This is a genomic window from Pseudothauera nasutitermitis (assembly GCF_004801295.1).
Classification (GTDB): domain Bacteria; phylum Pseudomonadota; class Gammaproteobacteria; order Burkholderiales; family Rhodocyclaceae; genus Pseudothauera; species Pseudothauera nasutitermitis.
The window spans coordinates 283,329-509,231 of record NZ_SSOC01000005.1; the positions used below are offsets into that span (position 1 = coordinate 283,329).

At 68.3% G+C, this 225,903-nt stretch carries 215 protein-coding genes and 5 tRNA genes (2 of these 220 running past the window's edge); 84 read left to right on the forward strand and 136 right to left on the reverse strand.

Features of this window, described 5'->3' with window-relative positions; genetic code table 11:
- The 3 genes in view from rsmD to E6C76_RS14500 are tightly spaced (at most 15 nt apart) and all read left to right on the forward strand, a layout consistent with a single transcriptional unit that may run on beyond the window.
- Positions 1-343: the 3' portion of a 16S rRNA (guanine(966)-N(2))-methyltransferase RsmD gene (rsmD, locus tag E6C76_RS14490; protein WP_136348951.1), read on the forward strand. It extends 197 nt beyond the left edge of the window; only the last 343 of its 540 coding nucleotides appear in the window; its start codon lies off the left edge, out of view; its stop codon occupies positions 341-343.
- Positions 340-831, forward strand: coding sequence for a pantetheine-phosphate adenylyltransferase (gene coaD / locus E6C76_RS14495; protein WP_136348952.1), 492 nt, complete (start codon positions 340-342; stop codon positions 829-831). Before rsmD ends, coaD begins: the two co-directional genes overlap by 4 nt.
- A 15-nt stretch (positions 832-846) precedes the next feature.
- Positions 847-1,095 (forward strand): YfhL family 4Fe-4S dicluster ferredoxin, encoded by a 249-nt coding sequence (locus E6C76_RS14500; RefSeq protein WP_136348953.1) that lies wholly within the window; start codon positions 847-849, stop codon positions 1,093-1,095.
- Between the two features lie 98 nt (positions 1,096-1,193).
- On the opposite strand, the gene E6C76_RS14505 is transcribed toward E6C76_RS14500, so the two are convergent.
- Both E6C76_RS14505 and mutM read right to left on the reverse strand, forming a co-directional pair.
- Positions 1,194-3,164 (reverse strand): dynamin family protein, encoded by a 1,971-nt coding sequence (locus E6C76_RS14505; protein ID WP_136348954.1) that lies wholly within the window; start codon positions 3,162-3,164, stop codon positions 1,194-1,196.
- Positions 3,165-3,263: 99 nt separating this feature from the next.
- On the reverse strand, positions 3,264-4,085 hold the full coding sequence (gene mutM, locus E6C76_RS14510) for a bifunctional DNA-formamidopyrimidine glycosylase/DNA-(apurinic or apyrimidinic site) lyase (protein WP_136348955.1): 822 nt from the start codon (positions 4,083-4,085) through the stop codon (positions 3,264-3,266).
- 202 nt (positions 4,086-4,287) lie between these two features.
- Between mutM and E6C76_RS14515 the strand changes: the two genes are divergently transcribed.
- The 8 genes from E6C76_RS14515 (at position 4,288) to ychF (ending at position 11,038) form a co-directional block, all read left to right on the forward strand.
- Entirely contained in the window at positions 4,288-6,009 is a 1,722-nt protein-coding gene (locus tag E6C76_RS14515; RefSeq protein WP_136348956.1) for a tetratricopeptide repeat protein, read from the forward strand.
- A gap of 7 nt (positions 6,010-6,016) precedes the next feature.
- Positions 6,017-6,616 carry a lipoprotein insertase outer membrane protein LolB gene (lolB, locus tag E6C76_RS14520; RefSeq protein WP_136348957.1) on the forward strand — a complete coding sequence of 200 codons (600 nt, stop codon included), beginning with the start codon at positions 6,017-6,019 and terminating at the stop codon, positions 6,614-6,616.
- Positions 6,613-7,455: a 4-(cytidine 5'-diphospho)-2-C-methyl-D-erythritol kinase gene (gene ispE, locus E6C76_RS14525; protein ID WP_211090232.1), complete on the forward strand. Its 843-nt coding sequence runs from the start codon at positions 6,613-6,615 to the stop codon at positions 7,453-7,455. Before lolB ends, ispE begins: the two co-directional genes overlap by 4 nt.
- An 18-nt stretch (positions 7,456-7,473) precedes the next feature.
- Positions 7,474-7,550 (forward strand) — tRNA-Gln (locus tag E6C76_RS14530).
- 76 nt (positions 7,551-7,626) lie between these two features.
- The gene (locus E6C76_RS14535) at positions 7,627-8,577 is read left to right on the forward strand and encodes a ribose-phosphate pyrophosphokinase (RefSeq protein WP_136348958.1); all 951 of its coding nucleotides are present in this window, start codon (positions 7,627-7,629) and stop codon (positions 8,575-8,577) included.
- A gap of 84 nt (positions 8,578-8,661) precedes the next feature.
- Positions 8,662-9,261, forward strand: a complete 600-nt coding sequence (locus E6C76_RS14540) for a 50S ribosomal protein L25/general stress protein Ctc (protein WP_136348959.1) — start codon at positions 8,662-8,664, stop codon at positions 9,259-9,261.
- Between the two features lie 38 nt (positions 9,262-9,299).
- Complete coding sequence (pth, locus tag E6C76_RS14545; RefSeq protein ID WP_136348960.1) at positions 9,300-9,950, forward strand: aminoacyl-tRNA hydrolase; 651 nt, start codon at positions 9,300-9,302, stop codon at positions 9,948-9,950.
- A complete protein-coding gene (gene ychF, locus E6C76_RS14550) occupies positions 9,947-11,038 on the forward strand; it encodes a redox-regulated ATPase YchF (protein ID WP_136348961.1) in 1,092 nt (363 codons plus the stop codon). The genes pth and ychF overlap by 4 nt, the downstream gene beginning before the upstream one ends.
- An 18-nt stretch (positions 11,039-11,056) precedes the next feature.
- On the opposite strand, the gene E6C76_RS14555 is transcribed toward ychF, so the two are convergent.
- From E6C76_RS14555 to E6C76_RS14565, 3 genes are read right to left on the reverse strand one after another with little or no spacing between them, the layout of a single operon-like run.
- Positions 11,057-11,581, reverse strand: a complete 525-nt coding sequence (locus E6C76_RS14555) for a TPM domain-containing protein (RefSeq protein WP_136348962.1) — start codon at positions 11,579-11,581, stop codon at positions 11,057-11,059.
- A gap of 13 nt (positions 11,582-11,594) precedes the next feature.
- Positions 11,595-12,488 (reverse strand): TPM domain-containing protein, encoded by an 894-nt coding sequence (locus E6C76_RS14560; protein WP_136348963.1) that lies wholly within the window; start codon positions 12,486-12,488, stop codon positions 11,595-11,597.
- Positions 12,489-12,511: 23 nt separating this feature from the next.
- Positions 12,512-13,099, reverse strand: a complete 588-nt coding sequence (locus E6C76_RS14565) for a LemA family protein (protein WP_211090249.1) — start codon at positions 13,097-13,099, stop codon at positions 12,512-12,514.
- A gap of 266 nt (positions 13,100-13,365) precedes the next feature.
- Here E6C76_RS14565 and gluQRS point away from each other — a divergent pair, with 266 nt between their 5' ends.
- The 3 genes from gluQRS to E6C76_RS14580 are packed head-to-tail and all read left to right on the forward strand — an operon-like array spanning position 13,366 to position 15,418.
- Positions 13,366-14,289: a tRNA glutamyl-Q(34) synthetase GluQRS gene (gluQRS, locus tag E6C76_RS14570; protein WP_136348964.1), complete on the forward strand. Its 924-nt coding sequence runs from the start codon at positions 13,366-13,368 to the stop codon at positions 14,287-14,289.
- 6 nt (positions 14,290-14,295) lie between these two features.
- Positions 14,296-14,769, forward strand: a complete 474-nt coding sequence (locus E6C76_RS14575; protein WP_136349241.1) for a CoA-binding protein — start codon at positions 14,296-14,298, stop codon at positions 14,767-14,769.
- Between the two features lie 22 nt (positions 14,770-14,791).
- The gene (locus E6C76_RS14580) at positions 14,792-15,418 is read left to right on the forward strand and encodes a LysE family translocator (RefSeq protein ID WP_136348965.1); all 627 of its coding nucleotides are present in this window, start codon (positions 14,792-14,794) and stop codon (positions 15,416-15,418) included.
- Positions 15,419-15,487: 69 nt separating this feature from the next.
- Here the strand turns inward: E6C76_RS14580 and E6C76_RS22585 are convergent, their stop codons facing one another.
- The 4 genes from E6C76_RS22585 to E6C76_RS14600 form a co-directional block, all read right to left on the reverse strand.
- A complete protein-coding gene (locus tag E6C76_RS22585) occupies positions 15,488-15,859 on the reverse strand; it encodes a YbdD/YjiX family protein (RefSeq protein ID WP_136348966.1) in 372 nt (123 codons plus the stop codon).
- A complete protein-coding gene (locus E6C76_RS14590; RefSeq protein ID WP_211090233.1) occupies positions 15,852-17,909 on the reverse strand; it encodes a carbon starvation CstA family protein in 2,058 nt (685 codons plus the stop codon). Before E6C76_RS14590 ends, E6C76_RS22585 begins: the two co-directional genes overlap by 8 nt.
- A gap of 297 nt (positions 17,910-18,206) precedes the next feature.
- The gene (gene clsB, locus E6C76_RS14595) at positions 18,207-19,364 is read right to left on the reverse strand and encodes a cardiolipin synthase ClsB (protein ID WP_136348968.1); all 1,158 of its coding nucleotides are present in this window, start codon (positions 19,362-19,364) and stop codon (positions 18,207-18,209) included.
- Positions 19,361-20,110, reverse strand: a complete 750-nt coding sequence (locus E6C76_RS14600) for an endonuclease/exonuclease/phosphatase family protein (protein WP_136348969.1) — start codon at positions 20,108-20,110, stop codon at positions 19,361-19,363. Before E6C76_RS14600 ends, clsB begins: the two co-directional genes overlap by 4 nt.
- 75 nt (positions 20,111-20,185) lie before the next feature.
- On the opposite strand from E6C76_RS14600, the gene E6C76_RS14605 reads away from it, so the two are divergent.
- The 5 genes from E6C76_RS14605 (at position 20,186) to E6C76_RS14625 (ending at position 24,991) form a co-directional block, all read left to right on the forward strand.
- Positions 20,186-21,283 carry a RuBisCO large subunit C-terminal-like domain-containing protein gene (locus E6C76_RS14605; RefSeq protein ID WP_136348970.1) on the forward strand — a complete coding sequence of 366 codons (1,098 nt, stop codon included), beginning with the start codon at positions 20,186-20,188 and terminating at the stop codon, positions 21,281-21,283.
- Positions 21,280-21,729, forward strand: coding sequence for a cupin domain-containing protein (locus E6C76_RS14610; RefSeq protein ID WP_136348971.1), 450 nt, complete (start codon positions 21,280-21,282; stop codon positions 21,727-21,729). Before E6C76_RS14605 ends, E6C76_RS14610 begins: the two co-directional genes overlap by 4 nt.
- A 287-nt stretch (positions 21,730-22,016) precedes the next feature.
- The gene (locus tag E6C76_RS14615; RefSeq protein ID WP_168734352.1) at positions 22,017-24,155 is read left to right on the forward strand and encodes a type IV pili methyl-accepting chemotaxis transducer N-terminal domain-containing protein; all 2,139 of its coding nucleotides are present in this window, start codon (positions 22,017-22,019) and stop codon (positions 24,153-24,155) included.
- Complete coding sequence (locus tag E6C76_RS14620) at positions 24,152-24,523, forward strand: response regulator (protein ID WP_136348973.1); 372 nt, start codon at positions 24,152-24,154, stop codon at positions 24,521-24,523. The genes E6C76_RS14615 and E6C76_RS14620 overlap by 4 nt, the downstream gene beginning before the upstream one ends.
- Before the next feature lie 12 nt (positions 24,524-24,535).
- Complete coding sequence (locus tag E6C76_RS14625) at positions 24,536-24,991, forward strand: chemotaxis protein CheX (protein WP_136348974.1); 456 nt, start codon at positions 24,536-24,538, stop codon at positions 24,989-24,991.
- 21 nt (positions 24,992-25,012) lie between these two features.
- Here E6C76_RS14625 and E6C76_RS14630 read toward each other — a convergent pair whose 3' ends face one another.
- Complete coding sequence (locus tag E6C76_RS14630) at positions 25,013-25,930, reverse strand: LysR family transcriptional regulator (protein ID WP_136348975.1); 918 nt, start codon at positions 25,928-25,930, stop codon at positions 25,013-25,015.
- 196 nt (positions 25,931-26,126) lie between these two features.
- Here E6C76_RS14630 and E6C76_RS14635 point away from each other — a divergent pair, with 196 nt between their 5' ends.
- On the forward strand, positions 26,127-27,344 hold the full coding sequence (locus E6C76_RS14635; RefSeq protein WP_136348976.1) for an MFS transporter: 1,218 nt from the start codon (positions 26,127-26,129) through the stop codon (positions 27,342-27,344).
- A gap of 32 nt (positions 27,345-27,376) precedes the next feature.
- A complete protein-coding gene (locus E6C76_RS14640) occupies positions 27,377-27,808 on the forward strand; it encodes a PaaI family thioesterase (protein ID WP_136348977.1) in 432 nt (143 codons plus the stop codon).
- 71 nt (positions 27,809-27,879) lie between these two features.
- On the opposite strand, the gene nadA is transcribed toward E6C76_RS14640, so the two are convergent.
- Positions 27,880-28,980, reverse strand: a complete 1,101-nt coding sequence (gene nadA, locus E6C76_RS14645; protein WP_136348978.1) for a quinolinate synthase NadA — start codon at positions 28,978-28,980, stop codon at positions 27,880-27,882.
- A 44-nt stretch (positions 28,981-29,024) separates the two neighbouring features.
- A complete protein-coding gene (locus tag E6C76_RS14650) occupies positions 29,025-29,477 on the reverse strand; it encodes a rhodanese-like domain-containing protein (RefSeq protein ID WP_136348979.1) in 453 nt (150 codons plus the stop codon).
- Between the two features lie 66 nt (positions 29,478-29,543).
- Here E6C76_RS14650 and E6C76_RS14655 point away from each other — a divergent pair, with 66 nt between their 5' ends.
- From E6C76_RS14655 to E6C76_RS14725, 15 genes are all read left to right on the forward strand, one after another.
- Entirely contained in the window at positions 29,544-30,707 is a 1,164-nt protein-coding gene (locus E6C76_RS14655) for a cation diffusion facilitator family transporter (protein WP_136348980.1), read from the forward strand.
- Positions 30,708-30,884: 177 nt separating this feature from the next.
- Positions 30,885-32,294 (forward strand): type I glutamate--ammonia ligase, encoded by a 1,410-nt coding sequence (gene glnA / locus E6C76_RS14660; protein ID WP_136348981.1) that lies wholly within the window; start codon positions 30,885-30,887, stop codon positions 32,292-32,294.
- A gap of 146 nt (positions 32,295-32,440) precedes the next feature.
- Positions 32,441-32,896: a DUF4124 domain-containing protein gene (locus E6C76_RS14665; protein ID WP_136348982.1), complete on the forward strand. Its 456-nt coding sequence runs from the start codon at positions 32,441-32,443 to the stop codon at positions 32,894-32,896.
- A gap of 53 nt (positions 32,897-32,949) precedes the next feature.
- Positions 32,950-34,020, forward strand: a complete 1,071-nt coding sequence (gene glnL / locus E6C76_RS14670) for a nitrogen regulation protein NR(II) (protein ID WP_136348983.1) — start codon at positions 32,950-32,952, stop codon at positions 34,018-34,020.
- Positions 34,021-34,062: 42 nt separating this feature from the next.
- On the forward strand, positions 34,063-35,481 hold the full coding sequence (gene ntrC / locus E6C76_RS14675) for a nitrogen regulation protein NR(I) (RefSeq protein ID WP_136348984.1): 1,419 nt from the start codon (positions 34,063-34,065) through the stop codon (positions 35,479-35,481).
- Between the two features lie 394 nt (positions 35,482-35,875).
- On the forward strand, positions 35,876-36,805 hold the full coding sequence (locus tag E6C76_RS14680) for a TraB/GumN family protein (protein WP_168734353.1): 930 nt from the start codon (positions 35,876-35,878) through the stop codon (positions 36,803-36,805).
- Between the two features lie 74 nt (positions 36,806-36,879).
- Positions 36,880-37,692, forward strand: a complete 813-nt coding sequence (locus E6C76_RS14685; protein ID WP_136348986.1) for a biotin--[acetyl-CoA-carboxylase] ligase — start codon at positions 36,880-36,882, stop codon at positions 37,690-37,692.
- On the forward strand, positions 37,689-38,441 hold the full coding sequence (locus tag E6C76_RS14690) for a type III pantothenate kinase (RefSeq protein ID WP_136348987.1): 753 nt from the start codon (positions 37,689-37,691) through the stop codon (positions 38,439-38,441). Before E6C76_RS14685 ends, E6C76_RS14690 begins: the two co-directional genes overlap by 4 nt.
- A 66-nt stretch (positions 38,442-38,507) precedes the next feature.
- The gene (locus tag E6C76_RS14695; protein ID WP_136348988.1) at positions 38,508-39,875 is read left to right on the forward strand and encodes a TrpB-like pyridoxal phosphate-dependent enzyme; all 1,368 of its coding nucleotides are present in this window, start codon (positions 38,508-38,510) and stop codon (positions 39,873-39,875) included.
- A gap of 27 nt (positions 39,876-39,902) precedes the next feature.
- The gene (locus tag E6C76_RS14700) at positions 39,903-40,655 is read left to right on the forward strand and encodes an SPOR domain-containing protein (protein ID WP_136348989.1); all 753 of its coding nucleotides are present in this window, start codon (positions 39,903-39,905) and stop codon (positions 40,653-40,655) included.
- A complete protein-coding gene (gene coaE, locus E6C76_RS14705; protein ID WP_136348990.1) occupies positions 40,652-41,260 on the forward strand; it encodes a dephospho-CoA kinase in 609 nt (202 codons plus the stop codon). Before E6C76_RS14700 ends, coaE begins: the two co-directional genes overlap by 4 nt.
- Positions 41,261-41,339: 79 nt before the next feature.
- A complete protein-coding gene (zapD, locus tag E6C76_RS14710) occupies positions 41,340-42,095 on the forward strand; it encodes a cell division protein ZapD (RefSeq protein WP_136348991.1) in 756 nt (251 codons plus the stop codon).
- Between the two features lie 107 nt (positions 42,096-42,202).
- Positions 42,203-43,549, forward strand: a complete 1,347-nt coding sequence (locus tag E6C76_RS14715; RefSeq protein WP_136348992.1) for a sensor histidine kinase — start codon at positions 42,203-42,205, stop codon at positions 43,547-43,549.
- Positions 43,542-44,480, forward strand: a complete 939-nt coding sequence (locus tag E6C76_RS14720; protein WP_136348993.1) for a response regulator — start codon at positions 43,542-43,544, stop codon at positions 44,478-44,480. The genes E6C76_RS14715 and E6C76_RS14720 overlap by 8 nt, the downstream gene beginning before the upstream one ends.
- A 129-nt stretch (positions 44,481-44,609) precedes the next feature.
- Positions 44,610-44,801 (forward strand): DNA gyrase inhibitor YacG, encoded by a 192-nt coding sequence (locus E6C76_RS14725; protein ID WP_136348994.1) that lies wholly within the window; start codon positions 44,610-44,612, stop codon positions 44,799-44,801.
- Between the two features lie 31 nt (positions 44,802-44,832).
- Here the strand turns inward: E6C76_RS14725 and E6C76_RS14730 are convergent, their stop codons facing one another.
- Complete coding sequence (locus E6C76_RS14730; protein WP_136348995.1) at positions 44,833-45,777, reverse strand: Nudix family hydrolase; 945 nt, start codon at positions 45,775-45,777, stop codon at positions 44,833-44,835.
- A 4-nt stretch (positions 45,778-45,781) separates the two neighbouring features.
- Positions 45,782-46,645 (reverse strand): ATP-binding protein, encoded by an 864-nt coding sequence (locus tag E6C76_RS14735; protein ID WP_136349242.1) that lies wholly within the window; start codon positions 46,643-46,645, stop codon positions 45,782-45,784.
- 252 nt (positions 46,646-46,897) lie between these two features.
- On the opposite strand from E6C76_RS14735, the gene mltA reads away from it, so the two are divergent.
- Complete coding sequence (mltA, locus tag E6C76_RS14740; RefSeq protein WP_211090234.1) at positions 46,898-48,166, forward strand: murein transglycosylase A; 1,269 nt, start codon at positions 46,898-46,900, stop codon at positions 48,164-48,166.
- Between the two features lie 57 nt (positions 48,167-48,223).
- On the opposite strand, the gene E6C76_RS14745 is transcribed toward mltA, so the two are convergent.
- The 5 genes from E6C76_RS14745 to thiD are packed head-to-tail and all read right to left on the reverse strand — an operon-like array spanning position 48,224 to position 52,942.
- On the reverse strand, positions 48,224-48,943 hold the full coding sequence (locus tag E6C76_RS14745) for a DsbC family protein (protein ID WP_136348996.1): 720 nt from the start codon (positions 48,941-48,943) through the stop codon (positions 48,224-48,226).
- 23 nt (positions 48,944-48,966) lie between these two features.
- The gene (locus E6C76_RS14750; RefSeq protein WP_136348997.1) at positions 48,967-50,139 is read right to left on the reverse strand and encodes a UbiH/UbiF family hydroxylase; all 1,173 of its coding nucleotides are present in this window, start codon (positions 50,137-50,139) and stop codon (positions 48,967-48,969) included.
- The gene (gene hemL, locus E6C76_RS14755) at positions 50,136-51,422 is read right to left on the reverse strand and encodes a glutamate-1-semialdehyde 2,1-aminomutase (protein ID WP_136348998.1); all 1,287 of its coding nucleotides are present in this window, start codon (positions 51,420-51,422) and stop codon (positions 50,136-50,138) included. Before hemL ends, E6C76_RS14750 begins: the two co-directional genes overlap by 4 nt.
- A 34-nt stretch (positions 51,423-51,456) precedes the next feature.
- Entirely contained in the window at positions 51,457-52,104 is a 648-nt protein-coding gene (gene thiE / locus E6C76_RS14760) for a thiamine phosphate synthase (RefSeq protein ID WP_136348999.1), read from the reverse strand.
- On the reverse strand, positions 52,094-52,942 hold the full coding sequence (gene thiD / locus E6C76_RS14765) for a bifunctional hydroxymethylpyrimidine kinase/phosphomethylpyrimidine kinase (protein WP_211090235.1): 849 nt from the start codon (positions 52,940-52,942) through the stop codon (positions 52,094-52,096). The genes thiE and thiD overlap by 11 nt, the downstream gene beginning before the upstream one ends.
- Positions 52,943-53,076: 134 nt before the next feature.
- Here thiD and E6C76_RS14770 point away from each other — a divergent pair, with 134 nt between their 5' ends.
- From E6C76_RS14770 to E6C76_RS14800, 7 genes are all read left to right on the forward strand, one after another.
- Entirely contained in the window at positions 53,077-53,229 is a 153-nt protein-coding gene (locus tag E6C76_RS14770; RefSeq protein WP_331000020.1) for a rubredoxin, read from the forward strand.
- A gap of 86 nt (positions 53,230-53,315) precedes the next feature.
- Positions 53,316-53,702 (forward strand): twitching motility response regulator PilG, encoded by a 387-nt coding sequence (gene pilG, locus E6C76_RS14775; protein ID WP_136349001.1) that lies wholly within the window; start codon positions 53,316-53,318, stop codon positions 53,700-53,702.
- A gap of 39 nt (positions 53,703-53,741) precedes the next feature.
- Positions 53,742-54,107, forward strand: a complete 366-nt coding sequence (locus E6C76_RS14780; RefSeq protein ID WP_136349002.1) for a response regulator — start codon at positions 53,742-53,744, stop codon at positions 54,105-54,107.
- Between the two features lie 4 nt (positions 54,108-54,111).
- A complete protein-coding gene (locus tag E6C76_RS14785) occupies positions 54,112-54,624 on the forward strand; it encodes a chemotaxis protein CheW (RefSeq protein WP_136349003.1) in 513 nt (170 codons plus the stop codon).
- A gap of 60 nt (positions 54,625-54,684) precedes the next feature.
- Positions 54,685-56,817, forward strand: coding sequence for a methyl-accepting chemotaxis protein (locus E6C76_RS14790; protein ID WP_136349004.1), 2,133 nt, complete (start codon positions 54,685-54,687; stop codon positions 56,815-56,817).
- A gap of 27 nt (positions 56,818-56,844) precedes the next feature.
- Positions 56,845-62,487 (forward strand): hybrid sensor histidine kinase/response regulator, encoded by a 5,643-nt coding sequence (locus E6C76_RS14795; protein WP_136349005.1) that lies wholly within the window; start codon positions 56,845-56,847, stop codon positions 62,485-62,487.
- A gap of 157 nt (positions 62,488-62,644) precedes the next feature.
- On the forward strand, positions 62,645-63,193 hold the full coding sequence (locus tag E6C76_RS14800) for an RNA-binding protein (RefSeq protein ID WP_136349006.1): 549 nt from the start codon (positions 62,645-62,647) through the stop codon (positions 63,191-63,193).
- Between the two features lie 65 nt (positions 63,194-63,258).
- Here E6C76_RS14800 and E6C76_RS14805 read toward each other — a convergent pair whose 3' ends face one another.
- A complete protein-coding gene (locus E6C76_RS14805) occupies positions 63,259-64,698 on the reverse strand; it encodes a cryptochrome/photolyase family protein (RefSeq protein WP_136349007.1) in 1,440 nt (479 codons plus the stop codon).
- An 89-nt stretch (positions 64,699-64,787) separates the two neighbouring features.
- On the opposite strand from E6C76_RS14805, the gene E6C76_RS14810 reads away from it, so the two are divergent.
- Genes E6C76_RS14810 through E6C76_RS14830 form a run of 5 tightly spaced genes read left to right on the forward strand, consistent with a single transcriptional unit; the run spans position 64,788 to position 68,535 of the window.
- Positions 64,788-65,354, forward strand: a complete 567-nt coding sequence (locus tag E6C76_RS14810; protein WP_136349008.1) for a YqgE/AlgH family protein — start codon at positions 64,788-64,790, stop codon at positions 65,352-65,354.
- Positions 65,347-65,799 (forward strand): Holliday junction resolvase RuvX, encoded by a 453-nt coding sequence (gene ruvX / locus E6C76_RS14815; protein WP_136349009.1) that lies wholly within the window; start codon positions 65,347-65,349, stop codon positions 65,797-65,799. Before E6C76_RS14810 ends, ruvX begins: the two co-directional genes overlap by 8 nt.
- The gene (gene pyrR, locus E6C76_RS14820; RefSeq protein ID WP_136349010.1) at positions 65,792-66,292 is read left to right on the forward strand and encodes a bifunctional pyr operon transcriptional regulator/uracil phosphoribosyltransferase PyrR; all 501 of its coding nucleotides are present in this window, start codon (positions 65,792-65,794) and stop codon (positions 66,290-66,292) included. The genes ruvX and pyrR overlap by 8 nt, the downstream gene beginning before the upstream one ends.
- Entirely contained in the window at positions 66,285-67,244 is a 960-nt protein-coding gene (locus E6C76_RS14825) for an aspartate carbamoyltransferase catalytic subunit (RefSeq protein ID WP_136349011.1), read from the forward strand. Before pyrR ends, E6C76_RS14825 begins: the two co-directional genes overlap by 8 nt.
- 13 nt (positions 67,245-67,257) lie before the next feature.
- Positions 67,258-68,535, forward strand: coding sequence for a dihydroorotase (locus tag E6C76_RS14830; RefSeq protein ID WP_136349012.1), 1,278 nt, complete (start codon positions 67,258-67,260; stop codon positions 68,533-68,535).
- Positions 68,536-68,582: 47 nt separating this feature from the next.
- On the opposite strand, the gene E6C76_RS14835 is transcribed toward E6C76_RS14830, so the two are convergent.
- Genes E6C76_RS14835 through E6C76_RS14850 form a run of 4 tightly spaced genes read right to left on the reverse strand, consistent with a single transcriptional unit; the run spans position 68,583 to position 71,037 of the window.
- Positions 68,583-68,882 carry a DUF167 domain-containing protein gene (locus tag E6C76_RS14835; protein WP_136349013.1) on the reverse strand — a complete coding sequence of 100 codons (300 nt, stop codon included), beginning with the start codon at positions 68,880-68,882 and terminating at the stop codon, positions 68,583-68,585.
- Positions 68,879-69,460 (reverse strand): YggT family protein, encoded by a 582-nt coding sequence (locus E6C76_RS14840; protein ID WP_136349014.1) that lies wholly within the window; start codon positions 69,458-69,460, stop codon positions 68,879-68,881. The genes E6C76_RS14835 and E6C76_RS14840 overlap by 4 nt, the downstream gene beginning before the upstream one ends.
- Positions 69,461-69,475: 15 nt before the next feature.
- Positions 69,476-70,288, reverse strand: a complete 813-nt coding sequence (gene proC, locus E6C76_RS14845; protein WP_136349015.1) for a pyrroline-5-carboxylate reductase — start codon at positions 70,286-70,288, stop codon at positions 69,476-69,478.
- 59 nt (positions 70,289-70,347) lie between these two features.
- A complete protein-coding gene (locus tag E6C76_RS14850; RefSeq protein WP_136349016.1) occupies positions 70,348-71,037 on the reverse strand; it encodes a YggS family pyridoxal phosphate-dependent enzyme in 690 nt (229 codons plus the stop codon).
- A 102-nt stretch (positions 71,038-71,139) separates the two neighbouring features.
- Between E6C76_RS14850 and E6C76_RS14855 the strand changes: the two genes are divergently transcribed.
- Positions 71,140-72,180: a type IV pilus twitching motility protein PilT gene (locus E6C76_RS14855; protein ID WP_136349017.1), complete on the forward strand. Its 1,041-nt coding sequence runs from the start codon at positions 71,140-71,142 to the stop codon at positions 72,178-72,180.
- A 126-nt stretch (positions 72,181-72,306) separates the two neighbouring features.
- Positions 72,307-73,440: a PilT/PilU family type 4a pilus ATPase gene (locus E6C76_RS14860; protein ID WP_136349018.1), complete on the forward strand. Its 1,134-nt coding sequence runs from the start codon at positions 72,307-72,309 to the stop codon at positions 73,438-73,440.
- Positions 73,441-73,482: 42 nt separating this feature from the next.
- On the opposite strand, the gene E6C76_RS14865 is transcribed toward E6C76_RS14860, so the two are convergent.
- The 3 genes from E6C76_RS14865 to E6C76_RS14875 form a co-directional block, all read right to left on the reverse strand.
- Complete coding sequence (locus E6C76_RS14865; protein ID WP_136349019.1) at positions 73,483-74,646, reverse strand: THUMP domain-containing class I SAM-dependent RNA methyltransferase; 1,164 nt, start codon at positions 74,644-74,646, stop codon at positions 73,483-73,485.
- Between the two features lie 94 nt (positions 74,647-74,740).
- Positions 74,741-75,151 (reverse strand): CopD family protein, encoded by a 411-nt coding sequence (locus E6C76_RS14870; RefSeq protein WP_136349020.1) that lies wholly within the window; start codon positions 75,149-75,151, stop codon positions 74,741-74,743.
- 25 nt (positions 75,152-75,176) lie between these two features.
- The gene (locus tag E6C76_RS14875; protein ID WP_136349021.1) at positions 75,177-76,067 is read right to left on the reverse strand and encodes an NAD-dependent epimerase/dehydratase family protein; all 891 of its coding nucleotides are present in this window, start codon (positions 76,065-76,067) and stop codon (positions 75,177-75,179) included.
- A gap of 24 nt (positions 76,068-76,091) precedes the next feature.
- Here E6C76_RS14875 and E6C76_RS14880 point away from each other — a divergent pair, with 24 nt between their 5' ends.
- Positions 76,092-77,108 carry a CDP-6-deoxy-delta-3,4-glucoseen reductase gene (locus tag E6C76_RS14880; protein ID WP_136349022.1) on the forward strand — a complete coding sequence of 339 codons (1,017 nt, stop codon included), beginning with the start codon at positions 76,092-76,094 and terminating at the stop codon, positions 77,106-77,108.
- A gap of 5 nt (positions 77,109-77,113) precedes the next feature.
- A complete protein-coding gene (locus E6C76_RS14885; RefSeq protein WP_136349023.1) occupies positions 77,114-78,250 on the forward strand; it encodes an EAL and HDOD domain-containing protein in 1,137 nt (378 codons plus the stop codon).
- 80 nt (positions 78,251-78,330) lie between these two features.
- Here the strand turns inward: E6C76_RS14885 and E6C76_RS14890 are convergent, their stop codons facing one another.
- The 3 genes from E6C76_RS14890 to E6C76_RS22080 all read right to left on the reverse strand — a co-directional run bounded on the left by E6C76_RS14890 (position 78,331) and on the right by E6C76_RS22080 (position 80,430).
- Positions 78,331-78,639 (reverse strand): c-type cytochrome, encoded by a 309-nt coding sequence (locus E6C76_RS14890; protein ID WP_136349024.1) that lies wholly within the window; start codon positions 78,637-78,639, stop codon positions 78,331-78,333.
- A 406-nt stretch (positions 78,640-79,045) separates the two neighbouring features.
- Positions 79,046-79,903, reverse strand: coding sequence for an NADPH-dependent 7-cyano-7-deazaguanine reductase QueF (gene queF, locus E6C76_RS14895; RefSeq protein ID WP_136349025.1), 858 nt, complete (start codon positions 79,901-79,903; stop codon positions 79,046-79,048).
- Complete coding sequence (locus E6C76_RS22080) at positions 79,900-80,430, reverse strand: ATP-binding protein (protein ID WP_168734354.1); 531 nt, start codon at positions 80,428-80,430, stop codon at positions 79,900-79,902. The genes queF and E6C76_RS22080 overlap by 4 nt, the downstream gene beginning before the upstream one ends.
- 256 nt (positions 80,431-80,686) lie before the next feature.
- On the opposite strand from E6C76_RS22080, the gene E6C76_RS22085 reads away from it, so the two are divergent.
- Positions 80,687-81,220: a hypothetical protein gene (locus tag E6C76_RS22085; protein WP_168734355.1), complete on the forward strand. Its 534-nt coding sequence runs from the start codon at positions 80,687-80,689 to the stop codon at positions 81,218-81,220.
- Between the two features lie 5 nt (positions 81,221-81,225).
- On the opposite strand, the gene E6C76_RS14910 is transcribed toward E6C76_RS22085, so the two are convergent.
- Genes E6C76_RS14910 through E6C76_RS14920 form a run of 3 tightly spaced genes read right to left on the reverse strand, consistent with a single transcriptional unit; the run spans position 81,226 to position 83,418 of the window.
- Positions 81,226-81,606, reverse strand: a complete 381-nt coding sequence (locus tag E6C76_RS14910; protein WP_136349028.1) for a sirohydrochlorin chelatase — start codon at positions 81,604-81,606, stop codon at positions 81,226-81,228.
- Positions 81,607-81,608: 2 nt separating this feature from the next.
- On the reverse strand, positions 81,609-82,403 hold the full coding sequence (locus E6C76_RS14915; protein WP_136349029.1) for a tRNA threonylcarbamoyladenosine dehydratase: 795 nt from the start codon (positions 82,401-82,403) through the stop codon (positions 81,609-81,611).
- Between the two features lie 55 nt (positions 82,404-82,458).
- Complete coding sequence (locus tag E6C76_RS14920) at positions 82,459-83,418, reverse strand: MBL fold metallo-hydrolase (protein WP_136349030.1); 960 nt, start codon at positions 83,416-83,418, stop codon at positions 82,459-82,461.
- A gap of 111 nt (positions 83,419-83,529) precedes the next feature.
- Here E6C76_RS14920 and E6C76_RS14925 point away from each other — a divergent pair, with 111 nt between their 5' ends.
- Positions 83,530-84,681: a MalY/PatB family protein gene (locus E6C76_RS14925; protein ID WP_136349031.1), complete on the forward strand. Its 1,152-nt coding sequence runs from the start codon at positions 83,530-83,532 to the stop codon at positions 84,679-84,681.
- A gap of 63 nt (positions 84,682-84,744) precedes the next feature.
- Here the strand turns inward: E6C76_RS14925 and E6C76_RS14930 are convergent, their stop codons facing one another.
- The 7 genes from E6C76_RS14930 to E6C76_RS14960 form a co-directional block, all read right to left on the reverse strand.
- On the reverse strand, positions 84,745-85,575 hold the full coding sequence (locus E6C76_RS14930) for a helix-turn-helix domain-containing protein (RefSeq protein WP_136349032.1): 831 nt from the start codon (positions 85,573-85,575) through the stop codon (positions 84,745-84,747).
- A 17-nt stretch (positions 85,576-85,592) separates the two neighbouring features.
- Entirely contained in the window at positions 85,593-87,716 is a 2,124-nt protein-coding gene (locus E6C76_RS14935; RefSeq protein WP_211090236.1) for a cation:proton antiporter domain-containing protein, read from the reverse strand.
- Positions 87,717-87,943: 227 nt separating this feature from the next.
- Positions 87,944-90,439, reverse strand: coding sequence for a two-component system response regulator (locus E6C76_RS14940; protein WP_136349033.1), 2,496 nt, complete (start codon positions 90,437-90,439; stop codon positions 87,944-87,946).
- Between the two features lie 10 nt (positions 90,440-90,449).
- Positions 90,450-90,887: a response regulator gene (locus tag E6C76_RS14945; RefSeq protein WP_136349034.1), complete on the reverse strand. Its 438-nt coding sequence runs from the start codon at positions 90,885-90,887 to the stop codon at positions 90,450-90,452.
- Positions 90,884-93,472, reverse strand: a complete 2,589-nt coding sequence (locus tag E6C76_RS14950; protein WP_136349035.1) for a PAS domain S-box protein — start codon at positions 93,470-93,472, stop codon at positions 90,884-90,886. The genes E6C76_RS14945 and E6C76_RS14950 overlap by 4 nt, the downstream gene beginning before the upstream one ends.
- 320 nt (positions 93,473-93,792) lie before the next feature.
- Positions 93,793-94,278, reverse strand: a complete 486-nt coding sequence (ssb, locus tag E6C76_RS14955) for a single-stranded DNA-binding protein (RefSeq protein ID WP_136349036.1) — start codon at positions 94,276-94,278, stop codon at positions 93,793-93,795.
- Between the two features lie 25 nt (positions 94,279-94,303).
- Positions 94,304-95,485: an MFS transporter gene (locus E6C76_RS14960; RefSeq protein ID WP_136349246.1), complete on the reverse strand. Its 1,182-nt coding sequence runs from the start codon at positions 95,483-95,485 to the stop codon at positions 94,304-94,306.
- Positions 95,486-95,622: 137 nt separating this feature from the next.
- On the opposite strand from E6C76_RS14960, the gene uvrA reads away from it, so the two are divergent.
- The gene (gene uvrA, locus E6C76_RS14965) at positions 95,623-98,442 is read left to right on the forward strand and encodes an excinuclease ABC subunit UvrA (RefSeq protein WP_136349037.1); all 2,820 of its coding nucleotides are present in this window, start codon (positions 95,623-95,625) and stop codon (positions 98,440-98,442) included.
- Between the two features lie 94 nt (positions 98,443-98,536).
- Positions 98,537-98,836 carry a hypothetical protein gene (locus tag E6C76_RS14970; RefSeq protein ID WP_136349038.1) on the forward strand — a complete coding sequence of 100 codons (300 nt, stop codon included), beginning with the start codon at positions 98,537-98,539 and terminating at the stop codon, positions 98,834-98,836.
- An 11-nt stretch (positions 98,837-98,847) separates the two neighbouring features.
- On the opposite strand, the gene E6C76_RS14975 is transcribed toward E6C76_RS14970, so the two are convergent.
- From E6C76_RS14975 to E6C76_RS15210, 48 genes are all read right to left on the reverse strand, one after another.
- Positions 98,848-99,231 (reverse strand): DUF2237 family protein, encoded by a 384-nt coding sequence (locus tag E6C76_RS14975; RefSeq protein WP_230976284.1) that lies wholly within the window; start codon positions 99,229-99,231, stop codon positions 98,848-98,850.
- A 53-nt stretch (positions 99,232-99,284) separates the two neighbouring features.
- Positions 99,285-100,316: a UDP-glucose 4-epimerase GalE gene (gene galE, locus E6C76_RS14980; RefSeq protein WP_136349040.1), complete on the reverse strand. Its 1,032-nt coding sequence runs from the start codon at positions 100,314-100,316 to the stop codon at positions 99,285-99,287.
- Positions 100,317-100,397: 81 nt separating this feature from the next.
- Positions 100,398-100,802, reverse strand: coding sequence for a 50S ribosomal protein L17 (rplQ, locus tag E6C76_RS14985; protein WP_136349041.1), 405 nt, complete (start codon positions 100,800-100,802; stop codon positions 100,398-100,400).
- Between the two features lie 27 nt (positions 100,803-100,829).
- Positions 100,830-101,810 (reverse strand): DNA-directed RNA polymerase subunit alpha, encoded by a 981-nt coding sequence (locus E6C76_RS14990; RefSeq protein ID WP_136349042.1) that lies wholly within the window; start codon positions 101,808-101,810, stop codon positions 100,830-100,832.
- A 40-nt stretch (positions 101,811-101,850) separates the two neighbouring features.
- Positions 101,851-102,480 carry a 30S ribosomal protein S4 gene (gene rpsD, locus E6C76_RS14995; protein WP_136349043.1) on the reverse strand — a complete coding sequence of 210 codons (630 nt, stop codon included), beginning with the start codon at positions 102,478-102,480 and terminating at the stop codon, positions 101,851-101,853.
- Between the two features lie 26 nt (positions 102,481-102,506).
- Complete coding sequence (gene rpsK, locus E6C76_RS15000) at positions 102,507-102,896, reverse strand: 30S ribosomal protein S11 (RefSeq protein WP_136349044.1); 390 nt, start codon at positions 102,894-102,896, stop codon at positions 102,507-102,509.
- Between the two features lie 12 nt (positions 102,897-102,908).
- A complete protein-coding gene (gene rpsM, locus E6C76_RS15005) occupies positions 102,909-103,271 on the reverse strand; it encodes a 30S ribosomal protein S13 (RefSeq protein WP_136349045.1) in 363 nt (120 codons plus the stop codon).
- A gap of 53 nt (positions 103,272-103,324) precedes the next feature.
- A complete protein-coding gene (rpmJ, locus tag E6C76_RS15010; protein ID WP_136349046.1) occupies positions 103,325-103,438 on the reverse strand; it encodes a 50S ribosomal protein L36 in 114 nt (37 codons plus the stop codon).
- A 24-nt stretch (positions 103,439-103,462) separates the two neighbouring features.
- On the reverse strand, positions 103,463-103,681 hold the full coding sequence (gene infA, locus E6C76_RS15015) for a translation initiation factor IF-1 (protein WP_002931617.1): 219 nt from the start codon (positions 103,679-103,681) through the stop codon (positions 103,463-103,465).
- A 3-nt stretch (positions 103,682-103,684) separates the two neighbouring features.
- Positions 103,685-105,010, reverse strand: coding sequence for a preprotein translocase subunit SecY (secY, locus tag E6C76_RS15020; protein ID WP_136349047.1), 1,326 nt, complete (start codon positions 105,008-105,010; stop codon positions 103,685-103,687).
- 15 nt (positions 105,011-105,025) lie between these two features.
- Positions 105,026-105,466, reverse strand: a complete 441-nt coding sequence (gene rplO / locus E6C76_RS15025; RefSeq protein ID WP_136349048.1) for a 50S ribosomal protein L15 — start codon at positions 105,464-105,466, stop codon at positions 105,026-105,028.
- The gene (gene rpmD, locus E6C76_RS15030; protein WP_136349049.1) at positions 105,467-105,649 is read right to left on the reverse strand and encodes a 50S ribosomal protein L30; all 183 of its coding nucleotides are present in this window, start codon (positions 105,647-105,649) and stop codon (positions 105,467-105,469) included. It lies immediately after the preceding gene.
- A gap of 3 nt (positions 105,650-105,652) precedes the next feature.
- Positions 105,653-106,177, reverse strand: coding sequence for a 30S ribosomal protein S5 (gene rpsE / locus E6C76_RS15035; protein WP_136349050.1), 525 nt, complete (start codon positions 106,175-106,177; stop codon positions 105,653-105,655).
- Between the two features lie 12 nt (positions 106,178-106,189).
- Complete coding sequence (gene rplR, locus E6C76_RS15040; RefSeq protein WP_136349051.1) at positions 106,190-106,543, reverse strand: 50S ribosomal protein L18; 354 nt, start codon at positions 106,541-106,543, stop codon at positions 106,190-106,192.
- A gap of 11 nt (positions 106,544-106,554) precedes the next feature.
- Positions 106,555-107,088: a 50S ribosomal protein L6 gene (gene rplF / locus E6C76_RS15045; protein WP_136349052.1), complete on the reverse strand. Its 534-nt coding sequence runs from the start codon at positions 107,086-107,088 to the stop codon at positions 106,555-106,557.
- Positions 107,089-107,098: 10 nt separating this feature from the next.
- The gene (rpsH, locus tag E6C76_RS15050; RefSeq protein ID WP_136349053.1) at positions 107,099-107,494 is read right to left on the reverse strand and encodes a 30S ribosomal protein S8; all 396 of its coding nucleotides are present in this window, start codon (positions 107,492-107,494) and stop codon (positions 107,099-107,101) included.
- Positions 107,495-107,506: 12 nt separating this feature from the next.
- Positions 107,507-107,812, reverse strand: a complete 306-nt coding sequence (rpsN, locus tag E6C76_RS15055) for a 30S ribosomal protein S14 (RefSeq protein ID WP_136349054.1) — start codon at positions 107,810-107,812, stop codon at positions 107,507-107,509.
- Between the two features lie 7 nt (positions 107,813-107,819).
- Positions 107,820-108,359, reverse strand: a complete 540-nt coding sequence (gene rplE, locus E6C76_RS15060) for a 50S ribosomal protein L5 (protein WP_136349055.1) — start codon at positions 108,357-108,359, stop codon at positions 107,820-107,822.
- Between the two features lie 9 nt (positions 108,360-108,368).
- The gene (rplX, locus tag E6C76_RS15065) at positions 108,369-108,686 is read right to left on the reverse strand and encodes a 50S ribosomal protein L24 (protein WP_136349056.1); all 318 of its coding nucleotides are present in this window, start codon (positions 108,684-108,686) and stop codon (positions 108,369-108,371) included.
- Positions 108,687-108,698: 12 nt separating this feature from the next.
- A complete protein-coding gene (rplN, locus tag E6C76_RS15070; RefSeq protein ID WP_114649074.1) occupies positions 108,699-109,067 on the reverse strand; it encodes a 50S ribosomal protein L14 in 369 nt (122 codons plus the stop codon).
- 145 nt (positions 109,068-109,212) lie between these two features.
- A complete protein-coding gene (gene rpsQ, locus E6C76_RS15075; RefSeq protein ID WP_136349057.1) occupies positions 109,213-109,482 on the reverse strand; it encodes a 30S ribosomal protein S17 in 270 nt (89 codons plus the stop codon).
- On the reverse strand, positions 109,479-109,673 hold the full coding sequence (gene rpmC, locus E6C76_RS15080; RefSeq protein ID WP_136349058.1) for a 50S ribosomal protein L29: 195 nt from the start codon (positions 109,671-109,673) through the stop codon (positions 109,479-109,481). The genes rpsQ and rpmC overlap by 4 nt, the downstream gene beginning before the upstream one ends.
- Before the next feature lie 3 nt (positions 109,674-109,676).
- Positions 109,677-110,090: a 50S ribosomal protein L16 gene (gene rplP / locus E6C76_RS15085; protein WP_136349247.1), complete on the reverse strand. Its 414-nt coding sequence runs from the start codon at positions 110,088-110,090 to the stop codon at positions 109,677-109,679.
- Positions 110,090-110,860, reverse strand: coding sequence for a 30S ribosomal protein S3 (gene rpsC, locus E6C76_RS15090; protein ID WP_136349059.1), 771 nt, complete (start codon positions 110,858-110,860; stop codon positions 110,090-110,092). The genes rplP and rpsC overlap by 1 nt, the downstream gene beginning before the upstream one ends.
- Positions 110,861-110,869: 9 nt before the next feature.
- Positions 110,870-111,199, reverse strand: a complete 330-nt coding sequence (gene rplV, locus E6C76_RS15095) for a 50S ribosomal protein L22 (RefSeq protein WP_136349060.1) — start codon at positions 111,197-111,199, stop codon at positions 110,870-110,872.
- 6 nt (positions 111,200-111,205) lie between these two features.
- Positions 111,206-111,481 (reverse strand): 30S ribosomal protein S19, encoded by a 276-nt coding sequence (gene rpsS / locus E6C76_RS15100; protein WP_136349061.1) that lies wholly within the window; start codon positions 111,479-111,481, stop codon positions 111,206-111,208.
- Between the two features lie 10 nt (positions 111,482-111,491).
- The gene (gene rplB, locus E6C76_RS15105; RefSeq protein WP_136349062.1) at positions 111,492-112,319 is read right to left on the reverse strand and encodes a 50S ribosomal protein L2; all 828 of its coding nucleotides are present in this window, start codon (positions 112,317-112,319) and stop codon (positions 111,492-111,494) included.
- A 6-nt stretch (positions 112,320-112,325) separates the two neighbouring features.
- Positions 112,326-112,631: a 50S ribosomal protein L23 gene (gene rplW, locus E6C76_RS15110; RefSeq protein ID WP_136349063.1), complete on the reverse strand. Its 306-nt coding sequence runs from the start codon at positions 112,629-112,631 to the stop codon at positions 112,326-112,328.
- Positions 112,628-113,248 carry a 50S ribosomal protein L4 gene (gene rplD / locus E6C76_RS15115; protein WP_136349064.1) on the reverse strand — a complete coding sequence of 207 codons (621 nt, stop codon included), beginning with the start codon at positions 113,246-113,248 and terminating at the stop codon, positions 112,628-112,630. The genes rplW and rplD overlap by 4 nt, the downstream gene beginning before the upstream one ends.
- A gap of 11 nt (positions 113,249-113,259) precedes the next feature.
- Complete coding sequence (rplC, locus tag E6C76_RS15120) at positions 113,260-113,904, reverse strand: 50S ribosomal protein L3 (protein ID WP_136349065.1); 645 nt, start codon at positions 113,902-113,904, stop codon at positions 113,260-113,262.
- Positions 113,905-114,015: 111 nt separating this feature from the next.
- Complete coding sequence (gene rpsJ, locus E6C76_RS15125; protein ID WP_107494444.1) at positions 114,016-114,327, reverse strand: 30S ribosomal protein S10; 312 nt, start codon at positions 114,325-114,327, stop codon at positions 114,016-114,018.
- Positions 114,328-114,380: 53 nt separating this feature from the next.
- On the reverse strand, positions 114,381-115,571 hold the full coding sequence (gene tuf / locus E6C76_RS15130) for an elongation factor Tu (protein ID WP_136349066.1): 1,191 nt from the start codon (positions 115,569-115,571) through the stop codon (positions 114,381-114,383).
- Between the two features lie 27 nt (positions 115,572-115,598).
- On the reverse strand, positions 115,599-117,698 hold the full coding sequence (gene fusA / locus E6C76_RS15135; RefSeq protein ID WP_136349067.1) for an elongation factor G: 2,100 nt from the start codon (positions 117,696-117,698) through the stop codon (positions 115,599-115,601).
- Between the two features lie 107 nt (positions 117,699-117,805).
- Entirely contained in the window at positions 117,806-118,276 is a 471-nt protein-coding gene (rpsG, locus tag E6C76_RS15140; protein ID WP_136349068.1) for a 30S ribosomal protein S7, read from the reverse strand.
- A 33-nt stretch (positions 118,277-118,309) separates the two neighbouring features.
- On the reverse strand, positions 118,310-118,687 hold the full coding sequence (gene rpsL / locus E6C76_RS15145) for a 30S ribosomal protein S12 (RefSeq protein WP_136349069.1): 378 nt from the start codon (positions 118,685-118,687) through the stop codon (positions 118,310-118,312).
- A gap of 133 nt (positions 118,688-118,820) precedes the next feature.
- Positions 118,821-123,038: a DNA-directed RNA polymerase subunit beta' gene (rpoC, locus tag E6C76_RS15150; protein WP_136349070.1), complete on the reverse strand. Its 4,218-nt coding sequence runs from the start codon at positions 123,036-123,038 to the stop codon at positions 118,821-118,823.
- 81 nt (positions 123,039-123,119) lie between these two features.
- Positions 123,120-127,253 carry a DNA-directed RNA polymerase subunit beta gene (rpoB, locus tag E6C76_RS15155; protein ID WP_136349071.1) on the reverse strand — a complete coding sequence of 1,378 codons (4,134 nt, stop codon included), beginning with the start codon at positions 127,251-127,253 and terminating at the stop codon, positions 123,120-123,122.
- A gap of 176 nt (positions 127,254-127,429) precedes the next feature.
- Positions 127,430-127,804 carry a 50S ribosomal protein L7/L12 gene (rplL, locus tag E6C76_RS15160; protein ID WP_136349072.1) on the reverse strand — a complete coding sequence of 125 codons (375 nt, stop codon included), beginning with the start codon at positions 127,802-127,804 and terminating at the stop codon, positions 127,430-127,432.
- A gap of 52 nt (positions 127,805-127,856) precedes the next feature.
- Complete coding sequence (rplJ, locus tag E6C76_RS15165; RefSeq protein ID WP_136349073.1) at positions 127,857-128,360, reverse strand: 50S ribosomal protein L10; 504 nt, start codon at positions 128,358-128,360, stop codon at positions 127,857-127,859.
- A gap of 230 nt (positions 128,361-128,590) precedes the next feature.
- Complete coding sequence (rplA, locus tag E6C76_RS15170; RefSeq protein WP_136349074.1) at positions 128,591-129,289, reverse strand: 50S ribosomal protein L1; 699 nt, start codon at positions 129,287-129,289, stop codon at positions 128,591-128,593.
- A gap of 2 nt (positions 129,290-129,291) precedes the next feature.
- On the reverse strand, positions 129,292-129,723 hold the full coding sequence (gene rplK, locus E6C76_RS15175) for a 50S ribosomal protein L11 (protein ID WP_136349075.1): 432 nt from the start codon (positions 129,721-129,723) through the stop codon (positions 129,292-129,294).
- Between the two features lie 110 nt (positions 129,724-129,833).
- Positions 129,834-130,367 (reverse strand): transcription termination/antitermination protein NusG, encoded by a 534-nt coding sequence (nusG, locus tag E6C76_RS15180; protein ID WP_136349076.1) that lies wholly within the window; start codon positions 130,365-130,367, stop codon positions 129,834-129,836.
- 2 nt (positions 130,368-130,369) lie between these two features.
- Positions 130,370-130,717, reverse strand: coding sequence for a preprotein translocase subunit SecE (gene secE / locus E6C76_RS15185; RefSeq protein ID WP_136349077.1), 348 nt, complete (start codon positions 130,715-130,717; stop codon positions 130,370-130,372).
- A gap of 25 nt (positions 130,718-130,742) precedes the next feature.
- Positions 130,743-130,818 (reverse strand) — tRNA-Trp (locus E6C76_RS15190).
- A gap of 64 nt (positions 130,819-130,882) precedes the next feature.
- Positions 130,883-132,073: an elongation factor Tu gene (gene tuf / locus E6C76_RS15195; RefSeq protein ID WP_136349078.1), complete on the reverse strand. Its 1,191-nt coding sequence runs from the start codon at positions 132,071-132,073 to the stop codon at positions 130,883-130,885.
- 66 nt (positions 132,074-132,139) lie between these two features.
- A tRNA-Thr gene (locus tag E6C76_RS15200) sits at positions 132,140-132,214 on the reverse strand.
- Positions 132,215-132,244: 30 nt separating this feature from the next.
- Positions 132,245-132,318: transfer RNA gene (locus E6C76_RS15205), tRNA-Gly, on the reverse strand.
- A gap of 80 nt (positions 132,319-132,398) precedes the next feature.
- Positions 132,399-132,483: transfer RNA gene (locus E6C76_RS15210), tRNA-Tyr, on the reverse strand.
- 169 nt (positions 132,484-132,652) lie between these two features.
- Here E6C76_RS15210 and E6C76_RS15215 point away from each other — a divergent pair.
- The 5 genes from E6C76_RS15215 (at position 132,653) to E6C76_RS15235 (ending at position 141,545) form a co-directional block, all read left to right on the forward strand.
- Positions 132,653-134,059: an FAD-binding oxidoreductase gene (locus tag E6C76_RS15215; RefSeq protein ID WP_136349079.1), complete on the forward strand. Its 1,407-nt coding sequence runs from the start codon at positions 132,653-132,655 to the stop codon at positions 134,057-134,059.
- A 97-nt stretch (positions 134,060-134,156) separates the two neighbouring features.
- Positions 134,157-136,178, forward strand: a complete 2,022-nt coding sequence (locus E6C76_RS15220; RefSeq protein WP_136349080.1) for an FIST N-terminal domain-containing protein — start codon at positions 134,157-134,159, stop codon at positions 136,176-136,178.
- A 207-nt stretch (positions 136,179-136,385) separates the two neighbouring features.
- Positions 136,386-139,949 (forward strand): indolepyruvate ferredoxin oxidoreductase family protein, encoded by a 3,564-nt coding sequence (locus tag E6C76_RS15225; protein WP_136349081.1) that lies wholly within the window; start codon positions 136,386-136,388, stop codon positions 139,947-139,949.
- A gap of 20 nt (positions 139,950-139,969) precedes the next feature.
- Entirely contained in the window at positions 139,970-140,719 is a 750-nt protein-coding gene (locus E6C76_RS15230) for a class I SAM-dependent methyltransferase (RefSeq protein ID WP_136349082.1), read from the forward strand.
- Positions 140,720-140,840: 121 nt separating this feature from the next.
- Positions 140,841-141,545 (forward strand): ParA family protein, encoded by a 705-nt coding sequence (locus E6C76_RS15235; RefSeq protein ID WP_136349083.1) that lies wholly within the window; start codon positions 140,841-140,843, stop codon positions 141,543-141,545.
- 43 nt (positions 141,546-141,588) lie between these two features.
- On the opposite strand, the gene E6C76_RS15240 is transcribed toward E6C76_RS15235, so the two are convergent.
- Complete coding sequence (locus E6C76_RS15240; RefSeq protein WP_136349084.1) at positions 141,589-142,215, reverse strand: response regulator transcription factor; 627 nt, start codon at positions 142,213-142,215, stop codon at positions 141,589-141,591.
- A 203-nt stretch (positions 142,216-142,418) separates the two neighbouring features.
- Between E6C76_RS15240 and E6C76_RS15245 the strand changes: the two genes are divergently transcribed.
- The 3 genes from E6C76_RS15245 to E6C76_RS15255 all read left to right on the forward strand — a co-directional run bounded on the left by E6C76_RS15245 (position 142,419) and on the right by E6C76_RS15255 (position 145,855).
- On the forward strand, positions 142,419-143,333 hold the full coding sequence (locus E6C76_RS15245; RefSeq protein ID WP_136349085.1) for an ABC transporter substrate-binding protein: 915 nt from the start codon (positions 142,419-142,421) through the stop codon (positions 143,331-143,333).
- On the forward strand, positions 143,330-145,240 hold the full coding sequence (locus E6C76_RS15250) for an ATP-binding response regulator (RefSeq protein WP_136349086.1): 1,911 nt from the start codon (positions 143,330-143,332) through the stop codon (positions 145,238-145,240). The genes E6C76_RS15245 and E6C76_RS15250 overlap by 4 nt, the downstream gene beginning before the upstream one ends.
- A 186-nt stretch (positions 145,241-145,426) precedes the next feature.
- Complete coding sequence (locus tag E6C76_RS15255) at positions 145,427-145,855, forward strand: PhaM family polyhydroxyalkanoate granule multifunctional regulatory protein (RefSeq protein WP_136349087.1); 429 nt, start codon at positions 145,427-145,429, stop codon at positions 145,853-145,855.
- Between the two features lie 17 nt (positions 145,856-145,872).
- Here the strand turns inward: E6C76_RS15255 and E6C76_RS15260 are convergent, their stop codons facing one another.
- From E6C76_RS15260 to phnG, 23 genes are all read right to left on the reverse strand, one after another.
- A complete protein-coding gene (locus E6C76_RS15260) occupies positions 145,873-146,766 on the reverse strand; it encodes an AEC family transporter (protein WP_136349088.1) in 894 nt (297 codons plus the stop codon).
- Positions 146,767-147,103: 337 nt separating this feature from the next.
- Positions 147,104-148,276 carry a CaiB/BaiF CoA transferase family protein gene (locus E6C76_RS15265; RefSeq protein ID WP_136349089.1) on the reverse strand — a complete coding sequence of 391 codons (1,173 nt, stop codon included), beginning with the start codon at positions 148,274-148,276 and terminating at the stop codon, positions 147,104-147,106.
- Complete coding sequence (locus tag E6C76_RS15270; protein WP_136349090.1) at positions 148,273-149,505, reverse strand: phenylacetate--CoA ligase family protein; 1,233 nt, start codon at positions 149,503-149,505, stop codon at positions 148,273-148,275. The genes E6C76_RS15265 and E6C76_RS15270 overlap by 4 nt, the downstream gene beginning before the upstream one ends.
- Positions 149,506-149,629: 124 nt before the next feature.
- Entirely contained in the window at positions 149,630-150,469 is an 840-nt protein-coding gene (locus E6C76_RS15275; RefSeq protein WP_136349091.1) for an ABC transporter ATP-binding protein, read from the reverse strand.
- 97 nt (positions 150,470-150,566) lie between these two features.
- Entirely contained in the window at positions 150,567-151,889 is a 1,323-nt protein-coding gene (locus E6C76_RS15280) for an ABC transporter substrate-binding protein (protein ID WP_136349092.1), read from the reverse strand.
- A 112-nt stretch (positions 151,890-152,001) separates the two neighbouring features.
- Positions 152,002-153,066 carry a branched-chain amino acid ABC transporter permease gene (locus E6C76_RS15285; RefSeq protein WP_136349093.1) on the reverse strand — a complete coding sequence of 355 codons (1,065 nt, stop codon included), beginning with the start codon at positions 153,064-153,066 and terminating at the stop codon, positions 152,002-152,004.
- A gap of 30 nt (positions 153,067-153,096) precedes the next feature.
- On the reverse strand, positions 153,097-154,026 hold the full coding sequence (locus E6C76_RS15290) for a branched-chain amino acid ABC transporter permease (protein WP_136349094.1): 930 nt from the start codon (positions 154,024-154,026) through the stop codon (positions 153,097-153,099).
- 14 nt (positions 154,027-154,040) lie between these two features.
- The gene (locus tag E6C76_RS15295) at positions 154,041-154,823 is read right to left on the reverse strand and encodes an ABC transporter ATP-binding protein (RefSeq protein WP_136349095.1); all 783 of its coding nucleotides are present in this window, start codon (positions 154,821-154,823) and stop codon (positions 154,041-154,043) included.
- 14 nt (positions 154,824-154,837) lie between these two features.
- Entirely contained in the window at positions 154,838-156,802 is a 1,965-nt protein-coding gene (locus E6C76_RS15300; RefSeq protein ID WP_136349096.1) for an AMP-dependent synthetase/ligase, read from the reverse strand.
- A 194-nt stretch (positions 156,803-156,996) separates the two neighbouring features.
- The gene (gene phnN / locus E6C76_RS15305; protein WP_136349097.1) at positions 156,997-157,575 is read right to left on the reverse strand and encodes a phosphonate metabolism protein/1,5-bisphosphokinase (PRPP-forming) PhnN; all 579 of its coding nucleotides are present in this window, start codon (positions 157,573-157,575) and stop codon (positions 156,997-156,999) included.
- Positions 157,572-158,915 carry a phosphonate ABC transporter, permease protein PhnE gene (gene phnE, locus E6C76_RS15310; RefSeq protein ID WP_211090237.1) on the reverse strand — a complete coding sequence of 448 codons (1,344 nt, stop codon included), beginning with the start codon at positions 158,913-158,915 and terminating at the stop codon, positions 157,572-157,574. Before phnE (E6C76_RS15310) ends, phnN begins: the two co-directional genes overlap by 4 nt.
- Before the next feature lie 4 nt (positions 158,916-158,919).
- Positions 158,920-159,783, reverse strand: a complete 864-nt coding sequence (gene phnE / locus E6C76_RS15315) for a phosphonate ABC transporter, permease protein PhnE (RefSeq protein ID WP_136349098.1) — start codon at positions 159,781-159,783, stop codon at positions 158,920-158,922.
- Between the two features lie 186 nt (positions 159,784-159,969).
- A complete protein-coding gene (gene phnD / locus E6C76_RS15320) occupies positions 159,970-160,869 on the reverse strand; it encodes a phosphonate ABC transporter substrate-binding protein (RefSeq protein WP_136349099.1) in 900 nt (299 codons plus the stop codon).
- A 75-nt stretch (positions 160,870-160,944) separates the two neighbouring features.
- Positions 160,945-161,772, reverse strand: coding sequence for a phosphonate ABC transporter ATP-binding protein (gene phnC, locus E6C76_RS15325; RefSeq protein ID WP_136349100.1), 828 nt, complete (start codon positions 161,770-161,772; stop codon positions 160,945-160,947).
- Between the two features lie 53 nt (positions 161,773-161,825).
- The gene (locus E6C76_RS15330; RefSeq protein WP_136349101.1) at positions 161,826-162,518 is read right to left on the reverse strand and encodes an LbetaH domain-containing protein; all 693 of its coding nucleotides are present in this window, start codon (positions 162,516-162,518) and stop codon (positions 161,826-161,828) included.
- 98 nt (positions 162,519-162,616) lie between these two features.
- Positions 162,617-163,426, reverse strand: coding sequence for a DUF1045 domain-containing protein (locus E6C76_RS15335; protein ID WP_168734356.1), 810 nt, complete (start codon positions 163,424-163,426; stop codon positions 162,617-162,619).
- 79 nt (positions 163,427-163,505) lie between these two features.
- Positions 163,506-164,651, reverse strand: coding sequence for an alpha-D-ribose 1-methylphosphonate 5-triphosphate diphosphatase (locus E6C76_RS15340; RefSeq protein WP_136349103.1), 1,146 nt, complete (start codon positions 164,649-164,651; stop codon positions 163,506-163,508).
- Complete coding sequence (phnL, locus tag E6C76_RS15345; RefSeq protein ID WP_136349104.1) at positions 164,648-165,397, reverse strand: phosphonate C-P lyase system protein PhnL; 750 nt, start codon at positions 165,395-165,397, stop codon at positions 164,648-164,650. Before phnL ends, E6C76_RS15340 begins: the two co-directional genes overlap by 4 nt.
- 29 nt (positions 165,398-165,426) lie before the next feature.
- On the reverse strand, positions 165,427-166,206 hold the full coding sequence (phnK, locus tag E6C76_RS15350; protein ID WP_136349105.1) for a phosphonate C-P lyase system protein PhnK: 780 nt from the start codon (positions 166,204-166,206) through the stop codon (positions 165,427-165,429).
- Positions 166,203-167,060, reverse strand: a complete 858-nt coding sequence (locus E6C76_RS15355) for an alpha-D-ribose 1-methylphosphonate 5-phosphate C-P-lyase PhnJ (RefSeq protein ID WP_136349106.1) — start codon at positions 167,058-167,060, stop codon at positions 166,203-166,205. Before E6C76_RS15355 ends, phnK begins: the two co-directional genes overlap by 4 nt.
- Complete coding sequence (locus E6C76_RS15360) at positions 167,053-168,147, reverse strand: carbon-phosphorus lyase complex subunit PhnI (protein ID WP_136349107.1); 1,095 nt, start codon at positions 168,145-168,147, stop codon at positions 167,053-167,055. The genes E6C76_RS15355 and E6C76_RS15360 overlap by 8 nt, the downstream gene beginning before the upstream one ends.
- 1 nt (position 168,148) lies before the next feature.
- Positions 168,149-168,757 carry a phosphonate C-P lyase system protein PhnH gene (gene phnH, locus E6C76_RS15365; protein ID WP_136349108.1) on the reverse strand — a complete coding sequence of 203 codons (609 nt, stop codon included), beginning with the start codon at positions 168,755-168,757 and terminating at the stop codon, positions 168,149-168,151.
- Positions 168,754-169,224: a phosphonate C-P lyase system protein PhnG gene (gene phnG / locus E6C76_RS15370; RefSeq protein WP_211090238.1), complete on the reverse strand. Its 471-nt coding sequence runs from the start codon at positions 169,222-169,224 to the stop codon at positions 168,754-168,756. The genes phnH and phnG overlap by 4 nt, the downstream gene beginning before the upstream one ends.
- Positions 169,225-169,329: 105 nt before the next feature.
- On the opposite strand from phnG, the gene phnF reads away from it, so the two are divergent.
- The gene (gene phnF, locus E6C76_RS15375) at positions 169,330-170,046 is read left to right on the forward strand and encodes a phosphonate metabolism transcriptional regulator PhnF (RefSeq protein WP_136349109.1); all 717 of its coding nucleotides are present in this window, start codon (positions 169,330-169,332) and stop codon (positions 170,044-170,046) included.
- A gap of 275 nt (positions 170,047-170,321) precedes the next feature.
- On the opposite strand, the gene E6C76_RS15380 is transcribed toward phnF, so the two are convergent.
- The gene (locus E6C76_RS15380; RefSeq protein WP_136349110.1) at positions 170,322-172,037 is read right to left on the reverse strand and encodes a putative bifunctional diguanylate cyclase/phosphodiesterase; all 1,716 of its coding nucleotides are present in this window, start codon (positions 172,035-172,037) and stop codon (positions 170,322-170,324) included.
- Positions 172,038-172,445: 408 nt separating this feature from the next.
- Here E6C76_RS15380 and E6C76_RS22090 point away from each other — a divergent pair, with 408 nt between their 5' ends.
- The 8 genes from E6C76_RS22090 to E6C76_RS15420 all read left to right on the forward strand — a co-directional run bounded on the left by E6C76_RS22090 (position 172,446) and on the right by E6C76_RS15420 (position 181,591).
- Positions 172,446-173,030, forward strand: coding sequence for a preprotein translocase subunit YajC (locus tag E6C76_RS22090; protein WP_168734357.1), 585 nt, complete (start codon positions 172,446-172,448; stop codon positions 173,028-173,030).
- A gap of 487 nt (positions 173,031-173,517) precedes the next feature.
- The gene (locus tag E6C76_RS15390) at positions 173,518-174,309 is read left to right on the forward strand and encodes a class I SAM-dependent methyltransferase (protein ID WP_136349111.1); all 792 of its coding nucleotides are present in this window, start codon (positions 173,518-173,520) and stop codon (positions 174,307-174,309) included.
- Positions 174,310-174,371: 62 nt separating this feature from the next.
- On the forward strand, positions 174,372-175,427 hold the full coding sequence (locus tag E6C76_RS15395; protein ID WP_136349112.1) for a FecCD family ABC transporter permease: 1,056 nt from the start codon (positions 174,372-174,374) through the stop codon (positions 175,425-175,427).
- A complete protein-coding gene (locus E6C76_RS15400; RefSeq protein WP_136349113.1) occupies positions 175,424-176,209 on the forward strand; it encodes an ABC transporter ATP-binding protein in 786 nt (261 codons plus the stop codon). The genes E6C76_RS15395 and E6C76_RS15400 overlap by 4 nt, the downstream gene beginning before the upstream one ends.
- Before the next feature lie 119 nt (positions 176,210-176,328).
- Positions 176,329-178,461 (forward strand): TonB-dependent receptor, encoded by a 2,133-nt coding sequence (locus E6C76_RS15405; protein WP_168734358.1) that lies wholly within the window; start codon positions 176,329-176,331, stop codon positions 178,459-178,461.
- Between the two features lie 62 nt (positions 178,462-178,523).
- Entirely contained in the window at positions 178,524-179,600 is a 1,077-nt protein-coding gene (locus E6C76_RS15410) for an ABC transporter substrate-binding protein (RefSeq protein WP_136349115.1), read from the forward strand.
- Positions 179,601-179,672: 72 nt separating this feature from the next.
- Positions 179,673-180,719: a methyltransferase dimerization domain-containing protein gene (locus E6C76_RS15415; protein ID WP_136349116.1), complete on the forward strand. Its 1,047-nt coding sequence runs from the start codon at positions 179,673-179,675 to the stop codon at positions 180,717-180,719.
- Positions 180,716-181,591: a DUF364 domain-containing protein gene (locus E6C76_RS15420; RefSeq protein WP_136349117.1), complete on the forward strand. Its 876-nt coding sequence runs from the start codon at positions 180,716-180,718 to the stop codon at positions 181,589-181,591. Before E6C76_RS15415 ends, E6C76_RS15420 begins: the two co-directional genes overlap by 4 nt.
- A 53-nt stretch (positions 181,592-181,644) precedes the next feature.
- On the opposite strand, the gene icmF is transcribed toward E6C76_RS15420, so the two are convergent.
- On the reverse strand, positions 181,645-184,911 hold the full coding sequence (gene icmF, locus E6C76_RS15425; protein ID WP_136349118.1) for a fused isobutyryl-CoA mutase/GTPase IcmF: 3,267 nt from the start codon (positions 184,909-184,911) through the stop codon (positions 181,645-181,647).
- Between the two features lie 130 nt (positions 184,912-185,041).
- Between icmF and E6C76_RS15430 the strand changes: the two genes are divergently transcribed.
- The 4 genes from E6C76_RS15430 (at position 185,042) to E6C76_RS15445 (ending at position 189,778) form a co-directional block, all read left to right on the forward strand.
- Entirely contained in the window at positions 185,042-186,127 is a 1,086-nt protein-coding gene (locus tag E6C76_RS15430) for an AraC family transcriptional regulator (RefSeq protein WP_408003491.1), read from the forward strand.
- 312 nt (positions 186,128-186,439) lie between these two features.
- Complete coding sequence (locus E6C76_RS15435; RefSeq protein WP_136349119.1) at positions 186,440-188,500, forward strand: PAS-domain containing protein; 2,061 nt, start codon at positions 186,440-186,442, stop codon at positions 188,498-188,500.
- On the forward strand, positions 188,497-189,216 hold the full coding sequence (locus tag E6C76_RS15440; protein ID WP_136349120.1) for a response regulator transcription factor: 720 nt from the start codon (positions 188,497-188,499) through the stop codon (positions 189,214-189,216). The genes E6C76_RS15435 and E6C76_RS15440 overlap by 4 nt, the downstream gene beginning before the upstream one ends.
- Positions 189,217-189,301: 85 nt before the next feature.
- On the forward strand, positions 189,302-189,778 hold the full coding sequence (locus E6C76_RS15445) for a VOC family protein (protein WP_136349121.1): 477 nt from the start codon (positions 189,302-189,304) through the stop codon (positions 189,776-189,778).
- A 36-nt stretch (positions 189,779-189,814) separates the two neighbouring features.
- On the opposite strand, the gene phnE (E6C76_RS15450) is transcribed toward E6C76_RS15445, so the two are convergent.
- From phnE (E6C76_RS15450) to E6C76_RS15470, 5 genes are all read right to left on the reverse strand, one after another.
- Complete coding sequence (phnE, locus tag E6C76_RS15450; RefSeq protein WP_136349122.1) at positions 189,815-190,630, reverse strand: phosphonate ABC transporter, permease protein PhnE; 816 nt, start codon at positions 190,628-190,630, stop codon at positions 189,815-189,817.
- Entirely contained in the window at positions 190,630-191,463 is an 834-nt protein-coding gene (gene phnE, locus E6C76_RS15455) for a phosphonate ABC transporter, permease protein PhnE (RefSeq protein WP_136349123.1), read from the reverse strand. Before phnE (E6C76_RS15455) ends, phnE (E6C76_RS15450) begins: the two co-directional genes overlap by 1 nt.
- Entirely contained in the window at positions 191,460-192,323 is an 864-nt protein-coding gene (gene phnC, locus E6C76_RS15460) for a phosphonate ABC transporter ATP-binding protein (protein WP_136349251.1), read from the reverse strand. Before phnC (E6C76_RS15460) ends, phnE (E6C76_RS15455) begins: the two co-directional genes overlap by 4 nt.
- 2 nt (positions 192,324-192,325) lie before the next feature.
- Positions 192,326-193,282, reverse strand: a complete 957-nt coding sequence (gene phnD / locus E6C76_RS15465) for a phosphate/phosphite/phosphonate ABC transporter substrate-binding protein (protein WP_136349124.1) — start codon at positions 193,280-193,282, stop codon at positions 192,326-192,328.
- Positions 193,283-193,385: 103 nt separating this feature from the next.
- The gene (locus E6C76_RS15470) at positions 193,386-194,297 is read right to left on the reverse strand and encodes a DMT family transporter (protein WP_136349125.1); all 912 of its coding nucleotides are present in this window, start codon (positions 194,295-194,297) and stop codon (positions 193,386-193,388) included.
- 129 nt (positions 194,298-194,426) lie between these two features.
- Between E6C76_RS15470 and E6C76_RS15475 the strand changes: the two genes are divergently transcribed.
- On the forward strand, positions 194,427-195,368 hold the full coding sequence (locus tag E6C76_RS15475; protein WP_136349126.1) for a LysR family transcriptional regulator: 942 nt from the start codon (positions 194,427-194,429) through the stop codon (positions 195,366-195,368).
- Between the two features lie 90 nt (positions 195,369-195,458).
- On the opposite strand, the gene E6C76_RS15480 is transcribed toward E6C76_RS15475, so the two are convergent.
- The 6 genes from E6C76_RS15480 to scpA form a co-directional block, all read right to left on the reverse strand.
- Complete coding sequence (locus E6C76_RS15480) at positions 195,459-196,853, reverse strand: KamA family radical SAM protein (protein WP_136349127.1); 1,395 nt, start codon at positions 196,851-196,853, stop codon at positions 195,459-195,461.
- A 266-nt stretch (positions 196,854-197,119) separates the two neighbouring features.
- A complete protein-coding gene (locus E6C76_RS15485) occupies positions 197,120-198,961 on the reverse strand; it encodes a diguanylate cyclase (protein ID WP_168734359.1) in 1,842 nt (613 codons plus the stop codon).
- Between the two features lie 278 nt (positions 198,962-199,239).
- Positions 199,240-201,225 carry an acetyl-CoA carboxylase biotin carboxylase subunit gene (accC, locus tag E6C76_RS15495; protein WP_136349130.1) on the reverse strand — a complete coding sequence of 662 codons (1,986 nt, stop codon included), beginning with the start codon at positions 201,223-201,225 and terminating at the stop codon, positions 199,240-199,242.
- A 21-nt stretch (positions 201,226-201,246) separates the two neighbouring features.
- Entirely contained in the window at positions 201,247-202,779 is a 1,533-nt protein-coding gene (locus E6C76_RS15500) for an acyl-CoA carboxylase subunit beta (protein ID WP_136349131.1), read from the reverse strand.
- A 58-nt stretch (positions 202,780-202,837) separates the two neighbouring features.
- Positions 202,838-203,839: a methylmalonyl Co-A mutase-associated GTPase MeaB gene (gene meaB, locus E6C76_RS15505; protein ID WP_136349132.1), complete on the reverse strand. Its 1,002-nt coding sequence runs from the start codon at positions 203,837-203,839 to the stop codon at positions 202,838-202,840.
- Between the two features lie 10 nt (positions 203,840-203,849).
- Positions 203,850-206,015: a methylmalonyl-CoA mutase gene (gene scpA / locus E6C76_RS15510; protein ID WP_136349133.1), complete on the reverse strand. Its 2,166-nt coding sequence runs from the start codon at positions 206,013-206,015 to the stop codon at positions 203,850-203,852.
- A 333-nt stretch (positions 206,016-206,348) separates the two neighbouring features.
- On the opposite strand from scpA, the gene E6C76_RS15515 reads away from it, so the two are divergent.
- A complete protein-coding gene (locus E6C76_RS15515) occupies positions 206,349-207,020 on the forward strand; it encodes a GntR family transcriptional regulator (RefSeq protein ID WP_136349134.1) in 672 nt (223 codons plus the stop codon).
- A 41-nt stretch (positions 207,021-207,061) separates the two neighbouring features.
- On the opposite strand, the gene E6C76_RS15520 is transcribed toward E6C76_RS15515, so the two are convergent.
- The 4 genes from E6C76_RS15520 to E6C76_RS15535 form a co-directional block, all read right to left on the reverse strand.
- A complete protein-coding gene (locus tag E6C76_RS15520; RefSeq protein ID WP_211090240.1) occupies positions 207,062-208,378 on the reverse strand; it encodes a hemolysin family protein in 1,317 nt (438 codons plus the stop codon).
- A gap of 191 nt (positions 208,379-208,569) precedes the next feature.
- Positions 208,570-209,970 (reverse strand): class II fumarate hydratase, encoded by a 1,401-nt coding sequence (gene fumC / locus E6C76_RS15525; protein ID WP_136349135.1) that lies wholly within the window; start codon positions 209,968-209,970, stop codon positions 208,570-208,572.
- 135 nt (positions 209,971-210,105) lie between these two features.
- The gene (locus E6C76_RS15530) at positions 210,106-211,788 is read right to left on the reverse strand and encodes a cation acetate symporter (protein ID WP_136349253.1); all 1,683 of its coding nucleotides are present in this window, start codon (positions 211,786-211,788) and stop codon (positions 210,106-210,108) included.
- A complete protein-coding gene (locus E6C76_RS15535) occupies positions 211,788-212,096 on the reverse strand; it encodes a DUF485 domain-containing protein (RefSeq protein WP_136349254.1) in 309 nt (102 codons plus the stop codon). The genes E6C76_RS15530 and E6C76_RS15535 overlap by 1 nt, the downstream gene beginning before the upstream one ends.
- A gap of 209 nt (positions 212,097-212,305) precedes the next feature.
- Between E6C76_RS15535 and E6C76_RS15540 the strand changes: the two genes are divergently transcribed.
- Positions 212,306-213,088, forward strand: a complete 783-nt coding sequence (locus E6C76_RS15540; RefSeq protein ID WP_136349136.1) for an enoyl-CoA hydratase/isomerase family protein — start codon at positions 212,306-212,308, stop codon at positions 213,086-213,088.
- 13 nt (positions 213,089-213,101) lie between these two features.
- On the opposite strand, the gene E6C76_RS15545 is transcribed toward E6C76_RS15540, so the two are convergent.
- The 6 genes from E6C76_RS15545 to E6C76_RS15570 all read right to left on the reverse strand — a co-directional run bounded on the left by E6C76_RS15545 (position 213,102) and on the right by E6C76_RS15570 (position 221,112).
- Positions 213,102-215,129 carry a TRAP transporter permease gene (locus tag E6C76_RS15545; RefSeq protein ID WP_136349137.1) on the reverse strand — a complete coding sequence of 676 codons (2,028 nt, stop codon included), beginning with the start codon at positions 215,127-215,129 and terminating at the stop codon, positions 213,102-213,104.
- A 7-nt stretch (positions 215,130-215,136) separates the two neighbouring features.
- A complete protein-coding gene (locus tag E6C76_RS15550; RefSeq protein ID WP_136349138.1) occupies positions 215,137-215,634 on the reverse strand; it encodes a DUF1850 domain-containing protein in 498 nt (165 codons plus the stop codon).
- A 12-nt stretch (positions 215,635-215,646) separates the two neighbouring features.
- Positions 215,647-216,618: a TAXI family TRAP transporter solute-binding subunit gene (locus E6C76_RS15555; RefSeq protein WP_136349139.1), complete on the reverse strand. Its 972-nt coding sequence runs from the start codon at positions 216,616-216,618 to the stop codon at positions 215,647-215,649.
- Positions 216,619-216,839: 221 nt separating this feature from the next.
- Entirely contained in the window at positions 216,840-218,213 is a 1,374-nt protein-coding gene (locus E6C76_RS15560) for a sigma-54-dependent transcriptional regulator (RefSeq protein WP_136349140.1), read from the reverse strand.
- A complete protein-coding gene (locus E6C76_RS15565) occupies positions 218,206-220,095 on the reverse strand; it encodes a sensor histidine kinase (RefSeq protein ID WP_168734360.1) in 1,890 nt (629 codons plus the stop codon). Before E6C76_RS15565 ends, E6C76_RS15560 begins: the two co-directional genes overlap by 8 nt.
- 207 nt (positions 220,096-220,302) lie before the next feature.
- Positions 220,303-221,112 (reverse strand): sulfite exporter TauE/SafE family protein, encoded by an 810-nt coding sequence (locus E6C76_RS15570; protein WP_136349142.1) that lies wholly within the window; start codon positions 221,110-221,112, stop codon positions 220,303-220,305.
- Positions 221,113-221,331: 219 nt separating this feature from the next.
- Here E6C76_RS15570 and E6C76_RS15575 point away from each other — a divergent pair, with 219 nt between their 5' ends.
- Positions 221,332-223,251, forward strand: coding sequence for a methyl-accepting chemotaxis protein (locus tag E6C76_RS15575; RefSeq protein ID WP_168734361.1), 1,920 nt, complete (start codon positions 221,332-221,334; stop codon positions 223,249-223,251).
- On the opposite strand, the gene E6C76_RS15580 is transcribed toward E6C76_RS15575, so the two are convergent.
- Positions 223,209-224,000 carry an IclR family transcriptional regulator gene (locus E6C76_RS15580; RefSeq protein WP_211090241.1) on the reverse strand — a complete coding sequence of 264 codons (792 nt, stop codon included), beginning with the start codon at positions 223,998-224,000 and terminating at the stop codon, positions 223,209-223,211. The genes E6C76_RS15575 and E6C76_RS15580 overlap by 43 nt on opposite strands.
- Before the next feature lie 169 nt (positions 224,001-224,169).
- Between E6C76_RS15580 and E6C76_RS15585 the strand changes: the two genes are divergently transcribed.
- Both E6C76_RS15585 and E6C76_RS15590 read left to right on the forward strand, forming a co-directional pair.
- Positions 224,170-225,351 (forward strand): acyl-CoA dehydrogenase, encoded by a 1,182-nt coding sequence (locus E6C76_RS15585; protein WP_136349144.1) that lies wholly within the window; start codon positions 224,170-224,172, stop codon positions 225,349-225,351.
- A 2-nt stretch (positions 225,352-225,353) separates the two neighbouring features.
- Positions 225,354-225,903, forward strand: partial view of a CaiB/BaiF CoA transferase family protein gene (locus E6C76_RS15590; RefSeq protein ID WP_136349145.1) — the start only. The gene runs 644 nt beyond the window's last position; the window shows 550 of its 1,194 coding nt (coding positions 1-550); it begins with the start codon at positions 225,354-225,356; the stop codon falls past the right edge of the window.

The window sequence follows — 225,903 nt, forward strand, 5'->3', positions numbered from 1 at the left end:
CGCGCAATCGGTCACCCTGGTGGAGCACGATGCGCGCGCCTTTGCCGCATTGCGGCAGGCCGCCACCGCGCTCCAGGCCGGGCAAGTGGAGTTGGTACGCGGCGATGCGGTAAAATTCGCCGAATCCGCGCCGCGCGGGTTCGATCTGGTCTTTCTCGACCCGCCCTACAAGCGGGGCTGGCTGGAACGCATCGAACCGCTGCTCGGACGGATTCTGCAACCGGACGGCTGGCTGTACGCCGAAGCCGAGGCGCCGCTCGAAGGCCTCGGCAACTGGCGCACGGTGAAGCAGGGCCGCGCCGGACAAGTGCATTTTCATCTCATGCGGGGGCACCCAGGTTGAGACACGGCAAGGTGGTGTATCCAGGTACGTTCGACCCGCTGACGCGCGGCCACGAGGACATCGTGCGGCGCGCGTCGGAGTTGTTCGACCAGGTCGTCGTGGGCATCGCGCAGAGCACGGGCAAGTCGCCCATCTTCACGCTGGAAGAGCGCGTGGAACTGGCCACCGAAGTCCTGGCGCCGTTTTCCAACGTGAAGGTGGTGGGCTTCGATGGGCTGTTGATGAACTTCCTGCGCGCGCAGGACGCCCGCCTGATCCTGCGCGGCCTGCGCGCGGTCTCCGACTTCGAGTACGAGTTCCAGATGGCTGGGATGAATCGCAAGCTCTTCCCGGATGTCGAAACGGTGTTCCTGACGCCCTCGGAGGAATACATGTTCATCTCCGCCACCATGGTGCGTGAAATCGCCAGGTTGGGGGGCGATGTGAGCAAGTTCGTGCAACCGGCGGTCGACGCCCGGCTGCGCCGAAAATTGAACCCTGAGCAATAGAGAGGTAGTGAAAAAATGGCCTTGATGATCACCGACGAGTGCATCAACTGCGACGTGTGCGAACCGGAGTGCCCCAACGGCGCCATTTCGCAGGGCGACGAGATCTATCAGATCGACCCCAACAAATGCACCGAATGCGTCGGCCACTTCGACGAACCGCAGTGCCAGCAGGTCTGCCCTGTGGACTGTATCCCGCTGGACCCGGAGCGCAAGGAAACCCGGGAGCAGTTGATGGAGAAGTTCGTCCGCCTGACCAACGGCTGACGAACGCCCGGCCGCGCCGGAAACACCGAGGGGCGGGTCCGCAGACCCGCCCCTCTCGCGTTTACCGCCTTTTGGCCGCGATGGCGCGGCACGAACGTTCAGGCCACCCGCGCCTCGGCAGCTGGCACGGACGGGATATCCGTCGTCGCCGCCCCCAGCGCCGCGCGGATATCGGCGGCCAGTTCGCGCAGTTCCTCGATCTGGCGCAGCAACTGCACCTCGGCCTGCTTCAGTTCTTCCACGCGGTCTTCCAGCGTGTCGGTGGCCTGGTGGATGCGCTTGACGCTTTCCAGCCGGCGCTTCAACTGCAACTGGTATTCGCGCACCTGGGTTTCCAGCGGCGACATCACCGCGCGCAGCCATTGCTCCACGTCGCGGTTGGCCAGCTCGAAGGTGCGCCGCGCCTGCATGGCCACGGTCTCGAAGAATTTCTGCGTCAGCGCGTGCTTCTCGGTGGTCACCAGCACCAGGGTGTTGTTGATCTGCCGGTTGAAGGCCTTTTCCAGGCGATCCAGTTCGCGCTCGTAGCGCAGCGTGGAGAACGCTTCCGGCGGCGACAGCTTCAGCCCGTGCTCCACGGCGAAGCGCTTGTACATCGCCTCCAGCATGCTGGTGATCTCGCCGATCTCGTCGGTGGACAGCTTGAGGTTGGCGCGCAGGCTGGCGAAGTAGCCTTCCATGGCGTGCTTGAGCCCGCGCGAAAAGGTGGACTCCAGCATCGCCGCGCGGGTACGCCGGGTTTCGTCGCGCAGCGCGTCCATGCCCAAGTGGGCGAGCAGATTGTTGGTCAGGCTGGTGAACACCGAGCGCACCGCGTAGTACTTCTGCAGGCCCCGCTCGAACTCGTCCTTTTCCGTGCGGATCTTGCGCATCATGTATTCGATGACGCTCTGGTTCTTGCCGCGCAGGTCGGTGAGCTCCTGCAGCTGTTCGCGCAGGCCGGCCAGGCGCGCCTCCAGCAGCGCTTCGGCCTGGCCGGCGAGGTCGTCGGTTTCGCCCAGCGTGCCGTCGCGCACGATCTCCTGCTTGGTCGGCAGCAGATCCTCGGTCAGCGCGCGCTCCAGCACCGGCAGACGGCTGCGTTCGAGCAGGCCGCCATCGTCCTGGATGCGCCCGACCAGCCCCTTCTGCGCGGACACCGGGAACACCGCGGCGGGATCGACCTCCAGCGTATCGGCCACCGAACGCACCTGGCGGTCGATTTCCTCGTCGATGCGGGCCTGTTCGCGCAGCCCGTCCCACAGGCCGTCGATCTTGTTGAGCACCACCAGGCGCCCTTTCTGGCGCCCCTGCCCACCCTGCACGTATTCGCGCCACACCGCCAGATCGCTCTGCGTGACGCCGGTATCGGCAGCCAGGATGAACAGCACCGCGTGGGCGTTGGGCAGCAGCGAGAGGGTGAGTTCCGGCTCCGCACCGATGGCGTTGAGGCCCGGGGTATCGAGCACCACCAGGCCCTGCTCCAGCAGCGGATGGGGAAACTGGATCACCGCGTGGCGCCAGCTGGGAATCTCCACCAGCCCGTCGGCCCCCGGACGCAGCCCGGCGGTGCCCGACGGATCGACGCGGAAGCCGAAGCGGCGGGCCTCGTCCTGCGTGGCCCGGCGCGTCTCGCCGACGCGCGACAGCGCGCTCTGCAAGGCGTCGGCGGACGCATCCTCCAGCGGCAGGATTTCCCATTCCTCGGGGTAGCGCTTCAACTCGCTCACGCCGGTGTGCGTGGCGCGCGTGGCGATCGGCAGCAGGCGGATTTCCGCGCGGTCGCCAGCGGACCATTTCAGCTCGGTGGGGCACATGGTGGTGCGCCCGGCGCTCGACGGCAGGATGCGGTCGCCGTAATCGGCAAAGAAGATCGCGTTGATCAGTTCCGACTTGCCGCGCGAGAACTCCGCCACGAAGGCCACGGTGAGCTTGTCGTCGCGCAGGCGGTCGAGCACGTACTGCAGACGCAGTTCGCCCTGCGCGTCGCCCACTTCGTTGCGCGCCAGCCAGGCGCGCAGGCGCCCGACCGCCTCGGCGGCGGTGGTGCGCCATTTGCCATACGCGGAAAACTGATCGACCAGATTCATGGACTGACCTCGAACGGCCCGCAACGACGGGCGGATGGAATCCGAAACTCCGTTAGCATAGCGCCGTTCCCGCTCCGGCGCCACGCCGCGCGGCCGTGCTCAGCCACGCCGCACCTGGCAGCGCGGGCAGAACCAGGAAGAGCGCTGCGCGCTGACGAAGCGCCGCACCGGCGAACCGCACACCCGGCAAGGCTCGCCCTCGCGGCCATAGACGAAGTAGCTCTGCTGGAAATAACCCGGCTTGCCGTCGCCGCCGACGAAATCGCGCAGCGAGCTGCCGCCGGCCTCGATGGCCTCGCCCAGGGTCGCGCGCACCTCATCGGCCAGCCGCTCGCAACGCTTGCGCCCCAGCGCGCCGGCGGGCTCCAGCGGATGGATGCGCGCGCGGAACAGGCTTTCGGCCGCGTAGATGTTGCCCACGCCGACCAGCTTGCGCGCATCCATCAGCAGATGCTTGATCGGCTGCGCCACCCCGCGCGTGACGCGGAACAGCCAGGCGCCGTCGAAGCCTTCCTCCAGCGGTTCGCGCCCCAGGTGGGCGAGCAGCGGATGGCTCTCCGCTTCGCCGGCCTGCCACAGCACCAGGCCGAAGCGGCGCGGATCGCGCAGGCGCAGCGCCTGTTCGCCGAACACCAGATCGATGTGGTCGTGGCGCTCCGCCGGCAATTCCGCCGGCACCACGCGCAGGCTGCCGGACATGCCCAGATGGACGATCACGCTGCCGTGGCCGAAATCCAGCAGCAGATACTTGGCACGCCGGCGCACCGCGCGCAGCGGGCGGCCGACGATCTCCCCGGCCAGTTCGGCCGGCACCGGCTGGCGCAAACGCGGCTGGCGCACGCGCACCTCGTTGGGCACACGGCCTTCCACATGCGGCTGGATGCCACGCCGGGTGGTTTCGACTTCGGGCAGCTCGGGCATGACACTCGCTTCGCTCGCGGCAGATGCAGGACGACCCCGCCCGGCCCTTCCGCGCTCGACTCTCCTCGCTCGACTGGTTAACATGGATGCGGCGAACCGAATTCTAATTCAAGCCTCCAATCCCGCGGCACGGCAAACCGCCGGCCGCGAGCGCCGGCACCGCCGCCGCCCTACCCGCACGGAGTTCCGCCGGAACGCAACCATGAACCGCAGCCCCACCCGCACGTTCTGCCGAGCCGCCTCGCGCCTCGGCCTTGCCCTGGCTCTCGCCCTGCCGCTTGCCGCGCACGCCCAGCACGCAGCCGAAGAACCCAGCCCCGGCGCGCTGCCCGCGCAGGAGCTCACCGCCGAGACGCTGTACCAGTTCCTGCTCGCCGAAATCGCCGGCGCGCGCGGCGAACTGGGCCTGTCGGTACGCGCCTACCTGGAAGTGGCGCGCCGCACCGGCGACCCGCGCATCGCCCGGCGGGCCGCCGAGATCGCCCTGTTCGCCCGCGACCTCGACGCCGCCACCCAGGCCGCGCGCATCTGGACGCAGGCCGACCCGCAGTCCGAGGACGCGCGCCGCCTGCTCGCCGGGGTGCTGGCCAGCGGCGGCGAACGCCTGGACGACGTGCAGATCCAGTTCGCCCGCGTGCTCGCCGAATCGCCCGAACGCCTGCCGCAGAATCTGATGAGCCTCAACCGCGCACTGGCCCGGGTACCGGACAAACTGGTCGCGCTGCGCATCATCGAACGCCTCACCGAGCCCTATCTGAACCTGCCCGAAGCGCACTTCGCGCGCGCCCAGGCCGCCGCCATCGCGCAGGACCCGGTCGAAGGCCTGGCGGCCATCGACGACGCGCTGGCCCTGCAGCCGGACTGGGAACCCGCCGTGCTGCTCAAGGCCCAGCTCTTCCAGCAGGCCGACGCCGTGGGTGAAGCTGCACGCATGCTGGAAGACTTCCTCACCCGCCACCCGGAAAACCGCAATGCCCGGCTGACCTACGCCCGCGCCCTGGTCGCGGAGCAGCAGTTCGAACCGGCGCGCGAACAATTCCAGCGCCTGCTCGCCGAAGCGCCCGGCGACCGCGACCTGGGCTATGCGGTGGGCCTGCTGTCGGCCCAGCTGGGCGACTACGAGCTCGCCGAACGCCTGCTCGCCGAAGCCCTGGCCGCCGGCCACCCGGAAGGCGACGCGATCCGCTTCAACCTCGCGCAGATCGCCGAACAGCGCGACAACGTCGAACGCGCGCTGGCGCTCTACGACGAGATCGCCGACGGCCCGCACGCCCTGCAGGCGCGCGTGCGCTCCGCCCAGTTGCTCGCCCGCGCCGGCCGCCTGGACGAAGCGCGCAGCCGACTGCACGCGCCGGATGCCGACGACGACACGCGCAAGCGCCTGCTGCTCGCCGAAACCCAGTTGCTGCGCGACGTCGAGCGCCCCGAAGAAGCCTTCCAGCTCATCGACGGCGCACTGCAGAAGTACCCCGAAGACACCGACCTGCTGTACGAATCCGCCATGCTGGCCGAACGCCTGGACCGCGTGGAAGTCATGGAGGCCCGGCTGCGCAAGCTGATCGCCCTCGACCCGGAGCACGCCCACGCCTACAACGCGCTGGGCTACTCGCTGGCCGATCGCGGCCTGCGCCTGGAAGAAGCCGAGGAACTCATCGCGCACGCGCTCGAACTCGCCCCGGAAGACCCGTTCATCCTCGACAGCATGGGCTGGGTGCTGTTCCGCCGCGGGCAGGCCGCCGAGGCCGTGGTCCATCTGGAGCGCGCCTACGCCATCCGCGCCGACCCCGAGATCGCCGCCCATCTGGGCGAAGTGCTGTGGTCGCTGGAGCGCCGCGCCGACGCCGAACGCATCTGGGAAGAGGCGCTCGCCCAGCATCCCGAACACGCCGCGCTGCGCGAGACGATCCGCCGCCTGCGCCCCTGACCACCCCATGCCCGCCGCCTTCCTCCGCACGCGCCTGCGCGCGCCGCTCGCCCTACTGGGCTGCGCGCTGCTGGTCGGCTGCGCGGCCCCCGGCCTGCGCCCCGCCAGCGAAACCCCGCACGCCCTGCGCAGCGTCGCGGCGAGCTTCGAGCTGGAAGGCCGCCTGTCCGCCACCGACGGCACACGCGCGGCCAACGGCCGGCTCGCCTGGCACCACGAAGCGCACAATGACCGCTGGACGGTGTATTCCCCCCTCGGCCAGATCGTCGCCCAGCTCGACCGCGATGCCGCCGGCGCACGCCTGACCACCGCCGACGGCCGCCGCTTCGACGCCCCCAGCGCCGACGCACTGCTGCCCGACCTGCTCGGCGTGCAGGCTCCCGTGGACCACCTGCCGGCCTGGGTGCAGGCCGTTCCCAGCGATCGCGCGGAAATCCGCCAGCGCGACGCCCTCGGCCGGCCGGCGCTGGTCATCGACGCCGGCTGGCGCATCGAGTACCCCGAATACGCCTCCGCCGCGCCGGACGCCGCGCCCCGGCGCATCGACCTGTCGCGCGGCGACGCCCGCCTGCGCCTGATCATCGACCAGTGGACGCCCGCGCCTTGAATCCCGCACTGACCGACTGCCCCGCGCCGGCCAAACTCAATCTGTTCCTCCACGTCGTCGGCCGCCGGCCGGACGGCTACCACCTGCTGCAAAGCGCCTTCCGCCTGATCGATCTGGGCGACCGCCTGCACTTCGGCACACGCGCGGACGGGCTGGTGCACCGCCTCGGCAGCCTGCCCGGCGTCGCCGCGGACGACGACCTGGTGGTACGCGCCGCCCGCCTGCTGCAGGCGCGCACCGGCTGCGCGCTGGGCGCGGACATCACCCTCGACAAGCGCCTGCCGATGGGCGGCGGGCTGGGCGGCGGCAGTTCGGACGCCGCCACCACGCTGATCGCCCTCAACCACCTCTGGCAGACCGGCCTGGACCGCACCGCGCTACAGGAAATCGGCCTCGCACTGGGCGCCGACGTGCCCTTCTTCATCTACGGGCGCGACGCCTTCGCCGAGGGCGTGGGCGAACAGTTGCGCCCCCTCGAACTCCCCCCCGCGTGGTACGTCGTCGTGTCGCCCGGTGTGGCCGTATCCACCCCCGAAATTTTCTCCGCGAGGGAGTTGACGAGGAATACCGAACCCATCACAATTGCGGCCTTCGCAGCGAGCACCACCCGAAACGACTTGCAGCCCGTGGCATGCAACCGTTATCCGGAAGTGGCCGCAGCAATCGACTGGCTGGCGCAGTTTGCGCCGTCGAGGATGACCGGCTCCGGAGCCTGTGTGTTCGCACAGGCGGCAGGCGAGGACGAAGCGAAACGCATCGTCTCGGACTGTCCGGCGCGCTGGCGGGCGTGGGCAGCACGCAGCCTTGCGCGACACCCGCTCTTCGAACTGGTCGATTGAGCTGTCGAAAAGGTTTCTTGGGGAGTCGCCAAGCTGGTCAAGGCACCGGATTTTGATTCCGGCATTCGAGGGTTCGAATCCTTCCTCCCCAGCCAGTTAAGACCGGGCAGGCCATGAGCCTGCCCGCGTCGTTTTCGCAGCAGCCATTCTATCGGCATCGGAGATTCGGACATGCCCCACGGCAGCCTGATGGTCTTCACCGGCAACGCTAATCCCAAGCTTGCCTCCGACGTAGCGCGTCGCCTCGGTATTTCCCTCGGTTCCGCCACGGTAGGCCGTTTCTCCGACGGTGAAGTCAACATCGAACTGCTCGAGAACGTACGCGGCAAGGATGTGTTCATCCTGCAGCCGACCTGTGCGCCCACCAACGAAAATCTGATGGAACTGCTGGTGCTGGTGGACGCCCTCAAGCGCGCCTCCGCCGGCCGCATCACCGCCGCCATCCCCTACTTCGGCTACGCCCGCCAGGATCGCCGCCCGCGCTCCGCGCGCGTGCCGATCACCGCCAAGGTGGTCGCCAACATGCTGCAGGCCGTAGGCGTCCAGCGCCTGCTGACCATGGACCTGCACGCCGACCAGATCCAGGGCTTCTTCGACATCCCGGTGGATAACGTCTACGCCGCCCCGGTGCTGCTGGCCGACCTGGACAAGCAGAAGTACGACAACCTGATGGTGGTCTCGCCCGACGTCGGCGGCGTGGTGCGCGCGCGCGCCTTCGCCAAGCGCCTGGAATGCGATCTGGCGATCATCGACAAACGCCGCCCGAAGGCCAACGTCTCCGAGGTGATGAACATCATCGGCGAAGTGGAAGGCCGCACCTGCGTGATCATGGACGACATCGTCGATACCGCCGGCACGCTGTGCAAGGCCGCCAGCGCCCTCAAGGAACACGGCGCCAAGCGCGTGCTGGCCTATTGCACGCATGCCGTGCTGTCCGGCGCCGCGGTGTCGCGCATCAGCGAATCCGAGCTGGACGAATTGCTGGTCACCGACACCATTCCGCTGCGTGACGATGCCAAGGCCAGCAACCGCATCCGCCAGATTTCGGTGGCCTCGCTGCTGGCCGATACCGTGCTGCGCATCAGCAACGAGGAATCGGTTTCCTCGCTGTTCACCGAATAATCCGCCTTCGCCCGCCGGACAATCGGCGGGCACAACCGGCTCCACCTGGTCGCGGGTGGGGCGTTTCAACCCTGGAGTATCACAATGACCATCGAGTTCAAGGCCACCCAGCGCGAAGGACAGGGATCGAGTGCGAGCCGCCGCCTGCGCCGCGCCGGCCAACTGCCCGGCATCATCTACGGCGGCGACGTCGCCGCCACCCCGATCACGCTGGATCACAACGAGCTGTACCACCTGCTCAACAAGGAAGCCTTCCACGCTTCCGTGCTGACCATCGACCTGGAAGGCAAGAAGCACACCGTGGTGCTGCGCGACGCCCAGTGGCACGCCTACAAGCCGCAGGTGCTGCACATCGACTTCCAGCGCGTCGATGCCACCCACAAGATCCACCTGAAGGTGCCCCTGCACTTCGTCAACGGCGAAACCAGCCCGGCCGTCAAGCTCGGCGGCGGCCTGATCTCCCACGTCATCAATGAACTGGACGTGCAGTGCCTGCCGGGCGACCTGCCGGAGTTCATCGAGGTGGACCTGGGCAGCCTGGAAGCCGACCAGTCCATCCACGTCTCGCAGATCAAGCTGCCGAAGGGCGTCGAGTTGGTCACCCACGGCGAAGGCGACCCGGTCGTCGTCACCGTGCTGAAGACCAAGGGCGAAGCGGCCACCGAGGAAGGCGCCGAGGGCTGACCGCCCCCGCCCGCCCGGATCGTGGAGACCGACATCCGATGACCGCAGCCGCTCCGCGCCTCATCGTCGGCCTCGGCAATCCGGGCAGCGAATACACCGAGACCCGGCACAATGCCGGGTTTTGGTTTTGTGAGCGGCTCGCCGACGAACTCGGCGCACGCTTCTCGCACGAATCGCGCTTCCACGGCTTGGTGGCCAACGCCCGCGAGGCCGGCGTCTGGCTGCTGATGCCGCAGACTTACATGAACCGCTCCGGCCAGGCCATCGGCGCGCTGGCGCGCTTCTACCGCATCGCCCCGGCGGAAATCCTCGTCGTGCATGACGAGCTGGACATTCCCCCCGGCCAGTTGCGCCTCAAGTTCGGCGGCGGCCTGGGCGGGCACAACGGCCTCAAGGACACCTCTGCCCACCTGGGCACCAACGACTACTGGCGCCTGCGCATCGGCATCGGCCACCCGGGCGACCGCAACGAGGTGGTCAACTACGTGCTCAAGCCCGCGCGGCGCGAGGAACAGGCGGAGATCGACGCGGCCATCGACCGCGCGCTGCTCGCCTGGCCGAAGATCGCCGCCGGCGACTGGAACACCGCCACCCAGCGCCTCAACGCCCGCCCGGCCGCGCCCAAGCCCCCGAAACCGCCCAAGGCGCCCGCCGCCCCCGGCCCCTCCAAGGACGAATCCAAGCCATGAGCCTGAAATGCGGAATCGTCGGCCTGCCCAACGTCGGCAAGTCGACCCTGTTCAACGCCCTCACCAAGGCCGGCATCGAAGCGGCCAACTACCCGTTCTGCACCATCGAGCCCAACGTGGGCATCGTCGAGGTGCCGGACCCGCGCCTGGCCGCGCTGTCCGAGATCGTCAAGCCGCAGAAGGTACAGCCGGCCATCGTCGAATTCGTCGACATCGCCGGCCTGGTCGCCGGCGCCAGCAAGGGCGAGGGCCTGGGCAACCAGTTCCTGGCCAACATCCGCGAAACCGACGCCATCGTGCACGTGGTGCGCTGCTTCGCCGACGAAAACGTGGTGCACGTCTCCGGCAACGTGGACCCGATCCGCGACATCGAGGTCATCGACACCGAACTGGCGCTCGCCGACCTGGCCACCGTGGAAAAGGCCATCAACCGCTACAAGCGCCCCGCCGCCTCGGGCGACAAGGAGGCCAAGATCCTCGTCGTCGTGCTGGAGAAATGCCTGGCCCAGCTCAACGAAGCCAAACCGGTGCGCGCGCTCGATCTCTCCAAGGAAGAACTGGCCAGCATCAGGCAGTTCTGCCTGATCACCCAGAAGCCGGTGCTGTACGCCGCCAACGTGGCCGAGGACGGCTTCGAGAACAATCCCCACCTGGACGCCGTGCGCGCCCACGCCGCCGCCGAGGGCGCCCAGGTGGTCGCCCTGTGCGCCGCCATCGAGGCCGAGATCGCCGACCTGGACGACGCCGACAAGAAGGACTTCCTGGAATCCATGGGCCTGGAAGAGCCCGGCCTGGACCGCCTGATCCGCGCCGGCTACACGCTGCTCGGCCTGCAGACCTACTTCACCGCCGGGGTGAAGGAAGTGCGCGCATGGACCATCCACGTGGGCGATACCGCCCCGCAGGCGGCCGGCGTGATCCACACCGACTTCGAGCGCGGCTTCATCCGCGCGCAGACCATCGCCTACGAGGATTTCATCCAGTTCAAGGGCGAGGCCGGCGCCAAGGAAGCGGGCAAGATGCGCGCCGAAGGCAAGGACTACGTGGTCAAGGACGGTGACGTGCTGAACTTCCTGTTCAACGTCTGACGCCGGCCACCGCCCGCCTCAACCGAGCCGCGGGCGGTCCGACAGTTCATTGACCCGGGGACCGTCCGCGGGGAATTCGCGGGCCAGGGCCTCGCCGACGGCGTCGATGGCGCGGGCGAGGCCCTCTTCATGGCGGCCGGCGCGGAAGAGTTCGCCCAGCCCGGCCAGCACCCCGCGCCAGTGGGCGTCCGGCACGCGGCGCGCCACGCCCCGGTCGGCAACGATCTCGATCTGGTGTTCCGCCAGTTGCAGGTAGATCAGCACGCCGTTGTTGTGCTCGGTGTCCCACACTCGCAGGCGGGAGAACTGGGCCAGCGCGCGCTCGTGCACGATGTCTTCGATGGGCACGCCGCGCCGCCAGTGGCGCCACAGGTAGCTGGCCGGCAGGCCGGCTTCCACGTGCAGGCACAGCTCCCCGCCGTGGCGCGCCTCGCTCGCGGCGATGCGCCCGGTCAGCCGCGTCAGCGCGGCCTCGTCCAGCACGCGTGCCACGTCGCCGGCATCCAGCCAGGCGTGGCGCAGCAGACGCACGATCGGGTTCATGCCCACCTCTCGTTCACCATCGCCCGGACGCCCCGCCGCCGCCGAAGCTGCCGCCCCCGCCGGAACGGAAGCCGCCGCCCGAGCCACCAAAGCCACCCCGCCGGCCGGTGATCACCGGACCACTCAGCCGCCCGCCCGGCCCGCCACCGCCGCCCCCTCCCCCGCCAAGCGCGGCGAGAAAGAGCGCGGCCAGCACGCCGCCGATGATACCGAGCAGCACGCTGCCGGCCACCAGCCAGATCAGCACGCCGCTGGCGCCGCCGGTGACGAGCAGGGCCGGCTTGCGGCCGATGGCGCTGGCTAGGAAGCCGCCCAGGGTGGGCACGGCGACGAACAGCAGGAGCAGGATGTCTTCCCAGGACATGTCGGCGGAAGACGTGCCGGCGGCGGGCAGCGGCAGATCTTCCCCACGAATCAGCGCGTCCAGCGCACCGACGGCGGCATCCAGCCCGCCGGCGAAGTCGCCCTGGCGGAAGGCCGGGGTGACGAGGCGGTCGATGATGCGGTAGGCGGCCAGGTCCGGCACCGCGCCTTCCAGCGTGCGCGCCACTTCGATGCGCACCGTGCGGTCTTCCTTCGCCACCACCAGCAGCAGGCCGTCGCCCACTTCGGCGCGGCCGATCTTCCAGGTGTCCGCCACGCGGTGCGCGTAGGCGGCGATGTCTTCCGGCGCGGTGGTGGCGACGATCAGGATGACGATCTGCGTGCCCCGCTCGGCCTCGAACGCCGCCAGGCGCGTCTCCAGCGCCTGGCGCGCGGCCGCGTCCAGCGTGGCGGTCTGGTCGATGACCCGCGCGCTCAACGCCGGCACGGGCTGCACGCCCTGCGCGGCAACCGTGCCGGCAAGGACGGCCAGCAGGCACGCGAGCAGCCACGTCAGCAAGCCGCCGACGCGCGGGCCGGACATGGCGGACAACACCGCGGCGCACCTCAGCGCCCGGACTGCCCGCCGAAATCGACGGTGGGCGGGCGGGAGATTTCCGCCTCGTTGGTCACGGTGAACCCGGCCTTGGGCTCATAGCTGAACACCATCGCGGTGAGGTTGGTCGGGAAGCTGCGCGCCAGCACGTTGTAGCGCTGCACCGCCTCGATGTACTTGTTGCGCGCCACGGTGATGCGGTTTTCCGTGCCTTCGAGCTGCACGCGCAAATCCTGGAAGCCCTGGTTGGCGCGCAGCGTCGGGTAGTTCTCCGCGACCATCATCAAACGCGACAGGGCGCTGCCCAACTGGCCCTGAGCCTGCTGGAACTGGGCCATGGCCTGCGGGTCGTTGAGCGCCTCCGGCGTGAGCTGAATCGCCGTGGCGCGCGAGCGGGCCTCGATGACCTGGGTCAGCGTGTCCTGCTCGAAATCCGCCTCGCCCTTGACCGTGTTGACCAGGTTGGGGATCAGGTCGGCGCGCCGCTGGTACTGGTTGAGCACTTCCGCCCAGGCCGCCTTGGCCTGTTCGTCGAGACGCTGGAAATCGTTGTAGCCGCAGCCGCTCAGGGAAACGGCCAACAGGGCCGTCAGGCCCATCGCAAGGAAGCGGGAGCGGATATTCGGGAACAGGCTGAACATGATGGGGATGACCTCGCTGAATCGGCTGAATCGCTGCATCGTTATCGCCCCGGATCGCCGGCCGGCGTCATCGGGATGTACCACTTTAGCAGGCCCGCGCGCAACGCCATGAGGGTGTCCGGCACGGACACACAATTCGCCAAACCCGCCACCCATACGCGTCCCACGCGGCCCCTGGGCACAGGCTTGGCCCACAGGACGCGATGGTAAGATCGGCCCCACCCATGAACACCCCCACCCCGCCCTACGTCGGCCGCTTCGCCCCATCGCCGTCCGGCCCGCTGCACTTCGGCTCGCTGGTCGCCGCCGTGGGCAGTTGGCTGGATGCGCGCGCGGCCGGCGGGCGCTGGCTGCTGCGCATCGAGGACGTGGATGCACCGCGCTGCGTGCCCGGCGCGGCGGACGGCATCCTGCGCACGCTGGAGCGCTTCGGCCTCGCCTGGGATGGCGAGCCGGTGTGGCAAAGCCGCCGGCACGCCGAGTACGCCGCCGCGCTGGCGCGCCTGCGGGCCGACGGCATGGCCTATCCGTGCGCCTGTACGCGGCGCGAACTGGCCGATTCGGCGCTGGCGCGCGACGGTTCGCGGGTCTATCCGGGCACCTGCCGGGATGGCCTGCCCCCGGGCCGGGCCGCGCGGGCCTGGCGGGTGCGCGCCGAGGGCAAGGCGGTCTTCGACGATGCCGTGCAGGGCCGCCAGGAGGAAGATCTGGCGCGCGAGGCCGGGGATTTCGTCGTGCTGCGCGCCGACGGCCTGTACGCCTACCAGCTCGCCGTGGTGGTCGACGACGCCGAGGCCGGCGTGACCCATGTGGTGCGCGGTGCCGACCTGCTCGAATCCACCGGGCGGCAGATCTGCCTGCAGCGCCTGCTCGGCCTGCCCACGCCGCACTACGCGCACCTGCCGGTGGTCACCAACACGCGGGGCGAGAAGCTCTCCAAGCAGACCCTGGCGCGCGCGGTGGATGCGCAGCCGCCGGGCGCCGCGCTGGTGGCGGCGCTGGCCTTTCTGGGCCAGAATCCCCCCGCCGGACTGGAACGCGCCACCCTCGCGGAGATCCGCGCCTGGGCGCTGGCCAATTGGGCGCTGGCGGCGGTGCCCCGACGCCGTGCCCTGTCCGGCCCCGCAATCGCATCGGAAGAGGCTTGAAGGATGATCGACGATATCGACGGACTGCGCCGGGTGCTGCTCGGCACCCGCAGCATCGCGGTGGTGGGCCTGTCGGCCAACTGGTACCGCCCCAGCTATTTCGCCGCCAAGTACATGCTGGAACATGGCTACACGATCATCCCGGTCAACCCGGCCTACGAGGAAGTGCTGGGGCAGAAGTGCTACCCCACGCTGCGCGACATTCCCGTGCCGGTCGACATGGTGGACGTGTTCCGCAAACCGGAAGACGTGCCGCCGCTGGTGGAAGACGCCGTGGCCATCGGCGCGAAGACGTTCTGGATGCAGCTGGGCGTGATCAATGAAGCCGCCGCGCACGCTGCCGAGGCCGCCGGCCTGCAGGTGGTGATGGACCGCTGCGTGAAGATCGAATACGCGCGCCTGTTCGGCGGGCTGAACTGGGCCGGGGTCAATACCGGGGTGATTTCCGCCAAGCGGCCGCTGCTGCCCGGCGCGCGCTGAACCGGGCGGAGGCGCGCACCGCATGATTCCACTCGACGTTCTGCTGCTGTTCACCGCGGCCTCGCTGGCCCTGGCCATCTCCCCGGGGCCGGACAACCTGTTCGTGCTCGCGCAGTCCGCACTGCACGGCCGCCGCGCCGGCCTGCTGGTCACGCTGGGGCTGTGCACCGGACTGTTCGCGCACATCGGTGCGGTCGCGCTCGGGGTCAGCGCGCTGCTGAAGACCTCCGCGCTGGCCTTCACCGTGCTCAAGGCGGTGGGCGCGGCCTATCTGCTCTATCTCGCCTGGCAGGCCTTCCGCGCCGGCGCCTCCGGCTCCACCGGCGCGGATGCGACGCCCCGGCCCGGCTGGGCCTTGTACGGCCGGGGTATCGTCATGAACGTCACCAACCCCAAGGTGGCGATCTTCTTCCTGGCCTTTCTGCCTCAGTTCGCCGATCCCGCGCGCGGCTCGGTGGCCGTGCAGATCGTCCTGCTGGGGCTGGCGTTCCTGCTTTCCGCGCTGCTGGTGTTCAGCCTGATCGCGACGGGCGCCGGCTATCTGGGCGAACGCCTGCAGCGCTCGCCGCGCGCGCAGATCGCCCTGAACCGGCTGGCCGGCACGGTGTTCGTGCTGCTGGCCGGCAAGCTGGCGCTCAGCCGGGCATAGCGCCCGCCCAAAAGACCGCGCGCCCCGGAGGGCGCGCAGCTTGGATCCACTTGCACCCGCTCAGCAGCGTCAGCACGGGCAACGGGTACCCGCGCGCTCCGCGCTGGGAAAGCGCGCTTCCAGACAGTAGCGGTAGAACTCCTCGCGCGTGAACGGCGTGGCCTCCGGATGGCGCGAGCGCATGTGGTCCAGGTAGTACTCGTAATCGTGGATGCCGATCACCAGCCTGCAGGTCTGCACCACCTTCTTCGCCACGTCCTTCAGGCCGGACAGCCAGCCCGAACCCAGGCTGTAGCGCTCGAAGTCCTCCGCCGACATGGCGACGCCACCCGGATTCTGCGCGCGCGCATCGGCCAGGTAGCGGGCATAGGCTTCGTCCAGCCCCGCCTCCGGGGCGGGGGCTGGCTGGTCCTTGCCGGCGAGGTAGGACAGGTCAAGCACGCGCGGGCTCCTCGCGGTAGACGGCCGGCACTTCCTGCGCGGTCGACTGCGGATTGGCGAGCGCCTTGCGGATGTTGATGATCACCGCCACCAGCATGACCACGGCCACGATCATGAAGAAGCCGCACAGCACCGCGTTGACCTGGTTGTTGAAGGCCACCCGGCTCATCTGCTCGATGCTCTTGGCCGGTGCCAGGATGGTGCCCTGGGCCGCCGCCTCGTTGAAGCGGTTGGCCAGCGCGAGGAAGCCGACCTTCGGGTTGTCACTGAAGATCTTCAGCCAGCCGGCGGTCATCGAGGTGATGAACAGCCACACGGTGGGCACGATGGTGACCCACGCGTAGCGCTCCTTCTTCATCTTGAACAGCACCGCGGTGCCCAGCAGCAGCGCCATCGCGGCGAGCATCTGGTTGCCGATGCCGAACAGCGGCCACAGGGTGTTGATGCCGCCGAGCGGATCGACCGTGCCCTGATAGACGAAGTAGCCCCAGCCCGACACCGCCACTGCCGTGCCGATCAGGTTGCCGGCCAGGCTGCGGGTCTGGCTCATGCCGGGGATGAAGGTGCCGGCCAGATCCTGCACCATGAAGCGGCACGCGCGCGTGCCGGCATCGACGGCGGTGAGGATGAACAGCGCTTCGAAGAGGATGGCGAAGTGGTACCAGAAGGCCATCATCGCCTTGCTGTTGAAGATGTCGGTGATGATCACCGCCATGCCCACGGCAAAGGTCGGCGCGCCGCCGGCGCGCGACAGGATGCTGTGCTCGCCCACGTCCTTGGCCATCTGGGTGAGCAGTTCCGGCGAAATCGCGAAGCCCCACCCGTTGATCACCTGCGAGGCGGATTCCACCGTGGTGCCGATGACGGCGGCCGGCGAGTTCATCGCGAAGTAGATGCCCGGATCGAGCACCGCCGCGCAGATCATCGCCATGATGGCGACCAGCGATTCGCCCAGCATGGAGCCGTAGCCGATCACGCGCATGTGGGTTTCGCGCTCGACCAGCTTGGGCGTGGTGCCGGAGGACACCAGCGCGTGGAAGCCGGAGATCGCGCCGCACGCGATGGTGATGAACAGGAAGGGGAACAGGCTGCCGGAGAACACCGGGCCGGTGCCGTCGATGAACTGGGTCACCGCCGGCATCTTCAGCTCCGGCAGGGAGATGATGATGCCGATGGCCAGGCCGATGATCACGCCCAGCTTGAGGAAGGTGGACAGGTAGTCGCGCGGCGCCAGCAGCAGCCACACCGGCAGCACCGAGGCGACGAAGCCGTAGATCACCAGCGCCAGCGTGAGCTGCGGGCCGGTCATGGTGAAGAACGGGCCCCAGTATTCGTGGCGGGCGATGTCCTCGCCGAAGATGATCGCGGCCATCATCAGCACAAAGCCGATCACCGAAATCTCGGCAATGCGCCCCGGGCGGATGAAGCGCATGTAGATGCCCATGAACAGCGCGATGGGAATCGTCGCGGCGATGGTGAAGGTGCCCCACGGGCTTTCCGCCAGCGCCTTGACCACCACCAGGGCGAGCGCGGAGAGGATGATGATCATCACGCCCAGCGCGCCCAGCATGACGATCAGCCCGGCGAAGGAGCCCAGTTCCTGCTTGGCCATCTCGCCCAGCGAACGGCCGTCGCGGCGCGCGGAGATGAACAGCACGAGGAAATCCTGCACCGCGCCGGCCAGCATCACGCCGACCAGGATCCAGATGGTGCCGGGCAGGAAGCCCATCTGCGCCGCCAGAATCGGCCCCACCAGCGGGCCCGCGCCGGCGATCGCGGCGAAGTGGTGGCCGAACAGCACCCACTTGTTGGTCGGCACGTAGTCCAGGCCGTCGTTGCGGCGCTCGGCCGGCGTCAGGCGCCGGTCGTCCAGCTCGAAGACCTTCTCGGCGATGAACTTGCTGTAGAAGCGGTAGGCGATCGAGTAGCACGACAAGGCGGCCAGCACCAGCCAGGCCGCGTTGACGGTCTCGCCCCGGCTCAGCGCAAGCATGCCGAAGCCCGCCGCGCCGACCAGCGCGACGGCCAACCAGATGATCTTTTCTTTCACGTTGATCCTCTCCTGTTACGGTGCCCCACGAACGGAGGCACCATTCTTGTGCTGCGCGACGCCCGTTTACGGTGCGCACGGCCAGCCCGGATTCTATGTCCGGCCAGGAGACGAAAGTATCAGTAAAATCAATATGATGATAAGCCCAGTCTCTTGCTTGCGAGCCACCGGAAAGAGCGTCCGGCATTAACACCAAATGCATATCCATCAAGTATTAGAAAGGATTTTCTCCGGCATTGCGGGCGTGTTCGCGAAGCAAGCCAGGCAAGGCCCGCCAGCCGGTATCCTGGAGTTCGCTCAGTGCTTGCCGCCGTATCCGGCCACGCCGATGGCGAGGCGGACGAACTGATAGGCCAGCCAGCTGGCGGCACGGCGCAGCAGTCCCTGCCGGCGCCAGCCCGCCGGCGCCAGTTCGCGCGCGCCCTGCTCCATCGCACGCGTCACGCTGTCGTGCAGGCGGCCGGCGAACGCCTCGTCGGCCACCACCACGTTGGCCTCGCGCGCCAGCAGCAGGCTGAACGGGTCGATGTTGCTCGACCCCACGGTGGCCCAGCGCCGGTCCACCACGGCCACCTTGGCGTGCAGATAGCTGCGGTGGTACTCGAACAGGCGGATGCCGTGCCCGAGGAAGTACGGATACAGCGCACGGCTGGCGTGCGCCAGCACCGGATGATCCACCAGCCCCTGCAGCAGCAGCGTCACCCGCACGCCGCGCCGCACCGCTTCGATCAGCGCGCGGCGGAAACGCCGCCCGGGAAAGAAGTACGCGCAGGCGATCAGCACCTCCCCGCGTGCGTGGCCGATGGCCGCCAGATAGGCGTTTTCGATGTCGCGCCGGTGGCGCAGGTTGTCGCGGATCAGGAAGGCCGCGCGCAGCCGGCCGGCCCGTTCCGCGCGGGCGGGCACGCGCAGCGGCTCGTTGAGCCGGCGGCTGAAGTTGGCCCACGACACCAGTTGCCACAGGTGATGCACCGCCGCCAGCATGCGGGCGACGATGGGCCCTTCGGCACGCACCGCGTAGTCGTGGCGCGGATGGGGTGGGCCGCCGGCCTCGAAATCGTCGATGATGTTGATGCCGCCGACGAAGGCCACCCGCCCATCCACCACCACCAGCTTGCGGTGCATGCGCCGCAGACGGTGGCGGCGCAGGGACAGCGCGCGCAGTTCGGGCCGGTAGATCAGCACCTGCACGCCATCGCCTTCCAGCAGGGGCATCAGCTCGCGCACGAAGGCGCGTCCGCCGAAGCCATCGACCAGCACATGCACGCGCACGCCGCGCTGCGCCGCACGCCCCAGTTCGGCGGCCACGCGGCGGCCGGTGGCATCGTTCTCGAACAGATAGGTCTCGAGAAAGATTTCCTGCGCGGCCCGCTCGAGCTCCGCCAGCAGCGCGGGGAAATACTCCTGGCCGGTTTCCAGCAGGGTCAGCGCGTTGCCGGCAACCAGGCGGCTCACCCGGTCGGCTCCAGCTCGGCGGTCAGGGCTGCGTGGTCGGACAGCCCGGCCCAGGCCGGGCCGTGGTGCACCCGCGCATCGCGCACCTTGAAGCCGCGCACGTAGATGCGATCCAGGCGGAACATCGGCAGACGGCTGGGGAAGCTGCGTGCCGGCACGCCGCGCACGCCGTGAAAGGCCTCGGTGAGCCCCAGCCGGCGTCCGAGCAGATCGTCCGCACGATTGCGCCAGTCGTTGAAATCCCCGGCGATGATCAGCGGCGCGCCGTCCGGCGCCAGACGTTCCATGCGCTCAGCCAGCGCCTCCATCTGGCGCCGCCGGCTGCCGCCCATCAGGCCCAGATGCACGCATACGCAGTGCACCGGCTGACCGAAGGCCGGCAGTTCCACCTCGCAATGCAGCAGGCCGCGGCGCTCGAAACGGTGGTCGGAAACGTCCTGGTTGTCGGCGCTCAGGATCAGGTGGCGGCTGAGGATGGCGTTGCCGTGGTGGCCGTGGTCATACACCGCGTTGCCGCCGTAGGCGGTCTGCTGCCAGGCGTCCTCGGCGAGGAATTCATGCTGGGCCGAGGCCGGCCAGTTGTGGTGGCGGCCCGCGTGGCCCAGGTGCAGGCCCTGCACTTCCTGCAGGAACACCAGGTCCACGTCCAGGCTGCGCAGGCGGTCGCGCAACTCATGCACCACCATGCGACGGTTGAACTGCGAGAAACCCTTGTGGATGTTGTACGTGCAGATGCGCAGATTCATGAGCGGGCGGGTGCCGGGACGAAAATGGCGACAAGGCATAATAGGCAGTCCGAAGACTTAGCTTAAACCCTTTTCATGGATAGATTGCGGGCGACATACCGGGTTCGCGCCGGGGCCGGCGAGATCGAACGGCGCGCCGAGGCGCTGGCCGTGGAGCAGAGCGTGGAGATGCCGCCGGGCGCGGTGCGCGATGCGCGCGTGGCCGACGAGGTGATCGGCCGGGTAGAGGAGGTGGCGGCCGACGGTGACGGGCATTTCCGCGTCACTCTCGGGCTGGCGCTGGAAACCACCGGCTTCGAGGCCGGCCAGTTGATGAACATGCTGTTCGGCAACTGCTCGCTGCAGCCCGAGGTCGAGTTGGTCGACGTGGACCTGCCCGAACCCGCGCTGGCACGCTTCGGCGGCCCGCGTTTCGGCATCGTCGGCCTGCGCGCGCTGGCGGGCGCAGAGCACCGCCCGCTGACCTGCAGCGCGTTGAAACCACAGGGCAGCTCCCCCGAAGCACTGGCCGCGCTGGCCGGCGCGCTGGCCGCCGGCGGCATCGACCTCATCAAGGACGACCACGGCCTGGCCGACCAGGCCGCCGCCCCCTTCGCCCGCCGCGTGGAAGCCGTGCAGCGCGCCATCGACGCCGCCAACCGCGCCGGCGGCGGGCGCTGCGTGTACGCCCCCAGCCTCACCGGCGGCCCGCGCCGGCTGCACGAACAGCTGCGCATCGCGCGCGAGGCCGGCGTGGGCATGCTGATGCTCGCGCCGATGGTTTCCGGTCTGGGCGCGCTGCAGGAACTCGCCGAGGAGGCCGGCCTGCCCATCCTCGCCCACCCCGCGCTCGGCGGTGCGGCGCGCATCGCCCCGCCCGCGCTGATCGGCAAGCTGTTCCGCCTGGCCGGCGCCGACGCGGTGATCTATCCCAACCACGGCGGGCGCTTCAGCTACGGCCCGCACACCTGCCGGGCCATCGCCGGAGCCGCGCGCGAGCCCTGGGGCCCGCTGCGCGCGGCGCTGCCGGTGCCGGCCGGCGGCATGACGCCGCAGCGCGTCGAGGAGATGGTGGATTTCTACGGCCGCGACGTGATGCTGCTGATCGGCGGCGCCCTGCTGGAAGCCGACGACCCCACCGCCGCCGCGCGTGATTTCGTGCGCCGCGTGCACACCCTGGGAGAAGCGCGATGAACCCGCCCGTGTTCCGCAAGGCCCGCGCCGGACGGCGCTGGGACGACACCGAGGTGCTCGAATACAAACCGGAAGGCAGCGCGCCCTTCCGCGACATCCGCCGCCAGCTGCTGTTCCGTACCGATGCGCTGGGCTGCGAACTGCGCTACTTCGAGATCGGCCCCGGCGGCCATTCCACGCTGGAGCGCCACGAGCACGAGCACGCCGTGCTGATCCTCTCCGGCGGCGGCGCCTGCCTGGCGGGCGGCGAGGTGCGCGCGGTGGGCGTGCATGACCTGGTGCATATTCCGGCATTGAGCTGGCACCAGTTCCGCGCCAGCGAGGGCGGCCATCTCGGCTTCCTGTGCATGGTCAACGTGCAGCGCGATCGCCCGCAGTTGCCCGGCGAGGACGACCTGGCCGCGCTGCGCCGCGACCCGAAGGTGGCGGCCTTCATCCGCCCCTGAAGCGCGCCGGTACTCGCGCGCAGCGCACGCCCCTGGCAAGGCCCCGGCCGGTATTGCCCGCGCCTGGCGAAATTTGATTTAGCACAAAGTAATATTCACCCCGCCCGAACTATAGTGCGGCCGGCGAAGCAGCCTTCTCCGCGTCGGTCTTCCGCAACACTTGGCGATGTGCAGGCAATGCGCCCTTGCACGCCGGATCGCACCCGACGGGCCGTGGCACCATGCCTGTCCGGACTTTCTCCGCCATCTGCGCACCCCCGCGGATCGGTCGTCAAGGAGACAGTACCGTGACCGTTCCAGCCCACCCCTCCCACGTGGCCTCCCCGGCCGCATCCGGCCCGGCGCCGCACAGTTTCTGGCAGCGTTACCGGGTCATCATCGTCGCCGTCACCCTGTTCATCGTCATCGACCTCGGGGTGTTGATGCTGAACTTCTACACCTCGTTCAAGATCGCCGAGGACGCCGTCAGCGTGAACCTCTCGGGGCGCCAGCGCATGCTTTCGCAGCGCATGACCAAGGCGCTGCTGACGCTGGAACTGGAGCGCCGCGACGGCCGCGACACGGGGCCCGCCCGCGAGGAGCTCAGGTCCGTGGTCGACCTGTTCGACCGCACGCTGCACGGGTTCAACACCGGCGCCACCGTGCCCGGCGGCGACGGCAACCCGGTCTACCTGACGGCCGTCGCCGACGACGGCGGGCGCAAGGTGGTGGCCGACGCGCTGGCGCGCTGGGCGCCCTACCGCTTGGCACTGGCCCCGGTGCTGGAAGGCCGGGCATCACCCTCGCAGTTGGGCATCGCCGTGGCCTACGCGCGCAACGAAAACCTCCGGATGCTGGAGTTGATGAACGATCTGACCTCGGTGCTGGAGGTCAACGCCACCCGGCGCGCCGACTTCCTGCGCATGGTGCAGAGCGTCGGCATCCTGCTGGCATTGCTGAACTTCATCTACATCCTCTACAAGTTCCTCAGCAGCCTGCGGCGCGCCGACCAGGCGACCGAGGCGGTCAACGAGGAAAACCGCGAAATCCTCGACAGCGTGCGCGAGGGCCTGTTCCTGCTGCATCCCGACTTCACGCTGGGTACGCAGATCTCGCGCTCGGTCGGCACCCTGCTCGGCCGCGCGCCGCGCCCGGGCGACCGCCTGCCCGACCTGCTCGGCCCGCTGCTGTTCGAGAAGGATCTCAAGGACGCGCGCGATTACATGGAGCTGCTGTTCTCGCCCCATGTGCTGGAAAACCTGGTGCATAGCATCAACCCCCTCTCGTGCGTCGAGGTCAAGACCCTCAACGCGCTGGGCAAGGAGGAGCGCAAGTTCCTGTCGTTCTCCTTCAACCGCGTGCTCGACGACGGCCGGGTGCGCCACCTGCTGGTCACCATGCAGGACATCACCGCCCGCGTCGCGCTCGAACAGCAGATCGATGCGGAGCGCGGCCGCGCCCGTCAGGAGTTCTCCTCCCTCGTGCAGGCGCTGGGCGCCGACACCGGCGCATTGCGCCACTTCGTCGCGCGCGCGGAAACCCAGCTGCTGCAGGTCAACAGCCTGCTGCGCTCGCTGTCGGAGCAGGCCGGCACGGCGGAAGTACGCAAGACGCTGGAAAAGGTGTTCCGCCTGGTGCACACCTTCAAGGGCGAGGCGGCCGCGCTCCACCTGGACCTGCTGGCCGACATGGCACACAACTTCGAAGACGAACTGCAGCAGTTGCACAACAAGGACCGGCTCAACGGCGACTCGCTCATCCAGTTGCCGCTGCAACTCGAGGGCCTGCTGGAAAAAATCGCCGTGTTCAAGCAGATCCCCCTGAATCCGGGCACATCCGACGATCCGGCGCAAACCGCCGACCACGCGCTGGCACGGGCATTGCAACTCGCCAGCCGCGCGGCGGCGGACCTGGGCAAGCAGGTGCATACCCGGCTGGTATTCGAGGACGGCGCGCTGGAGCATCCCTGGGCGCAGGATCCGGAACTGGGCTCGCTGGTCATCCAGCTCGCGCGCAACGCCATCGCCCACGGTATCGAGACGCCCGCCGAGCGCAGCGCCGCCGGCAAGCCGGAAGCCGGCCTGCTGACCCTCACGCTCGCCCGGCGCGCCTCGGGCGAACTGGAAATACACCTGCGCGACGACGGGCGCGGCCTGCAACCCGCCGCGGTCCGTCAACGCCTGCTGGATCTGGGCTGGTATCCGCCCGCGGAGCTCGACCGGCTCTCCGATCTCCAGATCCTCGGCCAGATCACCAAGCCGGGCTTCTCCACCGCCGAACCGGGCGGCATCCACGCCGGGCGCGGGGTCGGCCTCGACGCAGTCCTGCAGGAAGTCGTCCGCCTCGGCGGCAGGCTGTGGGCACGCAGTTCGCCGGGCCGGGGAAGCACCTTCGGCATCGTGCTCCCCGGGGAGTCCCGCCGGGAACCCGCGAGGACACCGGCATGAGGCTGCTGATCGTCGACGACTCCAACCTGATCCGCACGCGCATCGCCCGCGTGGTCGAATCCACCGGCCTGGAAGAGATCTTCATCGTGGGCTTGGCGCGCGACGGGCGCGAGGCCCTGCAGATCGCCCGCGAAACCCGCCCCGACGTGGTCACCATGGATCTGACCATGCCCGAGATGGATGGCGTGGCCACCATCCGCGAACTCATGCGCATGCCCCATCCCCCCAGCATCCTGGTGGTCAGCGCGCTCAACGACAAATCCACCGCCATCACCGCGCTGCGCCTCGGCGCGCGGGGCTTCCTCAACAAGCCGTTCACCGACGATGAGCTGGGACTGGCCCTGCTCGACGTGTGCAAACCCCTCTGAGCGCTTTTCCACATGGCTACTTTGACCGAAGACGATCTGCAGCTGTTCGTAGACGCCGTCAAGCACTACCTCAAGGCCACCAGCAAACAGGAACCCGAGATCACCTCCGCGTTCCTGGGCGATTCCAGCGTGATCGCCCACGAATTCAACGGCATCGTCAGCTTCATGGGTGGCTACAGCGGCCAGATCCTGGTGTCGATGCCGGAGGGCATGCTGCGCGAACTGCTGGTGCTGCAGCACGAACACGACCTGAGCGAAACCAATCTGCTCGACGCGGTGGGAGAGGTCGCCAACACGCTGGCGGGCAACGCCCGCAAGGTGTTCGGCCCCGATCTGGAGATCTCGGTGCCGACCCGCCTGCGCGGGGCGCAGGGCATCACCGCGCGCGTGCGTCCGCGGCCCTACGTGATCACCTTCCGCTGGCACCGCCACCCGGCGCTGGTCTGCGTCGATCTGGAGCGCCGCTGAGCGTTCCGGAGCGCCGCGCGCTCAGCCGGCGCGCTCCCACGGCGGCACCGGCTGGAAGCGGCGCAGCAGCGCGTCGAGGAACACGCGCACCTTGGGCACGCGCACCCGGCTGGGGGTATAGCAGGCGTACAGTTCGCGCCCGTACACGATGTTGGGTTCGTAGTCGTCGAGCACCGTGCGCAGCGTGCCGGCGGCCAGTTCGCGGTGGCACAGGTAGGTGGGCAGGATGGCGATGCCGTGGCCGGCGAGCACGGCATCCAGCATGCAGTCGGCGTTGTTGAAGTGGATGCGGCTGCGCACCGGCACCGGCGTCTCCACGCCGCGCCCGTCGATCAGCCCCCAGGTCTTGTTGTCTCCCAGCACATAGCTCAGGCACTGGTGCTGCAGCAGATCCTGCGGCAGGCGCGGACTGCCGTGGCGCTCCAGGTAGGCCGGCGCGGCGCACACCACGCGGCGCAGGCTGACGATGCGGCGCGCCACCGCATCGTCCGGCGGCATGCGCGTCATGCGCAGGGCGAGGTCGATGCTGTCGCCCACCAGATCGACGATGTGGTCGGTGAGGATCAGTTCGATCTCCAGTTCGGGATACGCGGCGGCGATTTCCGGCAGCAGCGGGGCCACGCAGTGGCGGCCGAAGGTCACCGTGGCGCTCACCCGCAGCGTGCCGCGCGGGGTGTCGCCGAGGTTGCGCACGGCGATCTCGGTGCTGTCCACCGCTTCCAGCGCGCGCAGGGCGTGCTGGTGGAACACCTCGCCGGCCGGGGTGAGCGCCAGCCGGCGGGTGGAACGCTCGAACAGGCGCGTGCCCAGGCGGCGCTCCAGTTCGGCCATCTGCTTGCTGACCTGGGCGCGCGTGCAGCCCAGCGCGCGCGCGGCGGCGGCCATGCTGCCGCCTTCCACCACGCGGACGAAGCCTTCCCAGGCCGGCAGCCAGTTCATTGCATTCTCCCGAACAGATGACTGGCACGGAGGGGATCGATTCCCTCCGCGCTCTTCGATTGTCAATGTTTCGTTGACTTGATGGATCGGATTATGGGCTTCTCCGTGCCCGATCCGGAAACTATTCTCACCCGACGCATATCTGCGCCGCCGCCCGCACGCAACCCGTTCAATCCTCCCGTTCCAGGTCGTCCGCATGTTCCGCTCGCTGCGCCAGCCCGAAGTACTGGCCATCACCCTCGCCGCCGCCGGCATCCTCGCCATCACCATGGGCGCGCGACAATCGCTCGGCCTGTTCGTCAGCCCGCTCAACACCGCCACCGGGCTGGGCATCGCCTCGATCAGTCTGGCGCTGGCGGTGGGCCAGTTCACCTGGGGGGCCATCCAGCCCATCGCCGGCGCGGCGGCCGACCGCTGGGGGCCGCGCGCGGTGCTGGTGGCCGGCATTCTGCTGCTGGCCGTGGGCAGCGCGATCACGCCGTTCATGGATTCCACCTTCGGGCTGATCTTCTCGCTCGGCCTGCTGTCGGCCATCGGCTCGGGCGCGGGCAGCTTCTCGGTGCTGATCGGCGCCGCCGCGCAGCGCCTGCCGGCGGAGGCGCGTGGCACGGCCTCGGGGGTGATCAACGCGGGCGGATCGTTCGGCCAGTTCGTCTTCGCCCCGCTGCTGCAGAAGCTGATCCAGTTGTTCGGCTGGATGGGCGCGCTGTGGTCGCTCGCCGTGATGACCCTGGCCGCGCTGCCGCTGATCGGCAAGGTGGCCAAGGGCGGGAGCACGGCTGCACACCCGCCTGCGGCGGAAAAGGGCGGGCTGAAGCGCGCCGTCCGCGAGGCGATCACCGATCGCAGCTACCTGCTGCTGCACGCCGGCTTCTTCACCTGCGGCTTCCACATCGCCTTCCTGGTCACCCACCTGCCGGGCGAGGTGGACCTGTGCGGCCTGCCGCCCGCGGTGGCGAGCTGGTCGCTGGCCATCATCGGCCTGGCCAACATCTTCGGCAGCCTGTATGCCGGCTCCTGCATCTCGCGCTACCGCAGCCGCAATGTGCTGGCGGTGATGTACGCTTCCCGCGCGGTGCTGGTGGCCCTGTATCTGGTGGCGCCGAAGACGGAATGGACCTTCTACCTGTTCGCCGCCGGCCTGGGCTTCACCTGGCTGGCCACCGTGCCGCCCACCGCCGCGCTGGTCGGCAAGCTGTTCGGCGTGCGCTATCTGGGCACGCTGTTCGGCCTCACCCTGCTGTCGCACCAGATCGGCGGCTTCCTGGGCGCCTGGCTGGGCGGCCTCAGCATCACCGTGACGGGTGACTACACCTGGATGTGGTACGCCGACATCGCCCTGGCGCTGCTGGCCGCCGTGCTCAACCTGCCGATCCGCGAGGCGCCGGTGGCGCGCGCGCCGCAGCCGGCCTGACCAAGACCACCACAACGAGAGGAGACCCCGCCATGAGCGCTCTGCGCCCCGACTTCGACGCTGCTGCATTCAACGAACGCGCCGGCGAATACCTGCCCGGCTACCTGGGCATCGAAATCCTCCGCCTGGCGGAACGCACGCTGGAAAGCCGCATGCCGGTGAAGCGGCTGCACCTGGCGCCCAACGAGTTCCTGCACGCCGCCAGCGTGGTGGCGCTGGCCGACACCTCCTGCGGCTACGCCACCATCGCGCATCTGCCGGACGGCGCGCAGTCCTTCACCACCATCGAACTGAAGAGCAACCATCTGGGCACGGTGCGCGAAGGCGCGATCCGCTGCGTGGCCAGCGCCCAGCACCTGGGACGCACCACCCAGGTATGGGACGCGACAGTGAGCGACGAGGCCACCGGACGCACCATCGCACTGTTCCGCTGCACGCAGATGATCCTGTGGCCGAAGAACTGAGACGGCGCTGAACACGGAAGGGGGCGGTTTCCGCACGGGAAACCGCCCCCTTTCGTTGTGTGCCTCCGGATTCAGGACACCGCGAGCATGCGCTCCAGCGCCACCTTGGCCAGTTCGGCCTCGTGCGGCGGCACGCGGATGGCGTTGACCACGTTGCCGTCGGCCAGGTTTTCCAGCGTCCAGGCCAGGTGCTGCGGGTCGATGCGCTGCATGGTGGAGCACATGCACACGGTGGGCGCCATGAACTGGACGACCTTGCCCTGCGGTTTCAACTCCTCCGCCAGGCGGTTGACCAGATTCAGCTCGGTGCCCACCAGCCAATGCGTGTTGGGCGGCGCGGCGGTGATGGTCTTGAGGATGTACTCGGTGGAGCCGACGTAGTCGGAATGGATGCACACGTCCAGGTTGCTCTCCGGGTGGGAGATCACGAAGCCGTCCGGGTGCTGCATGCGCCAGCGGCGGATGTGGCTTTCCTGGAACATCTGGTGCACCGAGCAGTGGCCCTTCCACAGCAGGATCTTGGCCTTGGCGATCTGCTCCGGGGTGAGGCCGCCGTATTCCAGGTCCGGGTCCCACACCACCATCTCGTCGAGCGGGATGCCCTTCTTGTAGCCGGTCCACCGGCCCAGGTGCTGGTCAGGGAAGAACAGCACCTTGTCGCGCTGGGTGAAGGCCCAGTCGAGAATGGTCGGCGCGTTGGTGGAGGTACAGACGATGCCGCCGTGCTCGCCGCAGAAGGCCTTCAGGTCGGCGGCGGAGTTGATGTAGGTGACCGGGGTGATGATCTCGTCCGGCCTGCCGAGCACCTCGGTGAGTTCGCGCCAGCAGCGCTCCACCTTGGCGAGGTTGGCCATGTCGGCCATCGAACAGCCCGCCGCCAGGTCGGGCAGGATGGCGGTCTGTTCGGGCTTGGACATGATGTCCGCCACTTCGGCCATGAAATGCACGCCGCAGAACACGATGAACTCGGCATCGGTCTGCGAGGCCAGGCGGGCGAGCTTGAGCGAATCGCCGGTGAGGTCGGCGTGCTGGTAGACGTCCGCGCGCTGGTAATGGTGGCACAGCAGCACGGCCTTGTTGCCCAGGCGCGCGCGCGCGGCGCGGATGCGTTCCTGCGCCTCGTCGTCGCGCAGGGTGTTGAAGCGGTCGAAGGCGATGGTCGCGACTTGCATGGTTCTCTGGCTCGGTTGGCTCGGTTTGGAGTGGGCGCGGGTCTTCAGCCCTGCTGCCAGGGCAGGCCCGCGTGCCGCCAGCCGCCGACGCGGTTGCGCTGGCCGTTGGCGTCCTTGTCGCCCTCGAAGCCTTCGAGGACGTTGTAGCAGTTGGCATAGCCGGCCTGCACCGCGGCGCTCGCGGCGGCCTTGGAGCGCACACCGGAGCGGCACAGGAACAGCACCAGCGCTTCCGCATCGACCTGCTGGCGCAGCTGCGCGATGAAATTGGGGTTGGGCTGCATGCCGGGCCAGGTCTGCCACTCGATTTCCACGGCACCCGGCACGCGGCCCACCCAGTCCCATTCGGCGCGCGTGCGCACGTCGACCAGCCGGGCACCGGGTGCGAGCCGCCACACTTCCGCGGCTTCGCGCGGGGTCAGGGCGCCCTGGTAGGGCAGGTTCAGGTCGCGCGCGCGCTGGGCGGCAAGCTGCAGCAGGTCGGATAGGCTGGTCATGGTCGCTGTCCGGCTAGAATCGGGCTTTCAAACCCCGAAGTATACCCGCGGGCCGCGTCTCCATACATGGCAACCCTTTCCCCTCCCCCGCCCTCCGCCACGCCGGCACGCGCCGACGCCATCCAGCGCGTCACCCTGGTGGCCATCGTCACCAACGCCTCGCTGGCCGTCGGCCAGGTGCTGATCGGGCTGGCGGCCAACGCCTTCAGTCTGGTGGCCGATGCCGCGCACACCTTGTCGGATCTGTTCACCGACGTCATGGTGCTGTTCGCCGCGCGGCGCGGCGCCGAACCGGCGGATCAGGCACACCCCTACGGCCACGGACGCATCGAAACCGCCACCTCGCTCGCGCTCGGGCTGGTGCTGGTCTGCGTGGGCCTGGGCTTCCTGTGGAGTTCCGGCATCCGCCTGCAGGACATCGACGCGCTGCCGGAAGTGCACGGCGTGGCGCTCGGCATGGCGCTGTTCACCCTGCTGGCCAAGGAACTGCTGTTCCGCTACACCCTGCGCGCCGCGCGCCGCCTGCGCGCACCCATGCTCGAAGCCAGTGCCTGGCATGCGCGCTCGGACGCCGCTTCCTCTCTGGTGGTGGCGCTCGGCATCGCCGGCAGTCTGGCCGGCTATCCTTTCCTGGAACCGCTGGCCGCCGCGCTGGTGGGCTTCCTGATCGTACACATGGGCGTGCGCCTGGCCTGGCGGGCGCTGCGCGAGCTGGTGGATACCGGGCTGCCGGAAGAGGAACTCACCCGCCTGCGCGCGACCATCCTCGCCACGCCCGGGGTGACCGGCCTGCACGATCTGCGCACCCGGCGCATGGCGGACAAGGTGCTGTGCGACGCGCACGTGATGGTCGATCCGCGCATCACCGTGTCGGAAGGCCATCGCATCTCCGACGAGGTGTATGCGCGGGTGCGCGCCGCGCACCCGGACGTGCAGGAGGTGCTGGTGCACATCGACACCGAGGAGGACGGCACGCTGCAGGGCGTGCCGCCCGGCCGGCTGCCCGCGCGTGCCGAGGTGCTCGCCCAGGTGCGCGACCTGCTGGGCCCCGACGCCCCGGCGCTGCTGCGCGTGCAGATCCATTGTCTGGGCGAGCGCCTGGAGGTCGAAGTGCTGCTTGCCACGCCCCCCGGCCTGGGCGCGGATGCACTCAAAAGGCGCGTGGACGAACTGCTCCAGCGGACGCCCGCCTACCGTTCCCTGACGTTTTTCGTGCATTCCGCACCATAAGCGGGCATACGGTTTCAAGCGCGCACACAAATGGTGCATCAAGCCCGCCCGCCCGCGAAAAATCCCTTATGGCACAATGCCACACGGCCCCGGAAATGCATGGCACGGTTGCTGCTTCGTAGCGCCGCAACGGAGTGACCGTTACCCGAATTTCGCCTCATCTCACCAGGAGTGAATATGAACGCTCAAGAAGTCATGAAGCTGATCAAGGAAAACGAAGTGCGTTTCATCGACCTTCGTTTCACCGACACCCGCGGCAAGGAACAGCACGTCGGCCTGCCGGTCTCGGCGTTCGAAGAAGAGCACTTCGAGCACGGCCATCCGTTCGACGGTTCGTCCATCGCCGGCTGGAAGGGCATCCAGGCCTCCGACATGATCCTCATGCCGGACGCCGCCTCCGCCTACATCGACCCGTTCTACGACGAAACCACCCTGGTGCTGACGTGTGACGTGATCGAGCCGTCCGACGGCAAGGGCTACGACCGCGACCCGCGCTCCATCGCCAAGCGCGCCGAGGCCTACCTGAAGAGCACCGGCATCGGCGACACCGCCTTCTTCGGCCCGGAACCCGAATTCTTCATCTTCGACGCCGTCGAATGGTCCATCGACATGTCCGGCGTGTACAGCAAGGTGATCTCCGAGGAGGCCGCCTGGTCGACCGCCGACAAGTTCGAAGGCGGCAACATGGGCCACCGTCCGAAGGTCAAGGGCGGCTACTTCCCGGTTCCCCCGGTCGACAGCCTCAACGACATCCGCGCCGCCATGTGTCTGGCGCTGGAAGGCGTGGGCATCCCGGTGGAAGTGCACCACCACGAAGTGGCCAACGCCGGCCAGTGCGAGATCGGCACCAAGTTCAGCACGCTGACCAAGCGCGCCGACTGGACCCAGACGCTGAAGTACATCGTGCACAACGTCGCGCACCAGTACGGCAAGACCGCCACCTTCATGCCCAAGCCCATCGTCGGCGACAACGGCTCCGGCATGCACGTGCACCAGTCGATCTGGAAGGACGGCCAGAACCTGTTCGCCGGCAACGGCTACGCCGGCCTGTCCGAGACCGCGCTGTACTACATCGGCGGCATCATCAAGCACGCCAAGGCGCTCAACGCCATCACCAACCCGTCGACCAACTCGTACAAGCGTCTGGTGCCGCACTACGAAGCGCCGATCAAGCTGGCCTACTCCGCGCGCAACCGTTCGGCTTCCATCCGCATCCCCTACGTCGCCAACCCGAAGGGCCGCCGCATCGAGTCGCGCTTCCCGGATCCGGCCGCCAACCCCTACCTGTGCTTCGCCGCGCTGCTGATGGCGGGCCTGGACGGCATCCAGAACAAGATCCACCCGGGCGACCCGGCCGACAAGAACCTGTACGACCTGCCGCCCGAAGAAGACGCGAAGATCCCGACCGTCTGCTTCAGCCTGGATCAGGCCCTGGCCGAACTGGACAAGGACCGCGAGTTCCTGACCCGCGGCGGCGTGTTCTCCAACGACTTCATCGATGCCTTCATCGAACTGAAGACCGAGGAAGTGAACCGCCTGCGCGTGACCACCCACCCGGTGGAGTTCGATCTGTACTACAGCCTGTAATCCGGCATCCCGCCGGTTTCATGACGTTCGAAAGGGACGGGCATTGCCCGTCCCTTTTTTATGGAGTCTAATTCCTGCCAGACCGTGCGGTGAATCGATCGCGCGGATCACCGCCGCAACGTCCAGACTCCATACGGACCCATCCGATGCCTTTCCGACTCTTGCCCCTGCTGTTCGCCGTGCTGGCCGGCAGCGCGCATGCCCAGGTCTATAAGTGCGTGGACGCCACAGGGCGCGTCACCTACACCAACGACCGGGGCGCCTCGAGCGGCTGTACCGTGCTTTCGCAGGACCTGCCGATTTCCTCGGTACCCGCGCCCGCCGCCAGCGAACCCGCGGCGAACGATTTCCCGCGCGTCAGCCCCGGCTCGCAGCGCGAGCGCGACGACCGCCGCCGCGCCATCCTGGAAGAAGAGCTGGCCCAGGAGCAGCGCGCCCTGGAGGAAAGCCAGAGTGCGCTGGCCGAGCAGGAGGCCGTACGCCACGGCAACGAGCGCAACTACCAGCGCGTGCTGGACCGCCTGCAGCCCTACAAGGACAAGGTGGAACTGCACCAGCGCAACGTCGACGCCATCCAGCGCGAGTTGCGCGGCCTCAGATAAATGCTCCTGGCGCGTGTCTTGCTAGGAACTTCCGGCCAACCAAGACAGCGCCCATGAGCCGACATACCGCCCCCCTGGAAATGGCCAGCCCGTTCGCCGGGCTGGACTTGCTCTCTTCCGCCGTCGTACTGGTCGACGGCGAGCTGATCATCCGCTACCTCAACCCCGGCGCGGAGAACCTGTTCGCCATCAGCCAGCGCAAGCTGGTCGGCCAGCCACTCTCCCGCCTGCTCGGCGAACCGCCCGGCCTGTCGGCGGCGCTGTACAACGCCCTGCACAGCAGCTGGAGCTATACCGGGCAGGATCTGCGCATCCAGCGCCCCGGCGGCGAGGCCCTGCACCTGGACTGCACGGTCAGCCCGGTGGAAGCCGATGCAATCCGCCTGCTGCTGGAATTCCGCCCCATCGACGCCCAGCTGCGTGTGGCGCGCGAAGAGCAGCTGCTCCAGCAGCAGCAGGCCAACCGCGAACTGATCCGCAACCTGGCGCACGAGATCAAGAATCCGCTGGGCGGCATCCGCGGCTCGGCGCAGCTGCTCGAACGCGAACTGGCGGACCCGCAGCTGCGCGAATACACCGAGGTGATCATCGCCGAGGCCGACCGCCTGCAGGACCTGATGAACCGCCTGCTCACCTCGCACTCGATGATGCGTCCGGCCCAGCTCAACATCCACGACGTGCTCGAACGCGTGCGCCGGCTGATCCTCGCCGAGTTTCCCGAACTCAGCGTGCGGCGCGACTACGACACCAGCCTGCCGCAGCTCACCGCCGACCGCGAACAACTCATCCAGGCCATCCTCAACATCGTGCGCAACGCCGCCCAGGCGCTCGACGGGCACGGCGAGATCCGCCTGCGCACGCGGGTGGCCCGCCAGGTCACGCTGGCCAAGCGCCGCTTCAAGCTGGCATTGGAATTGCAAGTGATCGACAACGGCCCCGGCATCCCGGAAGAAATCTGCGACAAGATCTTCTATCCGCTGGTTTCGGGGCGGGAAGGTGGAAGCGGCCTGGGCCTTTCGCTGGCGCAGAGCTTCATCGAGCAGCACCAGGGGATGATCGAGGTGGAAAGCCGGCCCGGGCGCACCTGCTTCACCATCCTGTTGCCAATCACCGAGCGATCCTGACGGTCCTGCCGGAAGCGCTCGCACCACAATAGTGCATGCCTTATGAATACAGTCTGGATCGTTGACGACGACCGTTCCATCCGCTGGGTGCTGGAAAAGGCGCTCGGCCGGGAGGACATCCCCCAGCGCAGCTTCACCTCGGCCAGCGAGGCGCTGGCCGCCCTGGACGACGAGCCTCCCCCCAAGGTGCTGGTTTCCGACATCCGCATGCCGGGCGAATCGGGGCTGGACCTGCTGCAGAAGGTCAAGACGCGCTACCCGCAGCTGCCGGTGATCATCATGACCGCCTACTCCGACCTGGAGAGTGCGGTGGCCGCCTTCCAGGGCGGCGCGTTCGAATACCTGCCCAAGCCCTTCGACGTGGATCAGGCCGTCGCACTGGTTCGGCGAGCGATCGACCAGAGCGCGCACCAAGTTGGTGCAAACGTGGAGCCCACCTTCGCGCCGGAAATCCTCGGCCAGGCGCCCTCCATGCAGGAAGTCTTCCGCGCCATCGGCCGGCTCTCCCAGTCCCATGCCACCGTGCTGATCAACGGCGAATCGGGCACCGGCAAGGAACTCGTCGCGCGTGCGCTGCACCGCCACAGCCCGCGCCGCGAGGCCCCGTTCATCGCCATCAACACCGCGGCCATCCCGCGCGACCTGCTGGAATCCGAACTGTTCGGCCACGAGCGCGGCTCCTTCACCGGCGCCGCCACGCAGCGCCGCGGGCGCTTCGAACAGGCCGAGGGCGGCACCCTGTTCCTCGACGAAATCGGCGACATGCCCCCCGAACTGCAGACCCGCCTGCTGCGCGTGCTGTCCGACGGGCACTTCTACCGCGTCGGCGGCCACCAGCCGATCAAGGCCAACGTGCGGGTCATCGCCGCCACCCACCAGAACCTGGAAGACCGGGTGCGCCAGGGCCTGTTCCGCGAGGATCTGTTCCACCGCCTCAACGTCATCCGCCTGCGCCTGCCGGCGCTGCGCGAACGCCGCGAGGACATCCCCATCCTGGTGCGCCACTTCCTGCAGAAAAGCGCACAGGACCTCGGCGTGGAGCCCAAGCGCATCTCCGAAGTGGCCCTCAAGTACCTGCAGGCCCTGCCCTTCCAGGGCAACGTGCGCCAGCTGGAAAACCTGTGCCACTGGCTCACCGTGATGGCGCCCGGGCAGACCGTGGAAGTCGCCGACCTGCCGCCCGAGATGCGCGACCAGCCGCAGCAGGAAATCCCGGTGAACTGGACCGACGGTCTGGGCATCGAGGCCGACCGGCTGATCGCCACCCACCCCGGCGAAGTGTTCGACCGTCTCACCCGCGAATTCGAACGCACGCTGATCCGCCGCGCGCTCACCGCCACCGGCGGACGGCGCATCGACGCTGCACAACTGCTGGGCATCGGGCGCAACACCATCACCCGCAAGATCCAGGAACTGGGCATGGACGACGAGCGCGGCGGCGGGCACGAAAGCATGGACTAAGAGTCTGTTCCCGATCTTTTCATGGGGTCCGTTGCCCCGGCAGGCAGGCTGAGGCAAGGCGCAAACCGCAGGCGGGCTGGTGGCCCGGCGAGGATTTGCAACGCCGCAGCAGCCTGTCTGCCGGGGCAACCGGCAGGGCAGCCGCCCAAAGCGCCCCGCTCTGCGTTGCACGGCTTGCCAAGACACCCGGTATTGGCTGCGCCGCGCGCCTTGAGCGGAACACTTTGGGCGGCTGCGGACCCCATGAAAAGATCGGGAACAGGCTCTCAGGCAACCCGCGCGGGGGCGCATGGCCACCCCCGCAGGACATGCGCATCGCCCTCCTCCGGTCTTCCGCAAGAATCTGCCAGAATGCAGGCCGCCGACCCCGGCTCTTGAAGGAACGACCGACACCATGCCCCGCCACGATCCGATCCGGCGCCTCCTGCGCCGCCTGCTCCCCCTCGCCACGGCGCTGCTCGCCGGCCTTGCCGCGCCCCACGCATTTGCCCAGCCGGTCTGGCATGCCGAGCGCGACGGCATCGAGCTGACCCTGGTCGGCACCTTCCACGTGCTCCACCCCGGCTACGCGGGCCTGCCCGCGCCGCTGCCCGAACGCCTGGGCCGGGCCGATGCCGTGCTGCTCGAACTGGGGCCGGAGGAAGAAGCCCGCCTCGCCGCCGACCCCACGATCTTCCTGGCGCGCGACGGGGAGAGCGCGGCCGACAAGCTGTCCGCCGACACCCTCCGGCGGGTACACGCACTGCTCGTCCCCTTCGGCATGCCCGCCGAGGCGGTATCGGCCATGAGTCCGATGATGCTGGTCGGCATGCTCGGCATCCTGCCCTTCGCCGAAGCCGGCTTCACCATCGGTGACAGTGTGGAAAAGCGCCTGAGCGACGCGGTGGCGCCGCGCGGCGCGACGGTGGCCGGCCTGGAAAGCGTGGAAATCCAGCTCGCCGCCATCGAACGCTTCACCCCGGCCGAATTCGATGCGTTGATCTCCGCCACCCTGGACGACCTCGCCAGCGGCCAGGCCCGCGACGACGTCGCGCAGATGTGGGACGCCTACCAGCGCGCCGACCTCGACCACATCGCCCGCATCACGGAGCGCTCCGTCCAGCGCACCACCGAACTGCAGAGCGCGTTCCGCAAGCTCGCCACCGAGCGCAACACCCCGATCCTCGACCGGCTGGAGGCCTGGCTCGCCGAGCACCGGCCCGCCCATGCGGTGGTCGGCATCGGCGCCCTGCACTGGACCGGCGAGGACAACCTGATCGACGGACTGCGCGCACGCGGCTTCCGGGTCGAACCCCTGCGGCTCCAGACCACGCCGCCCCGGTGAAGCGGATCGCGGCAGCCTGCCCGCGCGCGCCAGCAATCGCAGATAATGCCGGCTTTTCGTCCACACGCCCTGCGATGACCGGCTCCATCCCCTGTCCAGCGCTCGACCTCGAACGCGTGCTCGCCCTGCTTGGCCACCGCGCCGCGCGCTTCGCGCCGCGCACGGTCGAAGAATGCACATCGACCAACACCGAACTGGTCGAACGCCCGCCCATCGAAGACGGCCGCATCCACGTGCTGATCGCCGAACGGCAGACCGCCGGACGTGGCCGGCGCGGACGCAACTGGCATTCCTGGCCGGGCGCCGGGCTCACCTTCTCCACGCTGTGGCGCTTCGCCCCCGGCAGCGCGGTGCCCGCCGGCCTGTCGCTGGCCGCCGGCCTGGCGCTCGCGCGCGCATTGGAAAAGCTCGACGTCGCCGGCATCCAGCTCAAGTGGCCCAACGACGTGCTGGTGCACGGGCAGAAGCTCGCCGGCATCCTCGTCGAACTGCTGCCCATGCGCGGCCGCCCGCCCGCGGCGGTGATCGGCATCGGCATCAACCTGCGCCTGCCGGCGCACGCCACGGTGCCCGACCAGCCCGGCGGCATCACCGATCTCGCCGGCCAGCTCGCCAGCCCGCCCTCGCGCGAGGAACTGCTCGCCCGCGTGCTTGCCGAACTGCACGACCTCTTCGAGGTGTACGCCAGCGCGGGCTTCCCCGCCCTGCGCGCGGCCTGGCAGCAGCGCAACGCGTTCGCCGACCTGCCGGTGCGCATCAGCGGCGAAGGTGTGGAAACGCGCGGCACCTGCATCGGCGTGGATGACGACGGCGCCCTGCTGGTCCGCGGCGAGGACGGCGTGCAGCGCATCCTCTCCGGCGAGGTTTCCCTGAGGGTGGACCCATGATCCTGCTGCTCGACGCCGGCAACACCCGCATCAAGTGGCGGCTGGTGGCCGCCGCCGCGCCCGCCGACACCACGCTCGCCGAGGGCGATCTCGAACACGCCGGGGCCGGCGGCCTCGCCGGCGTGGTGCGCGCCCATCCCGGCATCGTGCGCATCGTCGGCAGCAACGTGGCCGGCGCCGCGCTCGGCGAAGTGCTGCAGAATGCCGTGCGCGGCCTCCTGCCGCCCATCGAATGGCTGCTGCCCGGCGAATCCTGCGCTGGCGTGCGCAACGGCTACCTCGACCCCGCCCAGCTCGGCGCCGATCGCTGGGCCGCGCTGATCGGCGCGCGCCGGCTGCACACCGGCCCCTGCCTGGTGGTATGCGCCGGCACCGCCACCACGCTCAACCTGATGAACGCCGACGGCCTGTTCGAAGGCGGGCTGATCCTGCCCGGCATGGATCTGATGCTGCGCGCGCTGGCCGGCAACACCGCGCAGCTGCCGCTCGCCGAGGCGGCCTTCACCCCGGTGCCGCGCACCACCGCCGAGGCCATCGTCAGCGGCTGCCTGCACGCCCAGGCCGGCGCGGTGGAGCGCATGTTCGAACGCATCGCCGGCCAGCCGGACGCGCTCTGCCTGCTCTCCGGCGGCGGCGCCGGCCAGTTCGCCGATCTGCTGCGCGTCCCCCTGCGCCGGGTGGACAATCTGGTGCTCGACGGCCTCGCCATCTTCGCGCACAACGGCCCGCAGGCCACGTCGATGGGCTAATATCCATCCCGATTCTCCTGCGGCCCCGGACCACGCGCGGCCCGCGCAAGCATCCCGAGACAAACCATGACCGAACCCACGCGCATCCTGCTCGACGAAAACGAGATCCCCACCCACTGGTACAACGTGGTGGCCGACCTGCCCACCCCGCCGGCCCCGCCGCTGGGCCCCGACGGCAACCCGGCCACGCCCGAGCAGATGGGCGCGATCTTCCCCGGCGCCATCCTCGAACAGGAGATGAGCGCCGAACGCTGGATCGCCATCCCCGACGAAGTCCGCCAGATCTACCGCCTGTGGCGCCCCGCGCCGCTGATCCGTGCGGTGCGTCTGGAACGGATGCTGGGCACCCCGGCGAAGATCTTCTACAAGAACGAAGGCGTCTCGCCCGCCGGCTCGCACAAGCCCAACTCCGCCGTGCCGCAGGCCTTCTACAACCGGCAGGCCGGCATCCAGCGCCTGACCACCGAGACCGGCGCCGGCCAGTGGGGCTCGTCGATCGCCTTCGCCGGGCAGATGTTCGGCCTGGAAGTACGCGTGTACATGGTCAGGATCAGTTACCAGCAGAAACCCTACCGCCGGCTGATGATGCAGACCTGGGGCGCCGAGGTGTACGCCAGCCCCTCCGAACTCACCCAGACCGGCCGCGACGCGCTGGCGCGCGACCCGGACAACCAGGGCTCGCTGGGTCTGGCCATCTCCGAAGCGGTGGAAGAAGCCGCCGGGCGCGCCGACACCAACTACACCCTGGGCTCGGTGCTCAACCACGTGCTGCTGCACCAGAGCATCATCGGCCTGGAAGCCAAGAAGCAGTTCGACAAGATCGGCCTGTACCCGGACGTGATCTTCGGCCCCTGCGGCGGCGGCTCCAGCTTCGGCGGCATCGCCTTCCCCTTCCTGGCCGACAAGGCGGCCGGCGACAAGCGCGCGCAGAACCTGCGCTGCGTGGCGGTGGAGCCGACCTCCTGCCCCACGCTCACCAAGGGCCAGTACGCTTACGACTTCGGCGACGCCTCCGGCTTCACCCCGCTGATGAAGATGTACACCCTGGGCCACGACTTCATGCCGCCAGGCATCCACGCCGGCGGCCTGCGCTACCACGGCGATTCTCCGCTGGTCTCGCAGCTCTTCCACGAAGGCCTGATCGAAGCGGTGGCAGTGCCGCAGCTCGCCACCTTCGAGGCCGGCGTGCAGTTCGCCCGCGCCGAGGGCATCATCCCGGCGCCGGAATCCTGCCACGCCATCCGCGCGGCCATCGACGAAGCGCTGCAGTGCAAGGCCAGCGGCGAACCCAGGACCATCCTGTTCAACCTCACCGGCCACGGGCATTTCGACATGAGTTCCTACGACCGCTACTTCAGCGGCCAGCTGGAAAACTACGACTACCCCGCCGAGGCGGTGGCGGCCTCGCTCGCCCACCTGCCCAAGGTCGGCTGAACGGCCCGCCGGACGACGCCCCGCGCCATGTCCATCCTGCGCCTGCTGCTGCTCATCCTCGTCCTGCTCAACCTGCTGGCGCTCGCCGCGTCCACCGGGCTGCTGGGCGAGCGCGAGCGGCGCGGCGAGCCGGAGCGCCTGACCAACCAGCTCCATCCGGAACGCATCCAGCTGCGTTCCGGCGCGGACGCCGGCGACCCGGGCACGCCCCGGCCCTCCGCGCCCCCGGCCCCCAGCGCACCGGACACGCCCCCCGCGCCGGCCCCCGAAACGCCGGCAGCCCCCGCCCCGCAGCCCGTGGCGGCCGAGGCGCCCGCCGTTCCCGCGCCGGTGCCGCAGGCCTGCATGATGTTCTCCGGCCTCGGCGGCGATCTGGCCGACGCCGTGGTCCGCCTGTTCGACGCCCCCAACTTCTCGGTACGCCGCGAGGCCAGCGAAGCGGTGGCCGGCTGGTGGGTGCGCATTCCGCCCGACGGCACGCGCGAGTATGCCGAGCGCAAGGCGCGCGAACTGCGCGGCATGGGCGTCACCGACTTCTTCATCGTGCAGGAGCCCGGCCCCAACCAGTACGCCGTTTCGCTGGGCATCTTCAAGACCGAGGCCGCCGCCAACCAGCACCTGGAACAACTGCGCGCCCAGCGCGTGCGCAGCGCCAGCGTGGGCACGCGCAGCACCACCGTGTATCGCGTCGAAATCCGCGGCCCGCAGCCGCAGCTCGACGCGCTGCGGCGCTCCGGCAATCTGCCGGGCGCGGCCCTGGCCTCGGACTGCGCGCCGTGACCCGGCCGTGGACCGTCGGCCTCACCGGCGGCATCGGCAGCGGCAAGAGCGCGGTGGCCGAACGCTTCGCCGCGCGCGGCGCGGCCGTGGTCGATACCGACCTCATCGCCCATGCGCTCACCGCGCCGGACGGCGCCGCCATGCCGGCCCTGCGCGCGGCCTTCGGCGACGGACCGATCGCCGCTGACGGCAGTCTGGACCGTGCCGCCATGCGCGCGCTGGTGTTCGCCGACCCGGCCGCGCGCGCGCGCCTCGAAGGCATCCTGCATCCGCTGATCCGCAGCGAGAGCGCCCGCCAGTGCGCGGCCGCGCGCACGCCCTACGTGATGCTGGTGGTTCCCCTGCTGGTGGAAAGCGGCGACTGGCGCACGCGCTGCGACCGCCTGTGCGTGGTCGATTGCCCGGAAGCGCTGCAGATCGCCCGCGTGCAGGCGCGCAGCGGCCTCGCCGAGCCGCAGGTGCGCGCCATCATGGCCGCGCAGGCCAGCCGCGCCGAACGCCTGGCCGCCGCCGACGACGTCATCGACAACGCCGGCCCCCTGGAAACCCTCGACGCCCAGGTCGACGCCCTGCACGGCCGCTATCTCGGCCTCGCCCGCCGGTGATCCCGCCCGATGACGCGGCAAACCCTGTGCTATCATCGCGCGGACACCGAAAAACCACCCCATTTGCAGGCATCGCGCGGTGATTAGCTACGAGTATCCGCTGAACGAGCGTGTCCGGACGCTGCTGCGTCTTGAGGATCTCTACCGCAAGATCGCTCACTTCCTGCGCGGCCAGACGCCGCAGGAACATCACGTCGCCCTGCTCACCCTGTTCGAAGTCCTCGAAGTGGCCAGCCGCGCCGACCTCAAGGTCGACCTGGTGCAGGAACTGGAACGCCAGCGCCAGATCCTCATGAGCTACCGCAACAACCCGGCGATCTCCGAGGAGGCGCTGTCCGGTGCGCTCTACGAGATCGAGCAGGCCTCGTCCTCGCTGCTCGCCATGGCCGGCAAGATCGGCCAGTACCTGCGCGAGAACGAGTGGCTGATGGGCATCCGCAGCCGCGCCTCGATCCCCGGCGGGGTCTGCCAGTTCGATCTGCCGTCCTACCATTACTGGCTCAACCGCGACGCCGAGCACCGCCGCCGCGACCTGGAAGGCTGGCTGGGGCCGATGACGCCGATCCGCGACGGCCTGGACATCGTGCTGCGCCTGCTGCGCGCCAGCGGCCGCGCCGAACAGCAGCTCGCGCGCTGCGGCACCTACCAGCTCACCATGGGCTCGCGCAGCGCGCAGATGCTGCGCCTGAGCCTGGCCCCCGGCGAAGCCGTGGTGCCGGAAATCAGCGCCAACAAGTACGCGCTGAACATCCGCTTCGTCATGCCCGAAACCCTCGCACGGCCCCGCCTGGCCGAACGCGACGTGCATTTCGAACTGACCTTCTGCAGCCTCTGAGCCGCCCACCGGGCGGCCGGCGCGTCCCACGCCGCCGCCGCGCAATACCCCAGTAACCTCAACGTGCTGGAATACCGCCTCATCGAACTTCGACGAGGATTTGCGGCATGGCCGACGTCGGCGAACTGGAACGCCTGCTCAAGCCGGTGCAAGCGCTCACGCCCGAGGTCAACGTGGACGAGGTCGCCCGGCGCTTCCTGCTGGACGAACACCGGGCCTTCCTGTCGCTGCCGGTCGCGGACGCGGCGGGGCAGCCGCTTGGGCTGATCAGCCGCTATCGCCTGCAGGACATCTTCATGCGCCGCTTCGGGCGCGAGCTGTGGGGCACTCAGCCGGTCAGCGAGGTGATGAACCCCGCGCCCCTGGTGCTGCGCATCGACACGCCGTTCGAGGAAGCCGCCACGCAGGTCACGACCCGGCTGAGCTACCCGGTCACCGAGGATTTCATCCTGGTCGATGAAGCCGGCCGCTACCGCGGCATCGGCACCGTGCCCCAGTTGCTGAAGGCCATGGAAGACCGCCTGGTGCAGCGCAACCGCGCGCTGCACCGCACGCTAGAAGACCTGAAACGTTCGCAGGCCCAGCTGGTGCAATCGGAAAAGATGGCCTCGCTGGGCCAGATGGTGGCGGGCATCGCCCACGAACTCAACACGCCGCTGGGCTACGTCGGCAACAACGTGGAGCTGATCCGCGCGCTGAGCGAGCCGCTGTTCGCCCTCAACGACGCGCTGGCCCGCCTGGCCGCCTGCCTGACTGATCCGGCCGGCGACGAGGAGGCCGTGGCACGCGCCTTCGAAGCCGCCGAGCAGGCCCGCCGCGAGGCCGACGCCGACACCCTGGCCGACGACCTGCGCCAGTTGCTCGACGACACCGGCTACGGCCTGGAACAGATCTCCGAACTGGTGAAGGGGCTGAAGGACTTCTCGCGCCTCGACCGCGCCCCCAGCGACGACGTCGACCTCAACGACTGCGTGCGCGCCGCGCTGCTGATCGCGCGCAACAACCTGAAGAACCGCGTCGAGGTCCGCCAGCAGCTGCAGGCCCTGCCGCCGCTGCGCTGCGCGCCCTCGCAGATCAACCAGGTGCTGCTCAACCTGCTCAACAACGCCGCCCAGGCCATGGACGGCGACGGCGTCATCCTGATCAAGACCTGGGCGGAGGACGCGCGGGTGCTGCTGTCGGTCGAGGACAACGGCAAGGGCATGCCCCCCGAGGTGCTCGAACGCATCTTCGACCCCTTCTTCACCACCAAGCCGGTCGGTGAAGGCACCGGGCTGGGCCTGTCGATCTGCTACCGCATCATCCGCGACCACGGCGGCAGCATCCGCGTGGCCTCCCGGCCGGGGCGCGGCACCCGCTTCCTGATCGCCCTGCCGCTGCAGCGCGCCGCCCACACCGCCGAGGCGGATAGCCCCGTTGACGCCCCCTCTCCGCGCGAGGCCGAACATGTCTGAACCCCGCCCCCCGATCCGCCTGATGTTCGTCGACGACGAAAGCCGCATCCTGCGCAGTCTGGCCCTGCAATTCCGCCGCGACTACGAGGTGATCACCCAGAACGATCCGCAGCTGGCGCTGGAAACCCTGCGCAACGAGCGCATCGACATCCTGGTGAGCGACCAGCGCATGCCCGGCATGAACGGCGCCGAACTGCTCGCCCGCGCACGCACCCTGCAGCCGGCCAGCGTACGCATCCTGCTCACCGGCTATTCCGACCTGGACGCCGCCGTGCAGGCCCTCAACGACGGTGAGATCTTCCGCTACCTGACCAAGCCCTGGAATCCGCAGGAAATGGCGCAGACCATCGCCCAGGCCGCCGAGCAGAGCCGGCTGCAGCGCGCCGCGCCGCCGGCCAACGACGCCTCCGCCAGCGACGCCCCCACGCGCAACGTCGGCATCCTGCTGCTCGACAGCGACCCGGTGATCGAAGCCCGCGTGCTGGAACTGTGCGCACTGGGCGGCCACCACCTGTACCGCGCCAGCCGGCTGGACGAGGCGGTCGCCCTGCTCAACCGCGAGCACGTCGACATCCTCATCAGCGACCTGCGCCTCGGCGAACGCGCCCTGTCACCGCTGCTCAAATCGCTCGCCCAGGCCCGCCCGCAGGCGCTCACCATCGTCACCACGCCCTACCAGGACACCCAGGCGCTGCTCACCCTCATCAACCAGGCGCGCATCTTCCGCTACGTGCTCAAGCCGGTCAGCGTGAAGCTGTTCGAACGCGCGCTGCACGCCGCCGTCACCCAGAGCCGGCACTGGCAGCTGCAGCCGCACATCGCCGTGCCGCGCACCCCCGAGGCGCCGCGCGACGAACAGGAACGCGCCACGGTCAACGGCCTGGTCGGCATGCTCGGGCGGCTGCGCGAACGCTTCGCCTCGCGGCTCTGAGCCACTGCGCTGCACGCCGGTGGACCGGCGCAGTACGAGCGCGCGGCACGCCTCATGTACCATGTCGGACTCCGGCACGCGGGCGCGCAATGCCCCGGCCGCCTCACCCACCGCCGACCGGATGAAGACATGCCCGAACCCAGGACGCCCCGCACGGTGAAGTGCCCCAACTGCGGCAAGGCCATCGAATGGAAGACGGAAAACCGCTTCCGCCCGTTCTGCTCCGAACGCTGCCGGCAGATCGATCTGGGCGCCTGGGCCTCGGAGAGCTACCGGGTGGCCGCCGAAGCCCCGCCCGACGACGACGAAGGGCGCAGCTGAGCGCCACGCCGCGCCCCGCGCGCCGGATGGCTCAGCGCGCCGCGCCCCACACCCCGCGAATCGCCGCGATGCCATGCGCGCCCGCCGCGCGCGCGGCAGCCATGTCCGCCGCACCCAGCCCGCCCAGGGCGAGCACCGGCAGCGGCAATTCCGCCGCCAGCGCGCTGAAGCCTTCCCAGCCGAGCGCGGGCTGGTCCGGATGCGTGGGCGTCGCGCGCACCGCGCCGAGCACCGCGTAATCCAGCGCCAGCGCCGCCGCACGTTCCAGTTCGGCGCGGGTGTGGCAGGAAGCGCCCACCCAGGGCAGGTCCGGGCGCGCGCCGAGCGCGGCCAGTTGCGCGGCGGGCAGATGCACCCCGTCGGCGGCGCAGCGCAGCGCCAGTTCCACATCGCCATTGACCAGCGCCAGCGCGCCCGCAGCCTGCGCACGCCGCACCGCCTCGGCGGCGAACGCGGCCCGCGCGGCGGCGTCCAGCCCCGGTTCGCGGATCTGCACCAGGCGCAGGCCATCGGCCAGCGCGGCGTCGAGCGCGGCCAGCTGGGCGTCCACACCGATCTCGCCGGCGTGGGTGATGCCCATGGTGCGCGGCAGGCGCAAGGCCTTCAGGATCGGCCCGTTGGCCGGCAACATCGGCGCCACTTCCAGGTGGTCTGCGCGCTGCCAGGCCAGCGCGCTATGCACGTGGTCGTTGATTTCGCCCGACCACACCGGCACCTCGAAGAAATGCAGGCGCACGTGGGCGTGCTCATAGTGGTGCTCGCGCATCAGCCAGGGGTGCAGCACCTGCGCGCGGATGCCGAGCTCCTCGTCCAGTTCGCGCGCCAGCGCGGCGGCCGGGGTTTCGCCGGCTTCCACCTTGCCGCCGGGAAACTCCCAGTAGCCCGGGTAGAAGGTGCCCGGCGCACGCTGGCCGAGCAGGAAGCTGCCATCCGGCCGGGTAATCACCCCGGCCGACACGTCCACGACCTTCTTCACCGCCTCACTCCGTCAACCGGCCCGCATGGTCGCGGGCGAACTGCCAGGCCACCCGGCCCGAACGCGAGCCGCGCATCAGCGCCCATTGCAGGGCCTCCTGGCGGGCCCGCTCGATGGCCTTGGGCTTCAGGCCGAATGCGCGCAGCCAGTGCGCCACGATGGACAGGTACTCGTCCTGGCTGAACGGGTAGAACGATACCCACAGGCCGAAACGCTCGGACAGCGAAATCTTCTCCTCGGTGGCCTCGCCCGGATGGATCTCGCCATTGACGTGGCGCGCCTCCAGGTTCTCGGCGTGGTACTCCGGCATCAGGTGGCGGCGGTTGGAGGTGGCATACACCAGCACGTTGTCCGGCACCGCGGCGACCGAACCGTCCAGCACGCTCTTCAAGGCCTTGTAGGCGGCCTCGCCTTCCTCGAAGGACAGATCGTCGCAGAACAGGATGAAGCGTTCCGGCCGGCCGTTCAGCAATTCGACGATGTCCGGCAGATCGACCAGGTCGGATTTGTCGACCTCGATCAGGCGCAGCCCGCGTCCAGCGTACTCGGCCAGCACGGCCTTCACCAGCGAGGATTTGCCGGTGCCGCGCGCGCCGGTCAGCAGCACGTTGTTGGCACGCCGGCCGGCGAGGAACTGGCGGGTGTTGTCGTCGATGCGGCGCTTCTGGTCACCGATGTCCTGCAGATCGGCGAGCCGGATGGTGTGCGGATGGCTCACCGGCTGCAACTCGGCGCGGCCATGGCGGCGGCGCCAGCGGAAGGCGGTGGAGGCCTTCCAGTCGGGCGCCTCGGCAGGCCCCGGCAGGGTGGCCTCCAGGCGCGCCAGCACGCGTTCGGCACGCTCGATCAGACGCGCGAACTGCGCCATGCCGGCCGCTTCGGCCGGCGCCCCGGGTTGTTGCGATTTACTCATCTTCTGCCTGCTGATCCTGATCGTCGCGGTGTTTTCTCGGCCAGGTCGCCCACAGGACGATGGACACCAGCGCAAGCGCCAGACCCAGCTCCAGAAAAATCACCCACATTACCCTTCTCCGTGAAACGACGCCGTCCGTGGCCGTGCCTGCGCGCACCGGTATACTGGCGTTTCCGCCCCGAGTGTAACCCGACGAAGCCCCGTCCGATGACCTTCCTCCCCTCCCGTCCGTCCGGCCTGCCGCTGGCCGCGCTCGCACTGGCCGCCATACTCGCCGGCTGCGCCACCCAGCCCTCCACGCCGAGCGTTGCGGCGGTAGCCGGTGGCGCCGAGCCGCTGTCCTGCCCCAAGCCCACGCCCTGCCCGGCGTGTCCGGTCTGCCCCAGCGTCGAACCGCAGCCCCCGGCCACGCCCGCCGCACCCAAGCCCTTGCAGCGCGCCGAATGGAGCGCGCTGGCGGACTGGCGCGCCGACGATCACGCCGCCGCGTGGCCGGCGCTGCTGGCCTCGTGCGACGCGCTGGCGCGCCGCGATGGCTGGCAGGCGGTCTGCGAGGCGGCCCGCGCACTCGGCCGCCCCCCGGGCGCGGAGGCCGCGCGGGTGTTCTTCGAACGCCATTTCGTGCCCTGGCAGGCGGTCAACCCGGACGGCAGCGCGGAAGGCCTGGTCACCGGCTATTACGAGCCGCTGATCCAGGGCAGCCGCGAGCACGGCGCGCGCTACCGCTGGCCCATCCACGGCGTGCCCGGCGACATGCTCATCGTCGATCTCGGCGAGCAGTACCCGGAACTCAAGAACATGCGCCTGCGCGGCCGCCTGGAAGGCAACCGGGTGGTGCCCTACTTCTCGCGCGCGGAACTCGAACAGCGCGGCGACGCGCTGCCCGCGCCGGTGCTGCTGTGGGCGGAGGACGCCATCGACCTGTTCTTCCTGCAGGTGCAGGGCTCCGGCCGCGTGCAGCTGCCGGACGGCAGCCGGGTGCGCATCGGCTACGCTGACCAGAACGGCCACCCCTACGCCTCCATCGGCCGCTGGCTGGTGGCGCAGGGCGAACTGACGCTGGACAAGGCGTCGATGCAGGGCATCAAGGACTGGGCGCGGCGCAATCCGCAGCGCCTCTCGGAACTGCTCAACAGCAATCCGAGCTACGTGTTCTTCCGCATCCTGCCGCACGCCGAGGGCGGGCCGCTGGGCGCACTCGGTGTGCCGCTCACCGACGAGCGCAGCATCGCCATCGATCCGCGCTTCGTGCCGCTCGGCGCACCGGTGTTCCTGTCCACCACCTATCCGCTCTCCGAGCGCCCGTTGCACCGCCTGATGATGGCGCAGGACACCGGCGGGGCAATCAAGGGCGCGGTGCGCGCGGACTTCTTCTGGGGCTTCGGCGCGGAGGCCGGCGCGCGCGCGGGACGCATGCGCCAGCAGGGCCGCATGTGGGTGCTGCTGCCGCACGGCGTCACGCCACCGGCCCCGTAAACGCGGCAAGGCCCCCATCCGGGGGCCTTGCCTGTCGGCGGATACCGCCTGAAAAGCTCAGCGCGCGGAGGCCGCGGCCAGCAGACGCTCCAGTTCGGCCGGCGGCAGATAGCCGCCGATGCGCGAACCGTCGGCAAGGAACATCGTCGGCGTGCCGCTGATGCGCAACTGCTGGCCAAAGGCCACGTTGCGGTCGACGACGCTACTGTCGCACTCGGCCTGAGCCGGCGTCTTGCCATCGACGATCCAGTCGTTCCACGCCTGCGCGCGATCCTTGGCGCACCAGATGTTGCGCGACTTCTCGACGGAATCCGGACTCAGGATCGGGTACAGGAAGGTGTAGATGGTCACGTCGTCCATCTTCGCCAGATCCTTGCCAAGGCGCTTGCAGTAGCCGCAGTTGGGATCCTCGAAGCTCACCAGCACGCGCTTGCCGTCGCCCTTCACCTGCTTGATCGCCTGATCGAGCGGCAGGGTGCCGAAGTCGATGGCGGCCAGCTCGTTGAGGCGCTCGCGGGTCACGTCGCGGCGCAGCTTGGCGTCGATGATGTTGCCGTCGATGATGAAGCCGACCTTGGCGTCGGTATATACCAGTTCGCCGGAGGTCAGCACCACTTCATACAGGCCACCGTAGGGCGTGGCGGTGACGGATTCGACGACCGGCGAGCCGAGGAAAGTTTCCACGCCGGCCTTCACGGCATCGTTGGAGGCGTGCGCCAGCGTGCTGGCGAACAGGGCGGCCGCCAGCACGGCGGGACGGAACAAAGCGTGCTGCATCGAATTCTCCGGTAGGTTCTTTTCTAGAAACGCCCATTCACCGCATAGCGGATCAGCGCATTGCGTACGACTGGCAGGGCATTGGTGAGGTTCAAGCCGAAATTGCGCACGCCGGCCAGCAGGGGGTTGCGCTGGTTGAACAGGCGGTTCAGCGCATGGGTGGTGTATTGCATGAGCAGCGGCTCCTCGGCGCGCGCGCGGGCGTAGGCGCGCAGCGCGCCCAGTTCGCCGGGATCGCGCCAGGACGGCAGCGCGCCGAGCACCTCGGCCAGCACGCGGGCATCCTGGAAACCCAGGTTGATGCCGTGCCCGGACAGCGGGTGAATGGCGTGCGCCGCGTCGCCGACCAGCACCACACGTGGCGCCACGGGCTCATTCACGCGCATCAGGCGCAGCGCGAAGCCGGCGGCCGGGGTGATCAGTTCGAAATCGCCCAGCGCGTTGCCGCCGGCCTCGGCGACCCGGGCGCACAGCGCGGGACCGTCGAGCGCGAGCAGTTCGTGCGCATGCCGGTCGGGCGTGGACCACACCATGGACATGCGATTGTCCGGCAAGGGCAGCCAGGCCAGGATGCCGTCCTCGCGGAACCACTGGTAGGCGGTATTGCGGTGCGGGCGGGCGCACTGGAAATTGGCCACCACGCCCATCTCGTCGTAGGGCGTGAAGCGCGCCTCGATGGCGGCGGTCTGGCGGCGTACCCAGGAGTCGGCACCATCCGCGCCCACCACCAGGCGGGCGCGCAGCACGCGCCCGTCGTCCAGGGTCAGCACCGCGCCACCGTCCTCCACGCTGAGCGCGCGCGGGGTGGCCGGGCACAGCAGGGTGACGTTGTGCTGGCGCTTGAGGGTTTCCCACAGCTCCGCCCGCATCAGGCTGGCTTCGAGGATCCACGCCAACTCGCCCAGCCCGCTGTCGTAGGCGGAGAATTCCAGCCGGCCGCCCGCGTCGCCGTACACCGCCATGTCGTGCACCGGGCAGACGCGGCTGGCGTCCAGATGCTGCCAGACCCCCAGTGCGCGCAGAAACTCGGCATTCGCCGGGCTGACCGCATACACCCGCGCGTCCCAGCCTTCCGGGCGGCGCGGCGGGCGCGCCTCGACCACGGCGATGGACAGCCGGCTGGCGCGCAGGGCCACGGCCAGGCTGGCGCCGGCCAGCCCGCCGCCGACGATGACCAGGTCGAAGCGCTCGCTCACGCAGCCAGACCCGCGAACACCTTGCGCGCGGCCTCCACGGTGGCGTCGATCTCGGCCTCGCCGTGCGCCGCCGAGACGAAGCCGGCCTCGAAAGCCGACGGCGCGAAGTAGTGGCCGGCGTCCAGCATGGCGTGGAAGAAGCGGTTGAAGCGTTCGCGGTCGGAAGCCATCACGTCGGCGAACGAGGCCGGCACCGCAGCGCTGAAATACACCCCGAACATGCCGCCCACGGCATCCGCGCTGAAGGTCACGCCGGCCTCGCGCGCTGCGGCGGCGAGGCCCTCGGTCAACCGGCGGGTGTGCGCGGTGATGCCTTCGTAGAAGCCGGGCTCGCGGGTCAGGCGCAGCGAGGCCAGTCCGGCGGCCACCGCCACCGGGCTGCCGGACAGCGTGCCGGCCTGGTACACCGCGCCCAGCGGGGCGACCTTTTCCATGATGTCGCGGCGTCCGCCGAAGGCGCCCACCGGCATGCCGCCGCCGATCACCTTGCCCAGCGTGGTCAGATCCGGGGTGATGCCGTACAGGCCCTGCGCGCCCAGCGGGCCGACGCGAAAACCCGTCATCACTTCGTCGAAGATCAGCACCGCGTCATGCTCGGTGCACAGCCGGCGCAGGCCTTCCAGGAAGCCGGGTGCGGGCTTGATCAGGTTCATGTTGCCGGCCACCGGCTCGACGATGATCGCGGCGATCTCGTGGCCGCGCGCCTGGAACACTTCCTCGACGCCGGCCAGGTCGTTGTAGTCGAGCACGATGGTGTGCTTGGCGAAGTCCGCCGGCACGCCGCCGGAAGACGGGTTGCCGAAGGTCAGCAGGCCGGAGCCGGCCTTCACCAGCAGGCTGTCGGCATGGCCGTGGTAGCAGCCTTCGAACTTGACGATGGCGTCGCGCCCGGTGAACCCGCGCGCCAGGCGGATGGCGCTCATCGTGGCCTCGGTGCCGGAACTGACCAGGCGCACCATGTCGACCGAGGGCAGCAGTTCGCACAGCAGTTCGGCCATGTCCACTTCGGCCTCGGTGGGCGCGCCGAAGGACAGCCCGCGCGTGGCCGCCTCACGCACCGCCTCGACGATGGCCGGGTGGGCGTGGCCGGCGATCGCCGGGCCCCAGGAGCCGACGTAGTCGATGTAGTCCTTGCCGTCCGCGTCCCACACCCGCGCGCCCTCCGCGCGGGCCAGGAAGCGCGGCGCCCCGCCCACCGAGCGGAAGGCCCGCACGGGCGAGTTGACCCCGCCGGGGGTGGTTCGCTGGGCACGCTGGAAGAGGGCTTCGTTTCGGCTGTTCATGGTGTTCCGGTCGCTTGGTTGAAGGGGAAAGGCGTTATTGTCGCCGCCCGGCGGAAGCCGGTCCAGCGGCGAACAGGCGGGTGTAGGCGGCTGCGCGCGCGGCCGGGTCGGGGTCGCCGAACACGTCGCTGATCACCGCCAGCAGGCCGGCGCCAGCCTCCACCAGCACCGGCGCGTTGTCCAGGGTGATGCCGCCGATGGCAGCCACCGCCACGCCCAGTTCGCGGCGCGCGCGCTCCAGCAGTGCCAGCGGCGCGCGCACGGCGGCAGGCTTGGTGGGCGAGGCGAACATCGCGCCGAAGGCCACGTAATCCGCGCCGGCCCGCGCCCCGGCCTCGGCACGCGCCCATTCGTCGTAGCACGACACGCCGATCAAGGCCGCGCGCCCCAGGCGCGCGCGCGCCTCGGCGACGTCGCCGTCATCACGCCCCAGATGCACGCCGTCGGCACCGATCGCCAGCGCCAGTTCGAGGCTGTCGTTGATCACCAGCGGCACGCCCGCCGCACGGGTCAGCGCGAGCAGGCGCGCGGCCTGTTCGCGCCGGCGCGCCGCCGGCAGGGTCTTGTTGCGGTATTGCAGCAGGGCCGGGCGGCCTTGCAGCACGGCCTGCACGCGCGCGGCCAGGCGTTCGTCGTCGTCCTCGTCCGGCGTGACCAGATAGAGGCCGCGTTCAGGTCTCATCGCCGACACGCTCGCGGGCCCAGAACAGACGGTCCGGCATCGCCGGCCCCATGCCCGGACGGAAGGCGGCGGCCAGCGCCTGCCAGGTAAATTCCTGCGCCTCACGCGCCGCCTCGGGCACGCTCATGCCGTGCGCCAGGGCCCCGGCCGCGGCGGCCGACAGCGTGGCGCCCGCGCCGAGGAAGGGCCCCGCAAGACGCTCCCAGGCATCGCTGCGCACCACCCCGCCCGCGCCGAACAGACGGTTGAGCACCTGCGGCCCATGGTCGCCAAGGCCGGTCAGCAGCACGAACTCGGCGCCCAGATCGAGCAGGCTGCCCACCGCCTCCTCGGGCGCCAGCGCAGCCTCCGCGTCATCCTCGTCGTCGGCCAGCGCGCCCGCCAGGCGCAGCACCTCGTGGGTGTCGGCAACCAGCAGGGTGACCTGCGGCAGGATCAGTTCGGCCAGCGCCGCCGCCATGTCCTCGGCCTCGGCCTCGTCGGACGGCCCGCTGGCCAGCGCGGGCTCGAGCACCAGCGGCACGTCCGGATAGTCGGCGAGGATCTCGGCGATCGCGGCGACGTTCTCCACCCCGCCGCACATGCCCAGCTTGAACGCGCGCACCGGAATGTCCTCGAGCACCACGCGTGCCTGCACGACGAAGGCGTCCGGATCAAGCGCGAACAGATCCTCCACGCCGCGCGTGTCGCGCACGCACACGGCGGTCATCACGCCGAGCGGGTGGCAGCCCATGCTGCCCAGGGTGAGGATGTCCGACTGCAGGCCGCCCGCGCCAGTGGCATCGCCGGCGGACAGGCACAGAACGGCGGGAAGGGGTTCGGTCGGTGATACAGACATGACGCGGGGACATGACGCAGGAAATGGCGGACACCGGGACTCGGCGGGCCGAATGCGGTAAGATTCGGCGCATTCTACCGCCAATCCTCAGCCGAGCACGTCCGCCGATGTCCGACACCGGATACAAGACCTACATGTGCCTGATTTGCGGGTTCATCTACGACGAGGCCGCCGGCCTGCCGGCCGACGGCATCCCGCCGGGTACCCGTTGGGAAGACCTGCCGCCGAACTGGACCTGTCCGGAATGCCAGGCGCGCAAGGACGACTTCGAGCTGGTCGAGCTATGACGTCAGGGCGGCAAGGCGGCGCGCAATGATGTATGCTTGCGTCTTTGCCCGGCGGGCGTACGACGATACCGCGAGGACCTGATGCCATGGACCTGACCGGCCTGAAGGTAATGGTGATCGATGACAGCAACACCATCCGGCGCAGCGCCGAGATCTTTCTCGGCCAGGCCGGCTGTCAGGTCCTGCTCGCCGAGGATGGTTTCGACGCCCTGTCGAAGATCGCCGACCATCACCCTGATGTCATCTTCGTCGACATCATGATGCCGCGCCTGGATGGCTACCAGACCTGTGCGCTGATCAAGAAAAACCCCCGCCTGGCCTCCACGCCGGTGATCATGCTGTCCTCCAAGGACGGCCTGTTCGACCGCGCGCGCGGCCGCATGGTGGGCTCCGACGAATACCTCACCAAGCCCTTCACCAAGGACAGCCTGCTCAAGACGGTGGCCGAGCATGCACCGAAACGGGCCGGCTGATCCCGCCTCACACCGAACCGAAGACGGAAGGCCAGAACCATGCCGATCAAGAAAATCCTCGTGGTGGACGACTCCCCCACCGAACGCCTGGCGCTGAGCGAACTGCTGATCAAGCACGGCTACCAGGTGGTCACCGCCGAAAGCGGCGAAGAAGCCGTGATCAAGAGCAAGAGCGAGACGCCCGACCTGATCCTGATGGACGTGGTGATGCCGGGCATGAACGGCTACCAGGCCACCCGCACCATCTCGCGCGACGAAGCCACCCGCGCCATCCCGATCATCATGTGCACCAGCAAGGGGCTGGAGACCGACCGCATCTGGGGCATGCGCCAGGGCGCCTACGACTACCTGGTCAAGCCGGTCGACCACGCCGAACTGCTCGGCCGCATCCAGGCACTGGGCTGATCCCATGGCCAAGCGCATCAGCCTGCGCGAGTTCCAGGAAAGCCTGGTGCGCCGCCTGGCCGAGGCGCGCGCCGGCGACCGCCGCGCGCTGCTCGGCCTGCGCGTCGGCGAAGAGAACTGGCTGGTCGATCTCACCGACAGCGGCGAGATCCTGCCCGTCCCCCCGCTCAGTCCGGTGCCGCTGACCCGCCCCTGGTTCAGCGGCGTGGCCAACGTGCGCGGCACCCTGTACGGCGTGGTGGATTTCTCGGCCTTCCACCAGGGCGCGCCCATCGTGCCGGCCGGCCACGCCCGGCTGCTGCTGATCGGCGCACGCCACAGCATCAACAGCGCGATTCTGGTCTCACGCGCGCTCGGGCTGCGCAGCCCGGAGGATTTCGAGGCCGACCATGGCGAAGCCGACCCGCGTCCCTGGGTCGCCCAACGCCTGCGCGACACCCAGGACCGCCTGTGGTTCAAGCTGGATGCCGCGCGTCTGCTCGCGCACCCGGGCTTCCTCGATGCGGGCACAGAATGAACGGCAAGCGGGCCACGCACGGCCCGCACGGCATGGATACTTTGCGGCGGAGCACGCGACATGGCATTGAAGTTTCCCGAACTTTCCTTCGGTAAGAAGAAGTCCTCCCAGGCCGATGCGGCCTCCGAGACCACCATTCTCGACACCCACGACCCGGTGCCCGCCGCGCCCAACGCCAAGGGCGCGGGCGAGGCCGCCCGTCCGGTTGCCGAACGCCTGCGCAACCTCGGCATCATGCTCGCCGTGCTGGTCGCGCTGACCGCCGGCCTGCTGGTGCTGCAGACGCGCGATGCCGGGCACGCCACCACCTACGTGGCCGCCTCCGGTGAAATGCAGATGCTCTCGCAGCAGATCGCCAAGGCTGCGCAGCTGTCGCTGCAGGGCAACGAACAGGCCTTCGCCGAACTGCGCCAGGCCAGTACCCGCTTCACCAACCTGCTGCGCGCCCTGACTCAGGGCGGCGAAATCGACGGCAACAGCGTGCCGGCCAGCCCGGACTCCACCCTGCCCGCGCTGCAGGCGCTGACCACCGCGTGGCGCAAGACCGAGCAGGACACCACGCAGTTGCTGGCGCAGGACAAGAACCTGATCACCCTGAACCAGTCGGTGGACACCATCAACGCGGGCAACGCCGTGCTGCTCGACCTCTCCGAGCAGGTCGCCTCGCTGAAGCTGCTGTCCGGCGGCCGCTCGCAGGACATCGCCACCGCCAACCGCGCGGTGATGCTGACCCAGCGCATCGCCAAGAACGCCAACTCGCTGCTGGTGGCCGACGCCATCGACCCCGAAGTGGCCTTCCTGCTCGGCAAGGACACCAACACCTTCCGCGAACACCTCGCCCTGCTCCAGCAAACCCCCAGCGACCCCGAAACACGCGCACGCCTGGACGAACTCAACGAGGCCGCGCTCGACACCCTGGACGCGGTCAGCGGCATCCTCGGCAACATCCAGCTGCTGGTGCAGGCCAAGCAGGCCGGCAGCCGCATCTTCCGCGATTCCGGCCCGCTGCTGGCACGCACCAACGAACTCTCCGAAGCCTACAACCTGGCCTTCCGCGGCCTCAACCCGACCACCCTGGCGGTGGTCATCTCGGCGCTGGCCGGCATCGCCGTGCTGGTGTTGATGGCCAAGACCTACAACGACGACCTCGGCGCCCGCCGCGCCGAATCGGAACGCCAGCGCCTGCACGCCGAAGGCGAGCGCAACCAGACCCAGCAGGCCATCCTGCGGCTGATGAACGAAATGGGCGACCTCGCCGACGGCGACCTCACCATCCGCGCCACGGTGTCCGAGGACATCACCGGCGCCATCGCCGACTCGGTGAACTACACCATCGAGGAACTCTCCGTGCTGGTGCGCCGCATCAACGACGCCGCCACCCGCGTGACCGCGGCCACCCAGTCCGCCCAGCAGACCTCCAGCGAACTGCTGGCCGCCACCGAGAAGCAGGCCGAGGAACTGAAGAGCGCCGGCAGCACCGTGGAACAGATGGCCCAGTCGATGACCGAATCCTCCGCCCGCGCGCTGCAGTCCGCGCAGGTCGCCCGCCGCTCGCTGGATTCCGCGCGCAAGGGCGCGGACGCGGTGGAAAACACCATCCGCGGCATGAACGACATCCGCGAGAAGATCCAGGAAACCTCCAAGCGCATCAAGCGCCTGGGCGAATCCTCGCAGGAGATCGGCGAAATCGTCGAACTGATCTCCGACATTACCGAGCAGACCAACGTACTGGCGCTCAACGCTGCCATCCAGGCGGCCTCCGCCGGCGAGGCGGGCCGCGGCTTCACCGTGGTCGCGGAAGAAGTGCAGCGCCTGGCCGAACGCTCCGCCGAGGCCACCAAGCAGATCTCGGCGATCGTGAAGACCATTCAGACCGACACCCAAGACGCCGTGGGCGCCATGGAAAACGCCACCCGCGACGTGGTCGAGGGCGCCCAGCTGTCCGACGCCGCCGGCCAGGCGCTGTCCGAGATCGGCCAGGTGTCGATGGAAACCGCCCGCCTCATCGAGCAGATCTCCACCGACACCCAGCGCCAGGCCGCCACGGCAACCAGCGTTGCCCAGGCGATGAAGGGCATTCTCGGCATCACCGAACAGACCACGCGCGGCACGCAGCAGACCGCCGTGTCCATCGGCCAGCTGGCCGACCTCGCAGTGGAACTCAAGGGATCGGTGTCGGGCTTCAAGGTCTGACCGGCTCACCAGGCGAGAGACCGACACATGACGCACGCACCCGGACCGGATCTCGGCCCGCTCACCTGGGTCAAGGGCGAGATCGACAACGCGCTGGCGCGCGCCGCCGAGGGACTGGAGGAAGCCGCCGGCGCCGCCGAACCAGCGGCCCGCATCCAGTTCGCGCAGACTCACCTGCACCAGGCGCGCGGCGCGTTGTCCATCGTCGGCCTCGACGGCCTGACCCAGTTCGCCGACGCGCTCGACCAGCTGTTCGGCGCCGCCGCGCGCGGCGAAGTGCCCAGCGACGAGGCCTTGTTCAAGGTCGGCCGGCGCGGCCTCGCGGCCATCGCCAACTACCTCGACGAACTCGCCCACGGCGCCATCGACCAGCCGTTGCGCCTGGCCGGCCTGTACGGCGAAATCCAGACCCTGCGCGGCCGCGAATACTCGGCCGTGGACCTGTTCTTCCCCGACCTCGGCCGGCGCCCGCCCCGGCGCGGCGGTCAGGCCACGGTGCCCGAGGCCGCCCGGCGCGGCCACCTGCGCACCCTGCGCGCGCGCTTCGAGCGCGGCCTGCTCGGCTGGCTGCGCGTCCCGGCGTCCCCGGAAGGCCCGCAGGCCATGCGCGAGGCCGTGGTGGAAATCGAGCGCGTGCTCGCCGCCACACCCGCACGCACGCTGTGGTGGGCCGCCATCGCCCTGTTCGACACCGCAGAGGGGCAACCCCTGCCCCAGGACGACACCGCCCGCCGGCTGTGCGCGCGGCTCGATGCCCAGTTGCGCCGCACGCTGGGCGGCAGCACCGCAGTGCCCGATCGCCTGCTGCGCGAAGTGCTCCATCGCATCGCCGTCACCCCGGCGGTCACCGCCCACCAGCACGCCGTGCGCGAAACCTGGGCGCTCGACACCCTGGTTCCCGAAGCCGGCGCCACGGTCAGCGACGCACCGCTCGGCCCGCTGCTGCAAAACCTGCACGGCAAGCTCAACAACGCCAAGGAAACCTGGGACAGCTTCTGCACCGGCAACGCCGCCGCGCTGCAGCGCTTCGAAACCCAGCTCGGCGAACTCGCCCAGCAGGCCGCACAGCTCGGCCGGCCGCCGTTCTCCCGGCTGCTGGTCGGCCTGGACGGTTTCCTGCAGTGGCTGCGCAAGGATCCGCTGCAACTCAACGAAGCCCTCTCGCTGGAGATCGCCACCGCCCTGCTGCTCGGCGAATCCGCGCTGGACCGGGGCGGTCCCGACCCCGCCTTCTCCGCCCAGGTCGCCGACACGCTCAAGCGCATTGCCGCGCTGATGCGCGGCGAAGCGGTGGAAACCGCCGAACTGTCGCCCACCGCCCAGGGTGCCCGGCGCAACCAGGAACGCGACGCGCTGGCCCAGCTTGCCCGCGAAATCCTGGTCAGCCTGGCGCAGGTCGAACAGACCCTCGACGACTTCTTCCGCAACCACGAGAAGCGTGCCCCGCTGGCCGGCCTGGCCGGGCCGCTGCACCAGATCGAGGGCGCGCTCAGCCTGCTGGGCGATGAAGAGGCCCTTGCCCTGGTCCACGGCGCCGCGGAGGAAATCGCCGCCTTCGCCGCGGCCACCGACGAACCCGACGCGGAAGCCACCGCAGCCCTCGCCCATCGTCTTTCCGCGCTGGGTTTCTATATCCAGGCGCTGCAACACGGACCGGCCTCGCTGGACGCCTTCCTGAACCCGGGCGCGGCCGGGGAAGAGAGCGCAGAGCTCGAAGAGGCCGAGTACCCCCCACCCGAAGCGGCGGACGAAACCACGGCGCCGGCCATCGAACCCGCGCCGGCCCCGGCCCGGACGGCAGCACCGGCTGCCGCAGAGCCCCCTCCGGCCGAACCCACCGCGCCACCCGCCGAGGAAGAACCCGCGCCGCCGGAAGCCGCCCCCGACGAGTTCGATGCCGAGGATCTGCCGCCGCCCCCGCTGGAAATCCCCGCGCCGGCAGCCGAAACCCAACGCCTGATCGAGGCCAGCGACGCCGAGGTCGACGCCGAGCTGCTGGAAATCTTCATCGAAGAAGCCCAGGAAGTGCTTGCCTCGATCGGCGAGCATCTCGAACTGTCGCGCACCGAACCGTCCAACACCGAGTACTTCACCGCCATCCGGCGCGGCTTCCACACCCTCAAGGGCAGTGGCCGCATGGTCGGCCTGCGCGACCTGGGCGAAAGCGCCTGGGGCATGGAACAGACGCTCAACCGCTGGCTGCAACTCGAATGGACACCCACGCCGGCGCTGCACCACCTTGTCGATGCCGCCCACCAAGTATTCTCCGACTGGGTGGCGCAACTGCATGCCGGCGGCGCACACCAGCGCGACACCGCCGCGTTGCTCGCCGAGGCCGAACGCCTGCGCGACAGCGAACAGCCGATCCACGATCCGTTGCCGATCGCCGATGCCGTCGTGCACAGCGCCGAAACGCCTGCCGAACCCGAGCGTTTCGAGTTCGACCTGTCGCTCTCGGAAGAAGGCGAAGTCCTGCCGGTGGCGCACACCGACGGCCCCCCGGCGGAGCAGGCGGCGGACGACGCCACCTCCACGGTACTCGGACTGGCCGACTTCAACGCACCGCCCGACGATACGGTCGAGGAAGCACTGGAGAGCATCGACCTCGAAATCCTCGGGGACGAATTCGACTCCGAAGAGGCGGAAGCGCCCCCCGCAGCGCCCGTCGACGAACAGGCCCCGCCCCCGCCTGACGCGGAGCAGACCGAAGCGGGGGCGGCTGAAGAGATCGAGCTCCAGCCTCTCGCCCCGATCGCCGAACAAGCGCCGCCCGCCACCGACACAGCGGAGGCCGAAGCGCCGCTGCTGGAGCACAGCGCCCCGGACGACGCGGACGCGCTCCCCGCCGCCGAAGCCGGCTCGCCCGCCGACACCTGGCCCGACGACGAGAACGCCGACTTCATCCGCATCGGCGACGCCGAGATCTCGCGCCCACTGTACGACCTCTATCTGGCCGAGGCGCGCCACCATCTGAGCACGCTGCATCAGGAAATCGTCCGCCTGCGCGCCAACCCCACGCAGCCGCCGCTCGAGGTGGCGGTGCGTGCCGCGCACACGCTGGCGGGCATTTCCGGCACCGCGCGCCTGACACCCCTGCAGGCCCTCGCCCGCGCGCTCGAATACGCCCAGGCGCGCTGCCGCGACAACCAGTTGCCGCCCAGCGCGGAACAGGTCGCACTGCTGCAGAGCAGCCTGGAAACCCTCGAGGCGATGCTCGTCGAAGTCAGCGCGCGCACCCTGCCGCTGCCCGTGCCGGAACTCATCGAGCAGCTCGAGACGGTCGGCCGGCGCCCCGCCGAGGACGAAACTCCGCCCCCGCCAGCACTCGGCGGCGACACGCCCGACGCGCTGCTCCCGCCCCAGGACGAAGCCCCCGCGCGCGAAGCCCCGCCGCCGGTGCATGACGAAATCGATACCCAGCTGCTGCCCATCTTCCTGGAAGAAAGCGGCGACCTGCTCGGCGAACTGCACGGCGCATTGCGCGCCTGGCGCAACGAGCCGGACAGCGACGAATTCGCCCAGCGCCTCGCCCGCCAGTTGCACACGCTGAAGGGCAGCGCGCGCATGACCGGGGCGATGAACCTGGGCGAGCACGTCCATCAGATGGAAACCACGCTGGAGGCCGCCCGCCGCGCGGGCAGCGATCCAGCCGCGATCATCGACGAGCTCGAAAGCAGCCTGGACCTCGCCGAACAGGCCATCGACGCGCTGGCCAGCGGCGACACCGGCGCCCCGCGGCCCCCGTCCGCCCCCCTCGCGGCAGCGCCCGGCGACGACGCCCCCCGGCCGGCGGCACCTGCCGCCGAACCCGTCGAAGTCGCCGCCGAACACGAAACCGGCTCGGGCAGCGCCACGCTGCGCGTGCGCGCCGACGCGGTCGACCACTTCGTCAACCAGGCCGGCGAAATCGGCATCGCGCGCACCCGCATCGAAGGCGAACTGCGCACCCTGCGCCGCTCGCTGCTCGACCTCACCGAAAACGTCATCCGCCTGCGCAACCAGCTGCGCGAGGTGGAAATCCAGGCCGAAGTGCAGATGCAGTCGCGCATCGCCCAGGCCGAAAGCCATCACGCGGAGTTCGACCCACTGGAGATGGACCGCTACACCCGGCTGCAGGAACTCACCCGGATGATGGCGGAGAGCGTCAACGACGTCACCACGGTGCAGCAGAACCTGCTGAAGAACCTCGACGGCGCCGACGTCGCCCTGCACGGCCAGGCGCGCATGTCGCGCGAACTGCAGCAGGCGCTGATGCAGGTGCGCATGGTGCCCTTCGAGAACCTCGCCGACCGCCTGCACCGCGTGGTGCGGCAAAGCGCCAAGGACCTCGGCAAGCGCGCCACGCTGGACCTGCGCGGCGGCCGCATCGAACTCGACCGCGGCGTGCTGGAGCACATGGTCGCGCCGCTCGAACACCTGCTGCGCAACTCCATCGCCCACGGCATCGAGGCGCCCGCCGCGCGCCGCGAGGCGGGCAAGGCCGAAATCGGCGAGATCACCCTCACCGTGCGCCAGGAAGGCAACGAAATCGCCATCGACCTGGCCGACGACGGCGCGGGGCTCGATTTCGCCCGCATCGCCGAACGCGCGCGCGCCAACGGCCTGCTGGGCGCCGACGAACAGGCGGACGAGAAGCGCCTGACCAACCTGATCTTCGTGCCCGGCTTTTCCACCGCCGGCTCGGTGTCCACGCTGTCCGGCCGTGGCGTCGGCATGGACGTGGTGAAGTCCGAGACCGCCGCGCTCGGCGGCCGCCTCGACGTTTCCAGCCAACCCGGCCAGGGCACGCGCTTCCGCATCTACCTGCCGCTCACCCTCGCGGTCACCCAGGCGCTGCTGGTGCGCGCGGGCAACCGCAGCTGGGCCGTGCCGTCCAGCATGATCGCCCAGGTGCTCGAGCTGAAGGCCGATGCCCTCGAACGCCTGCGCACCGAAGGCGGCACCGAATGGCAGGACGAGCATTACAGCTACCGCTACCTGCCCCGCCTGCTCGGCGACCGTCATACCCAGCCCGAGGTGCAGCGCTTCAACTGGATACTGCTGCTGCGCGCCGGCGCGCAGACCCTGGCGCTGCACGTGGACGGCCTGCGCGGCAACCAGGAAATCGTCGTCAAGAACGCTGGCCCGCAGGTCGCCCGCCTGGTCGGCGTGTCCGGCGCCACGGTGCTGGGCGACGGCGAGATCGTGCTGATCCTCAACCCGGTGGCGCTCGCCAGCCGTGGGCTGGGCGCGGGCCAGGACGCCGCCGGAAGCGACGGCGCGCTGGCCGCCGCCCCGCTGGCCGCACCGGCCCCCGCGCACATCCCCACCGTCATGGTGGTGGACGACTCGCTCACCGTGCGCAAGATCACCGGCCGCCTGCTCGAACGCGAGGGCTACCGCGTGATCACCGCCAAGGACGGCGTGGATGCGCTGGAAAAGCTGCTGGAAAGCGTGCCCGATGTGGTGCTCTCCGACATCGAGATGCCGCGCATGGACGGCTTCGACCTGGTGCGCAACATCCGCGCCGACGAGCGTACGCGTGCCGTGCCGGTGATCATGATCACCTCCCGCCTGGCGGACAAGCACCGCCGCTACGCGGAGGAAGTGGGCGCCAATCACTACCTCGGCAAGCCTTACCAGGAAGAGGAACTGCTGGCCCTGCTGGCGGGTTACACCGGCGCACACTGAAGCAGCTGCGCCCCCGCGCCGATCCGGCATTTCTTGCCGGATCGATGCTGCCCATGTCCGCCACCGGACGACGCCCCATCCGGAATCCCTGCAAAAACCGTAGATGGCATGAGCATTGCTATAAGGGACATGTCAATCCACCCGCATGGAGAACGACATGATCATCCAGTCTGGTTACGGCATACAGGCCTACGCTTCGTCCATCAGAACCGCCGTGCAGCAGCAGAACAGCGCCGCGCTACAGCTTTCCTCCACGGATTCGTCGAAGAATGCCGAAAGGGTGACCCTGTCCAGCCAGGGCAAGGAGCTTGCCGCGAGCGAGAACGGCGCCGCGGCCGCCAGAACGCCCGGCCAGGAATGGATGCTGCAGGCCGCCCGCTCCAGCCCGCAAACCGCCGCAAAGCTTGCCAGCGACATGGCATACATCCCGAGCGGCATCCTGTACGACATCCGCGACTCGGTCGAAAACGGCGGGCCGATCCGGCTGGCCGGCTCGGGGCGGGTCGTCGATGACGCCTTCAAGTCCCAATTCGAGAGCGAAGCCGCAGTGATCGATGCGCAGCGGCGCGCGCTATACGAGGCGGAAACCGCGAAAGGCACGGACCCAGTGCAGATCCTCACCATGATGATCGACTTCACCAACGCGCAATCCCAGAGCTACCTGGAGGGCTCCGGCTGGGGGTATCGGGGCAGTTCTGCACCGTGATCCATCGCCCGTGAATCGCGGCGTACCTGTCCAGACGGATCCGGACATAGGCAGCCCCCGTTTGTTCACCCTTTCACCGCCCCAAAACGCGCCAGCGTGCGCGCCCGCGCGGCGGCATGGTCCACCAGCGGTGCCGGATAGTCGTGGCCGATGCGCACGCCGGCGGCGCGCTGCGCGGCTTCGTCCATCTTCCACGGCGCGTGGATCCAGCGTGCCGGCACGCCGGCCAGTTCCGGCACGTACTTGCGGATGAAGGTGCCGTGCGGGTCGAAACGTTCCGACTGGGCCAGCGGATTGAAGATGCGGAAATAAGGCTGCGCGTCGCAGCCGGTGGACGCCGCCCATTGCCAGCCGCCGTTGTTGGCCGCCAGGTCGTAATCGAGCAGCAGGTCGGCGAAATGGCGCTCGCCGAGGCGCCAGTCCACCCCCAGGTCCTTGCTCAGGAAAGACGCGGTCAGCATGCGCAGGCGGTTGTGCATATAACCGCTACCCGCCAGCTGGCGCATGCCCGCATCGACCAGCGGATAACCGGTGCGCCCGGCCTTCCACGCCGCCAGCAGATCGGGCGCATCGTCCCAGCGCAGGCGGTCGTACTCCGGACGAAAGCAGTGCGTGAGCACCCGCGGGTGATGCCACAGGATCATCTGGTAGAACTCGCGCCAGATCAGTTCATCCACCCAGACACGCGCGCCCTCGCCGCCGGTTTCGCGTGCGCGGCGCACCAGTTCGCGCACCGACACGGTACCGAAGCGCAGGTGGGCGGACAGATAGGACACGCCCTTCACGCCCGGATAGTCGCGCGCCTCGTGATAATGCCCGATGCGCGCGAAGAACCCGTCGGCCAGCGTTCCCCCGGCAGACATGCCGGCCTGCTCCAGTGGCCCGCCCGCCGGCGGCGGCGCGAACCCCAGCTCGGCCAGCGTGGGCAGGTGCTCGCCGGGTGCCAGCGGCGCCAGGCGGCCGGCATGGGGTTCGACCGGCCAGGACGGCAAGCCCTCCGCCTCCAGCCTGCGCAGCCAGGCGTTGCGGTAGGGCGTGAACATGCTGAACGGCGTACCGCCCTGCGTCATCACCTCGTCGCGCTCGAATACCACCTGATCCTTGCAGTCGCCGAAGACGGTGCCCATGCGCGCCAGGGCAGCAGCCACCCGGCCGTCGCGCACGATGGCGTCCGGCTCGTAGTCGCGGTTGGCGAATACCGCCTCGACGCCCAGCGCAGCGGCCAGCCGGGGGATCTCCTCGTCGGCGCGGCCGTGGCGCACGATCAGCCCGGCGCCGGTCACCCCGGCAGCCGCGCCCAGCCGCGCCAGCGCGTCGTTCAGTTCGGCCACGCAGCGCAGGATGAAGGCGACCCGGCGGTCGGCGCGGTCCGCCAGGGTATCGAGGATCCGCGTATCGAACACGAAGACGCAATGCACGCGCTCGTGCGCGCTCAAGGCGCGCGACAGCGCGGCATGATCGAAACTGCGCAGATCCCTGCGGAACCAGACGAGGGCGGAGGACATGAACGAAGTTTTCCGGCGAACACGGCAACGACGGCGGCACGGCTCAGCTTCCTTCCGCCAGCGTGCCGACAAGGGCGTAAAATGATGCCATGAGCGGCCTGACTTCGAACCTCACCCATCACTTCCTGATCGCCATGCCGGGCATGGCGGATCCCAATTTCGCCCGTACGCTGACCTACATCGCCGAGCACACCGACCATGGCGCGCTGGGCGTCATCGTCAATCGCCCCATCGACATGACCCTGGGCGCGCTGTTCGAGCGCATCGAGGTGCCCCTGGAGGCCGAGGGCTTCGCCAACCAGCCGGTGTATTTCGGCGGCCCGGTGCAGACCGACCGTGGCTTCGTGCTGCACCGCCCGGCGGGCGACTGGCATTCCACCCTGAAGGTCGGCGAGGAGGCCGCGCTGACCAGCAGCCGCGACATCCTGCAGGCGCTGGGCAGCCAGGGCCAGCCGGAAGAAGTGCTGGTGGCCCTGGGCTACGCCGGGTGGACCGCCGGCCAGCTCGAACAGGAGCTCGCCGACAACGCCTGGCTGACCGTGCCGGCCGATCTCGCCATCGTCTTCGACCTGCCGCCCGAAGAGCGCTTCGCGGCGGCGCTGCAGCGCCTGGGCGTCGATTTCGCCAACCTCAGCGACGTGGCGGGACATGCCTGAGGCTGCGGCCCCCCTGCCCGCGCGCGGCACCCTGCTGGGATTCGACTTCGGCCTCGCGCGCATCGGCGTGGCCGTCGGCGAACTGGAAACCGGCCAGGCCAGCGCGCTCGCCACCATCGCCGGGGAAGCCAACCAAGCACGCTTTGCCGCCATCGAAAAGCTGCTCGCCGAATGGCGCCCGGTGGCCCTGGTGGTGGGCATTCCCACCCATCTGGATGGCAACGCGCACGAACTCACCGCGCGCTGCCGGCGCTTCGCCAACCAGCTCCACGGGCGCTACGGCCTGCCGGTTGCCGAGGTGGATGAACGCCTCAGTTCGGCCGAGGCCGAGCACGCATTACGCGACGCCGGCGTGCAGCGCTGGCGCGACCGCAAGGCGGCGGTGGATGCCGCCGCCGCCCGCATCCTCCTGCAAAACTTCCTGGACGCACGACGCCATGCCTAGTCTTGACGCAGAAACCCTGTGCGCGCAGCTCATCGAACAGATGCGCCCGCAGATCACCGCCGCCACCGCCCTGGTCGGCATCCACACCGGCGGCGTATGGCTGGCCGAACGCCTGCACGCCGCGCTCGGCCTCAGCCAGCCGCTGGGCGCCATCGACGTGTCCTTCTACCGCGACGACTACGGCTCCAAGGGCCTGCACCCGCAGCCGCAGCGCACCGAGATCCCGTTCAACGTGGAAGGCGCGCACGTGATCATCGTCGATGACGTGCTGTACACCGGCCGCACCACACGCGCCGCGCTCAACGAACTGTTCGACTTCGGCCGCCCCGCCAAGGTCGAACTGGCCGTGCTGGTCGACCGCGGCGGACGCGAACTGCCGATCGCCGCGCGCTACTGCGCCCACACCCTGCCCCAATCCCTGCCCGCCGCGCAGAGCCTGCAGCTCGAACGCGGCGACGGCGGCGCCCTTGCCCTGAGGTTGATCGATGCGTGACCCCCAACTCAACAAGCGCGGCGAACTGCAGCACCTGCTCACCCTGGACGGCCTGCCGCGCGACATCCTCACCGCCATCCTGGACACCGCCGCGCCGTTCACCGAGGTGGCCGAACGCGAGGTGAAGAAGCTGCCGCTACTGCGCGGCAAGAGCATCTTCAACCTGTTCTTCGAAAACTCCACGCGCACCCGCACCACTTTCGAGATCGCCGCCAAGCGCCTGTCTGCCGACGTGGTGAACCTCAACGTGTCCACCAGTTCCACCGCCAAGGGCGAAAGCCTGCTCGACACGGTGGACAACCTGTGCGCCATGCAGGCCGACATGTTCGTCGTGCGCCACGCCGCCAGCGGCGCGCCGGTGCTGATCGCCCAGCACCTGCAGGCCACCGGGCGCGAGCACATCCACGTGGTCAATGCCGGCGACGGGCGCCATGCCCACCCCACCCAGGGGCTGCTGGACATGTACACCATCCGCCACTACAAGCGCGACTTCACCAACCTGTCGGTGGCCATCGTCGGCGACGTGCTGCACTCGCGCGTGGCGCGCAGCCAGATCGTCGCGCTCAACACCCTGGGCGTGCCGGACATCCGCGTGATCGGCCCCAAGACCCTGCTGCCCACCGCGCTGGAGGGCCTAGGCGTGCGCGTGTTCCACGACATGCGCGCCGGCCTGAAGGACGTGGACGTGGTGATGATGCTGCGCCTGCAGAACGAACGCATGAACGGCGCCCTGCTGCCCACCCCGCAGGAGTTCTACAAGGTCTGGGGGCTCACCGCCGAGAAGCTCGCCCTCGCCAAGCCCGACGCCATCGTCATGCACCCCGGGCCGATGAACCGCGGCGTGGAAATCGACTCCGCGGTGGCCGACGGCGCGCAGGCGGTGATCCTGCCGCAGGTCACCTTCGGCATCGCCGTACGCATGGCGGTGATGAGCATGCTGGCCGGACAGTAAGGACAGACCCCCAATGAAGATCCGCATCGCCAACGGCCGGGTGATCGACCCGGCCAACCAGACCGACGCCGTCACCGACCTGTTCATCGCCGGCGGGCGCATCGTCGCCCACGGCACGGCACCGGACGGCTTCCAGGCCGAACGCAGCATCGACGCAAGCGGCCTGGTGGTCTGCCCCGGCCTCATCGACGTGGCCGCGCGTCTGCGCGAGCCCGGCTTCGAATACCGCGCCACGCTGGAATCCGAGATGGAAGCGGCGATGGCCGGCGGCGTCACCAGCCTGGCCATTCCGCCGGACACCGACCCGGCGCTGGACGAACCCGGGCTGGTGGAAATGCTCTGCTACCGCGCCAAGAAGCTCAACCGCGCGCACATCTACCCGGTGGGCGCGCTCACCATCGGCCTCAAGGGCGAACGCCTGTCGGAGATGGCCGAGCTGGTGGAAGCCGGCTGCGTGGCCTTCTCGCAGGCCAACGTGCCCATCGTCGACAACGCCGTGCTGCTGCGCGCGCTGCAGTACGCCGCCACCTTCGATTTCCGCGTGTGGCTGCAGCCGCTGGCCCCCTTCCTGTCGCGCGGCGGCTTCGCCCACGACGGCGAGTACGCCGCCCGCCTAGGCCTGCCCGGCATCCCGGTGGCGGCCGAGACCGTGGCGCTGTACACCTATCTGCAACTGGCGCAGGCCACCGGCGCGCGCCTGCACATCACCCGCCTGTCCTCGGCGGCCGGCCTGCGCCTGATCGAGCAGGCGCGCGCCGACGGCATGGACGTGACCTGCGACGTGTCGATCAACCACCTGCACCTGTGCGACCGCGACATCGGCCACTTCGACGCCAACTGCCACCTGGTGCCGCCGCTGCGCGACGCCCGCGACCGCGACGCACTGCGCACCGCGCTGGCCGACGGGCGCATCAATGCGCTGTGCTCGGACCACACCCCGGTGGACGACGACGGCAAACAGACCCCGTTCAGCGAATCCGAAACCGGCGCCACCGGCCTGGAACTGCTGCTGCCGCTGACCCTGAAATGGGCGCGGGAAACCGGCACCGCGCTGCCGGCGGCGCTGTCGCGCGTCACCGCGGACGCGGCGAAGATCGTCGGCATCACCAAGGCCGGCCATCTGGCGCCGGGCGCACGCGCGGATATCTGCGTGTTCGATCCGGCCGCCAGTACCCCGGTGAGCCGCCAGACGCTGAAGAGCCAGGGCAAGAACACGCCCTTCCTCGGCCAGGAACTGCCCGGCCGGGTCGTTCATACCCTGGTGGAAGGTCAGGTGATGTACGGCGGCTGAAGCCGCCACGCAACGCGCCGTCCGCCCCGGTGGGCGGCGCGCAGTATTCAGCCGAGACGGCGCAGGCGCAGCAGCGCCTCCTCGTCCAGGCCGTCGATGCGCACGCGCTTGGCGCGGGCACTCTCGCCGCTGACCAGACTGACGGCGACGCGCGGCACCTCGCAGAATTCCGCCAGATAGGCACACAGCGCAGCATTGGCCTTGCCGTCGACCGGCGGCGCGGCCAGGCGCAGCTTCATCGCCTCGCCATGGGGCCCGGCGAATTCGGTGCGCCGGGCGTTGGGCTGCACGTGCAGGGCCAGCACCACCGCATCGTCGCCCACCTGCTTCAGCCAGGAATGGCTCATCCGCCGAACAGCAGCGGCGCGAAGGCGCCGCGCAGCCCACCGATCAGCATCAACAGGATCTGCAGCACCAGCAGCAGCGCCAGCGGCGACAGGTCCACGTTGGCGACCAGCGGAATCAGCCGGCGGAATGGTCGCAGGAAGGGCTCCGCCAAGCGATGGAACAGCGGCGCGGCCGGCGCGTGCGGGCTCACCCAGGACAACACGGCGGAGATGAGCACGATGCCGAACACCAGATAGATGAGCATGCGCACCACGCCCACCAGCCCCCACACCCACAGGCCGAGCAGCACGCTGGCGGTATCGCCGCCCAGCGGCATGCCGCGCACGCTCAGTTCGATGAACACCAGCAGGGTCTGCAGCACCCAGGCCGGCAGCAGGCTGGCCAGGTCCATGCCGAACAGCCCCGGGATGAAGCGGCGCAGCGGACGCACCAGCCAGTCGGTGGCGGCCAGCACGAACTGGCCGATCTGGTTGTGGAAGGGCACGCGCGCCCATTGCAGCAGGAAGCGCGCGAGCAGCAGCAGGGTCAGCAGGCCGACCGCGACGTCGAGGATCAACAGCAGGATGTTGCCCAGCATGGCTCCGTCTCTCCCTCAGTCCTTGCCCAGTTCGGCGCCCAGCTCGCGCCCGCGCGCGGCGGCCGCGCGCGCCGCGGCCACCAGCGCATCGTGCCAGCCGGCGCTCGCCAGGGTACGCAGCGCAGCCTCGGTGGTGCCGCCCTTGGAGGTCACGCGCTCGCGCAGCACGCTCGCCGGCTCGTCGGCGGCGGCAGCCAGCCTGGCCGCGCCCAGCGCGGTTTCCACCGCCAGGCGGCGCGCCGTGGCTTCATCGAAGCCGAACTCGCGCCCGGCGGTCTGCAGCGCCTCGATGAAATGGAAGACATAGGCCGGCCCGCTGCCGGAGATCGCCGTCACCGCATCGATCTGCGCCTCGCTGTCCACCCACACCGTGCCGCCGACCGCCGACAGCACCTGTTCGGCGGCCGCGCGTCCGGCGGCATCGACCGTGGGATCGGCATACAACCCGGTGATGCCGGCGCCGATCAGTGCCGGGGTGTTGGGCATGGCGCGCACCAGCCGGCGATGCCCGCCCAGCCAGCGCGACAGGGCATCCAGCCCCAGCCCGGCGGCAATGCTGACCACCAGCTGCGTGCCCAGGCGCCCGACCATCGGCGCCAGCGCGGCCTTCATCTGCTGCGGCTTGACCGCCAGCACCAGCACGTCGGCGGCCAGCCATTGTTCATCCGCGCCTTCCACCGCGCGCACGCCGAAACGCTCGGTCAGGCGCGCGCGGTTGTCGGCCTGCAGGTCGACGACCTGTAGATCGGCGCCGGCAAAACCCTTGTCGGCCAGACCGCCGATCAACGCGGCGGCCATGTTGCCGCCGCCGAGAAAACTGATTTTCATGCCCATCGTCGTTGCTCCACTAAGGAGTGAGGGTTGAGTGGCGCTGCCGGGAAGGATGCTCAGGCCGGGCGCCTCGCGCCGAAGATCGCCGTGCCCACGCGCACGATGGTGGCCCCGGCGGCGATCGCCACCTCCAGATCGTGCGACATGCCCATCGACAGGGTATCGAGTTCCAGCCCTTCGCCGGCCAGGCGCGCGCGCAGCACGCCGAGCACGCCGAAGCGCGCGGCCAGCAGCGCAGCATCATCGGTCGGTTCGGGAATGCACATCAGTCCGCGCAGCCGCAGGCGCGGCAGCGCGGCCACCGTGTGGGCGAGCGCGACGGCCTCTTCCGGCGCCACACCGCTCTTGCTGTCCTCGCCGCTCACGTTGACCTGGATGCACACGTTGAGCGGCGGCCGATGCACGTCGCGCTGGGCGGACAGGCGCTCGGCGATCTTCAGCCGGTCGATGCTGTGTACCCAGTCGAAGCACTGCGCCACCGGGCGCGTCTTGTTACTCTGCAGCGGGCCGATGAAGTGCCATTCCAGCCCCAGTCCGGCCAGCTCCTCGGCCTTGGCGCAGCCTTCCTGCACGTAGTTCTCGCCGAACGCGCGCTGGCCGGCGGCGGCCGCTTCGCGCACGGCCGCCGCCGGCCAGGTCTTGCTCACCGCCAGCAGGGCAACCTCTTCCGCTCCCCGCCCGCAGGCCCGCGCGGCCGCATGGATGCGTGCGTTCACGGCTTGCAAGTTGGTGGAGATTGATGTCATATAGCGCCTGCCTTGGCCGCCGGAATGAGGCCGCCAGAGTATAGCACCGGGCCGCGCACGGCCCGGGCCGCCCGCCCCCGCCGCCAGAGCCCCGAGCCGCGCATGGACATCACCGAACTGCTGGCCTTCTCGGTCAAGAACTCCGCCTCCGACCTCCATCTTTCCGCCGGCCTGCCGCCGATGATCCGCGTGCATGGCGACGTGCGCCGCATCAACCTGCCGCCGATGGAGCACAAGGACGTACACGCGATGGTGTACGACATCATGAACGACGCCCAGCGCAAGCAGTTCGAGGAAACGCTGGAGTGCGACTTCTCCTTCGCGGTGCCCAACCTGGCACGCTTCCGGGTCAACGCGTTCAACCAGAACCGCGGCGCGGGCGCGGTGTTCCGTACCATTCCGTCCAAGGTGCTGACCCTCGAACAGCTCAACTGTCCGAAGATCTTCAAGGAGATCGCCGACCAGCCGCGCGGCATCGTGCTGGTCACCGGGCCGACCGGCTCGGGCAAATCCACCACGCTGGCGGCGATGGTCGATTACGTCAATGAAAACGAATACGGTCACATCCTCACCGTCGAGGACCCGATCGAATTCGTGCATGAATCCAAGCGCTGCCTGATCAACCAGCGCGAGGTACACCGCGACACCATGTCCTTCTCCAACGCGCTGCGCGCCGCGCTGCGCGAGGATCCGGACGTGATCCTGGTGGGCGAGATGCGCGACCTGGAAACCATCCGCCTGGCGCTCACCGCCGCCGAGACCGGCCACCTGGTGTTCGGCACCCTGCACACCTCGTCGGCGGCCAAGACCATCGACCGCATCGTGGACGTCTTCCCGGCGGCCGAGAAGGACATGGTGCGCGCGATGCTCTCCGAATCGCTGCGCGCGGTGATCTCGCAGACCCTGCTGAAGACCAAGGACGGCTCCGGCCGCGTGGCGGCACACGAGATCATGATCGGCACCCCGGCCATCCGCAACCTGATCCGCGAGAACAAGATCGCCCAGATGTACTCGGCCATCCAGACCGGCCAGAACGTCGGCATGCAGACGCTGGACCAGTGTCTGGCCGATCTGGTACGGCGCAACATCGTCTCCGCGGCGGAAGCCAAGGTGCGCGCGCAGAACAAGGACAGCTTCATGTAAGAGCCTCCTGTCTACGATTTTTCATGGACCCATGAAAAGATCGCACACAGGCTCTAAGTCGGCCGGCCGGGAAGCCGGCACGACCCCCGACCAATCCGCCGGAAACCCCGGCCGGAGGAAGGCACGATGGAACGCGACCAGGCACTCAAATTCATGCACGACCTGCTGCGGCTGATGCTGCAGAAGAAGGGCTCCGACCTGTTCATCACTTCGGGGTTTCCGCCGGCGATCAAGATCGACGGCAAGATCGTCCCCCAGTCCAACCAAGCGCTCTCGCCGCAGCACACCGCCGAACTGGCGCGCGCGATCATGAGCGACCGGCAGGCCGCCGAGTTCGAATCCACCAAGGAATGCAACTTCGCCATCTCGCCGGCGGGCATCGGCCGCTTCCGCGCCAATGCCTACATCCAGCAGGGGCGCGTCGGCCTGGTGCTGCGCACCATCGCCCAGCAGATTCCCACCTTCGACGATCTCGGCCTGCCCGCGGTGCTGCGCGACATCGCCATGGCCAAGCGCGGGCTGGTGATCTTCGTCGGCGGCACCGGCACCGGCAAGACCACCTCGCTGGCCGCCATGGTGGATTACCGCAACGAGCACTCCTACGGCCACATCATCACGGTCGAGGATCCCATCGAATACGTGCACACGCACAAGAACTGCATCGTTTCGCAGCGCGAGATCGGCATCGACACCGACTCCTGGGAACTGGCGCTGAAGAACACCCTGCGCCAGGCGCCCGACGTGATCCTGATGGGCGAGATCCGCGACCGCGAAACCATGGACTACGCCATCGCCTTCGCCGAGACCGGCCACCTGTGCCTGGCCACGCTGCACGCCAACAGCGCCAACCAGGCACTCGACCGCATCATCAACTTCTTCCCGGAAGACCGCCGCCAGCAACTGCTGATGGACCTGTCGCTGAACCTGCGCGCGCTGATCTCGCAGCGCCTGCTGCCGATGAAGGAGCGCAAGGGCCGGGTGCCGGCGGTGGAAGTGCTGCTCAACTCGCCGCTGATCGCCGACCTGATCTTCAAGGGCGAGGTGCCGGGCATCAAGGACGTGATGAAGCGCTCGCGCGAACTGGGCATGCAGACCTTCGACCAGAGCCTGTTCGACCTCTACGAGGCCGACCTGATCACCTACGAGGACGCACTGCGCAACGCCGACTCGATCAACGACCTGCGCCTGCACATCAAGCTCAACAGCCAGCACGGCGAGCGCGACCTGCAGTCCGGCATCCAGCACCTGGACATCGTCTGAGCGCCTGCCCGCGATCTTTGCGCAGGCAGGCTCCGGGCCGCCTCAACCGGCGTCGGGTGCCTCCCCCCGCCGGTTGGAGCCGGCCACCATGCGGTATTCGAACACCCGGCATTCCAGCGCGCCGTTGAACAGCGGCGTGCGCTTGCTGGCCTTCAGGCCGATCAGCTTGGGCAGCGCCGGGTCGGCCGACAGCAGATAGGCCCGCCAGCCGCTCCAGTTGCGCTTGAGCGCGTCCCCCAGCCTGGGATACAGCGCGGCCAGTTCCTCCTGCTCGCCGATGCGCACGCCGTACGGCGGATTGGCCACCAGCACGCCTTCCGGCGCGGGCGCCTGGCGTTCCAGCACGTCGGCGCGGTCGAGGTACACCGCATCCACCAGGCCGGCGGCCTCCAGGTTCACCCGGCTGCGGCGCACCTGCTCGCCGACGATGTCGGAGCCGTACAGCGCCAGACGGCGCACCGGCTGGCGGCGTGCCTCCGCGTCGCGGCGCAGCGTTGCCCAGACCGCGCGGTCGAACTGGCGCAGGCGCTCGAAGGCGAACCCGCGCCCCAGGCCCGGCGCGATGTCCAGGGCGATCTGCGCGGCTTCCAGCAGGAAGGTGCCGCTGCCGCACATCGGATCGACCAGCGCCTCGTCCGGCCGCCAGCCGCTCAGGCGCAGGATGCCGGCGGCCAGGTTCTCCTTCAGCGGCGCCTCCACGGCGGCGCGCTTGAAGCCGCGCCGGTACAGCGGCTCGCCCGAGGTATCGAGGTACAGCGTGGCGGTGTCGCGGGTCAGGAAGGCATGGATGCGCACCGCCGGATCGGCGGTATCCACGCTGGGCCGCCGCCCGGCCACGGTGCGGAAGTGGTCGCACACCGCGTCCTTGATGCGCAAGGTGACGAATTCCAGGCTCTTCAGCGGCGACTGCTTGGCGGTCACATAGACCCGCAGTGTGTCGTCCGGCGTGAACCAGCGCGCCCAGGTCGGCCCATAGGCGAGCCGGTACAGATCCTCTTCGCCACGGTAACGCCCGCCGGCCACGCGCCACAGCACGCGAGTGGCCAGCCGGCTTTCCAGATTGACCCGGTAGCAGGTCGGCCAGTCGCCGGCAAAGGCCACGCCGCCGGGCACGGCCGCAACGTCGGTGGCGCCCAGCGTGCTCAGCTCATCGGCCAGCAACGCTTCCAGGCCACGCGGACAAGGGGAGAAAAACTGCTCGGACATGGGATTTCCAGTAGGCGCGCCCGCGCGCAGGCGGAGCGGAACAAGGCGGAAGGAGCCGCTGCGGCCCGCCATTGTAGCGGGCCGGCGGCGCGGGTCAGAACGGCTTCAGCACGGCCAGGAAGACCACCACGAAGAGCACCAGCACCGGCACTTCGTTGAACACGCGGAACCACACATGGCTCTTCGTGTTGCGCCCGGCGGCGAAATCGCGCAGCAACCTGCCACAGTACAGGTGATAGCCCACCAGCCCGAGCACCAGCGTGGTCTTGACGTGCAGCCAGCCGCCCTGGAAACCGTAGCCCAGCCACAGCCACAGGCCCAGGCCGACCGCCAGGATGCCCAACGGGGTCATGAAGCGGTACAGCTTGTGCTCCATCAGCGTCAGGCGCTCGATGGTGGCCGCGTCCGTGACCATCGCGTGGTTCACGAACAGGCGCGGCAGATAGAACAGCCCGGCGAACCAGGCGACCACGAAGATGATGTGCAGGGACTTGACGACCAGCATGGGGATGGACTCTCCAGGAAACGATTCAGGCTGCGGGAAGGCCGGCATCCGCGAGCGCGGCGCGCAGACCGTCGCGCACGCTGGGATGGCGCAGGTGCGTACGCAGTTCCCGCCGGAGGCGCTGGTTGCTCAACACGCGCGACTCCGACATGAACGACAGGGTGGCCGGTGACAGGCGTTCGGCGATCTGCGCGCGCGGCAGGCGTGGCGGGCGCACCAGCCCAAAGGTATCGGCGACCAGATCGAAATAGTCGCCCATCTTCATGTGCGTATCGTCCACCGCGTTGTAGGCCCGCCCGCCGCGCGCGCGGAACAGCGCCACGCAGGCCAGCCAGGCCAGATCCTCGGCATGGATGTGGTTGGTGTGCACGTCCTCTCCGGCAAGCAGCACCGGATCGCCGCGCCGCAGGCGCTCCAGCGGCAGACGGTCGGCCGCGTAGATGCCCGGCGCGCGCAGCACGCCCAGGCGCACGCCGTGACGCCGGCCGAAGGCACGCAAACGGTTCTCCGCGTCCACGCGGCGGCGCGCGCGCGGGGTGCGCGCCTGGCGGGGGTGGGTCTCGTCGATCCGCTGTCCTGCGCAATCGCCATATACCCCGGTCGTACTGATGTACACGATGCGCTGTGGTATGCTGCGGCGGCGCGCCAGCGCGGCCAGCAGGTGCGCGGTACGCGGATCGGCGAGGCCTTCGCCGGGCGGCGGAGCGAAATGCAGCAGCATATCCGCCATTCCCGCCAGACGCGCCAGGCTGCGTGGCTGGTCGAGGTCGCCGAACAGGGGCCGCGCGCCGAGCGCGCGCAACGTGGCGGCGGTGGAGGGATCACGCACCAGGGCGAACACGCGGAAGCGGCGGACCAGCCACGGGATCGCGCGGCGCGCGACGTCGCCGCAGCCGACGATCAGGACGTTCTTCATAGAGTCAGGATTATCTCACGCAACATGGCTTTCCAGATTTCCCTGCAACCCGGCGGCCAACACTTCTCCGCCGAACCCGAACAGACGCTTCTCGACGCCGCGCTGGCCGCCGGCCTGCTGCTCCCGCACGGTTGCCGCAACGGCGCCTGCGGCGCCTGCAAGGGCAAGGTGCTGAGCGGCGAGATCGATCCCGGCGCGCCCGCTTCCGCAGTGCTGAGCGATGCCGAGCGCGCCGCCGGCGTCACCTTGCTGTGCCGCGCCATGGCACGCTCCGATCTGCAACTGGAGGTGCGCGGCGTGACGCGGGTAGGCGACTTCCCGGTGAAGAAGCTGCCCTGTCGGGTGCAGCGCCTGGAACGCGCTGCCGACGATGTGATGATCCTCGACCTGCGCCTGCCGGCCAGCGAGGCGTTCCAGTTCCGCGCCGGGCAGTACATCGATTTCCTGCTCGCCGACGGCGCACGGCGCAGCTTCTCGATCGCCAACGCCCCGCACGATGCCGGACACCTCGAACTGCACGTCCGCAAGGTACCGGGCGGACGCTTCACCACCCAGGTGTTCGAGAGCATGAAGGAGCGCGACATCCTGCGCTTCGAGGGCCCGCTGGGCAGTTTCTTCCTGCGCGAGGACAGCCGGGCGCCGATCGTGCTGCTGGCCGGCGGCACCGGCTTCGCGCCGCTCAAGTCCATCGTCGAACACGCCGCGCACCTCGGCATCGCCCGGCCGATGACGCTCTATTGGGGATCGCGTGACCGCGCCGGGCTGTACATGGACGCCCTGGCGCGCGAATGGGAACGCACGCTTCCCGGCTTCCACTATGTTCCTGTACTCTCCGGGACGGACGCCGATGCCGGATGGGAGGGCCGTCGCGGGCTGGCACACCATGCCGTCATGGAAGATCTGCCGGACCTTTCCGCCCACGAGGTGTATGCCTGCGGCGCACCGGGCATGATCGACGCGGCGCGCAAGGATTTCATCGAACGCTGCGGCCTGCCCGAGGACGCCTTCCTGGCCGATTCCTTCACTTTCTCGACCACCTGAACGCCATGAGCCAGACCACCATCCTCACCCGCGAGCCCGTGGTCAACAAGAGCCGCTCGATCACCGCCAACCGGCTCATCGCCCATGGCCCGAACGTCGGCGCGGTGGTCGACACCCTCAACGCCCTGGCCGATATCTGGCCCACGCGCCACACGGTGTTCGTCTGCCTCGGCCGCCTGGTGCCGACTCCCGAGCTGATGGGCTGGAACGCGCCGCCCAACGCCATGGTGGAAATCCCCGCGCAGACCCTGGCCCACCCCCAGACCCTGGCCCTGCTGCCGCAACTGCGCGAGGCCGGCATCAGCACCTGCCTGAGCTGGTACACCCCGGAAACCCAGCCGCCGGCCGACGCCGACTGGCGCTTCACGCTGCTCGACGCACGGCGCAACGCCAAACCCGGCGGCGCCCCCGGACTCAGCCTGGCCTGGGGGCTGGCCGACGTGCCGGCCTTCCGCGAGGCGGTGGGCGCGGGCTACGACGGTGCCTCCGGCTGGTTCTTCCTGCACGGCAATCCGCCCCCCAAGGCGCTTTCCCCGGCGCACGCGCAGATCGTCCGGCTGCTCAACCTGGTGCGCAACAACGCCGACATCAAGGAAATCGAGACGGTACTCAAGCAGGACGTGGCGCTGTCCTACAAGCTGCTGCGCTACATCAACTCCGCCGGCTTCGGGCTGATGTGCGAAATCCAGTCCTTCCGCCACGCGGTCAGCATTCTCGGCTACGACAACCTCAACAAATGGCTGTCGCTGCTGCTGGTCACCGCCAGCCGCGACCCCGGCGCCCAGGCCATGATGCAGACCGCGATCGCGCGCGGACGCTTCATGGAGGAAGTCGGTGCCGGTTTCTTCGACAAGTCGCAGCTCGACAACCTGTTCATCACCGGCGCCTTCTCGCTGCTCAACGTGCTGCTCGGCACCTCGATGCAGGCCCTGCTCGACGAGATGAACCTGCCTGCCGGCATCACCGAGGCCCTGCTCTACGAACAGGGGGAATACGCCCCCTTCCTCAAGCTCGCCGCCCTGTGCGAGAACTTCGACGGCGGCGCGCTCGCGGCCGCGGCCGCCGAACTGCACGTCACGCCCGAACAACTCAACCGTGCGCACCTCAGCGCACTCACTTTCGCCGACAGCCTGCAGGCCTGAAAGGCCGGCCCGCCACACTGCGCCCACGCAACAAAAAACCAGCCCGCGGGCTGGTTTTTTGTTGTCTTGCGGCGTGCCGCTTACTTCTGCGTCAGCACCCACTCGGCCAGCGCCTTGGCGTCGGCATCATTCACCTGCGGGTTGGGGGGCATCGGGATCTGGCCCCAATTGCCCACGCCACCCTTCTGGATCTTGGTGGCCAGCGTCGCAGCCGCATCGCCCTGACCGGCGTACTTGGCGGCAACGTCTTTGTAGGCAGGGCCGACAAGCTTCTTGTCCACCGCATGACAGGCCATGCAGTTCTTGGCCTTGGCCAGATCGGCGGAGGCGAAGGCAGGAGCGGCGGACAGCATACAGGCGCCAACCGCGGCGGCAACGAACAGCTTCATGGTGCGTTCCTCTGGGTGAGTGAAATAAAAAGGTGGGCGGATACTAAACCATGGTGGGCATCTTGCCTACCCGCCCGACCGCTAGGGCATATTCACGCTATCCGCGGCGGATCGCGTGGGTCTGTGTGGCTGTCTGGCAAGGCGCGCGAGGCCGTCAAGGGTGGTTCCCTTGACAACGAGCGCAACGCCGCCAGACGGCCACACAGACCCACCCGAAGGGCCGCCACCCAACCGGGCGCATCTCGGCGTTGCGGCTCCTTGCAAGGCTGCAGCATTGCCGCGTCGCCGCGCCTTGATCTGCGCCCGGTTGGGTGGCGGCGCGACCGCCGGGGATAGCGTGAACATGCCCTGGTCCGGTCAAGGACATAACGCACGAATCCATGGGCCGGTTGACAGCCCGGGCGGCCTATTGGCGTATTTCCATCGTATTAGCCGGCGGGGTCTCTCCGGGGGTGGCGCGCCATGGGTTGATGTCCAGCCCGCCGCGCCGCGTGTAGCGCGCCCAGACCAGCAGGCCGCGGGGGTTGCAGCGCGCCATCAGGTCGCAGAACACACGCTCCACGCATTGCTCGTGGAATTCGTCGTGCCCGCGGAAGGAGACCACGTAGCGCAGCAGGCCGGCGCGATCGATGGGCGCTCCCCGGTAGCGCACGACCAGCATGCCCCAGTCCGGCTGTCCGGTGACCAGGCAGTTCGACTTGAGCAGGTGGGAATACAGGGTTTCACCGACCTCTCCGCCCTCCGGCAGGCAATGCAGCAGATCGGGACGCGGCTGGTAGGCATCGATCTCGACGTCCAGGTCATCGATGCACACGCCCTGCGGCACGCCGAACACGCGCGTGGGCGCATTCCCCAGCGGTTCTACGGCCACCCCGACCGGCGCGCCGGCGGCCGCGGACAGATCCTTCTCGATCAATGCGCGCACCGCGTCGGCGTCCGGATAGCGGCTCTGGTTGAACGCGTTCAGGTAGAGCTTGAGCGACTTGGATTCGATCAGCCGGGGCGAATCGGCCGGCACGGTGAAGCGTGCCAGGGCCACCACCGGCTTGCCGCGCAGGTTGAGCCAGGACAGCTCGTAGGCATTCCACAGATCCGCGCCGACGAAGGGCGGCGCGGCCGGATCGACGCCGAGCTCCGCGCGCTTGAGGCGGCGTTCGATGGGAAACAGCAGCTCCGGCGCATAGGTATCGCGGTAGGCGACCGGACGGCCGAGCGGGGAATCCTCCGCGCCATGGACGGAAGGAGAGGTGGCGTGCGCGTTCATGGCGCGCGATTGTATGCGATGGCGCGCCCACGCGCGTGTCCCGGCCGGCCGGCGCTGCCCGGCGGGCCATTCACCCAGGCACGCACCCGGTTGCCCGGCGGCAGGAAACGCAGGCGGTCGAAATACAGCGCCGCGGCCAGCGCGATGCCGCGCCCGTTGGGCGCCGTGCCGCGCGTGGCGGCCAGATCCAGCCAGGGGCGCCAGTCGAAGCCCGCGCCGGCGTCGGCGATCTCGAAGCACCAGCCGCGCCCGCTGCGCCAGGCGCGCAGGCGCGCGTACCGGCGCCCGCGCGCCGATTCGGCCAGGCGGCGCTCCACCTCGGACGCCCAGGTGCCATTGGCCAGCAGACGGGCCTTGCACGCATGATCGATGCCCAGATTGCCATGTTCGACGGCGTTGACCAGCAGTTCCGTCAGGCCGGTCTCCACCGCGACCGATCCGCCGCATAGCGCCGCGCCGCGACGGGCCGCCTCGCGCGCCTCGGGCAGCGTACGTACGCTCAGGGACAGGGTCAGGGAAACAGGCATGCGGCACACGCTACCACGCCGGCGGCCCGTGTGGAATGCGCCCGGCTCCCCGCCGGGCGCGCGCCGATCACGCGGCCAATCCATCCTTGGGGCCACCCGCCGGTTGTCAGGAAATCCTGACAACCGCTTGGCGGGATCGGCCGATTCCACCGGCGCATGATGCACAGCATCATTTGCCTCACGACGCTGCCTCCGATGGGCAGTCCGCCGTCCCCACAAAACCTCATAACAACTATGGGATATAGGGAGAATCGCCATGAGCACCCAGAACATCCCTGCCACGCCGACACCCGACTGGTTTCGCGGTTCCGCCCCGATCTGGGCCAGTCTCGTGAATCTGGCCGAGGCCATGATCGCCAAGGAACATATGCGCCGCCGTCGCCTGTACACCGGCCTGCTGAGCACGGCGGGCGTCATCCTGCTGGTCGGCTTCGGCCTGTCGGGCGCGGTCATGGCGCAGGACACCACGCCGGTTGCCTTTCACCTGCCCACCGCCGTGCTGATGATGATCGTGTTCGTCGTCGTCGGCGGTTTCCAGACCCTGCGCTACCTGGAGCAGCACGCACTGGATGTGGAGGAAGAGCGCCTGTTCCTCCAGGAAGCCAGCCGCGCGCTGCGCGACGGGCTGATCGACCCTGCGCCGCATGCCAGTTCCGGCACGCCGGCGGAACGCCTGATCCGTCAGGAAGCCTGGAAGATCCGCAAGGCCGAGGAAAGCGCCCGCCGTCTGGCCCCCGCGCTGTGGGGCACCGGGTTGACCTCCTCCGGCGCCGGCAATCGCCTGCGCTGAGTCAGTCAGCCACCGCGGGCGCCGGCCAGCGCCCGCGCGGCCATTGCCGCGACCACGCCCTCATCCTCGCCCACCGCGGCACCGAGCATGATGCGCATGTCGGGATGGCGCGCGCCCGCGGCGGCGATCAACGCCGGCAGATCGCGCTTGAGGTGCCCGCCCTGGGCGAGGAACATCGGCACCACGGACACCTCGCGCGCGCCGTCGGCGGCCAGCCGGTCGAGGAGTTCGTCGAGCCGGGGTTCCATGAATTCTAGAAAGGCCAGTTCCACCCGCAGCCCGGGCGCTTCGGCCAGTATGCGCTCGCGGGTGCGCCGCATTGGCCCGGCCCATTCCGGATCGCGCGCGCCATGGCCGAACAGAATCACCGCATCCGCGACACCCATGCTCACCCCTCCTTGCCGCCCGCCGGCTGGGCCAGCAGGCGTTCCACCGCCCGCGCGGCGGCCGCCAGACCGACGGTGGCGGTCATCATCATGCTCGATCCGTAGCCCGCGCATGCCAGCCCCTGCGGACCTCGCCCCGGCCCACAGGCGGCCGGGGGGCGGCTCAACGGCTGGTCCACATAGACCGCCTCCACCCCGAAACGCTTGCGCGGTTCGCGCGGAAAACCGTATTCCTTGCGCAGCAGGGAGCGCAGGCGGGCGAGCAGCGGATCCTGCACGGTACGCGCCAGATCCTCCACGCGCACCGCGCACGGGTCGGTCTTGCCACCCGCGCCGCCGGTCAGCGTCAGCGGTATGCCACGCGCGCGGCAGCCCAGCACGATGGCCACCTTGGCGCGCACGTCGTCGATGGCATCGACGACGAAATCGAAATCGCGCAGCAAACCGGCGGCATTCTCCGGCGTGACGAAATCCTCCACCATGTCGACGCGCATGCCCGGGTGAATGGCCTTCAGGCGCCCGGCCATGGCCACCACCTTGGCCTGGCCCAGCGTGCCTTCCAGTGCGTGGGCCTGCCGGTTGATGTTGGATTCGGCGACGTGATCGAGGTCGATCAGCGTGAGCCGCCCGACGCCGCTGCGCGCCAGCGCCTCGGCCGTCCACGACCCCACCCCGCCGATGCCGACCACACAGACATGTGCGGCGGACAGACGCCCGAGCGCGCCCTCTCCATACAGGCGGGCGATGCCGCCGAAACGGCGGGCAGGGTCGATATCGGCGAGAACGGCGGCGGCCATCGAAGCTTCCGGGCGGCAAAGGACGGCATTCTACCCGCCCGGCGGGGCGCCGCGCTCAGACGGTCTCGACCTCGCGCAGGCTGTCCAGCCAGACGCCAAGCCCCTGGGCATTGAGCACCAAGTCGTCGCGCAGCACTTCGAGCGCTTCGTTCTCATCGACGGTCCAGCCCTGCCGGGCGGCCTCCTCGCGGACGATCTGCTCCAGCCCGGCGAGAATCTCGACGTGTCGCGCCACGCCCTCCCCGCGCGCCGCGCGGGCCACCGCCACCTGGGTGTCGAGCAGGCGGTGCAGGTCGGCGGCCAGACGCTCCACCTCGGTGACCCGGCTGTAGTGGGTGAGATACATCGCCGTGGGCGAATACGACATCAGCCGGTCGATGGAGGCGTGCATCGCGTCCGGGTCGAACTGGGTCGGCGTGGTGGTGGGGAACACGAAGGCACGGCCATCCACGTCCAGTTCGCGATAAGACAGGCCGAAGGTGTCACCGGTGAAGAAGGCGCGCGCGGTCTCGTCCCAGATGCACAGATGGTGGCGGGCGTGCCCCGGGGTGTCGAGGATGCGCAGGCGGCGGCCGCCCAGCTGCAGCACCTCGCCGTCGGTGGCCGGGCGGATGCGCTCCGCCGGCACCGGGACGATGCGCCCGTACAGGGCGAAGGCGCGCTCCGCGCCATACACCGCCGAGGTGCCTTCCCACAGCCGCGAAGGGTCCGCCATGTGGCGCATGCCGCGCGGATGGACCACCAGGCGGGCGTTGGGCAACGCGCACATCAGGCTGCCGGCGCCGCCGGCATGGTCCAGATGGATGTGGGTGAGCAGCACCCAGTCGACCGCGTCGGGCGCCACGCCGAGTCCGGCGAGCACCGCCAGCACGCGGGGCACCGAAGCGTTGGTACCGGTATCGACGATGGCCGCGCGGCCTTCATGGACGATCAGGTGGATCGCCGCGAGTTGTGGCCGGCCATAGCCGGAATCCAGGGCATGAATGCCGTCCGGATGGGTGATGACATCCTGCACGATGGTCTCCTCCTGCACGTTCCGGATGTTTTGGCGCAATTGTATCCGCAGGGCCGACGGGTCGGACAGCGGCAACACCGGGTTACACTGTGCGCCTCCATGGAGACGCGCATGACACGGTGTCCCGACTTTGACCGCATCATCGACCGAGGTTCGCTGCCCGGGGAGAAATGGGCACGCTACGCCGGCCGCGACATCCTGCCGCTGTGGGTGGCGGACATGGATTTCGCCGCCCCGGAGGTGGTGCTCGAGGCACTGCGCGCGCGCCTCGCCCACGGCGTGCTGGGCTATACCGACCCCTGGCCCTCGCTCGTCGAAGCGGTCATCGACGGCATCGCGCGCGACCACGGCTGGCGGGTGCAGGCGGACTGGCTGGTCTGGCTGCCCGGCGTGGTCAGCGGGCTCAACCTCGCCTGCCGGGCGACCGGCGAGCCGGGCGACGAAGTGTTCACCGCCACGCCGGTCTATCCGCCCTTCCTGTCCGCGCCGGAAAACAGCACGCGCCGTCTGGTCAGCCGCCCGCTGGTGCTCGACGGCGGGCGCTGGAGCTGGGAGCGCGATGCCGTGGAGGCCGCGATCGGCCCGCGCACGCGCCTGTTCCTGTTGTGCAACCCGCACAATCCGGTCGGCCGGGTGTTCGACCGCGACGAACTCTCCTGGATCGCCGATCTGGCCGAGCGCCACGATCTGGTGATCTGCAGCGATGAAATCCACTGCGGCCTGGTACTCGATGAGCAGCGCGCCCACCTGCCCATCGCCGCGCTCGACGCGGCGGTGGCCCGGCGCACGATCACGCTGATGGCGCCCTCGAAGACCTGGAACATTCCCTCGCTGTACTGCGCGCTGGCGATCATCCCGGACGCGGGGCTGCGCCGGCGCTTCCGTGCGCAGATGCGCGGCATCGTGCCGCATGTGAATCTGCTCGGCCTGGTGGCCTGCGAGGCGGCCTACCGCGACGGCGGTCCGTGGCGGGCGGCCCTGCTGGAAAAAATGCGCGCCAACCGCGCACGCGTGGCCGAGGCCGTGGCAGCCATGCCCGGTCTGCACAGCGTGGCGCCGGAAGCCACCTATCTGAGCTGGATCGACTGCCGCGCGGCCGGCCTGGAGAAGCCGGCTGCATTCTTCGAGGCCGGCGGCGTCGGCCTGTCGGACGGCGCGCCGTTCGGCGCACCGGGTTTCGTGCGGCTGAACTTCGGCTGCCCGCCGTCCATCCTGGACAGCGCGCTGGCGCGCATGGCGTCGGCACTGCACACACGGCGCTGAAGATTCACCCGATACCCGAAAACGGCCCACGGCTTCCCCGCCGCGGCCGTCGACACATCCCGCTCAACGCACGTCGAGCGGCAGGTAACTCTGGTGGGTGATCCAGCGGTACGCTTCCTCGGCGCTCTGCGCGCCGGCCAGCGCTTCCGCCATGCCGCGCGCCGCCAGCCCGGCGATGCGCGCGAGCACCAGCCGCCGGCCGGGATCGTCGCGCGGCCCCAGCAGCACCATCACCGCGCGCAGCGGCTGGCCATCCGGCGTGTCATAGTGCAGCGCTTCGTTGAGCACGACCACCGCCGCCAGCGCACCGACGCCGGAAACGTATCCACAGGGCACGGCGATCCCGCCGCCGATGGCGCTCGAGACCTCGGCCTCGCTGGCGCGCAGCAGCCGGGCGAGCGACACCGCATCGGTGCCCGGCAGGCTTTCCGCCAGACGCCCGGCGGCCAGATCGAGCACATCCTCCATGCTCGCACCGCTGAGGCCCAGCACGATGCGCTCCGGGGCCAGCAGATCGGCCAGCGCCGCGCCGCGCGGCAACCCGGCGGGCCTGGCCACGGGGAAGCGCTCGTCCAGCATCGCGCGCACCTCCGCCAGTTGCGCGGCATTCAGATTGCGGTGGGCAATTTCCAGGAACAGGGAACCGGCATCCGGCACCCGCTCCACATAATCGACGACCAGCGGGCTGATGCGCTGGGCGAGGTCCATCAGCAGCGTGGCCGGCACCTCCAGTTCCTTGGCCACATCGGCCAGGCGCGCGGGGGTGGGCGCGGCGTCGAGGCCCTTTTCGACACGGCTGAGGTAGGCGCTCGACACCCTCAGCCGGCGCGCCAGATCGCGCAGGCTGAGGCCCGAATCGATACGCAGCAGGCGGAGCGTGGCACCGAAATGCATGGGACTGGGAAACAGCTTCAGAGGGTTTGAGCGGCGGGCGGCTGGGGTACGGCTTCCTGCGCGGCGTCGGCGGCGGCGGGCGCCCCGGCGATCACCAGGAGCGATGCGGGCGACTCCGCCAGCATGTGCCGGCGCAGACCGAAGCGGCCGCCCGAGAGCCCCCACACGTCATGCTTGCCGATGACCACCAGATCATACCCGAGACGCGACTCGGCAAGCGCCGCAGTGGCCGGCGAAGGATGCACAACGGCCTTCACCTCGGCCTCCGGCCCCGCCAGTTCGAGCAACTCGGCCGGCACCTCGGCATCGGCCGCCCGTCTGGGCGGCCGGATGTACAGCAGACTCAGCCTGGCGTTGGGCGCGCTGCACAGCCGGGCTGCCAGGCGGACAGCCTCCCGGTCGCCCGGGTCTCCGGCGCAGGCCACCAGCACCCGTTGGATGCGCTCCAGGCCATGATCGATCAGCACGCCCACCGTGCCGGGCGCCTGTTCGATCACTTCGCTGACGGTACCGTCCAGGCTGCTTTCCAGCAGCAAGGGCTTGTGCGCCCCCAGCAGCACCATGGAGGCGCGCTTGGCGCGCGCGGTGCGGCAGATGTCCGCGGCCGGCTCGGACGACACGAAGCTCAGCGGACGCACGTCCAGGTTCTGCTTGCCCATGCGCCGCAGGAAGGGGCCCAGCGGTCCATCCTCGGTATCCGTATCCTTGCGCAGCATGGCGGATGGACTGTCGCTGGGCTCGCGCAGGTGCAGCGCGTAGATGTGCGCGTTCTGGCGGGCCAGCAGGGTACCGGCCAGCGTGGCCAGCGCCACGCCACGGTCGCTGTTCGAGATGCACACCATGGCGGTGACCGGGGCGGGCGCCTCTTCCTCCGCGGCGCGTCCATCCCTCAGGCGGTCGCGCGCCAGTTCCCGGTCCGGATATACCAGGGCCAGGATGGGGGTGGTGGCCACCGTGGTCACCAGGGCCATGATCACCATCATGGTGAACACCGTCGGCGAGATCACCCCGAGATCCAGGCCGATGTTGAGCACGATCAGTTCCATCAGCCCGCGGGTGTTCATCAGGATGCCCAGCGCGCTTGCCTCCCGCCAGCGCATGCCGGTGAGACGCGCCGCCAGCGTGCTGCCGCCGAACTTGCCGAGCGAGGCCACGCCGATCAGCGCGAGCGCCACCATCCAGTCCTGCGTGCTGTTCAGCAAACCGATCTCGGTGCGCAGCCCGCTGTAGGCGAAGAACAGCGGCAGCAGCAACAGTACCGCCACCGTCTCGAGTTTCTCGATCAGCATTTCGGCCAGACGGCCGCTCTTCGGCAGGATGGCGCCGAACAGGAAGGCGCCGAACAGCGCATGGATGCCGATCATCTCGGTCACCGTGCTGGAAATGAACAACAGCAGCAGCACCAGCACGACCAATGCGGACGTGAGCCCCTCGCGGCTCGCCACCCGTTCGCCCAGGCGCTCCAGGAAGGGGCGCATGAGCTTGAGCATCACGGTGATGAACACCAGGGCCATCAAGGTCGTCCACAGCGCCTGCTGCAGCCCCTGCGCACGCGCCACGGCAACCACGAAGGCCAGGATGCACCAGGCGGTGACATCGTCGACCGCCGCGCACGCCATGGTGATCGCCCCGACGCGGGAACCGAGCAGATGGCGCTCTGACAGGATGCGGGCGAGCACCGGAAAGGCGGTGATGCTCATCGCCACCCCGAGGAACAGCACGAAGGACAGGTAGGACACGCCCTCTTCGGCGTAGCCTTCATACAGCCACCAGCCCGCCACCGCGCCCAGCGCGAACGGCACGACGATGCTGGTGTGGCTGATGATCACCGAGGAGCGCGCATGCCCCTTGAGCAGGCGGGCATCGAATTCCAGGCCGACCAGGAACATGAACAGCACCAGGCCGACCTGGGCGAGCATCTGCAACACCGGCATGGATTGCGCGGGAAACAGGGCGACCGCCGCCTCCGGCCACAGCCAGCCCAGCAGCGAGGGGCCGAGGACGATGCCGGCGAGCACCTCGGCGATCACCAGCGGCTGGCCGAGGCGGCGCGTGATCATCCCGAGTGCCCGCGAAACGACCAGTACCGAGGAGATCTGCGCGAGCAGCAAGGTCAGGGCGTTGAATTCGAAATGCGGCACGATGAGGTTTCCTTCCCGGCACGAAAACGAGGCGTTTTCCCTGCCGGACCAAAATGTAAAGTGATAACTTATCACTTACCGGCAGTGCGCTTGTCAAGCCTTTCTCGCGCTCTCCACCCCCTGCCGTCACCCGCGCCGGGCCGGCGAACTCCGCTGCCGCTCAAGACACCCGGCCACGATGGAATGCGCCGGATCCGCGGATCAGACGAAGGGGGAAAATACCGCCATCACGTCCTGCCCGGCGCCAGGAAGCGCTCGCGGAACGCATCCGCGGGCAACGGCGGACTGCACAGATACCCCTGGAAGACGCCGCACCCCAGTTCGTGCAGCAGCCCGAGCTGGGCTTCGGTTTCCACGCCCTCGGCCTGCACCGAGATGTCCAGCGCACGCGCCACCGCGACGATGGCGGCGGCAATGGCGAGATCGTTGCGATCGTCGGCCAGGTCCTTGACGAAGCTGCGGTCGATCTTCAGCTTGTCGATGGAAAAGCGCTTCAGGTAGGCCAGCGAGGAGTAACCGGTGCCGAAGTCGTCGATGGCCAGGCCGACGCCGAGCGCCTTCAGGGCGGAGAGCAGGGTTTCGGCCTGATCGCCGTGCTCCATCAGGCTGCTCTCGGTGATTTCCAGTTCCAGCCGGTGCGCCGGCAGGGCGGTCTCGGCGAGCACGTCGCGCAGCAGGGTTTCCATGTCGCTGCGGCGGATCTGCTCCACCGACAGGTTCACCGCCACCGAACCGGCCGGGTAGCCGGCATCGAGCCACTCGCGCAACTGGGCGCAGGCGGTGCGCAGCACCCACTCGCCGAGCGGCACGATGAGCCCGGTTTCCTCGGCGATCGGGATGAAGTCGGCGGGCGACACCATGGGTTCGCCCGGCGGCAGCCAGCGCACCAGCGCCTCGGCACCGAGCAGGCGGCCGTCGGCCACTGCCTTGACCGGCTGGTAGTACAGCACGAACTCGCCGTTGGCCAGCGCCCGACGCAGGCGGGTTTCCAGTTCCAGCCGGCGGCTGGCCGAGCGGGTCAGGTCTTCGGTGTAGAAGCCGTAGGTGTTGCGCCCCTGCGATTTGGCGCGGTACATCGCCGCGTCGGCGTTGCGCACCAGCGCGAGGTGGTCGTCGCCGTCGTCGGGATACAGGCTGATGCCCACGCTGGCGTGGATGAACACTTCCGGCCCGCTGGACAGCGCGAAGGGCTCCGCCAGCACGCCGATCAGGTCATTGGCGACCACCGCAGCGTCCTCGGGCACTTCGAGGTCTTCCAGCAGCACCATGAATTCGTCGCCGCCCAGGCGGCCCAGGGTGTCTTCCTCGCGCAGCCGGCAGCGCAAACGGCCGGCCACCTCGCGCAGCAGCTCATCCCCCACCGAATGGCCGAGGCTGTCATTCACCGTCTTGAAGCGGTCCAGGTCGAGGAACAGCACCGCCAGGCGCTGCCCCTTGCGCTGCGCCACCTCCACCGCATGCTCGAGCCGGGAGATCACCAGCAGGCGGTTGGGCAGGCCGGTGAGCGGGTCGTGGTGCGCGAGGTGGGCCAGGCGCTCTTCGGTACTCTTCAGCTTGCTCAGATCGGTGAACACGCCGACGTAGTGCGTGCGCGCGCCGTTCTCGTCGCACACCGCGCTGAGGGTCAGCCACTCGGGATACAGTTCGCCGCACTTGCGCCGGTTCCACAGCTCGCCCTGCCAGTGCCCGGCCTCGGACAGCTCCGCCCACATGGCCTGGTAGAAGCCCCGGTCGTGCCGGCCGGATTGCAGGAAGCGCGGATTCTGCCCGATCACCTCTTCCTGGCTGTAGCCGGTGACCGCCGAGAATGCACGGTTGACCGAAACGATGTTGGCGTCGAGATCGGTGATCACCACGCCGTCGTGGGTGCTGTCGACCACCGCCGCGTGCAGGCGCAGCTTGTCGACGGCGTCGCGCAACGCGATGCGCTCGCGGGCCAGTTCGGCCTGGCGGAAGACCTTGTCGACCACCACCGGCAACTCGTGCAGATAGCCGGCGTGCTTGACGAGGTATTCGGAAACGCCCAGGCGCAGGGCCTGCGCGGCCACCTCCTCGCTGCCCTGGCCGGTGATCAGCACGATGGGCAGGTCCAGCCCGCGCTCCTGGCGCAACAGTTTGGTGAGATCCAGCGCGTCCATGCCGGCCAGCTGGTAGTCGAGCAGCAGCACGTCGTAGCGGCCCGCGCCTTCCGGACCGGCCAGGCGTTCGAGCACGGCGGCGGCACCATCCACCACTTCCAGACGCAGGTGCGGGGCGGTGGTGGCGAGATGGCGGCGGGTCAGCTCGATGTCGAAGCGGTGATGCTCGGCATACAGCACGCGCACCGGGCGGTGGCGGCTCAGGCGCTCCTGCCGGGCACGCGCGAGCGCCGCGTTGAGCGTGCTGGACAGGCGGCGCAGACTGCCGGATTCCTTGACCAGATAGTCGTCGGCGCCGCCCTTCAGCGCGGCCACCGCGGCGTTCTGGTCCCCCGAGCCGGTGAGCAGCACGAAGGCCACCGGCAGACTGCGCTCGCGCACCCAGTTGAGCAGTTCCAGGCCGGAACCGTCGGGCAGGCGCAGGTCGGCCAGCACCACGTCGGGCAGCTCGCCACCGGCCAGTTTCTCCACTCCCTCGGCCAGACTGGCAGCGAGTTCCAGCCGGGCGTCGGGCAATTCGCGCGCGAACGTGCGTGCGAGCAGATCGGCGTCGGTAGGATTGTCTTCGACGTACAGCGCCTTCATCGCACCCTCTTCAGTTGCGTGGCGGTACGTTGAGCGCGCACCAGTACAGTTCGATCTGCCCGGCGACCTGGATGAACTTGTCGAAGCCGACCGGTTTGAGGATGTAGGAGTTGGCGCCCAGCTGATACGCGGTGTCGATGTCCGCGTCCTCGCTGGAGGTGGTCAGCACGACCACCGGCACGCCCCGGCTGACCGGATTCTCGCGGTACTGGCGCAGCACTTCCAGGCCATGCACGCGGGGCAGCTTGAGATCGAGCAGCACCACCAGCGGCAGCGGCTCGCCGGCTTCCCAGCGCGGCACGAAATCGAGCGCTTCCTGGCCGTCGCGCGCGACCAGCAGCGGATTGACCAGGCGGCTGCGGGTGAATGCACGGCGGGTGAGATCGAGGTCGGCGGGGTTGTCCTCGACCAGCAGGATGGAGCGGGCGGGCGAAAGCGGATCGTTCATCGCGGCAGCTCCAGGTGGAAGGTGGCGCCTTCGCCGGGGGCGCTCTCGGCCCACACGCGCCCGCCCATGCGGGTCAGCGCGCGCCGCACGATGGCCAGCCCGACCCCGGTGCCGGCATAGTCCTCGGCACGCTGCAAGCGCTGGAAGATCTCGAAGATGCGTTCGTGGAACTTCATGTCGAAACCGATCCCGTTGTCCTGCACCCAGATATGGTGCGCGCGTTCCTCTGCGGCCGCGCCGATGCGCACCACGGGGTGCTCGGCGGCACGGGAATACTTGAAGGCGTTGTCGATCAGGTTGCGCAATGCCTGCGCCAGACCGTCCGGGTCGGCACGCACCACGAGATCCGGCACATCGACTTCGACCCGGGTGGCGCCGCCCTCCAGCTCGGCGGCGCGCTCGGCAAGTATGCCACGCACCATTTCGGGCAGGGGAATGTCGACAAATTGCAGGCTGCGCCGCTCGATGCGCGAATAGGCCAGCAGGTCGTCGATCAGCCGGCCCATCTGGGCCACGCCGTTGCGGATGTTGGCGATGAACAGGCGGCCTTCCTCGTCGAGTCGTGCGCCGTAGTCCTCCAGCAGCAGATGGCTGTAGCCATCGATGCCGCGCAGCGGCGCCTTCAGGTCATGCGACACCGAGTAGGCAAAGGTTTCCAGTTCCTTGTTGAGCGCGGCGAGCTCCTCGGTGCGCCGCGCCACGCGCTCCTCCAGTTCGGTGTTGAGCTGCTGGAGCGCCTCCTGCGCGGCATGGCGCTCGCTGATGTCGGTGATCAGCCCCGCGAAATGGGCCACCGTGCCATCGGCCGCGCAGTGCACGCTGACCAGATCCTCGACCCAGATGTATTCGCCGTCCGCCTTGCACAGGCGATATTCCTGCACGAATTCGTGCCGCCCTTCGGCCAGATGGGCCGCCACCTCCTCGCCGATGCGCACACGGTCCTCCGCATGCACGAGGTCGGTGAAGCGGAAGCCCTCCGCCATCATGTCCGCCGCGCGGTAGCCCCAGCGGCTGACGTTCTCCGAGACGTAACGCACCGGCTGGCCGTCTTCCGGCGCCCAGCGGAACAGCACCGTGGGGCTGGCTTCGACCACTTCGGCGGCCGCGGCTAGCGCGGCCTGCGCACGCTCGCGCTCGGTCACGTCGAGCATGGTGCCGATCACCGCCGGCCGGCCGTCGAGTTCGATCCTCGAACCGAATACCTCCACGGGAAATGCGCTGCCATCGCGTCGGCGCGCCCGGAAGGTGTAGTTCAAGTGCACCACGGCGCCTTCCATGCGTTGACGCAGCATCTCGCGCACCAGCATCAGATCGTCGGGCTCGACCAGCGACTCGACCCCCACGCCCTCGATCTCCCCCGGCGCATAACCGAACCATTCGGTCAGGCACGGATTCGCATACGTCAGACGGCCGCCCTGGATCACATACACGCCTACCAGCGAACGCTCCACCAGACCCCGGAAGCGCGCCTCGTTGGCGGCGATGCGCGCGGCCGCGTCCTTCTGCTGCTGCAGATCGAAACAGCTGCCGATGTAACCGATGAATTCCTGCGCACCGCCGTAGATCGGTTCGGCATGGTCGGCCATCCAACGATAGACACCATCCGCGCTACGCAGGCGGTACTCCGCCGCGAACGGCTGGCGCGCGGCAAATGCGGCGCGCCAGGCCAGCATGTAGGGGCCTGCATCCTGCGGATGCAGGCCCACCGTCCAGCCATCGCCCAGTTCCTGGTCGAGTTGGCGGCCGGTGAAGCGCAACCAGGCACGATTGACGTAATCCCGCTGACCATCGGCTGCCGCGCGCCAGATCGGATTGGGCATACCATCGAGCAGATGCACGTGGAAATCGCGCGACTCGACCAGCGAGCGGGTCAGTCCGGCCAGACGCTCGCCCAGTTGGCCGAGTTCGTCCTGCCCGCTGATCGGCGGCGGCAGATCCTGACCTTCGAGCAGGGAGCGCGTATAGGCCAGCAGTTGCTCGATCCGGTCGGTGAGCAGCACCTTGACCAGCACGCCGATCCCCAGCGACAGCAGCAGGATCGGCCCGAGCACCACCAGGGTCTGGCGCAGCGCGCGGCGCAGCGCCTCGCGCTGGATCACCGCGGTATCCGCGGCCAGCACCACCAGTCCGCTGCGCCCTTCCGACCCCAGGCGCACCGGAAACGCCGCCCACAGCATGTCGCGCTCAGCATCATCGACGATCTGCCCGGCCAGCCGCCGGCGCGCCTCGCCCAGCAGACTCGCCGGCGGCTGCAGATCGCCGGCGAGCGGCGCGCCGACCATCTCCTCCACGCTGGCAAAGCGCACCACCTCGCGTTCATCCAGATAGGCCGCATAGCGCAGGTGCGGCAGGGTATGCATCTGCACGACCATCTGCCTTGCGTGACGCTCGTCGCCATCCTGCAGGCCGGCTTCCAGATTGGCTGCCAGATTGTCGCCCGCGTGGCGCACCACCAGGCGGATCTCGGAGAGCACCTCGGTGGTGTAGGTATACATGATGAAGGTGAACTGCGCGCCGGCCACCAGCAGCCAGAACAGCGCCACGAAGCCAAGCATCAACTGGCGCAGCGAAAGACCGCGCTTCATCGCCGCCCCCCGCCGCGCAAGGCGTCAGGCATGCCGGACCATGGCCCTTCCCGGCGGACAAGCTGGATTCGGCATTGCCTCAAGGATTCCTCCCTGCACGCAGTGCGGCGGCACTCTCGCACCCGCCGCTCGTTGAAGCGGCCGGCCGGGCGTATGGCCAGGCCAACGGCCGCCCGTCCGGAGCGGAACAGACACCGCCGCTTGTCATGCGAGAAAGTGTAAAGCAAATGCCTGCCGCATCGCGCGTGGATTGCGCCATGGCGGCAGGAAAAGCAAAGGCCGCCCGAAGGCGGCCTGCAAGCCTGGCGAAAAGAACCCGCTCAGAACGGAATGTCGTCGTCGAACTCGCCGAAGCCACCGCCACCGGCAGGCTTGGACTGCAGGGCCGGGGCTGCCGCCGGAGCGCGCTCCTGGCGTGCCGGCGGGGCTTCGTATCCGCCGCTGTCCCGCATCGGCGCATCGCCGCCGCCCTCGCGGCGGCCGAGCATCTTCATCTCGTCGGCACGAATTTCGGTGGTGTAGCGCTCCTGCCCGTCCTTGTCCTGCCACTTGCGCGTCTGCAGGCGGCCTTCCACATACACCTGGCTGCCCTTGCGCAGATACTGCGCGGCGATTTCCGCCAGGCGGCTGAAGAACACCACGCGGTGCCATTCGGTGGCCTCGCGGCGCTCGCCGGTGGCCTTGTCCTTCCAGGTTTCGGTGGTGGCGATGGTCACGTTGCAGATCGCGTCGCCGCTCGGCATGTAGCGGGTTTCCGGATCGCGGCCGAGGTTGCCGATCAGGATCACTTTGTTCAGGGAAGCCATCCAGGTCTCCAGTATTTGCTTCGGTTCAACCGGCGTTCGCGGGCATCTGCGCGCGACGCGAGGGGGGATTCATCGTGGCCGCGGCAGCCAGCCACAGCAGTGCCAGCAGGGCACAGCTCAGGCTCACCGCGGCAGGCCCGAAGGCCTGCGCCAGCCAGCCGCCGAGCACGCCGCCGAGGAACAGGCCGGCCGACTGCAGCGTATTGTATACGCCCAGCGCGGTTCCCTTGGCATGCGCCGGCGCGATCTTCGAGATCCATGACGGCAGGGTGGCCTCGAGCACGTTAAACGCGACGAAGAACAGGGTCAACCAGAAGGCCAGCGCCCACAGGCCGTCGCCGAACAAGCCCAGGCCGAGCTGCACGCCGGCCAGCAGCGCGACGGCGGCAAGGAACACCTGCTTCAGCCTGCCGTGGCGCTCGGCGACGACCACCGCCGGCACCATGACCACGAAGGACAGCAGTACCGCCGGCAGATACACCTTCCAGTGTTCTCCCAGCGGCAGCCCCCCCTGGCCGGCCAGGGCGGCGGGCACCATGACCCACATGGTGGTCTGGATCAGGTGCAGCACGAACACACCGAAATTCAGCCGCATCAACTGGCCGTTGCGCAGCACCTCGCCGAAGCCGCCAGTGGCGCGCGGCACCGGCGGCGCGGCGGGCACCATGCGCAGCACCACCCAGATGGCGGCCACGGCCATGCCGGCGGTGAGCCAGAAAATGCCGTCCATGCCGATCGTGGCGTAAAGAATGGGCGCGGCCACCAGCGAGCCGGCGAACACCAGGCCGATACTGGAGCCGATCATCGCCATCACCTTGGTGCGGTGCTGGTCGCGGGTGAGGTCGGCGGCCAGCGCGGTGACCGCGGCGGAGATCGCCCCCGCACCCTGCAGCACCCGCCCGGCGATGATCCAGCCGATGTGATCGGCCAGCGCGGCCACCACGCTGCCCAGCGCGAACAACACCAGGCCGAAGACGATCACCGGTTTGCGCCCGAAACGATCGGATGCCGCCCCGTAGGGAATCTGCAACAGCCCCTGGGTCAGCCCGTAGGCGCCGATGACCAGCCCGACCAGCATCAGGTCGTTGCCGCCCGGCACGTGCTCGGCGTGCACCGCGAACACCGGCAGGATCAGGAACAAGCCGAGCATGCGCAGCGCGAAGATCGCCGCCAGGCTGATGCCGGCGCGGCGCTCCTGGGCGCTCATCGAGTCGGATTGGGCTGCGGACATGCGGGACGGACTGCGAACGGAAAGGGCTGGATTCTAACATCGCAATCAACTTGGCCCCGCTACCGCTTTACTCTTATAGTGCGCGGTTGGTCTGTCACTGTCAGAGCGGCCCCATGGACGAAATCCGCATTCGCGGCGCGCGTACCCACAACCTCAAGGGCATCCACCTGGATCTGCCGCGCAACCGCATGACGGTGATCACCGGGCTGTCGGGCTCCGGCAAGTCCTCGCTGGCCTTCGACACCCTGTACGCGGAAGGCCAGCGGCGCTACGTGGAATCGCTTTCCGCCTACGCGCGCCAGTTTCTGCAGTTGATGGAAAAGCCCGACGTGGATCTGATCGAGGGCCTGTCGCCGGCGATCTCCATCGAGCAGAAGGCCACCAGCCACAATCCGCGCTCCACGGTGGGCACGGTCACCGAGATCCACGACTACCTGCGCCTGCTCTACGCGCGCGCCGGCACCCCGCACTGCCCCGACCACCCCGAACACGCGCTGGAAGCGCAGAGCGTGGCGCAGATGGTGGACCACGTGCTGGCCCTGCCGGAAAACACCCGGTTGATGATCGTCGCCCCGGTGGTGGCCGGACGCAAGGGCGAGCAGCACGAGCTGTTCACCGAACTGCGCGCGCAGGGCTTCGTGCGCGTGCGTGTCGATGGCGAGGTGTATGAACTGGACGCCATGCCCGCGCTGGAGAAAGGTCGGCGGCACACCGTGGAAGTGGTGGTCGACCGTTTCAAGGTGCGCGCCGACCTGCGCGCGCGCATCGCCGAATCCTTCGAGACCGCGCTGACCCACGCCGACGGACGCGCCATCGCGGTGGAGATGGACGGAGGGCGCGAACATCTGTTCTCCGCGCGCTTCGCCTGTCCGGTGTGCAGCTTCGCACTCGCCGAACTGGAGCCGCGCCTGTTCTCCTTCAACAACCCGGCCGGCGCCTGCCCCAAGTGCGACGGCCTCGGGCAGGTGGACTTCTTCGACCCCGCGCGCGTGGTCGCCCATCCCGAGCTGTCGCTGGCCGCCGGCGCCATCCGCGGCTGGGACCGGCGCAACCAGTTCTATTTCCAGATGCTCGCCAGCCTGGCCGCGCATTACGCATTCGATCTCGAAACCACCTGGGAGGCGCTGCCGGAAAAGGTCCGCCAGGTCGTGCTGCACGGCTCCGGGCGTGAATCCATCGCCTTCCGCTATCTCTCCGACAACGGCCGCGCGGTACAGAAGAGTCATCCCTTCGAAGGCATCATCCCCAACCTGGAACGGCGCTACCGCGAAACCGATTCGCTCGCCGTGCGCGAGGAGCTCGCCAAGTACCGCGCCAACTGCCCCTGCCCGGCCTGCGGCGGCACCCGGCTGCGCAGCGAGGCGCGCCATGTGCTGATCGGCGAACGCTCGCTGCCGGAAATCAGCCGCATGCCGCTGGGCGAATGCCAGCGCTTCTTCGGCGATCTGCAACTCAGCGGCCATCGCGCCCAGGTCGCCGAAAAGATCGTCAAGGAAATCGCCGACCGCCTCAGCTTCCTGATCAACGTCGGGCTGGACTACCTCTCGCTCGACCGCTCCGCCGACACGCTTTCCGGCGGCGAGGCGCAGCGCATCCGCCTGGCCAGCCAGATCGGCTCCGGCCTCACCGGGGTCATGTACGTGCTCGACGAACCCTCGATCGGCCTGCACCAGCGCGACAACGACCGCCTGCTCGCCACGCTGGCGCAACTGCGCGACCTGGGCAACACGGTGATCGTCGTCGAACACGACGAGGACGCCATCCGCTCCGCCGACTACGTGGTGGACATGGGCCCCGGCGCTGGCGTGCATGGCGGCGAAGTGGTCGCCCGCGGCACACCGGCGGAAATCCTCGCCACGGAAGGCTCGCTGACCGCTGACTACCTTTCCGGCCGGCGGTGTATTCCGCTACCGGAAAAACGCCGCGCGCCGGGAGAACGCTGGCTGAAGCTGGAAGGCTGCAGCGGCAACAATCTGCGCCAGGTCGATCTGGATCTGCCGGTCGGCCTGTTCGTCTGCGTCACCGGCGTGTCCGGCTCGGGCAAATCCACGCTGATCAACGACACCCTGGCCGCGCTGGCCGCGCGCGAACTCAACGGCGCCGGCACGGAAGCCGCGCCATTCACCGACGTCGCCGGCCTGGAGCATTTCGACAAGGTCATCGACGTCGATCAATCCCCCATCGGCCGCACGCCGCGCTCCAACCCGGCCACCTACACCGGGCTGATGACGCCGATCCGCGAACTGTTCGCCGGCGTGCCGGAAGCGCGCGCGCGCGGCTACGGCCCCGGGCGCTTCTCCTTCAACGTCAAGGGCGGACGCTGCGAAGCCTGCCAGGGCGACGGGCTGATCAAGGTGGAGATGCATTTCCTGCCGGACATGTACGTGCCCTGCGACGTCTGCCACGGCAAGCGCTACAACCGCGAGACGCTGGAAATCCGCTACAAGGGCAAGACCATCTACGAGGTGCTGGAGATGACCGTGGAGCAGGCGCTGGAATTCTTCCGCCCGGTGCCCGCGGTCGCGCGCAAGCTGGAAACGCTGACCGACGTGGGCCTGGGCTACATCCGCCTGGGGCAGAGCGCCACCACGCTGTCCGGCGGCGAGGCGCAGCGTGTCAAGCTGGCCCTGGAGCTGTCGCGCCGCGATACCGGCCGCACCCTGTACATTCTCGACGAGCCCACCACCGGCCTGCACTTCCACGACATCGACCTGCTGCTGCGCGTGCTGCACCGCCTGCGCGATCACGGCAACACCATCGTGGTGATCGAGCACAACCTGGACGTCATCAAGACCGCCGACTGGATCATCGACCTCGGCCCCGAAGGCGGCGACGGCGGCGGCACCATCGTCGCCGCCGGCACGCCGGAAGACGTCGCCGCGCAGAACCGGGGACACACCGCGCGCTACCTCGCCCGCGCCCTGAGGCCCTGAACCGTCCCGGAGTTTTACATTTGGCGATGCACTGGCTCTTGCGGGCCATGTTCAAGGGCGCGAGCATAGCGCGAACTGCAACCGGGGAATCCTCATGGCCGAGCCATCCGCCGACCCGCAAGCCCGCTTTCTGGACCGCATCGACCGCCGCGTGCGCTATCTGAAATCCCTGCAATCCGCCGGACTGGGCGTCTACCTGCCCGCCGACGAGCGCCAGCGCACCCAGGCCATCGAGATGGTAGTGCGCCTGACCGCGCGTCAGAGCGAGCTGTCGCACCTCACCGCCGACACCCTGCGCATCGCCACCGAACGTGTGCGCGAGCACCTGGAAGCCATGCAGGCGGTACTGCCGCACGACGTGCAGTACCGCAACCGCATCAAACGCAACTGGTGAAGCCGGACCGGTCAGCCGTCCAACGCATAGGCACGCAGCACATCCAGCGCCACCACCTCGAGCGCGGCACGGTGGGTCGCGGCCAGGATCACCGGCGGCGCGGCACCGGCTTCGCAGGCTTCCAGCCAGTGATGCGCGCAAAGACACCAGCGATCCCCTGGACGCAGTCCGGCAAAACGCAGATCCGGACGCGGCGTGCTCAGGTCATTGCCACGTCGGCGCGAATACGCCAGGAAATCCTCGGTGACCTTGGTGCACACCACATGCCGGCCATGATCCTCCGAACCGGTTTCGCAACAGCCGGTGCGGAAAAAACCGGTCAGCGGCGCATAGCTGCACGCCAGCAGCGGGCCGCCCAGCACGTTCTTTTGATTGGTGACCAGTTGTTCGCTCACGCTCGTTCTCCCACGGCCCTTCTGTGCGTCGGACCACGGCGCGGGCGCCGAGTTCACCCCGTCGCAGCGTTGCGGTAACCGTCCGGATTGGCCGCCTGCCAGCGCCACGCGTCCGCGCATATGTCCTCCAGTCCACGCTGCGCGCACCAGCCCAGCAGACGCTGCGCACGCAGCGGATCGGCCCAGCACTGCGCGACGTCGCCCGGACGCCGCTCGACGACACGATACGGCACCGGGCGCCCGCTCGCGCGCTCGAAGGCGCGCACCACTTCCAGCACGCTGTAGCCCTGCCCGGTGCCGAGGTTGATCGCGGTGGCACCCGGCAGTTCCCCGATGCGCTCGAGCGCATGGAGATGGCCGGCCGCCAGATCGACCACGTGGATGTAGTCGCGCACGCCAGTCCCGTCGGGGGTCGGATAATCGTTGCCGAACACACGCAGCTCGGCCAATCGCCCGACCGCCACCTGGGCGACATAGGGCATCAGGTTGTTGGGCACGCCGACCGGGTCCTCGCCGATCCGCCCGCTCTCGTGCGCGCCTACCGGATTGAAGTAGCGCAGGGCCACCGCATGCCAGCGCGGGTCGGAAGCGGCCAGATCGGCAAGCATCTGTTCGACCATCCACTTGCTGCGCCCGTAGGGGTTCGCCGGCGCGAGTGTGGCATCCTCGGCCAGCGGAACACGTGCCGGATCACCATAGACCGTGGCGGAGGAACTGAACACGATGCGCCGCACCTCGTGCGCCGCCATGACCTCCAGCAGTACACGCGTGCCGCACACGTTGTTGTCGTAGTAGGCCAGCGGTCGCTGAACCGACTCGCCAACCGCTTTCAGGCCGGCAAAGTGAATCACCACCTCGATCTGGTGTGTGCGAAACACCGCTTCCAGCGCTTCGCGGTCGCGCACATCCACCTGGTGGAAGGCCTGGATTCCGCGCCCGGAAAGCTGTTCCACCCGGCGCAGGGATTCCGCGGAGGCATTCGAGAGGTTATCCACCACGATGATGCGATGCCCTGCCTGCAGCGCTGCCAGGCAGGTGTGGCTGCCAATGTAGCCGGCACCGCCGGTCACCAATACGCTTGCCATCGGATCCACCCTCCGAGTGATTCGCCTGGACGTAAAAAAACCGGACCTGGGTCCGGTTTTTCCTGGCGCAGCCGCGCAGCCTCAGGCCGCGGCGGCTTCGTTTTCCGCAGGAGCCTCGGCCGCCTCGTCCGGGCGATCGAGCAGCTCGATCAGCGCCATCGGCGCATTGTCGCCGTCGCGGAAGCCGAACTTCAGGATGCGCAGATAGCCACCGTTACGGTTGGCGTAACGCGGCCCCAGTTCGTCGAACAGCTTGACGACCATGTCGCGGTCGCGCAGACGGTTGAAGGCCAGACGGCGGTTGGACAGGCTGGGCTTCTTGCCCAGGGTGATCAGCGGCTCGACCACGCGGCGCAGTTCCTTGGCCTTGGGCAGGGTCGTCTTGATCACTTCGTGCTGCAGCAGGGAGTTGGCCATGTTGCGGAACATGGCCTGACGGTGGCTGCTGGTGCGATTCAGCTTGCGAAGACCGTTGCGGTGACGCATTTCATTACCTCACTTGACCGGCAACCCTCAACCGAGCTTCTCGAGCCCGGCCGGCGGCCAGTTTTCCAGTTTCATGCCGAGGGTCAGCCCGCGGGAGGCCAACACTTCCTTGATCTCGTTGAGCGACTTGCGACCCAGGTTCGGAGTCTTCAGCAGCTCGGTCTCGGTGCGCTGGATCAGGTCACCGATGTAATAGATGTTCTCCGCCTTCAGGCAGTTCGCCGAACGCACGGTCAGCTCGAGATCGTCGACCGGGCGCAGCAGCACCGGATCGATGGTCTGCGGCTTCGGCGCCTCGACGTCGGCCAGCGTGCCTTCCAGGTCGGCAAACACCGACAGCTGGTCCATCAGCACGCGGGCGGCGTAGCGGATCGCCTCTTCCGGATCGACCGCGCCGTTGGTCTCGATATCGATGACCAGGCGGTCCAGGTCGGTACGCTGCTCCACACGGGCGCTCTCGACCAGGTAGCTGACGCGACGCACCGGGCTGAACGAGGCGTCGAGCACGACGCGGCCGATGCTCTTCGACTCGCCGGACACCGGACGCACGTTGCCGGGCAGGTAGCCGCGGCCTTCCTCGACCTTGATCTGCATGTCGAGCTTGCCGCCAGGGGCCAGGTGCGCGATCACGTGGTCGGGATTGATGATCTCGACGTCGTGGCCGATTTCGATGTCGGCCGCGGTCACCACGCCTTCGCCGGACTTCACCAGGCGCAGGGTGGCTTCGCTGCGATTGTGCAGCTTGAGCACCACGCCCTTCAGGTTCAGCAGCAGGTCGACCACATCCTCGCGAACGCCGTCGAGGGTGGAGTACTCGTGCAGCACGCCCTCGATGGACACCTCGGTCGGCGCATGGCCGGGCAGCGAGGAAAGGAGGATGCGCCGCAGCGCATTCCCCAGGGTGTGGCCAAAGCCGCGCTCGAACGGCTCCATGGTCACGCGAGCCTGAACTGGCGAGACACTCTGGACGTCGATGATGCGCGGTTTCAGCAGAGCATTGCTTTGCATCAGCATTTCCTCGAATTAGGGAAGCTTCACCGTCGACGGATCAGCGGGAGTACAGTTCGACCACTAGGCCTTCGTTGATCGTCGACGAAAGCTCCGCGCGCTGCGGATAGGCCTTGAACACACCCTTGCCGGCCTTGGAATCCACGTCGAGCCACTCGGGGAAACCACGCGACTCGGCGGCTTCGATGGCGGCCTTGACGCGCAGCGAGGCCCGCGTGCGCTCGGTCAGCTCGACCACATCGCCCGGCTTCACGGTGTAGGACGGAATGTTGGTGCGCTTGCCGTTGACCAGCACGCCGTTGTGGCGCACGATCTGGCGCGCTTCGGCGCGCGAGACGCCGAAACCCATGCGGTAGGCGACCGAATCCAGGCGCCCTTCCAGCAGTTGCAGCAGGTTTTCACCGGTCTGGCCGCGACGGCGGTCCGCTTCGGCGTACACCTTGCGGAACTGACGCTCCAGCACGCCGTACAGACGGCGGATCTTCTGCTTTTCACGCAGTTGCACGCCATAGCCGGACAGACGCTGACCGGAACGCTGGCCATGCTGGCCGGGCGCATAGGCGCGGCGCTCGATGGCACACTTGTCGGTGAAGCACTTTTCGCCCTTCAGGAAGAGCTTTTCGCCCTCGCGACGGCACTGACGGCACTTGGGGTCGAGATTACGAGCCACGTTCTACTCCTTGCTATTGCGCCTTGTCAGATACGGCGCTTCTTGGGCGGCCGGCAGCCGTTGTGCGGGATCGGCGTGATGTCCGTGATGCTGGAAATCTTCATGCCCAGCGCGTTGAGCGCGCGGACAGCCGATTCGCGACCGGGGCCCGGGCCCTTGATGCGAACTTCGAGGTTCTTCACACCGCATTCCTGCGCGACCTTGCCGGCAGCCTCGGCCGCGACCTGGGCCGCGAACGGGGTGCTCTTGCGCGAACCCTTGAAGCCGGCACCGCCGGAAGTGGCCCACGACAGCGCATTGCCCTGACGGTCGGTAATGGTGATGATGGTGTTGTTGAAGCTCGCGTGAACGTGCGCGATGCCTTCCGCGACGTTCTTCTTGATCTTCTTGCGAACCTTTGCAGCAGTCTTAGCCATGATCAGTTCCTATCACTTCTTGCCGGCGATCGGCTTGCGCGGACCCTTGCGGGTGCGGGCGTTGGTGCGGGTACGCTGACCGCGCATCGGCAGGCCACGACGGTGCCGCACGCCCCGGTAGCAACCGAGGTCCATGAGGCGCTTGATGTTCATCGTGATTTCGCGGCGCAGGTCGCCCTCGACGACGAATTTACCGACTTCGTCGCGCAGCTTTTCCATGTCCGATTCGGTCAGATCCTTGACCTTGACCGAGCGGGCCACGCCAGCGGCGTCGCAAATCTTCTGAGCACGCGTACGGCCGATTCCATAGATGGCAGTCAGCGCGATCTCGGCATGCTTGTGGTTGGGAATGTTTACCCCAGCAATACGGGCCATCCGATTACCCCAAAAAGCGAAACATTAAATTTTAATACCCGGGTCTGTGTAGATCAACCCTGGCGCTGCTTGTGACGCGGGTCGCTGCAAATCACGCGAACCACGCCCTTGCGACGAATGATCTTGCAGTGGCGGCACAGCCGCTTGACCGAAGCCTGGACTCTCATGCTCTTGCTCCTGTTTCTCTATTCTTACTTGGTCCGGAACACGATCCGGCCCTTGGTCAGGTCATAGGGCGTCAGCTGTACGGTGACCTTGTCGCCCGGCAGGATGCGGATGTAGTGCATGCGCATCTTGCCCGAGATATGCCCGAGGACCATGTGGCCATTCTCGAGGCGGACGCGGAACGTCGCGTTGGGGAGGTTCTCGGTGACCTCACCCTGCATCTCGATTACATCTTCCTTCGCCATCGCTTACCTGAGCGGAAGACCCGCACCCTTGAAGTTGGCCTTCTTGAGCAGGCTCTCGTACTGGTGGGACATCACGTACGCCTGGACCTGGGACATGAAGTCCATGGTGACCACCACGATGATCAGCAGCGAGGTGCCGCCGAAGTAGAACGGCACGTTCCACTTCAGGATCAGGAACTCGGGCAGCAGACACACCAGGGTGATGTACACCGCACCCGCCAGCGTCAGCCGGGTCAGAATCCTGTCGATGTAGCGCGCGGTCTGGTCCCCCGGGCGGATGCCGGGGATGAACGCGCCGCTCTTCTTCAGGTTGTCCGCCGTGTCGCGGGCATTGAACACCAGCGCCGTGTAAAAGAAGCAGAAGAACACGATCGCCAGGGCGTACAGCATCACGTAGATCGGCTGCCCCGGAGACAGCGTCGCGGCGATGTCGCGCAGCCAGTACATGCCCTCCGAGGCGCCGAACCACTGCCCCAGCGTGGCCGGGAACAGGATGATGCTCGACGCGAAGATCGGCGGGATCACCCCCGACATGTTCAGCTTCAGCGGCAGGTGCGAGGACTGCCCGCCATACACCTTGTTGCCCACCTGGCGCTTGGCGTAATTCACCAGGATCTTGCGCTGACCGCGTTCGACGAACACCACGAAGGCGGTCACCAGCACCACCAGCACGCAGATGAACAGCGCAGTGAAGGGGTGCATGGCGCCGGTGCGCACCAGTTCGAACAGCCCGCCGATGGCGCTCGGCAGCCCGGCCACGATACCGGCGAAGATGATCAGCGAGATGCCGTTGCCGATGCCGCGCTCGGTGATCTGCTCGCCCAGCCACATCAGGAACATGGTGCCGGTGACCAGGGTCGCCACGGTGACGAAGCGGAACATCAGGCCAGGATCGAGCACCAGCCCCGGCTGCCCTTCCAGCGCGATCGCCATGCCCAGCGACTGCGCGAAGGCCAGCACCAGGGTGCCGTAGCGCGTGTACTGGGTGATCTTGCGCCGGCCGGCTTCGCCTTCCTTCTTGATCTGCTCGAGGGCCGGCACCGCCACGGTCATCAGCTGCATGATGATCGATGCCGAAATGTACGGCATGATCCCCAGCGCGAAGATCGTGAAGCGCGACAGCGCGCCACCCGAGAACAGGTTGAACACGCCCAGAATGCCGCCGGCCTGCGACTGGAACAGCTCGGCGAGCCGATCCGGATCGATGCCGGGAACCGGGATGTGGGCGCCGATGCGATAGACGATCAGCGCGCCCAGGAGAAACAGGATCCGGCGCTTCAGATCGCCGAACTTCCCCGTACCCCCGAGCGTGGCGGAAGGATTGGCCACAACCGACCTCTACGCTTACTCGCCGTCGGCGACCGAACCGCCGGCCGCTTCGATGGCCGCGCGCGCGCCCTTGGTGACGCCGATGCCGCGCAGGTTGACCTTGCGCTTGATCTCGCCCGACAGGACCACCTTGGCCGACAGCGAATCAGCGGGAATCACACCGGCCTGCATCAGCACGAGCAGATCCACGTCTTCCACCGGCAGCTTGTCCAGTTCGGACAGACGGACTTCCGCGTTGCGCGAGCCGGTCAGCGAGGTGAAGCCACGCTTCGGCAGACGACGCTGCAGCGGCATCTGACCGCCCTCGAAACCGGTCTTGTGGAAGCCGCCGGAACGGGACTTCTGGCCCTTGTGACCACGGCCGCAGGTCTTGCCCAGGCCGCTGCCGATGCCGCGACCCACGCGCTTGGCCGGCGCCTTGGAACCGGCGCCAGGTTTGATGTCATTCAGCCGCATTTAAGCCTCGCACTTCACCAGGTAGGACACCTTGTTGATCATGCCGCGCACTTCCGGCGTGTCCTGCAGTTCGACGGTGTGGTTGAGCCGGCGCAGACCCAGGCCACGCACGGTGGCGCGGTGAGACTGCTTGGTACCGATCACGCTCTTGACCAGCGTGACCTTGAGTTTCTTCTCGGACATCGCTTACCCCAGAATCTCTTCGACGGTCTTGCCACGCTTGGCGGCGATTTCCGACGGGGTGTTAACCGCCAGCAGGCCGTTGATGGTGGCACGCACGACGTTGTACGGATTGGTCGAACCGATGCACTTGCAGATGATGTCGGTCACGCCCATCACCTCGAACACCGCGCGCATCGGACCGCCGGCGATGATGCCGGTACCGCTGGGCGCGGGCTGCATCAGCACCGAGGCGGCGCCGTGCTTGCCGACCACGGTGTGGTGCAGCGTGCCGTTCTTCAGCGCGACCTTGGCCATCTTGCGACGCGCCTCGTCCATCGCCTTCTGCACGGCCACCGGCACTTCGCGGGACTTGCCCTTGCCCATGCCGATGCCGCCGTCGCCATCGCCGACCACGGTCAGTGCGGCGAAGCCGAGGATCCGGCCGCCCTTCACCACCTTGGTCACGCGATTGATCGCGACCATCTTCTCCCGCAGTCCGTCGTCGCGCTCCTCGGAGGCTTGCGGGCGCTTGGTTTGCTGCTTAGCCATTCGAATCCTCGCTTAGAACTTCAGACCGCCTTCGCGGGCAGCCTCGGCCAGCGCCTTGACGCGACCGTGATACAGGAAGCCCGAGCGGTCGAATGCGACCTGCTCGATCCCGGCAGCCTTGGCGCGTTCGGCGATCAGCTTGCCGACCACTTCCGCAGCCTGTTTGTTGCCGCCATTGGGCACCTTGGCGCGGACTTCCGGCTCCACGGTGGAGGCCGAGGCCAGCACGCGCGAGCCGCAGCCGGACAGCACCTGGGCGTAGATGTGCAAATTGGAACGGAACACGGTCAGGCGAACCGCCTTCAGCTCCGCAAGCTTGGCGCGGGTTTTGCGCGCGCGGCGAAGACGAACTTGTTTTTTGTCCATGACGAACCGCCTTACTTCTTCTTGGTTTCCTTGAGCACCACCACTTCGTCCGCATAGCGGACGCCCTTGCCCTTGTAGGGTTCGGGAGCGCGGTAGGCACGCACCTCGGCAGCGACCTGGCCGACTTGCTGCTTGTCGATGCCCTTGATCACGATTTCGGTCTGCGACGGGGTTTCCACCTTCACACCGGCAGGCATCTGATGCACGACCGGATGGGAGAAACCCAGCGACAGATTGAGCTTGTCGCCCTGGGCCTGCGCACGGTAACCGACGCCGACCAGAGTGAGCTTGCGCTCGAAGCCTTTCGACACGCCAGCCACCATGTTGGCGAGCAGCGCACGGATGGTGCCGGACATGGCGCGGGCATTCACGACACCCTCGCGCGCCTTGCACAGCAGCTCCGCACCCTCGCGCTCCACGGCGACGGCGGGATGCAGCGGACGGCTGATCGAGCCCAGCGGGCCCTTCACGGCGATTTCCGCAGCGTTGATGGTCACCTCGACACCTGCAGGGATGACCACCGGGTTCTTTGCTACACGAGACATGGCATCCCCCTTAAGCGACGACGCAGAGCACTTCGCCGCCGACTCGGCTGGCGCGCGCGGCGCGGTCGGTCATCACACCCTTGGGGGTGGAGACGATGGCGACACCCAGACCATTCATCACGCGCGGCAGATCATCACTGCCCTTGTAGATGCGCAGGCCGGGACGGCTGACGCGCTCGATGCGCTCGATGACCGGACGGCCGGCGTAGTACTTCAGCTCGACATCGAGTTCGGCCTTGCCGTCGTTGTCACGCACGACGTAACCCTCGATGTAGCCTTCGCTCTTCAGCACGTTGGCAATCGCAACCTTGACCTTGGACGACGGCATCGAAACGCGCCCCTTCTGGGCTTGCTGCGCGTTGCGGATGCGGGTCAGCATATCGGCGATCGGATCGGACATACTCATATCGTTCTCTCCTTACCAGCTCGCCTTGGTCATGCCCGGCACTTCACCGCGGAAAGCGATTTCGCGCAGTTTGTTGCGGCACAGACCGAACTTGCGATACACACCACGCGGACGCCCGGTGAGGCTGCAGCGGTTGCGGGTACGCGTCGGATTGGCATTGCGCGGCAGCTGCTGAAGCTTCAGACGCGCGGCCATGCGCTCTTCTTCGGACAGCTTGGTGTCCTGGATCTGCGCGATCAGTGCGGCACGCTTGGCAGCGAACTTCGCCACCAGCTTGCGACGCTTGTCTTCGCGATTGATCAGAGCAAGTTTCGCCATATCACCCTCAATTCTTGAACGGGAACTTGAACGCGGCCAGCAGCGCACGCGCTTCCTGGTCGGTCTTGGCCGTCGTCGTGATGCTGATGTTCATCCCACGGAGCGCGTCGATCTTGTCGTACTCGATCTCCGGGAAAATGATCTGTTCCTTGACGCCCAGGTTGTAGTTGCCGCGACCGTCGAAACCCTTCGCAGCGATCCCGCGGAAGTCGCGGATACGCGGCATGGCCACGCTCACCAGGCGATCGAGGAATTCGAACATGCGCGGACCACGCAGGGTCACCATGCAGCCGATCGGATAGCCATCGCGGATCTTGAAGCCGGCGATGGACTTGCGCGCCTTGGTGGACACCGGCTTCTGACCGGCGATCTTGGTCATGTCGCCGATGGCGTTTTCCAGGATCTTCTTGTCACCGACCGCTTCGCCGACACCCATGTTCAGGGTGATCTTGCTGATGCGCGGCACTTCCATCACGGACTTGTAGCCGAACTGCTTGAGCAGCTCGGGCACCACCGCTTCCTTGTAAAACTGTTGCAAGCGAGCCATTGCCACTCCTTACGCGTCCACCAGCTCGCCGTTCGACTTGAAGAAGCGGGCCTTGCGACCATCCTCAAGCACCTTGATCCCGACGCGATCAGCCTTCTGGGACGCAGGATTGAACAGCGCGACGTTCGAAACGTGAATCGGCATCTCCTTCTCGACGATGCCACCCACATCACCCTTGAGCGGGTTCGGACGGACGTGCTTCTTGACGCGATTGACACCCTCGACCACCAGGCGCTCATCATCCACGCGACGCAGCACGGTACCGCGGCGACCGCGATCCTTGCCGGTCAGCACGACCACCTCATCACCCTTGCGGATCTTGTTCATCTCAATGACTCCTCAGAGCACTTCCGGCGCCAGCGAGACGATCTTCATGAACCGCTCGGAGCGCAGCTCGCGCGTGACCGGCCCGAAGATACGGGTACCGATCGGCTCGAGCTTGTTGTTCAGCAGCACGGCGGCGTTGCCGTCGAACTTGATCAGCGAACCGTCGGGACGACGCACGCCTTTGGCGGTACGCACCACCACGGCGTTGTAGACATCACCCTTCTTCACGCGACCGCGCGGCGCGGCATCCTTCACGGTCACCTTGATGATGTCGCCAATGCCCGCATAGCGGCGCTTGGACCCACCAAGAACCTTGATGCACATCACCGAACGCGCACCGGTGTTGTCGGCAACGTCCAGCCTGGATTGCATTTGAATCATGAATTAAATCTCCAACTTATCCCGCCTCAGCGGTCAGTCTTGGAACCCGTCCGGGCACAAGCCCCGGATGAGTTCCGGAGCAAAGACGAAAAGTATAACAGCCTGGCAATTTCTTGCCAAGCTGTTTTTACCTAGGCGTCAACGCTCAGATGACCCGCGCCTTTTCGATGACGCGCGTAACCGTCCAGGTCTTGGTACGCGAGATCGGGCGGCACTCCTCGATCTCCACCAGGTCGCCCGCGGTGGCGGCGCCGTCTTCGACGTGCGCGTGGTACTTCGCCGAGCGGGTGACGATCTTGCCGTACAGCGGATGCTTGACGCGACGCTCCACCAGCACGGTGACCGTCTTCTGCATCTTGTCGCTCACCACGCGGCCGACCAGGGCGCGGCGAACCTTTGCGCTTTCTTCACTCATTGCTGACCTGCCTTTTCACGCAGAACGGTCCGCACGCGCGCGATGTCGCGGCGCACCTTCCCGAGTTGGCTCGTGTTGCTCAGCTGCTGGGTAGCCAGTTGCATGCGCAGGGAAAACTGCGCCTTCAGCAGATCAAGCAACTCCTTGTTCAATTCATCGCCGCTCTTCGCGCGGAGTTCACTCGCCTTCATGCCTTACCCCACTTGGCGAGTGACGAACACGGTGTCGATCGGAAGCTTGGCGGCAGCAAGCCGGAAAGCTTCGCGGGCGAGCGCCTCGTCCACGCCATCCATTTCATACAGCACCTTGCCGGGCTGGATCTCGGCAACCCAGTACTCCGGGTTGCCCTTGCCGTTCCCCATCCGCACTTCGGCGGGCTTCTTGGAGATCGGCTTGTCCGGGAAGATGCGGATCCAGATGCGGCCGCCACGCTTGATGTGACGGGTCATCGCACGACGGGCAGACTCGATCTGACGGGCGGTCAGACGACCGCGGCCAGTGGCCTTCAGGCCATACTCGCCGAAGCTGACCTTCGCACCGCGCGTCGCCAGGCCGGTATTGCGGCCCTTCTGCTCCTTACGATACTTCCTACGCGTAGGCTGCAGCATCATTCACTCCTGCTTTCTTCTTGCCGGCCGCCTTCGCGACGGGCAGGACGGCGGCCCGGACGGCCATCGTCATTGCGCGGCGCGCCACGACGACCGCGGCGGTTGTCGGCTTCCGGTTCAGCGGCCACTGGCTGTTCGTTGCGGCCGAGCTGGTCGCCCTTGTACACCCACACCTTGATGCCGATGATGCCGTAGGTGGTCTTCGCTTCGGAAACGCCGTAGTCGATGTTGGCGCGCAGCGTGTGCAACGGCACGCGGCCTTCGCGGTACCACTCGGTACGGGCGATTTCGGCACCGTTCAGACGACCGGAACTCATGATCTTGATGCCCTGGGCGCCGAGACGCATGGCGTTCTGCATGGCGCGCTTCATCGCGCGGCGGAACATGATGCGCTTTTCGAGCTGCTGCGCGATCGAGTCGGCGATCAGCTTGGCGTCGATTTCCGGCTTGCGCACTTCCTCGATGTTCACATGCACCGGCACACCGATGATCTTCTGCAGCTCGCGCTTGAGCAGTTCGATATCTTCACCCTTCTTGCCGATGACCACGCCCGGACGAGCGCTGTACAGGGTGATGCGGGCGTTCTTGGCCGGACGCTCGATGACCACGCGGCCAACCGAGGCGTGCGCCAGGCGCTTCTTCAGGAAGTCGCGGACCTTCAGGTCCTCGTGCAGCATGCGCGAAAAGTCGCGCTTGGGCGCGAACCAACGGGAACCCCAGTCACGCGTGACCGCGAGGCGGAATCCGGTCGGATGGATTTTCTGACCCATGAATACTCCTTATTCCCCGACCGTCACGTAAACGTGACAAGTGGGCTTGAGGATACGGTTGCCGCGACCCTTCGCACGCGCGGTGAAGCGCTTCAGCGACATGCCTTCCTCGACATAAATGGTCTTGACCTTCAGGGCGTCGATATCGGCGCCGTCGTTGTGCTCGGCGTTGGCGATGGCCGACTCGACCACCTTGCGGATGATCTTGGCGCCCTTCTTCGGCGAGAAGGCGAGAATGCTGAGCGCCTGATCAACCGGCTTGCCCCGGACGAGATCCGCCACCAGGCGGCCCTTCTGGGCCGACAGGCGAACCCCGCGGAGAATCGCTTTGGTTTCCATGTCTTCTTACCTCTTCGCCTTCTTGCTGGCGGCGTGACCCTTGAAGGTACGGGTCAGCGCGAATTCGCCGAGCTTGTGGCCGACCATGTTCTCGGTGACGTACACCGGAATGTGCTGGCGACCGTTATGCACCGCGATGGTCAGACCGACGAAGTCGGGCAGCACCGTGGAGCGGCGGGACCAGGTCTTGATCGGGCGCTTGTCGTTACCGCCGCGGGCCGCATCCACCTTCTTGAGCAGATGCGCGTCGACGAACGGGCCTTTCTTGATTGAACGTGCCATCTCTTACCCCTTAACGCTTGTGCCGACGCTGCACGATCATGGTATCGCTGCGCTTGTTGCGGCGGGTGCGGTAACCCTTGGCCGGTTGCCCCCACGGACTGCGCGGCACACCACCTTCGCCGGTACGGCCTTCGCCGCCGCCGTGCGGGTGATCCACCGGGTTCATCGCCACACCGCGGACGGTCGGGCGAATGCCGCGCCAGCGATTCGCGCCGGCCTTGCCGATCTTGCGCAGACCGTGCTCTTCGTTGCCAACTTCACCGATGGTCGCGCGGCATTCGACGTGTACGCGGCGGATTTCACCGGAACGCAGACGCAGCTGGGCGTAGATGCCTTCGCGGGCCAGCAGCTGCACCGAGGTGCCTGCCGCACGCGCCAGCTGGGCACCCTTGCCCGGGAACATTTCCACGCAGTGGATCGTGGAACCCACCGGGATGTTGCGGATCGGCAGGGCATTGCCCGGCTTGATCGGCGCCTCGGAACCGGAAACGATCGGCTGACCGACTTCCAGACCCTTCGGGGCGATGATGTAGCGGCGCTCGCCATCTGCGTACAGCAGCAGGGCGATGTTGGCCGAACGGTTCGGGTCGTACTCGATGCGTTCGACGCGGGCCGGCACGCCATCCTTGTTGCGGCGGAAATCGACGATGCGGTAATGCTGCTTGTGACCGCCACCCTGATGACGCACGGTGATGCGACCGCCGTTGTTGCGGCCAGCGCGCTTGCTCTGCTTCTCGAGCAGGCCGGCGAACGGACGGCCCTTGTGCAGGGAAGCGTTGACCACCTTGACCATCGCGCGACGGCCGGCGGAGGTGGGCTTCAGTTTAACCAGTGCCATGATTGATCACTCCCCAGCCGCAAAGTTGATTTCTTGGCCGGGCTTGAGGCTGACGAAAGCCTTCTTCCAGTCCTTGCGGCGACCGAAGCTGCGGCCGAAGCGCTTGACCTTGCCCTTCACGTTGGCGATCTGCACGGACTCGACCTGAACCTTGAAAAGCAGTTCGACGGCGGCCTTCACTTCCGGCTTGGTCGCGTCGGACGCGACCTTGAACACCACTTGCTCGTTCTTGTCGGCGATTTGGGTCGCCTTTTCGGAGATCTGCGGGGCGAGCAGCACCTGCAGCAGACGCTCCTGGCTGAATGCACTCATTGCCACGCCTCCTCCAACTTGGCCAGCGCAGCCTTGGTGACCAGCACCTTTTCGAAGCGCACCAGCGACACCGGATCCGCTTCCTGCACCTCGAGCACGAGCACGTCGTGCAGGTTGCGGGAAGACAGGAACAGGTTCTCGTCCAGCTCATCTGTGATGACCAGCACGGAAGCCAGCCCCATGCCCTTCAGCTTCTGGGTCAGCAGCTTGGTCTTCGGCGCCTCGACGCTGAAGTTCTCGACCACCGCCAGGCGGTCTTCACGCGCCAGCTGCGACAGAATGGAGGCCACGCCCGCGCGGTACATCTTGCGGTTGACCTTCTGCGAGAAATTCTCTTCCGGGGAGCTCGGGAAGATCTTGCCGCCCCCGCGCCACAGCGGGCTGGAAGCCATACCGGCGCGCGCGCGGCCGGTACCCTTCTGGCGCCACGGCTTGCGGGTCGACTTGGCGATCTCCGCACGGCCCTTCTGCGCACGGTTGCCGGAACGGGCATTGGCCATGTAGGCGGTGACCACCTGGTGCACCAGCGCCTCGTTGAATTCGCGACCGAACAGCACGTCGGACGCCTGCAGCGTGGCCGAAGGCTGACCCTGGTCGTTCAGTAGTTTCAGTTCCATTACGCCCTCGCTCAGTTACCGGCCTTGACCGCCGGACGGACGATCACGTCGCCGCCCTTGGAGCCCGGCACCGCACCCTTGACCAGCAGCAGCTGACGCTCGGCGTCCACGCGAACCACTTCCAGGTTCTGCGTGGTGCGCATCACGTTGCCGTACTGACCCGCCATGCGCTTGCCCGGAAACACGCGACCCGGATCCTGCGCCATGCCGATGGAGCCCGGCGAGTTGTGCGAGATCGAGTTGCCGTGGGACGCACGGTTGGAGCTGAAGTTGTGACGCTTGATGGAACCGCTGAAACCCTTGCCGATCGACGTGCCGGTGATATCCACCTTCTGGCCGACGGCAAAGAGATCGACGCCGACCACGTCGCCGGCCTTCAGGCTGGCGAGCTGGGCGGCTTCGACGCGGAATTCCTTGAGCACGTGACCGGCTTCGACGCCGGCCTTGGCGAGATGTCCGGCGAGCGGCTTGTTGACGCGGCTCGCACGGCGCTTGCCAAAGGTCACCTGAACGGCGGAATAACCATCCACCTCAGGCGTCTTGATCTGGGTCACACGGTTGTTGGACACGTCCAGCACCGTCACCGGGATGGAACGACCATCCTCGGCGAAGATGCGAGTCATGCCAACCTTGCGACCGACAAGGCCTAGACTCATTTTCTTCTCCTGATCCCCGGTTGCGATTGACCGGGCCCTTACAAAATATGTGCCAAAGGCACAAAGGCCGGGATTATACCGGCCTTTTCTCTACCCCTGCAAGTCTGCGACTTACTGGAGCTTGATTTCGACGTCCACGCCAGCCGGCAGGTCCAGCTTCATCAGCGCATCGACCGTCTTGTCGGTCGGGTCGATGATGTCCATCAGGCGCTGATGGGTGCGGATCTCCATCTGATCGCGCGAGGCCTTGTTGACGTGCGGCGAACGCAGCAGGTCGAAACGCTCGATGCGGGTCGGCAGCGGAACGGGACCGCGAACCACGGCGCCGGTGCGCTTGGCGGTGTCGACGATCTCGAGGGCCGACTGGTCGATCAGGCGGTAGTCGAAGGCCTTGAGGCGAATGCGGATTTTCTGGCTTTGCATGGTTTTATCCCAAAGAGCGGGATGCGGCCGACCGGCCGCATCCATGAACGAAATTACTCGATGATCTTGGCGACGACGCCGGCGCCCACGGTACGGCCGCCTTCGCGGATCGCGAAACGCAGACCTTCTTCCATGGCGATCGGGGCGATCAGCTTCACCGTGATCGACACGTTGTCGCCTGGCATCACCATCTCCGTGCCTTCCGGCAGCGCGATCGAGCCGGTCACGTCCGTGGTACGGAAGTAGAACTGCGGACGGTAGTTGTTGAAGAACGGGGTGTGACGACCGCCTTCGTCCTTCGACAGCACGTAGATTTCGCCGGTGAAGTGGGTGTGCGGGGTGATGGAGCCCGGCTTGCACAGCACCTGGCCGCGCTCGACGTCTTCGCGCTTGGTGCCGCGCAGCAGCACGCCCACGTTGTCGCCCGCCTGGCCCTGGTCCAGCAGCTTGCGGAACATTTCCACGCCCGTGCAGGTGGTCTTCACCGTAGGCTTGATGCCGACGATTTCGATTTCCTCGCCAACCTTGACGATGCCGCGTTCCACACGACCGGTCACCACGGTGCCGCGCCCGGAGATGGAGAACACGTCTTCGATCGGCAGCAGGAAGGGCTTGTCGATGGCGCGTTCCGGGGTGGGAATGTAGCTGTCCAGCGCGGCGGCCAGTTCGAAGATCGCCGGCTCGCCGATGGGCGACTGGTCGCCTTCGAGCGCCTTCAGCGCGGAGCCCTTGACGATGGGGATGTCGTCGCCGGGGAATTCGTACTTGGAGAGCAGCTCGCGCACTTCCATTTCGACGAGTTCCAGCAGCTCTTCGTCGTCCACCATGTCGCACTTGTTCAGGAACACGATGATGTAGGGCACGCCCACCTGACGGGCCAGCAGGATGTGCTCGCGGGTCTGCGGCATCGGGCCATCCGCGGCCGAGCACACCAGGATCGCGCCGTCCATCTGCGCAGCACCCGTGATCATGTTCTTCACGTAGTCCGCGTGACCCGGGCAATCCACGTGCGCGTAGTGGCGCGTTTCGGTTTCGTATTCGACGTGGGCGGTGTTGATGGTGATCCCACGGGCCTTCTCTTCCGGCGCCGCGTCGATCTGGTCGTACGCCTTCGCCTCGCCGCCGAACTTCTTCGACAGAATCGTGGTGATCGCCGCCGTCAGCGTGGTCTTGCCATGGTCAACGTGGCCGATCGTGCCTACGTTCACGTGCGGCTTGGTCCGCTCAAACTTGCCTTTAGCCATGAGTGTATTCCTCGTCGATGCTACTGATTACTTGCGATTGTTGATGACCGCTTCGGCGACGTTCTTCGGCGCCTCGGCGTAATGCTTGAATTCCATCGAGTAGGTCGCGCGCCCCTGGGTCAGCGAACGCAGCGAGGTGGCATAGCCGAACATTTCGGCCAGCGGCACTTCGGCCTTGATTTCCTTCATGCCGCCGGGAATGTCGTCCATGCCCTGGACGATGCCGCGACGACCCGACAGGTCGCCCATGACGTTGCCCATGTAGTCTTCCGGGGTCTCGACCACCACCGCCATCATCGGCTCCAGCAGCACCGGGCTGGCGCGCCGCATGGCTTCCTTGAAGGCCATGGAACCGGCCATCTTGAAGGCGTTTTCGTTCGAGTCCACATCGTGGTAGGAGCCGAATTGCAGGGTGACCTTGACGTCCACCACCGGGAAGCCGGCCAGTACGCCGTTCGGCAGGGTGTCCTGGATGCCCTTGTCCACCGCCGGGATGTACTCGCGCGGCACCACGCCGCCCTTGATGGCGTCGACGAACTCGTAGCCCTTGCCCTGCTCGGACGGCTCCAGGTTGATGACCACGTGACCGTACTGACCGCGGCCGCCGGACTGCTTGACGAACTTGCCTTCCACGTCGGTGACCGACTTGCGGATGGTTTCGCGGTAGGCCACTTGCGGCGCACCCACGTTGGCTTCGACGTTGAACTCGCGCTTCATGCGGTCGACGATGATCTCCAGGTGCAGCTCGCCCATGCCGGAGATGATGGTCTGGCCGGACTCCTCGTCGGTGCGCACGCGGAAGGACGGATCCTCCGCCGCCAGGCGCGACAGGGCGATGCCCATCTTTTCCTGGTCGCTCTTGGTCTTCGGCTCGACGGCGACGTGGATCACCGGCTCCGGGAAGACCATGCGTTCGAGGATGATCGGCGCACTCACGTCGCACAGGGTTTCGCCCGTGGTCACTTCCTTCAGGCCGACCACGGCGGCGATGTCGCCCGCCAGCACTTCCTTGATTTCCTGACGCTCGTTGGCATGCATCTGCAGGATGCGGCCGATGCGCTCCTTCTTGCCCTTGACCGAGTTCAGCACAGTGGAGCCGGACTCCAGCACGCCGGAGTACACACGCACGAAGGTCAGCTGGCCGACGAAGGGGTCGGTCATCAGCTTGAACGCCAGCGCGGAGAACTTCTCGCTGTCGTCGGCCTTGCGGGAGACTTCCTTCTCGTCCTCGTCGGTGCCCTGCACCGGCGGGATGTCGATCGGCGACGGCAGGAACTCGACCACGGCATCCAGCATGCGCTGCACGCCCTTGTTCTTGAACGCGGTGCCGCACAGCATGGGCTGGATCTCACACGCGATGGTGCGCAGACGCAGACCCTGCTTGATCTTGTCTTCGTCCAGGTCGCCGTTCTCGAGGTAGTCGTTCATCAGTTCCTCGGACGCCTCGGCAGCCGCCTCGACCATCTGTTCGCGCCACTTTTGGGCATCCTCCTGCAGTTCGGCGGGGATGTCCTTGTAGTCGAACTTCATGCCCTGGCTGGCCTCGTCCCAGATGATCGCCTTCATCTTGATGAGGTCGACCACGCCGGAGAAGCTGTCCTCGGCGCCGATGGGAATCACGATGGGCACAGGATTGGCCTGCAGGCGCACCCGCATCTGCTCATAGACCTTGAAGAAGTTGGCACCGGAACGGTCCATCTTGTTCACGAAGGCCAGGCGCGGCACCTTGTACTTGGTGGCCTGACGCCACACGGTCTCGGACTGCGGCTGCACGCCGCCCACGGCGCAATACACCATGCAGGCGCCGTCCAGCACGCGCATGGAGCGCTCCACCTCGATGGTGAAGTCCACGTGCCCCGGGGTGTCGATGATGTTGAAGCGGTACTCCGGGAAGGACATGTCCATGCCCTTCCAGAAGCAGGTGGTGGCCGCGGAGGTGATGGTGATACCGCGCTCCTGCTCCTGCTCCATCCAGTCCATGGTGGCCGCGCCATCGTGCACTTCACCGATCTTGTGGTTCACACCGGTGTAGAAGAGGATGCGCTCGGTCGTGGTGGTCTTGCCGGCGTCGATGTGAGCGGAGATACCGATGTTGCGGTAACGCTCGATGGGTGTCTTGCGAGCCACGGTGTATTCCTGCCTTTCCTGAATCGCGCGCAGCGCGATTGTTGAAGTGTTGCGTTACAAAACAATCGAGCCCTTCTCAGGGCTCGAATCACTACCGGTACGAGAGATCAGAACCGGTAGTGGGAGAACGCCTTGTTGGCTTCCGCCATGCGGTGCACTTCCTCGCGCTTCTTCATCGCGGCGCCGCGACCTTCCGCAGCCTCGAGCAACTCGCCAGCCAGGCGCTGGGCCATGGACTTCTCGGCGCGCTTGCGCGCCGCTTCGCGCAGCCAGCGCATGGACAGCGCCATGCGGCGGGAGGGGCGCACTTCCACCGGCACCTGGTAGTTGGCACCGCCGACGCGGCGGCTCTTCACTTCGACCACCGGCTTCACGTTGGCGACCGCGGCGGAGAACACTTCCAGCGGATCCTTGCCGGCCTTGGTGGTGATCTGCGCGAACGCGCCATACACGATGCGCTCGGCCACCGACTTCTTGCCGGCCTGCATGATCACGTTGATGAACTTGGAAACATCCTGCGAACCGAACTTGGGATCGGCCAGGATTTCGCGCTTGGGTACTTCGCGGCGACGTGGCATGACAACCTCTGCTTATTTATGTAGTGCCGACAATCAGGCTTTCTTCGGACGCTTGGCGCCGTACTTGGAGCGCGACTGCTTCCGGTCCTTGACGCCCTGCAGATCGAGGGAGCCGCGCACGATGTGGTAACGCACACCCGGCAAGTCCTTCACACGACCACCGCGGATCAGCACCACCGAGTGCTCCTGCAGGTTGTGGCCTTCGCCACCGATGTAGGAGATGACCTCGAAACCGTTGGTCAGGCGAACCTTGGCGACCTTCCGCAGCGCGGAGTTCGGCTTCTTCGGGGTGGTGGTGTACACGCGGGTGCACACGCCGCGCCGTTGCGGGCACGCTTCCAGGGCCGGCACCTTGCTCTTGGTGACGGCGATTTGCCGCGGCTTGCGGACAAGCTGATTGATTGTTGGCATAGCTTGAGAATTTCCCAAAAAACCGAGGCGGCCAACCATGGCCACCTCGGGCGGTTTATTCCGGCTCGGAACCGACTACGATTGGTCAGTCCACAAAAAGAGGCCGGATTTTAGTTCATCTTGAATCGCGGCGTCAACTGGCTTCCGCGTCCCGCCCTTCGACCGCGGTCGTTTCCTCCACGGGCGTCCAGGCATGCTCGGCGGCCAGATCCTCGCCCTCCTCCTGCGCGCGGCGGTTGCGGTGATAGGCCAGACCGGTCCCCGCCGGGATCAGGCGGCCGACGATGACGTTTTCCTTCAGGCCGCGCAGTTCGTCGCGCTTGCCCATGATCGCCGCCTCGGTCAGCACGCGGGTGGTTTCCTGGAAGGACGCCGCGGAGATGAACGAGTCGGTGGACAGCGAGGCCTTGGTGATGCCCAGCAGCACGTTTTCGTACTGCGCCGGCAGCTTGCCTTCGGCTTCCATGCGGTCGTTCTCGTCCAGCACCTCGGAACGCTCCACCTGTTCCTCGCGGATGAACTTGGTGTCGCCCGGATCGGTGATGACCACGCGGCGCAGCATCTGGCGGACGATCACCTCGATGTGCTTGTCGTTGATCTTCACGCCCTGCAGACGATAGACGTCCTGCACTTCGTCGATGATGTAGTGGGCCAGCGCCTCGATGCCTTGCAGGCGTAGGATGTCGTGCGGATCGGCCGGGCCGTCCACGATCAACTCGCCCTTGTTCACCACCTGGCCGTCGTGCACCATCAGGTGCTTGTCCTTGGGGATCAGGAATTCGTGCACCTGGCCGTCCGGCTCGGTGATCACCAGGCGCTGCTTGCCCTTGGTGTCCTTGCCGAACGACACGGTGCCGGTGTACTCGGCCAGCAGGCCGGCGTCCTTCGGCGAACGCGCTTCGAACAGCTCGGCCACGCGCGGCAGACCGCCGGTGATGTCGCGGGTCTTGGCGGATTCCTGCGGGATGCGCGCGAGCACGTCGCCCACGCCGACCTGCTGGCCGTCCTTGACGGTGATCAGCGAGCCGACCTGGAAGGTGATCGCCACCGCGTGGTCGGTGCCGGCGATCTTCATCTCCTCGCCGTTCTCGTCGAACAGCTTCACCTGCGGACGCACGCCCTTGGCGGTGGAGGAGCTGGAGCGGCGCTTGGCATCGATGACCACCAGCGTGGACAGACCGGTGACCTCGTCGATCTGCTTGGCGACGGTGACGCCTTCCTCGACGTTCTCGAATTTCACCGTACCGGCGTACTCGGTGATGATCGGACGGGTGTGCGGATCCCAGCTGGCCAGCTGGGTGCCCGCCTTGATGGCGACACCGTCGTCGACCAGCAGGGTGGCGCCGTAGGGCAGTTTATGGCGTTCGCGCTCGCGGCCCATGTCGTCGGCGACGACCACTTCGGCCGAACGCGCGATGACCACCTTCTCACCCTTGACGTTGGCGACGTAGCGCATGTTGCCGGCGAAGCGCACGGTACCGGCCGACTTGGCCTCGACGCCGCTGGCGGCAGCGGCACGGGAGGCCGCACCACCGACGTGGAAGGTGCGCATGGTGAGCTGGGTGCCCGGTTCGCCGATCGACTGGGCGGCGATCACGCCGACCGCCTCGCCGGCGTTCACCTGGCTGCCGCGGCCCAGATCGCGGCCATAGCACTTGGCGCACAGGCCGTAGCGGGTTTCGCAGGTCAGCGGGGTGCGCACCTTGACTTCGTCGATGCCCAGACTTTCGATCTGATCCACCCAGTCTTCGTCGAGCAGCGTGCCGGCCTCGATCAGCGTTTCCTGGGTATCCGGATTGACCACGTCCTCGGCGCACACACGGCCGAGGATGCGCTCGCGCAGCGGTTCGACCACTTCGCCGCCCTCGATCAGCGCCTTCATGTTGAAGCCGTCGCGGGTGCCGCAGTCGTCCTCGATGACCACCAGATCCTGGGTCACGTCCACCAGACGGCGGGTCAGGTAACCGGAGTTCGCGGTCTTCAGCGCCGTATCCGCCAGACCCTTACGGGCACCGTGGGTGGAGATGAAGTACTGCAGAACGTTGAGGCCTTCACGGAAGTTCGTGGTGATCGGCGTCTCGATGATGGAGCCGTCCGGCTTGGCCATCAGGCCGCGCATGCCGGCCAGCTGGCGGATCTGCGCGGCGGAACCGCGGGCGCCCGAGTCGGCCATCATGTAGATGGAGTTGAAGGATTCCTGCTTGGCTTCCTTGCCTTCGCGGTTCACCACGGCTTCGTGGCCGAGCTGCTCCATCATCGCCTTGGCCACCTGGTCGCCGCAGCGACCCCAGATGTCCACGACCTTGTTGTAGCGTTCGCCGTCGGTCACCAGACCGGAGGTGTACTGCTGGGCGATTTCCTTGACCTCGGCCTCGGCGGCGCGGATCAGCTCATCCTTGAGCTTGGGCACCAGCATGTCCTTGACCGCGATGGAGATGCCCGCGCGGGTCGCCAGCGCATAGCCGAACTGCATCAGCTTGTCGGCGAAGATCACCGTGGCGCGCAGCCCGCAGCGGCGGAAGGAGGCGTTGATGAGGCGGGAGATTTCCTTCTTCTTCAGCGGCTTGTCGATGACGCTGAAGGGCAGCCCCGGCGGCAGGATTTCCGACAGGATGGCGCGGCCCGCGGTGGTGTCGTAGCGGGTGATCTTCTCGCGGTGCTCGCCCTCGGCGGTCACCTCGATTTCCTTCAGGCGCACGGTGACGCGCGCGTGCAGGCTGATCTGCTTGGATTCGTAGGCGCGCTTGATCTCGCCCACGTCGGTGAACAGCATGCCCTCGCCCGGCGCATTCACGCCTTCGCGGGTAGCGTAGTACAGGCCGAGCACGATGTCCTGCGAGGGCACGATGATCGGCTCGCCGTTGGCCGGCGACAGCACGTTGTTGGAGGCCAGCATCAGGGTGCGGGCTTCCATCTGCGCTTCCAGCGACAGGGGCACGTGGACCGCCATCTGGTCACCGTCGAAGTCGGCGTTGAAAGCCACGCAGACCAGCGGATGCAGCTGGATGGCCTTGCCTTCGATCAGCACCGGCTCGAAGGCCTGGATGCCCAGACGGTGCAGCGTCGGCGCGCGGTTCAGCATCACCGGATGCTCGCGGATGACTTCTTCCAGGATGTCCCACACCACGGGTTCCTGGGATTCCACCATCTTCTTGGCCTGCTTGATGGTCGTCGCCAGACCCATCAGTTCGAGCTTGTTGAAGATGAAGGGCTTGAACAGTTCCAGCGCCATCAACTTGGGCAGGCCGCACTGGTGCAGCTTGAGCTGCGGGCCCACGACGATGACCGAACGGCCCGAGTAGTCCACGCGCTTGCCGAGCAGGTTCTGGCGGAAGCGGCCGCCCTTGCCCTTGATCATGTCGGCCAGGGACTTCAACGGGCGCTTGTTGGCGCCGGTCATAGCCTTGCCGCGGCGGCCGTTGTCGAGCAGCGAATCGACGGCTTCCTGCAGCATGCGCTTTTCGTTGCGCACGATGATTTCCGGCGCCTTCAGTTCCAGCAGGCGCTTCAGGCGGTTGTTGCGGTTGATGACCCGGCGGTACAGGTCATTCAGGTCGGAGGTGGCGAAGCGGCCACCGTCCAGCGGCACCAACGGACGCAGGTCCGGCGGCAGCACCGGCAGCACTTCGAGGATCATCCATTCCGGCTTGATGCCGGATTGCTGGAAGGCCTCCAGCACCTTCAGGCGCTTGGAGAACTTCTTGATCTTGGCTTCGGAGTTGGTGGTTTCCAGCTCGCCGCGCAGCTTCTCGATTTCCAGGTTGACATTGAGCGACCCGAGCAGGGCTCGGATGCCCTCGGCGCCCATCACGGCGTCGAAGTCGTCACCATACTCCTCGACCTTGGCGAGGTAGTCGTCCTCGGTGAGCAGCTGAGCGCGGTTGAGCGGGGTCATGCCCGGCTCGACCACCACGAAGGCTTCGAAGTACAGCACACGCTCGATGTCGCGCAGGGTCATGTCGAGCACCATGCCGAGACGGCTGGGCAGGCTCTTCAGGAACCAGATGTGGGCGACCGGGCTGGCCAGTTCGATGTGGCCCATGCGCTCGCGGCGCACCTTGGACAGGGTGACCTCGACGCCGCACTTCTCGCAGATCACGCCGCGGTGCTTGAGGCGCTTGTACTTGCCGCACAGGCACTCGTAGTCCTTCACCGGCCCGAAGATCTTGGCGCAGAACAGGCCGTCGCGCTCGGGCTTGAAGGTACGGTAGTTGATGGTCTCGGGTTTCTTGACCTCACCATAGGACCAGGAACGGACCTTGTCCGGCGAGGCCAGGCCGATGGTGATGGCGTCGAACTCTTCCTCGTTCGGCAAGGTTTGCTTGAACAGATCGGCGAGCAAGCTCTTCATCAATATCTCCAGCGAGGAGTGGGGCCGGGCCGGCGGCAGGAAACGCGCAGCGCCTCCAACCGCCGGCCCGTGGCCGGATTCTTAGTAGCGGTCCAGGTCGATGTCGATCGCCAGGGAGCGGATTTCCTTCACCAGCACATTGAAGGATTCCGGCATGCCGGCATCGATCTTGTGCTCGCCCTTGACGATGTTCTCGTACACCTTGGTCCGGCCAGTCACGTCATCCGACTTGACGGTCAGCATTTCCTGCAGCGTGTAGGCCGCGCCGTAGGCTTCCAGCGCCCACACTTCCATTTCACCGAAGCGCTGGCCGCCGAACTGCGCCTTGCCGCCCAGCGGCTGCTGGGTGACCAGGGAGTACGGACCGGTGGAACGCGCGTGCATCTTGTCGTCCACCAGGTGGTGCAGCTTCAGCACGTGCTTGTAGCCCACGGTGACCTTGCGCTCGAAGGCTTCGCCGGTGCGCCCGTCGTACAGGGTGACCTGGCCGCCGACCGGCAGGCCGGCCAGTTCCAGCATCCTCTCGATCTCGGACTCCTTGGCACCGTCGAACACCGGCGAGGCGAACGGCACGCCCTTGGACAGGTTGGAGGCCAGCTCCAGCACCTCGCCGTCGCTCAGAGCACCGATTTCCTCGGGGGTTCCGGTCTCGTTGTAGATCTGGCCGAGCAGCGCGCGCACTTCCTCGGTGGCGGCCTGGGCGCGCAGCATGCGGTCGATCTTGTTGCCGAGGCCCTTGGCGGCCCAGCCCAGGTGGGTTTCGAGGATCTGGCCGATGTTCATCCGCGACGGCACGCCGAGCGGGTTGAGCACGATGTCCACCGGGGTACCGTCTTCCATGTACGGCATGTCCTCGACCGGCACGATGCGCGACACCACGCCCTTGTTGCCGTGGCGGCCGGCCATCTTGTCGCCGGGCTGCAGGCGGCGCTTCACGGCCAGATACACCTTGACCATCTTCTGCACGCCCGGGGGCAGTTCGTCGCCCTGGGTGAGCTTCTTCTTCTTGATCTCGAAGGCACTGTCGAAGTCCTTGCGGGTCTTCTCCAGACCTTCGCGCACGGCTTCCAGCTGGGCGGCGAGGTCCTCGTTGGCCATGCGGATGTCGAACCAGTGGTAGGGCTCGAGCTGATCCAGGTAGGCGTCGGAGATTTCCGTGCCCTTGGCCAGCTTCTTCGGCCCGCCGTTGGCCTTCTGGCCGACGATCTGGCGGCGCAGACGGGCGAAGGCGTCGCGTTCGACGATGCGCATCTGGTCGGCCAGGTCGGTCTTGAAGCCGCGCAGCATGTCGTCGATGATCGACTGGGCGCGCTTGTCGCGTTCGATGCCCTCGCGGGTGAACACCTGCACGTCGATGACGGTGCCGACCATGCCGGCGGGCACGCGCAGCGAGGTGTCCTTCACGTCGGAGGCCTTCTCGCCGAAGATCGCGCGCAGCAGCTTCTCTTCCGGAGTCAGCTGGGTTTCGCCCTTCGGGGTCACCTTGCCGACCAGCACGTCGCCGGCCTCGACCTCCGCACCGATGTAGACGATGCCGGACTCGTCCAGGCGGCCCAGTTGGGCTTCACCCAGCGAGGCGATGTCGCGGGTGATTTCCTCGGGCCCCAGCTTGGTATCGCGGGCGACCACGGTGAGTTCCTCGATGTGGATCGAGGTGAAGCGGTCTTCGGCCACCACGCGTTCGGAGATCAGGATCGAGTCTTCGAAGTTGTAGCCGTTCCACGGCATAAAGGCCACCAGCATGTTCTGGCCCAGGGCCAGTTCGCCCAGGTCGGTGGAGGCGCCGTCGGCCACCACGTCGCCCTTGGCGATCTTGTCGCCGACCTTGACGATCGGGCGCTGGTTGATGTTGGTGTTCTGGTTGGAACGCGAGTACTTGATCAGGTTGTAGATGTCGACGCCGACCTGGCCGGCCTCGTTTTCATCGTCATTGACCCGAACCACGATGCGGCTGGAATCCACGTAGTCCACCACCCCGCCGCGCAGGGCCTGCACCGCGGTGCCGGAGTCCACCGCCACGGTGCGCTCGATGCCGGTGCCGACCAGCGGCTTTTCCGGGCGCAGGCAGGGCACGGCCTGGCGCTGCATGTTGGCGCCCATCAGCGCGCGGTTGGCGTCGTCGTGCTCCAGGAAGGGGATCAGCGAGGCTGCCACCGAGACGATCTGGCCCGGCGCCACGTCCATGTACTGCACCTGGTCGGCGGTCGCCAGCATGAACTCGCCCTTGTGGCGGCAGCTCACCAGTTCGCCGGCCAGCGTGCCGTTCTCGGCGATCTCGGCGTTGGCCTGGGCGATCACGTACTGGCCTTCCTCGATGGCGGAGAGGAAGTCGATCTGATCGGTGACCACACCGTCGTTCACCTTGCGGTACGGCGTCTCCAGGAAGCCGTGGCGGTTGGTGCGCGCATACACGGCCAGCGAGTTGATCAGGCCGATGTTCGGGCCTTCCGGCGTCTCGATCGGGCACACGCGGCCGTAGTGGGTCGGGTGTACGTCGCGAACCTCGAAGCCGGCGCGCTCGCGGGTCAGACCGCCCGGCCCCAGCGCGGAGACGCGGCGCTTGTGGGTGATCTCGGACAGCGGGTTGGTCTGGTCCATGAACTGCGACAACTGGCTGGAGCCGAAGAACTCCTTGATCGCTGCCGAGATCGGCTTGGCGTTGATCAGGTCGTGCGGCATCAGGTTGTCGGATTCGGCCTGGCTCAAACGCTCCTTGACGGCGCGCTCGACGCGCACCAAGCCGGCGCGGAACTGGTTCTCGGCCAGTTCGCCCACCGAACGCACGCGGCGGTTGCCCAGGTGGTCGATGTCGTCGATCTCGCCGCGGCCGTTGCGCAGCTCCACCAGCACGCCGATGACCGCCAGGATGTCCTCGTTGGACAGCGTGCCGGCGCCTTCCTCGCCACGCGGGCCGACGCCCTGGTGGAAGCGCTTCAGCCACTCGGGCGCCTTGTCCTCGACCTTCTCGGGATAGGCGCGGCGGTTGAACTTCATGCGGCCGACGGACGACAGATCGTAGCGCTCCTCGGCATAGAACAGGCCCTGGAACAGCGCTTCCACGGCATCCTCGGTGGGCGGCTCGCCCGGACGCATCATGCGGTAGATGGCGACCCTGGCGGCCCACTGGTCGGCGGTCTCGTCGATGCGCAGCGTGGAGGAGATGTAGGCACCGCGGTCCAGATCGTTCACGTACAGGGTCTGGATGTCGCGCACGCCGGCCTCGCGCAGCTTGGCCAGCAGTTCCTCGGTGATCTCGTCGTTGGCGCGCGCGATCAGCTCGCCGGTTTCGGCGTCCACCACGTTGCGCGCCAGGATGCGGCCCACCAGGAAGTCTTCCGGCACCGCCATGCGGGTCACGCCGGCCTGGTCCAGCTCGCGGATGTGCTTGGCGGTGATGCGCTTGTCACGCGCGACGATCGGCTTGCCATCCGGCGCGGTGATGTCGAAGCGCGCCACTTCGCCGCGCAGGCGGTCGGGCACCAGGGTGAACTGCACCGTCTCGGCGGACAGGTGGAAATCGTCGAAATCGTGGAAGGTTTCGAGGATCTCTTCCGGCGTCATGCCGATGGCGCGCAACAGGATGGTCACCGGCATCTTGCGGCGACGGTCCACGCGGAAGTACAGGTAGTCCTTCGGATCGAACTCGAAGTCCAGCCAGGAACCGCGGTAGGGGATGATGCGCGCGGAGAACAGCAGCTTGCCCGAGGAGTGGGTCTTGCCGCGGTCGTGCTCGAAGAACACCCCCGGCGAACGGTGCAGCTGGGAGACGATGACCCGCTCGGTACCGTTGATGACGAAGGAGCCGGTGGTGGTCATGAGCGGAATCTCGCCCATGTACACTTCCTGCTCCTTCACTTCCTTGATGGTTTCCTTGGGCGCGTCGCGATCCATGATCACCAGGCGCACGCGGGCACGCAACGGCGAGGCGAAGGTCAGGCCGCGCTGCTGGCACTCCTTCACGTCGAAGGCGGGCTCGCCCAGCATGTACTGGACGAATTCGAGGCGCGCGTTGCCGCTGTGGCTGACGATCGGGAAGATCGACGTGAACGCGGCCTGCAGACCCTGGTTGACTCGGGACTCCGGAGGCGTTTCGGCCTGCAGGAAGGAGGCAAACGACTCGATCTGGGTGGCGAGCAGGAAAGGCACGTCCAGCACGGCCGCGCGCTTGGCGAAGCTCTTGCGGATACGCTTCTTTTCGGTGTAGGAATACGCCATGGATGCTCCGGGTAGAGGTCAGACGTCGGACAAACAAAGGACAGAACACGGTACCCCGCGAGGCGTCTGATCCGGCCGCGGGGCGGTCGGGACACCGTGTTCTGGCCTCCTGCGTGCAGAAAGCACGAAAGGGCTGGCGCTCGAAATGAGCACCAGCCCCATGACAAGGCCTGATCTTACTTGATTTCGACCTTGGCGCCAGCGTCTTCCAGCTGCTTCTTCAGCGCGTCGGCGTCGGCCTTGGAGATGCCTTCCTTGACGGCCTTCGGCGCGCCGTCGACGACGTCCTTGGCTTCCTTCAGGCCCAGACCGGTGGCGGCACGCACGACCTTGATGACTTCGACCTTCTTGTCGCCGGCGGCGGCCAGGATCACGTCGAATTCGGTCTTTTCTTCGGCAGCCGGGGCAGCGGCGCCAGCGGCCGGACCGGCCACGGCCAGCGCGGCAGCGGACACGCCGAACTTCTCTTCGAACGCCTTGACCAGGTCGTTCAGTTCCATCACGGTCATCGAGCCGACGGCTTCGAGGATGTCTTCTTTGCTGATAGCCATTTTCAAATTACTCCAAAATCCAAACTAGTCAGAAAACCGTAGAGCCGGTGCCTCAGGCAGCCGCGCCTTCTTCTTCGCGCTTCTTGGCCAGCGCGGCCAGCGCGCCGGCGAAGCCGGAGACCGGTGCCTGCATGACGCCCAGCAGCTTGGCGAGCAGTTCTTCGCGGCTGGGAATCGAGGCCAGGGCCTTGATGCCGTCCTGGTCGAGTACCTTGCCCGCATAGGAACCGGCCTTCAGCACCAGTTTGTCGTTGCCCTTGCCGAAGTCGTTGAGCACCTTGGCGGCGGCCACCGGATCTTCCGAGATGCCGTAGATCAGCGGGCCGACCAGTTGGTCGGACAGGCCGGCGAACGGCGTGTCGGCGATCGCGCGGCGCACCAGGGTGTTCTTCAGCACACGCAGGTACACACCAGATTCGCGGGCCTTGGCACGCAGCACGGTGAGATCGCCCACCGCAATGCCGCGATACTCGGCCACCGCGATGGTCTGGGCGTTGGCTACCTGTGCCGACACCTCTGCCACGACGGCTTTCTTGTCATCGAGATTAAGACTCACAGGTCTTTTCCTCCTTTCAAGTCCACACGTGGAACACGAAACGCGCTCCACACCCACGGCGACCTGGATCAGGAGTTTGGCCGTTTCCGGCGGTATCCTGTTCTGGGTTCACCGTCTGCGCAGGCCAACCAGGGTTGCTTAAGCGGATCCGGAGATCCACACCTGCGGTCTTTGACGATCCGCCGCGCGGCGCGAACGCCACGCGACGTCCCAAAGTTCTGTTACCGCCCTCAGGCGGCGTTGATGCTGCCCGGCTCGACGCGCACGCCGGCACCCATGGTGCTGGACAGGGCGATCTTGCGCAGGTACACGCCCTTGGCGGCGGCAGGCTTGGCCTTCACCAGCGCGTCGATCAGGGCGTTGAAGTTCTGTTGCAGCGCCTCTTCGGCAAACGAGGCGCGGCCGATGGTGGCATGCACGATGCCGGCCTTGTCGGTACGGTACTGCACCTGGCCGGCCTTGGCGTTCTTCACGGCGGTGGCCACGTCCATGGTCACGGTGCCGACCTTGGGGTTCGGCATCAGGCCGCGCGGGCCGAGGATCTGGCCCAGCTGGCCGACCACGCGCATGGCATCCGGCGTGGCGATGCACACGTCGAAATCCAGATTGCCGCCCTTGACCTGCTCGGCCAGGTCGTCGAAACCGACCACGTCGGCACCCGCGGCACGGGCGGCCTCGGCCTTGTCGCCCTGGGCGAACACGGCCACGCGCACGCTCTTGCCGGTACCGGCGGGCAGCACCACGGAACCGCGCACCACCTGGTCGGACTTGCGCGCGTCGACGCCCAGGTTTACGGACACGTCGATGGATTCGTCGAACTTGGCGGTGGCCAGCTCCTTGACCAGGGTCAGGGCTTCGCCGACGGCGTAGTTGCGGTTGCGGTCAACCTTGGCACGCAGGGCCTGAACGCGCTTGGAAATCTTAGCCATGATCACAGGCCCTCCACGGTGATGCCCATGCTGCGCGCGGAACCGGCGATGGTACGCACGGCGGCTTCCAGGTCGGCAGCGGTCAGATCCTTCATCTTGGTCTTGGCGATTTCCTCGACCTGGGCGCGGGTGATCGAGCCGACCTTGTCGGTATGCGGCTTCGCCGAGCCCTTCTGTACCTTCGCCGCCTTCTTGATCAGCACCGAGGCCGGCGGAGTCTTCATGATGAAGGTGAAGCTCTTGTCGGCGAAGGCCGTGATCACCACCGGAATCGGCAGGCCCGGCTCCAGACCCTGGGTCTGGGCATTGAAGGCCTTGCAGAATTCCATGATGTTCAGGCCGCGCTGACCGAGCGCGGGACCGATCGGGGGGCTGGGGTTGGCCTTGCCGGCCGGCACCTGCAGCTTGATGTAGCCGATGATTTTCTTTGCCATTGCGGCATGCTCCTGTAATGAGTGCAAACGCGCCGGTCAAGCCGGCGCTCCTCTCGACGCCCGCGGTAAACGGGCAACAACGGCGGGCACCCGGGCGCCCGCCGCGATGCTCAGGTCTTCTCGACCTGGGCGAAATCCAGTTCCACCGGGGTGGCGCGACCGAAGATGGTCACCGACACCCGCAGCTTGCTCTTTTCGTAATTGACGTCCTCGACCGAGCCGTGGAAGTCGGTGAACGGGCCTTCCTTGACGCGCACCACCTCGCCGGTCTCGAACAGCACCTTGGGCCGGGGCTTCTCCACCCCTTCCTGCATCTGGTGCATGATCTTGTCGACTTCCTTGTCGGAGATCGGCGTCGGCTTGTTGGCCGTGCCGCCGACGAAGCCGGTGACCTTGGAGGTCGACTTGACCAGGTGCCAGGTCTCGTCGTTCATCTCCATTTCCACCAGCACGTAGCCGGGGAAGAACTTGCGTTCGGAGATGCTCTTCTGCCCGCCCTTCATCTCGACGACTTCCTCGACGGGCACGAGGATCTGGCCGAACATGTCCTGCATGCCGGCGCGATTGATCCGGTCCACGAGCGCCCGCTGGACGGACTTCTCGAACCCGGAATAGGCGTGCACCACGTACCAGCGCTTCGTCATGATCATTTCCAGCCCAGGATCAGGTCGTACAACACCCATTCCAGGGACTTGTCGGTCAGCCACAGGAAGATCGCGATCACCACCACGAAGGCGAACACGATCCCGGTCGTCTGCACCGTCTCCTTGCGGGACGGCCATACGACCTTCTTGGTTTCCACCACCGCCTCGCGGGCGAAATCCAAGAAACGGCGACCCGGCTCGGACAGCACGGCCACGCCGACACCGGCGCCCACACCGGCCAGCACGGACAGCACGCGCAACACCAGCGGCTGCTCGGACAGCAGGTAGAAGCCGACCACGCCGGCCGCAACCAGGGCGAGAGCCAGCGCAAACTTCAACTTATCGGCCATCGACGTTATCTGTATCCGGAAAGAGTGGCAGGGGCAGAGGGAATCGAACCCCCAACCTTCGGTTTTGGAGACCGACGCTCTGCCAGTTGAGCTATACCCCTGCAGCAGAGACTACGAAGCGCCCCCTCGCGGGGGCGCTTTCTTATCGGGCAACCCGGTCAGGGGTTACTCGATGATCTTGGCGACGACGCCGGCGCCCACGGTACGGCCGCCTTCGCGGATCGCGAAACGCAGACCTTCTTCCATGGCGATCGGCGCAATCAGCTTCACCGTGATCGACACGTTGTCGCCCGGCATCACCATCTCCGTGCCTTCCGGCAGCGCGATCGAGCCGGTCACGTCCGTGGTACGGAAGTAGAACTGCGGACGGTAGTTGTTGAAGAACGGGGTGTGACGACCGCCTTCGTCCTTCGACAGCACGTAGATTTCGCCCGTGAAGTGGGTGTGCGGGGTGATGGAACCCGGCTTGCACAGCACCTGGCCGCGCTCGACGTCTTCACGCTTGGTGCCGCGCAGCAGCACGCCCACGTTGTCGCCCGCCTGGCCCTGGTCCAGCAGCTTGCGGAACATTTCCACGCCCGTGCAGGTGGTCTTCACCGTGGCCTTGATGCCGACGATTTCGATTTCCTCGCCAACCTTGACGATGCCGCGTTCCACACGGCCAGTCACCACGGTGCCGCGCCCGGAGATCGAGAACACGTCTTCGATCGGCAGCAGGAAGGGCTTGTCGATGGCGCGTTCCGGGGTCGGGATGTAGCTGTCCAGCGCGGCGGCCAGTTCGAAGATCGCCGGTTCGCCGATGGGCGACTGGTCGCCTTCGAGCGCCTTCAGCGCCGAGCCCTTGACGATGGGGATGTCGTCGCCGGGGAATTCGTACTTGGAGAGCAGTTCGCGCACTTCCATTTCGACGAGTTCCAGCAGCTCTTCGTCGTCCACCATGTCGCACTTGTTCAGGAACACGATGATGTAGGGCACGCCCACCTGACGGGCCAGCAGGATGTGCTCGCGGGTCTGCGGCATCGGGCCGTCCGCGGCCGAACACACCAGGATCGCGCCGTCCATCTGCGCAGCACCCGTGATCATGTTCTTCACGTAGTCCGCGTGACCCGGGCAATCCACGTGCGCGTAGTGGCGCGTTTCGGTTTCGTATTCGACGTGGGCGGTGTTGATGGTGATCCCACGGGCCTTCTCTTCCGGCGCCGCGTCGATCTGGTCGTACGCCTTCGCCTCGCCGCCGAACTTCTTCGACAGAATCGTGGTGATCGCCGCCGTCAGCGTGGTCTTGCCATGGTCAACGTGGCCGATCGTGCCTACGTTCACGTGCGGCTTGGTCCGCTCAAACTTGCCCTTCGCCATGTCGAAACCTCTTGAATGTCAGTACCAGGAATTAGGAAACCTTCAACACCAGACGGAGAGAGGGGATGGTGCCCATGACGTGGATTGAACACGTGGCCTCTCCCTTACCAAGGGAGTGCTCTACCACTGAGCTACATGGGCACTGCAAAAACACCTGCAACTCTCACAACCTGGAGCGGGTGAAGGGAATCGAACCCTCGTCGTAAGCTTGGAAGGCTTCTGCTCTACCATTGAGCTACACCCGCGCACAACGCAGACGACCCGCACTCACCGCACGCACCAGACTTCCCACTACACCAGGAAGACCCGGCGCATTTCAGCTGCTTGGTGGAGGGGGAAGGATTCGAACCTTCGAAGGCTGAGCCGGCAGATTTACAGTCTGCTCCCGTTGACCGCTTGGGTACCCCTCCAAGCGAGAAGCGCCGCACTATAGTGCCTTCGTGGGCGACTGTCAAATACTTTGGCGCCTGTCCGGACGCGCGCCACTGCACACCTGCCGATCCAGTTGCCGGGGCCTGCGTGGACCGGCCGTTCGGCCGATAATTCCCGCTTCTTCGCCCGCAGTCCGGAGACCCTCCCATGAACTCCCCGCAGCCCGCCGCACGTGATGCATTGCCCACAGCCTTTGTCGATACCTTGCGCACCGCGTTCGGCGCGCGCTTCTCCACCGCCCAGGCGGTACGCGCGCACCACGGCCATGACGAATCGCATTTCCCGGACGCGTTGCCCGACGCCGTGGTGTTTCCGCACAGCACCGGGGAGGTCGCCGCCATCGTCGCGGCCTGCCGCGCGCACCGCGTACCCATCGTGCCTTATGGCGCGGGCAGCTCGCTGGAAGGCCACATCCTGGCCATCCACGGCGGCCTCTGCGTCGATTTCAGCGAGATGAACAAGGTGCTGGCGATCCACACCGAGGACATGGACGTGGTGGTGCAGCCCGGTGTCACGCGCAAGCAGCTCAATGCGGCGCTGCACGGCAGCGGCCTGTTCTTTCCGCTCGACCCGGGCGCGGATGCCTCCATCGGCGGCATGGCCTCGACGCGCGCCTCCGGTACCAACGCAGTGCGCTACGGCACCATGCGCGAGAGCGTGCTGGGGCTGACCGCGGTGCTGGCCGACGGCCGCGTGATCCGCACGGGCGGACGGGCCCGCAAGTCTTCCAGCGGCTACGACCTGACCCGCCTGCTGGTCGGCGCGGAAGGCACGCTGGGGCTGATCACCGAACTCACCGTGCGCCTGCATCCGCTGCCTGAGGCTGTTTCCGCCGCGGTCTGCGCCTTTCCGAGCGTGGACGCCGCCGTGCGCACGGTGATCCAGACCATCCAGCTGGGCGTGCCGGTGGCACGCATCGAGCTGCTCGAAGCGCTCACCGTGCGGGCCATCAACCGCTACAGCAAGACCACGCTGCGCGAAGCGCCCACGCTGTTCTTCGAATTCCACGGTTCGCCGGCGGGCGTGGAAGAACAGGCTGCCAGCGTGCAGGAAATCGCCCGCGAGCAAGGCGGCATGGACTTCGAATGGGCCACCCGCCCGGAAGACCGCAGCCGGCTTTGGCAGGCGCGTCACGACACCTATTTCGCCTGTCTCAACCTGCGCCCGGGCAGCCGCGGGGTGACCACCGACGTGTGCGTGCCGATCTCGCGGCTGGCCGAGGCCATCGCAGGCGCGCGCGAGGACATCGCCGCGAGCGGGCTGATCGCGCCCATCCTCGGCCACGTGGGCGACGGCAACTTCCACACGGTGATCCTGGTCGATCCGGACAATCCCGCCGAACTGGAACGCGCCGAGGCGCTCAACCGGCGCATCGTCGAACGCGCGCTGGCACTCGACGGCACCTGCACCGGCGAACACGGTATCGGCTTCGGCAAGCAGGATTTCCTGCTCGCCGAGCATGGCGAGGCGGCGGTGGATGCGATGCGCCTGGTCAAGCGCGCGCTCGATCCGGACAATCTGCTCAATCCCGGCAAGGTCCTGCCCGGGCTCTGAGCGGCAATCCGGCCGTTCGGCAAACGGCGGCCGCCATACAACTAGAGTCATACTACTCACCCACTGTTCATAAACGCCGGACGGACCGGGAGACGCCATGGGATTGTTCTCGGGTGGAAAGAGCGTACAGCCGTCCAGGGTCCTCACGCTGCAAGCCAGTTCCGCAGAACTGGCCGCGCGGCTCGCCGGGCTGCGCTGCAAACCGACGCTGGTGATCGGTTTCGTTTCACCGCACATAGATATCGACCGCGTCGCCAGCGAGGTGCGGCGGCGTTTTCCCGATGCCGCGCTGGCCCTGTGCTCGACCGCGGGGGAACTCTGCGCGGAGCACGGGCAACTCTATTGCGAAACCGGCGGACGCTGGGACCGCGTGGTGCTGCAATGCTTCGACGCCTCGCTGGTGGCGCGCGCCCGGGTGGCGACCATTCCACTGGGGAGCGAGGATCTGCGCCGCGGCGCGGTCGCCGTGCCACTGAAGGAACGGGTGGCGCGCCTGGCGCGCAATATCGAGGGCCTGCAGGTGGACATCGACATCGACCACCGCGACACCTTCGCCTACGTACTGTTCGACGGCCTGTCGGCATCCGAATCCTTCTTCATGGAAGCCCTGTACGACAGCGGCCGCTTTCCGTGCCTCTTCGTGGGCGGTTCGGCGGGCGGCACCCTGGATTTCAAGGAAACCTGGCTGCACGACGGCCGGCGCCGCCTGGAGAACCACGCGCTGGTGGTGTTCGTGAAGATGGCGCCGGGCGTGCGCTTCGGCGTATTCAAGAGCCAGAATTTCGAGCCGACCGGCATGAGCTTCAACGTGCTGTCGGCCTCCCTCGAACAGCGCTACATCAGCCAGGTGTTCGACCGGCAGGGCCGCATCGGCACCCTGGTGGATGCGTTGTGCGACAGCCTGCAGTGCGAGCCCGCCGCGCTGGAGGCCAAGCTCGCCGAGTACTCCTTTGCCATCCGCGTCGGCCAGGAAATCTACGTGCGCTCCGTGGCCAGGCTCGACCTCGATGGCGGGCGGGTGCATTTCTACTGCGACGTGGCGCCGGGCGAGGAACTGGTGCTGGTGCGCCGTACCAGCCTGGTAGATGCCACCCGGCGCGACTTCGCGCGCTTCCTGGAAGGCAAGCCGGGACTGCCGGCGGCGGGCATCTTCAATGACTGTATTCTGCGCCGCCTCTACAACGGGCGGGAATTGGCGGACATGGGCAAGGTCATCGAGGGCGTGCCGCTGACCGGCTTTTCCACGTTCGGCGAGATCCTGGGGCTCAACCTCAACCAGACCTTGACCGCCATCTTCTTCTTCCGCGTGGCCGGCACAGAGCGCTTCCGCGATGACTACGTGGACCGTTTCGTCGCCCATTACGGCGAATTCAAGGCCTTTTTCCTGCGCCGCCAGATCGCCAAGCTGGCCGGCCTGTCACGCGTGGTCGTACAGCAGATCGAGAACTTCGAAGCGCAGCACTTCGACAGCACGCTGGACGCCTCCGGACTGGACGAGTCGATGGCGCGGGTGTTCGGCGGCCTCAACGAACTGGGCCGGGTGCTGCAGGAATCGAACGCGCTGCGGGAGCACACCGCCAGGGAACTCGAAAGCTGCGCCGATGACCTGCACGGCTCCATGGACGCACTGTCGGCCCACATCGTCGAACAGGACGACGTCGTGCATCGGGCCGGGACCACCGTGAACGAGCTGGCCGAGCGTGCCGGCGAGGTGGCCTCCAGCGCGCGCGGGCTTGCCGATTCCAGCACCCACATCCAGAGGGTGGTGGAAGTGATTCAGCAGATCTCCGACCAGACCAACCTGCTCGCCCTCAACGCCGCGATCGAGGCCGCGCGCGCGGGCAAATGGGGCCGCGGCTTTGCGGTGGTGGCCGACGAAGTCCGCAAGCTCGCGGAAAAGTCGCGCAACAGCGCGGTGGAGATCAGTCACGACATTTCCCGGCTCGCCGGCGAGATCGGCAGCGTGGCCCGCGAGATCGAAAGCCAGTCCGCCGGCGTGGCGAATCTCACCGGACTGCTGGAAGCGATCGAACAGCTGAGCCAGCGTACCGCCGACACGGCGGTACGCACCAAGTCGGTCGCCGACAGCCTGCGCACGCTCACCAAGAGCGGCAGTTGAAGGCAGCCACCCCCGGCGGCCGCGCCCGCTGCGTTTCCCGGGGTACATCCTTCCCGCCGACCGAACGCCCCGGCCATTAGGGTATCCAAGGATTGAAACCAGCCCGGCCCACCGGCTAGGCTGGTTTCGCTTCGCCACTGCAGGCGCGCCCACAAGGCGCCTCGGCAGCACACAAAAAAACACGATTTTTGTGGAAGGAGACCCCACATGGCCACAGCCGACCCGCGCGCCAGCGGTGCGCACGCCCTTCGTGCCCCCAGCCTCGAAGACAAGTACACCACCGTTTCCGGCCGCGTCTATCTGACCGGCTACCAGGCGCTGGTGCGCCTGCTGATGATCCAGAAGGAGCGCGACGCGGCGGGCGGCCTGAACACCGCCGGCTTCGTCTCCGGTTACCGGGGTTCGCCGCTCGGCGGCCTGGACCAGACGCTGTGGAAGGCCAGGAAGCACCTGGCCGCGCACGACGTGGTGTTCCAGCCCGGCGTCAATGAAGACCTCGCCGCCACCGCCGTGTGGGGCACCCAGCAGGTCAATCTCGACCCCGGGGTGCGCTACGACGGCGTGTTCGCCATGTGGTACGGCAAGGGCCCCGGCGTGGACCGCTGCGGCGACGTGTTCCGCCACGCCAACGCCGCCGGCAGTTCGCAGCACGGCGGCGTGCTGGTGGTCGCCGGCGACGACCACGCCGCCAAGTCCTCCACCCTGCCGCACCAGACCGACCATTTCTTCAAGGCGGTGATGATGCCGGTGCTGGCCCCGGCCGGCGTGCAGGAGTACATCGACTTCGGCGTGCATGGCTACGCGCTGTCGCGCTACTCGGGCTGCTGGGTGGCGTTCAAGGCGCTGGCCGACACGGTGGAAACCTCCGCCTCGGTGGATGTCGATCCGTGGCGCGTGCAAGTACACATCCCCACCGATTTCGCCCTGCCGGCCGCCGGCCTCAACCTGCGCTGGCCCGACCCGCCGCTGGTGCAGGAAGAACGCCTGCTGCACCACAAGCTGTACGCGGCGCTGGCCTATGCGCGCGTCAACCGGCTCAACCGCGTGGTGATCGACTCGCCCGCGCCGCGCCTGGGCATCATCACCAGCGGCAAGAGCTACCTGGATGTGCGCCAGGCCTTCGACGACCTGGGGCTGGACGAAACCCTGGCTGCCGAGATCGGCATCCGCCTGTACAAGGTGGGCATGGTGTGGCCGCTGGAAGCCGACGGCGTGCGCCGCTTCGCCGAGGGCCTCGACGAGATCCTGGTGATCGAGGAAAAGCGCCAGCTGCTCGAATACCAGTTGAAGGAAGAGCTCTACAACTGGCGCGAGGACGTACGCCCGCGCGTCGTCGGCAAGTTCGACGAAAAGGGCGAATGGGCCCACGTGGTGCGCGCCGACGGCAGCATCGACCATGGCGACTGGCTGTTGCCGGCGGCCGGCGAGCTGACCCCGGCGATGATCGCCCGGGTGATCGCCGCGCGCATCGGACGCTTCTTCACCTCCGAGCGCATCCAGGCCCGCCTGGCCTTCCTGGAGGCCAAGGAACAGGCGCTGGAAAACCGCGTGTTCAAGATCGACCGCGTGCCCACCTTCTGTTCCGGCTGTCCGCACAACACCTCCACCCACGTACCGGAGGGCAGCCGCGCGCTGGCCGGCATCGGCTGCCACTACATGGTGACCTGGATGCCCGAGCGGCGCACCGGCACCTTCACCCAGATGGGCGGCGAAGGCGTGCCCTGGGTCGGCCAGGCGCCGTTCACCGCCACTCCGCACGTATTCGCCAACCTGGGCGACGGCACCTATTTCCATTCCGGCCTGCTGGCGATCCGCCAGGCGGTGGCCGCCAGGGTGAGCATCACCTACAAGATCCTCTACAACGACGCCGTGGCGATGACCGGCGGCCAGCCGCACGACGGCGAGCTGACCGTGCCCATCATCGCCCGCCAGCTCGCCGCCGAAGGCGTCGGCAGCATCGTCGTGGTCACCGACGGCACACCGCGCGCCTACGGCCCGGCCGAGCTGCCGCACGGCGTGCCGGTGCGCCACCGCGACGAACTCGACGCCGTGCAGCGCGAACTGCGCGCGGTGCCCGGCGTCTCCGCGCTGATCTACGACCAGACCTGCGCGGCCGAGAAGCGCCGCCGCCGCAAGCGCGGCACCTTCCCCGACCCCGCCCGCCGCGTGTTCATCAACGAAGCGGTGTGCGAGGGCTGCGGGGACTGCGGCGTGGCGAGCAACTGCATGTCCATCCTGCCGGTGGAAACCGAGTTCGGCCGCAAGCGGCGCATCGACCAGTCCTCGTGCAACAAGGACTACTCCTGTCTGAACGGTTTCTGCCCCAGCTTCATCACCGTCGAGGGCGGCCGCCTGCGCAAGGGCCGCGCGCTGGCCGACGACACCGCCGCCTTTGCCGCCCTGCCCGACCCCGTGCTGCCCGCCACCGCCCGGCCCTTCGGCATCCTGGTCACCGGCGTGGGCGGCACCGGGGTGGTCACCATCGGCGCGCTGATCGGCATGGCCGCCCATCTGGACGGCAAGGGCGTCACCGTGCTGGACATGACCGGGCTGGCGCAGAAGGGCGGCTCGGTGTTCAGCCACATCCGCCTCGCCGACCGCCCGGAGGATCTGCACGCGGTGCGCATCGCCGCCGGCGAGGCCGATGCGCTGATCGGCGGCGACCTGGTGGTCTCGGCCAGCGTCGAGGCGCTCGCCAAGCTGGCCGCCGGGCGCACCCGCGCGGTGGTCAATTGCGCGGAGACGCCGACCTCCGAATTCACCCTCAACCCGGACTGGCGCTTCCCGCTGGCGCGCATGCAGCAGGCCGTGCGCGACGCCGTGGACGCGGCCGATTTCCTCGACGCCCAGCAACTGGCCACCACGCTGATGGGCGATGCCATCGCCACCAACCTGTTCCTGCTCGGCTACGCCTGGCAGAAGGGCATGGTGCCGGTGTCCCACGCTGCGCTGATGCAGGCCATCGAGCTCAACGGCGTGGCCCTGGAGATGAACCGCGCCGCCTTCCTGTGGGGCCGGCGCGCGGCACATGATGCCGACGCGGTGCGCCGCCACGCGGGCCTGGAGAACGAGCCCGCCGCCCCGCCCGATCTGGACGCGATCGTCCGGGTGCGCGAACAGGCGCTCGCCGCCTACCAGGATGCCGCCTACGCCGCGCGCTACCGCGCGCTGGTCGACCGGGTGCGCGCCGCCGAAACACGCGTGGCCGGCGCCGGGACGACCGGGCTCAGCGAAGCGGTCGCGCGCAACTACCACAAGCTGCTGGCCTACAAGGACGAGTACGAGGTTGCCCGGCTGTATACCGATGCGGCCTTCTGGACCAAGGTGGAGGAGACCTTCGAGGGCGATTTCGCAGTGCGCTTCCATCTCGCCCCGCCGCTGTCCACGCGCCCCGACCCGAACACCGGACGCATCGCCAAGCGCAGTTACGGGCCGCGCATGCGCAAGGTCTTCGCCCTGCTCGCACGCCTGAAAGGACTGCGCGGCACGCGCTGGGATCCGTTCGGCCATACCGCCGAGCGGCGCGCCGAGCGCGCGCTGATCGCGCAGTACGAGCAGGACGTCGCCGAACTGCTGGCCGCCCTGTCCGCCGCGCGCCTGGCGCTGGCGACGGAGATCGCCGCGCTGCCGGACGGCATCCGCGGCTTCGGCCACGTCAAGGCGGGCAACATGGCGAAGGCCGCCGCGCGGCGCGAGGAACTGCTGGCGCGCTGGCGCCGGCCGGCGGACGCACCGGCGACGGAACGGGAAGCGGCCCGCGCGGCGGCCTGATCGGGCTATGATGCCCGCCCATGCCACCCGCCCTCAAAGCCCTTCTCGCCCAGCTCGGCGGCTGGGCGCTCGTCTGGTTCGCCGCGCGCGCGGGCATCCTGCCCGCCTCGCCGTGGTCGCTGGCCGCCGCGCAGGCGGTCGGCGCCACGGTGCTGGCCGCGCTGTTGCGCAGCGCGCGCTGGTGGCTGCCCATCCATCTGGCGTTCACGCCGCTGGCCTTCCTCGCCCATCGGCTGGATCTGCAGCCGGGCTGGTATCTGACGGCCTTCCTGGCGCTCGCGGCGGTCTATTGGAGCAGTTTCCGCACCCAGGTACCGCTGTATCTGAGCAATCGCCGCACGGTCGCGGAAGTGGCCCGCCTGCTGCCCGCCGACCGCCCCGTTGCCGTGCTCGACCTGGGCAGTGGCACCGGCGCCCTCCTGCGGCCGCTCGCCCGCCTGCGCCCGGACTGCCGGTTCACCGGCATCGAGTCCGCGCCGGCCCCGCATCTGCTCGCCCGGCTGCTCGGCGGCGGACTGCCCAACCTGGCCCTGCGGCGCGGGGATTTCTTCGCCGAATCCTGGTCTACCCACGATGTCGTATATGCCTTCCTGTCCCCGGTACCGATGGCGCGGGTGTGGCAGAAGGCCTGCGCGGAACTGGTGCCCGGGGCGCTGCTGCTCAGCAACAGTTTTCCGGTCCCCGGCGTCGAGCCGGCCTTCGTGGTGGACGTCGCGGATCGCCGCCGCACGCGGCTGTACGCTTACCACCCGGTGCCGGCGGACGCATAGAGGGCACGCAAGGCGCGGAATTGGGCGGCGTTCGCACCGCTTTTCCGCCTCTAGTCCGGGCGCCGGCCTGCCGATAATGGCATCGTGCGGTCAACGGACCGCGAGCTGGGGATTTGAAGTCATGGCTGAGATCATCTGCATCATTGGCAACAAGGGCGGAACCGGCAAGACCACCTTGTCGCACATGCTCTGCCAGGGGTTGGGGCTGCTCGGGCACCGGTCCGCATGCGTGCTGACCGACACCTCGCGCGAGCCGCTGACGCCGGAAGGACGGCGCTACATCACCGCCGACGCGCGCACCCGCGAGGCGCTCACCAAGGTGGTGGACAAACTGCGCACGCTGGAAAACTGGGTCGGCGTGATCGACGGCGGCGGCAACCGCACGGAAATGGACCGCAAGCTGTACGCCCTGTCCGACATCGTGCTGCTGCCATTCCGCGAATCGCACGAGGACATCCGCACCGTGCTGCGCGATCTGGAGATGTTCCCGCGCGCCTACGCGGTGCCCTCCCAGTGGCCGGCCAACGCCTGGCAGCGCGAGGCGGCGGACCGCAACGTCGCCCAGTTGATGGGCGCCTACCGCCACCGCATCCTCAAGCCGGTCGGCGCGCTGTCGTCCTCCAAGCTGCTGCTGCAGCGCCAGGTGCCGGACCAGTTGCCCACGCCGCTGGCCAACGCCTGCCGCGCGCTGGCCCGTCAGGTACTGCACGTGCTGGAGATCGATGCCGGCGAGGGCGGCGATTTCGTCGAGGAGGACGAGGACGAAGCCGTCCACATCCCCCCGGCGGAAATGCCGTTGCGCCTGAGCCAGCCGGCGCGCCGCTGACGGCCTGCCCGGCCCCGTGGGCGGGGGCTGCAGCCGGAAAGGATTACAGCCGGGTTCCGTGGCGCGAGATCACCACCAGCGCCTGGGCCCGGTTGTTGACCTTGAGGGCGCGGAAGATGGCCGACATGTGGACCTTCACCGTGCCTTCCGAAAGGCCGAGCAGATCGGCGATCTCGCGGTTGGTCTTGCCCTGGGACAGCAATTCCATCACCCGGGTCTGCGCGGGCGTGAGCCCGAAGCGCTCATTGACCGGCGCCGCGCCGCGCTTGCCGGCGGCGCCTTCCACGTCGGGCAGATAGACCCCGCCGTCGAGCACGGTGCGCACCGCCTCGCACAGCGCCTCACCCGAACTGGACTTGGAGACGAAGCCGGAAGCGCCGCCCTTGATCGCGCGGCGGATCGAGGTCGGGTCGTCCATCGCCGAGACGACGATGGCCGGCACGTCGGGGAAACGCTTGGCCAGCACGCCGAGCAGCGAGAAGCCGTTCATGTCGGGCAGCATCAGGTCGACGACGACGAGATCCCAGTCGGCGCCCTCCTCCAGCCGGGCGAGCGCCTCGCCGGCTCCGCTGGCCTCCACGCAATCCATGTCCGGCGCCAGTCGCGCCAGGGTCTGGGCCAGTGCCTCGCGCACCAGGGCGTGGTCTTCCACGATCAGGATTTTGGTCACGGTGTGCTCCCCAGATGTCTCCGGCCGAGGGGCCATTTTTGGATGCGTCAAGCATAGCACGCCGTTTCCCATTGCAAACAGCGAGGGTTCGCACGCTCGCCCCGAAAGCGGCAAAGTTAGCGATAATCTATCCCTTCACTTGCACGCCGCATAGCACGGGTGCGCCGCTCCCCCTCCCGTCCGAACAGCATGCCGCACCGACGATGACGCGTTGCCTTCGCCTGATTGCTGCCCTGTTCCTGGCGCTCATCGCCCAGGCCGGAGGTGCTTTCGGCGCTGCGCCGGTGCTGCTGGTGCTCAGCGAAGCCGACGCCATCCACCAGGAAGCGGCCGCGGCGATCACCGCCGGCCTGCCCCTCGAAGCCGAGGCGGAACAGCTCTTCGTCCAGGCCCTGGCCCCGGAAGCCCTGGAGAAGCGCCGCGTGGTGGTCACCGTCGGCAGCCGCGCGGCGCAGGCCGTCGCGGAACTGGCGCCGCCCACGCCGGTACTGCATGCGCTGATCGCGCGTGCCAGCTACGCCCAGCTGCCGCCCGCGCATCGCACCGCCGGGCGTTCGGCCATCTTTCTCGACCAACCCCCGGCGCGCCAGATCGCGCTGATCCGTCTGGCACTGCCGGAGATTCCCCGGATCGCCCTGCTGTCCAGCCCGGCCAGCGAGGAGATGGCCGACGAACTGGCGGCCGCCGCGCGCGCGCAGGGGCTCGACGTGGTCGGCGCCCGGGTGGACGCCGATCGCGAACTGTTCGTCGCGCTGCAGCGCGTGTTCGCCGAACCGGCGGTACTGCTCGCGACCCCGGACCCCGCGGTGTTCAACGGCTACACCGTGCAGAACGTCCTGCTCACCGCCTACCGCCGGCGCTCGCCGGTCGTCGGCTTCTCGCCCGCCTATGCGCGCGCCGGCGCCCTGCTGGCGCTGTATTCCACGCCGACCCAGGTCGGCCAGCAGGCCGCCGAGGCCGTACGCGCGGTGCTGCGCAACGGTAGTCTGCCGCAGCCCGCGGCGCCGCGCCGTTTCGAGGTGGCGGTGAATGCCAACGTGGCCCGCTCGCTGGGGTTGCGCCTGCCCGCCGCCGAGGCGCTGACCCGGTCGCTGCTGCGCCAGGAGCAGGGCGAATGATGAGCATGGTGCGCTGGGGCGTGCGCGCCCGCGTGATCGTCGCGGCAGTGCTGCCGATGCTCGCCATGGCTGCGGTGCTCACCGTGTTCTACACCGGTTCGCGCCTGGCCGATCTGGACGAAGCGCACGCGGCGCGCGCGCAGGCCCTCGCCCGCCAGCTGGCGGCGGCCAGCGAATACGCGGCCTTCGCGGGCAACCTCGACACCCTGCAGCAGCTTGCCAACGCGGTGCTCGCCGAAAGCGACGTGGCCGCAGTCAGCATCCGGGACCCGTCCGGCGAACTGCTCGTGCGCAGCGCTCGCGGCCAGCACCAGGGCAGCGGCGCGCCACCCTCCACGCATGATTCCGGCGGCCTGCTGCGGGTCACCGAATCCATCCTGCCGAGCAACATCCAGCTCGACGACGCCTTCACCCTCGGCACTGCCGACAGCGCGCAGGCCCCGCACATTCCCACGCTCGGCACGGTCACCGTCGAACTGTCGCTCGAGCGCGTAAAAGCCCGCCGCAACGAGTTGCTGCGCGTGGCGACCGTCTCCACGCTGCTGGTGCTGATCGCCAGCCTGCTGCTGTCGACCTGGCTGAGCCGCGGGGTGAGCGGGCCGATCCGCCGGGTGGCCTGGGCGGTCGCACGCATCGGCCAGGGCCGCCTCAGCGAAAGGGTGCCGGAACTGGGCGGCGGCAGCCTGCGCCTGCTCGCCGACGGGGTCAATGACATGGCCGAGCGCCTCGAGGAAATCCACGACAGCATGGCCCGCCGCATCATGGAGGCCACGGCCGAACTGCGCGAGCGCAAGGAAGAGGCCGAACAGGCCAACCTGGCCAAGTCGCGCTTCCTCGCCGCGGCCAGCCACGATCTGCGCCAGCCCATGCACGCCCTCGGCCTGTTCATCACCGAACTGTCGCAACTGTCCCACGCGCCGGAGGCCCGCCACCTGGTGCAGAAGATCAGCGCCTCGGCCGAGGCCATGGAAAACCTGCTCGACAGCCTGCTCGACATCTCCAAGCTGGACGCCGGCGTCCTCCACCCCACCATCGCCTCCTTCCCGCTGCAGCCCATCCTCGAACGCATCTCCGCCGAACTGCGCACCGCCGCCGCCGAGAAGGGGCTGCGCCTGAAGGTGCGCGCCACCGAGGCGTGGGGACGGAGCGATCCGGTACTGTTCGAACGCATCCTGACCAACCTTGCCAGCAACGCCATCCGCTACACCCAGCGCGGCGGCGTGCTGGTGGCCTGCCGCCGGCGCGCGGGCAAGCTGCACGTGGAGGTGCGCGATTCCGGCGTGGGCATCGAGGAGCACGAGCAGGAAATCATCTTCCAGGAGTTCGTCCAGCTCGATAACGCCGAACGCGCGCGCGACAAGGGCCTCGGTCTCGGGCTGGCCATCGTGCGGCGCCTCACCGATCTGCTCGGGCACCGCCTCTCCCTGCGCTCCAGGCCGGGCGTGGGCTCGGTGTTCACGCTGGAGATGCCCGCCGCCGAAGCGGACCGCGGCGCCCACGGCGCCGGCAACGAACGAACGCCCGGCGACTTGGCCGGCTGGCGCATCGTGCTGATCGAGGATGACCCGCTCGCCCGCAACGGCATGGACAGCCTGCTGTCCTCCTGGGGCTGCGTGGTGGAGTCCGCCGCCTCGCTCGAAGAGCTCATCGACGTCCGCGCGCCGGATGCGCCGCCGCCACAACTGCTGATCAGCGACTTCCGCCTGCGCAGCCCGGACAACGGCATCACCGCCATCGCCGCGATGCGTGCGCGCTGGGGCGCTGATCTGCCCGCCGTGCTGATCAGCGGCGACACCTGCGCCGATACCCTCAAGCTCGCCCAGGACTCGGCCATCCCGCTGCTGCACAAGCCGGTGCGTCCGGCACGTCTGCGCGCCCTGCTGCATCGCCTGTACAGCAACCACTGATGCGGCAACGGCCGCCGCCTCACCTGCGCGCAGCAGGCCAGGAAATCCCGCGGCATGACGGCCGTGCACCCGTCGCGGCACTCGGTTAAGATGAAGATATACCGTGCCGCCGGGCCTCGCCCAGCGTCACACCTGCACCGGGCCGCGCTCGTCGGCCGGGCATCCACCACCACGGGAGGACTCGCCATGTCTCAGGACCAAACCGCCCAGGATCCGCTCGATTTCGTGCGCGGCATGTGGAGCAACATGGGCTTCTCGCTGCCCGGCATGGTCACTCCCACGCTCGACGTGGACGAGCTGGACAAGCGCATCGCCGACCTGAAGGCCGTGGAAGGCTGGCTGAAGATGAACCTCAACATGCTGCAGATGACCACCCAGGGGCTGGAAATGCAGCGCGCCGCCATCGCCGCGGTGCAGGCCATGAGCCGCCACGCCCGCGAGTCCGCCGAGCAGGACGGTGGCGAGGAGGCCAATCCGTTCGTCAGCGCAGCGGCCATGTGGCCGTGGAATCTGATGACGGGCGGCGCCCCGCAGAGCACCCCCGCACCGGCAGCTGAGAAACCCGCCGACAAGGGCGCGAAGCCGCGCGGCGCGCGCAGAAGCACCGACAAGTGACGCCGGCCGGGGGGCACTCAGCCCAGCAGGTTCAGCCAGAAGCTGAGTGAGCCCACCGCCAGCAGCGTCGAGGCGGAGATCAGCCAGGCCACGCCCGGCCCGTCCCCGCCCATGCGCATCGCCAGGATGTAGGCCGAACTGGCCGTGGGCAGCGCGGCGAACAGCACCAGGATATCGAAGGCCACGCCTTCGATGCCCAGCGCGCGCCCCAGCCACCAGGCCAGCGCGGGCATCATCATCAGCTTCACCGCGAGCAGCCAGCACGAGCCGGCCAGCCGCCCGCCCACCTTGCCCCAGCGCAGCGCGGCGCCCACCGCCAGCAGGCCGAGCGCCACCGCCGCGTCGCCCAGGCGCTTCAGGAAGGATTGCACGGGATCGGCCAGTTCCAGCCCGCCCGCATTAAACGCCAGCCCGGCCAGCGTGGCGAGCACCAGCGGGTTGCGCGCCAGTTCGCGCAGCGGATTGCCCTGCCCGTGGCGCGCCAGCATGCTGACCGCGAGGATGTTGGCCAACGGCACCATCGCTCCGCCCAGCGCACCCATCGTCGCCACGCCCAGCGTGCCGTGCAGTTTGCCGGCGATGGCAATGGCGATGTAGGTGTTGAAGCGGTAGGCGCATTGCAGGCGCGAGGCGAAGGCGACGGCCGGCAGCCCCATCAGCGGGCGCCCCAGCCAGCCCAGCGCGAAGCCGGCGAGCAGCACCGCGAAGCCGCTGCCGAACAGGGGCAGCGCGCTGGAGAAGTCGATCGGCGCGCTGGCCAGCACGTTGAACAGCAGCGCCGGAAACAGTACGAAGTACACCAGCTTCTCGATGGCCGCCCACAGCTCGTCGGCGGTGAGCAGATGGCGGCGCAGCACGACGCCGAGCAGGATCAGGGAAAAGTCGGGAAGCAGCAGGAGCAGGCTTTGCATCCGGCAAGCCTACCGCAAGCAGCGGCGGGGCGGCGTACGTACGATTACTTATGCTGCGGGACGCCCGTTTGGGGGCGCGACGGCGTACCGGGGGAGGAGTTCATGGGCATGGCCGCCGGCTCATACGCTCCCGCCCTGCGGGTTCCCGTGCCGTGGGGCACTCCGCCGGCCGGGCCGGAACTCGGGCGCTGCACGCCCTCAAACAGCCGGCCCGGACTTCCCCGGCGGAGTGCCCCACGGCACGGCGGTCGCGAAATCGCCGGCGGCCATGCCCATGAACTCCTGGAACGGCTGCCTCCCCCCTACAGAGGGTTCGGCGTTTCCGGTGGTCTGCCGATCAGATCACACCCTGCCCGCGCAGCGCGGCAATGGCCCCGGCATCCAGGCCCAGCCCGCCAAGGATTTCATCGGTATGCTGGCCCGCGGCCGGCGCGCCGGCGGACAGGGCCGGCACATGGCCGGACAACCGCACCGGCGGGGCGAACTGGCGCACGCCGTCCACCTCCGCGACCATGCCGCGGGCGCGCAGATGTGGGTCGCGCAGGCTTTCCTCCATGCGCAGCACCGGCGTCACGCAGCAATCCACCTGGTCGAACACGGCCACCCAGTCGGCCAGCGTACGGCCACGGAAGATGGCCCCGAGTTCTTCCCGAGCGCGGCGGCCCGCCTCCCCGGTAGCCAGATGGGCGGGCCTGAGGTCGGGGCGGCCGAGGGTGTCGCACAGCAGGAACCAGAATTTCTCTTCCAGCGCGCCGACCGCCAGATGGCGGCCGTCGGCGGTCTCATACACGCCGTAGCACGGCACGCCGCCGTCGAGCAGATCCTCGCCGCGCGGGCGCACAGCGCCGTGGGCGAGCACTTCGCACAGCGGGAAGATGGCGTGGGCGAGCGTGGCGTCGGTCATTGCCACGTCCACGTGGCGCCCCTGCCCGCTGGCACGCGCGTCGATCACCGCGACCAGCAGGCCGAACAGGGCGCTCAGCGTGCCGCCGAGCAGGTCGCCGATCTGCAGGTTGGACAACGCGGGCGGACCGCCGGCGCGGCCGATCTGGTCGAGCACGCCGGCGTAGCCGATATAGTTGATGTCGTGCCCGGCGCGCTGGGCGTAGGGGCCGTCCTGCCCGTAGCCGGTGATGCTGCACATCACCAGGCGGGGATTGCGCGCGGCGAGCACCTCGTAGCCCAGGCCCAGCTTGTCCATTACGCCGGGGCGGAAGCCCTCGACCAGCACGTCGGCGCTTTCCGCCAGGCGCAGCAGCAGTTCGCGCCCCGCGTCCTGCTTCAGGTCCAGGCGGATGCTCTGCTTGCCGCGATTGACCACGCGGAAGAAATAGCTGGTATCGCCATGCAGGGCGCCCATGGAGCGTGCGTAGTCACCGGCGCCGGGGTCCTCGATCTTGATGACCTCGGCGCCGAAGTCGGCCAGATGCTGGGTGGCCAGCGGGCCGGGCAGCAGGCGGGTCAGGTCGAGCACCCGCAGCCCGGCCAGCGGGGCGGGACGCCCGCTCACTCGTACTTGCGCAGGTCGTCGATGACCTTGCCGTCGTTGGCCAGTCCGCCGGGGGCGCAGAAGGCCACCTCGCCGCGCAGCTTGGTGAGTTCGCGGATCGAACCGGCAATGGCGGCGGCCAGCGCGTCGCTGCCGGCGGCGCATTCGCACTGCAGGATCATGCGGTCGACCAGGTCCGGGTTGTCCACCACCAGCCGCGCGCGGCCGATCTCCGGATGGCGGCGGACGATCTCGGCGATCTGCGCCGGATGCACGAACATGCCCTTGATCTTGGTGGTCTGGTCGGCGCGCCCCAGCCAGCCCTTGATGCGCACGTTGGTGCGCCCGCAGGGCGAGGCGCCGGGCAACACGGCGGACAGGTCGCCGGTGCCGAAGCGGATCAGCGGATAGTCCGGGTTGAAGGTGGTCACCACCACCTCGCCGACCTCGCCGTCGGCCACCGGGTCGCCGGTGCCGGGACGGACGATCTCCAGGATGATGTCCTCGTCCACCACCAGCCCCTCGCGCGCCGGGGTCTCAAAGGCGATCAGGCCGACGTCGGCGGTGGCGTAGGCCTGGTAGGCCTGGATGCCGCGCGCCGCCAGGGCGTCGCGCTGGCTGGGCGGAAAGGCTTCGCCGGAGACGAAGGCCTTGGTGAAGCTGGGCGCCACCCCCAGTTCGTCCGCCTTGTCCAGGATGATGCGCAGGAAGGACGGCGTGCCGGTGTAGGCGTTGGGGCGCAGGTCCGCCACGGCAGCCACCTGCTGTTCGGTCTGCCCGACCCCGGCGGGGAATACGGTGCAGCCCACCGCGTGGGCGCCGGTCTCCATCATCGAACCGGCGGGCGTGAAATGATAGGAGAAGGTGTTGTGCACCAGGTCGCCTGCGCGGAAACCGGCCGCGTACAGCGCCCGGGCGAGCCGGTAGTAGTCCGCCCGCGCGCCTTCCGGTTCGTACAAGGGCCCTGGCGAGGCGAACACCCGGTGGCAGGCACGGCCCCAGTTCACCGCTGCGAAACCGCCGAACGGGCGCGCGGCCTTCTGGCGCTCCAGCAATTCGGACTTGCGGATCACCGGCAGGCGGGCGAGCGCCGCGCGCGAGGTGACCGTTGTCGGGTCCACCTCCGCCAGCGACTGCGCAAAGGCCGGCGCATGGGCCCTGGCATGGGCGATCTGTGCGGGCAGGCGGGCGAACAGGTCCGCCTCGCGCTCGTCCTGCGGGCGGGTTTCACGCGCGTCGTAGTAATCCATGGAGGTATCCTGTTCGCCGCCTTTCCTGGGCAGCGTGCCGAATGTCGGAAGCACGAGAGAGGGGCTGAATCCGTGCATGGTCTTCCTTCCGTTCCACACAGGCCCGCTTGACGGGCGGGCGGCCTCAGGACAGCCAGCGCTTGCGCCGGCGGTAGTGCTTGACGTCGCGGAAGCTCTTGCGCCCCTCGCCGGAGAGGCCGAGGTAGAACTCCTTGACGTCCTCGTTGGTGGACAGGTACTTGGCGTCGCCTTCCATGACGATGCGCCCGTTTTCGACGATGTAGCCGAAATCGGAGTAGCGCAATGCCACCATGGTGTTCTGCTCGGCGAGCAGGAAGCTCACCTTTTCCTTCACGTTCAGGTCCTTGACGATCTCGAACACCTCTTCGACGATCTGCGGTGCGAGGCCCATCGAGGGCTCGTCCAGCAGGACCATGTTGGGGTTCGACATCAGCGCGCGGCCGATGGCGCACATCTGCTGCTCGCCGCCGGAAGTATAGGCGGCCTGGCTGGTACGGCGCGTCTTGAGGCGCGGGAAGTAGGTGTACACCTTGTCCAGGTTGGCGGCGATCTCGCCCTTGTCGCTGCGCGTGTAGGCGCCGGTGAGCAGGTTTTCCTCGATGGTGAGGTGGGCGAAGCAGTGCCGCCCTTCCATCACCTGCACCACGCCGCGCTTGACCAGGTCGGACGGCGACAGGGCCTCGACGCGCTCCCCGCGGTACTCGATCAACCCCTTGGTCACTTCGCCGCGCTCGCCCTTGAGCAGGTTGGAGATCGCCCGCAGGGTGGTGGTCTTGCCGGCGCCGTTGCCGCCCAGGATGGCCACGATGCGGCCTTCCGGCACCTGCAGCGATACCCCTTTGAGCACCAGCACCACGTGGTTGTAGATGACCTCGATGCCGTTCACGTTCAGGAGGATGTTGGACTCGGGAGCCGGAGGCGCATTCGTCGTGGAGGTGTTCATCGTCTCATCCGCTGTTGATGCAGGCGCCGCCCTCGGGCGGCGGCCCGTTCTGATTCATGCCAACCCCGGCCCCGCTGGGGGGCCGGGGCGTCAAGGCTCAAGCCTTGCAGTCGTCGGCGCTGCGGCGCTGGATACGCTTCTCGGCGGCGTAACGGTCGGCCGCTTCCTTGACCAGCGGATCGATCACGCTCTTGTCACCCTCGTACCACTTCTCGCCCATTACCCACTTGCTGCCGTCCCACTGGTGGACGCGCGCCCACGACGAACCCATGTGGTCGTCGCACGAGGTCTTGATCGGGCGCACCACGCCGGCCAGACCCAGCTCCTGCAGGCGGGCCTCGTCGATGTCCAGGTTCTCGAAGCCCCAGCGCACCTGCTCGGGCGTCATCACCTTGCCCTTGCCGTACTGCTCCTGGGCGCGGCGGATGGCTTCCACCGTGAGCATGGAGATGAGCATGCCGCGGGTGTACAGCACGGAGCCCACCTCGTCGCGCGGACCGGAACCCTGGCCGGCGTCATGCACCTTCTTGAGGATGTCCTGGATCAGCGGATAGCCGGTACCGTTGGGGTTCAGCGCCAGGGCGTTGTAGCCCTTGGCGTTGGCGCCCACGTCCTTCACGTCCGGTTCGGCGCCGGCCCACCACACGCCGTACAGCTTCTCGCGCGGGAAGCCGGTGGCCACCGCTTCCTTCAGCGCGGTGGAGTTCATCACCCCCCAGCCCCACAGCAGCACGTAGTCGGGGCGGTCGCGGCGCACCTGCAGCCAGGTGGCCTTCTGCTCCACGCCCGGCGCGGTCACCGGCAGCAGGTTGAGCTGGAAGCCGTGCATCTCGGCGCGCTTCTGCAGCAGCGGGATGGGCTCCTTGCCGAACGGCGAGTCGTGATAGACCAGCGCGATCTTCTTGCCCTTGAGCTTGTCCAGCCCGCCTTCCTTCTCGCCCAGGTGCTGGATCAGGATGTCGGCCGCCGTCCAGTAGGTGCCCATCAGCGGGAAGTTCCACTTGAACACGCCGCCGTCCTGCGACGCGGCCAGGCCGTAGCCCAGGGTGATCAGCGGCACCTTGTCGATCGGCGCCTTGTCGGTGAGCGCGAAGGTGATGCCGGTGGATTGCGGATCGAACGACGAGGCGCCGCGGCCCTTCAGGCGCTCATAGCACTCCACGCCCCGGTCGGTGGCATAGCCGGTTTCGCATTCCTCGTAGGCGATCCTGACGCCGTTCACGCCGCCGTTGGCATTCACGTACTTCATGTAGTCCTGCTTGCCATTGGCCCAAGGGATGCCGTTGGGCGCATAGGCGCCGGTGCGGTACACCAGCAGCGGCACGTACTGTTCCTGCGCCTGCGCCAGCGTCGGCGTGGCCACACTCAGCGTCCCCAAGGTGGCGAGGGCCGCCGCCATTGCAAAAGGCTTGAACTTCATTCCAGTCTCCTCCTGTTTTAGTCTTGCTTCCAAGGCACCCGGGTGCCTGTTCCTACGACGCCACGGCGGACAACGCCCCGCTGCCGCAGCAATACCCCCTGCCCGCCCCGCTTCAGTGCGGGAACGGCCACAGGCGCAGCTTCTGTTTGCCCACGCTCCACAGCTTGGCCAGGCCATGCGGCTCGACGATCAGGAAGAACACGATCAGCGCGCCGAAGATGATGTGCACCAGGTGGGCGATGGTGGCGGTAGACATGGGGATCCCCAGCCAGTGCGGGAGCTGGTCCAGCACGATGGGCAGCAGCACCATGAAGGCCGCGCCGAGGAAGGCGCCGGAGATCGACCCCAGCCCGCCGATGATGACCATGAACAGCAGCTGGAAGGAGCGGTCGATGGAGAACGCCGCCGGCTCCCACGCACCCAGATACACGAAGGCCCACAGCACGCCGGCCACGCCGACGATGAAGGAGCTCACCGCGAAGGCGGTCAGCTTGGCGTACACCGGGCGGATGCCGATCACCGCCGCCGCCACGTCCATGTCGCGGATCGCCATCCACTGGCGGCCGATGGCGCTGCGCACCAGGTTCTTCGCCAGCAGGGCGAACACGCACACCACCACCAGGCAGAACAGGTACTTGCTCACCGGCGAATCGATGGGGATGCCGAACACGCTGAGGTTGCCCACGCTCACCGAACCCGAGGTGGAGTAGTTGGTGAACCAGTTGATGCGCAGGAAGGCCCAGTCGGTGAAGAACTGCGCGGCCAGCGTGGCCACCGCCAGGTACAGCCCCTTGATGCGCAGCGACGGGATGCCGAACAGCACGCCGATGATGGTGGCGCACAAGCCGCCCAGCAGCATGGCGGCGATCAGCGGCATGCCGTCGATGCGCACCATGAAGTTGTAGGCCGCGTACGCCCCCACCGCCATGAAGGCGCCGGTGCCCAGCGAGATCTGCCCGCAGTAGCCCACCAGGATGTTCAGCCCCAGCGCGGCGAGCGAGAGGATCAGGAAGGGGATCAGGATGGCGCGGAAGAAGTATTCCGAGCCCACCATCGGCATCACCACGAAGGCCACCACCAGCAGCAGGGCGATGGCCCAGCGGTCCTGCAGGATGGGGAAGATCTGTTGGTCGGCCGCGTAGCTGGTCTTGAACTGGCCGTTTTCTCTGTACAGCATGTGGATGTTCTCCCGGGAAGCGCGGCGCCGTCAGACGCGGTCGATGATCTTTTCGCCGAACAGGCCCTGCGGACGCACCAGCAGGAAGCCCAGCGCGAGCACGTAGGCGAACCAGATTTCGATGCCGCCGCCGAAGTAGGGGCCGATGTAGATTTCCGACAGCTTCTCGCCCACGCCGATGATCAGCCCGCCGATGATCGCCCCCGGCACCGAGGTCAGCCCGCCCAGGATCACCACCGGCAGGGCCTTCAGCGCCACCAGCGAGAGGGTGAACTGCACGCCCAGCTTGGAGCCCCAGATGATGCCGGCGATCAGCGCGGCGAAGCCCGCCACCGACCACACGATCACCCAGATCTTGTTGAGCGGGATGCCGATGGACTGGGCGGCCTGGTGGTCGTCCGCCACCGCGCGCAGCGCGCGCCCGGTCTTGGTCTTCTGGAAGAACAGCGCCAGCACGATCACCAGCAGCGCGGCGACGACCGCCGCCACCAGGTCTTCCTTGCTGACCATCACGCCGCCCTCGAACACGCTTTCCATGATGAAGGCCGGGTCCTTCGGCATGCCCACGTTGATGCTGTAGATGTCGCTGCCGAACAGGGTCTGGCCGAAGCCGTCGAGGAAGTAGGCGATGCCCAGGGTGGCCATCAGCAGGGTGATGCCTTCCTGATTGACCAGCTTGGACAGGCAGAAGCGCTCGATCGCCCAGGCCAGCACCACCATCATCGCCATGGCGGCGATGAAGGCCAGCAGGTTGGCGAGCAGCAGGCTCTCGAAACCGAACCACTTGGGGAACCACTCCGCGAAGCGCGCCATCGCCAGCGCGGCGAACAGCACCATCGCGCCCTGGGCGAAGTTGAACACGCCCGACGCCTTGTAGATCAGCACGAAGCCCAGCGCGATCAGCGAATACAACATGCCGGCCATCAAACCGCCGAACAAGGTTTCAAGAAAGAATCCCATGACTGTGTCCCCGCTCAGTGCGACGTGCCGAGGTAGGCACTGATGACGTCTTCGTTGTTGCGCACCTCTTCGGGCACGCCGTCGCCGATCTTCTTGCCGTAGTCGAGCACCACGACGCGGTCGGAGATGTCCATGACCACGCCCATGTCGTGCTCGATGAGCACGATGGTGGTGCCGAACTGGTCATTCACGTCGAGGATGAAGCGGCACATGTCCTGCTTCTCCTCCACGTTCATGCCGGCCATCGGCTCGTCGAGCAGCAGCATGGTCGGCTCCGCGGCCAGCGCGCGGCCCAGTTCCACGCGCTTTTGCAGGCCGTAGGGCAGCTGCCCCACCGGCGTCTTGCGCACGCTCTGGATTTCCAGGAAGTCGATGATCTCTTCCACCTTCTCGCGGTGGGCGATCTCCTCGCGCTGCGCCGCGCCCCAGTACAGCGCCATCTGCAGGATGTTGCTGTTCATCATCAGGTTGCGGCCGGTCATGATGTTGTCCAGCACGCTCATGCCCTTGAACAACGCGATGTTCTGGAAGGTGCGGGCGATGCCCTGGGTGGCCGCCATGTGCGGCTCCATCTTCTGGCGCTGCTGGCCGCGGAACAGGATCTGCCCTTCCTGCGGGTGGTACACCCCGTTGATGACGTTGAGCATCGAGCTCTTGCCGGCACCGTTGGGGCCGATGATGGCGCGGATCTCGTGCTCGCGGACGTTGAAGCTGATGTCGGTCAGCGCCTTCACGCCGCCGAAGCGCAGCGAAATGTTCTGCAGGTCGAGGATGACCTCTCCGAACTTGCGTTCCATGTTTCCTTTCCCCCTCAAGCGGCCTGGCGCTCGCCGCGCGGGGCGAAGGTCTTCACCTCCTCGATGCGCAGCGTGGCGGCGATCTTGCCTTCGCGGCCGTCTTCGTATTTCACCGGCGTCTCGATGTACTGCTCCTTGCGCCCTTCGTAGAGCGCGTCGATCAGCACCGCGTAGCGCTCGGAGATGAAGTTGCGGCGCACCTTGCGGGTGCGGGTGAGTTCGCCGTCGTCGGCGTCCAGCTCCTTGTGCAGGACCAGGAAGCGGCGGATCTGGCTGGCGCTCATCATCGGGTCGGCGGCCAGCTCGGCATTGACCTTCTCCACGCAGTCGCGGATCAGTTCGTACACCGCCGGCAACTGCGCCAGGTCGGTGTAGCCGGAATACGGCATGCCGCGCCGCTCGGCCCAGTTGCCCACCGCTTCCAGGTCGATGTTGATGAACGCGGTGACCATGTCGCGGGCGTTGCCGAAGGCCACCGCCTCCTTGATGTGCTGGAAGAACTTGAGCTTGTTCTCGATGTAGTTGGGCGCGAACATCGAGCCGTCGGTGAGTTTGCCCACGTCCTTGGCACGGTCGATGATCTTCAGGTGGCCGTCCTCGTCGAAGAAGCCGGCATCGCCGGTCATGAAGTAGCCGTCCGCGTTGATCGACTCGGCAGTGGCGTCCGGGCGCTTGTAGTAGGCCTTCAGCAGCATCGGCCCCTTCACCAGGATCTCGCCGTTGTCGGCCAGCTTGACCTCCACGTAGGGCGCCGGCTTGCCCACCGAATCGAGCTTGATCTGCCCGTCCGGCTGCAGACACACGTAGGCGCAGGTTTCGGTCTGCCCGTAGAGCTGCTTCAGGTTGATGCCGATGGAGCGGTAGAAGCGGAACAGGTCCGGGCCGATCGCCGCGCCCGCCGTGTAGGCCACGCGGATGCGGCTCATGCCCAGCACGTTCTTCAGCGGGCCGTAGATCAGCAGGTTGCCCAGCGCGTACTGCACGCGGTCGCCGAAGGACACCGGCTTGCCGTCCAGCAGGTCCGCGCCGCAGCGCCGCGCCACCTCCATGAAATGATGGAAGAGCTTGCGCTTGAACGCGCCGGCGTCCTCCATGCGGATCATCACCTGGGTCAGCAGGCCCTCGAAGACGCGCGGCGGGGCGAAGTAGTAGGTCGGGCCGATCTCGCGCAGGTCGGTCATCACCGTCTCGCCGGACTCCGGGCAGTTGATGGTGAAGCCGGCCACGATGGCCTGCGCGAAGGAGAACAGGTGGTCGCCCACCCAGGCCATCGGCAGGTAGGAGAGGATGTCTTCCTTCTCGGTGAGATGGTCGAACTCCACCGCCCCGCGCGCCGCCGAGATGAACGCCCCGTGGGTCTGGCACACGCCCTTGGGCTTGCCGGTGGTGCCCGAGGTGTACAGCATCACCGAGACGTCGTCGGAGGCGCCCTTGCCGATCTCGGCATCCAGGAAGCCGCGCTGGCTCTCGTCGTGCGCGCGCCCCATGTCCTGCAGCGCGTCCAGGGCCATCAGCATGCTTTCCGTGTACTGGCGCAGCCCGCGCGGATCGTCGTAGATGACGTGTTCCAGGAAGGGCACCTCGGGGTGGATCTCGAGCATCTTGTCCACCTGCTCCTGGTCCTCCACCACGGCGAAGCGGATCTCGGCATCCTGCAGCACATAGGCCATTTCCTGCGCCACCGCGTCCTGGTAGAGCATCACCGGAATGCCGCCCAGGCACTGGCAGGCGGCCACCGAGCAGTACAGGCGCGGCCGGTTGTCGCCGATGATCGCCAGACGGTCGCCGCGCCGGAAGCCGAGCTGCGCCAGCCCGCAGGCGATGGCGCGCACGCTCTCGGCCACCTCGGCCCAGGTGTAGGTCTGCCAGATGCCGTATTCCTTCTCGCGCATCGCCGGACGCCCGGGGCGCACCCGGGCGTGGTGCATCAGCAGACGCGGGAAGGTGTCGAGCGCGGATTGCCCGCTGGTATCGGACATGCCGGATTCCTCCTTTGGTTTTCGTACCGCTTGTCTCCGCACCCGGACCGAATCGTTTTTATGGGCTCCGGGCGTGGCCGCGCCCGCAGGCGACGGCTTCTTTTTTCACGGCCGCAGTCTGGCAAGCCATGTTTGCGCAACTGTTTGCGCAATGTATCGAATTGTGAAGATTGCGCTTCGGCGCACGCGGGCGCTCAACGCCCGGGGTGCGCGGCGCGTCCGCCGGCCAACAGGCGCAGCAGCGCGGCGCCCGCCTCGTCCAGCCGGCCGTCGTTGCGGATCACCCGCAGGCGCGAGTGGACGGGGCGCGGCACAGCGGCCGCGCGCGCCAGGCGAGCCTGGATTTCCGCAGCACTCTCGCGCCCGCGCGCCAGCAGGCGCTCGGCCAGGCGTTGCGGGGAAACCTCGATGAGCACCGGATGCAGCCGGCCGGGAAAGCGCGCCTCGGCATCGGCCAGCCCGGCGCGCGAGCCGTTCACCACCACCGTGGCGTCGGCCGCCAGCCAGTCGAGGATGTCCACGCCGATGCCATAGCGCAGCCCGTTGGCCGTCCAGTGCAGGGCGAAGCCGCCGGCCGCGCGCAAGCGCTCGAACTCGGCGGGCGTCAGCGCCACGTGGCGTTCGCCGCCGGCCCCGGCCGGGCGGGTGACGTAGCGCCGCGCGAAGCGCACCGGCGCGTCGCCGATGCGCGCGCGGACGTGGTCGATCAGGCTGTCCTTGCCGGCGCCGGAGGGGCCGATCAGGTAGATCAGCCGGCCGGCCGCGCCGCTCACGCGTCCGCGCCCCGGATCAGCTTGCGGCGCAGCCAGCCGGAGAAGCTGTCCATGACCATCACCAGGATCACCACCAGGACGATGTAGTAGGCCACCTTCTCCCAGTCCTTCTGCGAGTTGATCGCCTGGGTGAGGAACATGCCGATGCCGCCGCCGACGATGGCGCCGATGATGGTGGCCGAACGCGTATTGGATTCGAAGTAGTACAGCACCTGGCTCATCAGCACCGGCATGATCTGCGGGATCACGCCGAAGCGGCAGCGCTGCAGGGCGTTGGCGCCGGTGGAGCGCACGCCTTCCTGCTGCTTCTCGTCGAGGTTTTCCAGCGCCTCGGAGAACAGCTTGCCGAAGGTGCCGATCTCGGTGAGCAGGATGGCCAGCGCGCCGGTCATCGGCCCCGGGCCGAAGGCGCGCGACAGCACGATGGTCCAGATCAGCCCGTCCACGCCGCGCAGGAAGTCGAACACGCGGCGCAGGCCGAAGCGCGCCAGGCGCGCGGGCGAGAAGCCGCGCGCCGCCAGGAAGGCCAGCGGCAGCACGATCAGCGCCGCGCCGAAGGTGCCGATGAAGGCCATCAGCACGGTCTCGAACAGCGCCCAGGCCACTTCGCCGTGCTGCCACACGCGGTTGTACCAGAAGCCCTCGAAGATGCCGCGCAGATTGGATTTTTCCGGCTCGATGCGCTCGTCCGACAGCGCCAGGCGGAGCAGTTCCGGCAGGGACTTGCCGTAGTACGGGCTGTCCAGCGTGAACCAGAACAGCTCCCAGCCGAGGAAATAGCGGAACAGTTCGATGCGCGTGCGCGTCACGGTGAGCCGCGCGCCGTCCAGGTACACCACCAGCAGCGTATCGGACTGGCTGATCCGCGGCCCGTCCCCGCCTTCCGGGAGCTGCACGCGGATGCCGCGCAGCGTCGACTCGGCGCGGATCTCGCCGAAACCGGGCACGGTGACCGCCACGCTGCCATCGGCGATCTCGGCGATCTGCCCGTTGCCCAGATCGACGCGCGCATCGCGCCCATCGATGTCCACCCAGTCGGGCAGCATGCCGGGCGGATAGGCGCCCTTGGCATCGCCCTCGACGGCCACCACGATACGTCCGGAACGCGTGTCCTGGGTCACGTGGGTCTTGTAGGAGTAGCTGTCGGCCAGCAGGATGCGCGCGTTGTCCGGGTTCATGCGCGCGGCCAGGCCCGGCACGTCGAAGGCGAAGAACACGTAGGCCAGATAGGCCAGGATCAGCGCGGGAATGCCGATGCCCAGCAGGCGCCTGCGCGCGAACAGGCGGTCGGCCGCGGCGCAACGCGCGGCGAGGGGGTCCAGGGTGGCGGTGGCGCTCACGGCTTCAGTGCTCCACGTGGGCAATCTTGTTGCGGTAGCGCGCGGACAACTGGTCCACGGCGACGATGGCGACGAACAGCAGGATGAAGATGGCCGCCGCCTGGTCGAAGCGCCCCTGCCCCCAGGTCATGGTGTTGCGCAGGTCGTAGCCGATGCCGCCGGCGCCGACGAAACCGAGGATGGCCGAGGCGCGGATGTTGATCTCGAAGCGCAGCAGGGCGTAGCTGAGCAGGTTGGGGGCGATCTGCGGCAGCACCCCCAGCCACATGCGCTGCAGCCAGCCGGCGCCCACCGAGGCCAGCCCTTCCACGGGCTTCAGGTCGGCGTTCTCGGCCACCTCGGAGAACAGCTTGCCGAGTGCCCCGGCGCTGTGCAGCGCGATGGCGATCATCGCCGGCACCGGCCCGCCGCCGAGCAGGAAGATCAGCACCAGGGCGACGACGATCTCCGGCAGCGCGCGCAGCACGTCCATCAGCCGGCGCCACAGCGGCACCAAGCGCGGCCAGCGCGCCAGCCCACGGGTGGACAGCAGCGCCAGCACGATGCCGCAGAGCCCGCCGGTCAGCGTGGATACCGCGGCGATGTTGAGCGTCTCCACCAGCGAGGGAAAGTAGTTCAGCAGATTACCCGGCATGCGGTCCAGACGTTCCCAGGTCTCGGCGAGCAGCCCGGCGGGAAAATCCAGCACGCGCGGCAGCCCGGCCAGGAAGCCCCCCGCGTTGCGCGATTCGGCGACGTTGAAGGCCGAAACCAGCAGCAGCACGAAGCACGACAGCAGGATGCCGCTGTACAGCCGGCGCCGGTGGGTCAGGGCAAGATAGTCGGCGGCCGGGTTCGGAGGCGGCAGCGAGGCGGGCGGATGGGCCATGGGGGCTGGGCGGAGCGCCTTAGTGGTCAGGGCAGTCGTGTGAAGGGGCGGCCACGCGCCCTCTCCCCAGGCCCCTCTCCCGCAAGGGGAGAGGAGAGTTTTGCTCCCGGGACGTCCCGTGCGGGCATCGGTTTTCTCCCTCTCCCCTCGCGGGAGAGGGCCGGGGAGAGGGCGCGCCCCGCCTTCTTACTGGCTGGCTGCCTTGCGCGCCTCGATGATCGAATCGTAGGCCTGATGGTTGATCGGCTGCACGCCCAGTGCCTCGCCGGCGAGCACACCGTAGGCACACTTGGGGTCCAGGTAGGGCAGCGCGGTGAGCAGCGCCACCACGTCGAGCTTGACGCGTTCGGGCAGCGCCTTGCGCACCACGAACGGGCCTTCCGGAATGGTCTTGGAGCGCCAGATCTCGCGGATGGTGTTCATGTTCACGATGCCCGCGTCGGCTGCCTTGCGCAGCGCGCCGGAGTTGTAGCCGTCCGCCCAGTCGCCCATGCCGTCGGCCCAAGTCACCCCGGCCGCCACGTCGCCGTTGGCCACCGCGACGATGGTCTGCTCGTGGCCGCCGGTGAAGCGCACGTCGCCGAAGTATTCACCCGGCTTCATCGAATAGCCTTCCCTGGGGATTTCGATGGAGGGAATCAGGTAGCCGCTGGTGGAATTGGGGTCGCCGAAGGCGAACACCTTGCCCTTCATGTCGGCCAGCGAGCGGATGCCGCTGTCGGTACGCGCAAAGCCCACCGCGTAGTAGCCGTAGGAGCCGTCCACGTTAGTCTTCACCACCACCGGCTCGACCGCGTCGGGGTTTTCCAGATGGATCGCCGCGTAGCTCGACGGCCCCACCCAGGCGAAGTCCAGCGTGCCGCCCAGCAGGCCCTGGATCAGCCCGTTGTAGTCGGCCGGGGTGAACAAGCGGGTGGGCACGCCGAGCAGCTTCTCCACCTTGACGCGGAAGCACTCGTTGGAATTGAGCCGGTCCTGGGCGTTCTCCCCGCCCATGATGCCGATGCGGAACTCGGTGATGCCCTGCGCGTGCGCGCCGGCGGCGAGAAGGGTGGTCATGCAGAACGCGGCAGCAAGCTTCTTCATCGGTACTCCTTGGTGCGTGGTGGGCGCCCGGTCGGCGCGGGAAGGGTTGAAAAGCGGGAATGCGCGGCCGGCCTCTCAGGCGGCCACGCCGGCCAGCCGCGCGGCGCGCGGGCGGGCGTGCTCCAGCACGCTCAGGCTGGTCGAAGTGGCAGCTTCCGAAAAGCTCTCGTCGGCGCCGTAGATCTCGCGCGCCACCGCGGTGGTCAGCTCCTGCGGGCCGCCGTCGAACACCACGCGCCCGGCACGCATGCCGATCACCCGGTCGCAGTACTCGCGCGCGGTGTCCAGGGTGTGCAGGTTGGCGATCACCATGCGCCCGTCCTCCTCGTGGATGCGCCGCAGGGCGTCCATGACCACCTTGGCGTTGAGCGGGTCGAGGGAGGCGATCGGCTCATCGGCGAGGATGATGCGCGGCTCCTGCATCAGCGCGCGGGCGATCGCCACGCGCTGCTGCTGGCCGCCGGACAGCGCCTCGGCGCGCTTGGCGGCCTGCTCGGCAATGCCCAGGCGCTCCAGGATGCCGATGGCGCGGTGGATGTCCGCGCGCGGGAACAGGTTGAGCAGCGTGGCCAGCGTGGAACGGCGGTTCAGCGTGCCGTGCAGCACGTTGGACACCACGTCCAGGCGCGGCACCAGGTTGAACTGCTGGAAGATCATCGCGCACTGCGACTGCCAGGCGCGCTTGGCGCGGCCACGCAGCGCGAGCACGTCGGCGCCGTCGAACAGGATGCTGCCCGCGCTGGCCTCGGTAAGGCGGTTCATCATGCGCAGCAGGGTGGACTTGCCCGCGCCGGAGCGCCCGATGATGCCGATCATCGCCGGCCTGTCCACCGCGAAGCTCACCGCGTCCACCGCCACGTTGCCGCCGAACCGCTTGGTGACGCCTTCGATCTGGAGCGACATGCCCGTTCTCCTCGAACCGATCCCTTGATCCGTCCGATTCTGCGAGCCGCCGGTTAAGTCTCGTTTACGTCCGTATGACGATCGCACGGGAGGGATGCGGACCTTTGCGCGGGGTCATCGGCCGGCTCGCCGGCGTAGCCGCCGTATCTGCGCGCGAAGTCCTCCACCGGGCCGCAGAATTCCGCTAGACGTTCGCGCAACAGTTCGTGCGGCCAGTCCCACCAGGCGCTGCGCTCCAGCGCGGCGGCCAGCGCCGGGGAGAAGCGCCGGCGGATCAGGCGTGCCGGATTGCCGGCGACGATGGTCCACGGCGCCACGTCGCGGGTGACCACCGCGCCGCTGCCAATGATCGCGCCGTCGCCGATGCGCAGGCCGGGCATGACGATGGCACCGTGGCCGATCCAGGTGTCGTGGCCCACGTGCAGCACGCGCGCGCGGCGCGCGGCGAAGAAGGCCGCGTCGTCGGCCGCGTCCATGCCGTAGGCCAGCCGGCGGTAGGTGAAATGGTGCAGCGTGGGGCGGTCGAGCGGATGGGCGGTGGGTCCCAGGCGCACCATCGCGGCGATGTTGGCGAACTTGCCGACCTCCACGTTCTGCAGGATGCAGTTCGGCCCGCAATAGGAATAGGCCCCCATGCGCACGTTTTCCAGCGTGCAGCGGTCACCGATCTCGGTCCACGGGCCCAGTTCGGTTTCCGTCAGCGCAACCTGTTCGCCCAGCGTGGGCTGCGGGGAGAGTTTCTTCATCGTCGGGTCATCCTCGGTACGGGGAAAACGGTGGCGCGCGCCAATACAGTTCGGTCAGGGCCGGTCAAGCCCCTCTCCTGCGAGGGGAGAGGGGCTTTTCAGACGCCGGCCGGGGCACGCAGCGCGAAGCGCTCGACCAGTTCGAACGGTGCCCCGGCGCAGGGCTGGCGGAACAGGCTGAGCGCATCCACCGCCACCGGCCCGGCGAGCAGCGGGGCGAAATACGCGTCCAGTTCGGGCAGCAGACGCTCCAGCACCCCGTCCGCCAGCGTGTCGGTGAGCGTCATGTGGAAGCGGAAGCGCTCCAGCACCCACGGATAGCCCCAGCGCGCCAGCAGCGCCCGTTCGCGCGCGTCCAGCCCGGCGGCGGCGCGGCGCGCCAGCTCGGCGGCGTCCGGCGCGCGCCGCCAGGCGTCCAGCCCGGTCACGCAGGTGGCTGCCAGCGCGTCCAGTTCGGCCGCCGGTCCGGCCGGCACTAGGGCCAGGAAATCCCCTACGCGACCGACCCGCAGGCGCAACGCGAACGGCGCCAACTGCCCCGCCAGCCCCGCCAGCGCGGCGCGCAGGGAATCCTCGTCGCACCCCGCGCGCAGATGGAAGGGTGCCTTCAGCGTGGCGTGAAAGCCGTAGCGGCGCGGCTTGGCGGTGAAGGCGCGCACGGCGGTGGCGTCGAAGCCTTCCAGCGCCAACGGCGGCAGCTCGCCCGCGCCGCCCGCGGCGGCATCGCGCCCCAGCCAGGCACTGCCCGCCCGCCACAAGGCGCTGTGCGGCGGCGGGGCGAAATACACCGCATGGCGGACGGCGGACGCTGCCGCGGCGCTGGCCGGAGCATCCTCCGCCCAGCGCGCGGCATGCGCCCCCCGGGGAGGATGGGCGCCCCCTTCGGACGGCCGGACGGGGGCGCTCACTGGACTACCCTCCTGTCGCTGCGCGACATCCTCCCCAAGGGAGGGTGAGCGCCCCCTTCGGGCGGCCGGGCGGGGGCGCTCATGCGACACGCTCGCCCAGGCGCCACACCTGGCGCACCAGGGGTCCATGGGCGGTCGGCCGCACGCGCGCCAGGTCGGCACGCCGGCCCACGGCGATTTCGCCGCGGTCGTGCAGGCCCAGCGCGCGCGCCGGATTGGCGGACACCAGCGCCACCGCATGGGGCAGCGCAAAGCCGACGTGCTCCGCGAGCATCCACGCGGCCTGCATCAGGCTGGCCGGGATGTAATCGGAAGTCAGCATGTCGAGCAGGCCCTCGCGCGCCAGTTCGCGCGCCGAGACGTTGCCCGAGTGCGAAGCGCCGCGCACCACGTTGGGCGCGCCCAGGATGGTCGCCAGCCCGTGGGTGTTGGCGGCGCGCGCGGCCTCCAGCGTGGTGGGGAATTCGCAGATCGCCGCGCCGCAGGCGCGCGCCTCGTCCACGTGGGCGACGGTGGCGTCGTCGTGGGTGGCCAGGGTGATGCCGCGCCGGCGGCAGGCTTCCGCCACCAGCGCGCGCTGGCGCGGCGCCAGTGCGCCCTGGCGGCGCTGGCGCTGTTCGATCATCGCATCCACCTGGGCGTCGCTGAGGCCGTGCTTGCCCTTGTAATAGATGCGGAACTTGTCCAGATCGACGAACTGGCGCGCGCCCGGCGTGTGGTCCATGACCGACACCAGCCGCACCAGCGGATTGTCCACGTGCGCGGCGAAGCTCTCTTCCATGTCGTCGGCCACCACCTCGCAGCGCAGGTGCAGCAGGTGGTCGGCGCGCAGATGCCCGGCGGCCTGCGCCTGGCTTATGCCTTCCACGGTGTCGCGTACGATGTCCTTGCGCCATTCCTTGCCGTGGTCGCTGCCGCAGGCAATGGCGTCGAGCACGGTGGTGATGCCGGCGGTGGCCACCGCCGCATCGTGCGCCAGCACGCCCGGCAGGGTCGGCCAGCGCACGCCGGGGCGCGGCACCAGGTGGTGCTCGGCATTGTCGGTGTGGGCGTCGATCAGACCGGGCAGCAGATGGTCGCCGTCCAGGTCCAGCGCCGCCGGGCTGCGGCTGCGCCCTCGCCCCAGTGCAGCGATGCGCCCGCCGCGCAACACGACGTGGCCGTGCACGACCTCCTCGGCGAGGACGAGGAAGGCATTGTCGAGGATGATTTCGTTGCCGTTCATGCTGCGGCCTCCGTGTGCCCGACCGCGTAGCTGCGCTGGCCGACCGCCGCGCGCACTTCCTCGTCGTGGAAGATGCCGACGATGGCCGCACCGCGCGCCAGCGCATCCTGGATCAGTTGGATGACGATGCTGCGATTGTCCGCGTCCAGCGAGGCGGTGGGTTCGTCGAGCAGCATTACCGGATACTCGGCGATGAAGCCGCGCGCGATGTTGACGCGCTGCTGCTCGCCGCCGGAAAAGGTGGCCGGCGCCAGCGCCCACAGCGCGGGCGGGATGTTCAGGCGCGCGAGCAGGGCCTCGGCGCGGGCGCGCGCCTCGTCCGCCGCCACGCCGCGCGCGAGCAGCGGCTCCATGACCAGATCGATGCTGGCCACGCGCGGAATCACGCGCAGGAACTGGCTGACGTGGCCCAGCGTGGCGCGCCGCACGTCGAGCACGCGGCGCGCCGGCGCGCCGACCAGTTCCACCGGTTCGCCGCGGTGGCGCACGCGGATCGAACCGCGCTGCACCAGGTAGTTGCCGTACAGGCAGCGCAGCAATGTGGACTTGCCCGCGCCGGAGGGGCCGGCGAGGGTCAGGCATTCGCCGGCGCGCACTTCAAAGCCCGCGCCTTCGAACACCGGGATGCGCACGCCGCCCTGCATGTGCAGGATGAAATGCTTGTCCAGCCCGCGCACTTCCAGCATCGGCGGCCGCGCGGGCAGCGGTGCCGTAGCGGTGGCGGGCCGGGCGATGCACTGTTCCATGTTCCGTTCTCCTCGTGGTTCGAGCGCGCTCAGACGCGCAGGATCGACGACACCAGCAACTGGGTGTAGGGGTGCTGGGGATCGTCCAGCACCTGGTCGGTGAGCCCCTGCTCCACCACCCGGCCGCCGCGCATGACCAGCAGGCGCTGGGCGAGCAGGCGCACCACGCCCAGGTCGTGGGTGACCACGATGGCCGACAGCCCCAGTTGCGCCACCAGCCCGCGCAGCAGGTCGAGCAGGCGCGCCTGCACCGAGACGTCCAGCCCGCCGGTGGGCTCGTCCATGAACAGCAGGCGCGGGCGGCTGACCAGGTTGCGGGCGATCTGCACGCGCTGCTGCATGCCGCCGGAAAAGGTCGCCGGCAGGTGGTCGAGGCGTTCGGCGCCGATCTCCACCTGGGCCAGCCAATGCGCGGCCTGCGTGCGGATGCGCCCGTAGTGGCGCTCGCCCACGGCCATCAGGCGTTCGCCCACGTTGCCGCCGGCTGACACCTCCATGCGCAGGCCGTCGCGCGGATTCTGGTGCACCAGGCCCCATTCGGTACGCAGCAGCAGGCGGCGCTCGGCCTCCGAAAGCGCGAAGACCTCGCGCAGGCGGCCGTCGGCGCAACGGTATTCCACCGTGCCGGCGCTGGGCTGCAGACGGGTCGCCAGGCAGTGCAGCAGCGTGCTCTTGCCCGCGCCGGATTCGCCGACGATGCCCAGCACCTCGCCCGGATGGAGGTCGAAATCCACCTGCGCGCAGGCCGTGCGTGCGCCGTAGCGGTGGGTGAGGCCGCGCACGCGCAGCAGCACTTCGTCGTCGCTCATGGCGTGCATTCCTCCGCCGGCCGTTCCGCGCGGCGCGCGCCGCAGTGGTCGGTGTCCGAGCACACCAGCATGCGGGTGCCGGCGTCGTCGGTGATGATTTCGTCCAGATAGCTGTCGGTGGCCCCGCACAATGCACAGGGCTGGCTCCAGCGCTCCACGGTGAACGGGTGGTCGTCGAAGTCCAGACTGTTCACCTCCGTGTAGGGCGGCACCGCGTACAGCCGGCGCTCGCGCCCGGCGCCGAACAGTTGCAGCGCCGGGCTGCGGTCCAGCTTGGGGTTGTCGAACTTGGGGATCGGGCTGGGGCTCATCAGGTAGCGCCCGGCCACCATCACCGGGTAGTCGTAGGTTTTGGCGATGCGCCCGTGGCGGGCCACGTCCTCGTACAGCGAGACGTGCATCAGGCCGTATTCCTTCAAGGCATGCATGCGCCGCGTCTCGCGCTCGCTCGCCTCCATCCAGCGCAGCGGCTCGGGAATGGGCACCTGGAAGACGACGATCTGCCCCTCGGCCAGCGGCGCCTCGGGAATGCGGTGGCGGGTCTGGATGAGGGTCGCCTCCACGACGCGCGTGGTGGTCGCCACCCCGGCGGTACGCGCGAAGAAGCGGCGGATGGACACCGCGTTGGTGGTGTCGTCGGCGCCCTGGTCGATGACCTTCAGCACATCCTCGCGCCCCAGCAGCGCGGCGGTGAGCTGGATGCCGCCGGTGCCCCAGCCGTAGGGCAGCGGCATCTCGCGCGAGGCGAACGGCACCTGGTGGCCGGGAATGGCCACCGCCTTGAGCAGCCCGCGGCGGATCGCACGCTTGGTCTGCTCGTCCAGATAGGCGAAATTGTAGCCGGCCTCATGCATCCTCGGGTTCCTCCGCGGGCCGGCCGGCGGCGGCGCGCAGCGCGCGCACCATCTCCAGCTCGGACTGGAAATCGACGTAGTGCGGCAGCTTCAGGTGCTCGACGAAGCCGGTGGCCTGCACGTTGTCGCAGTGGTACAGGACGAATTCCTCGTCCTGCGCCGGGGCCTGCACCGCTTCGTCCAGTTCGCCGGCGCGCAGCGCGCGGTCCACCAGCGCCATGCTCATCGCCTTGCGCTCGCCGTGGCCGAACACCAGGCCGTAGCCGCGGGTGAATTGCGCCGGACGCTCGGCCGAGCCCTTGAACTGGTTCACCATCTGGCATTCGGTGACCGTGAGCGTGCCGATCTCGACGGCGAAGCCCAGTTCTTCCGGCACGAATTCCACCGCCACCTCGCCGATGCGCAGTTCGCCCACGAACGGATGGTTGCGCCCGTAGCCGCGCTGGCTGGAATAGCCCAGCGCGAGCAGGAAGCCTTCGTCGCCGCGCGCCAGCGCCTGCAGGCGCACGTCGCGGTCCACCGGAAAGCGGAACGGCTCGCGGGTCAGGTCGCCCACCGGCCGGCCGTCGTCGGCGGCTTCCGGCTCGATCAGCCCGTCGGCGCCGAGCAGATCGGCGACCCGCGGCATGGCCGGCGCCACCGGTTCGGCGGCGCGTTCGGCCGGCGGCGGCACGGCGCCGCCCGCAGCCAGTTGGAAGTCGAGCAGGCGGTGGGTGTAGTCGAAGGTCGGCCCGAGGATCTGCCCGCCCGGCAGGTCCTTGAAGGTGGCCGACACGCGCCGGCGGATCGCCATCTGCGCGGTATCCAGCGGCTCGGCGGCGCCGAAGCGCGGCAGCGTGCTGCGGTAGGCGCGCAGCAGGAACACCGCCTCGATCAGATCGCCGCGCGCCTGCTTGATCGCCAGCGCGGCCAGTTCGGGGTCGTACAGCGAACCCTCGGCCATCACCCGGTCCACGCTGCCGGCCAGCTGCCCGGCGATCTGCTCCAGCGACAGCTCGGCCACCGCCGGATCGCCCCGGCGCGCCTCCGCCAGCCAGCGGTGGGCGTTGTCGATGGCGCGCTCGCCGCCTTTCACCGATACGTACATGTCAGGCCTCCGCCGGCGCGCAGGGCGGCTCGATGCGGGTGGTGCGCGGCAGCCCGCACACGCGCTCCGCGCAGGTGACGAAAAGGTCCAGTCCGCACGGATACAGCGCGTGCAGCATGGCGCGCGCGGCCAGCCATTCGTCATCCAGGCCGCCAATGTGGGTCCGGCACTCGCCGGCGATGCCCGGCCCGCGCAGGCGCAGCGCCCTGCCCTCACCGAGCGCGGCGGCCTCGACCACCAGCGTGGCGGCGCGTTCCGGCTCCTCTTCCGTGCCCAGCGCGAAACGTTCCAGCACAGGCAGTTCGGCGAACCCGCAGGCAAACGCGAAGGCGGCCTGTTCGGGTTCGGTCACGATGGGGCAGCCGCAGTGGAAACGCAGGAAACCGGCGGCCGGCGCGCAGGACGGCGCCAGCCACACCGGCGTCTCGAAATCCACCAGGGTCAGCGCCAGCGCGGCGGCGGCAGGCCCCAGGCCGGGCACCGCGCGCAGCGGCGGCGGCAGGCGGTGGATGCGCCCCGGGCGGGCCAGCGCGTCGAGCAGGGCGCGGAAAGCACGCTGCGCATCGTGCACCGGATCGGCGAAGCCCGGCAGCGTCGCGGTGTCGTTCATGCGTCCTCCCCCCGCACCAGGGTGAAGAACTCGACGCGGGTGGCGGCGGCCTTGCGCGCCGCATCCTCGCGCGCGGCGTGCGCGGCCTCGGCCAGCGGGCCGATCAGTTCGCGCTCCAGCTCGTCGTGCAGTGTCGGCTGCTGCAGCAGGGCGTCGAACAAGGCCGCCAGTTCGGCGCGCCGGCCGTCGCGCCCGGCCACGTAGGCATGGCCCACCGCGCCGCCCTCCAGGCGCACGGCGGCGCGGGTCACGCACAGTTCGCCCAGGTTGAAGCGCCGGCCGCTGCCACCGGCGCGCCCGCGCGTCATCACCAGCCCGGTCTCGGGCCGGCGCAGCCATTCGAACGCGGGCGGCGCCGCGAAGCGCCGCCAGGCCCGTTCCAGCGTCTCGCGCGGGGCCTGCGCCAGCACGCCCATCCAGCGCCGGCGGCGGGCGATGGCGGGATCGTCGTGGGGGTTCTGCATCATCGGCACACCTGTCTATATGTCTAGACGAATTGTGGCAGTATGATGCGGCAGGCTCCGGACCCCGGACAAGATGGATCATGCAGCACATTGGTAGAGGAATCCGACATGGAACGGACCAACGGCATCGCCCTGTGGCGGCAGATCGAACGCACGCTGGCGGAGGAAATCCACGGCCCGGCCTACCGGCCCGGCGATCGCCTGCCGACCGAGGCCGAACTGGCCGCGCGCTTCGGCGTGAACCGCCACACCCTGCGCCGCGCGCTGAGTGCGCTGCAGGAGGCCGGGCTGGTGAGCATCGAACAGGGGCGCGGCACCTTCGTGCATGCCGACGTGATGGAGTATCAGATCGGCAAGCGCACGCGTTTCAGCGAGAACGTGCTGCATTCGCGCCGCCAGCCCGGTGGCCGCCTGCTGCGCGCGCAGGAGGTGCCGGCCGGCGCGGAGACTGCCCGCGCGCTGGGCCTGCGGCCGGGCACGCCGGTGCTGCTGCTGGAAATGCTGCGCGAGGCCGACGGCCTGCCGGTGAGCCTGGCCATCCACTACTTCCCCAAGGAGCGCTGCGCGGGACTGATCGAGGCCTACGAGCACAGCGGCTCGATCACCAGCGCGCTGTTCAGCCTGGGCATCAAGGACTACACGCGCGCGCAGACCCGCGTGACCACGCGCCTGCCGCTCGGCGACGAGGCACGCCTGCTGCGCCAGGCGCGCTCACAGCCGGTGCTGGTGTCGGAAGGCGTCAACCTCGATCCGGACGGCCTGCCGCTGGAATACTCGGTGGCCTGCTTCGCCGGGCAGCGCGTGCAGTTCGTCTTCGATACCTGAGAGCCTGTCTACGCTCTTTTCATGGGTCCCGTTGCCCCGCCAGGCCGGCCGATGCAAGGCACAAAGCGCAGTCGGGCTGGTGGCCCGGCGAGCATTTGTAACGCCGCGGCGGCCGGCCTGGCGGGGCAACCCGAAGGGCAGCCGTCCAAAGCGCCCCGCTCCGCGTTGCGCGCCTTGCCAAGACCACCGGTATTGGCTGCGCCGCGCGCCTTGAGCGGAACACTTTGGGCGGCTGCGGGACCCATGAAAAGAGCGTAGACAGGCTCTGAGCAGCGTCAGCGTTTGCGCGCGGGATGGCGCGCGACGTCGTCGATGATCAGCATTTCCGCCTGGGCGGCGGTGACCGGACGGGAGTACAGATAGCCCTGGCCGTACTCCACGCCCATCTGGCGCAGCAGGGCTTCCTGCTCGGGCAGTTCGATGCCCTCGCAGACCACCTCGCGGCCGAGCTTGTGGGCGAGGTTGACGATGGTCTCGACGAAGCTGCGGTCGTCGGCACGCTCATGCATGTGCATGACGAAGGAGCGGTCCACCTTGAGCGCGTCGATGGGCAGGCGGTGCAGGTAGGACAGCGAGGAATAGCCGGTGCCGAAGTCGTCGAGCATCAGCTTGAGGCGGGTGCGCTTGAGCGCTTCGAGCAGTTCGATGGCGCGCTCGGCGTTCTCCATCATCGCGCTCTCGGTGATCTCCAGCTTCAGATGGCGGGCGGACAGGCCGGTCTCGCGCAGGGTCTGGCGGATTTCCGTGAGGATTTCCGGATGCAGCAACTGGCGGGCGGACAGGTTCACGCTCACCGTGAGCGCCGGCCGGCGTGGGAAGGCGCGCTGCCAGCGGCGCATCTGCGCACAGGCTTCGCGCAGCATCCAGCGGCCGATGTGCATGATCAAACCGTTTTCCTCGGCCAGCGGGATGAATTCCGCCGGAGAGATCAGCCCGCGCTCCGGGTGGTTCCAGCGCACCAGAGCCTCGAAGCCGGTCAGGCGGCCGTCGCGCATGCGCACGATGGGCTGGTAGTAGGCTTCGAACTGGTCCTTCTCCTGCGCGCGGCGCAGGTCCAGCTCCAGGTCCAGGCGGCGCAGTGCCTCCTCGTGCATGCCGCGGTCGAACAGCACGTAGCCGCCGCCGCCCTGCCCCTTGGCACGGCGCATCGCCATGTTGGCGTCGCGCAGCATCACGTCGGCTTCCTCGTACTGCTCGCCGGACAGCGTGACCCCGGAGGACAGGCTGGAGAACACCTCGTGCTCGTGCAACAGGAAGGGCAGCACGAACTTTTCCTGCAGGCGCTTGATGACGCGCACCGGCGAGACCGCGTCGCGCACGTCCTCCAGCAGGATGCCGAATTCGTCGCCGCCCAGGCGGGCGACCATGTCGGTGGGCCGGGTGGTGCGCCGCAGCAGGTTGGCCACCTCGATCAGCAGCAGATCGCCGATGCGGTTGCCCAGGCTGTGGTTGATCACGCTGAAGCGGTCCACGCCGCAGTGGATCACCGCGAAGCGCAGATCCTTGCGGCGCTGCGCGCGCTGCATGGCATGGCTGACGCGGTCGAGGAACAGGCCGCGGTTGGGCAGGCCGGTGAGGCCATCGACGAAGACCTCGGGCAGGCGCGCCTCGTGCCGGGTGAGACGCACGCCGGTTTCGTGCGCGGAGGCGTAGAACAGGCCCTGGTCGGGGTCGTACGAAACGCTCCAGGCAAGGCCGACGTAGCTGCCGTCGGCCTTGCGACAGCGGCAGGAGAAACGCACGGTGGACAGGGCTTCGCCGATACAGCCGAGGCGGTCGATGACATCGCCGCGGTCGACCTCGTGCAGCAGTTCGGTAAACCGCCGCCAGCGCAATTCCTCCTGGCCGACGCCGAGCACCTCGCGCCACGACTCGCTCATCATCTGCACGACCCAGTCGTCGTCCAGGATCATCAGCAAGGCGCCGGGCAGGCGGAAGAATGCGCTCTCCGACGGCAAGACCTGCGGCGGCTTGCGGTAAATCTGCATCATCTGGTGGGGGCCTCGAAAGCCGGAAAAAACGCCATCACCCTGCTCCACCGGGACGGCGGCCGGGCACCAGCGACTTTATCGGGAGGATACTACCCTGCCATCGCCCCGCCGCCCAGCATGCGGCGCACCATTACCCAGAGTGGGAACCCACTCTCCATCAGCCCCGAACGCTGCTGCCACGGCCAGCCCGCCGGGTTTCGCACTCATGCGCGCGGGGTCCCGTACCGCCTCCAGCCTGCTGATCGGGTCACGCCGTTCCAGTGGCTCGGACTGCCAGGCGTGCCGCTGGACAGCGGACCAGCATGGCACGAGCTGGCACACACGAGGCCGCCGATTCGGGGCACAATCAGCCCAGCCCCCGTTTGCCGCGCCCGCCGGGCGCGCCATGCTCCACAAGCCTGCCCCCTCATGCGCCTGACCGATCTCGGCACCCTGCCGCTGACCCTGATCGCCTCGCTGGTCGTCGCGGTGGTGCTGCTGACCATCCGCATCGTCATCATGCAGCGCGTGCAGCAGCGGCGCCAGCGGGAGAACCGCCAGGAAACCGAACGCCTGAAGTCGCTGGTCGCCGCCTACCGCTCGCTGGCCGGCTCATTCACGCCGGCCGAGCAGGAACACGGCACGCAGATCGAGGAAACCCTGGCGGACATCGTGCTGTTCGGCTCCCTCGCCCAGGTCGAGTTGGCGGCGCGCGCGGCCACCGAGCTGAAACGCGGCGAGACGGTGGACTACCAGCCGCTCGTCGAGGCCCTGCGCGCGGACCTGCGCACGCAACTGGGGCTCGAAGCGATCCCGCCCAGCCTGGCACTGCCGCCCTCCGGCCCCGGCCGCACCCAGCGCACCGGGCGCGGCGATGGCGAAGGCGGCGGCCGCGGCGAAGGACGGGGCGGAGGCGGTGGTGGGGGTGGCGCAGGCGGTGGAGCCATCGGCGTCGGCGGGCTGGCGGCGGGCATGGCGGTCGCCGACACCGGCTCGCCGCGCGATCCATCCTGAACGGTCAATACGGCGGCCGGACAAACCACACCCTTCGCCCTGGCATCCGGGGCGCGGCAAATACAACCGAGGTGGTCGATGACGTCGCCGCGGTCGACCTCGTGTAGCAGTTCGGTAAACCGCCGCCAGCGCAATTCCTCCTGGCCGACGATATCGCCTTCCCCTTGCGGCTCGCGCGGCCCGCTCTGACGGGCAGTCCAGAGGGGATCCAGCACAAGCCGCCTTTTTTGATCTGCGTTATATCCATTCTTATATTGCGGTTATCAAATACGTGCTGGCGAGCGTATCGCTTGAACAAAGAGACTTAAGGCATACGTTCATCTTTCCGCCAGGATCGTTATTTCATCGAAGACATATCGATGTCCGGAAGAGGTTCGATGACGAACCGATTCGCAGCGCCCGCGCGGCCGCCGCAGCGCAGCCAAGTCTGCCGCCCCCTTGCCGTGCCGGCCGCCTGCCCGCGGCACCGATCCAAGCAGCACGCATCATGAGCCTCGCCGCCATCGACTTCGGCCGCCTCTACCGCGACCACCTCGCCGCCGCCAAGCGCAACCCGAAGCCCGCCAGTGTCTGGGACGCGCGCGCCGCCGAGCTGGGCCGCAAGGCGCTGAAGAGCCGCTACGTAGACGAATTCATCGGCCGCATGGATCTGGCCGGCGCGCGCACGCTGCTCGACGTCGGCTGCGGCCCCGGCACCATCTGCCTGCCGCTCGCCGGGCGGCTGGAACGCGTGATCGGCCTCGATTTCAGCCGGGGCATGCTGGACGCGCTGCAGGAAAACGCGGCCGGACTCGAGCTCGACAACGTCGAGGCCCTGCAACTCGCCTGGGAGGACGACTGGGCGGCGGTGCCGGCCTGCGACATCGTCGTCGCCTCGCGCTCGACCACGGTCGCCGACCTGGAGGTCGCGCTGCACAAGCTGAACGACAAGGCGAAGCGGCGCGTATACCTGACCCACCTGGTCGGCGGCCGCTTCATCGACGACGCCGTGATCGAGGCCGTCGGACGCGATCTGCCGGCGCTGCCGGACTACATCTACGCCGTGAACATCCTGCACGGCATGGGCATCCACCCGCGCCTCGACTACATCGCCAGCGAGGGCCGGCTGACCGGCGCGACGGACTTCGACGAGTTCGCCGCGCACGTGGCCTGGGCGCTCGGCGAACTCTCCGCCGCCGAACGCGAACGTCTGCATGCGTGGTACCTGCGCCAGCCGGCGCCGAGCCTCGGCGCCCCGATGCGCTGGGCCTTCATTTCCTGGGACAAGCAGCCGGATTGAATCCAAGCCGGAACACCTCATGAACCCCGACACGCGCACGCCCCTCGCGCCGATACCGCAGCATGGCTGAAGCGGCCTCCACCCATCCGCTGCCCGCCACCGCCCCGGCGGCCGCGCGCATGCGCTGGCTCGTCGCCCCCCTGCTGGCGCTGGCGGCCACGCTGGCCGCGCTGTCGTTCGGCCGCTATCCGCTGCCGCCCTGGGAGACCGTGCGCTTCCTGTTCGCCGCCGCCGGTTTCGTCTCCATGGAGCCGGAACGCTATGCCCTGCTCCACAACCTGATCGTCGAAATCCGCCTGCCGCGCGTGCTGGCGGCGATCCTGGTGGGCGCCTCGCTGTCGGTGTCCGGCGCGGCCTACCAGGCGCTGTTCCGCAATCCGCTGGTCTCGCCGGGGCTGCTGGGCGTGCTGGCCGGGGCCTCCGCGGGCGCCGCGCTGGGCATCCTGCTGGACGGCCACTGGCTGCTGGTCCAGGCCGGCGCCTTCGTCATGGGACTCGCCGCGGTCGGCATCGGGGTGGGCATCGCCCACCTGTTCGGCGGCGGCTCGATCATCATGCTGGTGCTCGGCGGCATTCTCAGCGGCGCGCTGTTCACCTCGCTGCTGACGATGGTGAAGTACCTGGCCGACCCCTACAGCCAGTTGCCGGCCATCGTCTATTGGCTGATGGGCAGCCTCGGGCAGGCCGGCATCGGCGACATGGCCTGGGCCGCCCCGCCCATGCTGGCCGGCATCCTGCTGCTCTGCCTGATGGGGCGCGCGCTGGACGCGCTGTCCATGGGCGACGACGAGGCGCGGGCGCTGGGCGTGCCGGTGACGGCGGTGCGCCTGACCGCCATCGCCGTTGCCACCCTGATCTCGGCGCTGACGGTTTCCATCGCCGGCATGATCGGCTGGATCGGCCTCGTCGTGCCGCACATCGCGCGCCTGCTGGTGGGGCCGGGCAACGCCCGCCTGCTGCCGGCGGCGGCGAGCCTGGGCGCCGCCTTCCTGCTCTTCGCCGACGGCCTGGCGCGCAATCTGTTCGCCGCCGAACTGCCCATCGGCATCGTCACCGAGCTGCTCGGCATCCCGGTTTTCCTGCTCGTGCTGCACCGCGTGCGGCGGGGGTGGACATGAGCATCGCCGCCCGCGACATCCACTTCGCCTACCACGGCCGCCCCGTCCTGGCGGGCGCCAGCCTGGCGCTGGCCGCCGGCGAACGGGTCTGCCTGCTGGGCGCCAACGGCGCCGGCAAGAGCACGCTGCTCAGAATCCTGCTCGGCCTGCAGCGGCCCGACCGGGGCAGCGTGACGGTGGACGGCACAGCGCTGGCCGGCTGGCACCGCCGGCAACTGGCCCGTCGGGTCGCCTACGTGCCCCAGGTGCACGTCGCGCCCTTCCCCTACACGGTGCGCCAGGTGGCGCTGATGGGGCGCCTGCCGGCCACCGGCCTCCTCAAGGCGCCCGGCGCCGCCGACCGGGCCTGCGTGGGCGACATCCTCGAACACCTGGGCATCGCCCATCTCGCCGAGCGCGCCTACACCGAGATTTCCGGCGGCGAGCGGCAACTGACCCTGATCGCCCGGGCGCTGGCGCAAGAGGCCCTCCTGCTGGTGATGGACGAACCCCTGGCCGGGCTCGACTACGGCAACCAGGTCCGCCTGCTGGAGCGCCTGGAAGGGCTCACCGGGGAAGGCTACGGCGTACTGATGACCACCCACGATCCCAACCAGCCGCTCACCGGCAGCCAGCGGGTCGCCCTGCTGATCGACGGGCGCATCGCCGCCGACGGCCATCCTCACGAGGTCCTCACCCCGGAAGCGATCCACCGGCTCTACGGCGTGCGCGTCGAACTGCTGCATACCGCCGACGGCCGGCGCCTGGCCTTCCGCCCGGCCGGCAGGAGAGCCGCATGCTGACCCGCCGCCCCCTCGCCACGGCCGCCCCGCGGCCCTGTGCAGCCCAAGGCGCGACGCCTTCCCGTCGCGCTTTTCAATCCGTCAAGGAGGAATACGTGATGCACTGTCTTCGACCCGTCATGGCAAGCTTGCTGCTGCTGCCCGCCGTATCCCTGGCCGAAACCGACAGCCCCAGGGTGTTGCCCGAAGTCGTCGTGAATCCCGCAGGCTTCACCGAGCAGGAGCGGGTGACCGCCACCAGCGCCTTCACGATCGCCGAAGAAACCATCAAGCGCTCTTCCGCGCAGAACCTGAGCGAACTGCTGATCGAACAAGGCTTGCCGGTGGAGGCCACCCCGACCGACCACGGCGAGAACACCACCCTGATCCGCGGCTTCCACACCGAGCACCTGATGACCGAGGCCAACGGCAAGGTGCTGATCCTCATCGACGGCCGGCGCTCCGGGGTCGCCAATACCCGGCAGATTTCCCTGTACAACGTGGAACGGGTCGAGGTGCTGCGCGGGCCCGAGATGTTCAAGTATTCCATGGGCTCCTCCGGCGGCATCATCAACGTCGTCACCAAGCGGGGCGGGCCGGAATACTTCAGCGGTTCGGCGCGGATCGGCTTCGGCAGCCACGACGCCTACCGGGCCGGCGTGGATCTGCACGGCCGCGCGGGCCAGTTCGACTACACCTTCGGCTACGAACACGGCACCGTGCGCCGCGACTACAAGGACGGCCGCGGCAACAAGGTCCACAACACCCGCACCGACGCCACCGAACGCCTCAACTTCAATCTCGGCTATACCTTCAACGAGCGGCACCGCATCGGCATCGACGGCTACCACTACAACGTGGACAAGGCGCACCGGCCGTCCTACGTCGATGAGGAAGGAGAAATCCGCAACAACAGCTATACGGACCGCAAGACCCAGTTGATCCACCTGAACTACGAAGGCGCCAACGCGGACGGCAGCCTGTCGTGGAAAGCCAGCCTCGGGCAGGGCAAGGACCTCTACGAAACCTACGAAGCCGCCTCCCGCTACCCGAAGGGGCAGGAAGTCGATACGGACCGCGCCCAGGGCAGCCTGACCTATGCTTCCACGCTGTTCGATCTCACCGGGGGGCTGGATTACATCAAGTACGAGGTGGAAAACTCCTCCACCGCACGCGGCAACTTCCTGCGCCCGGGCGGGCTGGATCCCCAATGGGCGGGGGTGGGCTATCCCATGCACCCCACCAGCACCACCACCCTGTGGGGCGCCTACCTGATCGGCACGCTCAAGCTGCGGGACGGGACGCTGAACCTTTCCGGCGGCCTGCGCTATGAACGCGCGAGCGCCAAGGACCTGTCCGTCGGCGACGAGCACTACGACCGGGTGCCCTACTTCACCAGCAGGGGAATCACCTCACGCGATCAACTGCCCACCCGCCGCAACTTCGAGCACGTTTCGCCGACCGTCGGCGTGTCCTGGCTGCCGGTGGATGGACTCAAGCTGCGGGCCAACTACACTCAGGGCTGGCGGGCGCCATCGGGACGCCAGCTGTTCGCCAGCAGCTTCTACGAGGACTACGGTGCACCCGGCGATCCCCGGCTCAAGCCCGAGTTCACCGACGCCTACGAAATCGGCTTCGACCTGGCGCGCACCGACTGGCGGCTGTCCGGCACCTACTTCTATTACGAAATCAAGGACAACGTCTATATCTACCCGGGCGTGCGGCCCGACGGCGGCACCCCGCAAGGGCGGGTGGTCATGAACGTCGACAGGCGCATCCAGGAAGGGGTGGAAATCCAGGTCAGCGCGGACGTGGCCGGCCTGCTCGGCTACCGCAGCGTGGAACTGCGCCCCTACCTCAACCTCACCCACATGCTCCGCAAGAAGGAAGTCATCGACGAGGGCGGGCCGGGGCTGCTGGGCAAATGGTGGCCCATCGCCCGCATGCCGGACACCACCGCGAGCTACGGCATCCGCTTCAGCCATCCGGCCTCGAAGTTCTCCGGGAACCTGAACTTCAACTTCTACGGCAAGCAGTACGGCGGACGCGCCAACGTCGGCGACGGTCCGCTGGTTGGCTTCGGCAACTTCACCGTGGCCAACCTGAGCCTGCGCAAGCGCCTGTGGGAAGCAGGGGAACGCAGCAGCGTGGACCTGAAGGTGGACATCAACAACCTGTTCGACGAAACCTACTCCTACCTCGGCCGGATCCCCCAGGATGCCTATGCCTACCCCGGCCGCAACTTCCATGCCACGCTGATCTACAACTTCTGAACCGATCTTTCCGGGGGAGGGCCACCCCGCCTCCGGAAGACAGGCTCTGAAGGGAGGGCTCAATGCTGAACGGACGCGGAAGACTGCGCCTGCGGATCGCGGCACTGGCGCTGCTGGCCTGGAGCCTGGGCTGCGGCGCGGCAGCGGCGCACGCCCCGTCGGCGTGCACGACGGATGGCGCGCACGCCCGCGCCGTCGTCGACATGGCCGGGCGGACCGTCGCCCTGCCCCCGGCGGTGAACCGCGTCGCCACCGTCGGTTCGGTGCCGGTCATCAACGGCTATCTGTTCGCCCTCGGCGCAGGGCGGACCATCGTCAACGGGCTGCCCGCGCGCTTCACCCAGTCGAAGCGCTGGTGGCTGCAGACCGCCATCGCCCCCTATCTGGCCGACCGCCCGGTGCTGCAAGGGCAGATCAACAGCGAGGTCGATCTGGAAACCCTCGTCCGGCTTGCCCCGGATCTCGTCATCACCATGGACCGGACCCGGATCCGGGCACTCGAGACCGCGCGGATTCCCGTCCTGTTCCTCGAATGGAAAGATGCGTCCGACATCCGCGCCAACCTGCATCTGCTCGGCTGCGCGCTGGATCGCCGGCCCCAGGGCGAGGACTACCTGCGCTATCTGGACGACACGATGCGCCGCATCCGGCAGGCCCTGGACGGCGTGCCCCGGGCCGAACGGCCGAAAGTGCTGTACTTCAACCCGAACACCATGGCGACGCCCCTGGACATCGCCAACTGGTGGATCGAGGAAGCCGGCGGCCAGAGCGTCACCGCCGGGCTGGCGGGGGGCGGCACGGCGCACTACTCCCACGAGCAGCTATTGCTGTGGAATCCCGACATCCTGATCGTCAATTCGCCGGAGCAGAAGACGGCCATCTACCAGGACGAACGCTTCGCCAGGCTGCCCGCCGTGCGCAACCAGCGGGTCCACGTCACCCCGGTCGGCGCCCACGCATGGGGGCAGAGAACCATCGAACAGCCGCTGACCGTGCTGTGGGCCGCCCAGCTCTTCCACCCCGCCCGGCTCGCGGACATCGACCTGGTCGGCGAACTGCGCACCTTCTACCGACGCTTCTTCGACTACCCGCTCACCGAACAGGAGGCCCGCGCCATCCTGGCCAGCCACCCGCGCTGATGCATACCGCCCTCGAAACCGGAAACAGCGGCCCGCGCCGCCAGCCGCCGATCGAACCCACAGGAGTCTTCCATGGATACGAACACCGCCCCCGTTGATCTCGCCAGCCTCGCCGCGCCCACGGCCGCACGCACCATCCACCGCATCGTCGACGGCTTCAAATCCTTCCAGGTGCTGCACGCGGGCTTCGCCAGCGGCCTCTTCGACTGGCTGGACCAGCACGGCCCGGCGGAAAAATCCGCCATCTCGGCCGCCACCGGCCTGCGCGGCGCCCACCTCGGCGGCTTCCTGCAGGCGCTCGAAGACCTCGGCCTGCTCGCCCGCCGGCACGGCGCCTACAGCCTGGCCGCCGAACTACGCCCGGTGCTGGTTTCCGCTTCGCCCTGGTGCCGGGCCGCGGAAATCGAGGCCCTGTTGCAGCCGGCCCACGGCTGGCCGGACCTGCGCGCCTTCCTCAGCGAAGGCGGAGCGCCCCCGGCAACGCCGGCCGCCGCCCCGCCGCCCCTCGCCCTGCACCCCTTCCTGGACGAAGCCCTGCGGCTGGCCGGTACGCTCACCGCGCGCTGGCGGCAGCACGGCACGGCGCCGCACCGCCTGCTCTGCTTCGACGCCGGCGACGGCCTGGCCGCCGCCGCGCTCTGCCAGGCCCTGCCGGAACTCGGTGCCACGGTGGTGACCGCCCCCGCGGCCGTCCCTGCGACGCAGGCGACGCTGGAGGCCTGCGGCCTCGCCGGACGCACCGCCATGCAAGCCGGCAGCCCGCTCGACGTACCGGTGTCCGGCAGCTACGACTGCGTCCTGCTGTTCCACGCCCTCTACCCGGTACGCAAATCCACCGCCGACGCGCTCGCCGCCACCGCTGCGCGCCTCGCACCGGGCGGCGAACTATGCGCGGCGCACTGGTTCTGCCTGGAAGCCTGCGAAACCGCGCCGGGCGGCCTGCGCGACCTCGACAAGGCCGTGCTGACCGACAGCCACCCGCTCTGCCACCTCGAACAATTCAGCCAGCGCCTGGAACAGGCCGGCCTCGCCGACATCGAACGCAGCGACCTGCCCGGCGAACACGGCAACACCAAGCTGCACTTCGGCCGCCGGCCGCACAACGGAGAACACGCATGAACCCGGCTCCCGACTCCATCCCCGGCGCCATCGAACGCCCGCCCACCCTGCTCGCCGACCTCCATGCCAGCGTGCTCGCACGCCTTGGCCCGGAGGCCGGCCAACTCACCGTCGCGCGCGCCGTGCTCGGCATCTTCTTCACCGGGGTCAAACTCTCCAACGGCGCCGGCGGCCTGTGTGCCACGCCGATCAAGAGCGTGCCGGAGGCGGTGTGCTGCCCGAGTTCGGCGAAAGCCATGCCGACCCCCGGCAAGATCGCCGGACGCCCGGCCGCACAGATCCTGGAAGACCTGTACCGGCCGCAGGACCTGCGCCGCACCCTGGCCATCGCCACCCTCAACGCATTGGCCGAAACGCTGTGGCTGCGCGACGGCGCACCGGCCGGCGTCGAACTGCGCGACGGCGACGCCTTCGATGCGCTCACCATCGCAGCGGGCCAGCGCGTCGCGCTGGTCGGCGCCTTTCCGCCCTACCTGCGCGAGCTGCGCCGGCGCGGCCAGCCCTTCCATGTCCTGGAGATGGACCCGGCCACCCTCAAGCCGGAAGAACTGCCGTTCTACGCGCCCGCCGAACGGGCCGCGGAAATCGTGCCGCAGGCCGAAGTCTTCATCACCACCGGCACGACGCTGATCAACGGCTCGCTCGACGGCCTGCTGCGCCTGCTGCGCCCCGGCGCCCAGGCCGCGGTCATCGGGCCGACGGCCACACTGATCCCCGAACCCTACGCCCGCCGCGGCGTCACCGCCGTCGGCGGCACGCGCGTACTGGCCGCGGACGAACTGCTGGAAATCCTTGCCGAGGGCGGCTCCGGCTACCACTTCTTCGGCAAGACCGTGGAACGTGTGACGCTGCGGTTGTCACCGGCGGGCTGAAGTCCGGCCCGCCCGCCTCCGCGGGCGGCCGCTGCCCCATTCCCCAACGGCGCTCACATGCTGCGCCGGTACTGCCCGCCCACCTTGTACAGCGCCTCGGTGATCTGCCCCAGGGAGCAGTGGCGCACCGCATCCACCAGCACCTCGAAGACGTTGCCGTTGTCGATGACGGTCTGCTGCAGGCGGGCCTGCCACTTGGGCGTCTCCTTGGCATGGCGGGCGTGGAAGTCCTTCAGACGGGCGAGCTGGCCCTGTTTTTCCTCGTCGGTGGAACGCGCCAGCTCGATCTCCTGCTGGGCCTGCCCCTTCGGGTTCAGGAAGGTGTTCACGCCGATGATCGGGTAGGAGCCGTCGTGCTTGCGGTGCTCGTAGTACAGCGACTCTTCCTGGATCTTGCCGCGCTGGTAGCCGGTTTCCATCGCGCCGAGCACGCCGCCGCGGCTGGCGATGGCTTCGAATTCCTTCAGCACCGCCTCTTCCACGAGGTCGGTCAGTTCCTCGACGATGAAGCTGCCCTGGTTGGGGTTCTCGTTCTTCGCCAGGCCCCATTCGCGGTTGATGATGAGCTGGATCGCCATCGCCCGGCGCACGGATTCTTCGGTCGGCGTGGTGATCGCCTCGTCGAAGGCGTTGGTGTGCAGGCTGTTGCAGTTGTCGTAAATGGCGATCAGCGCCTGCAGGGTGGTACGGATGTCGTTGAAGTCCATCTCCTGCGCATGCAGGCTGCGGCCGGAGGTCTGCACGTGGTACTTGAGCTTCTGGCTGCGCTCGTTGGCACCATACTTGTTCTTCATCGCCACCGCCCAGATGCGCCGCGCCACGCGGCCGATCACGGTGTATTCCGGGTCCATGCCGTTGCTGAAGAAGAAGCTCAGGTTGGGCGCGAAGTCGTCGATGTGCATGCCGCGCGCAAGGTAGCTCTCCACGTAGGTGAAACCGTTGGCCAGCGTGAAGGCGAGTTGGCTGATCGGATTCGCCCCGGCCTCGGCGATGTGGTAGCCGGAGATCGACACGGAGTAGAAGTTCTGCACCTTGTGGCGCACGAAATACTCCTGGATGTCGCCCATCATCTTCAGCGCGAATTCGGTGCTGAAGATGCAGGTGTTCTGGCCCTGGTCTTCCTTGAGGATGTCGGCCTGCACCGTGCCGCGCACGGACGACAGCGTCCAGGCGCGGATCTTGGCGTATTCGTCCTCGGTCGGCTCGCGGCCGTTGTCAGCTCTGAATTTGGCGAGTTGCTGGTCGATCGCGGTGTTGAAGAAGAAGGCCAGGATGATCGGCGCCGGGCCGTTGATGGTCATCGACACCGAGGTGGTCGGGCAGCACAGGTCGAAGCCGTCGTAGAGCACCTTCATGTCGTCCAGCGTGGCAATGCTGACGCCGGAGTTGCCGATCTTGCCGTAGATGTCCGGGCGCGGGTCGGGGTCGCAGCCGTACAGCGTGACCGAGTCGAAGGCGGTGCTGAGACGGTGCGCCGGCATGCCTTCGGAGACCTTCTTGAAGCGCCGGTTGGTGCGGAAGGCATCGCCCTCGCCGGCGAACATGCGGGTGGGGTCCTCGCCCTCGCGCTTGAAGGCGAACACGCCGGCGGTATAGGGGAAGGAGCCGGGCACGTTCTCCTTCATCAGGAATTTGAGCGTCTCGCCGTCGTCCTCATAGCCCGGCAGCGCCACCTTGCGGATCTTGGTGCCGGACAGCGATTCGTGGGTGAGCCTGGTGCGGATTTCCTTGTCGCGGATCTTCACCACGTATTCGTCGGCGGCGTACAGCGCCTTTTCGGTCGGCCACTGTTCCAGCAGCTTTTTCGCCACCGGGGTGAGTTCGCCGTCCTTCCAGTCGATCAGTTCATCGAACGAGCCGATCTCCTTGCCGCGCTGTTCGAACAGCGCCTTGGCGATCTTCAGCGACTGGCGTTCGCGCGCCACGCGGGCCTGCTGCTGCACGTGCTTGTGGTAGTCACGCACGGTGTCGGCGATCTCGGCCAGATAGCGCGTGCGCTCGGCCGGCACGATGGCGCGGCCCTTGCTTGACGCCTTCACCGCCACCCTGGGCAGCGCGCCGGCCTCGGTCTTCAGCCCCTTTTCCTGCAGGCGCGGCAGCATCTCCTGGTACAGCGCGGTCACGCCGTCGTCGTTGAAGCGCGCCGCCATGGTGCCGAACACCGGCATTTCCTCGGTGCGCTGGGCGAACAGCTCGCGGTTGCGCTGGTACTGCTTGCGCACGTCGCGCAGCGCGTCCTCGGCGCCCTTGCGGTCGAACTTGTTGATGGCGACGAAATCGGCGAAGTCCAGCATGTCGATCTTCTCGAGCTGGCTGGCCGCGCCGAATTCGGGCGTCATCACGTACAGCGACAGGTCGACGAAAGGCACGATGGCCGCGTCGCCCTGGCCGATGCCGGAGGTCTCCACGATGACCAGGTCGAAACCGGCCAGCTTGCACGCGGCGATGACTTCCGGCAACGCGGCGGAAACTTCCGAGCCGGTCTCGCGGGTGGCCAGAGAGCGCATGAAGATGTGCTCGTGCTCGATGGCGTTCATGCGGATGCGGTCGCCCAGCAGCGCGCCGCCGGTGCGCTTGCGCGAGGGGTCGATGGAGACGATGGCGATCTTCAGGCGATCGTGCTGGTCCAGGCGGAAGCGGCGCACCAGCTCGTCGGTGAGCGAGCTCTTGCCCGCGCCGCCGGTGCCGGTGATGCCCAGCGTGGGCACCTTGGTCTTGGCGGCCGCCTCGCGCAACGCCTGCTTCACGTCCTCGCCACAGGCGCCGTTCTCCAGCGCGGTGATCAGGCGGGCGAGCGCACGGCGGTTGCCGGCGGCCAGCTGCTTGAGGGCCTGGGCGGCGGATTTCGGCGCGGCGCTGGTGAGGTCCAAGTCCGACTGCTCCACCACGTCGTTGATCATGCCCTGCAGGCCGATGGTGGCGCCGTCCTCCGGCGAATAGATGCGCGTGACGCCGTAGTCGTGCAGCTCCTTGATCTCGGCCGGCACGATCACCCCGCCGCCGCCGCCGAACACCTTGATGTTCTCGCCGCCGTGGGCCTTGAGCAGGTCGATCATGTACTTGAAGAACTCGACGTGGCCGCCCTGGTAGCTGGTGATGGCGATGCCCTGCACGTCTTCCTGCAGCGCGGCGGTGACGATCTCGCCCACCGAGCGGTTGTGGCCCAGGTGGATGACCTCCGCGCCGGTGGATTGCAGAATGCGCCGCATGATGTTGATCGACGCGTCGTGGCCATCGAACAGCGCCGCCGCAGTGACGAAGCGCACCTTGTTCTTCGGCTTGTAGGGCGCGAGTTTGTGCGCCACGCTCAGGTCGGTCATGGGGGTCTCCTCCACCTGCGTTCTTATATGCCCTGAATGGTAGAAGCGCCCCGGCGGGTTTGCCATTGCCGTTGCCGCCGCCTATCGTGCAAACTGCGCCAATCACCCACCGCCCCGCCCGACGCCGCCCATGCCCCCCTCGCCCGCCTCCCGCCGCCCCGCTCCGCCGCGCAACGGCGGCAGAAGCCGCGCATCGGTGGCGATGGGCTTCGTGGACGGGCTGCTCTCCGGGATGCTGCGCCAGGGCCTGGACCCCGCCACGCTGGTGCACGCGGCGAGCATCGACCTTGCGGATCCCGCCAGACGGGTCACGGCCGAACGCTACGCCGACCTGTACAACCGCGTCACCCTGGCGCTGGACGACGAGGGCTTCGGCCTGTTCGAGCGCAAGCTGGCGCCCGGCTTCTTCGAATTCCTCTGCCGGGCCATGCTGGGCGCGCCCACGCTGGGCGAAGCACTGGCGCGCGCGGCGCGCTTCCTGCGCCTGACCCTGCCCGACCTGCGCCTGGACATCGAGCGCGACGGCCAGCACGCGCGCCTGCTGCTGAGCGAGACGCGCGTGCTGGCGGAGCGCATGGACGACTCCGGCCGCGTGTTCGCCTTCGAATGGCTGCTGCGCCTGCTGCACGGGCTGGCCTGCTGGTTCGCCGGACGCGGGCTGGCGCTCGACAGCGTGGCCTTCCCCTACCCGCGCCCGCCGCACGCCGACGACTACACGCTGGTCTACACCGCCGATTCGCGCTTCCACGCCCCCCGGCTGGAGGCCACGCTGCAGGCCAATCTGCTCGACCTGCCGCTGCGCCGCGACGAGGCCGCGCTGGAGCGCTTCCTGGATGGCGCGCCGGGGCGCATCACCCTGCTCTACCGGCGCGACCGGGAGATGGTCGCCCGCGTGCGCGACAGCCTGCGCGCCGCCCTGCCGGAGGCGTTGAGCGTGCGCGCGGCGGCCGCGCGCCTGCACTTGTCCACGCGCACGCTGGAGCGCCGGCTGGAGGAAGAGGGTTCCAGTTTCCGCGCCATCAAGGACGCCCTGCGCCGCGACCTCGCCATCGCCCGGCTGACCAAGACCGCCCAGCCCGTCGGCGAACTGGCCGCCGATCTGGGCTATGCCGATCCGTCCGCGTTCTATCGCGCCTTCGTCGGCTGGACGGGCGTTTCCCCCGAGCAGTACCGCAACCGCCTGGCCTCGGCACGGCAGACGGTTGCCGTACCGTGAGACGCTTGAGCATCGAGCGGAGGGAACGCCTTTTCCGGGCGGAAGGCATACCGACAATGGTTCAGGCGTTCAGGGGTGTGGGCGGCGGCGATTTCGCGACAGCCACGCCCCTGAACGCCTCCCCCGCCTCTCCGCACACAGACAACCCATGCCCGCGCACAGGCCGCGCCCACACCACCCCGCGCGCTTGACGCCCGCGCCGATTCTGGCGACGATGCAGCGCCGCCCCGCGCTGTGCGCCGCCTTCCATGCCGCGCACAGCACCGGGCAGGCACCAATAAAACTGACCGGCAAACGGAGACAACCGACCCCATGGCGAAGCCGGCCGACCCCTTCGAGACGCACTCCGCCCTCACCCCGGAGCAGCGCCGACGTTATGACCTGCTGCTCGCCGGGCTGGACTTGCTCGACCAGGCCATTGCGGTATTCGACGCCACGCCCAAGCTGGTGACCTGGAACCAGGCCCTGCAGCGCCTGCTCGACTTTCCCGAGTCGCTGCTGCGCGTCGGCCTGCCCTTCGAGGAACTGGTGCGCTTCAACGCCCAGCGCGGCGAATACGGCGAGGGCGACGTCGAACAGCTGGTGGCCGAGCGCATGGCCTCGGCACGTGCCTTCGAACCGCACTACGTGGAGCGCGCGCGCCCCAACGGCCAGGTGCTGGCGGTACGCGGCGTGCCGATTCCCAACCTCGGCTTCATCTCGCTGTGGACCGACGTCACCGAACAGCGCCGCGCCGAGGCGCTGATCCAGCAGCAGAACGTCCAGCTCGAAGCGCGCGTGCGCGAACGCACCGCCGAACTGGAGCACGCCAACCGCGAAATCGACCAGATCGCCGGCGCGCTGCGCCTGTCCGAAGAACGCATGCGGCTGATCCTCGACGCCATTCCGGCGATGATCGCCCACATCGACGCCGGACAGCGCTACCTGTTCGCCAACCGCGCCTACGCCGAGTGGTTCGGCGAGACCAAGCAGGGCATCGTCGGACGCTCCATCGCCGAAATGTTCGGCGCCGAAGCCTACGCCACCATCCGCGCCCACCTCGAACAGGCCGAACAGGGCGAACGGGTGAGCTACGAATACGCCCGCAAGAACGCCGAAGGCCGCACCGTGCACGCACGCAGCGTGGTGGTGCCGGACGTCTCGCTGGAAGGCGGCTTCAAGGGCTACTTCGTGCTGTCCATCGACATCACCGAGCAGAAGGCCAGCCAGGCCGCGCTGATCCAGGCGCAGAAGATGGAAGCCATCGGCCAGCTCACCGGCGGGCTGGCGCACGACTTCAACAACCTGCTGTCCATCATCATCGGCAACCTCGCCGCCCTCAAGGAGCGCCAGCCCGCCGGCGGCGACCCCGGCGAATACCTCGACCCCGCGCTGCACGCCGCGCGGCGCGGCGCCGAACTCATCAAGCGCCTGCTCACCTTCGCGCGCGGACAGACGCTGGAGCCGCGCGCCGTGGAAGTCGGCGCCCTGGTGCTGAACATGAGCCAGTTGCTCACCCGCACGCTCACCGAGAACGTGCAGGTGAGCACCCGGCTGCCGGAACAGCCGCTGCATGCCTTCGTCGACCCGCACCAGCTGGAAAACGCCCTGCTCAACCTGGCGATCAACGCGCGCGACGCCATGCCGGCCGGCGGCGAGCTGCGCATCGCAGTGATGCCCCGGCACATCCCGGACAGCCTGTCGATGCTGGTCGAACTGCCGGTGGGCGACTACGTGCAGTTCGACGTCACCGACACCGGCTGCGGCATCCAGCCGGAAGCGCTCGCCCGCGTCTTCGAGCCCTTCTTCACCACCAAGCCCTTCGGCCACGGCAGCGGGCTGGGGCTGTCAATGGTGTATGGCTTCGTGCGCCAGTCCGGCGGCAACATCCGCGTGCGCAGCACGCCGGGCACCGGCACCACGGTCACCTTCGTGCTGCCGCAGACCGGCACACCGGCCGACGAACCCGCCGAGCCGGTCGCCCAGCCCCCCGCGCGCGTCCGCCACAGCGGGCCGGTGCTGCTGGTCGAGGACGAGGCCGAAGTGCGCCGCATCATCCGCCTGCAACTCACCGAACTCGGCTATCCGGTGATCGAGGCGCCGGACGGCCGCGAGGCTCTGGCCCTGCTGGAAAACGTCGCGGACATCGCCTTCCTGGTCAGCGACACGGTGATGCCCGGCGGCCTCGACGGGCGCGAGTTGGCCGCACGTGCGCGCGCCCTGCGCCCCGCGCTGCCCATCCTGCTGATCACCGGCTACGCGCGCGACGGCCACAGCGGCGAAAGCGCCGAACCGGACGTACCCGTGCTGCGCAAGCCCTTCGACCGCGCCGCGCTCGCCGAGGCGCTGCACCAACTGGAACCGGACACCGCGAGGGAAACCGCCCACCCATGAACCGCTCCGACAACGCGACCATTCTCGTCCTCGAGGACGAACCCGCCATCGCCCGGCTGATCTGCACCAGCCTCAACGAATACGGTTTCCGCTGCGACCACGTATCCACCGGCCAGCGCCTGCTCGCCCTGGCCCGCCAGGCGGCGCCCGACCTGTGCATCGTGGATCTCGGCCTGCCCGACATGGACGGCATGCAGGTGGTACGCGAACTGCAGGAAGGCAGCCCCTGCGCGGTGCTCATCCTCACCGGGCGCAACGACGTCACCGACCGCGTGCTGGGCCTGGAACTGGGCGCCGACGACTACATCGTCAAACCCTTCGAACCGCGCGAACTGGTCGCCCGCGTGCGCTCCATCCTGCGCCGCTACCAGCGCGCCGCACCGGCCGAGGAAAGCGGCGGCGCAGCCAATCTGGCGCGCTTCGCCGACTGGATCTTCGACAAGGGGCGCCATGCGCTGGTCGCCCCGGACGGCAACGAGATCGGCCTGTCCTCCGCCGAAGCCGCGCTGCTGCTCACCCTGCTGCGCCGGCCCAACAAGATCCTCAGCCGCGAACAACTGCTCGGCGAGCGCGACGTCGATCCGTTCGACCGCAGCATCGACGTGCGCATCTCCCGCCTGCGCCGCAAGCTCGGCGACGACCCGCAGAACCCGCGCCTGATCAAAACTGTGTACGGCGCCGGCTATCTGTTCGCCACCCCAGTGAGCTGGGAATGAGGCCGCCCGGCAAGCGGCTTGCGCGGACGGTGCCCGCGCACTCTATAATTATGAATTCTTAATCCACAACACCGGAGACAACCCCATGTCCGCACGTCCGTTCAAGATCCTCGGCATCCAGCAGATCGCCATTGGCGGCCTCAGCAAGGAAAAGCTGCGCACGCTGTGGGTGGACATGCTGGGCCTGCAGGTCTCGGGCACCTTCGCCTCCGAGCGCGAGAACGTGGACGAGGACATCTGCGCGATGGGCAAGGGCGCGTTCAAGGTGGAAGTGGACCTGATGCAGCCGCTCGACCCGGAAAAGAAGCCGGCCGTGCACACCACCCCGCTCAATCACGTCGGCCTGTGGGTGGACGACCTGCGCGCGGCGGTCGAATGGCTCACCGCCCAGGGCGTGCGCTTCGCCCCCGGCGGCATCCGCCGCGGCGCGGCGGGCTACGACATCACCTTCCTGCACCCCAAGGGCAACGAGGAATTCCCCATCGGCGGCGAAGGCGTGCTGGTGGAACTGGTGCAGGCCCCGCCCGAGGTCATCGAGGCCTACGCCAACCTGAAGGGCTGAACGGCACGCAAGAAGCCGCCACGCCCGGGCGAACGCTCAGATGATGGCGTGGCGCACGCGCGCCGACACCCATTCGCTGAGCACCACGGTGCCCAGGATGACGATGAAGATCAACGTGACCTGCGGCCAGGCCAGGGTGTTGAGCGAGTGCGACAGCTCCAGGCCGATGCCGCCCGCGCCCACCAGGCCGAGTACGGTGGATTCGCGGATGTTGATGTCCCAGCGGAACACCGTGATCCCGGCGAAGGCCGGCATGATCTGCGGAGCGATGGCGTAATCGAGCACCTGGGCGCCGGACGCGCCGGTGGCCGCCACCGCCTCGACCTGGCTGGCGTCGATCTCCTCGATGGCCTCGTAGAGCAGCTTGCCGATGAAGCCGATGGAACGCAGCGCGATGGCGAGGATGCCCGCCAGCAGGCCGGGGCCGAGGATGGACACCAGCAGCAGTGCCCAGATCAGCGAGTTGATCGAACGCGAAGCGACGATCAGCAGCAGGGCCGCCGGGCGCACGAAGCGCACGCTGGGCGTGGTGTTGCGCGCCGCCAGGAAGGCCACCGGCACGGCCACGAAGAGCGCCAGCAGGGTGCCCAGCGTGGCGATGTTGAGGGTGTCCCACAGCGGCTGCCACAAGCGCTCCATGTAGCCCCAGCGCGGCGGGAACATGCGCTCGCCGATGTCGGCGGCCTGGCGCGGCGCATCGGCGACGAAGGCCCAGATGGTGTCGCGCGTCATCACCTGCCAGGCGAACACCACCAGCGCCACCAGCGCCAGCCAGCCGAACCAGGCGATCAGCCGCTGCCTGCCGCTGCGGTGCTGCCAGGATCTGCCCGTGGCGGACTGGAGGACCGGCATCACTGCACCCACTTGCGCACGGCGCCGGAGACGTATTCCGAAACCATGACGATGGCGATGATGATCAGCAGCACGGCGGCGGCCGAATCGAATTCGTAGCGGTCGATGGCGGTGTTGAGCGTGGCGCCGATGCCGCCCGCGCCGACGATGCCGATCACCGCCGACTCGCGGAAGTTGATGTCCAGCCGGTACAGCGACAGGCCGATCAGGCGCGGCATGACCTGCGGCTGCACCGCGTAGTTCACCCACTGCAGCCAGCTCGCGCCGGTGGCGCGCACCGCCTCGACCTGGCGTTCGTCCAGATCCTCGATGTCCTCGGCGAGCAGCTTGGCGATGAAGCCGACGGTGGCGAAGCTCAGGGTGAGAAAGCCCGCCAGCGGCCCGAAGCCCACCATGGCGACGAACAGGATGGCGATGACGATTTCCTGGAAGCTGCGCGACAACGCGACGACCGCGCGGCACGCCGCGTACACCGGCGCGGGCGCGAGATTGCGCGCCGCCCCCACGCCCACCGGAATGGCGAGCAGGATGCCGGCCACCGTGGCGGTCAGCGTCATCGTCAGGCTTTCCTGCAGGCCCAGCCAGATGTCCCCGCCGCGCGAGGTGAAATCCGGGCTGAAGAAGGCGCTCAGGAAGGCCCAGCCGCGCGGGATGCCTTCCCATACCCGCGTCCAGTTCACCTCCACCGAGCCCAGCCCGACCACCAGGTAGGCCAGCACGGCGGCGTACAGGGCATAGCGCCACGCCGCGCTGGCGATGAAGGGCGGCCGCTTCCAGGTGGTCGGATAGCCCGGCGCCACGGCCAGCGCCGCCGTCTGGCGCGGGCCGCTCATTTCAGCGCGACCGCCAGCGCACCCGGCTCCCTGGCGAAGCGCACGGCCTCGCGGGCCGGCACGGGCGCCGGCGCCCCGGCCTCGGCGGCCATCTCGTCGCCCGCCTGGATGGTGCCGCTCCAGTCCTCTTCGCCGTAGATCTGCGTCAGCACGTCCGCGCTCAGGCCCTCCGGCGGGCCGTCATAGACCACTTCCCCCGCGCGCAGGCCGACGATGCGCTGCATGAAGCGGCGCGCCAGGGCCACGTCGTGGATGTTGATGATGGCGGCCAGCCCGCGCTCCTCGCACACTTCGGTGATCAGCCGCATGATCTGCCGCGAGGTCTTCGGGTCCAGGCTCGCGGTGGGTTCATCGACCAGCAGCAGGTCCGGGTTCTGCAGCAGCGCGCGGGCGATGCCCACGCGCTGGCGCTGGCCGCCGGAGAGCGCGTCGGCGCGCTTGTCCACATGGGCCGACAGGCCCACGCGGTCCAGCGTGGCGAAGGCCTGCGACACTGCCGCCGGCGGGAAGCGGCGCAGCAGGCTGCGCCAGAAGCCGACGTAGCCGAGCTGGCCGGAGAGCACGTTCTCCATCACCGTCAGGCGCTCGACCAGGGCGTACTCCTGGAAGATCATGCCCATGCGCCGGCGCGCGCGGCGCAAGGCCCCGCGCCGCAGGCCGGTGAGCTCCAGGCCCTTCAGCCACACGCAGCCGGCGGAAGGCTCCACCAGCCGGTTGATGCAGCGGATCAGCGTGGACTTGCCGGCGCCGGACGGGCCGATCAGCCCGACCACCTGGCCGGCGGGGATCTCGATGGAAACCGCCTTCAGCGCCAGGTCGCCGGTCTTGTAGCGCTTGGTCAGCGCTTCGAGGCGCAGCATGCTCACTTGCAGTCGTAGCGCACGCCCATCGCGGCGTCGATGGCGCGCACCACTTCCCAGTGTTCCTTGTAGGTGATCGGCATGAACTTCTCCTGCGGCGGCTCGGAACTGTTGAATTCCTTGGCCAGCTCGGAGCCTTCCCAGTCGTAGGTGAAGAAGGCCTGCTGGATCTTCTCCGCCAGTTCGGGCTTGAGGTTGTAGACCACGCCGTAGCCGGTGGTCGGGAAGGTCTGCGAGGTGTAGATCACCTCGAGCTGTTCGGGCTTCACCACGTTGCGCGACTGCATGCGCTGCTTCACCGAGTTGGCGATGGCCGCCGCCGGGTAGTCCTTGTTGGCCACACCCAGGATGGAGTTGTCGTGCTTGCCGGAGAACACCGGCTCATAGTCCTTGCCGGCCTCCATGGAGAACTCCTGACGCAGCAGCGCGGACGGCGCCTTGTAGCCGGAGTTAGAGGTTTCCGAAGTGAAAGCGAGCTTCTTGCCGCGGATGTCCTCCACCTTGGCGATGCCCGAGCCCGGATAGGTGATGATCTCCATCTCGTAGCCGTAGCGGTTGTCCAGCGAGGCCATCATGGCGAACGGGCGGAAACCCGCGCAATTGACCGCCAGCGGGTTGGAGCCGGTGTTGAAGCCCGCCACGTGCAGGCGCCCGGCGCGCATCGCCTCGAGCTGCGCGGCGTTGGACTGCACCGGGAAGAACTGCACCTTCTTGCCGGTGACCTTCTCCATGTGCTTGAGGAAGTCGTCCCACACCTTGGCATACACGGCGGGGTCTTCCACCGGCGTGTAGGCGAACACCAGCGTGGCCGGGTCGATCCACTTGGCCGGATCGGCCGGCACGTCGGCGAGCAGGTCGCCGTCCTTGTCCTCGAAGCGGGCATCGAGCGCCTGGGCGGCGTTCATCGCGAGCACCGCGCAGGCGCCGGCCAGGGCGCGCGTCAGCATGTTCAGGGTCATCGGGCTACCTATGTCGGCAGAAAGGATTGCCGCACGATAGGCACGCCCCGTTACGTACAGATGACGGTTCCTTGACGGCGCTCGCCGTCCCCGCGCAGCGTCATTACGCTCGCACGCGCTCCGCCCCGCCGCCTGCGGCGCTTCCGCGCCCCAGCGCCACCCACAGGGTCGCCGCGCACACCAGTCCGCCGCCCAGCCAGGCCAGTGCGGACAGGCGCTCGCCGACGAAGGCGATGGCGAACAGCGCGCCGAACAGCGGCTCGCTGCCCATCAGCAGCGCCGCGCGGGTCGGCGTGGTACGCCGCAGCGCGTAGTTCTGCGCGAAGAAGGCGAACACCGTGCAGAACAGCACCAGATACCCGGTGTACAGCCAGAACGACGGCGCCTCGGGCAAGGCGAACGCCCCGGCGGGCAGCAGCGCGAGCGCGGCGCACAGGCTGCCGATGCCTACCACCACGGTCTGCACGGCGGTCAGCGCGAGGCTGGAAAAGTGCTTGCCCGCCGTCAGCCGCCGCGTCAGCACGACCATGCCGGCGCGCAGCACGGCTGCCGCCAGGATCAGCGCGTCGCCCAGGTTCAAGGCATCCAGACGCGCCCCGCCGGTGAGCAGCCAGACCCCGGCCACCGACACGCAGGCCGCCAGGAATACCGTGCGCGCGGGCCGGCGCCCGAGCAGCAGCCATTCGGCGAACGGCGTGAGGATCACGCACAGGCTGATCAGGAAGGCGGCGTTGGACGCCGTGGTGCGGAACACGCCGAAGGTCTCGCACAGGAAGATGGCCAGCAGGAGCAGCCCGGTCGGCACGCCCACGCGCAGCAGCGCCGGCCATTGCGCCGCCCCCGCGCGCAGCACGGCCGGCGCCAGCAGCGCGCCGGTCGCCAGCATGCGCAGGGCCACGAAGGCGAGCACCGGATAGTGGTTCAGCGCCTCCTTGGTGGTGCCGTAGCTGGTGCCCCACACCACGGCCGCCGCGAGCAGCGCCAGATCCGCCAGCCAAACCTTGCGGCCGTCCATCCCCATCCTCCCCACATCCGCCTTCCCGTGAAACGGAAGAAGCCCCCACGGGCTCTGCAGCGCGGATTCTCGGCCTCGCGGACGGGCGGTAGAATCGCCGGCAACGCACATCACTTGTTCCCTCACAGCATGAATGACCCCGAGCGCCTGCACGCCCTGCTGCCCGATCTGGCGATCTTCACGCGCGCGGCGGAACGCCTGGGCTTTTCGGCGGCGGCGCGCGAGCTGGGCATGACGCCCTCGGCGGTCAGCCGACGCATCGCCCATCTGGAAGGCGCGCTGGGCGTGCGCCTGTTCGAACGCAGCACACGCAAGCTGCGCCTGAGCGAGGCCGGCCAGACACTGCTCGCCCACTGTCGGAGCATGCTGGAAAACGCCCGTGCCGCGCTGGACGGCGCCACCGCCTACCGGCAATCCCCGCACGGACGGGTGCGCATGAGCGTGCCGCGCGCCTTCGGGCGGCGGGTGATTCACCCGCTGGTCGCCCCCTTCCTGGCGGCCTACCCCGAGGTCGATGTGCAGTTGCTGGTCACCGACCGGGCGGTCGATCCTTTCGACGATGCGGTCGATCTGGTCGTGCGCATCACCGACGCGCCGCCCGAAGGACTCGCCGCCCGCCCGCTGCTGCGCGTGCGCCAGGTGCTGTGTGCCACGCCGGACTACCTGGCCCGGCGCGGCACCCCGGCCCATCCCGACGAACTGGCGGCGCACGACTGCCTGTTCCTGGGCGAGCAGCCCGCCGACCGCCAGTGGAAATTCCGCCGGGGCGAGGAACGCGCGACGGTGGGCGTACGCGGGCGCTACGTGGTCAATCACGCCGAGATGCGCCTGGAAGGCATGCTGAACCACCTGGGCATCGGCAGCCTGCCGCATTTCGTCGCCGCCGAGGACATCGCGCGCGGCCAGCTCGTGCCCGTGCTGGAAGATTGGGAACTCCTCACCGCCTACCAGGGCACGGCCTATCTGCTCTACCCCGCCAACCGTTACCTGGCGCCCAAGTGCCGGGTGTTCATCGACTGGCTGGCGGCGCAGCTGGGCAGTGGGCACGGCGGCCCGCCGGACCTTCCCTGACCACCGTCACGCGCGCACGGACGCACCGCTGAAACGCCGACGGCGGCCCGCAGGCCGCCGTCGATGGGGGGTTGACGGAACGCGCCGCGCTCAGTCGGCTGCCGCCAGCTTGGCGTCGCGGATCGCCGCGTACTCGTCCTCCCAGAACCACTTCCGTTCGCCGAAGGCGGGCTGCAAATGGTTCAGCCAGGTGGCCTCCTCGTCGTACCTGGCGAAGAACGGGCGCTGCACCCAGTCCGGGTTGCGGCCCTGGATGAAGCGCAGCGCGATGACCTTCTCGCCGGCCACTTCGGTGACGCCCTGGATTTCCACCTTGCCGGGGCTGGCCGACATGCTGGGGCCGCGCGCCGTGCGCGCCAGCCCGGAGACGCGCTGCATGGCCTCGCGGTAGATTTCCCAGGCGCGCACCAACGGCACCTCGAAGTAGTTGCGCGCGCCGGTGTCGCGCTCGACGAACATGTAGTACGGCACGATGCCCAGTTCCACCTGCTTCTGCCACATGCGCGCCCACACCGCCGGGTCGTCGTTGATGTGCGCGATCAGCGGGCCCTGCGCGCGGATCACCGCGCCGGTGCCGCGCACGCGGCGGATGGCGGCCTGCGCCACCTCGGTGTCCAGCTCCTTCCAGTGGTTGTAGTGCGCCATCACCGCCAGCTGCTTGCCGGATTCCACCACGCGCTCGAACAGGTGGATCAGCTCATCGGCGTCCTCGGCGGAGACGAAGCGCTGCGGCCAGAAGCTGAGCGCCTTGCTGCCGATGCGGATCGTGCGGATATGGTCGAACTCCGGCGCCAGCAGCGGCTCCAGGTAGTTCTTCAGGTGGGCGGTCTTCATCACCATCGGGTCGCCGCCGGTGAACAGCACGTCGGTGACCTCGCGGTGGGTGCGCAGGTAGTTGTGCAGCACCGCCGCCTCCGAGCTGGCGATGCGCAGCGCCTTGTCGCCGACGAACTGCGCCCAGCGGAAACAGAAGGTGCAGTAACTGTGGCAGGTCTGCCCCTGGCTGGGGAAGAACAGCACGGTTTCGCGGTACTTGTGCTGGATGCCGTCGAGGCGGTGGCCCTCCTCGTCGCGCGGCATGTTCATTTCCATCTGGTCGGCCGGGTGCGGGTTGAGTTCGTGGCGCACCGCATCGACCACGCGCGCCAGTTCGTCCTTGTCGGCCCCGGCGCGCAGCAGCGCGGCCACGCGCTCGTAGTGCGCCGGCGCGAGCATGCCGCGCTGCGGGAAGGTGAGCTGGAAGATGGGATCGTCCGGCACCCGGCGCCAGTCGATCAGTTCGTCGATGACGTACTGGTTCACGCGGAACGGCAGCACGGCGGACACCACCTTCATCTCGAAGCGCTGCGCCTCGCTCAGGCGGGCCAGCGCCTCGATGCGGTCCAGATCGCGCTGCGTGTAGACCTTGAAGGCGGCCGGTTCGACACGGCCGGCGTCGCCGCCGAGCGACCATTGCGGGGCAAGGCTGTGGGTGGATGCTTGCATGCTTGTCTCCTTTTCTGCACCGGCGCGCGCACCACCGGACCGCGCGGAACGCGGGGCGGAACTGGACTGCCGGATGACTGCTGCGGCGCGCGGCGCCGGAAGGAGGTCGCGTGGGGGGAGGCGACCGGCCGCACTCGCTCGGAAAGGCCGCCGGAAAGGACGGCGGCCGGGAATCAGTGCGGCAATGGTATTGCACGATTTAGTTTCGTGCAAATACGACAGGCCGCGCACGGGGAAGTTCCGGCCCGCGCGGCGGCGGTCCGTGGTCAGTGCGCCGGAACCTGCCCGCCGTCCACCGCCGCGCGCCGCCAGGCCCCACGCCCGGCCGCCTTGGCGCGGTACATGGCGCGGTCCGCTGCGCGCACCAGGGTTTCCACGCTGTCGCCATCCATCGGGAACAGGGCGACACCGATGCTGCCGCCGATGCGGTAGCCGTCGCCATCGACATTCACCGGGCCGTCCAGCGCATCCACCAGCTTGGCGGCCACCGCCACGGCATCGGCCTCGTCGCCGACGGGCTCGACCACCGCGACGAACTCGTCGCCGCCGATGCGCGCCAGCGTGTCCGAAGCGCGCATCAGCCCGCGCATGCGCTCGGCGGCGATGCGCAGCACGCGGTCGCCCACCGCGTGCCCGCCCCGGTCATTGACCTCCTTGAAGCCGTCGAGGTCCACCACCAGCACCGCGAAACGCACACGCTGCCGCGCGGCGCGCGCGATGGCCTGGCGCAGGCGGTCATCCAGCACCATGCGGTTGGGCAGGCCGGTGAGGGCGTCGTGGAAGGCCAGTTGCTGCAGGGCCTGCTCGTTCTCGCGCAGGCGCGCATTGGCCGCCTCCAGTTCGCCGGTGCGCTCGGCCACCCGGCGTTCCAGCGCCTGCTCGGTGACGCGCGCCGCCTCCAGCGCTGCCTGGCGGGCTTCCTCGCGCTCGCGGCGCATTTCGTTGATGCGGTCGGCCAACGCGAAGGAGAGCAGCAGCATCTCCAGCGCGGAACCGATCTGCATGGCGTAGATGGTCACCCAGTTGGTCGGCACCCAGCCGAAGTTGCGCATGGCCATCACCGCCACGCCAAGCAGCAGCAGGATCCAGGCGACCAGAAAATAGCGCGCCCCCGGATGCCCGGCCCACCACGCGCGCACGCCGCAGACCACCGCCAGCGGCGCGAAGCACAGCCCGGCCAGCGAAGTGAGCATGGCGGCCGCGCGATAGCCGATCAGCCAGTGCGCGAGGATGGCGAACAGGAAGACGAACACCGACAAGCGCAGCAGGCCGTCCAGCCCCGGCACGGATCGGGAGGACGCCAGAAAGGCGCGGGTGAACAACGCACCGAACAATCCGGCGGAGGCCATGCCGACCGGGAAGGAAATGTTGGCCCAGGCCGGCCAGGCCGGCCACAGGAACTGCGCGCCCAGGCCGTTCTGCCCGGCGAAGCCCACCGCCATGCCGGCGGCGAAACCGACGTAGTAGAGGAATACGCGCTCGCGCAGGGTGGCCCACAGCAACAGGTTGTACAGCGCCAGCGCGCTCAGCATGCCGAAGTACACCGCTTCCCCGGCATAACGGCGCTGGTCCTCGGCATGCAGGGCGGCGGGCGACCATAGCGTCACCGGCAGGGTCAGCGAGCCATGGGAGCGCACGCGCACGAACACCCGCAGTTGATCGCCGGCGCCGAAGTCGAGCGGAAAGACATGATTGATGTGCGCCAGCGGACGCGCGGAGAACGGCAGCAGATCGCCGGACCGCGCGCCCTTCCAGTCCCCCGTGGCGTCGGCCTGGAAGACCTCCACCTGGTCGAGCGAGGCAAAGCCGATTTCCAGCAGCCAGCGGGCCGGCGCATCCGGCGCGCGGCGCGGCTCCAGGTACAGCCAGACTGCCTCGTCGCGATAGCCGAAGTTGAGCGCGGCACGCCGAGTGGCGATCGATGGCGCGCTGAAGCGGCCGGCGGCGAACGCCTCAACGGCCTGCCGCAGATCCAGATCGCCGCCGGGATCTGCGAGCACGCTCACCCAGGACGCGGCATTGATCCGCGTGGCCGCCGCGTCCAGCCACGGCGCCCCGCCGGCACGTACCGGCGTACAGGCCCACAGCATGCACGACAAAAACAGCATGCTCCGCAGCAGGGCAAGGAACCGTGGCACGACCCGGGGATTCATCGCCCGCGATTCTGCCACCGTCCCGCACGGCGCACCGTGCACCATTTCAGTGTGGACGAAAAAGAACCGCCACGCTCCGCCGCTGCGCGGGTCGCTGTTCCCGAGGGGGGTGCTTTTGTCCTGGGGTGGCCCGGCGAAAAAAAAGGGCCCGCTCGCGCGGGCCCTGCCTCGACAGGCACCCGCCGTACATGCGGCGGGTCTCCCTCCCCATCGAACGAAAACGGGCTCGTCGTTTATTCGAACTCGACGATGACCTCATCCACCGCCAGGCTGGCGCCCGGCTTGGCGACCACTTTCTTGACCTTACCGTCCTGCTCGGCCTTGAGGACGTTTTCCATCTTCATGGCCTCGATCACCGCAAGCTTCTCGCCGGCCTTCACTTCCTGGCCTTCGCCCACGGCGACTTCGCGCAGCAGGCCCGGCATCGGCGACAGCAGGAACTTGGACAGATCCGGCGGCAGCTTCTTCGGCATCAGCGACAGCAGGTGGGCGGCATTCACCGTCATCACGATGGGCTCGACCTGCAGGCCGAAGTGCGAGATGCGGTAGCGCAGGCCACGGCGCTCGATCTGCAGGCTGAGCGGCTGGCCGTTCACCGTGCCGGCGAACAGCAGGTCGCCGAAGTGCCAGTCGGAAACGATGTCGTAGGTCTTGTCGCCGTGGGTGAAGGAATAGCCGCCCTCGATGCGCTTCACGCTCAGTGGGTATTGCTCGTCGCCGATCAGCACCACCCAGTCGACCGCCACTTTGCGGCCGTGGCCGGGCAACTGCCCGTCGATCTGCACCGCGCGCTCGATGTAGCGGCGGCGCGCGAACGCGGCCACGGCGGCGAGCAGCGCGGGGTCGTCGTGGGGCACCATCGAGGCGTCGAAGCCCTGCGGGTACTCCTCGGCGATGAAGCCGGTGTTGAAGGCGCCCGAGACGAAGCGCGGGTGCTGCAGCAGCGCGGCCTGGAAGGGGATGTTGGAGTTGATGCCGCGGATGACGAAGCCGTTGAGCGCGTCGCGCATCAGGCGGATGGCGTCGTTGCGGTCCTTGCCGTGCACGATCAGCTTGGCGATCATCGAATCGTAGAACATCGAGATCTCGCCGCCTTCATACACGCCGGTATCCACGCGCACCCCGTTGCCTTCGGCCGGCGGCTGGAACTTCACCAGGCGGCCGGTGGACGGCAGGAAGCCGCGGAACGGGTCTTCGGCGTTGATGCGGCATTCGATGGACCAGCCGTTGATGCTGAGGTCTTCCTGGCGGATGGAGAGCGGCTCGCCGGCGGCCACGCGGATCATCTGCTCGACCAGGTCGATGCCGGTGATGTTCTCGGTGACCGGGTGCTCCACCTGCAGACGGGTGTTCATCTCCAGAAAGTAGAAGCTCTTGTCGGCGCCGACGACGAATTCCACCGTGCCGGCGGATTCGTACTGCACCGCCTTGGCCAGCGCCACGGCCTGCTCGCCCATCGCCTTGCGGGTGGCCGGATCGATGAAGGCGCTCGGCGCTTCCTCGATGACCTTCTGGTGGCGGCGCTGGATGGAGCACTCGCGCTCGTGCAGGTACACCGTGTTGCCCTGGCTGTCGGCCAGCACCTGGATTTCGATGTGGCGCGGCTCGACGACGAATTTCTCGATGAACACGCGGTCGTCGCCGAAGCTGTTGCGCGCCTCATTGACGCAGGAGGCGAAGCCTTCGTGCGCTTCCTTATCGTCGTAGGCCACGCGCAGGCCCTTGCCGCCGCCGCCGGCGGAGGCCTTGATCATCACCGGGTAGCCGATCTTCTTGGCAATCTCGACCGCCTCGGCCGGGCCGGAAATGGCGTCGTTGTAGCCCGGAATGGTGTTGACGCCGGCTTCCATCGCCAGCTTCTTCGACTCGATCTTGTCGCCCATCTTGGCGACCGAGTAGTGCTTCGGGCCGATGAACTTGATGCCTTCCTCTTCCAGCCGGCGCGAGAAATCCGCGTTCTCCGACAGGAAGCCGTAGCCCGGGTGCACCGCTTCGGCGCCGGTCTGCTTGCAGGCGGCGATGATCTTGTCGGCGACCAGGTAGGAATCCTTGCTGGGCGCCGGACCGATGCACACGGCCTCGTCGGCCATGTCCACATGCAGCGCGCTGGCGTCGGCCTCGGAATACACCGCCACGGTGGCGATGCCCATCTTGCGGGCGGTTTTAATCACGCGGCAGGCAATCTCACCGCGGTTGGCAATCAGGATTTTCTTGAACATGTTGTGGTTTCTCCCCGGCACTTACAGCGGAATGTTGCCGTGCTTGCGCCACGGGTTGTCGAGCTGCTTGTCCTTGAGCATGGCCAGCGAGCGGCACACGCGCTTGCGCGTTTCGTGCGGCATGATGACGTCGTCGATGAAACCGCGCGCGCCCGCCACGAAGGGGTTGGCGAACTTGGCCTTGTATTCGGCCTCGCGCTGGGCGAGCTTCTCGGGATCGTTCTTTTCTTCGCGGAAGATGATTTCCACCGCACCCTTGGGGCCCATCACCGCGATCTCGGCGCTCGGCCAGGCGAAATTCACGTCGCCGCGCAGGTGCTTGGAGCTCATCACGTCGTAGGCGCCGCCGTAGGCCTTGCGGGTGATCAGGGTGACCTTGGGCACGGTGCATTCGGCGTAGGCGTACAGCAGCTTGGCGCCGTGCTTGATGATGCCGCCGTATTCCTGGCTGGTGCCGGGCATGAAGCCGGGCACGTCCACCAGGGTGACCACCGGAATGTTGAAGGCATCGCAGAAGCGCACGAAGCGCGCGGCCTTGATCGAGCTCTTGATGTCCAGGCAGCCGGCCAGCACCAGCGGCTGGTTGGCGACGATGCCCACCGGCGAGCCTTCCATGCGGGCGAAGCCGATGATGATGTTCTTGGCGTAGTCGGGCTGCAGTTCGAAGAAGTCGCCGTCGTCGACCATCTTGACGATCAGTTCCTTCATGTCGTACGGCTGGTTGGGGTTGGCCGGCACCAGCGTGTCGAGCGAGTAGTCCAGGCGGTCGGCCGGGTCCAGCGCCGGCAGGGTGGGCGGCTTCTCGCGGTTGCTGGCGGGCAGGAAGCCGACCAGGCGGCGCGTCATCATCAGCGCCTCGACGTCGTTCTCGAAGGCCAGGTCGGCCACGCCGGACTTGGTGTTGTGGGTGATGGCGCCGCCCAGTTCCTCGGCGGTGACTTCCTCGTGCGTCACCGTCTTCACCACTTCGGGGCCGGTGACGAACATGTAGGAGGAGTCCTTCACCATGAAGATGAAGTCGGTCATCGCCGGGCTGTACACCGCGCCGCCGGCGCAGGGGCCCATGATCAGCGAAATCTGCGGGATCACGCCGGAGGCCAGCACGTTGCGCTGGAACACGTCGGCATAACCGCCGAGCGAATCCACGCCCTCCTGGATGCGCGCGCCGCCCGAATCGTTGAGGCCGATCACCGGCGCGCCGACCTTCATGGCGTGGTCCATCACCTTGCAGATCTTCTCCGCGTGGGTTTCCGACAGCGAGCCGCCGAACACGGTGAAGTCCTGCGAGAATACGAACACTAGGCGGCCGTTGACCGTGCCGTAGCCGGTCACCACGCCGTCACCCGGAATGTGGTCGGCGTTCATGCCGAACTCGTTGCAGCGGTGCTCCTTGAACATGTCCCACTCTTCGAAGCTGCCATCGTCGAGGAACAGTTCGATGCGCTCGCGCGCGGTCAGCTTGCCCTTGGCGTGCTGGGAATCGATGCGCTTCTGACCGCCACCCAGGCGGGCTTTCTGGCGCTTCTCATCCAGCTTGCGGATGATCTCTTGCATTGATGGCCTCCTTACAGTTTTTCCGTGCCCGGCACGCCGGGTTTGTTCTCGTTGGTCTTCAGTTCAGATGCCGCAGCAGGCGCAGTGCGGCGGCGGCCGGGGTGGCCTCGCCGCGCTCCACCGCCCTGGACAGCGCGGGCAGTTCTCCGCGCACCGCCGGATGCTGGCGGAAATGCTGGCGCAGGCCGGCATCGATCAGATCCCACATCCAGGCCAGCGCCTGGCGGCGGCGTTTCCCGGCGAATTCGCCGCTGTTCTCCATGGCCACGCGATAGTCGCACACCGTCTGCCAGAAGCGTTCCACGCCGTCGTGGCGCAGCGCCGACAGCGTGAGTACCGGCACCGTCCAGTTCGGGCTGGCCGGACGCAGCATGTGCAGCGCGGCCTTCAACTGCGCCTGGGCGCGGGTCGCGGCGGCGGCGTCGATGTCGGCCTTGTTCACCACGATCAGGTCGGCCAGTTCCACGATGCCCTTCTTGATGCCCTGCAGATCGTCGCCGGCGTTGGGCAGCTGCAGCAGACAGAAGATGTCGGTCATGTTGGCCACGGCGGTTTCCGACTGGCCGACGCCGACCGTCTCGACGATCACCACGTCGAAGCCGGCCGCCTCGCAGGCCAGCAGCGTCTCGCGCGTCTTTTCCGCCACACCGCCCAGCGAGCCGGCCGACGGGCTGGGGCGGATGAAGGCCGCCGGGTTCTGGCTCAACCCTTCCATGCGCGTCTTGTCGCCGAGGATGGAGCCGCCCGACACCGACGAGGACGGGTCCACCGCCAGCACCGCGACGCGCAGCCCCTGCCCGATCAGATGCAGGCCGAGTGCCTCGATGAAGGTGGACTTGCCCACCCCCGGCACGCCGGAAATGCCCACCCGCATCGCTCCGCCGGTGTGCGGCAGCAGCGCCTCGAGCACAGCCTGGGCGCGCGCCTGATGATCGGCGCGGCGCGATTCGATCAGCGTGATGGTCTTGGCGAGCGGGCGCAGCTGGCGCGCGAGCACGCCGTCGACCAGCGCGCGGTCGGCGGCGTCCAGTTGCGGCTGCGGGGCCAGCGGTCCGTTCAAGACGGCGGTCTCAGCCCGCCGCCCGCGCGTCGCGGATCTGCTTCAGCACCACCCGGGCGGCCACCGGGATCGGCGTGCCGGGGCCGAAGATGCCCTTGGCGCCGGCGGCGTACAGCGCGTCGTAGTCCTGCGCCGGGATCACCCCGCCGACGAAGACGATGATGTCGTCCGCACCGAGCTTCTTCAGTTCATTGACGATCTGCGGCACCAGGGTCTTGTGCCCGGCGGCCAGGCTGGAGCAGCCCACCGCGTGCACGTCGTTTTCCACCGCGTGGCGGGCGGCTTCCTCCGGGGTCTGGAAGAGCGGGCCGATGTCGATGTCGAAACCCAGGTCGGCGAAGGCCGAGGCCACCACCTTGGCGCCGCGGTCGTGGCCGTCCTGGCCCAGCTTGGCGATCATCACGCGCGGGCGACGGCCTTCCTCGGCGACGAAGGCCTCGATGTCGGCCTTCAGATCCTTCCAGTCCTGCTGTTCTTCCACGACGGCTCCATACACGCCGGACACGGCCTGCGGGTTGGCGCGGAAACGGCCGAAGACCTTTTCCAGCGCGTCCGACACCTCGCCCACCGAGGCGCGCAGGCGGATCGCCTTCACGCTCAGGTCGAGCAGGTTGCCCTCGCCGGTTTCCGCACACCGGGTCAACGCGTCCAGTGCGGCCTGCACGGCGGCATTGTCGCGCGTGGCGCGCACCTTGGTCAGGCGGGCGATCTGCGCCTCGCGCACGGCGTGGTTGTCGATGTCGAGGATCTCGATCGGGTCTTCCTTGGCCAGCTTGTACTTGTTCACGCCGACGATGACGTCCTTGCCCGAGTCGATGCGCGCCTGCTTGTCGGCGGCGCATTCCTCCACCTTCATCTTGGCCCAGCCGGATTCCACCGCCTTGGTCATGCCGCCCATGGCCTCGATCTCTTCGATCAGGTTCCACGCCTTGTCGGCCATGTCCTGGGTGAGCTTCTCCATCATGTAGGAGCCGGCCCAGGGGTCGACCACGTTACAGATGTGCGTTTCTTCCTGGATGATGATCTGCGTGTTGCGCGCGATGCGCGCGGAGAACTCGGTGGGCAGCGCAATGGCTTCGTCCAGCGCGTTGGTGTGCAGCGACTGGGTGCCGCCAAATACCGCCGCCATGGCCTCGATGGTGGTGCGCACCACGTTGTTGTACGGATCCTGCTCGGTGAGCGACCAGCCAGAGGTCTGCGAGTGGGTACGCAGCATCATGGACTTGGGGCTCTTCGGATTGAACTGCTTCATGATCCGCCACCACAGCAGACGCGCCGCGCGCATCTTGGCGATCTCCAGGTAGAAGTTCATGCCCACCGCCCAGAAGAACGACAGGCGGCCGGCGAAGGTGTCCACGTCCATGCCGCTGGCGATGCCGGTGCGCACGTATTCCAGGCCGTCGGCCAGCGTGAAGGCCAGCTCGATGGCCTGGTTGGCGCCCGCTTCCTGGATGTGGTAGCCCGAGATCGAGATGCTGTTGAACTTGGGCATGTGGGCCGACGTGTACTGGAAGATGTCGGCGATGATCTTCATCGACGGCGTCGGCGGATAGATGTAGGTGTTGCGGACCATGAACTCCTTGAGGATATCGTTCTGGATGGTCCCCGAGAGCTTGTCCTGGCTCACGCCCTGCTCTTCGGCGGCGATGATGTAGCCGGCCAGAATGGGCAGCACCGCGCCGTTCATGGTCATCGACACGGAAATCTTGTCGAGCGGGATGCCGTCGAAGAGGATCTTCATGTCCTCCACCGAGTCGATCGCCACGCCGGCCTTGCCCACGTCGCCGGTCACGCGCGGATGGTCCGAGTCGTAGCCGCGGTGGGTGGCCAGGTCGAAGGCCACCGACACGCCCTGCCCGCCGGCCGCCAGCGCCTTGCGGTAGAAGGCGTTGGAAGCTTCCGCGGTGGAAAAGCCGGCGTACTGGCGGATGGTCCACGGCTTGACCGCGTACATGGTGGGCTGCGGCCCGCGCAGGAAGGGCTCGAAGCCCGGCAGCGTATCGGCGTGCGGCAGGCCGTCCGTATCCGCCTTGGTGTACAGCGGCTTCACCGTCAGCCCTTCCGGGGTGATCCAGTTCAGCTTGTCGACATCGCCGTCGGGCGCATGCTTGGACGCGGCCTTTTTCCAGGCTTCGAGATCCGGCTGCGGATAGACGGGCGGCTTGGCGTTGGACATGGCAAAACCTCGGTGACGCATCCTGTCGCGGAGCACGACGGCGCGGTCGTTGTATAACGGGGCACGGCCCGGATCGTCCCTTGCCGGAAGGCGGCGACGAAACCGCCCGCGGCCAATGCCGCGGGCGGCCGTCGACGCCCCGGCGCGCAGCGTAGCCCCTCTCTCTTCACCGGCGCCCGTGGGGCGCCGGACCTCCCATGCTACGCCGCGCGGGGAAGGTTGACTTGTTGCAATCCAGAAATAATACTTTATCCATAATTATGAATGCAACGCCACCTGGCCCCATTCTGGGTGTAGCGTTCGCTACCTTCACACCAAATACAAAAACACACCATGACCGCCTCCCGCATCGCGCCGCTCGCGCTGTACCAGGAAGTCGCCGAACGCCTGCGCCAGCGCATCTTCTCCCACGAACTGCCGCCCGGCACCTGGGTCGACGAACAGGCGCTGGCCGAGCAGTACGGCATTTCGCGCACGCCGCTGCGCGAAGCGCTCAAGGTGCTGGCCTCCGAAGGGCTGGTCACCCTGAAGCCGCGCCGGGGCTGTTACGTCACCGAGATTTCCGAGCGCGATCTGGACGAGATCTTCACCGTCATGGCCCTGCTCGAAGGCCAGTGCGCGCGCGCCACCGCGCAGCGCGCCTCGGACACCGGCCTGGCCCGCCTGCGGCAGATCCACGCCGAGCTGGAGCGCGCCGCGCGCACCGGGGACATCAACGGCTTCTTCGAGGCCAATCAGGCCTTCCACCACGAATTGCAGGAAATCGCCGACAACCGCTGGCTGCTGCAGGTGATCGCCGACCTGCGCAAGGTCATCAAGCTGTCGCGCCACCACTCGCTGTTCTCGGAGGGCCGGCTGGAGCAGTCACTGGCCGAGCACCGCGCCATTCTCGACGCGCTGCTCGCACGCGATGCCGACGCGGCCGAACTGCGCATGCAGGAGCATATCCGCGGCGGGCGCTCCGCACTCGCGCGCATCGCCCGCGCGCGCAGCCGGGCTGCCTGAACACCGGAAGCAACGCCCCCGGTGCCACTGCGCCCGGCCGCTCAGTCGCGCGTCTCGGCTGCCGCCGGTGTGCCGGCGCGAGTCACCAGCACCTGGTCGATGCGGTAGTTGTCGATGTCCACCACTTCGAACTTGTAGCCGGCGTACTCCACCGAATCGGTGCGCTTGGGCACCTTGCGCAGGCGGTACATCAGGAAGCCCGCCACCGTCTCATAGTTCTCGAAGCCTTCGAACACATCGATGTCGAGCGCCTGCATGACATCCTCGATCGGCGTCACGCCGTCGATCAGCCAGGAATGGTCGTCGCGCCGCACGATCAGCTCCTCCTGGAAGGGGCTGACCAGATCGCCCATCACCGTGCTCATGACGTCCTGCAGAGTCAGCAGGCCGACCACCAGGGCGTACTCATTGACGATGATGGCGAAGTCTTCCCTGGCGTCGCGGAAGCGCTCCAGCGCCTCGAACAGGCTCAGCGTGTCCGGCAGCACGAGCACCTTGCGCACGATGGGCTCGGTGCGCAGCGACAGTTTCTGTCCATTGACGATGCGCGGCAGGATGTCCTTGGAATCCACATAGCCGATCACCGAATCGATGCCGTCCTTCTCGCACACCGGGTACTTGCCGTGGGGGTGTTCGGCGATCTTGTTGCGTGTGCTCTCTTCCGGCTCGCTCAGCGTGAGGAAGACGATGCTCTCGCGCGCGGTCATTGCCGACGGGATGATGCGCGAATCCAGTTCGAACACGTTGGCGATCAGATGCTGCTCCTGGTTGAGCAGCACCCCTGCCTGCGCACCTGCGTCCGCCATCGCGACGATGTCGGCCGGGGTGATCTCCTCGCTGCGCACGCTGGGCACGCCCAGCAGGCGGAACAGCCGGTTGGCCAGGCCGTTGAACACCCACACCAGCGGTGCGAACACAGTGACGCAGAACTGCATCGGCCGCACCGTGGCGAGCGCCAGGCGCTCGGGCTGCACCATGGCCAGGCGCTTGGGCATCAGGTCGGCGAACAGCACGAACAGCGAGGTCACCAGCACGAAAGCGATCAGGAAACTGGCGGTATCCAGCCACGGCCCGCCGTAGATGCGCCCGAGCAGGTCGGCAACATAGGGCGAGAGGGCGGATTCGCCGACGACGCCGCCGAGGATGGCCACGGCATTGAGGCCGATCTGCACCACGGTGAAGAAATGCCCGGGGCTGTCCTGCAGGGCCAGCACACGCTTGGCGTTGGGGTGCCCGCCCTCGGCCAGCAGGCGCAGCTTGACCTTGCGCGAGGCCGCCAGGGAGATTTCGGCGATGGAAAAAAAGGCGCTGACCGCGATCAGCAGGAGAATCAGAAACAGATGGTTGAGCAACGACACGATGACTCCTCGCCGGCACGTTCGGACCGCTCATGACGGCCGGCCGGATGCTGGAGTCTAACACTGTGCCATGCGGGGCGTTCGATCAACGCCTTTGTCATACCCTCTGAATCCCATCCGCACCTGAATCCGCGGGAGCGAACGATCGGCGATTTTCGCCCCCGCGAACCCCATCCGGACGGCCCGCAGCCTCAACCGCCCGCGTGCGTCATCTCCAGCGGCACCACCCAGCGGTCGTAGTCCTGCGCGCTGACGAAGCCGGAAGCCAGCGCCGCCTCGCGCAGGCTCAGGCCCTCCTTGTGCGCCTGCTTGGCGATGGCCGCCGCGCGGTCGTAGCCGATGTGCGGGTTGAGCGCGGTCACCAGCATCAGGTTGGCCTCCAGATTCGCGGCGATGCGTTCCCGCGCCGGTTCGATGCCGCGCGCGCAATGGTGCTCGAAGGCCTCGCTGGCATCGGCCAGCAGCTCGATGCTCTCCAGCACGTTGTGCGCCATCACCGGCTTGTAGACGTTGAGCTGGAAATTGCCCTGGCTGCCGGCGAAGGCCACCGTGGCGTCGTTGCCGAACACCTGCGCGCACACCATGGTGAGCGCCTCGCACTGCGTGGGATTGACCTTGCCCGGCATGATCGACGAGCCCGGCTCGTTCTCCGGAATGCGCAGTTCGCCGATGCCGCAGCGCGGCCCGCTGGACAGCCAGCGCACGTCGTTGGCCATCTTCAGCAGCCCGCCGGCCAGCGTGCGCAACGCGGCGGAAGTCTGCACCAGCGCATCGTGCGCGGCCAGCGCGAAGAACTTGTCCTCCGCATCCACGAAGGGCTGGCCGGTCAATGCGGCGATGCGCGCGGCGGCCACCTCGCCGAAGCGTGGATGGGCATTCAGCCCGGTGCCCACCGCCGTGCCGCCGATGGCCAGCGCATGCAGGCCGGGCAAGGCATTGCGCAGCGCCGCCAGGCCGAAGTCGATCTGGCTCACCCAGGCGCCGATCTCCTGCCCCAGGGTCACCGGCGTGGCATCCTGCAAGTGGGTACGCCCGGTCTTCACCACGTCGGCGAAGCACGCCGCGCGCTCGGCCAGCGTGTCGCGCAGCGCGCCCACGGCCGGGAACAGGCGGGCGTGGATCTGCTCGACCACGGCGATGTGCATGGCGGTGGGAAAGGTGTCGTTGGACGACTGCCCGCGATTCACGTGGTCGTTGGGATGCACCGGCGACTTGCTGCCGCGCACGCCGCCGGCCAGTTCGATGGCGCGGTTGGCGATCACTTCGTTGGCGTTCATGTTGGACTGCGTGCCGGAACCGGTCTGGAACACCACCAGCGGGAATTCCCCGTCCAGCTGCCCGGCGATGACCTCGTCGGCGGCACGCACGATCAGCAAGGCCAGATCCACCGGCAGTTCGCCCAGTTCGGCATTGGCCTCGGCCGCCGCGCGCTTGAGCACGCCCAGCGCGCGGATCATCGGGCGCTGCCAGCGGAAGCGCGCCACGCCGATGGGAAAATGCTCCACGGAGCGCTGCGTCTGCGCGCCCCAGTAACGTTCGGCGGGTACCTCCACGCTACCCATGGAATCGGTTTCACTACGCGTCGCGCTCATTCGGCTCTCCTCGGCAAGGGGGGACGGATAGTTGGAGCGTGGCCCACGCGATTCGATCCGCCAAGAAAAACCCCGCCACAAATGGCGGGGTCCGGTCGTGCGGACGCGGGCGGTTTCCCGCCCGCGCGGCAAGGATCAATGCACCGCTGCGCTGGCCGCGCCCACGCCGGTCTGCGCGCGCACGTACTGGTCGCCGAAGGCCTCGCGCTCGCGCTGTGCCTCGGCGCTGTTGTCGAGCAGGGACACGACGATGGCCGACAGGAAGGCCAGCGGCATGGAGAACAGCGCCGGCTGCGTGTAGGGGAACAGCGGCTCGGCGAAACCGAGCACGTCCACCCACACCGACTTGGACAGCACCACGAAGCTGACCGCGCTGAGCAGGCCGAGATAGCCGCCGGCCAGCGCGCCGCGCGTGGTCAGGTCCTTCCAGTACATCGACAGCACCAGCACCGGGAAGTTGGCCGAGGCCGCCACGCCGAAGGCCAGCGCCACCATGAAGGCCACGTTCATCCTTTCGAACAGGATGCCGAGCAGGATGGCGACGATGCCCAGGCCGATGGTGGAGAACTTGGAGACGCGCAGTTCGTCCTTCTCCGAGGCCGTGCCCTTCTTGATCACGCGGGCGTACAGATCATGGGAGATCGCCGAGGCGCCGGCCAGCGCCAGGCCGGCCACCACCGCCAAGATGGTGGCGAAGGCCACCGCCGACAGGAAGCCGAGCAGCAGGTTGCCGCCCACCGCCTGCGCCAGGTGCATGGCGATCATGTTGCCGCCGCCGATCACCTTGCCGCCGACGTCACCGCCTTCGAAGAAGCTCGGGTCGGTGCCGACGATGACGATGGAGCACAGCCCCATGATGGCGATCACGTTGAAGAAGTAGCCGATGATGCCCGAGGCGTAGAACACCGACTTGCGCGCCTCCTTGGCATCGGTGACGGTGAAGAAGCGCATCAGGATGTGCGGCAGCCCGGCGATGCCGAACATCAGCCCGAGCGCCATCGACAGCGCAGTGACCGGATCGGCCAGCAGGCTGCCCGGTGCGAGCAGGCGGGTGCCCAGCTTGTGCACTTCCATCGCGCGGTTGGTCAGCTCCTGGAAGCTGAAGCCGAACTGGCTGAAGGCCAGCAGCATCACCGCCGTGCCGCCGATCAGCAGCATGCAGGCCTTGATGATCTGCACCCAGGTGGTCGCCACCATGCCGCCGAAGGTCACGTACACCATCATCAGCGCGCCCACCACGAACAGCGCGATGTTGTAGTCCAGCCCGAACAGCAGCTTGATGAGCTGGCCCGCGCCGACCATCTGCGCCACCAGGTAGAAGCACACCACGATCAGCGAGCTGATCGCCGCCATCGTGCGCACCTTGCCTTGGTTGAGGCGGTAGGAGGTGATGTCCGCGAAGGTGAACTTGCCCAGGTTGCGCAGGCGTTCGGCCATCAGGAAGAGGATCACCGGCCAGCCCACGAAGAAGGCCACCATGTAGATGTAGGCATCCACGCCCTGCATGTAGAGCATCGCGGTGAGGCCCAGCAGCGTGGCCGCCGACATGTAGTCGCCGGCGATCGCCAGCCCGTTCTGCCCGCCGGTGATGCCGCCGCCGGCGGTGTAGAAGTCGGCCGTGGACTTGGTGCGGCTGGCCGCCCAGTAGGTGATCCCCAGGGTGAGCAGCACGAACACGAAGAACATCGCGATGGCGTGCAGGTTGAGCGGCTGGCGCTCCACCTCGCCGAGCGCCGGCTTGGCCAGCGCGAGCGCAGGCACGGACAGGGCCAGCAGCCCCGCTCCCAGGCGGGAGGACAGCTTGAGCGCGTGCGTCATCATTGACCCTCCCTCCAGGCAGCGGTCACGATTTCCGCGTTGAGTGCGTCCAGCTCTCCGTTGGCACGCCGCACGTACACCAGCGTCAACGCCAGGAAGACGACGAACTGCAGGAAACCCAGCACAATGCCCCAGGTCAGGTTGCTGCCCTCGAACAGACGGGTGGCGATGAACTCGGGGGCAAAGGCCACCAGCAGCACGAAGCCGTAGAAGAACACCGACAGGATGCCCATCATCGACCAGACGAGACGGGCGCGCTTGTTCACCAACTCCGCGAAGCGCGGATTCTTTTTAATGTGCGCATACATCGAACTAGACACTTTTTCCTCCCTCCAGAGAAAAACAACGAAAAAAGCCGTTGCCTTCCTCCACCCTCCTCGTTGGCCGCCCCGTCTGCGCGCGGCGTGCCATGTGCCTAATCTTCGAATGATATATAACATTTATAAGACTCGCAGTTATATTTTCATGAACACATAAATTTTATTTATACAAATCCCATAACCTACTGTTTCCACTCATGAACAGCCGCATCCAGCACAGCCTCTCCGACGGCATCGCCACCGTCACCCTCGCCAATCCCGCCAAGCTCAACGCCATCGACGCCGCGATGTGGCGCGACCTGCGCCGCGTCATGGAAGACCTCGGCAGCAACGCCGAGACCCGCTGCGTGGTGCTGCGCGGCGCGGGCGAACAGGCCTTCGCAGCCGGCGGCGACATCGAGGAATTCCTCACCGTGCGCGCCACGATGGACGACGCCCTGCACTACCACGACGAACTGGTGGCGCGTGCGCTCGACGCCATCCGCGCCTGCCCGACTCCCACCGTGGCGGCGATCCGCGGCGCCTGCATCGGCGGCGGGCTGGAGATCGCCGGCTGCTGCGACCTGCGCATCGCTGGCGAATCCGCGCGCTTCGGCGCGCCGATCAACAAGCTGGGCTTCTCCATGTACCCGGGCGAGATGGCCGGCCTGCTCGATCTGGTCGGCCCGGCGGTGCTGCTGGAAATCCTGCTGGAAGGGCGCATCCTGAGCGCCCGCGACGCGTTGCAGAAAGGCCTGCTGACGCGCGTGGTGGACGACGAGAAAGTGTTCGACGAAGCGCAGGCCTGCGCCGCGCGCATCGCCGCCGGCGCCCCACTGGTGGCGCGCTGGCACAAGCAGTGGGTGCGCCGCCTGGGCAGCGGCGCGCCGTTGAGCGAGGCGGAAAAGCGCGCCGCCTTCGACTTCCTCGCCACCGAGGACTACCGCGAAGGGCTGGCCGCCTTCCTGGAAAAACGCGCGCCGCGCTTCAGCGGGCGCTGAAGCGCGCCCCGGTTCAGGCCGCCGCGCGCGCCGCCCCCCGGCGCGCGTTCAGCCAGTTGTGGCCCAGCACCGCGAAAATCACCGCCATGCCGACCACCTCGGGCCATACTCCGATCGCCAGGCAGGCGATGCCGGCGCCCAGCAGCGCCAGGCGCGACGGCCATCCCATCCAGGTGAACAGATAGCCTTCGAGCACTGCCACGAAGCCCACCAGTGCCACCAGCGCCACCACGCCGTTCCAGATCACCAGCAGCACCGGCCCGCCTATGATGATCTCCGGGTTGAACACCATGAACAGCGGGATCAGATACAGCCCCTTGGCGTACTTCCACGCATACACGCTGGTCTCCACCGGCCGGCTGCCGGCGATCGCCGCCCCCGCGAAGGCCGCCAGGGCGATGGGCGGGGTCACGTTGGAATCCTGCGAATACCAGAACACCACCAGGTGCACGATCAGCAGCGGAATGCCGAACTCCGCGCTCATCGCCGGCCCCACCAGGATGATCAGCACGATGTAGCTCGCCGTCACCGGCAGGCCGAAGCCGAGAATCAGGCTGGCGATCAGCACGATGAACAGCGCCAGCACGATGTTGCCGCCGGAGAAGGTCATCATCAGCGAGGAGAACTTCAGCCCCAACCCGGTCAGGCCGATGATGCCGACGATGATGCCGCCCACCGCGCACGCCAGGCTCACGATCAGCGCGCTGCGCGCGCCCACCTCGCAGGCCTGCACCAGCTTGCCCAGCCCCAGGCGCACGGCGGCCAGCGGCGTGGGCCGCAGTGCAGTCAACTCGCCGGCCGCACGCCGCGCCGGGTGCAGCGCCTCGAACAGATAGCGCGCCACGGCCACCGCGAGAATGGACAGGATGGCGTAGAAGCCCACGCGCATCGGCGACAGGCCCATCACCAGCAGGCCCACCAGGATCGCCAGCGGCAGCAGGAAGTGCCAGCCGGCGCGCATCACCTCGCGCACCACCGGCAATTCGCTCGGGTCCATGCCGCGCATGCCGCTCTTCATCGCCACGATGTGCACGAACAGATATACGGTGAGGAAGTACAGCAGCGCCGGATACACGCTGACCTTGACGATCTCCAGATAGGGCACGCCGGTGTACTCGGCCATCAGAAAAGCGCCCGCGCCCATCAGCGGCGGGGTGATCTGCCCGCCGGTGCTGGCCGCCGCCTCGATGCCGCCGGCCTGCGCCGGCTTGTAGCCCATGCGTTTCATCAGCGGAATGGTGAACGGCCCGGTGGTGGCCACGTTGGCCGGCGCGCTGCCGGTGATCGAGCCCATGCCCAGCGAGGCCACCACCGCCGCCTTGGCCGGCCCGCCGGGCTTCCTGCCGGTGGCGGCATAGGCCAGGTCGATGAAGAACTTGCCGGCGCCGGTCACTTCCAGCACCGCGCCGAACAGCACGAAGATGAACACGTAGGTGGCCGCCACCCCCAGCGGCAGGCCGAAGATGCCCTCCTGCCCCAGGTAGAGCTGCGCCACCAGGCGCTCCACGCTGTAGCCGCGGTGCGCCAGGATGCCCGGCATGAACTCGCCCAGCCAGGGCAGCGCGCCGCGCGGCCCGGCCAGCGCGTAGAGCACGAACACCAGGCCGATGATGGTGATGCCCAGGCCGACCACGCGCCGGCTGGCCTCCAGCAGCGTCACCACGGCGAGGATGCCCACCACGATGTCGGCGGTACTCCAGAAGCCGGCCCGCGCGATGATGTCGTCGAGGAAGATCGCCAGATAGAAACCCGAAACGACCGCCGCGCCGAAGAACAGCACGTCGAGCACGATGCCCAGCGGGTTGCCCGCGCGCCGCCGGCCGAACACCGGGAAGGCCAGCATGGCGATCATCATGATGAGCGCGAGGTGGATGCTGCGCTGGTAGAACAGACCCAGCGGCTGCACCCCGGCGGCGTACATCTGGAACACGCATAGCACCACCGACAGCACGGTGATGAGCAGCGCGACAGGCCGCCACGGCGCCCACGGCCGCGCGGGTTCGAAGGATGCCGGAGGCGTCCGGCCGGATTCGATGGACATGATCGGGTCATTCATCCTGAAGAGGGGGGACGACGCGCAGCCACACTGCCTGCCGGGCGGCGAGCACGCTCAGGTCGATGCGCTCGCCGTCGATCAGCACGCGGTGGGCCACCGCCGGGGCACCCACGCGCAGGCGCAGGGCGTTGCCGGGCACGGCTTCGTCGATGTGTTCGATCCAGTAGCCGCCCTGCCCGTCCGAACGCTGCACGCCGCGCCCGGCCAGATGGCCGAGGCCGGCGGCGAAGTCGGGCTGGTGGCTGCGTTCCAGCCACAGCGTGCCGTCGCGCCAGAGGTAGCAGTCATGTACGGCAAAGCCGGCCACCGAGTGGTTCCAGGCCACGCACCAGCGCGCCTGCCCGGCCAGCGGCCGGTCCACCAGCAGTTCGCCGCCGGCCACCGTGAGCACCTGCAGGCGCGCCGCCGCCCCGCCGGCCACGGCCGCCGCCGGAAGCACGGCGGCCGCGCACAGCAGGCCGGCCAGCGCGCGCCGCCGCGCGCGGAACATGGCCGTGGCGCCTTACGGACGCAGTTGCGCCGGCACGCTGGCGCCGATCTCCTGGTAGTAGCGCAGCGCGCCGGGGTGCAGCGGAATCGGGCTGGAGCCCAGGGTGAAGTCCACCGTGGTGTCGCGCGCCGCCGAATGGATGGCGATCAGGTCGTCCACGCGCTCATAGAGCAGCTTGGTGAGGCGGTAGGCCAGGTCGTCGGACATGTCGGCATTGACCACCAGCACGTTGGGAATGCCCACGGTGCGCACGTCCTCGGCCACGCCGTCGTAGATGCCCTTGGGCAGCGTGAACTCGGCGAAGATCGGCTCCGCCGCGCGCGCCTTGGCGACTTCTTCCGGCGACAGCGACAGCAGCTTGATGGAACGGCTGGCGGCCAGGTTCATGATCGAGCTGGTGGGCGGCCCCACGCTCCACACCCCGGCGTCGATGTCGCCGTCGCGCAGCGCGTCGGCGGTCTCGTTGAAGTTCAGGCGCTGGGCGGCGGCCAGGTCGGCGTAGGTGACGCCGTTGGACTCGAACAGCACGCGCGCATTGACCTCGGTGCCGCTGCCCGGCGCGCCCACCGACACGCGCTTGCCCTTCAGGTCGGCCAGCGAGCGGATGGTGGAATTGCCCGGCAGCACGATCTGCACCGCATTCGGGTACAGCGAGGCCAGCGCGCGCAGGCCGGGCGCACGGCGGTTCTGGAACTGCCCTTCGCCGCGATACGCCTGGCTCACCGTGTCGCCCAGGGCGATCGCCATGTCGGAGTCGCCGCTATGCACCAGCGCCATGTTCTCCACCGAGGCGCCAGTGACCTCGGCCACCGCGCTGTAGCCGTCGATGTGGCGGTTGATGAGTTCGGCGAAACCGCCGCCGAGCGGGTAATACACCCCGCCGGTGCCGCCGGTGGCGATCGACAGTTGCTGCTGCGCGGCCGCGGGCGCGGCGGAAATGGCCAGCGTGGCGGCCAGGATGGCCGACAGTCCAAAGCGTTTCATGAGTCGTCTCCGATGTTTTTGATTTATGTGCGGTACGCACGCGGCGTCCGCCCGGAAACGCCTGCAAGGAGCGCGCCAGCCCGCCCACAAGGGTGCAAGGCCGGCGAAAACGGGGATTGCGCGGCGACCCGCGATGGCATCTCGGCGGTTCTCCGCCGCTTGACCGAGCAGGCATCGGCGGATTTCCGCGCACACCCATGCCCGCGGCCGCACGCCGGGCCTCAGTGCTCGCTGCGTTCCGCTTCCAGGTAACGCGCGCGCTCCAGCCCATAGCGCGCCATCTTCTCGTTGAGCGTGCGGCGCGGCAGGTCCAGGTGCGCCATCACGTCGTGGATGCGCCCGCCGCACTCGGCCAGCGCGCGCTCGATCACCTGGCGTTCGAAGCACTCCATCTGCTGCACCAGCGAGGCACCGGCGGCGGACGGCCGCGCGTCCTCCGCGCCGAAGCCGGCCAGCAGCACGCCGCCCAGGCCCAGCGCGTGGCGCTCGGCGGCATTGCGCAGTTCGCGCACGTTGCCCGGCCACGGATGGGAGAGCAGTTCGCCGAGCAGCGCACCGCCCACCGGGCGCGGCTCGCGTCCGTGTGCGCGCGCCGCCGAGGACGCGAAGAATTCGAACAGCAGGGCGATGTCCTCGGGGCGCTCGCGCAGCGGCGGGATGCGCAGTTCCACCACCGACAGGCGGTAGTACAGGTCGGCGCGGAATTCCCCGCGCGCGCCGGCCTCGCGCAGGTCGCGCTTGCTCGCCGCGATCACCCGCGCATCCACGGCGATGGCGCGGTTGGAGCCGAGGCGCTCGATGCTGCGCTCCTGCAGCGCGCGCAGCATCTTGGCCTGCATCGCCAGGGGCATGCTCTCGATCTCGTCGAGGAACAGGGTGCCGCCGTGGGCGTGCTCCAGCTTGCCGCAACGGGCGCGCGCGGCGCCGGTGAACGCCCCCGCCTCGTGGCCGAACAGCTCGCTTTCCACCATGCTCTCGGGCACCGCCGCGCAGTTGATGGCCACGTAGCGCCCGTCGCGACGCGGGCCGAAATCGTGCAGGCAGCGCGCCACCAGATCCTTGCCCGTGCCGGTCTCGCCGACCAGCACCACGCCGACGTCGGCGGCCGCCAGCTCGGCCACCGCGCCGCGCAAGGCCTGCGCCGCCGTGGAGGTGCCGAGCAGCACGTGCTCCAGCTCCCGCGCACCCACCTCGCGGCGCAGGCGGCGGTTCTCCAGGGTCAGCCGGCGCTTCTCCGCCGCGCGCCGCAGCACCTCGACGAAACGCTCCGGCGCGAAGGGCTTCTCGATGAAGTCGTAGGCCCCCAGGCGCATCGCCTCCACGGCCTTCTCCACCCCGCCGTGGCCGGTGATCACCACCACCGGCAGATCGGCGTCGAGCGCCAGCGCCTGGCGCAGCAGGTCGATGCCGTCCATGCCGGGCATCTTCAGGTCGGTCACCAGCACGCCGTCGAAATCCGCGTGCAGCCGGGCCAGCGCCTGCGCGCCGTCGCCGCAGGCCTGCACGCGGAAGCCGGCCAGCCCCAGCCACTGCCCCACCGCCGCGCGCATCGCGGCCTCGTCATCGACGAACAACACCGTGGGCGATTCACTCATGGTTTTCCTCCCCTACGCCGGGCGGCGTGCAGCGCGGCAACAGCACCACCATCTCGGCGCCGCCCCCGGCGCGATTGGCCGCGCGGATGCTGCCGCCCCAGTCGCGCACGATGCCGTAGGTGATCGACAGGCCCAGCCCCAGCCCTTCGCCCACCGGCTTGGTGGTGTAGAACGGATCGAAGATCTGGCCGATCTGCCCGGCGGCGAAGCCCGGGCCGTTGTCGCGCACCTCGATGCGCACCCGCGCGGCGCGCTGCACCACCAGTTCCACGCGCGCGCCGGGCTGGCTGCCGACCGCGTCCAGCGCGTTGTTGAGCAGATTGACGACGACCTGCTCCAGGCGGATTTCACTGCCCGCCGTCCACGCGCCAGCGGCGATCTGGCGGACGATCTCCACCCCCGCATCGCGGGCGCGCGCCTCGACCAGTTCCAGCGCGCGTTCGGCCGCGCGCGCCGCATCCACCGCCCCCCCGGCGCCGGGGTCGTCCTTGCGCGCAAAGGTCTTCAGATGCGCGGTGATGCGCGCCATGCGTTCAGCCAGGTCGCCGATGGCGTGCAGATTGGCGCCCACCTCGCCAGCCTGCCCGCGCTCGAGCAGCACGCGCCCGCTGGCTGCGTAGGTGCGCATGGCGGCCAGCGGCTGGTTGATCTCATGGGCGATGGCCGCCGACATCTGCCCCAGCGCGGCCAGCCGGCCGGCCTGCAGCAGATCGTCCTGCGCACTGCGCAGTTCGGCCTCGGCACGCCTGCGTTCCTCGATCTCGCCCTGCAACTGCGCATTGGCCTCGCGCAGTTCCCGGGTACGCGCCACCACGCGCTCTTCGAGCTGCACGCGGGCACGGCGCTCGGCCGCGCGCGTGCGGCGGCGCTGGCGCAGATACAGGCCGATGGCGATCACCAGCGCGCTGGCGATGCCGCCGATCAGCGCACCGTCGCGGCGCGCTGCCATCACGCCGTCGAGATCGGTGAATTGATGCACCGTCCAGCCCAGTTCGGCCAGTTCGGCAGACTGCTCCAGGTACAGCCGGCCGTCGGGCGGATCGTCGATGCGCACCACCTCGCCCAGCGCGCCGCTGGCCAGCCGGGTGGCGGGCAGCAGGTCCAGCGCCGCGCCGGCGTACTGCTGGCTGCGTTCGATCTCCGCGCGCATGGCGTCGTCCAACGCGGCCAGCTTGCGGTACTTCCAGTGCGCTTCGCTGGCGAGGAAGACGATGCCGTGGCGGTCGGTGACCAGCACGTGTTCGCGGGCGCCCTGCCAGACCGCTTCCTGTTCGCCGAACTCGACCTTGGCGACGGCCACGCCGACCAGTTCATCGGTGACCACTGCGCGCGACAGGAAGTAGCCCGCGCGCCCGGTGGTCACGCCGATGCCGAAATAGCCCCCACGCCCGTTCGCCACCGCGTCGCGGAAGTACGGCCGGAAACCGTAATGCTGGCCGACGAAGCTGCCCGGCTGGTTCCAGTTGCTCGCCGCCACGGTGTCGCCGGCCGGGTCCATGACGTACAGCGCGGCCACCCCGGCGGCCGCGCCGATGGTCGCCAGCTTGCGGTTGAGCGCGTCGATGCGCGTGGCGCCCGGTTCGACCAGCGTGGCCTGCACGTCGGGGTCGAGCGCCAGCATCAGAGGCAGGTGCGCCTCGCGCGCGACGCTGGCGCGCAGGTTCTCCACCACGGCCACCAGGCGGTGGGCGCCGGTCTCGCGCACCTTGCGCAGTTCGGCCTGCTCCCAGGCGAAGCGCGCCGCCGCCGCGCCCGCCGCGATCACGGCAAGCACGGCCAGCAGCGCCAGGGCTCCCCGCCAGCGGCCGTCCACCACGCGGCGCGCAAGCGCCCCGGTGTACGGCCGCCAGGCGGAAAGCGCGACAGCGGTGATGGCGCGCACGGTAGGTCTCCTCGTTCTTGTCGGACCGCGCGCCATGCTGCGCGGGCGGCCACCGGCTTCCATGCGGAGCCGGATGCGGGCGCGGAGCGATCGGGCGTTCCGTCGCGCGCACCAGTCAGAGCCTAACCACGTAGCGCTGCCCGTGGCAATGGGCATTCGCCCCGATACGCTGGACGGGCGTCGGGGAAACGTGCGAAACGGGACGGATCAGGAGAAGAAGATGCCGTGCAGCATCTTCAGGCACAGCAGCATCAGCACGCCGGCGAAGATCTTCTTCAGGATGGCGACCGGCAGGCGGTGCGCCAGGCGCGCGCCGACGGGCGCGGTCCACATGCTCACCAGCGAAACCAGCACCAGTGCGGGCAGATAGACGTAGCCCAGGCTGAACGGCGGCAGCCCGGAGGCGCCCCAGCCGTTGATCAGGTAGCCGAGGGCGCCGGCCAGCGCGATGGGCAGGCCGATGGCCGCCGAGGTGCCGATGGCCTCCTGCATCTTCACGTTGCACCAGGTCATGAAGGGCACGGACAGTGAACCGCCGCCGATCGCCACCAGCGCCGAGATGCCGCCGATGCCCACGCCCACCGCGCCCATGCCCAGCGGACCGGGCAGGCCGCGCGACGGCTTGGGCTTGACGTTGGCGAGCATCTGCAGCGACACGTAGGCCATGAAGCAGGCGAAGAAGATCGCCAGCCCCTCGGTGCTCGCGCGCGCGGCCAGGAAGGTGGCGCCGAAGGTACCGACGAGGATGCCGGGGGTGATCGCGCGCACGATGTTCCAATGCACCGCGCCGTGGGCGTGGTGGGCACGCAGGCTGGAGATGGAGGTGAGCACGATGGCCGCCATCGAGGTGCCCAGTGACAGGTGTACCACGTGCTCGAGCGGAAAGCCCTGGGCCAGGAACAGCGTGGTCAGCATCGGCACCATGATGCCGCCGCCGCCGATGCCGAGCAGCCCGGCAAAGAACCCCACGAAGGCCCCGAGGGCCAGGTAGGTCAGCCACCATGCATCGAAACTCATCGTCTTTCCCCGCCCAGCGCCGACGGCGCGTGCAAAGGGTGAATTGTGAAGTCCTCCCCGGCCCGCTGTCACCCTTGCGGCGGTTGATCTGCAACATTTTCGGCGCTGATGCGCCGCCCTAGGATGGTTGCTGAAGCCGGAGCCGCACAATCACGACATACTACGTTCGGCCTATCGCGGACACACTGTCCGCGCAATAAAAAAGGGGGAGACCACGCCATGCTGTTCGCGCCATTCCGCAACACCTCGATCCGCACCCGCCTGCTCACCGCCGTCGCCTTGCTGGTGGGCGGCCTGCTGTACTTCGCCGTCGGCCAGATGGCCGAGCGCATCGCTGCCGCCCGCGCCCTGTCCACGGTGGAAACCCTGTCCGCCGTGGCCGTGCGCGCGAGCGCGCTGATCCACGAACTGCAGAAGGAGCGCGGGCTGTCCGCCGGCTTCCTGGCTTCGCGCGGGCAGCGCTTCGATACCGAACTTGGCGCCCAGCACACGCTCACCGACCGTTACGCTGCCGAACTGCGCGACCGCCTGGCCGGGCTCGCTGCCGGTTTCGGCGACCCTTCCTTCGCCGTCGCGCTGGGCGAGGCGCGCGCGGAGCTCGATCGTCTTGCCGACATGCGCGCCAAAGTGCGCGCGCTGGAAACCGACGGCGCCGCCAGCTTCGCCTACTACACTGCCGCCATCGACCGCCATCTCGCACTGATCACCGCCACCCACCGCCTCAGCGACCAGCAGTCCGTCTCGCAGGCCCTGCTCGGCTACCTGATGTTCATCCACGCCAAGGAACAGGCCGGCCGCGAGCGCGCCACGCTCAACGCGGCGTTCTCCGCCGACGCCTTCGATGCCGCGTTGTACCGCCGCTTCATCGCCATCGTCGCCGCGCAGGACACCTACCTGGCGGCCTTCCGCGATTTCGGCGGCGACGACGCACGGGCGCTGTTCCAGCGCCAGCAGGATTCGGTCGAAGCCCGCGAGGTGGCGCGCATGCGCGCGGTGGCGCTGGAACGCGCCGCCAGCGGCGGTTTCGGCATCGAACCGGCGGCCTGGTTCGCCGCCATCACCCGCAAGATCGACGGCATGAAGGAAGTGGAAGACCTGCTCTCCGCCGAACTCGACGCCCGGCTCGCCGCCCTGTCCGCCGAGGTCCGCGCCGGCTTGTGGGTGGCCGGCGCGCTCACGGCCGCCAGCCTGCTGCTGGCACTGTGGTTCGGCCTCACGGTGCGCGGCATCCTCGCTTCGCTGCGCGGCGCGGTTCAGGCCGCCGAGCGCATTGCCGGGGGCGACCTGCGCGTGCGCATCGAGGTCGACCGGCAGGACGAGGCCGGCCAGCTGCTGCTGTCGATGAAGCACATCGTCGAGCGCCTGTCGCGCACCATCGGTGAAATCCGCGCGGCCGCCGACCAGCTCACCGATGCCGCCACACAGGTCAGCGGCACCGCGCAATCCCTGTCGCAGAGCGCCAGTGAGCAGGCCGCCAGCGTGGAGGAAACCTCCGCCGGCATCGAGCAGATCTCCGCCGCCATCGACCACGCCAGCGAGAACGCGCGCACCACCGGGGAAATCGCCGGGCTCACCGCGCACGAGGCCAACGCGGGCGGCGAGGCGGTGCGCGAGACGGTTACCGCCATGCAGCAGATCGCCGCGCGCACCGGCGTGGTCGATGACATCGCCTACCAGACCAACCTGCTCGCCCTCAACGCCGCCATCGAGGCCGCGCGCGCCGGCGCCCATGGCAAAAGCTTCGCCGTGGTCGCCGCCGAGGTGCGCAAACTGGCCGAACGCGCCCAGGTCGCGGCGCACGAGATCGCCGAACTGACCGGGCACAGCGTGAACACTGCGGAAAGCGCCGGCGGGATGCTGGAGAAGATCGTCCCGGACGTGCGCCGCACCGCCGAACTGGTGCGCGAGATCGCCGCCTCCTCGGCCGAGCAGGCCAGCGGCATCGGCCAGATCAACACCGCCATGAGCCAGCTCAGCGAGGCCTCGCAGCACAACGCCAGCGCTTCCGAGCAACTGGCCGCCACCGCCACGCAGATGGGCGGACAGGCGCGCCGCCTGCACGAACTGCTGGAGTACTTCCACATCGCCGGCGAGGCTCAACCCTCGCCGGCGGCTGCCTCGATGGCACGCGCCAGATAGGCCAGACGCGGCCCCAGGTCCTTCTCGATGCGCTCGGCGGTGAGCGCGAAGGCCGGGCCGCTGGCCGACAGCACCAGCAGGTCGTGGTCCGGACAGCGCAAGGGCACCGCCACCGCGTTGGTTTCGCGCTTCCAGTCGCCCAGCGAGGTGCAGTAGCCCAGCACGCGGTGCTCGGCCATCGCCTTGCGGATGCCGGCCTCGGTGGCCGCCCAGTTGTCCGGCGCGCGCTGGCGGGCGTGCCCGAGCAGGTAATCGCGCTCCGCCGCCGGCAGCCCGCACAGGAAGGCGCGGCCGATGGAGGTGGACACGATGGGCAACTGCACGCCGGGATCCACCTTCAGCGTCACCAGCGCGCGCGGCCGGCAGTTTTCCAGATAGATCATGTCGAGCCGCTCACGGGTGGACAGCGCCACCTGCACCTGCGCGTACTCGGCCAGATCCTGCATCAGCGGGCGGGCGATCTCGCGCACCCGCGTGTTGCCCAGCGCGGCCTGCCCCAGCGCCAGCACCGCCGGCGTCACCCGGTAGCGCCCGGAAGCCTCGTCCTGGCGCAGGTAGCCCAGGCGCAGCAGCGTATGGGTGAGCCGCGACACGGTGGATTTGGCCAACCCGGTGCGCGCGGCCAGTTCGCTGTTGGACAGCAGCCGGGTCTGTGCCGAGAAGCAGCGCAGCACTTCCAGCCCGCGCGCCAGCGCGGTGACGAACTGGCGGTCGTCCTGCGCTTCGGCGACCTCTCCGAGCGGAGGCAAATCCCGGCTCATGTTCTGCATGGCGGAACAAAATTGCTGAAATTCCAGCTTTTTTTGTAGTGCATGACCCTGAACCTTCCGATGGAGGCGAATGTTTGCCAGCATAGCAGCACACATTCGATATGAGATTCCGCACAGCGGAACAATGCCACTCGAGGAGGCCGCACACATGGCAAACCATCCTTCCTTCCACTGGGACGATCCGCTGCTGCTCGAACAGCAACTCACCGACGAAGAGCGCATGGTGGCCGACACCGCGCGCGCCTACGCGCAGGACAGGCTGATGCCGCGCGTCACCGAAGCCTTCCGCCATGAACGCACCGACCCGGTGATCTTCCGCGAGATGGGCGAACTGGGCCTGCTCGGCCCCACCATCCCCGAGGAGTACGGCGGCGCCGGGCTCAACTACGTGAGCTACGGGCTGATCGCCCGCGAGGTGGAACGGGTGGATTCCGGCTACCGTTCGATGATGAGCGTGCAGAGTTCGCTGGTGATGGTGCCGATCTTCGAATTCGGCAACGAAGCCACACGGCGCAAGTACCTGCCAAAGCTCGCCAGCGGTGAATGGATCGGCTGCTTCGGCCTCACCGAACCGGACCACGGCTCCGACCCCGGCTCGATGGCGAGCCGGGGTCGGAAGGTGGACGGCGGCTGGCGGCTTTCCGGCAGCAAGATGTGGATCACCAACAGCCCGATCGCCGACGTGTTCGTGGTGTGGGCCAAGGACGAGGAAGGCCGGATCCGCGGCTTCGTGCTGGAAAAGGGCTGGCCGGGCCTCTCCGCCCCGGCCATCCACGGCAAGGTCGGCCTGCGCGCCTCGATCACCGGCGAGATCGTCCTGGACGAGGTGTTCTGCCCGGACGAGAACGCCTTCCCGGATGTACGCGGCCTCAAGGGCCCGTTCACCTGCCTCAATTCGGCGCGCTACGGCATCGCCTGGGGCGCCCTGGGCGCGGCCGAATTCTGCTGGCACACCGCGCGCCAGTACGTGCTGGACCGCAAGCAGTTCGGCCGCCCGCTGGCCGCCAACCAGCTCATCCAGAAGAAGCTCGCCGACATGCAGACCGAAATCACCCTGGCGTTGCAGGGCTGCCTGCGCCTGGGGCGCATGAAGGACGAGGGCACGGCGGCGGTGGAAATCACCAGCCTGATGAAGCGCAACTCCTGCGGCAAGGCGCTGGAGGTGGCACGCACGGCGCGCGACATGCTGGGCGGCAACGGCATCTCGGACGAATTCGGTGTAGCCCGCCACCTGGTCAATCTGGAAGTGGTGAACACCTACGAAGGCACGCACGACATCCACGCGCTGATCCTCGGCCGCGCGCAAACCGGCATCCAGGCGTTCTGCTGACCATGGCCGACGGCGCACTCTCCCATCTGAAGGTGCTCGACCTCTCGCGGGTGCTGGCCGGCCCGTGGGCCTCGCAACTGCTCGGCGACCTGGGCGCGGAGATCATCAAGGTGGAGCGCCCCGGCAGCGGCGACGACACGCGCGCCTGGGGGCCGCCGTGGTTCGAGGCCGACGGCCGGCGCGAGGCGGCCTACTACCTCGCCGCCAACCGCAACAAGCGCTCGGTGGCCATCGACATCACCCGGCCGGAAGGCCAGGCACTGGTACGCCAATTGGCCCAGGAAGCTGACGTGGTGATCGAGAACCACAAGGTCGGCGGACTGGCCAAATACGGGCTGGACCACGCCGCGCTGCGCACGCTGAACCCGCGCCTGGTGGTCTGCTCGATCACCGGCTTCGGCCAGGACGGCCCCTACGCAGCACGCCCCGGCTACGACTTCCTGCTGCAGGCCATGGGCGGGCTGATGAGCCTGACCGGCGAGCCGGACGGCGCGCCGCAGAAGGTCGGCGTGGCACTCACCGACATCCTCACCGGGCTGTACGCCACCGTGG

Excerpts from the sequence above, each read along its gene's own strand:
- E6C76_RS14500 (WP_136348953.1), top strand. The coding sequence starts at position 847 with ATGGCCTTGATGATCACCGACGAGTGCATCAACTGCGACGTGTGCGAA.
- E6C76_RS14505 (WP_136348954.1), bottom strand. The coding sequence starts at position 3,164 with ATGAATCTGGTCGATCAGTTTTCCGCGTATGGCAAATGGCGCACCACC.
- mutM (WP_136348955.1), bottom strand. The coding sequence starts at position 4,085 with ATGCCCGAGCTGCCCGAAGTCGAAACCACCCGGCGTGGCATCCAGCCG.
- E6C76_RS14515 (WP_136348956.1), top strand. The coding sequence starts at position 4,288 with ATGAACCGCAGCCCCACCCGCACGTTCTGCCGAGCCGCCTCGCGCCTC.
- lolB (WP_136348957.1), top strand. The coding sequence starts at position 6,017 with ATGCCCGCCGCCTTCCTCCGCACGCGCCTGCGCGCGCCGCTCGCCCTA.
- E6C76_RS14535 (WP_136348958.1), top strand. The coding sequence starts at position 7,627 with ATGCCCCACGGCAGCCTGATGGTCTTCACCGGCAACGCTAATCCCAAG.
- E6C76_RS14540 (WP_136348959.1), top strand. The coding sequence starts at position 8,662 with ATGACCATCGAGTTCAAGGCCACCCAGCGCGAAGGACAGGGATCGAGT.
- pth (WP_136348960.1), top strand. The coding sequence starts at position 9,300 with ATGACCGCAGCCGCTCCGCGCCTCATCGTCGGCCTCGGCAATCCGGGC.
- ychF (WP_136348961.1), top strand. The coding sequence starts at position 9,947 with ATGAGCCTGAAATGCGGAATCGTCGGCCTGCCCAACGTCGGCAAGTCG.
- E6C76_RS14555 (WP_136348962.1), bottom strand. The coding sequence starts at position 11,581 with ATGAACCCGATCGTGCGTCTGCTGCGCCACGCCTGGCTGGATGCCGGC.
- E6C76_RS14560 (WP_136348963.1), bottom strand. The coding sequence starts at position 12,488 with ATGTCCGGCCCGCGCGTCGGCGGCTTGCTGACGTGGCTGCTCGCGTGC.
- E6C76_RS14565 (WP_211090249.1), bottom strand. The coding sequence starts at position 13,099 with ATGGGCCTGACGGCCCTGTTGGCCGTTTCCCTGAGCGGCTGCGGCTAC.
- gluQRS (WP_136348964.1), top strand. The coding sequence starts at position 13,366 with ATGAACACCCCCACCCCGCCCTACGTCGGCCGCTTCGCCCCATCGCCG.
- E6C76_RS14580 (WP_136348965.1), top strand. The coding sequence starts at position 14,792 with ATGATTCCACTCGACGTTCTGCTGCTGTTCACCGCGGCCTCGCTGGCC.
- E6C76_RS14600 (WP_136348969.1), bottom strand. The coding sequence starts at position 20,110 with ATGAATCTGCGCATCTGCACGTACAACATCCACAAGGGTTTCTCGCAG.
- E6C76_RS14605 (WP_136348970.1), top strand. The coding sequence starts at position 20,186 with ATGGATAGATTGCGGGCGACATACCGGGTTCGCGCCGGGGCCGGCGAG.
- E6C76_RS14610 (WP_136348971.1), top strand. The coding sequence starts at position 21,280 with ATGAACCCGCCCGTGTTCCGCAAGGCCCGCGCCGGACGGCGCTGGGAC.
- E6C76_RS14620 (WP_136348973.1), top strand. The coding sequence starts at position 24,152 with ATGAGGCTGCTGATCGTCGACGACTCCAACCTGATCCGCACGCGCATC.
- E6C76_RS14625 (WP_136348974.1), top strand. The coding sequence starts at position 24,536 with ATGGCTACTTTGACCGAAGACGATCTGCAGCTGTTCGTAGACGCCGTC.
- E6C76_RS14630 (WP_136348975.1), bottom strand. The coding sequence starts at position 25,930 with ATGAACTGGCTGCCGGCCTGGGAAGGCTTCGTCCGCGTGGTGGAAGGC.
- E6C76_RS14635 (WP_136348976.1), top strand. The coding sequence starts at position 26,127 with ATGTTCCGCTCGCTGCGCCAGCCCGAAGTACTGGCCATCACCCTCGCC.
- E6C76_RS14640 (WP_136348977.1), top strand. The coding sequence starts at position 27,377 with ATGAGCGCTCTGCGCCCCGACTTCGACGCTGCTGCATTCAACGAACGC.
- nadA (WP_136348978.1), bottom strand. The coding sequence starts at position 28,980 with ATGCAAGTCGCGACCATCGCCTTCGACCGCTTCAACACCCTGCGCGAC.
- E6C76_RS14650 (WP_136348979.1), bottom strand. The coding sequence starts at position 29,477 with ATGACCAGCCTATCCGACCTGCTGCAGCTTGCCGCCCAGCGCGCGCGC.
- E6C76_RS14655 (WP_136348980.1), top strand. The coding sequence starts at position 29,544 with ATGGCAACCCTTTCCCCTCCCCCGCCCTCCGCCACGCCGGCACGCGCC.
- glnA (WP_136348981.1), top strand. The coding sequence starts at position 30,885 with ATGAACGCTCAAGAAGTCATGAAGCTGATCAAGGAAAACGAAGTGCGT.
- E6C76_RS14665 (WP_136348982.1), top strand. The coding sequence starts at position 32,441 with ATGCCTTTCCGACTCTTGCCCCTGCTGTTCGCCGTGCTGGCCGGCAGC.
- glnL (WP_136348983.1), top strand. The coding sequence starts at position 32,950 with ATGAGCCGACATACCGCCCCCCTGGAAATGGCCAGCCCGTTCGCCGGG.
- ntrC (WP_136348984.1), top strand. The coding sequence starts at position 34,063 with ATGAATACAGTCTGGATCGTTGACGACGACCGTTCCATCCGCTGGGTG.
- E6C76_RS14680 (WP_168734353.1), top strand. The coding sequence starts at position 35,876 with ATGCCCCGCCACGATCCGATCCGGCGCCTCCTGCGCCGCCTGCTCCCC.
- E6C76_RS14685 (WP_136348986.1), top strand. The coding sequence starts at position 36,880 with ATGACCGGCTCCATCCCCTGTCCAGCGCTCGACCTCGAACGCGTGCTC.
- E6C76_RS14690 (WP_136348987.1), top strand. The coding sequence starts at position 37,689 with ATGATCCTGCTGCTCGACGCCGGCAACACCCGCATCAAGTGGCGGCTG.
- E6C76_RS14695 (WP_136348988.1), top strand. The coding sequence starts at position 38,508 with ATGACCGAACCCACGCGCATCCTGCTCGACGAAAACGAGATCCCCACC.
- E6C76_RS14700 (WP_136348989.1), top strand. The coding sequence starts at position 39,903 with ATGTCCATCCTGCGCCTGCTGCTGCTCATCCTCGTCCTGCTCAACCTG.
- E6C76_RS14715 (WP_136348992.1), top strand. The coding sequence starts at position 42,203 with ATGGCCGACGTCGGCGAACTGGAACGCCTGCTCAAGCCGGTGCAAGCG.
- E6C76_RS14720 (WP_136348993.1), top strand. The coding sequence starts at position 43,542 with ATGTCTGAACCCCGCCCCCCGATCCGCCTGATGTTCGTCGACGACGAA.
- E6C76_RS14725 (WP_136348994.1), top strand. The coding sequence starts at position 44,610 with ATGCCCGAACCCAGGACGCCCCGCACGGTGAAGTGCCCCAACTGCGGC.
- E6C76_RS14735 (WP_136349242.1), bottom strand. The coding sequence starts at position 46,645 with ATGGCGCAGTTCGCGCGTCTGATCGAGCGTGCCGAACGCGTGCTGGCG.
- mltA (WP_211090234.1), top strand. The coding sequence starts at position 46,898 with ATGACCTTCCTCCCCTCCCGTCCGTCCGGCCTGCCGCTGGCCGCGCTC.
- E6C76_RS14745 (WP_136348996.1), bottom strand. The coding sequence starts at position 48,943 with ATGCAGCACGCTTTGTTCCGTCCCGCCGTGCTGGCGGCCGCCCTGTTC.
- hemL (WP_136348998.1), bottom strand. The coding sequence starts at position 51,422 with ATGAACAGCCGAAACGAAGCCCTCTTCCAGCGTGCCCAGCGAACCACC.
- thiE (WP_136348999.1), bottom strand. The coding sequence starts at position 52,104 with ATGAGACCTGAACGCGGCCTCTATCTGGTCACGCCGGACGAGGACGAC.
- thiD (WP_211090235.1), bottom strand. The coding sequence starts at position 52,942 with ATGTCTGTATCACCGACCGAACCCCTTCCCGCCGTTCTGTGCCTGTCC.
- E6C76_RS14770 (WP_331000020.1), top strand. The coding sequence starts at position 53,077 with ATGTGCCTGATTTGCGGGTTCATCTACGACGAGGCCGCCGGCCTGCCG.
- pilG (WP_136349001.1), top strand. The coding sequence starts at position 53,316 with ATGGACCTGACCGGCCTGAAGGTAATGGTGATCGATGACAGCAACACC.
- E6C76_RS14780 (WP_136349002.1), top strand. The coding sequence starts at position 53,742 with ATGCCGATCAAGAAAATCCTCGTGGTGGACGACTCCCCCACCGAACGC.
- E6C76_RS14785 (WP_136349003.1), top strand. The coding sequence starts at position 54,112 with ATGGCCAAGCGCATCAGCCTGCGCGAGTTCCAGGAAAGCCTGGTGCGC.
- E6C76_RS14790 (WP_136349004.1), top strand. The coding sequence starts at position 54,685 with ATGGCATTGAAGTTTCCCGAACTTTCCTTCGGTAAGAAGAAGTCCTCC.
- E6C76_RS14795 (WP_136349005.1), top strand. The coding sequence starts at position 56,845 with ATGACGCACGCACCCGGACCGGATCTCGGCCCGCTCACCTGGGTCAAG.
- E6C76_RS14800 (WP_136349006.1), top strand. The coding sequence starts at position 62,645 with ATGATCATCCAGTCTGGTTACGGCATACAGGCCTACGCTTCGTCCATC.
- E6C76_RS14805 (WP_136349007.1), bottom strand. The coding sequence starts at position 64,698 with ATGTCCTCCGCCCTCGTCTGGTTCCGCAGGGATCTGCGCAGTTTCGAT.
- E6C76_RS14810 (WP_136349008.1), top strand. The coding sequence starts at position 64,788 with ATGAGCGGCCTGACTTCGAACCTCACCCATCACTTCCTGATCGCCATG.
- ruvX (WP_136349009.1), top strand. The coding sequence starts at position 65,347 with ATGCCTGAGGCTGCGGCCCCCCTGCCCGCGCGCGGCACCCTGCTGGGA.
- pyrR (WP_136349010.1), top strand. The coding sequence starts at position 65,792 with ATGCCTAGTCTTGACGCAGAAACCCTGTGCGCGCAGCTCATCGAACAG.
- E6C76_RS14825 (WP_136349011.1), top strand. The coding sequence starts at position 66,285 with ATGCGTGACCCCCAACTCAACAAGCGCGGCGAACTGCAGCACCTGCTC.
- E6C76_RS14830 (WP_136349012.1), top strand. The coding sequence starts at position 67,258 with ATGAAGATCCGCATCGCCAACGGCCGGGTGATCGACCCGGCCAACCAG.
- E6C76_RS14835 (WP_136349013.1), bottom strand. The coding sequence starts at position 68,882 with ATGAGCCATTCCTGGCTGAAGCAGGTGGGCGACGATGCGGTGGTGCTG.
- E6C76_RS14840 (WP_136349014.1), bottom strand. The coding sequence starts at position 69,460 with ATGCTGGGCAACATCCTGCTGTTGATCCTCGACGTCGCGGTCGGCCTG.
- proC (WP_136349015.1), bottom strand. The coding sequence starts at position 70,288 with ATGAAAATCAGTTTTCTCGGCGGCGGCAACATGGCCGCCGCGTTGATC.
- E6C76_RS14850 (WP_136349016.1), bottom strand. The coding sequence starts at position 71,037 with ATGACATCAATCTCCACCAACTTGCAAGCCGTGAACGCACGCATCCAT.
- E6C76_RS14855 (WP_136349017.1), top strand. The coding sequence starts at position 71,140 with ATGGACATCACCGAACTGCTGGCCTTCTCGGTCAAGAACTCCGCCTCC.
- E6C76_RS14860 (WP_136349018.1), top strand. The coding sequence starts at position 72,307 with ATGGAACGCGACCAGGCACTCAAATTCATGCACGACCTGCTGCGGCTG.
- E6C76_RS14865 (WP_136349019.1), bottom strand. The coding sequence starts at position 74,646 with ATGTCCGAGCAGTTTTTCTCCCCTTGTCCGCGTGGCCTGGAAGCGTTG.
- E6C76_RS14870 (WP_136349020.1), bottom strand. The coding sequence starts at position 75,151 with ATGCTGGTCGTCAAGTCCCTGCACATCATCTTCGTGGTCGCCTGGTTC.
- E6C76_RS14875 (WP_136349021.1), bottom strand. The coding sequence starts at position 76,067 with ATGAAGAACGTCCTGATCGTCGGCTGCGGCGACGTCGCGCGCCGCGCG.
- E6C76_RS14880 (WP_136349022.1), top strand. The coding sequence starts at position 76,092 with ATGGCTTTCCAGATTTCCCTGCAACCCGGCGGCCAACACTTCTCCGCC.
- E6C76_RS14885 (WP_136349023.1), top strand. The coding sequence starts at position 77,114 with ATGAGCCAGACCACCATCCTCACCCGCGAGCCCGTGGTCAACAAGAGC.
- E6C76_RS14890 (WP_136349024.1), bottom strand. The coding sequence starts at position 78,639 with ATGAAGCTGTTCGTTGCCGCCGCGGTTGGCGCCTGTATGCTGTCCGCC.
- queF (WP_136349025.1), bottom strand. The coding sequence starts at position 79,903 with ATGAACGCGCACGCCACCTCTCCTTCCGTCCATGGCGCGGAGGATTCC.
- E6C76_RS22080 (WP_168734354.1), bottom strand. The coding sequence starts at position 80,430 with ATGCCTGTTTCCCTGACCCTGTCCCTGAGCGTACGTACGCTGCCCGAG.
- E6C76_RS22085 (WP_168734355.1), top strand. The coding sequence starts at position 80,687 with ATGAGCACCCAGAACATCCCTGCCACGCCGACACCCGACTGGTTTCGC.
- E6C76_RS14910 (WP_136349028.1), bottom strand. The coding sequence starts at position 81,606 with ATGGGTGTCGCGGATGCGGTGATTCTGTTCGGCCATGGCGCGCGCGAT.
- E6C76_RS14915 (WP_136349029.1), bottom strand. The coding sequence starts at position 82,403 with ATGGCCGCCGCCGTTCTCGCCGATATCGACCCTGCCCGCCGTTTCGGC.
- E6C76_RS14925 (WP_136349031.1), top strand. The coding sequence starts at position 83,530 with ATGACACGGTGTCCCGACTTTGACCGCATCATCGACCGAGGTTCGCTG.
- E6C76_RS14930 (WP_136349032.1), bottom strand. The coding sequence starts at position 85,575 with ATGCATTTCGGTGCCACGCTCCGCCTGCTGCGTATCGATTCGGGCCTC.
- E6C76_RS14940 (WP_136349033.1), bottom strand. The coding sequence starts at position 90,439 with ATGAAGGCGCTGTACGTCGAAGACAATCCTACCGACGCCGATCTGCTC.
- E6C76_RS14945 (WP_136349034.1), bottom strand. The coding sequence starts at position 90,887 with ATGAACGATCCGCTTTCGCCCGCCCGCTCCATCCTGCTGGTCGAGGAC.
- E6C76_RS14950 (WP_136349035.1), bottom strand. The coding sequence starts at position 93,472 with ATGAAGCGCGGTCTTTCGCTGCGCCAGTTGATGCTTGGCTTCGTGGCG.
- ssb (WP_136349036.1), bottom strand. The coding sequence starts at position 94,278 with ATGGCTTCCCTGAACAAAGTGATCCTGATCGGCAACCTCGGCCGCGAT.
- E6C76_RS14960 (WP_136349246.1), bottom strand. The coding sequence starts at position 95,485 with ATGAGCGCCCAGGAGCGCCGCGCCGGCATCAGCCTGGCGGCGATCTTC.
- uvrA (WP_136349037.1), top strand. The coding sequence starts at position 95,623 with ATGGACGAAATCCGCATTCGCGGCGCGCGTACCCACAACCTCAAGGGC.
- E6C76_RS14970 (WP_136349038.1), top strand. The coding sequence starts at position 98,537 with ATGGCCGAGCCATCCGCCGACCCGCAAGCCCGCTTTCTGGACCGCATC.
- galE (WP_136349040.1), bottom strand. The coding sequence starts at position 100,316 with ATGGCAAGCGTATTGGTGACCGGCGGTGCCGGCTACATTGGCAGCCAC.
- rplQ (WP_136349041.1), bottom strand. The coding sequence starts at position 100,802 with ATGCGTCACCGCAACGGTCTTCGCAAGCTGAATCGCACCAGCAGCCAC.
- E6C76_RS14990 (WP_136349042.1), bottom strand. The coding sequence starts at position 101,810 with ATGCAAAGCAATGCTCTGCTGAAACCGCGCATCATCGACGTCCAGAGT.
- rpsK (WP_136349044.1), bottom strand. The coding sequence starts at position 102,896 with ATGGCTAAGACTGCTGCAAAGGTTCGCAAGAAGATCAAGAAGAACGTC.
- rpsM (WP_136349045.1), bottom strand. The coding sequence starts at position 103,271 with ATGGCCCGTATTGCTGGGGTAAACATTCCCAACCACAAGCATGCCGAG.
- rpmJ (WP_136349046.1), bottom strand. The coding sequence starts at position 103,438 with ATGAGAGTCCAGGCTTCGGTCAAGCGGCTGTGCCGCCACTGCAAGATC.
- infA (WP_002931617.1), bottom strand. The coding sequence starts at position 103,681 with ATGGCGAAGGAAGATGTAATCGAGATGCAGGGTGAGGTCACCGAGAAC.
- rplO (WP_136349048.1), bottom strand. The coding sequence starts at position 105,466 with ATGCGGCTGAATGACATCAAACCTGGCGCCGGTTCCAAGGCGCCGGCC.
- rpmD (WP_136349049.1), bottom strand. The coding sequence starts at position 105,649 with ATGTCCGAGAAGAAACTCAAGGTCACGCTGGTCAAGAGCGTGATCGGT.
- rpsE (WP_136349050.1), bottom strand. The coding sequence starts at position 106,177 with ATGGCTAAGCAGCAAACCAAGCGCCCGCAAGCCTCCGAGGAGCGCGAC.
- rplR (WP_136349051.1), bottom strand. The coding sequence starts at position 106,543 with ATGGACAAAAAACAAGTTCGTCTTCGCCGCGCGCGCAAAACCCGCGCC.
- rplF (WP_136349052.1), bottom strand. The coding sequence starts at position 107,088 with ATGTCTCGTGTAGCAAAGAACCCGGTGGTCATCCCTGCAGGTGTCGAG.
- rpsH (WP_136349053.1), bottom strand. The coding sequence starts at position 107,494 with ATGAGTATGTCCGATCCGATCGCCGATATGCTGACCCGCATCCGCAAC.
- rpsN (WP_136349054.1), bottom strand. The coding sequence starts at position 107,812 with ATGGCGAAACTTGCTCTGATCAATCGCGAAGACAAGCGTCGCAAGCTG.
- rplE (WP_136349055.1), bottom strand. The coding sequence starts at position 108,359 with ATGGCTCGCTTGCAACAGTTTTACAAGGAAGCGGTGGTGCCCGAGCTG.
- rplX (WP_136349056.1), bottom strand. The coding sequence starts at position 108,686 with ATGAACAAGATCCGCAAGGGTGATGAGGTGGTCGTGCTGACCGGCAAG.
- rplN (WP_114649074.1), bottom strand. The coding sequence starts at position 109,067 with ATGATTCAAATGCAATCCAGGCTGGACGTTGCCGACAACACCGGTGCG.
- rpsQ (WP_136349057.1), bottom strand. The coding sequence starts at position 109,482 with ATGAGTGAAGAAAGCGCAAAGGTTCGCCGCGCCCTGGTCGGCCGCGTG.
- rpmC (WP_136349058.1), bottom strand. The coding sequence starts at position 109,673 with ATGAAGGCGAGTGAACTCCGCGCGAAGAGCGGCGATGAATTGAACAAG.
- rplP (WP_136349247.1), bottom strand. The coding sequence starts at position 110,090 with ATGCTGCAGCCTACGCGTAGGAAGTATCGTAAGGAGCAGAAGGGCCGC.
- rpsC (WP_136349059.1), bottom strand. The coding sequence starts at position 110,860 with ATGGGTCAGAAAATCCATCCGACCGGATTCCGCCTCGCGGTCACGCGT.
- rplV (WP_136349060.1), bottom strand. The coding sequence starts at position 111,199 with ATGGAAACCAAAGCGATTCTCCGCGGGGTTCGCCTGTCGGCCCAGAAG.
- rpsS (WP_136349061.1), bottom strand. The coding sequence starts at position 111,481 with ATGGCACGTTCAATCAAGAAAGGCCCGTTCGTCGACGCGCATCTGCTC.
- rplB (WP_136349062.1), bottom strand. The coding sequence starts at position 112,319 with ATGGCACTGGTTAAACTGAAGCCCACCTCCGCCGGCCGTCGCGCGATG.
- rplW (WP_136349063.1), bottom strand. The coding sequence starts at position 112,631 with ATGAGTGCATTCAGCCAGGAGCGTCTGCTGCAGGTGCTGCTCGCCCCG.
- rplD (WP_136349064.1), bottom strand. The coding sequence starts at position 113,248 with ATGGAACTGAAACTACTGAACGACCAGGGTCAGCCTTCGGCCACGCTG.
- rplC (WP_136349065.1), bottom strand. The coding sequence starts at position 113,904 with ATGAGTCTAGGCCTTGTCGGTCGCAAGGTTGGCATGACTCGCATCTTC.
- rpsJ (WP_107494444.1), bottom strand. The coding sequence starts at position 114,327 with ATGCAAAGCCAGAAAATCCGCATTCGCCTCAAGGCCTTCGACTACCGC.
- tuf (WP_136349066.1), bottom strand. The coding sequence starts at position 115,571 with ATGGCTAAAGGCAAGTTTGAGCGGACCAAGCCGCACGTGAACGTAGGC.
- rpsG (WP_136349068.1), bottom strand. The coding sequence starts at position 118,276 with ATGCCACGTCGCCGCGAAGTACCCAAGCGCGAAATCCTGGCCGATCCC.
- rpsL (WP_136349069.1), bottom strand. The coding sequence starts at position 118,687 with ATGCCAACAATCAATCAGCTTGTCCGCAAGCCGCGGCAAATCGCCGTC.
- rpoC (WP_136349070.1), bottom strand. The coding sequence starts at position 123,038 with ATGAAGAGCTTGCTCGCCGATCTGTTCAAGCAAACCTTGCCGAACGAG.
- rpoB (WP_136349071.1), bottom strand. The coding sequence starts at position 127,253 with ATGGCGTATTCCTACACCGAAAAGAAGCGTATCCGCAAGAGCTTCGCC.
- rplL (WP_136349072.1), bottom strand. The coding sequence starts at position 127,804 with ATGGCTATCAGCAAAGAAGACATCCTCGAAGCCGTCGGCTCGATGACC.
- rplA (WP_136349074.1), bottom strand. The coding sequence starts at position 129,289 with ATGGCTAAGATTTCCAAGCGCGTTCAGGCCCTGCGTGCCAAGGTTGAC.
- rplK (WP_136349075.1), bottom strand. The coding sequence starts at position 129,723 with ATGGCAAAGAAAATCATCGGCTACATCAAGCTGCAGGTGCCGGCCGGC.
- nusG (WP_136349076.1), bottom strand. The coding sequence starts at position 130,367 with ATGACGAAGCGCTGGTACGTGGTGCACGCCTATTCCGGGTTCGAGAAG.
- secE (WP_136349077.1), bottom strand. The coding sequence starts at position 130,717 with ATGGCCGATAAGTTGAAGTTTGCGCTGGCTCTCGCCCTGGTTGCGGCC.
- tuf (WP_136349078.1), bottom strand. The coding sequence starts at position 132,073 with ATGGCGAAGGGCAAGTTTGAGCGGACCAAGCCGCACGTGAACGTAGGC.
- E6C76_RS15215 (WP_136349079.1), top strand. The coding sequence starts at position 132,653 with ATGAACTCCCCGCAGCCCGCCGCACGTGATGCATTGCCCACAGCCTTT.
- E6C76_RS15220 (WP_136349080.1), top strand. The coding sequence starts at position 134,157 with ATGGGATTGTTCTCGGGTGGAAAGAGCGTACAGCCGTCCAGGGTCCTC.
- E6C76_RS15225 (WP_136349081.1), top strand. The coding sequence starts at position 136,386 with ATGGCCACAGCCGACCCGCGCGCCAGCGGTGCGCACGCCCTTCGTGCC.
- E6C76_RS15230 (WP_136349082.1), top strand. The coding sequence starts at position 139,970 with ATGCCACCCGCCCTCAAAGCCCTTCTCGCCCAGCTCGGCGGCTGGGCG.
- E6C76_RS15235 (WP_136349083.1), top strand. The coding sequence starts at position 140,841 with ATGGCTGAGATCATCTGCATCATTGGCAACAAGGGCGGAACCGGCAAG.
- E6C76_RS15245 (WP_136349085.1), top strand. The coding sequence starts at position 142,419 with ATGACGCGTTGCCTTCGCCTGATTGCTGCCCTGTTCCTGGCGCTCATC.
- E6C76_RS15250 (WP_136349086.1), top strand. The coding sequence starts at position 143,330 with ATGATGAGCATGGTGCGCTGGGGCGTGCGCGCCCGCGTGATCGTCGCG.
- E6C76_RS15255 (WP_136349087.1), top strand. The coding sequence starts at position 145,427 with ATGTCTCAGGACCAAACCGCCCAGGATCCGCTCGATTTCGTGCGCGGC.
- E6C76_RS15260 (WP_136349088.1), bottom strand. The coding sequence starts at position 146,766 with ATGCAAAGCCTGCTCCTGCTGCTTCCCGACTTTTCCCTGATCCTGCTC.
- E6C76_RS15270 (WP_136349090.1), bottom strand. The coding sequence starts at position 149,505 with ATGGATTACTACGACGCGCGTGAAACCCGCCCGCAGGACGAGCGCGAG.
- E6C76_RS15275 (WP_136349091.1), bottom strand. The coding sequence starts at position 150,469 with ATGAACACCTCCACGACGAATGCGCCTCCGGCTCCCGAGTCCAACATC.
- E6C76_RS15280 (WP_136349092.1), bottom strand. The coding sequence starts at position 151,889 with ATGAAGTTCAAGCCTTTTGCAATGGCGGCGGCCCTCGCCACCTTGGGG.
- E6C76_RS15285 (WP_136349093.1), bottom strand. The coding sequence starts at position 153,066 with ATGCTGTACAGAGAAAACGGCCAGTTCAAGACCAGCTACGCGGCCGAC.
- E6C76_RS15290 (WP_136349094.1), bottom strand. The coding sequence starts at position 154,026 with ATGGGATTCTTTCTTGAAACCTTGTTCGGCGGTTTGATGGCCGGCATG.
- E6C76_RS15295 (WP_136349095.1), bottom strand. The coding sequence starts at position 154,823 with ATGGAACGCAAGTTCGGAGAGGTCATCCTCGACCTGCAGAACATTTCG.
- E6C76_RS15300 (WP_136349096.1), bottom strand. The coding sequence starts at position 156,802 with ATGTCCGATACCAGCGGGCAATCCGCGCTCGACACCTTCCCGCGTCTG.
- phnE (WP_136349098.1), bottom strand. The coding sequence starts at position 159,783 with ATGGCCCATCCGCCCGCCTCGCTGCCGCCTCCGAACCCGGCCGCCGAC.
- phnD (WP_136349099.1), bottom strand. The coding sequence starts at position 160,869 with ATGAAGAAGCTTGCTGCCGCGTTCTGCATGACCACCCTTCTCGCCGCC.
- phnC (WP_136349100.1), bottom strand. The coding sequence starts at position 161,772 with ATGTCGCTCCAGATCGAAGGCGTCACCAAGCGGTTCGGCGGCAACGTG.
- E6C76_RS15330 (WP_136349101.1), bottom strand. The coding sequence starts at position 162,518 with ATGAAGAAACTCTCCCCGCAGCCCACGCTGGGCGAACAGGTTGCGCTG.
- E6C76_RS15340 (WP_136349103.1), bottom strand. The coding sequence starts at position 164,651 with ATGAACGGCAACGAAATCATCCTCGACAATGCCTTCCTCGTCCTCGCC.
- phnL (WP_136349104.1), bottom strand. The coding sequence starts at position 165,397 with ATGGAACAGTGCATCGCCCGGCCCGCCACCGCTACGGCACCGCTGCCC.
- phnK (WP_136349105.1), bottom strand. The coding sequence starts at position 166,206 with ATGAGCGACGACGAAGTGCTGCTGCGCGTGCGCGGCCTCACCCACCGC.
- E6C76_RS15355 (WP_136349106.1), bottom strand. The coding sequence starts at position 167,060 with ATGCATGAGGCCGGCTACAATTTCGCCTATCTGGACGAGCAGACCAAG.
- E6C76_RS15360 (WP_136349107.1), bottom strand. The coding sequence starts at position 168,147 with ATGTACGTATCGGTGAAAGGCGGCGAGCGCGCCATCGACAACGCCCAC.
- phnH (WP_136349108.1), bottom strand. The coding sequence starts at position 168,757 with ATGAACGACACCGCGACGCTGCCGGGCTTCGCCGATCCGGTGCACGAT.
- phnG (WP_211090238.1), bottom strand. The coding sequence starts at position 169,224 with ATGATGCAGAACCCCCACGACGATCCCGCCATCGCCCGCCGCCGGCGC.
- phnF (WP_136349109.1), top strand. The coding sequence starts at position 169,330 with ATGGAACGGACCAACGGCATCGCCCTGTGGCGGCAGATCGAACGCACG.
- E6C76_RS15380 (WP_136349110.1), bottom strand. The coding sequence starts at position 172,037 with ATGATGCAGATTTACCGCAAGCCGCCGCAGGTCTTGCCGTCGGAGAGC.
- E6C76_RS22090 (WP_168734357.1), top strand. The coding sequence starts at position 172,446 with ATGCGCCTGACCGATCTCGGCACCCTGCCGCTGACCCTGATCGCCTCG.
- E6C76_RS15390 (WP_136349111.1), top strand. The coding sequence starts at position 173,518 with ATGAGCCTCGCCGCCATCGACTTCGGCCGCCTCTACCGCGACCACCTC.
- E6C76_RS15395 (WP_136349112.1), top strand. The coding sequence starts at position 174,372 with ATGGCTGAAGCGGCCTCCACCCATCCGCTGCCCGCCACCGCCCCGGCG.
- E6C76_RS15400 (WP_136349113.1), top strand. The coding sequence starts at position 175,424 with ATGAGCATCGCCGCCCGCGACATCCACTTCGCCTACCACGGCCGCCCC.
- E6C76_RS15405 (WP_168734358.1), top strand. The coding sequence starts at position 176,329 with ATGGCAAGCTTGCTGCTGCTGCCCGCCGTATCCCTGGCCGAAACCGAC.
- E6C76_RS15410 (WP_136349115.1), top strand. The coding sequence starts at position 178,524 with ATGCTGAACGGACGCGGAAGACTGCGCCTGCGGATCGCGGCACTGGCG.
- E6C76_RS15415 (WP_136349116.1), top strand. The coding sequence starts at position 179,673 with ATGGATACGAACACCGCCCCCGTTGATCTCGCCAGCCTCGCCGCGCCC.
- E6C76_RS15420 (WP_136349117.1), top strand. The coding sequence starts at position 180,716 with ATGAACCCGGCTCCCGACTCCATCCCCGGCGCCATCGAACGCCCGCCC.
- icmF (WP_136349118.1), bottom strand. The coding sequence starts at position 184,911 with ATGACCGACCTGAGCGTGGCGCACAAACTCGCGCCCTACAAGCCGAAG.
- E6C76_RS15430 (WP_408003491.1), top strand. The coding sequence starts at position 185,042 with ATGCCCCCCTCGCCCGCCTCCCGCCGCCCCGCTCCGCCGCGCAACGGC.
- E6C76_RS15435 (WP_136349119.1), top strand. The coding sequence starts at position 186,440 with ATGGCGAAGCCGGCCGACCCCTTCGAGACGCACTCCGCCCTCACCCCG.
- E6C76_RS15440 (WP_136349120.1), top strand. The coding sequence starts at position 188,497 with ATGAACCGCTCCGACAACGCGACCATTCTCGTCCTCGAGGACGAACCC.
- E6C76_RS15445 (WP_136349121.1), top strand. The coding sequence starts at position 189,302 with ATGTCCGCACGTCCGTTCAAGATCCTCGGCATCCAGCAGATCGCCATT.
- phnE (WP_136349122.1), bottom strand. The coding sequence starts at position 190,630 with ATGCCGGTCCTCCAGTCCGCCACGGGCAGATCCTGGCAGCACCGCAGC.
- phnE (WP_136349123.1), bottom strand. The coding sequence starts at position 191,463 with ATGAGCGGCCCGCGCCAGACGGCGGCGCTGGCCGTGGCGCCGGGCTAT.
- phnC (WP_136349251.1), bottom strand. The coding sequence starts at position 192,323 with ATGCTGCGCCTCGAAGCGCTGACCAAGCGCTACAAGACCGGCGACCTG.
- phnD (WP_136349124.1), bottom strand. The coding sequence starts at position 193,282 with ATGACCCTGAACATGCTGACGCGCGCCCTGGCCGGCGCCTGCGCGGTG.
- E6C76_RS15470 (WP_136349125.1), bottom strand. The coding sequence starts at position 194,297 with ATGGACGGCCGCAAGGTTTGGCTGGCGGATCTGGCGCTGCTCGCGGCG.
- E6C76_RS15475 (WP_136349126.1), top strand. The coding sequence starts at position 194,427 with ATGAATGACCCCGAGCGCCTGCACGCCCTGCTGCCCGATCTGGCGATC.
- E6C76_RS15480 (WP_136349127.1), bottom strand. The coding sequence starts at position 196,853 with ATGCAAGCATCCACCCACAGCCTTGCCCCGCAATGGTCGCTCGGCGGC.
- E6C76_RS15485 (WP_168734359.1), bottom strand. The coding sequence starts at position 198,961 with ATGCTGTTTTTGTCGTGCATGCTGTGGGCCTGTACGCCGGTACGTGCC.
- accC (WP_136349130.1), bottom strand. The coding sequence starts at position 201,225 with ATGTTCAAGAAAATCCTGATTGCCAACCGCGGTGAGATTGCCTGCCGC.
- E6C76_RS15500 (WP_136349131.1), bottom strand. The coding sequence starts at position 202,779 with ATGCAAGAGATCATCCGCAAGCTGGATGAGAAGCGCCAGAAAGCCCGC.
- scpA (WP_136349133.1), bottom strand. The coding sequence starts at position 206,015 with ATGTCCAACGCCAAGCCGCCCGTCTATCCGCAGCCGGATCTCGAAGCC.
- E6C76_RS15515 (WP_136349134.1), top strand. The coding sequence starts at position 206,349 with ATGACCGCCTCCCGCATCGCGCCGCTCGCGCTGTACCAGGAAGTCGCC.
- fumC (WP_136349135.1), bottom strand. The coding sequence starts at position 209,970 with ATGAGCGCGACGCGTAGTGAAACCGATTCCATGGGTAGCGTGGAGGTA.
- E6C76_RS15530 (WP_136349253.1), bottom strand. The coding sequence starts at position 211,788 with ATGACGCACGCGCTCAAGCTGTCCTCCCGCCTGGGAGCGGGGCTGCTG.
- E6C76_RS15535 (WP_136349254.1), bottom strand. The coding sequence starts at position 212,096 with ATGTATGCGCACATTAAAAAGAATCCGCGCTTCGCGGAGTTGGTGAAC.
- E6C76_RS15540 (WP_136349136.1), top strand. The coding sequence starts at position 212,306 with ATGAACAGCCGCATCCAGCACAGCCTCTCCGACGGCATCGCCACCGTC.
- E6C76_RS15545 (WP_136349137.1), bottom strand. The coding sequence starts at position 215,129 with ATGTCCATCGAATCCGGCCGGACGCCTCCGGCATCCTTCGAACCCGCG.
- E6C76_RS15550 (WP_136349138.1), bottom strand. The coding sequence starts at position 215,634 with ATGTTCCGCGCGCGGCGGCGCGCGCTGGCCGGCCTGCTGTGCGCGGCC.
- E6C76_RS15555 (WP_136349139.1), bottom strand. The coding sequence starts at position 216,618 with ATGAAACGCTTTGGACTGTCGGCCATCCTGGCCGCCACGCTGGCCATT.
- E6C76_RS15560 (WP_136349140.1), bottom strand. The coding sequence starts at position 218,213 with ATGAGTGAATCGCCCACGGTGTTGTTCGTCGATGACGAGGCCGCGATG.
- E6C76_RS15570 (WP_136349142.1), bottom strand. The coding sequence starts at position 221,112 with ATGAGTTTCGATGCATGGTGGCTGACCTACCTGGCCCTCGGGGCCTTC.
- E6C76_RS15575 (WP_168734361.1), top strand. The coding sequence starts at position 221,332 with ATGCTGTTCGCGCCATTCCGCAACACCTCGATCCGCACCCGCCTGCTC.
- E6C76_RS15585 (WP_136349144.1), top strand. The coding sequence starts at position 224,170 with ATGGCAAACCATCCTTCCTTCCACTGGGACGATCCGCTGCTGCTCGAA.